This window comes from Brevibacillus sp. NRRL NRS-603, from assembly GCF_003013445.1.
Classification (GTDB): Bacteria; Bacillota; Bacilli; order Brevibacillales; family Brevibacillaceae; genus Brevibacillus; species Brevibacillus formosus.
The window spans coordinates 115343-346028 of the sequence record NZ_PXZN01000013.1 but is presented as its reverse complement, the minus strand read 5'-3'; the positions used below and the strand labels follow the sequence as shown (position 1 = coordinate 346028).

Below are 230686 nucleotides of genomic sequence, written 5' to 3'. Positions count from 1 at the left end.
GAATGTAAACATAATCTCGATTCTCGCCAGTGACAATTGATTTTGCGACGCCATAAAATGCCTGCTTGTGTAGGTGGAACACCATGATCGATGACACCGGCTGGTCGACGGTTTAGTATACTGGCTAACCGTATTCACGTATACGTTTCATTGTATTTATTATCGAGACCTAAGCATTTTTGTCATTTCTGTGTATTTTCTATCAAACCCTTTCCTATAAATTGTTATAAAATGAATTTATTATCACTCCCAATAATCCGTGGCATTTATGTTCTGATGGAAGCCTGTTATCCGTGCAGATCGCTTCCTTTAGCCCTTCATCGTAATCACACCATAGAAAAGGCCGTCCTGAATTTAGGACGGCTCAAGTCAATATTCTGGCCTTTAACACGGACACTACCCTTACAAATTAATACATCTGGAAATATGTGGAATTTAATCAATTTTATGCTATGATATCGGTGATTCCCAAATATTAGGAGGTATCTATTTATGAGGAAGCTTCTTTCTATTGCTACTGCTCTTAGCATTATGGGTTCGATGTCTGTCGCAAATGCTTTGGATTATCACCATGTTTCAGTGGTAAAAAATAACAGGGATACTACTACTGTAGTTCCTGGTAAGGATGCATATGGACGATATGGGGTAAAAGTAGATAAAGGGAGAGCGAAAGCAACACTTATAGAAAGATGTTCTGGCGGTAGCGAATGGGAAAAGCATGATATTGAAATTTACTCCACAACTACGAATAGTAGCAAGCAAGACTACTGGATGAAAAAAGGTTGCCAATATCGCGTTGAATTAAAGGGAGAGGATGTTGAACTAGCGGAAGCATACGTACAGAACTACACCAATTAGAATGTTCTAGCGAATTTTGTGTGGGAGAAATTTCCTAACATAGTAGAACGCCACTTAAAACAAACATCTCCCCATTAAATTGTCTTATCACAAAGTAATAGCCACCCGGATTGCCCGAGTGGCTCTTTTGTATTTGCATGCTTACCCCTAAAATTGCTTATTCAATGTACCCATTCCCGTATATAGGATCCATAGTTTGATTAATTACTTTAATGTAGTATGTACCCGGAGGAACATCCGAAAATGTTACAGTGTGGTTTTTATCAGTATATCTACCCAAAACAACCTCGCTTTTAACTTCTCCACCACTATTGGTAACGATAGCATACTTAACTTTTGGTGCAAACCAACCACCACTCCATTGTACGACGGTGAGATAAACCTTTTCACCTTCAGATACGGAAAAAGACTTCTCGGAAGTAATCTCTGTAGTAACTTTTTCATACTTAAAAGACATTTTGGCACCTTGGTTTATAACACCGCTCTGGATGTTGATATCACTAGATGTATTGACTCGATTTTCGCTTGCTAAAGCCCCCATAGAAACAGATGTCATAGCTGTGAATAATGCCAGCACAGTCAGTACAGATTTAATCTTACTCATCTAACCCACCTCCCAAAGTATTCAAAAGATAACTCTACATTAAACTTAATTCCAAATTTTTACAATAATAAACTACTTGCTTAATGCTCAAATGTGGTGATTTACAAATTTTCATGTTCTCATCATAGCAGGGTGGACGCCCAATTTTAGTACAAGAAAAGCCCAAGTTTAGTACGAATTTTGCCCAAAAATTGCCCAATGAAAAAGACGGCTCAGATAACAGCTGCCGCCTTTAAAATGAATGTCACCGTGTCTATGGCTCGGTTTTTATGAAAGTCGTAGGTACTCTTTGGAATTCGCAAATCTAATTCATTGATTCGCTTGTCCCTTTTCTGTTCAAAGAAGCACTTTTCTATAATCTCTCTACCCTCAATCTGCAGGGCACCGATTGCCCTTTCAATAGCTTTGCACTTCTGCTCGTAATTGCGGATCATCAACGGGCGTTCCTCTCGCAGAATGATCGTGTTACCTACCAAATCCCACGACGAGTACCGCGCCCATCAATATCCCCCCGTGTTCCGTTCCCCTCGATGTTTGCCATATCTATTCCGTATAGTCATACTGCTCTGGAAAGTATTTTTCCACTGTGAAGATTTCCACGGCAGCTTTCATCGACGGGTAGGCTTTTAGCAACTCTCTCGCTCTCTCTTTGTCTTCAGCATTAACGAACAAATCCAATTGTGCGCTCATCTTTCCAATTCCCCCTCGCGGCAGCCCATGCTATAATGTTTTTGCCGAACATAATATACGGGCTCCCAGCTGGGGGCTATTTTTTTATAGAAAGTAGTTGATACGATGACTTATGACATCTGCGAATGGGCGTTCTCAAATGATTCAGAATTACCACATCAAGATTGGGACCTTTTTATCACTACTATAGATACTGCTCCTTTGCTATTATCACTATCTGTTAACCCTAAAGTGGCAAAGAATAAGCGAAAAGTCTTTCTAGCTTGTCTATATCTATTAGTAGGGGATGCTGTCAAAATTAAAAATAATAAAAACCATCTTGAAGAAGTTCGTTCTTTTGTAGAACAGGCTTCTTCCAATCGAAATACGTTCATCCAACAATGGGTAGTCCGTTCATTTCAACTCATCCAAAATCCTGAACTTTTTGATTACGAGAAGTGGTGTGCTGGCGATTCGATTTTCGAAAACTGGGATGACTAAAATCTCCAGTTTACTCCCGAAATAGGATGTTAAGTCGCTAATGCCGTTGCAACTCGCATGACCATTTCATAGTTCTGAATCTTGATCCAACCAGTTCCCGGATAAAACTTCTCAACCTCAGCCACATAGCCTCCGCTCGCTGACTTCACAAATTTATGTGCTCTAAATAGATGTCCGTCCATCTCGATCTCTTTGTAACTTGAGGAAGTATCTAGGTCAAAAATGGTTAGCTGCTTGTCCATTGCTTCTTCAGACTCTCTTTCTTTTTCATTCTCTAGGGGGCATTGCTAAAATTAAAATTTTTTATTTTTTTTGTAACCTTCTCCTATTTTCTACGACTAATCTATTGGATATAAAATCCAAAAATACTAATTCGAGGTGATTCCAATGAAAAAGTTTCTTGCTGTCGCTTTAGCAACCGTTATGGTTCTATCAGTATCTAGTGCTGCTCTAGCATATGGTGAAGGTAGGGATGGTAGGGGGAATGGTAGAGACATTCCTGGTGGTACTCCCGGTTATCCGCCTGGCTATTGCCCTAAAGGACATAATTCAGGGGCATGTAGCGTGCCCTGGTAGTTTTAGTTCTAGGTAAGCCTCCGAACCTTGGGGGCTTTCTTTACTTAATTTCTCTTTTGTTAAATGAACTTTGTTGATATTTTCCCTTGCCGCTGGAAAAGTTACTGATGAAGGAGTGACTTTTCGATGTGGAAATTAATTATCTTATTGGGCTTCTTTTTGTTTTCGTTCATTACCCCAAACACTTATGCAGCAGATTTACATCTAAAGCGACCGGTCAGGGATATCATCAATTCGGTCGATCACTGGATCCGAAAAGGTTGGATACTTGAGAAACATATCAGGAATGAATGTGAAGATCATGAGGCATCAAAGGCCCCCGTTGGTGATAAATGGCTAAGAAATTTTAAAATTGTTTCTGTAACTCCATTTGGATCCGGCTATCAAGTCTATGCTACTTACGAAGTAACAGGTATAAAATGCCAAGTCCATGCAAAAGTGATTAGGCGTGATGGAATTTGGGAGAATCAAGGTTTTACATTTGATTACCATAAGTAATGTTTTCTAAGCTAATGATTTTTGACTGACGTTGTTGTAAGATAATCCCAACACCATCGCGAAGAGGAATGATTAAGTGATTACATCCGCCGAAGAATTTGTAAGACTTAGAACATGTGAGAATCCTGATGAATATCTTCGTGCAGCTTGGGATGAAGCCCCATTGGATGTTTGGCATGAGGTAATTCAACATTATCCAGACATGTCTTTTTGGGTTGCTCAAAATAAAACAGTTCCTATTGAGATCCTCAAGCTCCTTGCAAAACATCCAGAGTGGAGAGTTCGAAGCATGGTCGCTTCAAAAAATAAGCTCCCTGAAGAATTGCAAGTAAAACTTGCTCATGATCCTGACTTTTCCGTTAGAAAGAGCATTGCCGCTAATAAAAAGGCAACTCTCAAGGCCCTTCAAATTCTTGTTGATGAACAATATGATGACCTTAGAAAACTTGTTCTTGCAAGAATTGCTGAAGGTCGACACAAATAACTTAATTTGAAATGTAGCTACCTAAATCCGTAACGACACTTAAATAGCCAAAATACCATTGTCGGTTTATTCCCATCCGCAGAAACATTATCTTATATACTACTTGTATCCCATTCCCCTCCCCAATTCCAGAGTCCTTGCTGCCTTTTTCCTGGCACCGGATCAATTTGCTTTACGTCCGTCATTTCCCATGCATACCGCTCTACTTCGTGCCATCCAAACACCAATTCGTTTCCTTCCACGTAATCCGCTCCAGCTAATGCAGCCCTATATGGTTTGATTGCTGTAACTTGATGGCATTGTGCAAGTGTGGATATAGCAACAACCGATCCAATTGGCAGGTTGTCCGCCGTATACCCGTGACTAGCCAGCATGCTGCGGAAAGGCTCTTGTAGGCAAATCTCCTTGTCCACTTTCTTAGCGGCATGAATCGCAATGGGTCCGCGATACCTAGTTGGCTAGCCTCTAGTTTCGAATCGTTTCCCCCCTAGGGCGATCAGCGTCGCCCAGGGTTAGTGGATCGTGATTGCCTTCATGCAGGCTCCTCCTGCATCTCTACGATAGATTGCTCATCGTATTCAAAAATGATGTTGCATTCGCTTGGCTCCAAAAATTCGTGTTTATCCTTACCGTAAGGCAATATTTCAGCAAAAGCGGCTTCAACGCTTTCATATCAATTAGTATGGTAGATGGTGCAACTGTGTCGTCATCAATCCAGTCGCCTTCCTCCACTGTCGTTGACCTGCTGATATATTGCACAATAGCATTTAATACAACTTCATTACTTTCCAACTTCTTTAGCGTATTGTATTCAAGCGTAACTGTTGCCCCACTCAAGTCTGTCATTGTCTTCATCCCCTTTTCACAAGTAATGAAATGTTAAGGCGATCAATCTTGCGTGCATATATAATTCCCGTCTTCATCCACTTCGATTGAATAGTCCTTACGCAAATCGATTCCAGCCCTTTCAAGAGCATCATCTAAAAGCATCACACTAGCAGTTAAACTCCAGTGAACTTTCACTCGTTTCATTGTGCATCCTCCTCATTTATCAAATCGTGTGTTTTGTAACCAATAATCACTATATTTCGTAATTCCTATCGAAAGGAGCACTCTCATATGACAATCACATTGATCCTTCTTTTTGGATGGATTCTAATCCTGAATACAAAGCCTTTCCAAGCTAGATGGATATACGTATTGTTATTTGCCCTTACTGTTATTTTTTTGTTTTTACTAACCCTTCCGTATATGAACGAAGATTGGACTGGGTATTAGGTCAGCGTTTCAAACAATTACCGATTTGTTAAGATTGCATTGCTTATAGCTTTTGCGATAGTTTCGCCTTCAAACCATTGATCATCGCTGTCCACCATTACAAAATAGACTTCATCGTTAACTGATATTTCAACAAACCTGTCTTGCTCTTTGAATTTCTCCACCAACATCCACGCATCGGCTATGTTTTGGAGTGGGTTTCATTCTTCAGTTCCCCAGTTCCGCAGGATAAATCCAAGTCGAAGCTCAAAATCTATTCCCGGCTGCCATCCCATTACCTTCATTGCCAGCGTTTCAATGATCTGCTTCTCGGTAATTATCTTCCTCGTATTCCTCCTCAAACGCTTTTTTGAACATGCTTTCTAAGGCTTTTACATAAGTCTCCAATTTCTCATCAGACATATTGTTTACATCCGCTCCATGTCCTGGTACCGTTCGAAAGTTCGCCAATCGTTTGAGTAGAACTTGTCTAGTTGGTGTCAACGCAGCTATCTCTCCTTTCCAAAACTTGAAATTTGTGGTAAATTCCGCTATCATTAGCCAAAATCAGTTCAAGACTTAAGGGTGGTGAAGCTCCGTGTCTAGCGTTGGTTATCCTGGTTTAATACTGATAGCGGCTGTCGCTTTTATCGTTGTTGTCGCTGCCTACTTCGTAATTAGAATTTCATCACACAAACGCTAATTAAGTTTGTTGATCAATCGAGACCAGTCTTAATTACACATTTTGTTAAATAGCCTGAACTTTCATGGTATTCTTTGAAAAAATATAGAAAGTGAGTATTGTAGATGGCCAAGTTCGATTGCGTATGTGGTAAATTACTTTCTAACTCTTTATGTCCAAACGACGTAGAATACCATGTTTACAGCGATAAGGAATGGGACCAAATACTTTCTGTAGATAAACTTGATTCTTCAAACTTCCTGTTTCCTAAATATGATGTTTGGCGCTGCCCAGACTGTGAACGAATATTTGTTTTTGACGACAACAAACTTATTATGACTTATATCATTGAATCGGATTATCGTGCCTGATTCACATTTTGAGCAATTTGTTGTGAAGATGCATTGGAACCAATTTCTGTAACATTCGTATTTAAATACAAGATGAGTAATTGGAGTGTGAAGCCAGTGGAACTAATAATCTTTGTGTTCGAATTTATCGGTTACCTCGTAGGATTGATTCTTGGCAAAGAAGATCCGCATTAAATGACGTTTTTAACTGAATTGAGCTTTTGATACTATCTTTTTTGTTCCAGTCTCCTCGTGGCATAATGATGACGAAGGAGTTGGTCTCATGAAAAAGTCATTTTATTACTCAGTCGAATGGTCTGAGGTCAGTTAACTCAAGGACGCCTAGACGCAATGGAGATACCTTATGTCATTGAACAAGATTCCGACCGTCTACATCTCGATGCTGGCCATGTTGCCCTTGTGTTCCCAGACCTTCCTGTTCGGGTCTACTATGGGGACGTCCACGAACTTTTTGGTTGTCATGGACGCCGATATCCTGAGTAACCCTATTTCCTTCCGTTCCAAGGCAGCAATGCTCCGCCTGCTATCCAGTTATTGACGAAAGAGTTAACGATAGACTGCTTGATATGGTCGTTTACCTTTTTGGTGAGAAAACCGCGTCTCCACGGGTGATCTGGCGCTGGTTTAACGGCTGTCATATGATCCCGCCTTTCTGTGGGAGAGGAGCAGCTTTACACTGCCCCCGGTTCTTCTCCGGTTTGCTTGGCCATATGTTCAGCAACACGCTTTTTATATTCACGTAATTCAGCTGCTACTTTGGTGGAGCTTACACCAAGACTCTTAGCAATTATGATCCATGTTTCCCCATTCTTTTTGCGTTGTAGTAATTCCGGGAAATCAAACGTAAATTCATCGAATACTGGAGCTTGTCCGCTCAAATGAAGGCTTCCAACGCTTCTTTGTCGATTGCAGCAGCATCTTGTTTTTTTCTTCCTGATCGCTATCAGTTGTGTTATCATTGGGATCTTCCTGACCTTGTGATTCTGGATCAGGTTTGTTGTCATTTTCTGTACCCATAGCTTGGATTTCTGGATTGCATTCAGACCCTTCCCCCTCTGAACCTTCGTTTTGCTGGTCATCGGTATCTTCGTGGTAATCGTCATGTTCATCCTCAGTGTCTCCGCTAACTTGTGTTACCACGCAAGATTGATCGGTTGTGACAGATAAACCACGACGTTCTTCTCTTCCATCCTCGTCAAAATTCATTGCCATTTGTGGATTTCCAAGACGTACAACTACTTTGTCCCCAACCATGTCCACAATGTCCGCCAAATCGTATGGGTCAGGCTTCCCTACCATTTCCAAGTTCACAACAATCTTCTTATCATCCGTTGCCATTTTCTTTACTACTACCGTAAATTGTGCGTGTTTGCTCATTTTCCACACTCTCTATCCGCCCTTTTGACATTAATATCTCATTCTCAATACAACGCGCAGCATACGTAGCCAGCTTGGTGCCCTTATCCACCTGATAACTCTCGATTGCTTTGATCAGGCCGATGGTACCGATGGAAATCAGATCTTCACTGTCCTCACCCGTGTTCTCGAATTTCTTCACAATATGCGCCACCAAACGCAAATTGTGCTCAATCAGCTTGTTGCGGGCGTAAGGGTCGCCTTTGGCCATGAGTCGGAGATACTTTTCTTCTTCGGTGTCCTGAAGCGGTTGCGGGAAGGCATTGTTCTTGACATAAGCCACAAAAACGAGAAGTTCTTTAAAAACAAGGGAAAGCGCCGCGATAATGCTGGACATGGCTGCCACCTCCACGTCTGGAATAGCTTACTTCTATCCTTATGTGGGCGGTCGCCCATGCGTGCCTGTACGCAGGGAGTTGTTGTCGATTAATTCACTGTTGCTTGTATGGTAAAGGATTGCTTAGAAAAAACGGGATATTTTGGTAAAATAGAACGAAACGAATGGTTGGAGTGATTACCCATGTTAGAATTTGGCGCCGTATCGCTCGAATGGGGTACTTTACTCTTTCAGCTTTTTGTCTTCTTCATGCCTTTAGCCCTTATCATTGCTTGCTGCCTCTTCATCGTAAAACGCACCGCAACCAAGCAAAAAGCCTTCGACGAGCTGGAAAAACGCGTCGCGGCACTCGAACAAGAAAGAAAGCGTCCGAAATCATAACGGACGCTTTCCTTTTTCCTCTATTCAAATAAAGCCATCATCTCTTCGTCTTCTCTCTCGCGTGCTATATCGTATGGTGTTTGCCCTTCCCTATCCTTTTTGTTAGGATTCGCACCTTTAGCCAGCAGTAACTCTACCACATCCAAACGCTCCTCCCCATCCGCTACCTGCGTGTGCAGCGGAGTACTTCCATCATGAGCGCTGGCATGTATGTCTGCACCGTGCTCGATGAGCGCCTCTGCAACCTCTGGATAGAGCGTGATATGCAGCGGGGTAATACCCTCATCGTTTTTCGCATTTACATCTGCACCCTGTGCGACCAAATACGCAATGAGGTCAACATCGTCTGTCATCACAGCGCCATGCAGTACGGAAAACTCATACTCATCCTTTTCATGCAGCAATTCTGGCTGTTTCGTAACGATCTTTTTTACGAGCTCAATTTCTCCCAGTTCAGCTGCATCGTATAAATCTGCGAAACGGTAAGCCATGTCTGTCTCCCCTATCGTATGTATTCCTCCCTGCTCCTTACCGCTCCTCTGTCTCAAACACAAGTTTGGCGAGCAGGACCAGCGGTGAATCTTTTTCTTGCCCGCCCTCAGTAAGATCGAACAATTTTTCGTTAATCGGACCGTACCGCGATTCATTGCCGTACAGCAAAATCACATGTGGGTATTTGCCAATCTCCTCTGTTAGCTTTTTCGGCCATTCTTTTCTATCAAGTGTTGCATTCATCGCATATTCGTTTTCCAAATACGTCAAAAAGTCCGCTCTGGCCTCTGCATCCTGTACCTCATGCACTTCAAAAAAGTCCTCGTCTACCCATTCAAGGCCCGACGCTGTTAAAAAGCCTGACGGCATCACTTCCCCGTTCTCATCGTAAACCGGAGTCAGAAAATCTGCTAGCTCATCAGAAGACTGCAAGGTTGTTCCCCATACCGTTACCACATTTCTCACGGTCTTTCCCCCCTCGTCTAATGCTTTACTGTTTCCAAGGAAGAGCGAATGCGATCTACCCGCTCCTTTTCCTTGCGCAGAATGGCTTTCTCGTACGCTACATCCAACAACCGATTGATTTCTTCCCAATTCGCCTCACCGGAAGGCGATTCACCGCTTGTCAGCATTTTGCCCCAAGCACTTAATGCAATCTGCCGCTGTGCATCATTTCCGTCCAGCCAACGAATCAGATCATTCCATTGTGGACGGGACACCGCGAAAAGCTCATCCCAGCCTTCAATCGGGTACGCTACATGCGGTTCCATCCACAAAATGACTTCTGGGGAGCGAAAGTGATGCAAATGACTGTTGGCAGCATATCCTACCAGACTATCTTTTCTGGCAACGATATCGTCCATTTCAGCCAAAACTCGCTGTAAGCCCTCTTCTTCCGGCAAACAAGCTGCCGTAACATATGCACGCAGGCTTGAGCCTATCCGTTGAAAATGTGGACCGGACTCCCATAGGGAGCGCACCCAGCTCTCTGCCTTCTTGCCAACTGTCTCGACAATGAGCTGGCACCAAAGTAGCAGATTGCTTGATGAGGTTTCCTGCTCGATTTGCTCTACCCATTTATGCAAAACCTGCTCCCAATCGTACTGAGTAAATGCCTCTTGGATACGTGAATCTCCAGCACCATGCATTTTTGCAAACATGACTAGCTTCTCGAAATCTTGTGCTGCCTCTTCAAAGGTTAGCGTTCGATAGGATTGCAGCCATTCTTTCCACTCTTGTGCGACTTGCCCCTCGACGTCGAGCCCATCTGCACCAGCGAGTGCTTCATAATTCCAGCACTCTGCCCCAATACAGCCCAGCTCCGTGACTCGCTCTACGAACTCTGTGAAGCTTTTGCCGAGCAATAGGAATTCGTCTGTCTCATGCCCCCAGGAATAGACGGGCGGGTCATCCACGCCTGTCGACAAATCGATGAGAAGCATGTCGCCATTCCCGCCGACGTGAAAACAGAGATACCTTTTCTCGTCCTCACTCTCTTCGTCCCCACCAAAGTACGGCCACTCAAACGCATCCAATGACCATCCCAAATCCCCACTGAGCGAAAAAGGGTCTAACGCTCGAGATGGCAACGACCAATTTATTTGAACCTGACTGCTGCCCGCAAGCAAAATAGTCCGGATCGTCGCGGGAAATCTGATCCCGAGACTTTCCTCTCTTCTCTCGATTTCTTCCAGCCTTGCTGGTGGTTCTATAATGAGCGGCCAAACCTGAGCACCTTGTCGCTCCATATCATGCATAAGTAACTTCCACGTTTCAAACCACTTTTCCATTCGCTGCTGCATTGGCATAACGACCTCTCTCGTCTGTCGTTTTCTATCATAGGAATTCTATATCTATTTTCGTTATCTAAAATTCGATTTCATATCCTACTAAAGCACCAATTATATCCATTTTTTTCATGGTAAAATGATCTACAAAGTCTCTATTTTTACCGATATTAGTAGAAAAAACACGGAAAAGAGGACCTAGCTAATGACCACCATTGGAATTGATTTGGGCACGACGAACAGTCTGGTTGCCTACTGGACTGAGAATGGACCCGTGCTCATTCCAAACGCGCTCGGAGAAACACTGACTCCTTCTGTGGTCAGCGTCGATGAGAATGGCGAAATCTTGGTTGGCAAGATCGCCAGAGAGCGCCTCTTGACTCACCCAGATCGGACAGCTTCTACCTTCAAACGGTTTATGGGGACAGAAAAAAGGTACCAACTAGGAAGATATTCCTTTTCTGCTGAAGACCTTTCCTCCTTTGTGATTAAATCTTTGAAGGCGGATGCAGAGGCTCATTTAGGGCAGCCCGTTCACGAAGCGGTTATTAGTGTGCCTGCCTATTTCAACGACACACAACGCAAAGCGACCAAGCGAGCAGCAGAGCTTGCTGGACTGAAAGTGGAGCGTTTAATCAGCGAACCGACAGCCGCCGCGATCTCCTATGGGCTCCATCAGGAGGAATCCGAGACACAGTTCCTCGTATTCGACTTAGGAGGCGGTACGTTTGACGTTTCTATTTTGGAAATGTTCGAAGGTGTGATGGAAGTAAAATCAATCGCCGGCGACAACTTTTTGGGCGGCGAAGACTTTACCGATCTGATTGCTTCTTATTTTATAGAAGCCCATCGACTCGACATCAACAGTCTGGACAGCAAAACGCGTTCGTCCATCCACAAACAAGCTGAGTTGTGCAAGCGCGCCTTGTTTTCCGACCAAGAAGGGAAAATGAGTGTCAATATCCAGGGAGAGCTCGTTGTAACAACCCTCAGCCGGAATCAGCTGGAAGATCTCGCGTTTCCTCTGCTGCAACGACTGCGTCAGCCGATCGAGCGTGCTTTGCGAGACGCATCCATCTCCCCTCAGGAACTGGACGCGATCGTGCTTATTGGCGGGGCAACTCGGATGCCGCTTATTAAATCCATCGTAAGCAAAATATTTGGTCGACTGCCCTATTCCCATATTAATCCCGATGAGGCTGTTGCATTGGGAACAGCGATTCAAGCAGCGCTCAAGGAACGCAACGAAGCGTTAAACGAGCTTGTATTAACAGATGTTTGCCCATACACACTTGGTACGGGAATTGTACAAACCATGGCAAACGGCAAACACGAGGATGGCTACTTCTTTCCGATCATCGAACGCAATACGCCAATCCCGGTCAGCCGGGTAGAACGGCTGTACACCGTTCTCGATTATCAACGCGCTATTCTCGTTGACGTGTATCAAGGCGAAAGCCGACGCGTCGAACATAACCTCAAGCTTGGCGAACTGAATATAAAAGTTCCCCCTGCCAAAAAGGGCGAGGAGTCTATCGATGTTCGTTATACATATGACATCAACGGGATTCTTGAAGTCGAAGTGACTGTCGTATCTACAGGAGTCAAAACCAAGGCCGTCATCGAAAAAAATCCGGGTAGCCTTTCAAAAAAAGAAATTGAGGAGCGTTTTCAAGCTCTTCAAAACATTAAGATCCACCCCAGAGAACGAACCGAAAATCGATTGCTTCTGGCAAAAGGCGAGCGTATGTATGAGGAAGCGTTGGGCGAAAACCGTATGATCATTGCGAATTACTTACGCCGCTTTGAAAGTGTGCTGTCCACCCAAAATGAAAGAGACATCGCCAAAGCAGCAGAAGAATTGAAGCAGCAGCTGGACATGTTTGAAGGGTGGAATGAGTATTAATGGGGATTTGGGAGATTCTCGGGATTGAACCTACGGACAATCCTGCCCAGATAAAGAAGGCTTATGCCAAAAAGTTGAAGGTGCACAATCCGGAAGTTGATCCTGAAGGCTTTCAGCGATTGCGAGAGGCGTATGACCTCGCCCTGAAGTCCACGCACAATATCACGCGGAATCATACGCTCGAAGAAACGCCCCTGTCGGAAAGAAGAGAGCCGAGTCAGCTGGATGAAGGGGAGGATCATGATCCGCCGCAGCAGCTCACACAGGAAATCTCCATTCCCCAGCGGTACGATTTCACGGAGAGCTACGATCATTTTGAACGCTCCATGAACCCCGATGATATGGTGGAGCGTTTTTTTCGCCGTACGCAAATGCTGTACGATAACTATCACGAACGAATCCAGCTTGAAAACTGGCGTACGTTGCTGAATGACGAGGCCATGTGGAGTGTCGGCTGCCATCAACTCATCGATTCGCGATTTCTCCACTTTTTAGAAGAGCACTATCACTTGCCTCACGAGGTGTGGAAGCTGCTCGATTCCCATTTTCAGTGGCAGGAGAAATTAGAAAAGCTCGCAGGCCAGCTCTCTGGACGTTTTGTCGCTTACCTGAACGGTCAGCTCAATCAGACCATCACGCTACGTTACCACTCTTTTGGGAACCGCGAGGACGGGGATATTGAAGCGTTTCTAGAATGGCGCAGCGATGCGTTATTTGCCCTCATGGAAAATGATTGGGAAACGGCTCAGAACTCTCTGGCAAAAGCCCATGCACTGTACGCTCTTGACCCCGATTTGATCCGTTTACAGGGCGAATATTTTTTGCGAACCGGAAATAAGGTTCGGGCCTTCCATACCTTTGATCAATTGATACGTCTTGATCCAGATAACATCGATGCGTATTTGTATCGTGCCCGACTTTTCCTCGAAAAGGGAGCTGCCGCCGAAGCGATCAAAGATTGCCAAGAAATCCTCACTCGCATGCCAGAGCTGTGGGACGCTCGCAGCTTGCTAGGGAAAGGCTATCTTCAGCTGGGCGAATGGGAGAAGGCTCAAGAGATTTTTCAGGAGATGCTTTCGCATAATCCCTCCGATATCGAGGCGAAGATATGCCTGACGCAAATACAGTCTCCGTTTGACAGGATGACTGAACCAGCTGCGAACAAGCAAGCCAAGGCAGCTAGGAGAAAAACCTTGCAAGCCCTCGGACTCCCTGGCAGGCTAGCAAGGTTCCGGCAATTTTTTGCTCTCTACACGAGACGTAACCTTTGGACGATTATTTTTCTCCTTTTGCTCCATTACGCTATGTTTGCTGTCGTATCCATGAAGCTGGAGATGACTTCGGAGCAGATGTATGACTCCTTGGTTAATAAATTCTGGCCTGTCCAAATAAAGACGATGGACGAGTTGAAACAAACTCCACTTGGCTACCAGGTGGAATTTACATTGACCAAAGCTTCTTATACCAATATTCTCCGCGTCTATGACACAGAGAAGCATCCCGAGCCAAAAGCTGAGTTCATTCCTGCCGCCAAAGCCGAAGAACGTGATCTGTTAAACTCTGACACCGGCTATGTAAATGTGGGTTATCTGGATCAACAAGCGATCATTGTTATTACAGACTACGACCATGCTAAAGAAATTCATGACAAGCAATCCATTACGATGCGAGGAACATTCAAGGCAATACCGGATGGCGAGATGTTGCCTGTCATTGTGAAAGCTTTGGAAAAGCGCAAGCATCCCTATCAGTCGCTTCTCATGACCGATACGTATATCAATGCCAAGCCTGACCTGGAAGAAAAGGGATGGACGGGATCATGGCTTTTGGGCATTCTCGCGATACTTTCCATGTTGTATTACATCCGCATCATTCGTGAGATTCCCAAAACTCGCAAAGCATTGACATTCCACTAAAGGAGGCAGAGAGAACTACCATGACAAAAGAAGCAGAAAACGAAATAGAGATCGACCCAAAATTAAGCCGCTACTTGCATGCTCTCTCCTCTGTTTGTCTAAATCAGAAGCGGCTCGCGTATTATTTGGCCATCCACGAATACAACCGCCTGCGCGATACGTTTTTGCGGCTTCGTATTGATGACAGATGGGATACGGGAGATGCCACTAAAACGCAAGAGCGCTTGGCTTGGTTTCTGGAGCATGGGCGGAGAGTTGAATTTGATCAGCATCGCCACGTATTATCTGCACTTGGCGCTGCCAATCGTTCCAACTACATCGCATCCTTAAAAAAAGGCGATATGGAGTCAGCCCGGCAGTTGATCGTGTACTCGTACATGAACAGACTCCCACAAGCCGGCATTGCCGCCTTTGATTACGCCTGGTATCTCATTATTTGCAAAGCAGGCGCCCAGCAGTCCTATCTTCCCAAGGCAGAGGCCATAGAAAGCATGTTGGACGTAGCCAAGCGGATCCAACTCGCCTACTCGAGCTGGGAAGAGTATTTATTTGCCTATGCGTGTGGCAATCTTTACGACGAAGCAGGTGCGTCCAAAAATACGAGTAAAGCAACCGAAGCTCACATTTTGAAGCTCCTGACGGGTAGGTACAGTCCGATCCGTGAATTTGATTGGAAGTTTGATCTCACTCCTTACGTGCCCTCATGCCAAGTAGAAAGCGTGCCTTCATTTAACAGCTAAGCTTACGAAAAAACGTTTCCCTCGGACTTTTCGCTTTGTCCAACGGGAAACGTTTTTTATTCTAGCAGCAAGTCTCGATAGAGAGCTTCTTACGCCTTTTCCGATAGGTCCTTCACCATGTGACTCAATTTATGCCCGCTTACGATCACTGTCCCATCCTCACGATAGCCGAGCGATTCATACAGCTTACGCGCACGCGGTTTTTCCTCGTCAACGAGCAAAGCGATTCGGTCATGCCCGCGCTGAATCGCTTCTTTTTCAAAAGCATCCAGCAGAAGTGATCCGATCCCCTTCCCTCTGCATGAGGAATCAACCGCGACAGAATCCAAATAAAATTCGTCATCCTTTGCTTCTTTTACAAGCGTAATCTTCTCACCAGTCAAACGTTGGACATGCTCAACGAAGGGGCGATCAAGCACCTCTGTTTGGCTCCCATGATAAAAGAGTGCCAATCCTACCGGTACATCTCCATCCATGGCAATCACCGCGTTTTCGTAGCTGAGTCGGTTGTTTTCCTTCGTAAAAAACTCCTCCATCATACGAATCGCATCTGCTGCCTCCGTTGCACCTGTCAACGTATGTGCGATATCTCCAATGGCATCATAAATTAATGGGGCAGCAAAAGCTGCGTCTGTGGGTTCCGCTTTGCGTATCATGTGTTTCCTCCTTGCGTTTCGAGCATTCGCACGACACGTTTCGTTTCTTTTTCTACCATACACACTTTCATTGTGTCACAATCTGGCAAGCTGATCGAGCTTTCCCAACAATCGTTCACAGATCAGCAACAATGGAACCGCTCTCATTTTCTAAGAGCGGTTCCATCTTTTTCGCATCGACTTTCTTTAGCCTATCATTTTTTCAATCGTCAGCTTGCGATCATGCCGCAAATCGAGAAATTCACCCATTCTTCTTACCAACGGACGCATCGGTTCATCTTGATGAATAAGAATTACTTCTACTTCTTCCCCGCTACTCAATTTCGCCTTCGCGCCTACGTACAGCAAGGCAATGTAGCGGACAAACTGCGCAACGATCTCCACGTTCAACGTGCCGCTACATGCTTCCTTCCAGAGGAGCTGTGCCGCCTCAAATGGGGACGACCTCCCTTTGTACACACGATCAGAACAGATCGCATCAAACATGTCGGCAACGGCGAGCACCTGACATTCGATTGGAATGCTATCGCCTTTTCTTTGCTCCGGATAGCCAGACCCGTCGAGTCGCTCGTGATGCAGCAAGGCACACAATGCTAAAAGCTCAGACCCACCCTTCATCTCACGGATTATCTCATAGCCGAAGACGGTATGCTTCTTCATGATCGCAAATTCCTCTTCAGTTAGCTTGCCTGGCTTGAGCAATATTTCCTTCGGTACCCTCATTTTTCCAATGTCATGCAAAAATCCGGCTGTCCCCATGAATGCTACTCGCTCTTCATCCCATTTCATCAATCGAGCAATGAGCGAACAGAGAATGCCTACATTTAATGAATGGCGGTATGTATAGCTGTCTGCGCCTTCCAGTACGTACAAGTTCCGGAACAGCCCCAAATGCTTCCTCGATTTTTCTGCTACATCAAAAAAGATGTTGGAAAAATGATCAAGACTTGGTGCCCCGCCAACTGTCAGTTCATCAAAGAGTAGTCTCGTTTTGTCGAGGGCTTGTACATAAGCTGCAACGGTCTCAGAATCTGCCTCTAATTGGAATAGTTGAGAAGTCACTTCCTCACCGGTTCCCTCTGTAAGACTCTGTATGATATCAACCTCACGGACTCGTTGCTTTTGCAATAGGATCACATGGGCAGGCGTGATCGTCGTGTTTTGTCCCAGCAGCAATATTCCTTGTTCTGTGTACACATCTGCCGCTAATACTTGCCCAATCAGTGAGAGATCAACAGTTGCTAAAGGCATACAATCAACCTTTCCAGTCTCCGTCTTTTTACTCAAATTATAGAAAGGAAGCGGTTGAGTTACAATCCCTTTTTCGACAATTCATAACTTTGCTGGAGCACGGGACGTTTCATTATTCGCATACATATGATATCAAGCAAATGTCAGTGGTTTGATCAAGGAGGGACGAACGTCTCATGACGACGCTGTACATCACACCAAAAGCGTGGAAACAGATTGAGCAGGCCGTACGAAAAAAACCCTCGCTGGAAACAGGAGGGATCATGATGGGATACCCACTTGGTGAGGATAGATGGGTCGTAACGTATGCAAGTGAACCAGGCCCAAATGCAATTCACCAGCCACATTCTATATTTTTCGATGACATGCATCTCAAAAAGCTCGTCCGCAAATTAAGCAGGCATCGACAATGGAAATATATTGGTGATTGGCATAGCCATACGGTAAAACGCCTATCTCCCAGCAAAGGTGATAAGAGAACCATTTGGGCAAAAGCGTCGCAGTCCATGTACATGTCCTCTTCTCCCCTCATGCTGATCGTCGGACTAGGTAAAAACAATCAAATTAACGCAAGAGGCTTCATCCTCGGAAATACTCTTCGCGAGGTTGGGAAGATTGAGCTGTATGATCGGCAAGCTCAGCAACAGCTCGGTGAAAAAGCTCCATAGCCTGGTTTTTTCCCCAGCTCGGCTGATTTTCTGCCACGACACAAATGGCGTATCGCGGCTCTTCTAACGGAGCGTACCCGAGAAACCACAGATGGTTGTTTCCATTCACATCCCCGATTTGTGCAGTCCCGCTTTTGCCTGCCACCTGCCAAGCGGAATTCATGAGCATCTGTCCTGTTCCCACTGTGACGACTTTGCGCATCATTTTTCGCAATTTGTTGGCTGTGACGTAGTCAATTCCGTCCAAAGAGAGCTCCTGCTCAGGGAATGTATGGAACGATTGACCATTTCGGTATGCGATCTCTTTTACCAGCCGTACTTGAGAGCTTTGACCGCCACGCAAAATCGTTACCATCATATTGGCTGCTTGCAAGGGGGTAATGCGTACATCCCGCTGACCGATGGCGCTTTGAATCAGGACGCCTTCATCGTCGCGGGATATACCCTCTGCAAAGACTCTACCCGGCTCTTCGCCATCCAGCTGCTTGAAATTTTTGAGTTTATACAAATGAGGGGTGACATGCCCCACTTGAGTGGTCAAGCCCAGCTTTTTTGCATATTCCTCCAACTTGGCTCCGCCCACCATCTTGGCGATATGGGCAATAGCAATGTTGCAGGATTGGGCATATGCTTCTTCCAGTGTCACACTGCCGTGACCTTCTTTTTTCCAACAGGAGAATTGGTACTTCCCGTACTCCCCTGTACATGTGAAACGGTCAATGGGAGAAACGATTCCTTCCGCCAAGGCGGCTGCTGCCACGACTGTTTTATAGACAGAACCAGGCGGGAGTTGTTTGAATGCGCGATTCTTCCAGTCGCTCGTGTTTCCTATAACATTGGTTTGATCATAGGTAGGGCGGCTAACAGCTGCAAGAACATCGGCTGTTTGTGCGTCCAAAACGACGATACTGCCCTCTTTTAACCCTACTTGATCGGCTGCTGCCTCCATGCTTCTCTGGATTGCTGCATCCAAGGTAGTCGTTAATGAAAGCGGATAGTATTGATTCGACTGCTTCGTGTAGCGAATATCCAGCCCTCGGAGCGGCTGTCCGTGCCCATCTACATAATAGGACAAGACTGAAGGCTCTACTCCCTGTAAAAACCGGTCAAAGCTTCGCTCCAGACCTGATGCCCCCAGTGTGCTCTCGGCATTCATTTTGCCGCTTGTCCATTCATCTGGATACAGCTTCTGCACCATGTCGGGATTCTTATGGATAAAGCCAATCAAATGCTTGGCTACTTCATCAGCGCGGTATCGCTCTGTCACCGCCAATGCCACAACTCCTGGGATGGCAAGGGCATTGATTTCCTCAGCCTGCCGCTCAGTGAGCATCACCAGCTTTCCGGACTCCTCTCGCATGAGCAGTGGTACTTTTGCCTTCTCCATGGTCTCCGACAACCGATCCTTGGATTCTCCAGTTATTTGAGCCAACCGCTGCAAGCCATCTGTTCCTTGCAGGCTCCCACGCGCCAACGGGAACAAGATCAAGGCGAGATGCTCTTCTCCAGTAAAGGCGTACCCATTCCGATCCACGATATCGCCACGTCCGCTATGCAGGACGATGCTTTGCTGTCTTTGCTTTACTGCTGCCTTTACCAAGTCAACGCCATGCCGAGAAAACCGATGGGGCGATCCGAGCTGAATCCACCACAAGCGCACGACCAAACCGAGCCATAACAACGACATGGACAGCAATACAAGAAAATGACGTCTTTTAATTCGTCGATCCAGCTGCATCGAATTCCCTCCCTGGCTTTTTTCACCAGTATTGCCGGAATGCACGCGCCAGAAACAACGAACAAAGAAAAAAGCACACCGTACGTCACGGGTGCGCTTTCAAGTGTTTATGATTGATTGGTGAATTGTTGCTTCTCCAACAAAATATTGCTGATCTTCGTGGACAACAGATCCAACGCTACTCGGTTGTAGCCGCCCTCTGGAATGATGACGTCTGCGTATCGCTTGGTCGGCTCAATAAACTGCAAGTGCATTGGTCGAACGACGTTTAGGTACTGTGTTACGACAGAATCGAGAGAACGACCGCGCTCTTCGATGTCACGTACGATTCGGCGTGCAATTCGTACATCCGCATCGGTATCGACGAATACCTTGATATCCATCAAATCACGAATCCGCTCATCCTCCAGAATCAGCATTCCTTCCAAAATGATGACATCCTTCGGGTCGACTTGGATTTGCTCCGGCTTGCGATTATGCACCTTGAAGTCGTAGATCGGTTTTTGGATCGCTTTTCCTTGCATTAGCTCCTGCAAATGCGCAAGCAACAAATCGTTGTCAAAAGCGAAGGGATGGTCGTAGTTAGTCAACGCCCGCTCTTCTGGGCTTAAATGGCTTTGATCCTTGTAGTAGGAATCCTGCTCAATCATCGTTACACTATCATTTTGGAACTGGCGGTACAGCTCCTTTGCTACAGTCGTTTTTCCAGAACCACTGCCTCCCGCTACCCCAATCAATACGGGGTTACCCATGCTTCATGTCCCCTTCCTCATGATGCTTTACACATATACGACCCTATGTTTTTACTTCTTTTTCATACTGATGGCCAACCCGTCTCCGACTGGAATAAATGTCGTTTCTAAATCAGGACGCTCCATCAGATGCGAATTATAAGAAAGCAGCTTGTCCACCATCGGACGCTGGCGCTTGCCCGCTTCTTCAGGGGTCGCCACCAGTCCTCGGAACAGGACATTGTCGCTGATTACCAAACCGCCTTCACGAAGAAGCGGTAGATATAAATCGAGGAATACTCGATACTGCCCTTTGGCCGCATCGATAAACAAGCAGTCAAATTGATACGACTCCGGCAGCCCTAAAGTGGCGTCACGTGAGAGTATTTCCACACGATCTGCACAGCCTGCTTCTTTTATATTTTCCCGTGCTCTCACCAATCGATCTTCATCTATGTCCATCGTGACAATTCGCGCTTCCGGTGCAGCTTCTGCAAGCCAAATGGTAGAATAGCCAATTGCCGTACCCACTTCAAGAATCGCTTTGGGACGATGCAGCAATAATAACATCCGCATGACTTGAGCGGAAGGGAGCTGCACAATCGGAATGTTTTCCTCTGCCGCCTCCTGCTCCAGTCGCTTGAGCAGCGGGGAACGCTCGGGAACCAGGCTTGACACGTAGTCGTCAATTGCCGGATTGGTAATCATGATTTCACTCCTCTTTCGTTACAACCGAATTATTATAGCACACCTTAGGAAAACTTGGCTACGTCAAGCACTGTTGCCTGCATGCAAAAAAAGAGGAAACCTGGTTAGTTTCCCCTGCTTTTCTTATCATTTGCTTCATGCTCTTGCAGTGTTTTGGAAAAGTAATGCTCGGACGTTCCGTCTTTTTTCGTCACGTAGAAAAAGTAATCGTGTTTGGTCGGATTGACGACTGCTTCAAGCGAAGCTCTGCCAGGGTTGGCAATCGGCCCAGGTGGCAATCCAGGATTTGTGTACGTGTTGTACGGGCTTTTTACTTTTAAGTCCTCAAAGGTCAGACGATCCCGTTGTTTGCCGAGAATAAACTGGACGGTAGCATCAGCCTGCAACGGCCACTTGTCGCGAATCCGATTGTAGTACACGCCTGCAACAAGCGGACGCTCCTTGTCTACTGTTACTTCACGCTCCACAATTGATGCAAGATTAACTGCTTCATCCATTGTTAAATCGCGCTGCTTCAACTGCTCTGTCCACTCTGGCTTCCATTCCTTTTGGAATTGAGCCAGCATACGCGAGACGACATCATGTGCCTTAGCGTCTTTGTCCACCTCATACGTTTCGGGGAACAGATACCCTTCCAGACGGTGTTTTCGGTCTGCTTGCTTCGGTATGGCTGCGACAAAAGGATAGTCGGGGAATGCACCTTCATTTACTTCTTTTAAGAATGCTACCTTCTCTACAATGCCTTCTTTATCGAGATGATCGGCAATTTGTTCGACATTCCAGCCTTCTGGGATCGTAAATCGGTTCGCATTGATCACCGTATTACCTTCCACCATGGCGGTTAGTATCTCGTCGATGGCTTGGCCAGTCGTAAATTGGTATTCTCCCGCCTTAAGTTCAGGCGCCATCCCTTTATACTTCACGTAGTAATTAAATACATCGGCATTTCGGATCAGACCTTGTTCTTCTAGTAGTCTACCGATCTTTTGTACGGATGAACCGGACGGAATCGCCACGTTCTTCACCGTCTGTTCACCAGCAACGGGCTGTAATTGCTGGTACACGTACCACGCTGCTCCTCCCGCCGCTAAAATGATCAACAACAAAAAGGCAACCAGCCACATTACAATTCGTCCGCCGCGTCTGCGTCGATGCTTCACTGGGCGTCCGGGGTTAAAATCAGGCTTCGCTGACATTGGTTTCAAGCTAGAAATCCTCCCTTTAGGGTCTCTTTATCTCCATCCCATCCATTATACAAGAGGCTTATCCAACTGTCACTTCATGGGTGATTTTGGCGAAAAAGGACATAAAAAAAGAGCCCGCCAATTGCGGACTCTCTTTCCACGGGTCTATTAAATGCCGTCTTTCTCCAAATCAGCGATCAATGTTTCGAAGGTAGCTTCTACTTGCTCCCACTCTTCATCATCCTCGATTGGCTGGAGCATGTCTGTACCGTCATAACGCAGGAAGTGAACCTCGTACTCTTCTTCCTCTTCCTGATCTACTGGTACGAGCACCAAATAGCTGCGGTCTTCAATGTCAAAAATGTACATGATACGAAAATCTCGCGGTTCCTCGGTACCTTCTTCCGTCAGCGCGATCACATCGCCCACTTCGAACTCTTCCATCATCTCTTCACTCATTGTGGTCACCTCGATTTCGCGTCCAGATATCCTTGGAGGATTAAAGTGGCCGCCATTTTATCTATCACTGTCTTTCGCTTTTGACGGCTGACATCAGCAGAGATCAGCATACGCTCTGCCGCCATCGTCGTCAAGCGTTCGTCCCACATGTGGACAGGAAGAGACATGCGTTCCTCCAAAAGCTTGCCAAATGCTTGACACATTTCAGCACGCGGGCCTATGGTTCCGTTCATGTTTTTGGGCAAACCAACGACGAAAGCCCCAATTTGATACTGCGAAACTAATTCGCTCAGGCGGGCAAGATCCTTTTCCTTGGATTGTCGCTTGATGGTCTCTACACCTTGCGCAGTCCATCCCAACTCATCGCTGACAGCCACTCCAATCGTCTTGTCGCCTACATCCAACCCCATCAATCGTGTCATCGTAAAGGTCTACTTGCGCTCTGACAAGTAAACGGTCACCAACTCTTCTATGATTTTATCCCGTTCCAATTTGCCAATCAGGCTCCGCGCGTTGTTGTGGCGTGGGATAAACGCCGGGTCGCCAGAAAGCAAGTAACCGACGATCTGGGTGATCGGGTTGTATCCTTTTTCCTGCAGGGCTTTGTACACCTCTGTCAATGTTTCTTGGACATCCGCCGCATTCGCTTCCTTGGGCACCGTGAATTTCATGGTATTATCCAACGAACTCACAATCAACACCTCGATTTCCTTTGAGACTCTTTTGGGTACATACTCTTCTTTGTATTCGACTCAGATTTAGTTTACTCCTGTCGATTATACAAATTTCTCTTGCAATCGCACTATTTCGCTACTGCTTGACTCTTCACGAAGTCAACCACCGCATCCAGTGCTTCTTGCAGCTTGGATGGGTCCTTACCACCGGCTTGTGCCATATCAGGACGTCCACCGCCGCCGCCACCGCAACGAGTTGCGACTTCCTTAATGATCTTGCCAGCGTGAATGCCTTGATCCATGAGATCTTTGGTTACACCTGCAACGAGGTTCACCTTGTCGCCATCGACCGCACCCAAGACAATTACAGCGGAGCCGAGCTTGTTTTTCAGCTCATCCACCATGCCGCGCAGGTTGTCCATATCGACAGCGGAAACACGTGCAGCGAGTACATTCATACCGTCTACTTGTTGGAGTTTATCCGTCAAAGACGCTGCCTCGATGTTCCCCAGCTTTGCACGCAAGGACTCGTTTTCGCGCTGTACTTCTTTTAATTGTTGTTGCAGACCTTCTACACGTGCAGGTGCTTCTGCCAGCACCGGTGCTTTGAGTGCTTGCCCCACTTCTTTGAGCGTAGTGAACTGCTGGTTCAAGAACTGATATGCGCCGCGTCCTGTTACTGCTTCGATCCTGCGCGTACCTGCACCGATACCGCTCTCGCTAACCAGCTTGAACAGACCGATTTCCGCGGTATTGTTCACATGGCATCCACCGCACAGCTCCAGGCTGTATTCGCCCACTTTTACAACGCGTACAACGTCGCCGTATTTTTCACCGAACAACGCCATCGCACCCATCGCTTTTGCCTCGGCCAATGGTTTGTTGGAGATCTCGACACTCAGGTTTGCCCACACTTTTTCATTCACGATCGCTTCGATACGCTCCAGCTCTTCTGGAGTAATGGAGCTAATGTGAGTGAAGTCAAAACGGAGACGCTCTGGTGCTACCAAGGAACCTGCCTGATTGACATGCGTTCCAAGGACATCCTTGAGTGCTTGATGCAGCAAGTGAGTCGCTGTATGGTTTTGTGTGATAGCCAGACGTGCTTCACGGTTCACTTCCGCGCGAATCTCATCGCCTTTGCGCAGGGTACCTGCTTCGACGATGACGGAATGTACATTTTGACCCATTGGTCCTTTTTGTACATCTGTCACTCGTGCTTTCACGATATCAGAAATCAGGAAGCCTTCATCATTGATCTGACCGCCGCTTTCTGCATAGAAAGGCGTTTGGCTCAGAACGACTTGTACAGTTTGACCTTCTTCTGCTTCTTCTACCAGCTGGTTGTCCAAAATAATCGCTTCAACTTTACCTGTTGCTACCAATTCAGTATAACCAACAAATTGGCTCGTAACCGTCAAATCAGACAATGGACCACCTTGGATTTGCATGCTGTCAACATCTTGACGTGCTGCACGTGCACGCTCGCGCTGTTCTTCCATCGCTTGATCAAAGCCATCGCGATCGACAGTCAGCCCTTGCTCGTCTGCGAAGTCTTCTGTCAAGTCAACAGGGAATCCATACGTATCGTACATTTTGAACACGTCTTGACCAGACAGTTGTGTCTTTCCGTTTTCTTTTGCTGCTTTTACCATGTCAGACAGGATCGCCAGACCATCATTCAGTGTCTCGTGGAAACGCTCTTCCTCGGCACGAATGACTTTTTCGATAAACGCACGCTTTTGGACAACCTCTGGGTAGAATTCGCCCATCATCGTGCCGACTGTCTCAGTCAAGCTGTACAGGAATGGCTTCTCTACGCCCAGCTTTTTCCCCATGCGTACGGCACGGCGAAGCAGACGGCGAATGACATAGCCACGTCCTTCATTGGATGGAAGCGCACCGTCACCGATCGCAAACACAACCGTACGTGCATGGTCAGCGATAACCTTCAGAGCTACATCCATCTCAGGGCTTGTTTTATACTTCACACCGGAGATTTCCGTGGTCTTTTCGATCAGCGGGAACAGCAGGTCTGTCTCAAAGTTGTTGTCTACGCCTTGGATGACAGACGCCATGCGCTCAAGACCCATTCCCGTATCAATGTTCTTCTTAGGCAGCGGAGTGTAGGTACCGTCTGGATTGTGGTTGAACTGAGAGAATACCAGGTTCCATACTTCCAGGTAACGCTCGTTCTCCCCACCTGGGTATAGTTCAGGGTCGTTCGGGTCGTTTCCGAATGCTTCTCCACGGTCATAGAAAATCTCCGTATTTGGTCCACTCGGGCCTTCTCCGATATCCCAGAAGTTGCCCTCCAGTCGGATGATTCGCTCTTCTGGAACACCGATTTTCTTGCTCCACAGCTCAAATGCTTCTTCGTCCTCTGGGTGAATGGTAACGGAGAGCAACTCTGGATCAAAGCCGATCCATTTGGGGCTCGTCAAAAACTCCCATGCCCATTCAATCGCTTCTTCCTTGAAGTACTCACCAATAGAGAAGTTACCCAGCATTTCAAAAAAAGTATGGTGGCGAGCAGTACGTCCCACATTTTCAATGTCGTTTGTACGAATAGACTTTTGCGAGTTCGTAATACGCGGGTTATCCGGGATAATGCGGCCGTCAAAGTATTTCTTGAGAGTTGCCACACCGCTGTTGATCCACAGAAGGGAAGGATCGTCGATCGGAACCAATGGAGCGCTAGGCTCAATGCGATGTCCTTTTTCTACAAAAAAGTCGAGGAACATCTGGCGGATTTGATTGCCTGTCAGCTTCTTCATCTACATTCTCCTCATCTAAAAATAAAAAAAGCCCCCATCCCCTCAGGGACGAGAACTGATTTCTCGCGGTACCACCCTGCTTACAGGCTCGCTACACGTTTCTGAGTCAAGGCCTGTCGCTTAAGTGGCGTCTAACGGTGCCAAGCCGCCGGGTTTTGCCCGGTCTTAGGAGTAGCCTTCTGCTGCTCTTCTTTTGGTCGCCCTCTCAACCATGGAGCGCCCTCTCTGTAAAAGGTCTGCAACATACTCGTTCCCTCATTGATTTCACATAAATCACTTTGTCCATATTATAAATATTTTACCTGATCACTGTCAACTTTCATGCATCATGACAGCAATTCGGCTGATGACCACTTTGCAAACGACAAGAATTGGGACCGCAACGATAAGCCCGACGATCCCTCCTACAGTCTCCCCCACCAGCAGTGCCAATATAATGAGAAGCGGGTGCAAATGCAAAGAACGTCCAACGATGTTGGGAGACAAAATGTTCCCTTCTACAATTTGAATGATGAGATTGACAACGACAACCAGTAACAGTGTCTTGGTGGAGATCGTAATCGCGATCACAACTGCCGGTGCCGCCCCAATCAATGGTCCGATGTACGGAATGATATTCGTGAGACATACGAATGCTGCCAGCACAAAAGGATACGGCATGCCGATCCACCAGTAGCCTAAGTATGCGAAAACGCCTACGATCAGGGCGACCATCATTTGTCCATGTATGTATTTGCCTAAGGATTCATTAATATCCCGCAGGACAATCAGCACTTGCTTCCGATAAGCCTTTGGAACAATCGACATCCCGGTCTCATGCAATTGCTTCATATCCTTCAAAAAGTAAAAAGCGATAAACGGCACGATAGCAAAAGCGAACAGCTTTCCCATCGAATGCCTGGCGTTGTCTACTATTTTCGCTACCGAATGAGACATCCCCTCATTTGACTGGATGATCACCCGGTCCACACCCTTCGAGATACTATCCGGCAAGAAATATTTTCGTGCCTCCCATTCACTCATCCATGTATAGTACCAATCCATCAGGCGGGGAATATCGTCTGACAGCTCCACCAATTGTTTCGTAAAAATAGGGATAGCGTTAATGATCGCAATCGTAATCACCAATACAAATGATCCATATATGAGCAGGACTGCCATCAAGCGTGGAACCCTTCTTTTTTCCAACAATTGCACGACCGGATGGAGCAGGTAAGCAATGACGAGTCCCAATATAATGGGAACGAGCACTTCCTTTATGAGCGAAAACAACTGTGACAGGACTGGTCGGAGCAGCCAAAGCAGATTGCCGATGACCAAAAGTGTGATGACCCAAACAGCAGCTGCAAATAGACGACTTCGCCGAAGTTCATCCACTTTCCCCCAACTCCTCTCTATTTGCCTACATCTTTTTTAGCTTGTCTCATTCTCATAAATTTCATGTAACCTATTGACACACAATTTCGTGTTCAGTAGTATGTAATTACAAGAGGATATCTCCAAAGGGGAGTAGCTTTTTCGCAACATAGTCGTCATTACGGGATTTTTCCCCGGCTATGTTGGCAACATTTTCGTAAATGTTGTAAGCAAGACCTTTGCCGACCAGGTAAAAGGTTTATTTTTGTTTTTCAAACGACCTTTTCCTGTATCGGGAAAGGTCGTTTTCTTTTTCACCCCTTTACACACACTATAGGAGGTATCAAGAAAACGGCCAGCGGATTATTCGCTTCCAAAATGGATTAGGAGGAGGAAGAGAAATGGATTTATTGTTAACACCTGAGTTCTGGACTGCATTACTCTCTATCGTTATCATCGACCTAGTGCTGGCCGGGGACAATGCCCTCGTCATCGGGATGGCGGCTCGTAACCTGCCTGCTCATCAGCAAAAGCAAGCTATCATCTGGGGGACGGTTGGCGCAATTATCATTCGTGCATTGGCGACACTTGCTGTCGTTTGGTTGCTGAAAATTCCTGGTCTGCTGCTTGTAGGTGGTTTGATTCTCATTTGGATCGCCCTCAAGTTGCTGATTCAAGATAATGGTCATGAGAATATGAAGGCAAGCGGAACACTTGGAGCAGCGATTTGGACGATTATCGTAGCCGACACAGTAATGGGCTTGGATAACGTTATCGCGGTTGCTGGTGCAGCACATGGTGATTTCCTTCTGGTAGTTATCGGTTTGATCATCAGTGTTCCGATCATGGTATGGGGTAGCACATTGATCTTGAAGCTGATCGAGAAATATCCGATCGTTATTTATATCGGTTCGGCAGTATTGGCGTATACCGCTGCGGGCATGGTAACGAACGAGAAATTCCTCGCACCGTTCTTCACTGCTTACCCTTGGGTGAAATGGGTATTCATCGTAGCTGTTGTGGTTGGTGTCCTGTTGATCGGACGCATGAAAAGCCAACAGCAAAAACGCTTGGCAGAACAATCTTAATGTAAAGCAAGGCTCCGTCGTTTCCGCGACGGAGCTTTTTCATGCAGGTCAAAAAAAGCACCCGAACACAGTGTATGTTCGGGTGTTTATTTACGTTCCAATTCATATGTTGTGTTAACGAGTAACGGCACGCATCAGCTTGCGTCCTGATTTCCACATACGCGTTACATCACGCATAGAGAAGGGCAACTGATTCCAATTCAGTGAAAACCGACTGCGACGTCGCGGAGCCAACCAATAGCCAATGATCGCCACAATTCCGCTTGTGGCAAGAACCCCCAACAGGCTTCGAGTGAACAAGCGTGCCACCTCCATTGGTTTTGCCGCTCAAATCCACTACATATTCAAGTGAGCGGTTACTGTCTGATCCTCAATAAACAGATCGTTGAGCGAATGCAAGGATCCATCTTCCTCAACTTGGTAGACAGAAGCGATCTGCTCATTGGAAACGCTCATTTCTATAAAGCAGTTCCAGCAATAGTATTGATTGGTTCCAATCTTTCCTACGTCTTTGGAACTGCAATTCGGGCATATGACACGCATCACGCTTTTCCTCCCTTTCACGCCTGGCCACGAACTAGTCCGGCACGATCAGGTTTTCTTCCCCGATGATAACGGATGCTGGTGCAGGGAGGCGTTTTCGACCTTCCGTAATATCTGCAAACCAGCCATTCGATAGTTCGTACCCTACAAGTTTCTCCCAGTTGGCTGAAAAGTAAACGTCTTCCAGCCTCCCCAAACACTCTCCGGAAGCGGTAATCACAGCTTTTCCTCTTAACTTCGTCTTTCCCGTCACAATGCCGACAGGCTCTAGTCCGGCGAGATGAGGTAAGGGCGTGATCGCGTCTTTTCCCGATACGGTAAGGCAGGACTCCCCGACCGCATGAATATGTTCGGTAGGAATATAGGTACCTGATTGGAACCAGCCCTGTTCGCTCAGCAAGACTCCTCGTACATGCCAAGTGGAGTCGCAAAGAATGTCACGCACGGTTCCAATCGTCTCCCCTGTTTGGAGGCAAACAACTGGCAAGCCGACTGCATCCATTGCCTTGCGCATGTGGGACATCCCCCTTCCGCCTTGTTAGTATCAGGCGAAATGGACACGTCCATTCGGCGCAAATGGTTCCAACTTCACTCTTGCTTTAGCCGTTCCTCCAGGTAGCTGTACCTTACGCCCTCCTCATCAGACTCTACAGCAGCACGGAACGCATCCGGCTCTCCACACATGATGAGGAATGATTTGCTCCGGGTAATCCCGGTATAGACCAACTTGCGTCTGAGCATGCGGTAGTAGCTTTTGACAAACGGCATAATCACAATCGGAAATTCGCTGCCTTGAGACTTATGAACCGAGCAGCAGTAGGCAAGCGTCAGCTGATGGTAATCTGAACGCTTGTACACCACTTCCCTGTTATCAAAGGCAGCGACCAGCATCTCCTGGTTCTCCGCATTTTCATTCGGGAAAAAGATGGCGACGATCTCACCCATGTCACCGTTAAACACCTGTTCTTCAGCATTGTTCACCAATTGCAGAACCTTGTCTCCGGTACGGAAGGTCGTCTCTCCGAAAGTTACTTCACGCTTTTGAGGCGTTTTCGGATTAAACAGCTCCTGCAATTCTTCATTCAACCGGTTCACACCGGCATTACCTTTATAGATAGGGGCTAATACCTGAACATCTTTTGCCGTATATCCTTTTTTTACGGCTCCGAAGCAAATTTGTTTCACTGCTTCCGGAACTTCTTGTGGCAAACTTGTGAAGAATCGCCGATCCGGGGTAGTGTGAAGCAAATCTGCCGGTACATTCCCCTTGCGCACATCATGGGCCAACCGAATAATGGTAGACTCTTCTGCTTGCCGATAAATTTCTGTCAGCTGCACCAAAGGCAGCAATCCAGATCGGATCATATCCAACAGGACGTTGCCCGGTCCTACTGAAGGCAACTGGTCAGGGTCACCTACCATGATGATCTGCATGTCGTCTGGGACCGCACGAAACAATTGATTTGCGAGCCAGATATCGACCATGGACATTTCATCCACAATTAAAAGTCGGCCACGGATTGGGTGCTCTGCGTCATGCTCGAAGCTCTCCCCTTTGTAACCGAGCAAGCGATGGATGGTCATTGCCGGTAAGCCCGTAGTTTCTGTCATACGTTTTGCTGCACGTCCAGTAGGAGCCACAAGGAGGATCGGGAACGGATTTTCTTCGTTGTATTTTTTCAAGTCCAAAGACAATCCATGGAGCTGAGAAAAGACGCGACATATCCCGCGAATCACTGTCGTTTTCCCCGTACCAGGTCCCCCTGTCAACAGCATCAGACCCGCTTTGATCGCCTGTTCAATGGCATCACGCTGCGTCTGGGCATACGTAATCCCCAGCTCATCCTCGACCGTCCCTATTGCACGGTAAAATTCCGAAGTCGGGAACGTACCGAATTCATCCCGTGCAGCGAAGTGACGCAGTCTTTTGGCTAAACCGAGCTCGGCAAAAAACAGGGAGGGCAAATACACCCGCTCATCTTCCCAGGCAATTTTGCTCGACACAAACAGGGCTTCTACTGCCAGCTGAATATCTTCTCCAGAAAAGACGTGCCCCCCGCACTCTTCAAGAAGGCGCAGCGTTTTTTCACAAAGCTCCTCTACAGGCAGATAAACATGTCCCTCTGAATACGATGCCTCCTGCAACACAAAGAGAGCCGCCGCCTTCACACGTTCTTCTGAGGAAGCAGCGATTCCAGTTGCTCGTGCAATGTCATCTGCCCGCTTAAAGCCGATTCCTACGACATCCTCAATCAACCGGTAAGGCTCTTCCTTCAGCACTGTCATCGTTTCCAGCTTGTAGGTCTGATAAATACGCAGCGCCATGTTCACACCAATGCCGAAGTCGTACAAGAAAACCATGGCACTTTCCAAGGAACGATGCTCAACTACTGAATCATAGATCGTTTTGGCACGTTGTTCTGATATGCCTGGTACCTCAGCCAATCGCTCCGGGAAGTCCGCGATAATCGACAGCGCATCTACCCCGAGCTGCTCGACAATTCGTTTGGCCATCTTCTTTCCGATCCCTTGAAACAAGCCACTGGCTAAGTAGCGCTCAACCCCAGCCAATGTTTTCGGCGTTTCACGTTCATAGCGCTTAGCTACGTACTGCTGTCCAAAACGAGCATGTGTTTTCCATTCACCGTAAAAGGTGTACAGCTCATCTGGATGCGGGCGAGGAAAATTACCGACAATAATGACTTCCGATTCTTTAATCGATTCGGTAGTCTCTTCTATCTTAAGACGGATAACTCCGTACCAGGTTTCTTCATTGTAAAAAATTTCTTGAGAAACAAATCCTCGAATAAAGTTTTCCGCAAACAGCGAGATTGACTGCTGCTCGTCCATCTAAACGCCTCCTTACATAAAAACCGTTCCAGAAAGGAAAAATCCACTTCTCTTGAAAGTGGATTTCTCATATGCTCGTCTTAAATTGTAAATCGTTTTACTTGTTCTGACAACTGCTCGGCCATTTTCGCAAGCATTTCGGATGCTGCCGTCATTTCCTCGGACGTTGCTGACTGTTCTTCAGACGCTGCTGCCACTTCCTGTGTATCTCTTGCCGCTGTTTCTGCAAGTCCAGCTATTTTTTCGGAGTGACTCACCAATTGGACTGTATCGCGATGAATCGCTTGTGCTGCTTCGTTCATACGATGCACTTGCTGGCTGACGTCTTGAACGGCCACTAATATTTGCTGGAAGCTGTCTCCTGCCTGGGCCACTCCTTCCCGTCCATCCTGTATAGCGACTGCAGTCGTTCCCATTTCCGATACAGCGGCGAGAATATCTGTATGGATCGAATGAATCAAGCCTGCGATCTCTTCTGCAGCCCCGCCCGATTGCTCAGCCAGCTTACGTACCTCCTGGGCAACAACCGCAAAGCCTCGTCCCTGTTCCCCCGCCCGTGCAGCCTCGATAGCGGCATTCAGAGCCAATAGATTTGTCTGGTTGGATATTTGACGAATGGTCGTGATGATTCCGATGATTTGCTCGGATTGAGAACCAAGCTCCCGGATAACCTGCTCCGTGCGGCGGGCATGATCGGTGATTTGATCCATTTCTTGTACGAGCTCTTGCAGCTTTCCTTCCCCAACCTGTGCCAAACGATTCGCATCTGTCGCATCAGCATTGACTTGAGAGGTTGAGGCTGCAATGAGTTGGATATCTCCACCGATGCGAGACAAAAAGCGAACTGTATCCGTCACCGTTTGTTTTTGTTGTTCGGAGCCTGTAGCGATTTCCGAAGAAGCCATGGAAATCTGTTCGGAAGCACGCGCACTTTCTGTCGCACTCGCTGTTAATTCCTCCGAGGCTGCCGCGACCTGTTGGGCTACTCGCTGCACCTCGTTGACCATACTGCGAAATACTCCCATCATCTCATTGTACATCGATGATAATTCCCCAAGCTCATCCCGGGAACGGACAGTAACTTGCGTGGTCAAATCTCCAGTCTCTGCACGTTTCATTGCCAAAACCAGCTCTTTTAGCGGTCGTACCAGCTTGTTGACAATAAAAATGCCTGTGATTAACGCCAAGCTAGCACTGATCAAGTTGAGGAGAAACATCATCGGACGACTGCTCTCAATCGTCGTCAGCAAATCATTCTCGTAGCTGCCAATGACAAGAATCCACCCGTTCGGCAGCTGCTTATACGCCGCCACTTTGGTAGAGCCTCCGAATTCATATTCGATCCAGCCGTTTTTTTGAGCAAGCATGACTTGCGTGAATTGTTCATTCGCCAAAGAGGTATTCTCGACTTTCGGATCTGGATGAAAGATGGCGATTCCACTTGCATCCAGGATATAGGCATAGCCAACCATGCCATTTGGCTTGTAATATTTTTCGGCCACCTCGCGTGTTATTTCGTTAATTTTCTGTCTGTTTCCCTCACTATTCGTTGTATCTTGAGCGTAAACAGCCAGCTCACGTGCCTTTATTTCCGTTATGTATTGCAAGTCAGATACAGCCAGCTTGTACAGCGCGCTGCGCGCATTTTCAAATTGGATATAGCCGACGACCATTAATGGGAGCATGGTTAGGATGAGTATCGTAAACACCAGTTTGTAGCGAATAGAGTAGCGTCTGGCCAACATGAAAGTCCTCTCCTTATCGGATGATCCGAATTGTATAGTAGTTCTTCAGGATTAGTACTACAGCATCATTTTACCATCCTCTTCCACAATTCACCACAAACGCCAATACGAAAACCGCTTTTGCTCAAATGAAAAAACCGCTTGGCTTCATCCAAACGGCTTTCATCCTTCGTTATTCGCGCACCAAGCGCTTCACAATCGCAGCAACCGCTGTAGCAGCCTGATCCGCCTCTTCCACCGTATTCGTAATCCCAAAGCTGAAACGAATGGCTGAGTGAGCAATCTTCTCATCCAAGTGCATTGCTTTTAGAACGTGTGACAGCTCTAATGATCCAGATGTACAAGCGGAGCCGCTCGCTGCTGCAATCTTGGCGATATCCAGATTCATCAGCATGGTTTCGGTATGGGCACCAGGGAAGGACACATTTAAAATATGTGGCAATGCCTGCTCGCGATGTCCATTCAGGCAGAACGAAATTCCTGCTTCTTGCCAGACTGCGATCATCGTTGCTTTCATCTGTTCATACTTTTCAACCCGTTTCGCCATTTCCTCGCGAGCGACCCTTGTTGCTTCGGCAAACCCAACAATCCCGGCCAGGTTTTCCGTACCCGCTCTGCGTTTGCGCTCTTGTGAACCGCCGTGCAAAATCGGGGAAAACGGAACCTTACGCGCTAAATACAAAGCGCCGACTCCTTTTGGACCATTAATTTTATGGGCGGATACCGAGAGCATATCAACCGGCAGCTTCCGTGCATGGACTGGCAGTACACCAAAAGCCTGTACGGCATCCGTATGAAAAACAATCCCTTTTTCACGTAGGAAGGTACCGATTTCCTCGATCGGCTGGATCGTTCCAACTTCGTTGTTCCCGTACATGATGGACACGAGTACCGTATCCGGGCGAACCGCTTGTTTCAGGTCCTCCAAGCGGACCATGCCTGTCTGGTCAACAGGCAAGTACGTCACTTCAAAACCTGCCTGCTCTAAAAATTCACAAGCATGCAAGACTGCATGGTGTTCGATTTGCGAAGTAATGACGTGACGACCACGCTCGCGTTGTGCCATTGCTGCGCCGATGATTGCCATATTGTCTGCTTCAGTCCCGCCACTCGTAAAGATGAGCGATTGCGGATCAGCATCCATAAAGTCGGCTATCGTGTCTCTCGCATGCTCCAACGCTTTTCGCGCTTCGCGACCTGCACCATGGACACTCGATGGATTCCCGAATACTTGCGTCAAATAGGGAGTCATAGCAGCAACTACCCGCGGATGTACCGGCGTAGTAGCTGCATGGTCAAAATACATTAGATCTGACACTGCTGTCACCTTCTACCAACTTATAGTACGTGTTCAAAAAGTCGGCTTTTTAGCACCGAGAAGATGGCGAGAACCGAACGAAGGAGGAGCAGAGTGTAGGTAATCTACATGAGCACCGGACTTCGGAGGTGAACGCCATATTCGATGTCGAATTAGCTTTCTGAGCTACTTCGTGATCGAAAGACGACTTTTTGAACAACCTCTTATATTCTAGATGTAAAACATATAATTATCGGCAGGACCATCGTCTTCAAAACTGATCAAGTCGTGAAGGGAAGTCGAATCCAGAACAGCAGAAATACTATCCCGAATACGCAGCCATAAAAAGCGCTTAGCCGGATCTTCTTCCTCTGCAAATTCCACAGGGCTGATCGGTCCTTCCAGCACACGAATCACATCGCCAGCAGAAATCTCATCCGGCTGCTTTGCCAGAACGTAACCTCCATATGCGCCACGAATGCTTTTTACCAAACCCGCATTACGCAGAGGTGCGATCAATTGCTCCAAATAATGCTCGGACAAATCGTGTTTTTGGGCGATGCTCCGCAGGGAAGTCGGCCCTTCTCCGCAACGGTTGGCCAATTCCATCATGATCGTCAGCCCGTAACGTCCTTTCGTTGAAATCTTCACGTTAACAACTCTCCTCTTTGTATCGGTAATACGTGCCCGCCCCCTACATGTCTTCAGTATCGCGGGACACACTAACATCTTAGGGGGTGATATGCAGATGACAACGAACAAACGCTCGGAACGAGGTCGCAACCACCCGTCCGACACCTTGTACGACCAACCCGCAGGCACGATTGCTCACAAAGCCCGTTACGGTGCCAGTGAGCAGAGCAAACAGCCGAATGAAAACGGTGATTTGCCCAATAAACCAGGCGGAAATGTCCGCACTTAACATGTTAGCTCCCCCATTATTCGGGGGAGTTTTTCCTTGGCAATCCACGTTCATCCATCTTCTGTCTTTCTTCCTGGAAGCGGCGAATGTGACGCTCATAGCCATGGTCCCTTGGCTGGTAGAACGAGTAGTTTACACCGTCAGGCAGATACTGTTGAGGTACGTACCCATATGGATAGTTATGCGGATACAGATATCCCTGACCGTGTCCCAGCTTCGCAGCTCCCTTGTAAGCAGAATCTCGCAGATGAATCGGTACTTGCTTGTGGCCATCCGTTCGGATACGATCCAACGCAGAATTAATTCCGTTGTAAGCGGCATTACTTTTGGGTGCGGTTGCCAGGTACGTCGTTGCTTGAGCTAAAGGGATACGCCCTTCAGGCATCCCCACCAATTCTACCGCCTGAAAGCAGGAAATCGCAACTGTGATCGCTTGCGGGTCAGCATTTCCGATGTCCTCTGAAGCCGAAATGACCAAACGGCGAGAAATGAACCGCGGATCTTCTCCGGCATCAATCATTCTCGCCAACCAGTAAAGAGCTGCGTCCGGATCAGAACCACGAATGGATTTAATAAAAGCGGAAATCGTGTCGTAATGGTTGTCCCCACTCTTATCGTAGCGTACAGCCCTGCGCTGAATGGATTCTACGGCGACGTCCAATGTCACCGTAATTCGTCCATCGGCTCCTGGTTGCGTTGTTGTCACCGCCAGTTCCAATGCATTCAGCAAACGTCTGGCATCCCCTTCTGCGTATTGAATCAAATGCTCTGCCGCTTCCGGTTCTACGGTAACAAATAGCTCTGCCAAGCCATTTTCTTCATCAGTCAGTGCCCGATCCATGACCTGCTTCAATTCCTCATGAGAAAGCGATTGAAGAGAAAATACTTGTGAACGCGACAAAAGCGCCGGATTCACCTCGAAAAAAGGATTCTCCGTCGTAGCACCGATCAAAATAATCGTGCCTTCCTCCACATAAGGAAGAAGGGCGTCCTGTTGCGACTTATTGAAGCGGTGAATCTCGTCTACGAACAAGGTTGTCCGCTGACTGTCCATGACGAGCCGTTCCTTTGCCGCGTCTACCACTTTGCGGATGTCAGCGACACCCGCGGTAACAGCATTTAACTCGGAGAAATGTGTACGTGTAGTTCGGGCAATGACTTTTGCCAGTGTTGTTTTCCCTGTTCCTGGAGGTCCGTAAAAAATGACAGAGGACACTTGATCTGCTTCAATCGCGCGTCGAAGCAGCTTTCCAGGAGCCAAAATATGCGATTGCCCGATTACATCCTGAATCGTTTGCGGCCGCATCCGCGCAGCCAATGGCTTCTGTTTGCCGCCACCCTGCTGGTCATAGGCAAACGTAAATAAATCATCCATGCTCCACTATCCTTTTACAGGCTGCCACTCCAAAATATCTCTTGCCACTACACTGGCCAAAATTAAACCAGCTACAGAAGGCACGAAAGCATTGCTCGCTGGAGGCATCCTCACTTTGCTAATCGGTGAATTCGGGTTGGAAACTATCTGTTCGCGTACATCGACACGTACGGTTACGGGAATCTCACGGGAATAAACAACTTTAACCCCTTTGTAGATACCGCTTTTCCGCAGCTCACGACGAATGACCTTTGCAATCGGATCATAACTCGTTTGGGAAATATCGGCAACCTCAAAACGGGTCGGGTCCATTTTGTTCGCCGCACCCATGCTAGAAATAATAGGGATATTGCGACGCTTCGCTTCCTTAATCACATGGAGCTTCGCGGACATGGTATCCATCGCATCCACGATGTAATCCAGTTCATGCTCGAATAGCGCATCCGCTGTTTCTTCATTGTAGAACATATTGAGAGTTACGACCTCGCACTCTGGATTGATCGTCGCAATACGCTCCTTCATGAGCTCAGCCTTTTTTTGGCCGACTGTGTTCAGCGTCGCATGAATTTGGCGGTTGATGTTCGTGATGTCTACTACATCCTTATCTACCAAAACGAGCTTGCCTACACCTGTACGCGCGAGCGCTTCTACTGTAAAGGAGCCGACTCCGCCAATTCCTAATACAGCAACGCGGCTATTTTTCATTTTTTCCAAACCTTCGGGACCGAAGGCCAATTCACAACGAGAAAATTGATGAAGCATATTTCGTGTCACCTTTCACAAGCGAGTTTATAGTCAATCGGAAAAGTAGGATTGAAGGAGAAAAAAGGAGCCCCATTATGCCGTGTTGCTCCTTAGTTTTGAACCTGCTTCATCGCAGGTGGGTGTCTTGCCGAACTGTTACAGACGTCCACTCTAAGGAGGCATGCCTTTACAATCACGGACGAAAAACTCCCTAAACAAACTTTGTGGCTCAAAACTATCGGATGTCACGGGCATCGCAGGGCTTTCATCATAAGTATTACCAATGTATCAAAGAGCAATGCAGTTGCGCAAGTCGATTACGCTTCCACCTTTTCTTCTTCTGTGACAATTGTTGCAATGGACAGCTCTTTCAATTGTTTTCCGTCTACTACATCTGGTGCGTTTACCATCAGGTCACTCGCACTTGCTGTTTTCGGGAATGCGATGACTTCTCGCAGGTTGGTGCGGCCAGCCAAGAGCATGATCAGACGGTCCAAGCCAAGAGCGATTCCACCGTGTGGAGGTGTACCGTACTCGAATGCATCCATGAGGAAGCCGAATTGTTTCCGTGCCTCTTCTGGTGTAAAACCAAGTGCGGTAAACATTTTTTCTTGGACTTCGCGCTTGAAGATCCGCATGGAACCTCCGCCGAGCTCGTATCCGTTGAGAACCATATCGTACGCTTGAGCGCGCATTTGACCTGGATCAGTGTCGAACAGGTGCAGGTCTTCGTCTTTTGGACGTGTGAACGGATGGTGCAGGGCGACGTAACGTTTTGCATCCTCATCCCACTCAACCAGTGGGAAGTCTACTACCCAGAGGAATGCGAACTGGCTTTGGTCAATCAGACCAAGTTCAGCACCCAGCTTGGAGCGAAGAGCACCCAGTGCATCTGCCACTACTTTTGGTTTGTCAGCAACGAACAGGAGCAAGTCGCCTTCTTCTACCGCCAAGCGTGCTTTCATTTCGTTAAGCTCTTCTTCTTTAAAGAATTTCGCAATTGGCCCTTTAACCTCGCCGTCTTTGAAGCCAATCCAAGCCAAGCCTTTCGCGCCATAACGGGAAGCGAATTTGCCCAAGTCGTCTGCTTCTTTGCGGGAGTAGTGTCCGCAACCTTTTGCATTGATCGCTTTTACTTGTCCGCCGCCAGCTACTGCTGCTGCAAACACCTTGAAGTCGCTTGTCGCAACCAGATCAGATACGTCTGTCAGCTCCATGCCGAAACGTACGTCTGGTTTGTCAGAACCGTAACGTGCCATTGCATCCGCATATGTGAGACGAGGGAATGGAGTCGGTACGTCTACGCCAATCGTTTGCTTGAATACGTGAGCGACCATCTTTTCCATCATTGGCAGAATTTCTTCCATAGACAGGAAAGAGGTTTCAATGTCCACTTGGGTAAATTCAGGCTGACGGTCAGCACGCAGGTCTTCGTCACGGAAGCAGCGAGCGATTTGGTAATAGCGCTCCAAACCGGATACCATCAAAAGCTGTTTGAACAGCTGTGGCGATTGCGGCAGTGCGTAGAACTCGCCTGGATGTACACGGGAAGGCACGAGGTAGTCGCGTGCGCCCTCAGGAGTGCTCTTCTGGAGAATCGGTGTTTCTATTTCCACGAAGTTGTTCTCATCCAGGTAGTCACGGAATGCTTTCGCTGCTTTGCTGCGCAAAATCAGGGAGCGCTGCATTTCAGGACGGCGCAAGTCCAAGTAGCGGTATTTCAAACGAACTTGTTCATCTACATCGATCTCGTCTTCAATCAGGAATGGAGGCGTTTTTGCATCGTTCAAGATTTCGATTTCAGAGATGTGCACTTCTACTTCGCCGGTTTTCAGCTTCGGATTGACTGCTTCTGGTGCACGGTTTACCACTTTCCCTTTTACAACCAGTACGTATTCGCTACGAACCTTGTCGGCTGCTTCCCAAGCCTCTTTGTTGTACTCTGGGTTGAATACGATTTGGACGATGCCAGTGCGGTCACGGAAGTCAATGAAGATGACGCCTCCGAGGTCGCGACGCTTTTGTACCCATCCGTTCAGTACGACTTCCTGACCAACGTGTGCTGTTGTTACTTCTCCACCATGTACGGTGCGATATTGCCAAGACATGATCATTTCCCCCAACGATTTGTTTTATTGATTTGCTTTTTCAGCGAGTACCGAAACGAGTTCCTCGCGTTTCACTTCTTGTTGCTCGCCTGTTGCCATTTCCTTCAGAACAACTGTGCCATTCGCCAATTCAGACTCGCCGATGATCGCGGTAAAGCGAGCCTGTAGACGATCTGCTTGCTTCAGCTGTGCCTTCATTTTCCGATCCAGATAATCCAGCTCAGCCGCAATCCCTGCTTGGCGCAATTGGTCGACGAGTACGAAGGCTGTTGTTTTCGCTTCTGGTGTCTGCACCACTACGAAGCAGTCGATGCCACCCGAGATCGGCAGTTGAACACCTTGCTTTTCCAGAGCCAACAGCAGACGCTCGATACTGAGTGCGAAGCCGATGCCTGGCATATCGTCGCCGCCCAGCTCTGCAACAAGTCCATTGTAGCGCCCACCGCCACAAAGCGTTTCTACTGCACCGATCTCCGCCATTTTGATTTCAAATGCGGTCAGTGTGTAATAGTCCAAGCCGCGAACCAGACGCGGATTTACATGAAACGGAATATCCAGCGCGGTCAAGTAGTCTTGCACGGCTTTAAAGTGTGCCGCGGATTCTTCGCTCAAGTAGTCCAAAATGGACGGAGCATCCATCGTCAGTGTTTTGCACTTTTCATTTTTGCAATCGAGCACGCGCAGCGGGTTGCGATCGATACGAGACTGGCAATCCTCGCACAGCTCGGAGCGAACGCCATTCAAATGTGCGAGCAAATGCTCACGGTGACGCGCCCGGTCTTCTACCGTACCTACGCTGTTCAATTCCACCGAAAGTCCTGTCAATCCGAGCTCCTGATACAGACGAATCGCAAGGCCAATGACTTCTGCATCGATTGCTGGATCGCTCGAACCGATCGCTTCTGCACCGAATTGGACGAATTGGCGATAGCGGCCTGCTTGCGGACGCTCGTGACGGAACATCGGTCCTAGGTAGTACAGCTTGGTAGGCTGATTAGGCACACCGTACAGCTTGTTTTCCACGTAGGAGCGGACAACACCCGCTGTCCCTTCCGGACGCAGCGTGAGAGCATCCGTACTGCGCGGATTGGCTACACTGTACATTTCTTTTTCCACGATATCCGTGGTCTCGCCTACACCCCGTTGGAACAACTCCGTGCTCTCAAACAGCGGCGTGCGAATTTCCGCATAATTGGAGCGGCGACACAGATCGCGGGCCTTGGCCTCCACGTAGTGCCACAGCTCTACAGTACCAGGCATGATATCCTGCGTACCGCGTGGGATCTGGATTCTTGTCATTCCTCTCGAACCTCCATGTCTTTTCAAAAACTCGGGCTAAAGCCAAACCTTCAGGATCAAGGAACCTTTCTTTATGAACAAATAAAAAAGCCCCTCGTCTCCTGACATTTAGCAAATCGCCGCATGTCAGGGACGAGAGACTGGTTATACTCCCGTGGTGCCACCCTGTTTGAATAGCCCTATAAACACAAAAGGCTATCCCACTTATTAGCCGTTAACGCCGGCACACGCCTGCCAGTTACTGGGGAAAGAGAATTCTTTCAGCCGTTCACTGCGGTCTTCAGGGATGTCATTCACCAAGCCGTTATACGAAAGCACTCTCAGCCACGGCGCTTTCTCTCTGGGCATCCGGTTCCTGGATACTTGTTCCCGTCATCAGATCATTTCGTATTCAATAAAAAAGCTTAATGTGAATCATAGCAAACCCGCCAACAGCCGTCAACAGGCGCTCGAATAAAACTTTTTTTAACGTGTAAGAATTGATTAGCGGCATGCTAATAAATTCTGGAGCGCATAAAAACTTTCCGCAAAAACGCGGTCGCTCTCCTTGAAAAAGCCTCGCTAGAGGTTTTTTTATTAAGAACAAGTATATCCATCACTTACTTGCCAGATACCTGTCCAGTCGTTCTCGCACCCGAATAGATTTCATCCAAATCACGGAGCTTGTTTTCGACCAGAACCTTGTACGTGTCATTGTACGTTTTCGGGTCCTTCGGATTCGGAAAGCGCGTCAGCTTGCCACTTCCTGGAGCCATCAGCTTGGATACTGCACCACAGCCGAGACCAAGAATAGTTTGTACCTCTTCCATGATCATGATGTTGTAGATGCTCTCCTGCCCTGGCTTGGCATACCCGACATTCTCCAGATTTCCCAAAATGTTTTTCTGACGATACAAATAGTACGGGTCATAACCGTTCGCCGCTGTCCACTCGGAGGCCATCTCCATCATCTTGCTAATTTCATCGCGACTGGCGACCTTGTAGCGGTCCTTGTTCTGCGTCATCTCAGATGCTCGCTTGAAAGACAGCGTATGCACCGTCAGTGAGGAAGGCATCAGCTTTTCTACCTCTTGGAGGCTGTGCGCCAGCTCGGCTACACCTTCGTTTGGCAGCCCAATAATCAGGTCCATATTAATATTAGTCAAGCCCATCTCCATAGCCAGATGGTATTTCTCAATCGTCTCTTCGACGGTGTGATGGCGTCCGATTGCCTGGAGGGTCTCCTGTGTAAACGATTGAGGATTAATGCTGATCCGATCCACTTCCCACCGCTTCATCACATCGAGCTTTTCGCGTGTGATCGTGTCGGGTCTTCCCGCCTCAACCGTCAACTCACGCACATCCCCCATGTGTGGAAACGAACGATGCATCGTCTCAAACAGCTGATTCATGTCATCTGCGGTAATACTCGTAGGGGTGCCGCCGCCGAAATAAATAGACGTGATCCGTTGGTCATTCGCCCGAAGCCACTCTCCCATCCGCTCCATCTCGTAATGGAGACCTTCGAGAAACGGATTAACCGAAGCCGTATGACTGCGAATCGCGTAAGCAGGAAACGTACAATATGCACATTTCGTCGGACAAAATGGGATCCCAATATATACCGATAGCTCACGGTCAATCTGATACAAATCAAGCACGACGTAAAGTTGCTTGTCTACGATTTCTTGCAAAAGCTTTAGCTTGTATGGACGCAAAATCACATCCTGCTGCAATCTCTTATGTGCTTCCTGTCTGTCTACACCAGCGGCGTTCAACTGATGGAGCAGCTTCGTAGGGCGTATCCCGGTCAAAATTCCCCAGCCTTGCTCCATGCCCGTGTATTCTTCCAGCATCAATAACAGCGCATAGCAAAGAGCTTGCTTGGCCGTCTTTTTCATCGCTTTTTCCTCACGTGCTACGTAGTCTCGCTCCACCTGATGGGAAATGCTTCGTTTGCCATCATATAACTCTCCCGAAGCTACGACTCCATTTTCATGTACGGTCAAAGCCAGCTTGATTTTCAAGTCAGCCTCATCTGTCCACTCGGGCACAAAAGTGAGTGCTGGATCTTCATAAAATAACGCGAGAATTAAGGAGAGTTCCCGCTCGAATGCGTGTCCCTCACATATGATCTGTATCATGGAGTTCACCTGCTTTTTCAAAAATGCCACTCCTCATCTTAGCCGACGAGAATTACTCGGGTCAACTAGACAAGTTGTGGCATCGTGTGCAAGATCATTTCCGTTTTTGTCGTGGATGTTGGATATCCCGCAAGCCCGGATGAAAATCTTGGGCCATTTCCGCATTTTGTAGTGACGTTTCTTTCTCTAAATCGTCTTGAAAATCAACAGACAAAAACTGCCGATTCAATCCTTGCGCGAATGTTTCCTTCTTTGACTGTCTCACGATGAATTCCTCCTGAAAAGCTGCGTGCGCTAGCGTCTAGTAAAATCTAGTATTGCCTTGGCTACTGAAAAGCAATCAGGGAAGTCATGCTGTACTTTGTCGTTTTTTGCAGGAAAAAGCAGGAGAAATAGCGAAGTGATTATTTTGGTAAAAACATGCAAGATCGCGATGAATTCAAAAAGCTACGTATTTCGGAAAGGATGTCTATCGTGTTTGTTCGTCAAAAGATCCTGAGGAGTATCCTGACTGTCGTCTGTGCCATTTCCCTCCCCGTTTCTGCAGCCTGGGCCGCCGGCTCTGTTCAGGTCACCGTGGACAAGCTCAATGTCCGTTCAGGTCCCAGCCTCCAAGACGCAATCGTCACTACACTGCCGAACAAAACTGTGCTGCCCGTCATCTCTACTAAAAATGACTGGATTCAAGTAAAGCTTCCGAACGGTCAAAGCGGTTGGGTAGCGAACTGGCTCGTCAGCTCACAGCAACAACAACAACAGAAACCAGCAACTGTATCTGCCAAGCAAGTAGAGAGCACCACAACGAATCTCAATGTTCGTTCTGGACCCGGTCAGACATATGCAGTCGTACAAACAATCAATCCAGGTACGCGTTACCCCATCGTGCAAACGAATGGCGAATGGCTCCAAATTCAACTCAACGCAGGAACAAAAGGCTGGGTCGCAAACTGGCTTGTAAAAGAAGTAGGTGCGGGACAAGCAGTTTCTCCTCCCGCTACCGTTAGTACACCCCCAACGACCAATCCAGCGGGCACAGGCTCACAACCGAAGCCTCCTGCCGTACAAGGAGCCAGCCTAATCTTGGATTTCGCTCCGTACGTATACGCCACGCCAGATGCCAGTACACCTGCTATCGGCCAACTACATGCGGGCGAGAAAATCACGGTCTTGAACAGACAAAATGGTTGGATTCAATTCCCTTACGATGGAGTCAACGCTTGGCTCTCCACTGATCAAACCAACCCGAACACAAGTCAACCGACTCTGCCCGAAAATGGAAATGGAAACACGCAACCTCAAACTGGACAACCATCTTCTTCAAGTCAATCCGCCACAGTAAAAACGGACGGATTGAATCTGCGCAGTGAACCGAACACAACCAGTGCCATTCAAGCTACACTTCCAGCCGGAAGCAAGCTGACTGTTTTGGAAAAACAAGAAGACTGGTACCGCATTAACACGGCGGACGGAAAAACTGGCTGGGTGGCAGGCTGGCACATTACGGTGAATCAACCAAGCATGCCTACTCCGAGTGGCCCATATGTGACAATCATGAATCCAGATACCAATGTTCGTTCTGGCCCGAGTACTGATCACGCTGTTATCAAACAGGTACAGCCTGGCGAAAAATACGGGATCGCCAATAAATCAGGCGAGTGGTTCCAAGTAAACTTCCCTGATGGCTCCACGGGCTACATTGCAGGCTGGCTCGTTTCTGCTAACGGTGCACCAGCAGTGGTACGCAGTAATGACCTCGCCGGCAAAGTCATCGTCGTCGATGCTGGACATGGTGGCACAGATGGTGGTTCGACTGGCTCCAGCTTCTCTACATTAGAGAAAACGGTCAATCTGCAAGTATCTCTGCTCCTGCGAAACAAGCTGGAAGCGGCAGGTGCCAAAGTCGTCATGACACGGGCTGATGATCGCAAGCTGACCCTGCAACAGCGTGTCGATATTGCGATTCAAAATCAGGCTGATATTTTTGTCAGCGTCCATCATAATACGCATCCAAACTCTGCAACGAATGGCTCGATTATTTTCTACTACAGCCAAGGTAACTCTAGCAAGCTCGCCTCCCTGGTTCAAACGGAGCTGGTGAAAGCGACGAACTACAAGGACATGAATTATCGATACGGAAACTACTTCGTTCTACGTGAAAACCCGGTGCCATCCATTTTGGCCGAGATCTCCTTCTTATCCAACTACAACGATGAGATTCGCGCACGTTCCGAGAAACAGCAGGATCTTGCCGCAGAAGGTCTGTTCAAAGGCATTGTCCAGTACTTTAATACACAAAGCAATCAGGGAGGCTGATCCCTCTCTTACAAAAACCCCCAGACGAAGGAAGCAGGCTCAAGCTCTCTCGTATGGGGGTTTCTTTTATGACGCATCTGATCGCGTCAAGGCAAGACAGGCAGGAATTCCCAGAAGATTTGCGAATATCATAAGTCATCGAAAGGAGTGATGACGGATGAAAAACAATCACAATATCAGTAATCGGATGGTATGGACGCAGGTGATCACAAGTTAACCTTTGAAAATGGAGTGATTTCTATTAAAACTATGTTTGAGTACAATTGGATGGTTCGTGAAGAATGGCTGAGATGGTGTGAGGATGTCCCGATAGAAGAATTGCTTCGTCCGCGCATCGGGGGTGTCGGGGGTATTTTGCATACGCTGTTCCATGTCATCGATGTAGAGTGGAGCTGGATTCAAGTCATGTTGGGAAGGCCTGATTTTCAAGATAGCTTCAGCCTTTACAACCGGTTGGAAAAGGTTCGTGAGCTAGAGGCGACTTTTCGCCCGGATGTGCTTCAATTTTTGCGCAATTGGGATGAAAGTATGGAAACAAGAGCCTTTCAGGATACGAAGCCAGACGGTAGCATCGCTACGTACACATGGGGTGAGATTATGCGGCACATGATCGCTCATGAAATCCACCATGTCGGACAGCTATCGATATGGACACGAGAAATCGGGAAAAAGCCAATTTCTGCGAACCTGATCGGCAAAAATCTGATCCTCCCTTCAGCGAATTACATACACTGACCCGATTTAGTACTGAAACGACAAAAACGATTGCCGAATGCAATCGTTTTTTGTTTTTCGCTTCACGAAAGGATTAATTCGCCGGGCGTTTTTCCCACGGCTCGACCTGACCGACGATTATTTGCCGTTCCGTTGTTTGCAGAGCGTCAATCACCCCTGCCGCAATTTCATCATTCGTCAGCCAGCGTGAATGCTCACCTACACATGTAAACCCAAGGATGACCCGTCGATAATTACAAACTTTTGAAGTAGGTTCTGAGGGGGGATTTTTCCAAGCACCGCTCCCACAGACATGCAGCAATTGCCACCGTTTCTCGGGACGCGACAGTTCTTCTACGATCACAGGCAATGCACGCGGTGCAGTCGAATGAATCCACGCCACAACCACATCCATCGGCCCTCTCTTCTCTACGAGCTCGTCCATAGCCTGACGCAAACCGTCTGTCTGATGGTAGTCTTGAGGCAGCATATGAATCGACTCTGGATGAATTGAACCATCTCTGATACGACTTAATTTGACTGGATCACGACCAAGCACGGTTACTTGATAACCTTGGCGGGCCAGCCATCGGGAGACCTCTGTAAGCATGCCACTCGCACCAATCACCAATGCTTCTTGCGCCATGTTTTCATCCCCTTGGTTGTGTTTATGATTCCACAATCAATGTGACAGGGCCATCATTTAACAGACGTACGTCCATCATTGCGCCAAAGCGTCCTGTTTCCACCTGGAGCCCTTTTTGCCGCAGCTTGGCGTTAAATAGCTCGTACAGCGGTTCAGCCTGCTCTGGTCGTGCGGCAGCCATGAAGTTGGGTCTTCTGCCCTTTCTGCAATCGCCATACAGCGTAAATTGTGATACGGACAAAATTTGACCACCCTTGTCTAAAACAGAGAAGTTCATTTTGCCTTCCTCGTCTTCAAAAATACGTAAGTTCGCAATTTTGTCTGCGACAAATTCAACTTCTTTTTCTGTGTCTTCATGCGTAATTCCTACCAGCAGCATTAAGCCGTGATCTATTTGTCCGACGATCTCTCCTGCTACGGTAACGCTCGCTTCTCTCGTTCTTTGTACGACAACCCTCACACTGACTCATCCTTCCTGTTAGCTAAACAAGAACACCCAATCCACGAGGGATCAGGTGCTCAGTATCCGGCGAACCGAATAAATATCTTTGATGCGCTTAATGCGCTCTACTACCTTCAACAGATGATCCACATTGCTAATCGAGATCGTCATATGAATCGTTGCTACTCGATTTTTATCGGACTTGCCACTGACAGCCGCAATGTTCGTCTTTGTCTCAGCCACAACCTGCAGTACATCGTTTAACAGTCCGCTCCGATCATTTCCTGTGATCTCGATCTCTACATGGAAATTATGTTTGAAATCGGTATCCCATTCGACATCGATCAGGCGCTCTGTACATTCGTCTGTCAGTACGTTCGGACAGTCCAGTCGATGCACCGATACTCCACGACCTCTCGTAATGAAACCGATAATCTGGTCGCCTGGAACAGGTGTACAACAACGAGAAATACGGACGAGTAAATTATCCAAACCACGGACTTTGACGCCAGACTCACTCTTGGCAGAACGATTTACTGGATTCGGTTTGACCTCAGGAATGGTCGGGTTTTGTTCTTCGCGCTCCCTACGGAGTTTGTCTAGAAGACGAGTCGCAATTTGCGAAGCCGTAATGCCGCCATAGCCGACTGCGGCAAACATGTCTTCTGCCCCTTGGAAATTAAAACGGGCTGCCGCTTCCTTCAGGTTCGTTTCCGTCATCGCTTCTTTTACATCAAAGCTACGCGACTTGATCTCCGCTTCCACCATCTGCTGACCTTTGGCGACGTTCTCTTCCCGCTTCTCTTTTTTAAACCACTGCTTAATTTTATTGCGAGCATGCGCAGATTTGGCCATCTTTAGCCAGTCCTGACTAGGGCCGTACGAATGCTTGGAGGTCAGGATTTCGACGATATCGCCTGTTTTCATCGCATAGTCGAGCGGTACAATCTTGCCGTTCACCTTGGCGCCGATCGTTCTGTTTCCTACCGCAGAGTGAATCCGATAGGAGAAGTCCAGCGGTACAGAACCTTTTGGCAGCTCGACTACATCGCCTTTTGGCGTGAAGACGAAAACCGTATCAGAGAAAAGATCCTGTTTGAGACTCTCCATGAACTCTTGCGCGTTCGGAGCTTCTTCCGATCCACCTTCGATAATCTCCCGCAGACTGCCCAGCTTCTCTGCAAACGAGCCTTGCACAATGCTTTTGCCTTCCTTGTACGCCCAGTGAGCCGCGATCCCGATCTCTGCTGTCTGGTGCATATCCCACGTGCGGATTTGCACTTCCAATGGCTCACCTTTTGGCCCAATCACTGTGGTATGAAGAGATTGGTACATGTTCGTCTTTGGCATGGCAATGTAATCTTTGAACCTGCCTGGCATCGGCTTCCACAGGGTATGCACAATACCGAGAACGGCGTAACAATCGCGGATGTCATTCACAATAATCCGCAACGCAAGCAGATCATAAATCTCGTTGAACTGCTTGTTTTGTCTCGTCATCTTTTTAAAGATGCTGTAGATATGCTTCGGACGACCCGAAATTTCCGCCTCGATGTTTAACTCGCCCAGCTTTTCTTTGATCGTATCCGATGCTTCATTCAGGTAGGCTTCGCGCTCCACCCGTTTCTTTTGCATCAAATTCACAATCCGATAGTACTGTTGCGGATTCAAATAACGAAGCGCCGTATCTTCCAGTTCCCATTTGACGGAAGCAATCCCCAAGCGATGAGCGAGTGGCGCAAAGATTTCCAGCGTTTCATCGGAAATCTCGCGTTGCTTCTCCTCGGACATGTGCCGAAGTGTCCTCATGTTGTGCAGACGGTCTGCCAGCTTGATCATGATGACGCGGATGTCCTGTGCCATGGCAACCAGCATCTTGCGGTGGTTTTCGGCGAGCTGTTCTTCTTTGGACTTGTATTTAATTTTTTCCAGCTTGGTCACTCCATCTACCAGGAGAGCTACATCCGGTCCGAACTGCTCACGGAGATGATCAAGCGTAATGTCGGTATCTTCCACGACATCATGCAAAAATCCAGCCGCAATCGTAACAGCATCCATGTGCAGGTTTGCGAGAATACCCGCCACGGCGATTGGGTGCATAATGTAAGGAACGCCTGATTTGCGTATTTGCCCTTCATGCGCTTTTTCGGCAAGCTGATAGGCACGTGTAATCAGGTCCAAATCCGATTGTGATAAATAGGTGCTTGCTTTTTTTACTACCTCATCAATGCCGGTAATCATAGTTCCCTTCCCTTATCCTCTCAGTAAAATAACCTCGTTCGAGGCCTTCTCACGGAGGAGCGACCGCATTATAGCGGAAAGTTTCACCGAAGTATTGCCGGAAGCAGACGCTGAGGCACTTCGTGATGCGCTCCGGAAAGTTTAAGCCTGGACGCATTTCGCACTGTGAAGCACTTGAACTTTCCTATACGTCTAGAAAACTTGGGCGTTGCCAAGTCTTTTGGCGCAGGCGAAGGCTTACTTGCACGTATCATGTCTGTCTATTTCATACTATTATCTTGTATGTCGTTCGTCTTGTAAAGCTGAATTCCCCTGTAAAGTATGTACAGCCGCAGAAAAAAGAAAAAAACGGGCAATTTACCCGTTTTCCTTGTTGCATCAATTAATATTGAACGAGCGATTTGACAGGAATATCCCCTATTTTGCTACGTCCATCCAAGTAGGACAGTTCGATAAAGAAGGCAGCTCCTACTACTTTGCCTCCGAGTTGCTCAATCAAATTGATTGTTGTCTCAATGGTTCCACCTGTCGCCAGCAAATCGTCTGCAATCAGAACGCGCTGCCCTGGTTGGATTGCATCTACGTGTACTGCCAGTGCATCTTTTCCATACTCCAGGTTGTAATCCGCCTTGATAGATTCATATGGCAGCTTGCCAGACTTGCGGATCGGTACAAAGCCAATGCCCATTTCGTACGACAAAGGAGCACCTACTACGAATCCACGAGCTTCTGGACCCGCAATCACGTCTGCTTCTACTTCACGCGCGAAGACAGCCAAGTCTTGAATCGCAGCCTTGTAAGCAGGGCCATCCTTCAACAGCGTAGTGATGTCTTTGAAACGAATGCCTGGCTGTGGAAAATCTGGGATAACACGAATGTATTGTTTAAAATCCATGAAAAATTCCTCCTAAACGGTGGTTGGTTCCACCAATTGATGAAGCGCTTGAATCATTGCATCAGAAGAAGAAAGCAATAAATCCGTAGCAAGCTGTGCCTCTTCCTTCCAATTCGCATAGAGCACAGAGCTCTCGAGCGGCCTTTTCGCAGTGCTGGCCTGCAGCGTATACTGCTCGGCCTCCTCTACCAAAAACTCCAGCTCCATAAAGATGGCAATCATGCCGTCCAATAGATTTCTTTTCCATTGTAGCTTTCTGGCCAATGCTTCCATATGGATTTTTTTAACAGTTGGCACCTGGACGAAAAACTGGTACAACTGTTTAAAATGATCCCGGCCCGGACAGGAAAGCCGCTCCATTCCTAAATCCGGATCGCCAAACAAACAGTATATGCGCTCCGCTTGTTTGAGCAAGACACGAACCACTTCCAATTCGGAACGGCGCGTCGGCAAATCATACAAAATCACGTTGGAAGAGGCTGTGATATTCGTCTCTTCTCGACCAACCACGAACAAAGAATTCAGCTGATCGCTTGTCGCTTTCGCTGCCAAAGGTGCATAGCTTTCCTCGCGAAACAGAATGGTCACCGAATTTGATTCTGCCATCACTTGCTGCCACTTCTCTATCTTGTCACGGCTGCCTCGCCAGTCAAATACTTGCTGGTGTCCAACAGACAAATCACGGATCGTCAGCTGAGGCTTTCGATTTCCGTTCCATTCGTTTACAGACAATTCCCCTAATACGTGAAAACGAGCTTTGGGGGTTACTCTCTTTGTTACATGTGCCCAGTTGAAGCCAATTGCATCCAATGAGGTACCCGCTTTGCTCAATGTACACTTCAAATGATTGTCATCTCGCCCAATGGTGCGCATCCCTTGTGTTTCTACTTCTTCTAATAAAACGAGCGGTGTTGGATTCCCCATTCCATATGGGGCGAGCTGTTCGAGTTGCTCCGCTGCAGTCAAGCTGATCTCTTCCATGCTCATAGCAACGTCCACTTTGGTCATCGGCGTGAAGTCTTCAGCGGACAACCACTCCCCAGCGAGCTCGTTTAATTTTTGGCGTAATAAGTCGAGATTTTCTACAGGCAAGGTCATCCCCGCTGCCATCGTATGACCGCCATAGTGGGGTAGCCATTCCTTGCAAGCAGTCAGACCCTCATACATATCAAAACCTGCGATGCTCCTCGCAGAGCCTTTTGCCGTTCCTTTTTCCGGATCGATGCCAAGCACAATCGTTGGACGGTAAAAAAGCTCAACCAATCGGGAAGCTACAATCCCTACCACGCCCACGTTCCAGCCCTCTTTAGCCAGAACGAGAACATTGTTCTGGTCAGGCGGATACAGCTCATTCACCATCTGTACAGCTTCCTCAGTCATCGCTGCCACGATTTCCTGACGTTCGCGGTTTAAGTCGTCCAGGGCCTGCGCACATTTCTCTGCCTCGTCCATATCCGAAGTCGTCAGCAGTTTCACAGCGGATTCAGCCGTCTCCAGCCTTCCACTCGCATTCAGACGCGGTCCAAGCGCAAAGCCTACATGTCCCGCGGACAGCTCGGTATCGGCCAACCCACAAACTCGGATTAAGGCTTGCAGACCAAGGTTCCTTGTATGATTTAAGCGCTTTAATCCTGCTCGAGCAAGAATGCGATTTTCATCTACCAACGGCACCAGATCCGCTATCGTCCCCAATGCAGCCAAATCAGCCAAATGCAGTGGCGGCTCCTTCAGCAAGGCATGCCCCACTTTAAAGGCGACCCCCACTCCCGCCAACATATCAAACGGGTACGAACAGCCGGGCTTCTTGGGGTTAATCACAGCAAATGCCTCCGGGATGATTGCCGGAGGTTCGTGATGGTCGGTTACAATGACGTCAAGACCCAACTGGTTCGCATACGCTACCTGTTCGACTGCACTGATCCCTGTATCGACAGTGATGATCAGCTTATAGCCGCTTTGATGCAGATGCGCCAATGCGTCTTTATGTAACCCATACCCTTCTGTAAAACGGTTGGGAATGTAGTAGTCAAAAACAGCGCCGAGCTGGCGCAGTAGATGTACCATTAGCGATGTGGAGCTAACCCCATCGGCGTCGTAATCGCCGTATATGCAAATCGGTTCTTGCCTTTGAATGGCTTGTTGAATGCGATGCACGCTTTGTTCCATTCCATCCAGCAAGAAAGGGTCATGAAACAATTCTGGACCGGCTTGCAAAAAATCACGAGCCTTTTGTGATGTATCAATGCCACGTATCACCAGTAGCTTGGATACGAGCGGAGTAAGCTGACAATCTGCGGCAATACTAGCAGCAAGCTGCTCATCATAGGTGGCCAGTTTCCAGCGTGTTTTCGCTTTCAGCATGGGCTTTCCTCCAATCCTCATTCATTATAGAGGATGGAGCAGGAAGCTGACAACTGCATAAAACATACCGTTTTATGCAAAACTCTCATACGGCTTCAATCTGAGGCAAATACAGAATCAGAGAATAGAAAAACCGCAGGGTTCACCTGCGGTTTCGTCCATCTTTACACTACTTCTTTTTTCTTTTTCATATTCCGTTCTTTCAAGTTCACCCATACTTGGGCAGCAATAAAGATAGAGGAATACGTACCACTCACCAGACCGAACAGCAGGGCCAAGGAGAAGTTTTGAATGCTCTCGCTTCCCAAAACAGCAAGTGCAAGAGCTGTGAAGAATACAGTCGCTACCGTGTATACAGAACGGCGCATGGTTTGCCACAGTGACACGTTCACCAAATGTTCCAGTTCAGGAATTGTCTTGGATTTCATCGTTCTCAAGTTCTCCCGAATCCGGTCAAAAATAACGATTTTATCGTTAATTGAGTAACCCAAGATCGTCAGAAGCGCTGCAATAAAGGTAATGTCTACCTCCAACCCAAGGATGGAGAACAACGCAATCGGAATAAACACGTCATGCGCAAGCCCCACGACACACGCAATACCGAACAGCCATTGGAAGCGGATCGCGATGTAGATGGCAATTCCCACAGCAGCAATCGCAACCGCAATCCCTGCTTTTTTCACCATCTCTTGCGCAATACTTGGATCAACCGACGAAACCTGCTTCGAGACCTGCTCACCATATTTTGCTTTGAGAGCCATTTCCACTTTCATCAGTGTATCGGATGAGATGGTTTGGTCAAAACGTGTATAGGCCTGACCTTGATTTTCACCATACGGAGTGACCTTGCTGAAATTAACATTAGGAACCTCTTTCTTGATCACTTCTTCTATATCTGTCGGATTGAATTGTTTTCCAATGAATAGATCCAAGCGAGTTCCTGCCTTAAAGTCAACGCCAAGGTGAAGCCCTTGAAATAGCGTAAACAGAAGGCCGATGATAATAATCGCAGAAGAAGCGATGAAAAACTTCCTGCGATTTTTTACGATGTCAAATCTGATTACAGTATGGTCTTTATCATAGCTCACGGATCTCACTCTCCTTTACCCCGAACCAGAACGGCTTTTTAAACATGTTGGAACGGACAACCAGCCAGAGGAGGAAGCGAGACCCAAACACGTTGGTAATGATACTTACGATAATCGTCATCGCCAATACAACAGCGAAGCCTTGTACGGAGCTCGTCCCGAAAAAGAACAGTACGCCCGTTGCAATCAGCGTCGTCACGTGAGCATCGATAATCGTAATCAAGGAACGGCGTTCACCCGCACGGAAGGCAGAGAGGACTGTCTTGCCAGAACGAATTTCTTCCTGGATGCGCTCATAGGTAATGATGTTAGCATCCACGGCAATTCCCACGGCCAAAATAAATCCAGCAATACCTGGCAGCGTCAGGGTTGCATGCATCCAGTCGAGTACGAGCATACAAAAATAGGTAAATCCAGCCAAAGTAATGTTCGCAATCATACCTGGCATACGGTAAACAACTACCATGAAAATAAAGATCAGCGCAGCTCCGATATACCCTGCATATAAGGTTTTCTCTAGAGCTAGGGTTCCCAAGGAAGCACCCACGGAGGTTACTTGCTTCTCAATCAGTTTGGCTGGCATCGCACCGGAATTCAGCAGATCAGCCAATTCCTGTGCCGATTCCTGTGTGTAATTTCCAGTAATCTGCGCGCTACCACCAGTAATGACTGATTGAATGGTCGGATTAGTTTGCATCGTCTCATCCAAAAAGATCGCCATTGGCTTGTGCAGGTTTGCACGTGTAACGTCTTCTAGCTTCTTCGGCTCAGAGAATTTCAGGGTAACGAGCGGGCGTTTCAGCTCGTCATAACCAACTGCTGCCCCGTTTGGAGCCAAGTCACTTCCTTGCAGCATAATCTTGCCATTTTCATCACGGAATGTCAGATGAGCTGGCTTCCCGATCAACTCGCGAAGCTTATCCTGATCCGCTGTTTGTGATGCGATTTGAACACGAATCCGGTTTGGCAATTCGGTTGTAGTGACTGGCTCAGCCACGCCACCGATGTTAATCCGTCTTTCGATCATGTGAGCTGTTGATTTCAAAAGCTCGATATCAACTTTGTGTCCAGCCTCGAGAGGCTCTACCTCATACAGAATCTCAAACCCGCCCTGCAGGTCCAGACCGAGTGTGATGTTTCCTGCCACCTGCTTGGTCGTAGTTGCTACAAGCGTAGCCAAAAGCCCTACAACGACCAGAAACAGGAGGAATCTTCCCCATTTAATCATAGTAGTAATACCCCTCTTTCCTAACAGGGTCCCGTCCTAGACGAGAAACCAATATGCCCATTATAACGAAGTACAAAAAAACGTGTCAATTATTGCTGGAAAGGTGAACCATGGAAACCAACCCCTTGCGTTTTTCGCGATAAGTACGTATACGAAGAGGGCGGCCGGAAGTTTCTATAAAATCACTAAGAATTTTTGTACATTTGAATCATGAGGTAATTCATATACTTGTTAGGCTTCAAGGACAAAATGTCGTTGACAAGCTGGTGGATCGGCGGCATTTCTTTATAGCCGTTCGTGACGCATTCCCAAACGTCTTCAGGTGCCACATTGTCGTACCCCAAAAGAGCAAATTCTTCGGCCTTGCTTACACAAAGACTTACGACTTGCCCATACCATTCCTGTTTTTCCGCTTGGTCCATCCCAATTTCCCCCTCAAAGTAGTCATGCCGACAGCGGCACGTCCATATTCTTTACTGAGTGAATTTATCCTTGCAAAGGAGCCTTCCATGAAACAATCCTTCTTTTACGGAACGGTCATCCTCATTATTGCTGGTGGCATCACCAAAGTGTTTGGCTTTGCTCACAGGATCGTGTTGTCGCGCATTATCGGAGCGGAAGGAATGGGGCTTTATCAAATGGTTGTGCCCCTTTTATACTTTCTGATTACTGTGACGACATTCGGACTTCCGGTCGCCATTGCAAAACAAGTGGCAGAGACGGAAGCAGCTAATAATCCGCGGCTGACTCGCCGATTTTTGTTACTAGCCTTGTCGGTCGCCGGTGGGATTAGCCTCTTCATTTGCGTCCTGCTCCTCTTGTTCTCTCAATGGATTTCCGGAATGCTATTCGCAGACCCTCGTGCACACATTGTTCTGCTTGCAGCCATTCCGGTCATCCCGATTTCCGGCATTTCTCTTGTCCTGCGAGGATACTTCCAAGGCAAGCAAAACATGATCCCTACTGCCGTCTCTCAACTTGTGGAGCAAATCGTCCGAATGGCACTGGTCGTTGTCATGACGATGTCGTTTCTTTCGGCAGGCATTGAGTACGCCACAGCAGGGGCTGTCGCCAGCATTATTTTTGGAGAAGCCGCCGGACTCTTGTACATTCTCTGGCAGTATCGCAAAGGCAGCAAAAAAGCAGCAGCTCAGCTTATGGATAAGCCTCTCCTCATGACGGTTTCAGCAAGCAAAAAGAGCTTGTCACAGCTCATTCATGTCGCACTCCCCGTCACGCTTAGCCGCGTTATTGGCTCCATCGCTTACGTGCTAGAGCCGATGCTCGTTCCATACGCACTCGTCATTGCAGGATTTACCACCTCGACTGCTACTGGTTTGTACGGACAGTTTGCCGGGATGGCCGTTCCTTTGTTGCTTTTTCCCACTTTTTTAACGTATTCCTTGTCCGTTTCCCTCGTTCCTGCCGTGGCGGAAGCGGCCTATCAAAAAAATGCTCCACTCGTGCATCGCCGCATTTATCAAGCCATGCGGATTACACTCGTCATCGGAGCACCTTGTACCGTCTTGCTCACCATTTTTGCAGAACCTTTATGTGTCCTGCTCTACGGCAATGAGTATCGAGAGGTTGGCCTGCTGCTAAAAGAGCTCGCACCGTTCTCCGTCTTCCTGTTTTTCCAAGCACCGCTTGCAGCTGCCTTGCAAGGTCTCGATTACGCTCAGGTCGTCTTTCGAAATACGCTGATCAGTGCCATCGTCAAAACTGTCGCCATGTTTTTTTTCACGGCACATCCAGCATTCGGCATTCACGGTGCTGTCATTGCTCTTAATATCGGCATTACGCTTGGGACATTATTGCATTTTGCCAGCCTGATTAAAAAAATTGGTTTTACGATCGACTTTCGGGAATTCGGCAAAATCGCAGTCGCCATGCTTCTCATGGGTTATTCCGGTTCCTACATTGCCAGGTATTGGTTTATGGACGTATCGATTGGACAGCTATTGACTGCAAGCACCTTCATTAGCACCTTGCTGTACATTGTCCTGCTTGTCGCTATGCGCGTCTTGGGCAAGCAAGATGTGCGACGCATTCCGTGGATCGGCGAACAACTCGCCGTGTTCTTCCCTCGCCGCTAGCGCTTATTGCAGCGGCTTGTCTTTTTTGTCCAAATACATGATGCCACGCTCGTCAACGCTGCAAAAAGAAACCTCTCGAATGTCTTTGATTCCGTATTTCCTGATTTCTCGTTTCAGCCAAAGCTCGTTTTGTCCGATCTTGTTCAATGCTTCCGTTCTCACCTTGCCATCGAGAATCAATGGGATAGGAAGACCTCTGTACGAGACAGGACCAACCTGTTGCTTCTTCATCAACGAGAGATCTTCCCTCGTAACCTTGTCTTTTTGTTCCTTTAAAAACACACTCATCTGTCCAGTTGGCTCCAATAACGCAAATTCAACATCGGCAATGTTTTTTACGTCTTTTTGCCGCAGATGTACCATCAAGTCATCCATATTCAATCGATTGCGACGCATCGCATGCTCCCTGATTTGCCCATTTTCTATAATCAAATCGGCAGAGCCGTCCACTGTATCGCGGAATTTCTTGCTCTTTAATGACACATAAGCGAAGACGACTTCCAATAAGGCAATCAACAGCATCGGCAAATAAAACCGAAGAGCAGGCTTATCCACATCCTCAATTGCCAGTGCAGCCATTTCTGCTAGCATAATTGAGATGACCACATCAAAAACGGACAGCTTTCCCAATTCCCGCTTTCCCATCAACCGCACTAAAATCAGGAGAAAAAAATACGAGAAAAGGGTGCGAAGTAACACCATTGTAAGATTATCCACTTGCGCTGCCCCCCAAAGAACATTTGATACTAGTGTTCAACAGGGGGCAGGGAAAGTATTAGCACCAATTACAGCCACTTTCGCTTGCGGAAAATGTGAAGCATGGCAAACGTCATAGCTAGCATAATCACGAGTGCCACGATCAGCATATACGGTTCTGCTTCTTCACCCAGCCATGCGAAAGTATTCATCCCGAATAGTCCGGTGATAAATGTCAACGGAAGGATGATCGTGGAAATGATGGTAAGAACCCGCATCGTCTCCGTTGTTTTGGCACTGATGATGGTGTAGTACGTATCCAACGCACCGTTAACCAGATCACGGAAGGTTTCCGTTGAATCCGAAATCCGCTCCAAGTGGTCTGTTAGGTCGGTGTAGAACGGAACGTTTTCCTCGGAAATATCAAAGGAGTAACGGCCGTTGACGTTCGCGAAAATTCTCTTTTGCGGCATGATCACACGCCTGATTAAAATAATCGTTCGCTTCAACGCCAGGAACTCTTCGGTAATTTCCTCCATCTGATGTTCATAAATCTCGTCCTCCAGCTCGTCAATCCGCACACTAATCCGATCAATAATAGGAAAATATTCATCGGTAATCCCGTCTACAATAGCATACAGCAAATAGTCAGGACCTCTGTTCAAGTAAGAAATGTTGCGGTGACACATGGCAGCGATCCGACCGATGGTATTCATCGGGGACTTGTGGATCGTCACGATGTAGTTAGGGCCGAGAAAAACGTTCAGTTCTACCGTTGTGATCTCGTCATCGCTTTCTTCATTGTAACGCAGGGCGTGAAAAACGAAGAAATAGTAGTCATCGTACTTGTCTACCTTGGCACGTGGACTGACGTGCAGGCAGTCCTCAATTGCCAGCGGGTGAAAGTCAAAAATCTTGGCAATATAGGGCAATTCATTGTTTCCCACATCGTACAGATCGATCCAGAGCAAATCCTCTGGTGATTTCAGCCATTGATCCTTCGTTGCCAGATCAACGTCGTGAAACATCTTCTGTTCAGAGTGGTTATAAAAGTACGTTTTGATCAATCTTCCTCACCCCCGTCTTGTTCCCCATCCATCATACGAAAATTCCTATCAATGTTCAACGCGAAGATGAATACGTGAGCCAAGCCTTTCATATAGATGTACAAACACTTCCAATAAGGGGGTACATACCGTGCGAAGTGCATCCACCTCTGTACTGACCGGTCTATTGTATACGACATGTCTTGTTTTAATTGGAGCGTTGCTTGCGACCCTGCTCCTAAGCTTCACCTCGATACGGGAAGGCACGCTGCCCTATTTTACGTATGTGATCAATGCTATCGCGCTTTTGATCGGGGGATTCGTCACTGGACGTCGTTGTGGTGGCAAGGGCTGGTACTACGGCGGACTTACCGGACTCACTTACTTCCTCTTCATCCTCTTGATCGGCTTCCTAGGCTTTGACGCCCCGATGCAATGGGGGACCTTCCTGTTCTTGTTCGGTGCTTTTGGAGTGGCCGCGTTAGGTGGGATTCTCGGCGTGAATTCGGCTAATGCCAACAACAAGCATAAAGGCGGTAAACCTAAAGTTATCAAGCCTCGCCGCTAAAACAAGACAGAAAAAAGCAGGTGGATCACCCACCTGCTTTTCACATGTATTATTTGGATTCTTCTTTTGTTTCTTCGCTCTTCGCTGGTTCACTCTTAGCAGGTTCGTTGCTGGAAGAAACTACGTTGTTGATCGCGCCACGATCGAAAGTAACGTTTACGTTGTGAGCAATACGCAACGTGATAGTATCATCAGACAGGTCTTGGATTGTTCCATGCACTCCACCGATTGTTACGATCTTGTCGCCTTTTTTCAGAGCAGCAAGCATAGCGTTGCGTTGTTTTGCCTTCTTTTGTTGCGGACGAATCAGCAAGAAGTAAAAAATCGCAAACATGATGATAATCGGTAAAAACTGAGTCAAGCCATCCATGAAAAAAATCCCCCTCGATTAAAAAGATCTATCTTCACCCAATCCATATTGAGCGAAAAACTGGTCGCGGAAATCTTGCAAGCGGTCTTCGGCAATCGCCTGACGGACCTGTTCCATTAACTTCACCAAGAAGTGCAGGTTGTGGTAGGTAGTTAACCGGATGCCAAAGGTTTCCTCCGACTTGACCAGGTGTCGGATGTAAGCACGTGTGTAATTTTTGCAGGTGTAGCAATCGCAATTTGGATCAAGCGGGGTAAAGTCGCGCGCATATTTTGCATTGCGGATGACCAGTCTTCCCTGGCTTGTCATGCATGTCCCATTGCGGGCAATTCTTGTCGGCAGCACACAATCAAACATGTCAATGCCGCGGATCGCTCCTTCGATAAGAGCATCTGGTGAGCCAACTCCCATCAAATAGCGGGCTTTGCTTGACGGAAGCAGTGGAACGGTATGCTCCAGCACTTCGTACATCAAAGGAAACGGTTCTCCCACGCTCAAACCGCCGATCGCGTATCCTGGGAAATCCATGGAAACGAGATCTCTTGCACTTTGTGCACGCAAATCGTTGAACATTCCACCCTGAACGATTCCAAACAACGCTTGTTCGTTTGGACGAGTATGCGCCTTCAGGCAACGCTCTGCCCAACGGGTTGTTCGCTCCATTGATTTTTTTACGTAATCGTACTCCGCAGGATAAGGAGCACACTCATCGAATGCCATGAAAATATCAGCACCCAACGCGTTTTGAATCTGTGTCGCCTCTTCAGGACCAATAAACAGCTTCTCTCCGTTTAGGTGGGAACGGAAGGATACTCCTTCCTCCGTGATCTTGCGGAGGTTACTAAGGCTAAATACTTGAAAACCGCCGGAATCAGTCAGAATAGCACGGTCCCAATTCATAAAGCCGTGCAGTCCGCCTGCCTCTCGAACAATTTCATGCCCTGGACGAAGAAACAAATGGTACGTATTACTAAGGATGATGCCCGCACCAATCGCTTTTAACTCCTCGGGGCTCATCGTCTTCACTGTCGCTTGTGTACCGACAGGCATAAAGACAGGGGTGTCAATCGTCCCATGAGGTGTATGTAGCTTACCGAGACGTGCACCAGTTTGCTTGCATGTTTTGATTAACTCGTAGCGTACAGCCAAATCTTTGCACTCCTCAAGCTATGTATGTAAGTCTTACCTATTATAGAAAAACTTCTGGATGAAGTAAACCCACCTGACTAATAAGTATACACTTATACAGGTGGGTTGTTCACATTTTTATAAAATGAGCATCGCATCGCCAAAACTGAAGAAGCGATACTCCTCTTCCACAGCCGTTTTGTAGGCACGCATCACATTCTCTTTTCCAGCCAAAGCACTCACTAGCATGACGAGCGTAGACTTCGGCAAGTGGAAGTTTGTCAGTAGTCCGTCCAGGATGGAAAACGTGTAACCCGGATAAATGAAAATATCCGTCCAACCAGAAGTTTCCACCAGCTTTCCTCCATTCGCGCGCCCTACTGTCTCCAATGTGCGACAGGATGTCGTCCCGACAGCGATTACTCTTCTACCCTCTGCTTTTGCCCGATTCACCAGCTCTACTGTTTCCTCGGGAATCTCGTAGTACTCTGCATGCATAACATGCTCTTCCACGGAATCCGCTGATACAGGGCGAAAAGTCCCAAGTCCAACATGCAGGGTCACGTAAGCCAGCTGTACGCCTTTGGCAGCGATTTGCTCCAAGTACGGCTTTGTGAAATGGAGACCGGCTGTCGGAGCTGCTGCTGAACCGCGCTCCTTCGCATAGACTGTCTGGTAACGCTCACTGTCCTCCAGTTGCGCGTGAATATACGGAGGCAAAGGCATCGAGCCTAATTGGTCGAGAATCTCATAAAAAATCCCCTCGTACAAAAAGCGCACGATTCGTCCACCTGTCTCTGTCACATCCTCACAAACACAACGCAAAAGACCGTTACCAAAAACCACTTCTGTACCCTGCTTCATCCGCTTTCCGGGCTTTACCAGCGTTTCCCAGCGATCGTCACCAAGTGATTTCAACAAAAGGATTTCTATTTTCGCACCAGTCTCCGCCTTTTCTCCAATCAATCTGGCAGGCAAAACGCGGCTGTCATTCATGACGAGTACGTCCCCTGCTTGGAGGTGATCGATTAAATTGGTAAATTGCTGATGAGCGATATTGCCTGTTTGTTTCTCTAACACGAGCAATCTCGATGAAGTTCGGTCTTCTAGCGGGTGCTGGGCAATCAAATGCTCCGGCAAATCAAAATCAAATTGTTGCACGTCCACGAAATCGTTACTCCTTTTTGCGGTAGATCTTGTGGCAAACGACTTACTTTTCGATTGTCACATCCTGGTAGTAGTGTTGCAAGATATCTTTGTAGTCATACCCTTCCTCTGCCATCGCACGTGCTCCGTATTGCGAGACACCAAGTCCGTGCCCAAAGCCAGTACCACGGAAGATGAATTGCGAACCATTGATCTTTTCCACTTCAAACTTCGTGCTACGCAGAGGGGAGCCACCTTGTTGAAAAACAGAACGGAAAGCATCTGGTGAAGAAACAACGATTGGCGTCCCGTTTGCTTCCATCGCAATCACACGCCCAGATGGACCGCGTCCTGTCACTTTCAGGCTCGTTACGTTTCCTGAAATGCGTGGAGCCTTGTTCTTGTCATGTGCGGCATTGATCATGGCTGCGATCTCTGTAGCGGTAAACGGACCGCGCGTCCACGAATACGCATTTTCTTCTTTTACTTCAGAGAGAATCGTTACCTCTGCGCCAGAAGGCAGAACGGATAACACACGATTCGTCGTTGTACCTGGACCTGAACGCAAATTCGTATTCTCAGTCGAAATGACCGCTATTCTTTGTCCCGCTGAATTGCTCTGGCCTGTTTCGGTTACCAGATCACTTCTTACATAGCCGAGCGTACCGTCTGCTAAAGCCACGCGATACCATACGCTCGCATTGTCCATCGGATAGGTGTCTTTACTCTCGACAGATCGCAAATAAGGAACAGGATTGCCCCATACTTCTGTACCGTCCGCCGTCATACCGCCTGCATTGGAATAGAAGAGCGACTCGGCTGGTTTGCCTTGATAGTAAATGATTTCGCCTTCTGTCTTGTCGACAGCCTCACGTACATCATCAGACTCTTTTGTATAACCGTAATACGCCTGTTCAAAAACCGTATCGGACACATTGGCAACGCCATACTTATTGCCTTGCCACACAGCACGAGTTCGCGACAGGACCGCCTGTGTCTTCAATGCTTCTATCGGCCAGCCTGGAGCCATTTCAGAGCCAACCACTCCATACAGATACTCTTCCAGCGAAAGCTCATTTACTAGTGTCAAGTGACCATTGTATTCTGACAGCTCCATCTCACCGCGATATGTACGCTGCTCTCGTTCTACAACGCCAATCACCGATTCATCGCCTGCTTTATTCGCTTCAACTGTCAGCTTAACTTGCGGGGAGAATACATACTTCCAAATCACTTCATCCGGTGATCCGTATACATCCTGCTTCAATATAACATAAGATTGGCTGTCTGGCTCCTGATAGGAGAACGAAGGAAATGCGGCGTTTGCTCTTCGTTTCAATTCTTTCACGGCATCAGGACTAACCTCGTCTCCGATCCAAACCGCAAATTTGACTTTGTCCCCATCTGATACCATTACAGGATAAGCAGGAATACCTGCTGCTTCAAATGACGCTTGCCATTCTTGTGCTTCCGTTAAGCTTTTGAATTTACCCGCTTCGAGTCGATGCGGACCTTTTACCTGCGGATTCTGCCCCATTGCTTGGGCAACCGTTTTTGCCTGATTGGCAGCAGCCTGATACGTGTCATACGTTCCGCTTACAACCTGATAGACGGTCTGCCCGTTACGCTTTGCCACCTGGATTGAGCCCTCGTATTTTCGTTGGCTCATTTGCTGTGCGATCTGCTGTGCGCGATTCCAGTCACCTGTTTCAGCAACGGTCAGATAATATTCATCAACCCGGTAACGAGCTGCATCTCCCTTTAATTCGGGTAAATCTGTCTTGCCTTCGGGTCCATTGAGCACGACTTCCATTCCATTTTCAGCAGTCAGCGTAATAGAAGGAACTACTCCCCGATAGCCTTGTCCTGTATCCACAAATAGCGCAACTCTAATATTGTCGCCGGCTGCCTGCGCTGGTACTTGTCCTCCTACGAGAACTACTGATAGCAGGCCCACCGAAAGGACTTTCCCCATCCATTTCTTTCTCATGTCGTCCATTGTCCTTTCTCCACCTGATTTTCAACAAAAATTGGCATGTCTTCCCATGTTTTTCGACAATCACAGGCTAATCTCCTGCCTTTTTCGTAAAATGGGACCAAACGCCCGCACGCAAAAAAACCACCGGAACGATGAGCTCCGATGGCCTCCACACTTGCCTATTTAAACAGCCGGAATAAATACATGCCAAGAGACAGGACGATGCTAATCACAATACAAGTCACAATCGGAAAGTAGAACTTGACGTTTTCCTTTTCTACTACGATATCTCCCGGCAAGCGCCCCAGCGGCAAAAATCTGCCTCCTACCTGCCACAAAAGACCGATTACGATTAAAGCAGCACCACCAATAATGAGTAGCTTGGCTACAGGATTCACGATTTCATCTCCCGACCAAAGTGTTGGTACGCACTCGGGGTGAGAACCCGCCCCCGCGGCGTCCGCTGCATAAAGCCAATCTGCATGAGGTATGGCTCGCAAACATCTTCCACCGTTTGTGACTCTTCTCCGATTGTTGCTGCGATTGTATCCAGTCCGACCGGTCCACCGTCAAAGCGATCAATAATCGCTAGCAACAATTTGTGGTCGATATGATCGAGACCGCAGGCATCCACTTGCAATCTTTCCAGCGCTTCTTTGGCAATCTCTGTCGTAATGACACCTTCGCCTTTTACTTGGGCAAAATCGCGGACCCGCTTCAGCAAACGGTTTGCCACCCGGGGTGTTCCACGTGAACGTCTGGCAATCTCCTCTGCTCCACCTTCTCGAATGACGACCTGCAGGATGTCGGCTGCCCGCGAAACGATAAAGGTCAGTTCCGGGACTGTATAAAACTCCAGGCGATTAACAACCCCAAAGCGATCTCGAAGCGGCGCGGACAGCATTCCAGCCCGCGTCGTAGCCCCAACCAGTGTAAATGGTGGCAAATCTAAACGGACACTGCGAGCACTTGGCCCTTTACCAATAATGATGTCCAGCGCAAAATCCTCCATAGCCGGATACAAAACTTCCTCGACGCTTCGGTTGAGCCTGTGAATCTCGTCAATAAACAGGACATCACCCTCTTGCAAATTCGTCAAAATCGCTGCCAAATCACCGGGACGCTCAATTGCCGGACCGGACGTTGTGCGGATATTCACACCCAGCTCATTTGCAATAATTTGCGACAGGGTCGTCTTCCCCAGACCAGGCGGACCATACAGCAGTACGTGGTCCAAAGACTCTTTCCGCATTTTGGCAGCTTCAATAAAGATTTTCAAGTTTTCCTTCACATGCTGCTGACCGATGTATTCATTTAAATAGCGAGGACGGAGGCTCAGCTCCGCCGCATCTTCTTCCCAATTCATATGCGTCGTGATGATCCGAGAATCCAAAATCCTACCCCCTCATGAGCAACGCAAGCCCTTGTTTGATGAGCTTTTCTACACCATCGCCCTCTTTTGATTTCTCAGACAGCGTGTTTCTGATTTTTTGCAGTTCACCATCAGAGTAACCTAGTGCAGTCAATGCATCGAGTGCTTCGTTCAGTGCGGACACAGCTTGCTCCCCTGCTGTCAAATCACCCGCTGCAACAGTCAAAATCGCAGATGGTGTGTACCCTACCAATTTATCCTTCAAATCGAGGATAATGCGCTGGGCCGTCTTTTTCCCAATCCCCGGAAATTTCGTCAGATAGGTAACATTCTCCTGTTGAACCGCCATCACCAGCTGCTCAGGCGTCGCCGCTGCCAGGATAGCTAATCCGCCCTTGGGACCGATTCCGCTGACATCAAGCAGCTTGCGGAACAAATCGCGTTCGTCACGGGTAGCGAAGCCATACAGCAGAATGGCATCTTCCCGCACATGGTGGTGGGTAAACAATTTGGTTTTGCTGCCTTCATACCGAACGAATTGGTACGGGTTTGGGCAAAACAGTCGATAACCAATACCGCCAGTTTCGAGGACTATGTATTCCGAATCGAGATAACTCAGTGTACCTTCTACAAAATCAATCATTTCTGAACCCCTTCCGAAATGGAAATGAACGCGCGAAACTGTGCGTGCGTAATGGCAATGCCCAATGCGTCCGCCACATCGTCAGGCTTTGGTACTTCTTTTAACCGCAATAGGAGCTTCGTCATTTCCTGTATTTGCTTCTTTTCTGCTCCCCCGTATCCAGTCACGGCTTGCTTGACCTGCATCGGGGTATATTCATAGACCGGCACACCAGCCAGCTCTGCCGCAAGCAAAATAACCCCTCGCGCTTGGCCAACGGTAAAGGCCGTCGTCACGTTTTTATTAAAGAAAAGCTTTTCGACGGACATTTCATCGGGACGATATGTTTCCAGAAGGCTTTGCATTGCCTCAAAAATCTGTTTCAATCTAAGCGGTACTGGCAATCCTGCTTCTGTCTGAATGCTTCCGTATTGGACGGGACGCAATTGGCTGCCCTCTTTATCCACAACCCCGAAGCCAACAATCGCAATGCCAGGGTCAATTCCTAAAATGCGCATAGTCCACTCTCCGTGAGCAAAGATTCTACTCTCTACTGTAACACAAAGCACTGAAAAAGCGAACGTGTATTTCCATATAAAAACCCGCTCCTTAGAAAGGAACGGGTTATACGGCGTCTGTTAGTGTTTGTTCATTCCGAGTGAATCCGACACATCATGCTGCATGTGGGCATAGTCGTCTACGCCACTCTGCATGTGCTCTTTGATCTTGTTGATCTGTTGGTAATTGAGCTTGTTGTGCCCTTGGTTCAACTGAACGTACAAACGCTGATGGAACTGGTCTTTGTAGCTACCTCTAGGCATGGTAGACATGGTCTAAAGACTCCTCCTTCGATCACCGTATGAAATCAGTATGGCGTAAGCGCATTGGCGTTATGATACCAAGATTTACGCCACATGAGCCAGACAGCTTATAGAAACGATAAGATGTGGAGGTGTTGGTTGTTGCGAAGCAAAATCCTTATTTTTTGTATATATTTTTTCGCAATTGCACTGTTCATGCCTTACCCTGCGCTTGCCAAAGTCAAGAATGACATCATGGTCACTGTTTCGGTGTCACCCGAGTCTCCCTTCAAAACAACCATATCCTTCCGTGATCAAAAGCAGCTTACGAAGCGGTTATTGGGCTCTACCACAGAAATCGCCTCCTACAACCCACACTGGGTACGTGCTACATTGACCGTAAAAAAACGAATATATGTATATGATCACGATGGCCAGCTATATGAAAAAGAAATGCCTCGTCGCTATGTATTGGCAAACGATGTTCGCCAGAGGATCGAAGAAATGGTCAAGTCCGTAGAAGCAGTCCATTTTGCACAAGCCATTCCCTGGGAGCAGGTGAAAAAAACGTTGAAACGGATGGAGTTCGGTACCGTGATTGATTTAGAGACAGGACAACGTTTTGATGTCCAGCGCAGAGCAGGCAGTCGCCATGCCGATGTTCAACCGTTGACCCGCAAGGATACAGAGATCATGAAGAACATTTATCAGGGAAAATGGTCATGGAAGCGCAGAGCCATTCTGGTGGAGGTAGACGGTACTTATTTTGCAGCATCCATGCACGGAATGCCTCATGGCGCTGGTGCCATTAAAGGAAATGAATTCCCTGGGCATTTTTGCATCCACTTTTTCGGCAGCTCCACCCATCGAAGCACTGAACCCGATCCTAGTCACAGCATGATGATTCTCAAGGCTTCCGGAGCACTTGCGGCTACAATAAAAGGGGCGTCTCCTGAAGAGCTGGTCGGCTATTTCCTCACCGCTCTGCATGAGCACGACATCCACGCGATGCGGATGACAACAGACGGTTTCACGCTTCCAGAAGGGCTGTCTTCGATCGAGTCTGTGCGATCGTCAGAAATCATCATTCCATCAGACGAGCGCGGTCCCCTCTTGATAGAGGTTCCTGTTCGACTCTCATACATTGCCCGGGAAGGTGGTAATTTTCGAGAGACATGGGAGTTTCTTCTGCGCCGCGATGTACCGGGAGAACGCTGGCGAATTATTGCGATTGAACTGAATCCATAGCAACGGAAACAAAATCCCTTTCCAGTCCAATACGTGCTTGTTACACGAAAGGCTCGAAAGGGATTTCTTTTGGTCCACCCATTTTCATTGGCCACTCCATTGGTATTCGCCATAGGTGGACAATACACTGTTATACTCTGCCAAATTCCGAATGCGAATCCCCCGTTTCAGATTCTCCCATTCCTCTTTTGGCAGACTCGCTTCCATTCTCGCAGTATCGATTCGATAAAAGGTTTGCACGACATCTTGCTCAGCAGGCAGACCATGAAATAGGGCAAGCATGCCGTCCGGAGCTATTCCGATATGTCCATTCTCCTTGCAAGCTGGAGCTATATCCTGCTCGCGTTTCATTAAGATCATCTTGACAGGCTCTGCTTGTACAATTTCCCATCCATTATAGTTGCCCATGACGTCTGCCAATTGATTGGTACGAACTGATACATGTTCTTCGTCTCGCACCCCACACAAATAATGGCGAGCTAAGACCAACTCATACGACGGACCCGCAACTACATCTGCTTTGCCTGCAAGGTTTACTAAGCGTGCAAGACCTGAATCGTTTCCTTCTTTACCGGCTAACACGATACCGACTAGGACGCCTGTGGCTAATGCTACACCCCACGTCGCGTAAACCATCCACCTTTTCTTCTCAGTCACATAGAACCCCTTCTTTTATAGGCTTTTCTTCCTATCATTGCCACAAAGAAACAGGGGCATACGCGACTTAAGGTGGATTGACCTTCTATTTTTTTATTTTTGTCAATACAAAAAATTAATATACTATTTGATCTAGCTATCTATCCAGCCTTCGAATCTAATGATAAACTATTTTTGCTTGGCATTATTGTAAACTTATGGAGGTCATTTCAAACATGAAAAAAACGAACAAAAAAATGCTGACTGCTTTCCTCCTCAGCACTTCTTTGGTTGTTGGCGCACTCTCTTTTCCTCTTACTCCAGCAAGCGCGCAAACAGGTTCTGTCCTCAAGCTCCGCCTGTTGGAAACGACAGATATCCACACCAACATCGTGAACTATGACTACTATCAAGACAAAAGCACAGACGAGTTTGGCTTCGCAAAAACAGCCACATTGGTCAAAAAAGCACGAGAAGAAGTGAAAAACAGCATCCTGATCGATAACGGTGACTTATTGCAAGGAAACCCATTGGGCGACTACGTGGCAAAAATCGACCCGTTGAAAGCTGGAGATACTCACCCTGCTTACAAAGCAATGAACCTGATGGACTATGATGTTGCCAATATCGGTAACCACGAGTTCAACTTTGGTTTGGAGTTCTTGGACACCAGCTTGAAAGGTGCGAAATTTCCTTACATAAACTCCAACGTCTATGTTGACGACAAGGACAAAAACCCTAACAATGACAAAAACATGTTCACTCCTTACGAAATCCTGGAGCGTACTTTTAAAGATGAGAACGGCAAAGATGTAAAACTCAAAGTAGGCGTTATCGGTTTTGTTCCTCCTCAAATTATGCAGTGGGACAAGGCAAACCTGGAAGGAAAAGTAATCGCGAAGGACATCGTGGAAACCGCCAACAAATTCGTACCTGAAATGAAGAAAAAAGGTGCGGACATCATCATCGCAGTTCCTCACTCTGGAATTGGCCCTATCGAGGGTGGTCCTCAGTTGGAGAACGCTAGCTATCAGCTAAGCAAAGTAGATGGTATCGACGCGATCTTGTTCGGACACTCCCACTCTGTATTCCCTGGCCCTGGATTCGATAAAATTCCAGGCATTGATGCAGAAAAAGGAACGCTCAACGGTAAACCAGCCGTTATGCCTGGCTTCTGGGGTAACCACCTCGGCGTAATCGACCTGACGCTGAAACAAGAAAACGGAAAATGGAAAGTGGCTGAGTCCGCTACAAAAGTGGTTCCGATCTATGACAAAGCTAACAAAGCATCCTTGGCTGATGCAGACAAAGCTATCGTAGATGCAGTAAAAGAAGATCACGACAAAACAGTTGAATGGGTTCGTTCCGCTGTAGGGAAAACATCTTCCCCGATCTTCAGCTATTTTGCACTTGTGCAAGATGACCCATCTATCCAAATCGTAACCAATGCACAAAAATGGTTCGTTGAGAAAAACGTGAAGGGTACAGAATACGAAGGCATTCCAGTTCTGTCTGCTGGTGCACCATTTAAAGCAGGTGGCCGCAACGGAGTAAGCTACTACTCCAATATCCCGGCTGGTACAATCGCCATCAAAAACGTATCTGACCTGTACATTTACCCGAACACATTGAAAGCGGTTCTGGTCGATGGAGCTACAGTGAAAGAATGGTTGGAGCGCTCCGCTGGACAGTTCAACCAAATCGATGTGAAGAAAGCAGATGAGCAACCACTCATCAACGAGTCTTTCCCAACGTACAACTATGATGTAATCGACGGTGTTACTTATCAAATCGATGTTACACAGCCATCCAAATACGCTGTAGATGGAAAAGTAGCAAATAAAGATGCAAACCGCATCAAAAACCTGTCTTATAACGGCAAACCAGTAAAACCTGAAGACAAATTCCTCGTTGTTACCAACAACTACCGTGCAAGCGGCGGCGGTGCGTTCCCAGGTCTGGATGGCAAAAACATTGTAATCGATTCTCCAGATGAAAACCGTCAAATCGTAATTGACTACATCCTGAACCAAAAAAATATCGACCCAGCAGCAGACAACAACTGGTCTTTTGCTCCAGTAGATGCGAAGCTGAACGTTACATTCACTTCTTCTCCTGACGCGAAACCATTCGCTGAAAAAATGTCCAATATCAAGTTCATCAACGTATTGGAATCTGGGTTCGCGAAATTCTCTATTGATCTGTCCAAGCCTGCTTCCAAGTAAGCTTGTCAACAACACAAACATCCCTCTTTCGAGAGGGATGTTTTGTTTTATCCGACTATCCAACAAAATGGTAATGACCCCATGGAGAGCGTTGGAAAATTCGTTCTCCATCGTTTAAAAAGCGTTGGCGATTCGCCATCATTTTGCCTTCCATTTGGATCAGCTGCATAACGCCCTTCATGTGGTAGCCTGGGCGCTGACTATACAAGCCGGTTACCTCCCGCAAGAAATTATCCGGATAGCGAAGCAATTGATGAACAGCCCAAATCTGGGTATCAGATAAATAGTTGACGTTACTATAGGCTTCCATCGCTTCCACAAAGGAATCCATGCGGTACTCTTGCATCAATAGCATACGCGACATCAATTGTACAAGGTCAACAAGCTGAAGATCATGACCTACTGTATCAAGGTCAATCAAATAGCAATTGCCTCGCTCCGTAAGCAAAAAATTATGACTCGCCACGTCTCTGTGTGCGAGTGTCCCCCTCTCCATGGCTAAAAACATTTCTGGCGTCAAAGGCAGCTTGTAGGCAGATTGAAGCAGCTCGTTGCCATCCCGAAGGACGTGATCTGCCTGTTGGGAAATGAGTTGCTCCAGTTTGTTCTGGGGTCCCTTCTGTTCAATCGACCACATCAATCGCTCGAAGTATTCCAAGCGGCTCTCCCATTTATCTAAAAGAGCCGGTTTTCCTTCATACGCATAGGAATGAGCAATAGGAAACCCCTGAGCTGCGACATGAAAACGGGCCAATGTTTCTGCTGTTTTTTTAACATCGAAAAGAGAAACGTTATCTGCTTCATGCCCATCAATCATTTTCATGATGGTGTAATGACGGTCTTCATAGGCAAAAATTTTGGACCCTTCCTGACTCGCCACATACTGCACCGTATGATGAAAGCCCTTTTGATGTAGTGCATCTGCTAACTCTGTCACCCACACAGCTTTTTCGACCTGCTTATATCCTTTGAGTATCCAATGGCCCCGGTCTGTTTTTAACAGGTTGACGTTTCGCTTCGGTTTCACCCCGTAGATTTGACAGCGAAAAGCCTTTTCAATGGTGGATAAGATTTCTTTGTTCATCCCATACCCTCTCAGTAAGAAGAGGATTCTTCATGCCCATCTCCCCAGTTCGGCCAAACCCCTTGTTCAGGCATGGAAGCCATACACGGGGAAGGTGGGAACATCATGTTATTGTGAATCCCCTGTGGAGAACGATTGTACTTGCCCTTTCGGCCTCTGTACTCCGGGACTTCAGAAGAACACTCACATGATGATGACTCCACTGGTTCCGGGCACACAGGCTTCTTCGCTCGTGGCCGCTTTAATGGCATGGGTGGAAATGGTGGCGGGCATGGATAAGGAAACGGCATCGGTCTGATTGCTGGTGGGACAATCGGTCGTCTATTTGGATAAAACGGGCCAATCCACGGGTTTCCGTACGGTGGGCAAGGCGGGAATGGTGGCATAAACGGAGGTGGGAATGGCTGGAATGGACGCACCTGTGGCGATGGCCTGCGGTCTTGCTCTGGACTTACCCTCGTCGATGGCTTTAGCTTCTGTTGAGGACTCACTTTTGAAGGTGACTTGAGCTGCTGTTGTGGACTCACTTTTGAAGGTGGCTTGAGCTGTTGTTGTGGGCTCACCTTCGAAGGCGGCTGCATCGGCCGCAACGGACTCACCCGTGGTGGTGGATAGTTTGGCTGCATCGGCTGCAACGGACTCACTCGTGGTGGTGGATAGTTTGGCTGCATCGGGTGCAACGGACTTACCTGTGGTGGGAAGTTGGGCTGCATCGGTTGCAACGGACTCACCCGTGGTGGCGGGTAGTTTGGCTGCATCGGTTGCAACGGACTCACCCGTGGTGGTGGATAATTTGGCTGCATCGGTTGCAATGGACTTACCCGTGGTGGTGGATAGTTTGGCTGCATCGGCTGCAATGGACTTACCTGTGGCGGTGGATAGTTTGGCTGCATCGGCTGCAATGGACTTACCTGTGGCGGTGGATAATTCGGCTGTGGGCAAGGTGGGCAAGCATATACTGGCGGTCGTGTAGGCTGTAGTGGCAAGACCTGAGTCGGTGGTCTATATGGAATGTTGGGCACATTTTGATTCGGTGGAATCGCTGGTCGATAAATATACGGACTCACTCTAGTCGGAGGCGGAGTCGGTATGAGTGGACGTATAGGTACAGGCGGAACAGGAGGCAGCACATTTGGCTTGCCTGAAATGTTCGGTGGTTTATACGGTGTTGGCTTTTCAATCGGTTCTGTAGGTTTTTCGATTGGTTTTTCGATTGGTTTTTCGATTGATTCTTCCATTGGTTTTTCAATTGGCTGTGTTGGTGGTGGAGGTGGTAATGTTGGTGGTGCCGTTGGCCTGACTACCTCTGGTGAAACAGAAGGGACTGGTGGTCTTGGCGTTTCTTTGGGAGGTCTAGGCATTTCCTTGGGTGGTTTCGTAGGAATGGGAGCTGGCGGTAGAGTAGGTCTGATCTCCTCCCTAGATTCGATTTCCACCTCTCCTGATTCTTCCGGCTCAATTGGCCGCCTTTCAATTTGTTGCGGCACCTCCATCTCTTCCTCTTCCATAATCGGTCTTTCTTTCACATAAGGGGCCGCCTCACTCATTGGATGCGGGGGCGTCGTTCTTTGCGGTGGTCGTGGTCGGACAGGAACTTGTTTCGCCGGAATCTTGATTCTCGCTCCTGGATAAATTGTATCGGGAGTTTTTAATTGACTATTAAGGCGTAACAGTTCTTTGTAATCGACGCCATATCTTTTGGCGATCTTCCACATCGTATCGCCTTTTTGGACGATGTGTATTCTCAATGTTTTTCTCCTCCCTTGCACCAAACTCCCTAACATCGTATGCAGTCATGGGCGTTTTGCTCCTTGGCGCCATTCCTTTGTTGGGAGAGAGTAGAAAAAGAAAAAACCAATCCCTCTAGGAATTGGTCTGATGCATATAAAATGGATACGTCCCGAGCTGACGAACTTGACAACCAATGGCTTCAATCTCCGCAAACGCTCCTGGCAACAAGACATCGTCCATCTTCTGCTCAATGTCGATGACAAAATAATAGCTTCCGAGTGCTTTCTTCGTCGGACGTGATTCAATGCGAGACAAGTTGACCTTTCTCCAAGCAAAAGCAGCCAGCACTTGATACAATGCTCCCGGGAAATCCTCCGGCAGTGTGACCAATATCGTCGTCTTTTCCTTACGGGAAACCGGCAGATCAAGACTTTCCAGGCCGACGAGAACAAAGCGCGTGTAGTTATTCGAATAATCTTGAATTTGTTCACGCGCAAACTCCAATGGATAGATCTCTACATTTAATCGAGTACCTACAGCAGCCCATGGCTCTTCTGGGTGCTCACTCACTATTTTTGCAGCCAATGCCGTACTGTTTACCGTTTCGATCGCTGCTTCCGGCAAATTCTCACGCAAAAAGTTGTGGCTTTGTGCAATCGCTTGAGGATGTGACAGCACTCTCGTAATCGCGGACAAAGGCAATGGGTGCTCTCTTTTTGCCACCAGCAGGTTTTGCGTAATCGGCAGTGCGAGCTCCGCCAAAATGGGCAGATCTACTTCGTGAATGAGCCAATCCAGTGTAGAATTGACCGTTCCTTCAATGGAGTTTTCCATTGGTACGACACCGTATGCCACTTCCTTTTTGGAAACAGCGTCTAGTACTTCAATAATACTTGGGTACGGAACGAATGATAGCTTTTGTCCGAGCGACAATATCCTCGCTGCTTCTTCGGTAAACGTTCCACGCGGTCCTAGAAAAGCAAGTTTCTTCTCCATGGCTACTCCTATCCACTATGGTCTATCTCTGATGGATTTCTACCTGTACGCCATTTTCGTCCGGTTGCAAGATCATCACGCGGTACGAGATGTCGTGCCCTTTCATCACTCTGTCCACAAATGCACGTAGCTTCTCTAATTCTTCATCCGAAGAAAAGAAACAGAGAATCGTCGGTCCAGCGCCGCTTAAAGCTGCCCCCAGTGCCCCGTGTTCAGTCGCTTTGTCCAGGATTTCGTCCAAGCCAGGTACAAGCTTTGCTCGATACGGCTGATGCAGCCGATCCGACATTGCCCTTCCCATCAGGTCGAGTCTGCCCTGTGCTAGTGCAGCAACTAGCAAACTACTATGACCCACATTATATACAACATCCTCTCTGCTGTACACCTGTGGCAAGACGTTCCGCGCTTTTTCTGTCGACAACATGAATTCTGGGATCACGACGAGAGATTGCAACCCCGCCGGAGCAGAAAACCGCACATAAGGGATAGGTGCCCCTGGTTTCTCAGGCATCGTCGCAACAATGATGCCGCCAAACATCGAAGCTCCTGCGTTATCCGGATGCCCTTCCAGGCGTGTTGCCTTTTCAAACAATTGCTCACGTGTAAATGGTTCGCCAGCGAGATGGTTGGCCGCTACGAGTGCACCGACAATCGCTGCGGCACTGCTCCCCAATCCTCTCGTCAAGGGGGCCTCACTGGAAGCACGGATCGAGAGCTCAGGAATAGCGAGACCAGCTTCTTGAAACAATCCCGCCGCAACCTTGTATAGAAGATTGTTTTTGTCCGTCGGTGTTCCTTGTAGCTCCTTGCCCATCATCTCTACTGTCGTTTGATCACTAATTTCCATTTCTACGACAGAATACAACTGGAAAGCCATGCCCAGCGCATCGAATCCCGGTCCCAGATTCGCTGTCGTTGCCGGTATGGTTACTTTTACACGCCGTCCATTCATGATACAAATTCTCTCCCACTTTGACGAACCAGCTCCATCACAGCTTCATGTGTCGCCGGAACAGAACGCGGCTCTTCACCTACCAGCTTCAAAGCGATATTAGGATCTTTTAGTCCGTTTCCAGTCAATACGCACACGATCTGGCTGCCAGATTGGAGCCTTCCAGCCTCATGCAGCTTGATAATACCAGCCAGCGATGCTGCCGAGGCAGGCTCACAAAACACACCTTCACTCTTTGCCAGCAAATGATAAGCACGCAAAATTTCTTCGTCCGTTACACTATCGACGAGACCGCTTGATTTCGAAATGGCATTCAAAGCGCCATCCTTGCTCGCCGGGTTGCCAATGCGAATAGCTGTCGCAATCGTTTCAGGGTTGGCTACCGGTTCGCCATGAACCAACGGCGCTGCTCCCGCTGCCTGGAATCCGTACATCTTAGGCAAGCGGCTCGATTTTTTGGCTGCAAAATATTCTTCGAAGCCCTTCCAGTATGCTGTAATGTTACCTGCGTTGCCAACTGGAATGGCCAATATGTCAGGTGCGTCCGTCAACGCATCGCACACTTCAAATGCCGCAGTCTTTTGTCCTTCAATCCGATAAGGGTTTACGGAATTCACCAGTGTAATCGGCTCTTTCGCTGTGATTTCGCGAACGATATCCAGTGCTTCATCAAAATTACCGTCAATCGCGATGACTTCTGCGCCATAGGCGATAGCCTGTGCCAGCTTGCCCAGTGCGATATTACCGTTCGGGATCAGGACGATGCAACGCAATCCTGAACGTGCCGCATACGCCGCAGCTGCTGCTGATGTATTCCCCGTCGAAGCGCACATGATTGTGTTGCTTCCCTCTTCTACCGCTTTCGCTACAGCCATGACCATGCCTCTATCTTTGAAAGAGCCGGTCGGATTAAGCCCCTCATATTTGACGTACAGCTCCACCCCCAATTGTTTGGATAGGTTCGGGGCATGGATCAGCGGGGTGTTTCCTTCATGCAAGCTGACCAGCGGAGTTTTTTCCGTTATCGGGAGAAATTCCCGGTAACGTGCCAAGATGCCAGACTGTCTATTAAAAGCCATTATTTGTCTCCCCCTTCTACACGGTAGCAGCTCTGCACAGTTGATACGATATCCATCTGTTCCATGTAAGCCAGGACCGCATCCATGTCACTTTTTGAGGACATGTGTGTAATCATGATAATCTCTGCTTCCCGTCCGTTGTTGAACGGTTGCTGGATGACCTGCTCAAGAGAAATATTTTTGTCAGCCAACAGCTGTGTAATTTGAGCAAGAACACCGCGTTTATCTGCAACTACGATACGCAGGAAGTATTTTGAGAATTTTTCGCTGTCTTCTTTCAGTACTTTTTCTTTGTATGGAGCAACCATTCCACGTCCATTCACTCCTAGCTTTCTGTTTTTGACGACAGTGACTAGGTCAGACACAACAGCGGTAGCAGTCGGCAATTCACCTGCGCCCGGCCCGTAAAACATGGTTTCTCCTACCGCTTCCCCATGTACGTACACTGCATTAAAGACGCCATTTACGGAAGCGAGTGGATGAGATTTCGGAACCAGAGTCGGCTGCACACTTACCTCAATCGCCTCTTCGTCACGACGAGCTAGTCCGAGCAGCTTGATTTCATAGCCCAGTTGTTTGCCATAGGCGATATCTTCCTTGCTCACGGAACTGATCCCTTTTACATCCACATCTTCGAGCTTCATCGGTACACGGAAGCCCAAAGTTGCCAAAATTGCCATTTTGCGGGCGGCATCAAAGCCCTCCACATCAGAGGTTGGGTCCTGCTCCGCATAGCCCAGTGCTTTCGCTTCTTTCAATACCTCGCTATATTCTGCGCCCTCTTGACTCATTTTGGTCATGATGTAATTGGTCGTCCCGTTGACGATCCCCATCATTTTCGCAATACGGTCTGAGGAGAACCCTTCTACTAATGCGCGCAGGATCGGTATTCCACCTGCTACACTTGCCTCGTAGAAAACGTCACAGCCCTTTTCTTGTGCCTTCTCTAAAATTTCTGCACCGTGCAACGCCATCAGATCTTTGTTGGCTGTTACTACGTGCTTGCCTCGTTCGAGTGCTCCCAAAATGTATTCTTTTGCAGGGTGAATGCCGCCAATCACTTCTACGATGACTTCAATTTCTGGATCATCCAAAAGACTAGCAGGGTCAGTGGTCAGCACACCCTCCATGGATGAAATATTGCGAGATTTTTCCGCGTCCTGAACAAGAATACGGGACACCTCAATACTGAGTCCGGTTTGCTTTTGCAAATCCTCCTGATGCGCTTGAATAATGCGTACGACACCAGTCCCGACTGTTCCAAATCCCATTAATCCCAATTTAATGCTCTGCTTCTCCATGTCTCTCTCCCCTGCCTTTTTTTGATTTTTTTGCTTAGCCTCTACCGACGATCATCGCTTTGCGAACGCCTGGGATTAGCTGCAAGTTATCCAAAAACTCCGTGCTAGATACGCGAAGATTAGCCATATCGACTGACATGGATATTGTAGCAATCCCTTGAAGTGGAATCGTCTGATTGATGGTCAATACGTTTCCACCTTGATCTGCTACATAGGTGAGCACTTTGGACAAGTAACCTGACATGTGATCCAAAGAGAAAGTAAACGTCATAATTTTTTCACTCATCATCGCATTGAACGGAAAAATGCCATCTTTGTACTTATAAAAAGCACTACGGCTCAATCCCACCCGTTCAACCGCTTCATTCACGGTATCCACTTCGCCAGATTCCAGCATCTTCTTGGCTTCAATCGTTTTGGCAATCGATTCTGGCAGGATGTCAGATCGAATCAAGTAGAATTTTTCTTCCTTTTTCACGCGCTGTGTCCTCCTGAGAAAAACAGTTGTTTCTTCATAGAGGACATTATAACGGAAAGCATGGAATGTGACAATCCTTATCCGTCACTTTTTTTCATCGGATCATATTTGGTTTACTTTGATTACATGAGGGGAAGCTTCTTCGCGCACAATAATGCGTATCGTATGGAGGAGGTGAAAGGCAAATGGCCGGACGTGGAAAGTCAGATAAATCGGAGCGCCGTAACAATCACCCAGCGGGTAAGCCAAGCAGTCTCGAACAGTTTGGCAATGACATGCGTGGCAAAAAGATGGCTCAATCTCCAAACGTGATTGAAGATCCGAGCGGAAACGGATAAACAAGCACAAAAAACCCGGGCATCATGATCCCGGGTTTTCCTGATTCGATTAGATTCGATTAGTATGCCAAAGAGGATAGACCGTTGATATGAGTCAAGTAGCGAACGTTACTTGCTTCTTTCATCAAGGTTGCTGGCAAGCCTTTCAACTTCAGTTGGCTTGCACCAATTGTTCCAATCGCGTCTTTACGGCCTAGGCTACCCAATGTACCGGAGAATACTGGTTTGAAAGTATCCATTTTGGTGCCGTTGAAGTGTGCAAAGAGATTGTATCCAACAACTTCACCCATTTGCCATGCCAATTGCGCAGTTGGAGGGAATGGACGACCTTCTGGCCCCATTACGACCGCACTGTCACCTGCAAGGAATACATCAGGGTGAGAAGTGGATTGCAGGAATTCTGTAACAGTTGCACGTCCGCGGTTTACTTCCACGCCACACTCAGCTACTACACGATTTCCTTGTACGCCACCTGTCCATACCATTGTTTTGGTTTCAATGGTTCCGCCATCTTTCAGGCAAACCGTGGTTTCTTTCATTTCCGTTACAGGTACGCCTGTCAGGAATTGAACACCGCGTTTTTCCAAGCTCGTTTTCGCACGCTCAACCAGGTCAGGAGCAAAGCCAGCCAAAATGGAAGGGCCTGCTTCTACGCAGTAGATGGATACGTCTGCAAAGTCTACGCCGTGCTTGTGGCACAGATTTGGCAACATATCGGCGAATTCCCCAACCAGCTCGATACCTGTCAGACCGCCACCACCTACAACGAAGGTAACATCTGCTTTATTTTTGCTCGTCTTGTACTCAATCACGCGCTCTTCGAGATGTGCACGCAGACGATTTGCTTCTTCTACAGACTTCAGTGTAAAGCTATACTCTTGCAGACCCGGGATTCCAAAGAATGCGGTTTCACTTCCCAGCGCAATTACCAAAGCATCGTATTTGATGGACTCGCCGCTCGCCAGTGTTACGCGTTGGGAATCGAGACCAATATTTTTTACCGTGTCTACCACGAGGTTAATCTCTTTGCCACGCAGCAATCTTTCCAGAGGGAGCGCCACGTTTTGTTCAGACAGGTTTCCTACTGCCAAGCGGTGCAGTTCCGTAATGATTTGGTGAGTAGGAAAACGGTTTACCACCGTGATCGACGCTTCTTCAGCCGTCATGTATTTACGTGCAGTCAATGCGCTGAGCAAACCGCCATAACCGCCGCCTAGAATCAGAATATGCTTCGCCATGCCCAATCCTCCGTCCTTGTCTTACATCCAATAATAAAAATACTAGCGTTTTTGTTGTTGACGTTCTGCTGTTACTTCCAAGAATGCTTGTGCGAAACGCAATGTTTTTTGTACTTGCGGATCTTTGAGCATTTTGAGAATACCGAACAAACCGATCGTAGACTCTTCTACATGAACACGGTCATTGGCTTCAATGGCTGCTTGCGCAATACCTTTCGCTTTGTCAGAGATCGGTTTTACGAACTCTTCCATTCCGCCTTTAATGTCGTCGATCAATACATGATCATTTGCTACCGTTTGTACCAAATCATAGGTTTTGGTCAAAAGAGTTGTCAGTTCCGCCAATTTAGGCAGGTTTGCCACCAATACGTTGAGTGACTCTTGGATTTCTGGTTTCATCAACTGATCGAGTACATCTTGTTGCTGCGCTGGCGCCAGAGTAGCAGTGCTTGCTACTTCAGCAGCAGCTTGAGCTTGTTGCGTAGTTGTTTGAGACATAAAAAAAACGTCCTCCTTTGCTTTGGAATAGAGGCCTTTCATTCTCGATGCCTGTTCATACGAGTAACGGCCGCTATTCTCCCTGAAAATCCGGTAAAAAATTGTTTGTAACATTTTTCACAAAGTAAAGCAGACAACGAATTCGAATAATAAAAAGTGAATGATTTCACAAGTATTTATTCAGGAAAGCGTACACAACAAATCATAAAGTGAACAGGCTCGATTTAGAACTCTATGTACTCTACTATATACCTTCTTCACAGGAACATCAAAGGAAAAAAACCGCTTCCTTAGGAAGAAGCGGTAGTTGAGAGCTTTTTATAGTAATCTTTGATGATTTCATGATGCTTTTCATTGATATCCGTAAAGATCAATTCAATGATTGTTTGCTTGTCTTGGAACGTTTTTTCCACGATTTTCGCCATCATGACGATCTCCTGCGCTTGCTTCGGTATCTTGAAAGACAAATGGAGAAAATCGCCCTTTGACACATATCCGTCCGTTCCCAAAACAAGACGGGTAGGAGAGAATTTCAGCAACACTGCCTCGCCTTTTTCTTCGATCGGTCTAGCTCCCATCACCTTGTAAGGGACAGAAATACCGAGATCTGGGGAGATGGGATCCTGCTTGCGCTGTGTAATTTCTACCCCTACACTAATCGGAATCATCCCTAAAAGCTTGATCGGCCAAATTGTTTGCTCCGAAACTACTTCCAAATCAATGGTGTTCACTGCCGCATCTGTTTCCCAACGAATGCGTACAGTTGATCCGAGAAGCTCTGCTTTCGTTTCAGGCTTCATCTCATAGGAAACTACGAGATAATTGGTCTTTGCATGTTCAACCAAAACTTGGACAGGTGTCTTCACCTGCTTGGAGATGATTAGCGGTAGCGCCGCACCGCGTTGCAGTCGTTTATCCCCCAAAAATGGGTTCAGTGATGGGATATCAATCATGTTTTTTGTCACTCCACAAAGTCAAACTCTAATTTGCCGATCCGAACGGTATCCCCGTCTTTTGCTCCCAACTTTCGCAGAGCATCATCTACACCCATGCTGCGCATTTGTCTTGCAAAACGCTGGGCTGCATCATAGCTGTTCAGATTCGTCATGCGTACGAGCTTCTCGATCTTCTCACCGCTGACGACAAACACTTCGTTGTCACGCGTAATTTCGAATGCCTCTGGTTCTTTTTCTGCTCGGAACACTACGCGCTCTTCCACTTCCGCAACCTCCTCGACAGCAGGCTTGTCCGGAATCGTCGCCAAGGTATCCCCGATTGCATACATCAGCTCTTGTACGCCTTGACGAGTTGCAGCAGAGATCTCGTACACCTTCACATCTGGAGCCTTTTCCTTGAAAATACGCAGGTTTTCCTCTGCTCCTGGCAATTCCATTTTGTTCGCTACTACAATTTGCGGACGATCTTCGAGCTTCAGGTTATACATAGTCAGCTCTCTGTTGATCTGCAAATAATCCTCGTACGGATCGCGCCCATCTACTGCCGCCATGTCAATCACATGGACGATCAAGCGTGTACGCTCTACGTGGCGCAGGAATTGGTGACCAAGACCAACACCTTCATGCGCGCCTTCAATCAATCCTGGCAAATCAGCCATTACGAAGCTCTGCTCGCCCAAGTCCACAACACCCAGATTTGGTGTCAGCGTCGTAAAGTGGTACGCCGCAATTTTTGGCTTCGCCGCTGTTACACTGGACAGCAACGTTGATTTTCCTACACTCGGATAACCAACCAAGCCTACATCTGCTATCAGCTTGAGCTCCATGACAATGTAACGCTCTTGACCTGGCTCACCGTTCTCCGAGATGTGTGGGGCTGGATTCGAAGAGTTGGCAAAACGAATATTGCCTCGTCCACCACGTCCGCCTTTTGCGATCACTGCACGTTGGCCCTGCTCCACGAGATCGGCAATCACTTCTTTGGTATCATCATCAATGACAGTTGTTCCCGGTGGCACGCGCACGACCATATCTTCCGCACCTGCTCCGTGCTGAGATTTGTTGCGGCCATGCTCTCCGCGAGGTGCTTTGAAATGTCGTTGATAACGGAAATCTACCAGTGTACGCAGACCTTCATCCACGACAAACACGACATCTCCGCCTTGACCACCATCTCCACCCGCTGGACCACCTAGCGGTACGTACTTCTCCCGGCGAAAGGAGACGGCTCCGTTACCACCGTCCCCGCCTTTTACATATACTTTTACCTGATCGACAAACATGGTGTCACCTCTTTCATTCCGCGAATGGGACCACTAATTTCAGGACCCATTCTTCTTCCGTATGTATCCACTCAGTGACCTCCACCGCACTCTGTTCGCTTTTACGTATCAGCTTTTCCAATTCTTCCATTCCGGATGCACGAAGTACACCGGCAAGGTCAAAACGAAAATGAACGCCACGGTCATCCATCTGCAAGCTTACTTGCATGCTGGCTGCTTCGTACCCGCTCTGGTCTACATGATCGTTCACTGTGCATAATATCTCTGACACCAACTGAAACAAGTCTTGCTCGTTCAAAACTACTCGCGTGAGATCCACATGATTGCACACGTCTACTTCTAAAAGCAATTCATTGTTCAGTGCGTTAAATGTCAAGAAGAAGACGGACAACAAGGAGCTATTCAATCGGGCAACCATCGATTCCTGCATCGCCATCTGTGCGATGCGCTTCAAATGGGCCTCTCCTTGTTCAGTACGGTTCAAATGCAAATAGCCGAGCAGAACCTGAACATGGTTCAACCAGTCATGCCGCTGCCTGTTCAGAACGGTCAGCAGTTGGTCTGTCTGATGCGTAAACAGCCTCCGCTCGTCCCCCATCACATTCACCCAAGTCGATAAGAATATCTTTCCCATCTATTGTACCATAAAAAAACCTCTTTCGAGGCAAAATCATAGAAGAGCGACCGCGTTTTACTGGAAGTTTTTATGCGCTCCGGAATTTTTAAATTCCTGCTCGTTAAAAAAGAGCCGGACAAAAAGAAAACCCAGCTATATCGCTGGGTTTTTCTTAACAAATATTTACGCTTCGGAAGCAACTGGCTCGATCACAACTTGTTTGCGATCACGGCCCAGACGCTTGAAACGAACAACACCATCTGCAGTTGCAAACAGAGTGTCGTCTCCGCCTTTCATTACGTTCGCACCTGGGTAAATCTTTGTTCCGCGTTGACGAACGAGAATGTTACCAGCAGTAACGAATTGCCCGTCGCCACGTTTCACGCCCAGACGTTTGGAAATGGAATCGCGACCGTTCTTTGTGGAACCTACCCCTTTTTTCGATGCGAAAAACTGAAGGTCCAAGTTAAACAGCATGTTCATATCAGACACCTCCCTGCCATTTACGATCATTTACTTTTACGTATTTACCGTAATTCGCCTCAACCGACAAAAGAGCAATAACCATGCTCTCTGCCAAAAGCTGTTGTTTCTCGCGTGCAGTCTCATCATCCGAAGAAGAAAGACTCCACTTCAAGAACCCACCGCCTTCTTGTGCGACAGTGACATCAGGAGTGATGCCCGTCAAAGGTTGGATGGCGTTTAATATACCAAAGCTGATGCCTGATACAGCAGAACAAACGATGTCTGCCCCATAGGCACCCGCATTGGCATGTCCGGAAATACTAATTTCATGGATACCGTGCTGCGCACGGCTCACGATCACTTCAATCATAACAAGTCACCAATTAAGCGTTGATCTTCTCGATCACAACTTTGGTGAATGGTTGACGGTGACCTTGCTTGCGACGGTAGTTTTTCTTGGCTTTGTATTTGTACACGATAATTTTTGCAGCTTTACCGTGTTTTTCTACTTTACCAGTTACCGTTGCACCAGCTACTGTAGGAGCTCCTGCAGTAACTTTGCCGTCTTTGCTTACGAAGAGAACTTTGTCAAAAGTAACAACGTCTCCTTCGTTGCCAGCCAATTTCTCGATGAAGAGAACTGCTCCCTCTTCAACTTTGTATTGCTTTCCACCGGTTTCGATAATTGCGTACACTGTGTGCACCTCCTATACTCAGACTCGCCTTTACAGGTGCGTCGACGAGCGACGGCTTATGTACCTGATTCGTGCGGTTACAGTATGCACGAGGCATATCTGCATGACAACCATTAGGTTATCATAGATATAATAGCCCAGTCAAGTTATTTCGATTGTAAACGCTGTGCCTCTGCCCGATTTCCGACGTATCCAATTCGATACTCGTCTGGGCTCATAGAAGGGACAAGCTGCTTATAGACATGGACAGGCCATGTAATTGCTTCTGCCCTCTCCCACTCTTCGATCGTGTCCAGCAATCTTGGCGGCATGTCCACGAGAACAGCCTCCGCCTCTTGGCTCTTTGCCAATGCGAGGACTTCGGCGTACAAACGCCGGAACAGCTCGTCTACTCGCCAAACTCTCCCTCGACCCTTGCATGCCTCACATGGCTCCGTCAACCGCTCCATCAGGCTCGCTCGAACTCTTTTTCGCGTCATTTCGACTAATCCGAGCGAAGTCATTCCGAGAACAGTCGAAGGCACAGAGTCCTTCGCCAGCTCTTGTTTCAATCGCGTGATCACTCGCTCCTTATTGCTCTCTTCTTTCATGTCGATGAAATCAATGATCATGATGCCACCGATGTCTCGCAACCGCAGCTGCCGGGCAATTTCAGCTACCGCCTCCAGATTGGTTGCCGTCACTGCCTGCTCCCGCTGTTGCCCTCCCCCACCAGTGAAGGAACCAGTGTTTACATCGATGACCGTCATCGCTTCCGTCCTGTCGATGACCAAGGACCCTCCACTCTTAAGCGGCACTTGTCGATCACGAGCACGAATCAACTCCGCCTCGACACCCAAGAAGTCAAAGAGCGGTTGTTTCCCCTGATACCAGCGAAGCTTCTCTTGTACTTCCGGAGCAAAAGCTGCCAACGCCGCTTTTACCTGCTGATGAGTCGCCGCACCTTCTACCAACAATTCATCCATTCCGTTGGCCAAGCCATCTCGGAGCGCTACCTCGATCAATTCTGCATCCTGAAAAATCCGCCCGGTCGAGCGCAGTCCCTCCGCTGTTCGCAGCATGTCCTGCCAACGATTGCGCAAATAGGTCAGTTCACTAATGAGTGTCTGCTCCTCCGCTTCCGCTGCTTCCGTGCGCAGAATACAGCCTTCCCCTTGCTCTACTGTCGAAGAGATCACCTGTTGCAGTCGTTTCCGTTTTGTATCGTCGGATATTTTCCGCGAAAGCGATATGCTTGCTTCAGTCGGAAGGTACACCAGGTAACGCCCCTGCAAGCTGATCCGCATCGTGATTTTTGGCGCCTTCATTTCCATCGCCTCTTTACTCACTTGAACCAATACCTTTTGCCCTACGTGAACGCGTTCCGCAATACTTGGTTTCGCTGCTCCACCCGAGTCCACACCAATAGTGTCATCTACGTACAAATAAGCATTTTGACCTGTACCAATATCAACAAAGGCGGATTGGATGCCAGGCTTCACATCTGCGATCCGTCCTTGATAAATGTCACCAACGCTCGCTTGTGCCCCCACATCCTGTGTACGCCATTCCTGCAATTTCCCGTTTTCCAAAAATGCGATGCGGATGCTGCCACCTTGTGCACTGATCGCTACTTGCTTCACTGCCTTCACTCCTTATTTCCCGTGCAAGCATTGCCCAAAAGAAGGATAACCGGGCTCATAGGAAGTAATCTAACATAGCTACCAAGTCAAGGTAAAGGAGAGAAACCATGATTCATGCTGGTGATCTTAAAATAAGAGCATTATCCCCCAACGATACCGCTCACTTAGTCAAATGGCTTTCTGACGAGCGCGTTTTGGCCTATTATGAAGGTCGCGATCGGCCACATGACGAGTCTCTCGTGCAGCAAAGCTTTTTTCCGGAAGATGACGGTGAAACCCGCTGCCTGATTTTGCACACGGACAAACCAATTGGCTATGCGCAATTTTATCCGCTCGATGCCCCGGAAAAACAATTGTATGGGTATGCAAGAGACGACGTTGTCTACGGCATGGACCAGTTCATCGGAGAGCCTGCTTACTGGAATCGTGGAATCGGCACTCAGCTCGTTAAAGCCATCCTCCACTATCTCCAAACGGAAAAGCGTGTACAAAAAGTAGCGATTGACCCGCAAGCCTGGAATGAACGAGCCCTCCGTTGCTACGAAAAATGTGGCTTTCGAAAAGTAAAAGAGCTTCCTCTGCACGAATGGCACGAAGGAAGCATGCGTGATTGCTGGCTGATGGAATGGATCGCTCCTGCTGATTAAGGACCAAAGACTATAGGAGCTTGCCCACTGCGGCATCGTGCTTTTGCTCAAACAAAAGGGCATGCAAAAGCTGTTCCTCTGCCAAGAGACCCGCTCCTTGCACGTAGAAGAGATGGGAGCATCCCCTCCGCAGCTTGTGCGAGACAGCTAATACCGTTTCCTCGGGATGTACGCGTATCGCTTGAACAGCAGCTTCTTCTCGCTGCCGATCGTACTTTTCCACCAGGAAGCGAAAAAATTGATAAGGAAACCGTAAAAATGCCTGAATGTTCAACACCAATAAATAAATCCCGATAACTGCTATGTTGTACTTCAACTCCAAGCTGGACATCCCCACCATGATCCCTGCAAACAGCGTACTCCCTGTCATCGATATCATCGTTGCCTGCCTATACGACATAAACCAGCATAGAACAGCCAGCAAGATTCTCCCGCCATCCAACGGCCAGATTGGCAACAGGTTAAACAGCGCAATCGTCAAATTGCTTACCAAGAAAAAGCGGGCCCACTCTTCTGTCCATATCCCCATAAACCAAAACAAGTACGAGGCAGCCATCATCACCATATTCAAGAAGGGCCCTGCGAGTGCCACGACAATCTCATCCATTGGATCTGTTGCGTACGAGTCTTCCATTGTTGCTACTCCACCAAAGGGCAGAAGCTGCACTTCTTTTACGGTCCATCCGAGCTCTCGCGCCATCGCTACATGCCCCAATTCATGGATCAGCACGATGACAAACAACGTAATGACCTCCAAAAAATGGCCTGTCACCACGGACAAGCCAATCACCGCCCAAAATAGCAGATGAATGCGAAACCGAATGTCGAGCCAGCCTCCCCTACTCAAACGGAATCACTTCCAGAGGATTGACAAATTGCTCATTCACTTTCGCCCCTACATACAGATGACGTGATGTCTGATCCATTACCCGAGCGGTTCCTATGACTTTACCAGGTGTAAGAACCTCGTCCTTCGTCACCCCTATACTATCGAGATTGCCCAGCCATATTTCCCGCCCTTTGGTTAGACGAACAATCACTGTCGTCCCATAATCAGGCTTTTCTCCGACAAAAGCAACCCAGCCCGCTTCTCCGATCGTGATTTGATCGTTCATTCCCGTATTCAGGATCACATTTGCGCTCTCTGGATCATAGGATCTTACGATTTTCCAGCTACTAGGGAGCTTCCACACAGCACCTGCGTCCTTCGTTGTGCTCGTTGCTGGCACGGCAGGTGGATTGGTAGGTATCGAAGGAAGCATCGTCGGAATCGGACCAAATCTCGCTTCATACCAGTCCGCTACTCCTGAAAAATTAAAATCCCGTGTCATGACTTCCCTCGCGGAGCTTTTCCAAGAGGCAGGGATCAGCGTTGTTTGAAACAATACATAAGCAGCACCAATCAACAAGACAGATGCTAAAATTTGCACGCCCCACTTTTCATGGGACGGTGGCTGGTCCATCAGATCGTTTTCGCGCGGCGAGTAACTGAATGGGTTTGGCGTTTCTTCGATCGGATCTTTCCAATCATCGACGTACGGAGTATAGCTGTCTCGTGACTGTGTTCGGATTCGTTCCAAACGCTCCCGACGTCTTTCTTTTACACGATCTACTCTTTCAAACATGTCCATCCCTCCGCAGGCCAAGCCTTTAGTATCATCCTATGACTTGTCTACCTGCTTTATGACGACCGTCCCCGCTCTCCCATGCCCAGCGTATCAGGTGGAAACACGCAAAAAAGACAGTCTCCCTATTGAGAGACTGCCTTTGAATCGTTAATTTTACAGTTTAGTTACGCTAGCAGCTTGTGGTCCACGGCTACCTTGAACGATTTCGAACTCAACCTTTTGGCCTTCGTCAAGAGATTTGAAACCTTCTGACTGGATTGCGCTGTAGTGTACGAATACGTCGTCGCCACCCTCAACTTGGATGAAGCCGTATCCTTTTTCTGCGTTAAACCATTTTACGATACCTTGTTGCATGAAACAAAACCTCCCTGAACATTACGCCCCACGAGGCGAAAGAGTGTAGCGTTAACCTCTTTTTTACAGATAAGCCTTTTGCGTCAAGGAAAAAAAGTCATACGAATTGCGATTGACAATTGGTGACGTCACTCACAATACGTACGACTCCATACCAATCAATCAAACACTATAACTTGTAAAAATGGTTAACTTAGGATGATTTTAGCATAAGTATTTGCATTTGTCACGCATTTCGTGAGTATTCAAAAAGTCTTCTATTCAGCACCGAGAAAGTGGCGAGAACCTGAAGACTTTTTAAACAAACTCTTTAATCAAAACGCAACTTGTCCTTGCGCATCCCAATGTTGAGTACCACACCAATGATCAGGAAGTTGGTTACAAGCGAGCTCCCTCCGTAGCTAATGAACGGAAGCGGAATACCCGTAATCGGCATCAACTGAATCGTCATCCCGATGTTCTCAAAGATCTGGAAGGTGAGCATCCCTACAACACCCGCGACAACGTAGGCGCCGAACGGATCTTTTGCCTCCATGGCAATGCGGATCATTCTGTAAATCAAGACGAAAAACAAAATCATCAGCAAACCTGCTCCGACAAAGCCCAGCTTTTCTGCAATGACCGTAAAGATAAAATCGCTTTCTCCTACCGGCACCCATCCAAAGCTCGCTTGTGTCGGCGTATCAAGCCCTTTCCCGAACAGTTGCCCTGAGCCAATAGCAATCAATGCTTGTTTGAGCTGGAACCCTCGTCCCATCGGTTCAAGATCGGGGTTCATCCAAAAGACGATCCGATCCCATTGATATGGCTTGATAATCTTGAAAAAGATATCCTGCTTGTATTGATACAACAGTGTCATAGCGGCAAAAAAGCTGCCGACCAGTCCACCCATATACAATACATGCTTCATCCGTATACCACCAACGATTAGCATAGTGGCAAGCATACCCGTATAGACCATTGCGGTACCCAAATCGGGCTGAACCAAAATCAAAAGCAATGGTACGCCAACCAAGGCCATTACCGGAATCAGTTTGTAAAAGTAGTAAAAGCGGTCCGGATCGTTTGCCCTCTTGGACAAGAAGCGGGCCACCGTTATGATCGTGAACAGCTTCATCGGTTCAGAAGGCTGAAACAAGATAATACCAAGGTTATACCAGCTCGTCGTATTGTTAATAGGCTTCGTTTGAAATACCCCGATCAAAAGAATCAGACCGAGTGCATATAAGACATAAGCCATGTTGTGGAATAGGCGATAGTCAAATAGTAATGTCACACCCAGCACAATAAAGCCGATGACATACCAAAGGACCTGCTGATGTGCCTTATCTACACCTGCCGCAGAACCGGAAATCCCCAGATAGCTGAAGATACCTAGCCCTGCCAAAATCAAAATGATGGTCCAGTCAATTGTTTTTAAATGACGTTTTTCCAGGTCCATCCGTTTCCTCCTAGAAAACGTGACTCCCCTCTATAGGAAAGAAGGGAGCCAAGTATTACCTATTTTAATCCAAAGAATTTACGCATTTTGTGGAACACGCCCGCTTTTTCTTCCAATGGTTGCAATGGAACAGCTTCCCCCAAAAGGCGTCGGGCAACGTTCCGATAGGCGATGGAACCACGCGATTCATGGTTCATCACTGCCGGCTCACCTTGGTTCGCGGATTTAATGATATGATCATCATCCGGCACTACGCCAATTAAGTCAATGGCTAACAAATCCAAAATGTCTTCTACATCCAGCATGTCGCCATTTTTCACCATATGGGAGCGAACGCGGTTGATCACCAGCTTAGGCATTCCGATTTTTTCTCGCTCTAATAGGCCAATAATCCTATCAGCATCGCGCACGGCAGCTTTTTCAGGTGTAGTCACGACGATTGCTTGATCTGCTCCTGCCACCGCATTGCGGAAGCCTTGCTCAATACCCGCAGGGCAATCGATGATGACATAATCATATTCCCGCTTCAGCTGCGTAATGATTTCCTCCATTTGCTCAGGAGTTACCGCGGATTTGTCCTTGGTCTGAGCAGCCGGGAGCAATGCCAGATTTTCAAACCGCTTGTCTTTGATCAGAGCTTGTGGCAGTCGGCATGCGCCTTCGGCAACGTCTACCAGATCATAAATAATTCGGTTCTCAAGTCCCATGACTACATCCAGATTGCGCAAGCCAATATCGGTATCTACCATGCACACTTTTTGTCCCAACAATGCGAGCGCCGTTCCCAAATTGGCGGAAGTGGTCGTCTTACCCACGCCGCCTTTACCGGAAGTTATGACAATTCCTATCCCCACGTCCGTTCCTCCTCTTTCCCTCAACCCTCACGCTTTTTCTCACCCATTTCAGGGCGGATTCGCGACAAGTAGTTCATTTTCGCTACCAGCATGATCTCATTTTCCAGATAGGCAAATTCTGTGCCTCCAGAATTATTCGTCCATTCCTCACCCGGCTTGCTAATCACATCTGCAATCCGCAACTGTGTAGGACTCATGACTGCAGCCGCAATAATTACCTGTGAGTCACCGGAAATACCTGCGTGCGCGTACCCTCTGAGATGCCCCAGCACGTAAATGCTTCCTGTGCTGCGAACCGTCCCCCCGGGATTGACATCTCCCAATAAGAGCAAATCACCGTCAAACTCCAGAACTTGCCCAGAGCGTACCGTATTTACCTGTATGGAAAAATGGGTTTTCAGGCGTTCAGCCATAGCTTCTTCCCGCGTGATCAAATCAGATTCGATTGTATGGATCACCAGGTTGCCCTTTGTTCGAATAATTTGAGTCAACTGCTCTTGTTGCTCGGGTGAGCAGTATCGTTTTCCCAATTTTATAGATACCCGAATGAGTGGCCCCGACAAAATCTGTTGGTGGCTATGCTCTATTTTTTCACGCATATCGGCCAGCAGTTCGTCGAAGGAACAGGTATCATCCATAAAGAAGACGAGCCCCTCTTTAGTCCCTTTGATCGTGACCTTGCTTTTCACAGTCGTCACCGGTTTCACCTCGACCGATACCATTCGCCATGTAGAAAGATTTTTCCTGCTCTGCGTGAAAAAATTGCCGAATCGGGTCAGATGGTGGCGTTTTACAAGAGCTTGACTCGATTATTCGCTTGGGTTTAATTGCCCTGGACAACCATTGCGGTTACCTAGAGGAAGGTGGATTCGGTTTCGGAACCCCACCAGTAAGGACACCTGGATTCAGTTCATTGTAAGCTTCGAGCAATCGACGCGAGATCGGACCAGTAGCATCAGAACTGGATGTACCATCTCTCAAACTGTTCGGCGCAACGACGACGAAAACCAGTTGAGGATTTTCATAAGGTGCAAAGCCGACAACCAGTGCGTTTTCCGCTGGCTGCGACGTTTGTGCCGTACCAGACTTGGCTGCAACCGTGAAAGGCAACCCATTGAATCGTTGAACGGTACCACCTGGCTGAGTTACCAACCGCATCCCTTCTTTTACCACCTGAATATACTTCGGATCGATATCAACCCGGTTGAGCACTTCTGGTTCAATAACCGAGAGTGTTTGACCTGGTTTCTTCGGATCGGTAGTTCCTTTGCGAATTTCTTTTACAAGATGGGGGCGTACCCGATATCCTCCATTGGCAATGGTCGATACGTATTGCCCCAGCTGCATCGGCGTGAACAGATCATATTGACCGATCATCACGTCGGCCAAGTTCCCGAAGTACAAGTTCTGGTTTTCCCAACCGGTATGTTCATTCGGCAGATCCACACCCGTTTTCACACCAAGACCAAACTGGGCATTGTAGTAATCATAGACAGAGAACTGCTTCTCCCAGCCATCTTTCCCTTTTCTTGATAAACGAATCGCCATTTCGTACATATACGTATTGTTTGACACCTGCAAAGCACGACGAGCGTTAACAGGTCCATGACCACTTGCTTTCCAGTTGCGTTTATACGTGTTACCGACTTTCAAGCCGCCTCGGTCATAGATGACTTCGTTCGGTGTAGTCAGCCCCTCCTGAAGCGCAATCATGACAGACAGTGGCTTGTAGGTAGAAGCAGGTGGATACGGTGTATAAATGAAACGGTTTGATTCGTTCGGCAAAATAAGCGAGGCGTAATTCTCGTTGAATTTCTTGCGATCGTAATACAGATTCAAATTGTAGTCTGGATAACTCGCCATCGCCAATATTTCGCCCGTATTTGGATTCATTACCAATACGTGTGCGTCTTTAAATTCTTTTGGCGTAGAAGGACGCTTCTTGAATGCTTCAACCTCTTCTTTCAAGATGGCCTCTACCTTGCTTTGATAACGCCAGTCCATAGCCAAAACAAGATCGTTTCCAGGTTCAGGGTCTTGGCGCATCTGCTTCTCTACCGTCTCCGAATTTTTGTTCACGTGCACTTCCATAATCCCGTTTTTGCCGCGCAAATAACGTTCGTAGGAGCTCTCCAACCCGGTTACACCGACACGATCGATAGCGTTGTAGCCTTGTGCCTGATATTCTTTCAAGCTCTCAGGACGAATCGCGTTGATGTACCCGAGAAAGTGAGTACCAAATGCCGAACCATCAGGATCTTCGAAAATTTGGCGAACAGGCTCGAGCTCCACACTAATTCCCGGCAGCTCGGTTCGTCGTTCTTCAATTTGGAACATTTCCTGCTCTGTGATGTTGACCTTGACACGTCTCGGAATGTAGCTGGCCATCTGCGGTGAACGCATCTCCTGCAGCAAAGAGAGCTTGTGCCACTGAAATTGGCGTTGCTGCTCTGTCAACGGCAGTTTGATATCCATGTCGAATAACGAGGCATAGCGCAACAAATCCATGTCAGACTTATCTGCTAAGCCTTCGGGTGTTGGCAAAGCTCCGATCTGCTCCTTCACTTTTTTGGCGAGGTCATTGCGATCTTCCTTGTCCAATTTCAGAGCGAGGGTCATATTGGCGTTTATCGCCATTTTTAGCAGCTCGAAGTCCGAAGTGTTCGCTTCCGTAATAGCGGGTGTACCCGGCTTGGCAGCATTCAGTTTCTTAAAAAGGTCTGCTCTCTCCTTGTCATCAAAAGGAGAACGAACGCGCATCCCCAGATATACGGCCGTTTTTACCAGATCAAAATCAGACATCTGATCAACAGTCTCTACTTTGGGAACGGCTTTTAACTTCCCCGCAACCTTTGTCTTGAGATCGTTTGTTTCTTGCGCATTGAAAGCAACTGGCAAAGTTGATCTCAGTTCAATCGTCTTTTTTAACAGTTCCTTGTCCGTGCCAATTTTGCCGCCATCGGGGATAAGGATTTTTGCCAGGCGATCCGCGACTTTTTCTTCATCAATGTCCTGCCCTTGTTCTTCAACGTATTGAACGGTGTACACAGGCTTATTCGAAACGAGTACCTCGCCATTTTTATCCAAGATACGGCCGCGAGGAGCGGAAATCGGCAGTTCACGAATACTGAACTTTTCCAATTCATGCTTGTACTGCTCGCCTTCCACCAGCTGCACGAAGGCTAGCCGCAAAATAACGGCGGCGAAGAACAAAAATACAATCACAAACAATATATTGAGCCGAATAGGTATGTCTGATTTCGGTTCTTTGACTTCTTCCACGAACTCTCCTCTCCTTTGTCCTTACTGCATGTGCATTTCCTTCTTCGCCAGAATCTTGTTGCATACATTCTTGATCGGAAAGTATACCAGTAAGCCAAAAGCGAGATTAAACAGCACACTAGGCAAAATTTGATGCGTCAAAATCCATCGAACATCGAAGGGGGCAGCGGAAAACAAGCGGAATAACGAATACAATAGCCACTCATGTCCGAACAAAATCAGGAAGCTAGTAATGAAAACCATCCCGAATCCTCTCTGGAACAAAAGAACGATCATCCCTGCAAAGTAGCTGGCCACCATCATGGACATGGTATAGATTCCAATTAATTGCCCAAATAGGACATCTTGTAAAAATCCGAAGGCGATCCCGTAATACAAACCTTCGCGCCTGCCGAGATACATCGAAATAAAAATGCAGCAGACAAGCGCAAACCGGGGTACCGTCATCCAAGACAGACCCCATGTATCAGGTGAAAATACTTGCATCACAGTTCCTTCCAAAACAAACATAATCACGACGCCCAACGTCAATAAAAACCGAGCCATTACTGACCACCCCCGCTTGCAGGTGGAGCCGGAGGCACAGTTGTCTGTGTTTGTTTCTGGCCGGCTGGCTGTTGCGGGATCAATTCACCATTGGGAGCGATTGTGAAGTCTCGTTCCACAACCATGACTTCATTCAATTGTGAAAAATCAGCGCTTGGCTGGATGTAGGCGGTTTGAGTCAATCCGTAATCATCCGGTTGGACGCGAACAATATAGCCAATCGGCAAATTCCGAGGGACAACTCCTCCCAAACCTGATGAAATAACTTGCTGATCTTTTTTAATTGCCTGTCCCCAAGGGATTTTGCGCATGACGAGCAATCTTTCTTGCGGATCGTATTCTTCGATGACACCACTGACTTGACGGTACACAGGCTTGCCGTCGACTATCTGCTCCGTCAAAATATCCGCTGAGATATGGTCACGTCGCTCGTAGCTCGTCAACAATTCAACCGTGGCTGAAAAATTGGCAACACTCTGTACGCGCCCAATCATTCCTTTGGCTGTAATGACAGCCATATCCTTTTTGATGCCACTTTTTAATCCTTGATCGATGGTAACGACGTTGTTCCATGTATCAGGGTTTCTCGCCACAACTTCCGCAAAGTGAAGGTTGTAAGATCTAAGTGAATCTTTTGCCCCCACCATTTCTCGAAGGCGATCATTATCTGCCTTGAGTGTGTGCAATTCGGCACTTAAACGGGCGTATTGATCCAAGCTTGCCTTAAGCGCCTTATTTTCTTCATATACGCCGTACGCTTCTTCTATTTCCTGAAAAAAGCCAGAAACAGCCTGGGCAGGGCGATAGAAAAAGCCCTGCACCACGCTGAAGGTATCTTTAAAGAACATTTCTGGCCAGGTCAGGCTAACCCGTTCACGAGAAGTGAAGCCCACGACGGAGATAAGCAGGACCAAGCCTACAAGTACAATGATAAGCCGCTTATTCCCGAAAAACGACATGCCCTACCCTCCGTTTATTTACCCCGTTTTAGTCGGGAAGAGGTGATGCCTTGCTTGGATTTGAACAGGTGAATGTTCTCCAATGCACGACCTGTTCCAATCGCTACGCAATCCAGTGCGTTTTCCGCGACATGCACGGGCATACCCGTTTCCTTACTTAACAGGCGATCCATGTTACGCAAGAGCGCACCGCCGCCTGTGAGTACAATTCCACGATCCATGATGTCCGCCGCGAGCTCAGGCGGGCTTTTTTCGAGTGTTACCTTCACTGATTCCACGATAGCAGAAATGGTTTCCGCCAATGCTTCCGCAATCTCTGTGCTGCTTACCGAGAGCGTTTTTGGCAATCCGGTTACAAGGTCACGACCGCGAATGTCAACGTTTTCGACCTCATCAGGAGCAATCGCAGAGCCGATCTCCAACTTAAGGGTTTCTGCTGTCCGTTCCCCGATCATCAAGTTGTAACGGCGCTTGATGTACTGAATGATCGCCTCGTCCATCTCATCCCCGGCCACACGAATGGAGCGGGATGTAACAATCCCCCCGAGAGAAATGATTGCAACTTCTGTCGTACCGCCGCCAATGTCAACGACCATACTACCAGTCGGTTCCCACACTGGCAGGTCTGCACCGATCGCTGCTGCAAACGGCTCTTCAATCGTATATGCTTCCTTCGCTCCAGCCTGCTTCGTAGCATCTTCGACCGCGCGTTTTTCCACCGCAGTAATTCCCGAAGGTACACAGACCATTACGTTTGGACGACGTGTAAACAGCCCTTGATTTTTTTGTGCTTGATTGATGAAATAGCGCATCATTGTCGCAGTTGTATCAAAGTCAGCGATAACCCCGTCTTTCATTGGGCGAACCGCTACGATATTGCCTGGCGTACGACCGATCATACTTTTCGCTGCATTCCCTACTGCTTCAATGGAATTGTTATTAGTACGAATCGCTACAACAGAAGGCTCACGCACCACAATTCCTTTCCCTTTCACAAAAACAAGTGTATTGGCAGTGCCGAGGTCAATCCCCAAGTCACGTGTAAATCCACCAAACATAAAAAAACTCCTTCCAAATATTAATCCAAATGACAAGCATAAGAGAACCTCTTTCGAGGCCTCTCCAAGGTAGAGCGACCGCGTTTTTGTGGAAGGTTTTCACGCGCACAAGAATTCATAGACGTATCAATGATATGTCTTGTACGTAAAAACATGCTACAAGTACCCTTGCTCTTTGAGACTAACGTACTTGCCTTCCCCGATAATAACATGATCCAACAATGAAATCCCCACCAGTTCACCGGCGTCACGCAATGTATGCGTAATCGCGATGTCTTCCCTGCTAGGTGTCGGATCACCGCTCGGATGGTTATGTAGGCATATCACCGATGCGCTGCTACGACGGATCGCTTCTTTAAAGACTTCTCTCGGGTGTACGATGGAAGCGTCCAGGCTGCCTACAAAAATCGTCTGCTTGCCAATCACGTGGTTCTTGGTATTCAGAAAGAGACAGACAAAATGTTCCTGTGTCAAATGAGCAAGCTCTGGCGACATCAAATCAGCTACGTCCCGTGGTAAACGGATAGAAGCCCTATACTCTCGAGGCACTCCCATCAATCTACGCCCAAGCTCAAACGCAGCATGCAATTCAATCGCTTTGACTGGACCAATTCCTTTTAGCTCTGTTAACTCAGCATGAGAGGCTTGGGCTAAACCACGCAGGTCTCCAAACCTGGCTAACAAGCGCTGAGCCAGCTGATGAGCCGTCTCTTGTTCCCTGCCTGTCCGCAGTAAAATGGCAAGAAGTTCAGTATCAGACAGATGGACCGCTCCTTCGCGAAGCAGTCGTTCACGTGGACGGTCATAGTAAGGGACGTTTTTCAACAGCGTTTTGTTACAGGTATTTGTTGCCATTTTAATTCCGCCTCCAGCCTTATTCACATTATCGAAAACGGCTGACATGGAGATGTTCATGAGGCGTATGGCCGTCGCCGCTTGCTTCAAGCATGACAACTTTACAATATAGGCATCCCAAAACGTGTCAAAAGAGCAGACGTTAGGCCTAACGGAAGACCGACAACAGTGAAGTAGTCTCCGTTTATTCCTTCCACGATCGTGGCTCCAATACCCTGAATGGCGTATGAGCCCGCTTTATCCATCGGCTCACCTGTCGCAATGTACGACTTGATTTCTTGCTCGGTTAAAGCTCGAATTCTTACGTGTGTAAGACTATGTGAGACTTCCGCACGGCCTGTCTCCACATCTATCAAGGCGACTCCACTATAAACGGTGTGCTCTTGCCCCTGGAGCATGGACAGCATGCGATATGCATCCATTTCATCAACAGGCTTGCCCAGTATTTGGCCATCAAGAACGACTACCGTATCAGATCCTAAAACGACGCCTTCCGTCAAGCGAGAAGCCACTTCCTTGGCCTTGCGCAAAGACAATTCTTCTACTACTTCGCTCGCAGATAAATGCTCTGCTGTCGTCTCATCTACATCACTGGTGATGACGGTAAATGATAAGCCTAAAGTTTGCAGAAGCTCCCTTCGACGCGGCGAAGATGAAGCCAGAATGAGAGGAACATTTTTTTTCGTCATTTTTCAACCTACTTTATTCGTCGATGTATCCAAAATGCGAGGGCTAAGCCTCCGATACTGGCTAGATTTAGTTTTACCTGAAAGTTCAGTTCGTACTTCAAAATTTCTAAATCTGCCGCAGGCGACCAAGTAATCTCTTTGCTCTTGGTCAAAAAAGGTAGCCAGGGACTTAAAATCTCCCCGATAATGCTGCCAAACAAAAGTCCACTCACCAACAGAAACACGAGAGTAAGCGTTTCTTTCCCCATTTTCCCAACTCCCTTTTTATAAGGGATTCTCTTTTTGCCAAACATAAGTTTAGCAAATGGGGAGAAGCGAAACAATCCCTGATTGCTCTTGGTAGTTACTGTATAGAAAGAAAAGGCCTCCTGCAAGAAAACCTTGCGGAAGACCATATAAACATGCATTTATGTGGATGAACGAGCATTTTGAATCCAGCTGGCATAGCTCTCGAAAAAGGCAAGGACACCCGCCTGCACTTGCCACGCATAGGATTCAGCGCTTTCCACCTTTTTACCCGCGCTCGCTTCTGCCATTTTGTCCCTGGCTGCAAGCGCTTGATTCACCCCATTCACCATCCCATCTAGCAATGGCTTCCAGGCTTCTTTTGCTTCCAGTTTACGGCTTTCCTCCAGAAATTGGCGGTGAATTTCTTTTAATTCTGCTGTTTCTTTTGCCGTTGGCGATAGTTGACCCGTCGTAATGATCAGCCCTGATTGCGCTGAAAGTGTTTGGACGAGCTTGACTCCGTGGGTGAAAAATGCATTCACGTTAGGATCACCAGATGCGTTGGCAGCTTTTCCGACAGGGACAGACCCTTCAAAAGCGGGAAAGGAAAATTCTTTGACGTATATATCCATGCCTTTGTTTTTCAAGCTGGCAGCAAAGCCTAGCACAGCATCTCTTGTGGGAGCAGCAGCGGCAAACATGTACTGCTTGCTTGCGTCCTTATAAAGCAGATGAGGAATGCCGGCCTTCTCCAGTGGTTCTACAGCAGTTTTCGGCGATGCATCCGGCTGAAATACTCCTGCCTGTGCAACATACATGTTTACCGCTGGCAGTTGTAGCGCTACCGCAGTTTGACCCACTGCGTTACCATTCGTCGACGCACCTTGCGTTTGGTGACTTTCATTAGACAAAGCTGGACCTGTTACGCCATTTTTCCCAGCCGTTTGTTCAGGGCTTGCTCCTGGCGCGGTCAGTGTCTGAACCGTTTCACTCAGAACATTTCCGTACGACTCGGAAAACTCCTTTTGGGAAAAGACCGTTAAAACAAGAAATCCGAACAACAGGCCAATTGCTACAGCCCCACCTGTTGTTAAAGTCGTGCGCCAAAAGGGCCCCTTTGGCCATAACGCTGCGATTCGACTCATCGGACTATTCCTGTATGCCTTCTCTTCGGTATCCTCGAAGGAATAATCGGATTCATAGGAGGCGTTTGACGCCTGATCGAATTCAATATTCGGCTTTGTTTCTTCCGCCACGACTCCACGTAGCTGCATCATGCGTTCCCATGCTTCGTTGCCCTTCTCTTTAAACGGGTCAGTAAACGGTAAGGGAGGAGCTTGAAAACGAACGCGTGGGGTATCATCCTTTGGGGTGCGCTTTCTACCCGCTTCCTTTGGGATGTCGTCACGCTTTTCATCCCAGAACCTTCCATTCATTTTAACCGTCACACGACTTTTATTTTGTCCGCTCATACGCTTGCCCTCCTAGTCACAGGCTCTTTGTACTAGCATACGTTTGGCTCGGACGGGTTATGACTTCTATCTAGTGATTCTATCGAATTATTTCTACTACTATTCTCCATGCCAGTTCAAGAGGTTTCGCTCATAAACAAAAGGACAGCTAACCCAATTGTCACAAAAGGCGCAAACGGCACTTCGGATTTTATACTTCCTTTTCGTATCAGCAGCCAAACGAGAGACACGAGCAAGGCGACCAAGCTCGCAACCGTAAGAACAACTACAAAATCGCGAACCCCAAGTCCATAGCAAACGAGAGCGAACAGCTTCACATCCCCCATCCCAAGTGCGAGCGGCCTGTACCAGCTGATCCATCCAAACACCAGTAAACAGAGAATCGCATAGAATCCAGCCATCAGCCATTCCATCGGGGAAGAAAGAACATACTCCATAATCGAAATCAATACTAACCCTGCACCTAATGCACGATTAGGTATTCGTTTTTGACGCAAGTCTACCCATGATAGGTAAAGGCAGAGCCCGAATAATATCGCAGCGTTAGGCATTTTTTCTTCCCCCAGTCGAAAAAAGTCCTTAAAGGATATCTACCATTCTTGGGACAAAAAAACTGCCCAGAACGATTCTGGACAGCTTTCTCTATTTGCGATTTACGATCTCTTTTACGGATTCCAAGTGAACAAAAGACCTCCGTGGACGAGACCACCGCCAAACCCATACATCAGGATCGTATCCCCTGCTTTTACTTTGCCTTCCTTGATCCCCAAGGCGAGCGACAATGGGATGGTAGCCGCTGATGTGTTCCCGTAATGCGTCAGGCTGTACAATGTCTTATCGAGAGGGAACTGACTCTTCTCACAAATGGATTCAATCATGCGCAAATTGGCACTGTGCGGGATGAACCAGTCGACATCTTCGAGCGTCTTGCCCGCCCGGTTCACTACCTCCTGCATTCCCTTTGGAACAGTTGTTACTGCCCACTTGTACACTTCTCTCCCGTTTTGGACCATGCATCCATTCCCGCTCAATTCTCGTCCGTCCATATGCGTTGACAAGCCCGATCGATATACATGAATCCCACCATCCCCCTTTGAGCCTAAATAGGCGGACAAAAATCCAGGAGCTGTAGGGTCCTGCTCAACTAGCACCGCACCTGCTCCATCCCCGAACAGGATGCACGTAGTACGATCCGTGTAATCAGTTACTTTTGTTAGCGTTTCTGCACCTACCACCAACACTTTGCGATGCAAACCAGAGCTGATGAGCGCATTTGCCGTATGAAGGGCGTACGTAAATCCTGCACAGGTAGCGGAGAGGTCCATGGCTCCCGCCTGTTCGACTTGAAAATGCGCCTGGATTTTACTTGCGACACTTGGGAATGGATAGTCTGGCGTACTGGTCGCCACCAAAATCATATCGACATCACGGACATCCTTCCCGTAATTCGCGATCATATCGTGGATAGCAGCGATAGCCAGATCACTCGTAAATTCATCTTCCCTTGCCATCCGGCGCTCATGAATACCCGTCCGTTGCAAAATCCACTCATTCGATGTATCCACTAGCTTTTCCATATCTGTATTGGTAAGAACGCGACTCGGCACATACGTACCGATGGCGGTAATTCGCGACTTGAAGGGGCTTGCATTTGTCATCATCGGTTCATCACCTTCCGTATTTCATGATCTGATTATAACACCAGATATTAGTATCTGGTACTAATTTTTTTTAGAATAATGGCATTTTGGTTTGAGTCAACATAGGGGAGGAGAAGAAAAAGCACAGTTCTCTTCGACTCTGACACGCCAGCAGGGGGGATTCACCGGGCGTCTCCACTGCAAAAAGGGGACCGTCGAGCCAAAGCCACCCTACGGGCGGAAGTCTCTCAAGGGAGAAGTGTTCGACAAGCGTGGTCCCCTTTTTGCAGTTCCGACTGGGTAGGCGTTGTCAAGGTCTGCGAGCCCTGTGCTTTTTCTTCTCACCAGCTTGGTTGGTTGGTTTATCGATGCCTTTTAAAATATAGGTAGATCATTCTTAGCAGTATTACACCAAAACTTTCCCATAAAAAATAAAAAGACTTGAAACCCGTAGGTTCCAAGTCTTCATACGTCTTTATCCGTTATTTTTCTAGCTTTTCAGCCAGCCAGTAAGCGGATTTCCAAATATCTCCCGCACCCATTGTCAACACGAGATCGCCCTCTTGCAATCCTTTGAAGACATGCTCTTGCATTTGTTCCTTCGTCGGAATGTACTGCGCACGCGGGTGGCTGTTGGTGCGGATTTTTTGCACCAATACCTCGGAGGTTACTCCTTCAATTTTTTCTTCTCCCGCTGGGGAGTAGATATCCGTGATGATCACTTCGTCTGCTTCTGTAAAGGCACGGCTGAATTCATCCATGAGGAAATACGTGCGTGTGTAGCGTTGTGGTTGAAACACTGCAATCACACGTCTGCCGGATGCCCTTGCCCCGCTTAGTGTGGCGATAATTTCCGTCGGATGATGCGCGTAGTCGTCTACGACCAGGACTCCTCGTGCATCCCCGATAATTTGAAATCTGCGCTTGGCACCGCTAAAAGTAGACAGTGCCTGTGCAATTTTATCAAAGGAAAGGCCAATATCCAGACAAACAATGATCGCAGCCAGTGCATTTGCAATATTATGCTTGCCTGGGACTACGAGACACAATTCACCCAATCGCTCATCCTTGTGATAAATCTGACACGTGCTGCAACGATCTCCACATTCAATCGAAGTGGCAGAAAACTGTGCTTGTGCCACAAAGTTCGGATCGACTGCATACGTCACGACCGTTTTTTCGACGGACGGCATGACTTCACGCACATGTGGATCATCGATGCACAGGATCGCCTTTCCATCCGGTTTGAGATGGCTCAAAAACTGGACGTACGCCTGTTTCAAGTTGTTGAAGTCGCCATCGAAATGCTCCAGATGATCTGGTTCGATGCTCGTCACAATTTCATACATCGGTCTGTATTCCAAGAAAGAACCGTCGCTCTCGTCTGCCTCGGCAATGACATAGTCACTGGCACCCGCCTTTGCGTTAGTACCAGCACTCATCAATTCACCACCAATGATGAAAGTCGGGTCTACACCACACTCTTCCAGCACGTGAGAGATCATCGATGTCGTGGTTGTCTTGCCGTGTGCTCCGGCTACTGCTACTCCTGTGCGTTCATTCAATATGCGAGCAAGCATTTGGGAACGGTGCATGACCGGAATTCCTAGTGCTTGGCCTGCGATCACCTCAGGATTGTCTTTGGAAATACTGGTGGAGTATACGATGCTGTCTGCTCCCTCCACGTGGGCAGCATTATGGCCAATATGAATGACCGCCCCTCTTGCTTCCAGCTTTTTCGCCAAATCATTCATGGCGACATCGGAGCCGGTTACCTTGTATCCAAGGTCGATCAAGACGCGGGCAATGGCACTCATGCCATAACCGCCGATGCCCACAAAGTGGACGTGTTGGGCCTGATCCACCCTATTCACCTGCCTCTTCTACTATAGTGGGAAAGAATGCGCGTACTTGGGCGATGAAGTAGAGCGAACCGCAGACGACCAACCAGTCATCCGCCTTCGCTGATTGCTTCTCCCGCATCCAAGAAAGGAGAAACGCCCGCCAGTCTGGGACAGCATCGAGAAACTCTCGCTCCCAGCCACCGGCTAAAAACGACTCTTGTAAGCTATTGGCTTCGGCTGCACGCGGGAAGTCAAAGGTTGTCACATGCAGCTTTTTGATTTTTGACTTTACTGGAACAAGCGACTCTGCCATTTTGGCTAGCGGCTTATCTGCCAATCCAGAAAAGAGCAAATGCAACTGTACTCCATCCGGTAACAACCGATCCAGACTGCTTACAAGTGCCTCCATTCCTTCCTGATTGTGTGCCCCATCCAAGATAACCATTGGTCTTGGAGAGATGACTTCTAGACGACCAGGCCAACGCGTTTGTTGCAAACCGCGAGATATTTCTTCTTCCTCCAGCAAGAAAGAGAAGTAATTTCGCAGGACATCGATGGTCATTAAAGCAACGGCTGCATTGGTTGTTTGGTGAATGCCATTCATGGTAAGACGGTAGGATGCTTCTTCACGACGGTGAATGCTTCTGTAACGAAACTGTTGGTCACCCAGCTGCTCCTGTACCTGTTCTGCCTGAAAATGCTCACCTATATGGTATAGCGTACTCTTCGTTTGTCTCGCGCGCTCCTCAAAAATCGCGAGAAGTTCCGGCCTACCCTCACCCGTGACGACGGGAACACCCGGCTTGATAATCCCCGCTTTTTCCCGGGCAATTTCTTCCAGGCTTTCTCCCAACACTTGTGTATGGTCCATGCCGATATTCGTGATGACTGAAACAAGCGGAAGGACGACGTTCGTCGAATCCAATCGCCCGCCTAGTCCTGTTTCCCATACGACTACCGCTGGTCTCGCCACTCTTGAAAAATAAAGAATGGCGATCAGCGTAATCACTTCAAATTCGGTAGGAGAACCGAACTCTGTTTCTTGTTCGCATCGTTGCACCCATACCTTGACTTCATTCACCAGCTGCAATAGGTCTTCTTCCGCGATCATGCTGCCGTTGTAACGGATACGTTCACGGAAATCAACCAAATAGGGAGAGGTAAATGTACCTACACTATATCCGGCTTCCATCAGCATTTGCGTCAGGAATGCGCAGGTTGATCCTTTTCCATTGGTGCCAGCCACATGAATAAATGGGATTCTCCGCTCAGGATGTCCTAGTTGCTCTAATACCCACTGCATTCTCTCAAGCCCCGGCCGCTGACCGAACCTGAGCAGTCCATGCAGCCAATCGAGCGCTTGCGTGTATTCTACAAACCCTTCTTCTGCATGCATACCACAATGCTCCATTCTCAAAAATATGCGATGGTATGGCGGATCATTCGCCCTTCAATTCAGCAAGTCGTGCAATCACCTTATCCCGCTTATCCATGTAGTCTGCCATCTTCGCTTTTTCCTCTTCGACTACTTTTTCAGGTGCCTTGGCCATAAATCCGGCATTGTTGAGCTTTTTCTCAATGCGCTCCACTTCGCCGTTGAGTGTCGCTACTTCTTTTTCCAGACGCTTTAGCTCTTGCTCGATATCGATTAAGCCTGCCAATGGAAGGAACAATTCTGCTCCCGTGATCACAGCAGACATCGCTTTATCAGGCGTAGCCAGATCCAAGCTGATTTCCAGACGCTCAGGGTTGCAGAAGCGAGTGAGGTAGTGCTCACCGCGTGTCAGTCGCTCAGCGGACAATGCATCGCTTGGCTTGATCAAGAGCTCAATTTTCTTGGACATCGGTACGTTTACTTCTGCTCGGATATTACGTACGCTGCGGATGATATCCATCAACTGGTTCATTTCGCTTTCTGCTTCCGCAAAAATCCATTGCTCGTTAACGGTTGGCCAAGGTGCTACTGTGATGCTCTCGCCTTGGTGCGGCAATGCCTGCCAAATTTCCTCCGTGATGAACGGCATGAACGGATGCAACAGCTTGAGCGTTTGATCCAGAACCGTTACCAGAACGGATTGCGTGGTTTTCTTCGCTGCTTCATCTGTACCGTACAGCGGCAGCTTCGCCATCTCGATATACCAATCACACAGGTCATCCCAAATAAAGTTGTAAAGCACACGGCCTGCTTCACCGAATTCAAATGCATCAGACAGACGGGTTACATCTGCGATTGTCGCTTGCAGGCGGGAGAGAATCCATTTGTCTGGTGTAGACAGCTCACCGCTCAAATCGATTTCCTCGTATTTGAAGTCAGTCAGGTTCATCAAGGCAAAACGGGACGCGTTCCAAATCTTGTTCGCGAAGTTGCGGTTTGCCTCGACCTTTTCCCAATAGAAGCGTTGGTCATTCCCTGGGGAGTTCCCGGTCGCCAGTGTGTATCGCAGCGCATCCGCTCCGTACTTCTCAATCACTTCCATCGGATCGACACCGTTGCCGAGTGATTTGGACATTTTGCGGCCCTCGGAGTCGCGAATAATGCCGTGGATCAAAACGGATTCAAACGGACTTTTCCCGGTAAATTCAAGACCAGAGAACATCATGCGAGCTACCCAGAAGAAGATAATATCGTAGCCTGTTACCAGGACATTCGTTGGATAGAAGTATTTCATGTCCTCGGATTCTTCCGGCCAGCCCAGTGTCGAGAACGGCCATAGACCAGAGGAGAACCATGTATCGAGAACGTCGTTATCCTGCTCCAGCTTGTGGCTGTGGCAGCTTGGGCACTCAGTCACATCTGTGCGAGATACAATCGTTTCGTTACAATCTCCGCAATACCATGCAGGAATTCGGTGCCCCCACCAAAGCTGACGGGAGATGCACCAGTCGCGGATGTTTTCAATCCAACGCAGGTAGTTCGTCTTGAAGCGCTCTGGGACAAATTTCACGCTCTCAGGGCTGTTTGCATTAGCCAGTGCTTCATCAGCCAAAGGCTGCATTTTTACGAACCATTGGGTAGAAAGATATGGTTCTACGACTGCATCGCTGCGCTCACTATGTCCAACCTGATGAATATGCTCCTCAACCTTGAACATAACACCTTGCTCAGTCAAGTCTTTGATGATTTGCTTGCGGCATGCAAAGCGATCCAAGCCCTTGTAGATACCTGCCAGCTCATTCATCGTACCCGTCTCATCCATGACAACGATTTGTGGCAACTGATGGCGAAGACCCAATTCAAAGTCATTCGGATCGTGAGCTGGCGTAATTTTTACAGCGCCAGAACCAAACTCAGGATCAACGTAGTCATCAGCTACGATTGGAATTTCGCGTCCTACGATTGGCAAAATCACGGTTTTGCCGATCATGTCCTTGTAACGCTCATCTTCCGGATGTACCGCTACAGCCGTATCACCGAGCATCGTTTCAGGACGGGTTGTAGCTACTTCGATATAACCGGTGCCATCTGCCAATGGATAACGCATGTGATGCAGCGCACCTTTTACTTCCTTGTAGATTACTTCGATATCGGAAAGAGCCGTGCGAGCAGCAGGGTCCCAGTTAATGATGCGGTTGCCGCGATAGATCAAGCCTTTTTCGTACAGGCGAACAAATACTTCGCGTACAGCTTGGGACAAGCCCTCATCCATGGTAAAACGCTCGCGGGAGTAATCCAGGGCAAGACCGAGCTTTTCCCACTGTTCACGAATATGCGAAGCGTAAATGTGCTTCCACTCCCATACCTTTTCCACGAATTTTTCGCGGCCCAGATCATGACGAGAGATGCCTTCTTCACGCAAGGTAGCTTCTACACGCGCTTGGGTTGCAATACCAGCGTGGTCCATTCCTGGCAAGAACAAGGCGCTGTAGCCTTGCATACGCTTGGTACGCGTAATGATATCTTGCAATGTCGTATCCAGTGCGTGGCCCAAGTGCAATTTACCAGTTACGTTCGGTGGTGGGATAACAATCGTAAACGGACGTTTATTCGGGTCACGTTCTGCCTTGAAAAATTGTTTTTCGATCCAATACGGATACCATTTGTTTTCTGCTGCTTTTGGATCATAGTTTTTCGGCAGCAATTGGTCGATGTCGGTTGTTGGCTGTGTAGACATGTACGACTCCTCCTATTCGCATAACTTGCTTTGCAAAAAATAAAAAAACCCTTCATCGCAAAGGACGAAAGGATTATTTTCGCGGTACCACCTTTGTTAACACACAATAAACGTCATGCTTATGGTGTGTTCACTCTGACAAGATAACGGTTGCGAACCGGTCTCGGCTAGGCACATGCTTTCACCGAAAAAACTCCTGGGCGACCTTCAGCCATTCATGACCTTAGAGAATCTCGCAGCTACTGATTCTCCTCTCTGCCAAGGTGTCCTGACTTACTCTTCCCACTCATCGTTCATATCGTATGTAGTTGTCTTATTGTTAGCTTTCACTATTATATACAATCACGCTGTTTGGCGTCAAACCCGGGTTTCGCCCACTTTTCCAACTGCAATGCCCAGCGCTTCGGTAAAACCGAGAACGCCCAAAATATCGAGAATTTCTTCTCGGACATTGACGATTTCTACCTGTTTACCCATGGCCAACAGTTCTTTCGTGGTAAAAAACAGGCTTCCAATACCGGAAGAATCTACAAAGGAGACACCTTGAAAATCGACGGTAACGGATTGATTTCGCCCTCCATACTGCTGGAGCAATTCACCTACTCGATCTCCTACAGCCATGTCCAACTCTCCGACGAAAAACAATGTAGCCTGTCCGTTCGCCTCTGTTGCGCGGTAGTCCATGCTCAAACTCCTCTCAATAGGTATCGGTACACCCAATCTGCTCGTCCTTTTACTATATTACCCATTTTCATTCACTTGCAAACATTTGGCTTTTTGGAAATCGTTGCTTTAACGAGAAAGGATACATTCAAGAATAAGCTTTGTCCCTGCGAGCGAGCTACTCAAATAAACACGATCACAGTATTGCAGGATCACGTGAAAACCGGCCCCCAGCGAGTGGCGTGTAGAAAATCCTTGCTGTAGGGTAGCTCGCGGAATGTCCTCGAGCAAAATTCCTTGCCCTTCATCATGGATCACAGCCCGGCACATCTGCCTGTCATTCGATAAGTATAACGTGACCACACCGCCATTTCCGTGCTTCAACGTATTGGAAGCAGCTTCGTTGACGGCAACGAGAAACTGCAGCAATCGTTTATCCGAAATGCCAAGTGGCTCCAAGGCTTGCTTGAACAATTTACGCAGTTCTGCAAGCTGCTCCGGTAAACGGATATCGATCGCCAAGAGCTTATTCCCTTCCCGAAGCAAGAAAAATAATTCTTCATCACTAAGCAGCAACAGCTTACCTTCTGTGACCACACCGAGAATATCTCTGTATATCTCCCATTCCCGTCTTTTGCGTTTTCGTTCTTCTGCAATGACAGCGGTGACATCAATCAAAGCGATTCCACAGGTCCGATCCGGCAATACAGATGTGTATAAATCGAACACCTTTGTACCATCCGTTGTGACAATCTGCTCCCTCACAGGTCCACCCGTTCCAGCCGCCTCTTCAACCAGCCGTTGCATTTCTTGCTCTACTTCCACATTCGCACGAGCGTCACCCAGCGGACGCACTTGCCCTTCATCGTAAAGATAGAGGAAAATAGTCTCGATCTGACGCAGTATAGATAACTTCTGAATCTCTTGTTTTATTAATCGCCCCCGCTCATCGTCTCGATCCTTCCAATGTAACAAGACGTCTGTAGGGTCCAATTCGCCACTCATGTGCCACGTGTGAAATTCTTCCAGGAGCAATCGCTCCAGGACATCTTCCCGTCGCAAAACTTTTTCGATATCGATAATGTGGTACGGATCCCCTGCTATACCACGCAATCCGCTACCGATAATTCGGAAATCGTAGGCGAGCTCTATTTCTATGCGTCCGTGCAAAACATGATCAGAACTGCTTAACCCAATGGTCGTCCGACTCACTGCTACCAGCTTCGCCTGGAACGATTCCATCGTTGCTAGGTCCGTCACCTTTACAGTGCGGGGCGGAACTACTTTATTCGCTGCACCGCCAGAACGTAGCGCGACAAGGCAATTATCACAAGTGGGATTGTCCGGACAACGCTCACACAAAATCACAGTTCATCCTCCTATTCACTGACGCAACTACACGAGGGCTATACTCTCTTCAGGCTCAAACTGAAGAATCAACACAGAAATATCATCTGTTTGTTGTCGCTGCTGTGTTATCTCCATTAAGTAGGACTCAACTCGATTCATCGACTCCTGCTTACTGTCACCAGGCGCATGTAATAAGGAGGTTAGTTCTTCTAGCCAATGCCTGCTGCCTCGAAACATATCTTTTCTCCCTATATCCATTAAACCATCTGTGTAGAGTAATAGCATGCCCTCTTCTTCTAAGGGTACCTCCTCCATTTGGTACGTGCTATCGGGCGAAAGCCCTAGGCCTACCCCACCCTTGCAGGCTAAAACGGTTTGATTCGATTTGGACAAATAAAAAGGCTGTGGATGTCCTGCCCTGCTAAATCGAATTTTGTGTTCCACTTCATCATAGACAGCAACCAGCATCGTAATGTAAGAACGGGTTTTCACCAAATCTGCATAAAGCAACTGGTTTAGTCTTTCCAAAATCTCATCCGGCAAATAACTGGACTGCAAAACCTGCCGTACGGCAATCCTAATCCCCGTTGCCCAAATACTGGCCAAAAAACCGTGCCCAGACACATCGGCAATGATAAAACAGGTGTAGCGATCATTGATTTGTCTATAATCGATGTAATCGCCGCCTACATAATCGACTGGTACGTAAACCGTTCTTGTCCGCAAACTGGTCAACTGCAATTCTTCTGTGGGAATGAGCATCGACTGCATGCGTCTAGCCAGCTTCATCTCCATCTCGATTTCTCGCTGTCCTGATGACTGGTCCTGTTGGCATCTGAGGATCAACGCCCGAATGTTCACGAGGAGCAGCCCATAAAAAGATTTCTCCAGTTCCTTTAGATCACGGTCATTGACGTTACTCTGGGCGAACAAGCGTACATAACGCGGTGCTTGAGCGGTATCACAATGCTCCGAGACAACAATGCGCTCCTCTACTTCGCGCTGCACTTTTACGCTTTCTTTGTTGCCACGCTCGATTCGAAAATAGACAACACCTAGAGCCGATTCAAACGAGATCGACAGAAAGCACGGCTTGTCCATTTTCACAAACCACGTATCGACCAATTCTTCTATAAATGGCATGAGACTCTCGTAATTGACTTGGCGCTTGCTTTGCTCGTTGCTGGTCATCACGAGATACTCGTAATTCTGTTTCAATTCCATTAGTTTGACCAATTGATGATTCATCCCCGGGCCACTCCCATACACACTTTAGCATAATTCTTTCTTTCGGGAATTGCGAAAAGGGTTTTGGCAATTTTCAAAAACATTGTGATCACCTTTATTCATTTCGTCCTAGCCTTCCTGCCCTACACCTTCCCTTTTCGGGCACCATTCAAACCACTATCTACTTTCCATGAAAATGTTTTAGGCGTTTTCTCAAGGTTGTAGACACTGTCCAAAGTTGCCGCGCATATGCTGGAATGAGGTGATTGTGATGAATTTTCGTTGGAAGTATAACCCTACGTATTTACGGATTAAATACGGTTGCAAACAGGTGCTTTTTCCGCTGTTGGTTTTTCAGTTTGTCCGAACGGTTGTGTTTCCTACCTCTTTTGATGTCATCCTTCTCGGTTTGCTAGCCATGCTCTACGTTGCCATCTCTCTTGAATGGTTATAAAAAAGAAAAACAACGCCCCACGCGGTGAGACGTTGCTCGTTAAAAGGCTTGCTGGACCCAACGATGCAGGCGCATCAGGCGGTCCATATCTTTTTCAAAACGTTGGACAGCATAAAACTCGCTCCACTCGCGGGGATGATGATAATAAATATCCAAGTCCCGCATGATCCTCTCCGGGTAGGACAGAAACGAAGCCATCAGTTCAATTTCTTCCGGTTGCAGCGGAAATATCTCGGCGTAGCGATGAAATAGTTGCGAAGCCCCAGCCTCATCCCCCGCCATTTGAAAATAAGTACGATAAAATAGTGTTAAATCACGCACTGGTGTATCAAAGCTGGCACGATCAAAATTAAGCAGCCGTCCTTTTCCCGATCGATCTGGCACAACATGCTCTGGATTCGGGTTACCATGGATCAACGATAAGCGAAAATGAGCATGTGTCTCATGGCGTTCTCGCCAATCGGTCAACAAGTCTGTCGCTGTTTGGGCCATTTCTTCAATAAACTCCTTGTTTGCCAAAAACACCAGATCAAAAGGGGAAGGATATTTGCGTTCCTGGGCAATGGTTGCCGCCTTATTCATTTGGTCTTGCCAATATTGCCAACGGTTAAGCAAGGAGTCGACAAGTGGCTCTACCTGTCTCGGATCATCGTAGCGATAGTTTTGTGTCAGTTGATGAAGCTCCGCCAAACGCTCCAAGGTAGGGGGCGCCCAAGACAAGGGCTGTTCGGCCCACTCCTCGCTTCCTGGCTGCCAGGGGGTTACGTAAAAGGCAGTGCTACCCTGTTGAACAAACGGATCATCGTATTTCGTGTACGTAAAGGGAACAGCCCCATCCCATCCGCGGTGCTGCAATTGACGCAGCATATCGCTGATAAAAACAAGACGTTGAGCAGGTATTTGCGCTCGTTTGCATACGAAGGAGCCGTAGGGAGTCGTCGCCTTAAATACATTTGGTTCCTTTAAAACGTCAATGCTCTGGGCATACATGTCATACTCTTTGAACAAAGGAGCAATGTCATCATACCGACTCATAGACTCCCTCCCTCCTCGAACGCTCGGCCCGCTCTGCAATATGCCGGAGAAGCAAGTCAACAGATTGTTGGCTCTTCAAGGCGTGCTCAATACCAGTGATCGACGCTTCTTGATCCAGCGATACGCGTTTCACGTACGATTCGATACTCCTGTACACTTCACGAGGACGAGCCATAAAGGCGAGTATCAACGAATAGTCTCCATAGGTGAGTGGCTTGATCTCTTCATAGCCGTCAAAAAAAGCGTCAATCTGCTTCAGATCCTTATGGGTTAAAAAGTGATCGCGTAAAAAGGTGGCAACGTCGCGTTGCTGGACAGAAATCACCGGCCTGAAAAAGCCTCTCAAGTACAATTTCCCGTTTATCATTCCCCAGTTGTCACGCAAAAGGTCCCGATGGGATACAGCGACAGCCTCCGGAGTAATTCGCTCATGGGCAAGCATCGCAGCGGAACGGTCCATTCTTTGCAGCATAGGGGTCATGAGTTCCGATACCCAACGATTTTCCTTAGAACCCCGCCCAGATTTGGCTCGAAATGATTCGACCAGCTCTTTGGCGCGTCTTCCTTTTTCCTCCACTTGCTGCATTTCCTGCTTGAGCAAATCACGTCCAGACAGTAAAGGACTTTCCTGCTGAGACTGGTGCATCATCGCGATCACGCGTCCACATTGCCTCGCAATTTCTTGGCCGGGCTGATAGTCTTCGAATTGTCGGTGATGGTCGGTCATGGTAACGCCACGTTTACCCAAGATCAAAAATGGCTTGGTGTCTCTCGTCCGAATAAACCGCTCCACTTCTCGAAACCCCTGACGAGCCAGTCGTTCGCGCCAGGCAAACGACCAGCGCATCACATCTACACGCGGCCAAACGTGGAGTTCTTTGGGGCCCCGGTTTGTCTCCAGTAAATAGCAATCATCAAGGGGCGTAATTCGGATTACGCGCGCCCGATATTGCTGGCAAACCTCGGAGAGATCAATTTTATCCACGGTCCCCCACTCCTCTATTGTGGGATGTACAAAATCTGCCCTGCTACAAGCTGCTCGGAAGCTAATCGGTTTACTTCCACAATTTTGGAAACAGGCAAGGAGTATCGTTGTGAAATTTGCTCTAACGTCTCATCTCTTTGAATAATGCACATTTTCAGCTGACTGGAACGCTCTTCTTTTCTCCGAACAAACGACGTGAGGTTTTGCATGGCCTCCATCGTAGAAGGACTGGCATTCGCCGCAGACCCATGTCGCGAAGAGCTAGATGAAGATTCCGCCTCCAGCGCCATCGCTTCCTGTTTGGCACGACTCGCTTGTGAGAAGATGGAAGTAATGTTCACGCTGCTTCTTTCTTCCTGAGAGGGTTTCCCTGAAATCGCCACTCGCACTTCTACATCTTCCGCGGCAGCCTCTGGTTGTGCAACGACTGGTTCTGCTTCTTGCTCAGGCTCTGACTCGGATACAACACTGGCTTCCACCGCTTCTTGCACTGCTTCCTGCAGCTCTGCTTCCTGCAGCTCTGCTTCCTGCAGCTCTGCTTCGACTGACGAGCCAGTGGATTCATTGGAAACTTTCTGGTATGCGATTGCCTGTTGATCGTGTATAGCCAGTATAGGCTCCTCAAGTCCTTGTTCTTTTTCGGCAATTTCCCTCATCTGCTCTTGCTCATCTGCCAATACTGTCTTCTCGGAATAGGAGTCAGAAGAATCGTACGACGCAGATTGTTGGGAATCGAAGTCATACGAAATAGGAGCAGTCTCCCAGGACTCCGGAGGATGGGACTGTGTCACTTCCAGCACATCACCGTATTGCTCGTAGTATTCACCCTCATTGGATTGAGCAATAGCCGGAGTGTCGAACATGGAGGGAGATTCGGTTGATTCATAGGATGCCGGCAATGCCTGCCGCTCTAATTCCTCCTCCAGTGCACTCAGCTTTTGATCAATGTCATCGAGGGACGTCTGTTCTGTAAATTCTTGCCTATCATCCCCAGCAGCGAAGGTGTATTCCCATGCGCCTTCGTCTGGACTGGCAGCCTGTGTTTCGATCTGCTCCGCTTTTTCAGCTCTATCCCCAAGGACGATTCCCAAAATCTTCAGATCCGCATCGATTAGCATTTGATGTGGTGATTCCAGTTTGTAGTCAAAGCTGTCCACAATTGCGTAGATGTCTCCGATCTCAGTAATCCGATCCAATGGAATGGTAATGTTTAACGGAATGCGATGACCGATCTGTTCCTCCCAGCCATAAAAGGCTTGATCCGATGCTTCCTGGCGAAAGGGGGTAAAAGTCATGGCCTCAACCAGAGATTCTCCTTCGCCGCCTGTCGCTTCTGCGGCTTCCCTGATTGGCTCGTACTTCCCTACTAATTGCAAGCAACCCGTGATCGAGATGTAGGAATCGTTTTCCAACACCTCCACATCTGGAACCAATTCCAGCTCTTGCAATTCACCTATTCCAGCTCTATCGGATGAGAGGAAAATGGTCTCCTTGATGGCAAAAGAGAGTTGCCCATCCTGTAATGCCATTCGTGCTCCTCCTTTCAAGTGCAGGACATTTCCCTATACTATATGGACAGGACGAGCCGTTTAGCACCGAAAAAAAAGGAAAAACCGGGGTTATCTATCTCCCCGGTTTTACAGACGCAATCCATTCTGCTATTGCTTTTTTCCCCTGATCAATACAATCTGGTACACCTACGCCACTGTACGACGCACCTGCCACGATTACACCAGGGAGTTTTTCTCTTAATTGATTGTTCACATCCTGAACCCAAGCCTGATGTCCGACAACATATGGTATGGCATTTTGCAAGCGTGATACGTTATAAAAATCCGGCTCTGCTCGAATCGTCATAATCTTGCGCAGATCGCGGAGGACAACCTCCAAAATTTCCTCGTCTGTCTGCTCCATGAAGGATTGCTCTCCTGCTCTCCCTACAAAGCTGCGCAGCAAGGCTTTGTTTTTCGGCGTCGTATGCGGCCATTTTCGATGCGCCCACGTACATGCGGTAATTTTTGCGCCAGAATTGCGAGGTACAATAAATCCTGTCCCTTCCATCCCTAAATCAATGGCTGACTCTGGAAAAGCCATCGCAATGGTTGCAACCATATGCGGCTTCGCTTGTGGCAGGGTAGGAACTTGTACATAAGGACGGAACAACGGCTCTGCGACAGCATGTGGTACGGTAAACAGCACCGTATCCGTTTCCATCGTTTCTCCATTTTTCAATACCAAGGTGTACTTCCCGTCTGGCCGTTTCACCAGTTCTTTGACACCGGTATTCTTCGAGATGACTTCTTCAGGCAAGCTCTTCTCGATTGCCTCAACAAAAGACTGCAAGCCGTTCTTCAACGTCAGGAAGATACCTTTCGGCTTTCCTTGCGTTTTGGCTTGCGGGCGAGAATGCTTCATCGCTAAAATCAGGCTGCGATGTTGCCTCTCCATTTGGGCGAATTGAGGAAAACTCGCAAGCAAGCTGAGATTATCGAGATCCCCGGAGTAGACACCGGACAATAAGGGCGCTATAAGATTATCAATAACTTCATTACCTAGCCTACGCCGGAAAAAGTCACCCACAGAGATATCGCCGCCTCCTTTTGAGGCAGGAAGAACGAGATCCAGAGCGGCCCGAAGCTTGCCCGGCCAAGAAATGAGATCAGTCGTCACAAAAGGCATGACCTTTGTCGGCACACCCATGACCGCTCCTTCTGGTATAGCCTTCAGGCGATCCTGATGCCAAATATAAGCTTGGCCTGTACTGTTGCGAACGAGATCATCCGCAAGCCCCAAGTCCACTGCCAGCTCAGCTGCACTTGTTTTCCGTTCGAGAAATGAATCGGGACCTTGTTCTATTACAAATCCTTCGTGACGCCATGTCTTGATTTTCCCACCAAGTCGTCCCTGCTCTTCAAGCAGTTGAAAACGGATGGGCAGGCCTTTTGCTTCGATTTCCTTTTGTAAGTAAAAAGCAGCGGCCAATCCTGTGATGCCGCCGCCTATAATCGTAATATGATAGGTATTATCGCTCATATGATCGATCCCCTAATTCGCCAGCTTCTTTCCGACTGCATCAGCCAGACAGGAAATGAACGCAGGTCTGGCGTTAGGCATCGGTGGACGATAGTAATGTACCCCTAGCTCATCTGTAACCGCTTTGCATTCCACATCATTATCAAACAGAACTTCCAAATGCTCCGCAATAAATCCGACAGGACAGTAAACAAATGCTTGGTAGCCTTTTTCTTCGTACAGCTCTCTGGTCAAATCCTGTACATCTGGTCCCAACCACGGATCAGGTGTATTTCCGGCGCTTTGCCATCCGATTGCATAGGAAGCGATCCCTGCTTGCTCGGCAATGAGCTTTGCGGTCTCTTCCAGTTGCATCGGGTACGGATCACCAGACTTCAAGATTTTTTCCGGCAGGCTGTGAGCGGAGAAGATCACGACTGCTTGTCCACGCTCTTCATCCGTCATCGTAGCAAATGTCGCTTGAATAGCATCTGCCCAATATCCGATGAAGCCTGGTTCCAAATACCAGCTCTCAATGCTGTGGATGACAGGTCCGCCGATTGCCGCGGAATGCTCCTGTGCTCGTCCATTGTATTCTTTAACACTGTAGCTGGAATAATGAGGCGCCAGAACAAGACTGATCGCTTCCGTAATTCCATCGCGTTTCATTTGCTCTACTGCGTCTTCGACAAACGGAGCGATATGCTTCAAGCCAAGGTACCCTACAAATTCACGGTCTGGGTAGCGTTTGTTCATTTCCTGCTCGAGAGCGCCCACCTGCTCATCCGTAATGTCTGCAAATCGATTCAATCCATCTACAGCCTCGTAACGCGCCATCAAATCATCGAGCAGTTCTTGCGGTGGCTTACGACCACGGCGAATGTGCGTATAATATGGTTCAATCTGTTCAGGACTGCGTGGCGTTCCATACGCCATTAACAAGAGTCCGATCTTCTGCTTTGACATGTAAGCGCCCCTCCTGATTAGACGTCCCTTTTGTAACTATGGATGAACTTCGTCAGTTGTTGCAGTGTTTCTACTTTCGCGTCAGGGAATACGCCGTGTCCCAGATTGAAAATGAAGCCTGGCTGTTTTGTGCCTTCATCCAAAATTTCCTTCGCCTTCGCTTCGAGCTTCTCCCAAGGAGCCAGTAGCAGCGTTGGGTCCAAATTGCCTTGCAGCGTCTTCGTCACACCCATTTCACGAGCTGTTGTAATCGAAGTACGCCAGTCCAGACCAACCACATCAACAGGCAAGCGGTTCCAATCCATCAAAAGATGACCAGCGCCGATACCAAAATAGATCGTTGGCACGCCAGTATCTTTTAGCGCGTTGAAGATACGCGTCATGACTGGTGTAATGTACTCGCGGTAATCTTCGTCATTCAATGCACCAACCCACGAATCAAATACTTGCACAGCTTGTGCGCCTGCTTTGATTTGCGCTTTGAGGTAGGTGATCGTCATATCGCCCAGTTTTTCCATCAGCGCCTGCCAAGCAGCTGGCTCGGTATACATGAAAGCTTTTGTCTTATGATAGTGCTTGGAAGGGCCGCCTTCGATCAAATAGCTAGCCAGTGTAAATGGTGCACCTGAAAAGCCGATCAATGGAACAGATAATTGCTGACGCAAAATTTTAATGGACTCAAGAATGTATGGCACATGTGTTTCCGGATCGAGCTCAAGCAGACGCTCAACATCCTTCAAGGATTCGATTGGGTTTGCGATTACAGGACCGATCCCCGATTCGATATTCACATCCACGCCAATCGGTTTTAGTGGCGTCATGATGTCTGCAAACAAGATTGCAGCGTCAACACCCAATTGCTCAACGGGCAGACGTGTCACTTCCGCGCAAACTTCCGGTATGTAGTTCATTTCAAAAAAGCTATGCTTCGCGCGGATGGCGCGGTATTCTGGCTGATAACGCCCTGCCTGACGCATGTACCAGACCGGAACATGCTCTGTCGCTTCACCGCGACATGCTTTCAAAAACGTATCGTTAAAAGTTTTTGCGGTCATGAATAAACCTCGCTTTGCACAATTATGTCTCCTTCAATATGATACCATTCGTCATTCGACAAGTAATGTCTCTTTTGTGTCAAAATCTTTTCGTTTCTCTCATTTCCAATCCTATCCATCAGTGTTTCCAAAATTCTCCTATTGAATGCGAACGTCTCCACTAGAACTTCGCACAGTCATTTTGGGTCCACCTGATCCAATCGATGCCTTCACATTGTATTCCTCGTCCTTTTCATAGGTAAGGTTAGACCAGCTGGTTTCGATGGAACCTGTATCTGTCGTAACTTCCAGCTGTGCCGCAGCAGGCTCCTTGGCTACTGTCACTCGAATATCCCCCGTATCCGTTCGAATGGAAACGTCATGGGTCAGCTCAGGCATTGTCAGTTTATCAATCTCGCCTGTGGAGCTTTCGATTACAACGGCCGAGCGAACATTCGCCAGATTGATATCACCTGTAGCTGTCTGGACGTCAAGCGCTTCTCCTTCATAGCCCGACACGTTCACATCTCCATTGCCGGTGAAGATTTTCGTGTTCTTTGCACGCAGCATTCCACTCTTGATATCCCCTGTCATCGTTTCAAGCTGGACGCTCTCATACACTTTTTCTGGCAGGAAGAGCTCCAGCTTTACCTTCCCGTTTCGAGGATAAAACATATTAACATGAGGGCGTTCACGAAGTTCTACGAGCAGCGTACCATCTGGTGAGACTAAACTACGAAAGTCCAGTCGCTCCTGCTGTTGTTCGGATACTTCCCCGACCATCCGTACGCTCGCTTTTGGTTGCTTGCTTGCCATGATTTCCACATCAGCCGCTTCCGTCAGCAACTCAATCGCTTTTACCTCTTGTTCGATCACCCGCTCTTCATTGACTTGTTTTAACGAAAAGGAGAAATTTTCTTGCTTCGTAAAGAGCCAGATGATTCCACATATACCGATGATGAATAAAAGAAGACTTATGCCAAAGAGTCTTTTTCCCAAATTTCGCATCTCATTTCCCCCTGATCATCTTCACGTTGAACTGGAGATAACGCAAGAACTGGCGATACAGCCATTTCGTCAATCGCAGCAAGCCGATGGCAAACATTCCGCCCAATCCTACGGAAACCATACTGGAGAACAACAAGAAAAGTCGCTCTTGAGAGGGGGCAGGAATCCCGTAATCCAAAAATATTCCTACTGGCGCGACCAATAGCGCAGCAGTCATCGCATACAACCCCATCAATATGCCGATCAGGCCTAAAAATGGCCCCAAAACGAAGATGAGATTGAAAAATCCCAAGCTGATCGTCGCGACAATCGCTCTCGTCATATTCCCTACCGATGCGTTGGACTGTGCCTGATCAATTCGGTAGCCAGCCAAAAGCTCGCGTGCCACTAGCTTCGGACTTCCCAATCCTTCCGCAATTTCGTGCTCCGTCTTTCCTTGTTTCATTCCCAAGAGAAAATGCTCTGTATAATCGGCAAGGATGTCTAAGCGTTCTTTATCGGGCAAAGCGCTAAGCAAAGCATTTAACTCATCCATAAACTCACGCCTTGTCATATCCGAGTCCCTCCTCTATGATCTCATTTACCCCGCGGTTAAATATTCGCCACTCCAAAACGAGGTCATTCATGTATTGACGGCCGCGATTTGTCAGCTGGTAATATTTCCGTGGGGGTCCCTCTTGTGATTCCGCCAAATAGGTCGTAAAAAATCCTTCCTGAGTCAAACGGCGAAGCAAGGGGTAAACCGTTCCTTCAGAGATATGGAATTTTTCTGAGATGCTTGCAACCAGTTCGTAGCCGTATCTGTCCTGCTTAGCTGTCAAGACGAGAACACACAGCTCCAGAACCCCTTTTTTAAACTGTACGTTCATCAACATCACCCATGTCAAAGCTTACCAAAGGGCTACTATATATTGCAAGGTACTTCATAATAAAAGATGGACAGGGAGGTTTTTCTCCACCCCTGTCCGGTCAAACCTTATTTTTTTACTTCAACAATGCGGTTTTCTACTTTTGGATTGACCGTTTTACGCTTGATCAGGCCTTCCTCCACAATGCTGTACATGGACAAGCCTGTGTTGAAGAATGGCTTTTTCAACGATTCGTAACCATCTCCACCTGCTGCCAGGAAGTCGATCGTTGCCAATTTATACGTTTTGGTCAGGTCAAGCGGCTTGTCGCCAACTTTTACTTCTACTACGCGCTCGCCGGCTGGCTTGGATGGGTTGTACGTGAAGCTCATGCCGCTTACTTGCGGGAAGCGTCCTGCTCCCTCTTCTACCTTGCTCACGCCGTTTTCGAGGGCTTTCTTCAACTCTTCGCCTGTTACTTCTACGACCGCCAGTGTATTGTTCTCGAATGGCAGGAGCGTGTACAGACCTTTTTTCGTGATATCGCCTGCTGGCAGCTGTGTACGGATTCCACCGCCGTTCGCCAGTGCTACATCTGCCTCATAGCCTTTGATGGACTGCGTGCGCTCCAGCATGATATCTGTGATCAGGTTACCTACGTTTGTTTCCTTCGTACGGACCAGTGCACGGTCGCCATCGAGTGGCACTTCGGATTTCGCAATGACAACATTCATTACCGTATCGATCTTGCTCACGATTTCTTTTACCATCTTGTCTACTTCTGGATCAGCCACAACCGCTTCATCGTACTCTTTCAAACCGCCGCTGAATGCTACCAGTTCTTTGCCGAGGTAGTAGAGGTCAGCGCGTCCGAGAGATTTGCCGTACTCCCAGTCTTGTACGATGTACGTGCCGTTTACGAGTTCAGGTGCTTTCAGAGGAGTATGGGAGTGACCGCCAACAATCAGGTCAATGCCAGGAACGTTTTTCGCGATTTCACGGTCTACGTTCACTCCGATATGGGAAACGACAATCACGTGATCTACTTCTTTTTTCAGCTCAGGTACAAGTACTTTTGCCACTTCTACCGGGTTTTTGAATGTCAGTCCTTTTACGTTGTCAGGGTGAGTCAATACAGGTGTGTCTTCCGCTACAAAACCAACAAAGGCGAATTTCTTCCCACCAATCTCTGCTTTGAAAACAGGTGGCAGCAATTCTTTTCCATCTGCCTTGAACACGTTAGCAGAGATGACTGGATGCTCGAGCATGTCACGCAGCTTGAGCAATTGCTCATAACCGAAGTCAAACTCATGGTTACCTGCAGCCATTACGTTGTAGTCGAGGCTGTTGAGGATCGGAACAACAGATTCGCCTTTGAATTGGTTCACGAAAACGGTACCTTGGAAGGTATCACCAGCGTCCAAGAGCAAGAAGTTTTCGTTCTCTGCACGCCATTCCTTGAGCAAGGTTGCGATTTTGGCAAAACCGAATTCTTTCTGGTTCTTGTCTTCTTGAATATGACCGTGTGTATCGTTGGTATGGGCAATCGTTACATGTGTGGTAGCCGCATCACCCAATGCTTGGAAAAATTCACCGCGCGTTACAGTCGCCTTGTTGTCGAGCTTCACTTTGTAGCCAAGTTTGTCAGCCATTTGTGTAAGCTTGGCAGATGTTACCGCTTGCGCAGGGTTTTTATAGTCGTCTTGTGTGAGAGCACCTTGGCTCTTTGCCCAGTCGAAGTAAGGAGTAGACCAATGAGCACCTTTAGCGGCAGCTCCCACTTTTGCCTCTTTCAATTTGGAGAAAACAACAGTAGCTTCTGCGAGAGTCACAGCTCGATCCAAAGCAAGATCGCCATTTTGACCCGCTGATACAATTGCCTTTTTCACCATCCAGTCAACGTGCTGTACGGGATGCAAGGGTGCTGCAAAAGCTGAGGAAGACATCAGCGATGCAAAAACGATGGATGCAAATGCTGTCATCGTAATTCGACGTGCCTTTTTCATGTGTATTTCCCCTCTCGTCTATGTATAAATAAATAGGATAACGTTTTCATTATAGCAAAATTTGCTAGGACTATGGTGTGATTATTGTTTACTTTCTGTTTAGAAAGCTCTTGAAGGCTTCTGCCATTTTCTCTGGTGCCTCTACCATGCCCATATGCCCAACATCAGGCAACAGCACTTGCTCGACGTTATTTTTATCTACTGTAAAAGTTTTTTCAGAAGGAATGATCTGGTCCTCTGATCCTGCGACTAATAGCACAGGCAAGGTCGTTTCTTGCAGCACATGATTGCGATCCGCTCGATCACGCATGGCGATTAATGTTTGGATGGCTCCAATCGGGCTCGTCGCAAAACCGATCTCTTTTGCTAGCTGGACTTCTCCTCTCATCGTGTCGATATGGGAAGGTGCGAACAGCTTCGGTACGAGGGCTTTGATAAACGGCTCCATTCCATTTTGGCGGATGTTGTCTGCACCTTTATCGCGATTCGCTTTGGCAGCGTCGTCATCCGGATATGGCGTCGAATGGATCAACCCAAAGCTCGCCAGCTTGTCCGCGTATTGATTTGCAAATGCCAGGGTCACATACCCACCGAGCGAATGTCCAAACAGATGAATATTCGCTAAACCCAGCTCATCTACAAACAAAGCCAGATCGTCTGCAAAGCGCTCGATCGAATACGGTTCATCAGGCGCCGAGCTGTTGCCATGACCACGCAAATCGATTGCAATGACACGATGCGTTTTAGACAGGAGCGGCACTAGCTTATGCCAGTAAGCTGAACTCCCGCAAAAACCGTGGATCAAAACAAGCGATTCCCCCGCTCCTTCTTCTACATAGGCTATTTTGATGCCGTTACTTAGTTGGACTTCCTTTTTCATCGAATCATACTCCTTTATTGTTTTGTTTTTTTCTTGTCAAGATGTGCTACCGACCCTTAGGATTGGAAAATAACCCTTGTTCCGAAAAACATGAAAGAGGTGCAGCTAGTAGATGGTATACCCAAAAACAGGTTCCGTGATCGTCAGGGACGGCAGAGAAATGACGTACACACACATTCAGGCAAATCAGACGCCATCTCGCTCCGTCTGTTTTTTCTTTCCCGGAGCCAGCTATTCGTTCGACAGGCCTTATCTGTATTATTCTACCATGCTTTTTTTGAGCAAACAGATCGATCTCGTCCATGTGCACGCTGCGTATGGAAAAGAAATCCCCGATTTCGAAACCAGCTCATTCGCAAAACGCAGCGCTTGGATCAGCGAGGATATGCAAACGGCTGTCTCCCAAGTACTAGATCAGCAGGAGTATGAACGTGTTTTCTTTCTCGGGAAATCACTCGGAACGATTCCCATTGTATGCTCTTTGCTCAAGGAACCTCATTTTTCCCGTTCGCCTGCGATCCTGTTGACTCCGTTGCTGAGGGAGGATTTGGTCGTGGCAGACTTGCTTGCGCTGGAGCAAAATGTCTTTCTCGTTTCAGGAACTGCTGATCCCCACTACCATCAGCCTACTCTCGAAAGAATCATTACTTCCAAACCAAATATTCATCAGTATCTGCCACAAAACGCAAAGCACTCCCTAGACATCGGTCTGCAGGTTGACCTTTCCTTACAAGTCTTACAGTCTATCATGGATGAACTGGGTTGTTTTTTGGACAAGTCGCTGGACATTTAAGCAAAACGCTTCGATACCCGCTTTAACGCTTTTTTCATTTGCTTGCGTCTGCATTGCAACACTTTTTGGATGAATTTTTTTTCGGACTTTTTCAAACACCCTTTTGGTACCCGTTTGATCGCTTTTTTGATTTCTGAAGTAGGCAGAGATTGGATTTTTTTCACCATCTTGTCAAGCTGCTTTCGATTTTCCCGCGTGAACCGCTTCAATCCGTAGGGAATTCGTTGCTTCTTTTTGTCTCCGGTATGCAAGCAAAATTTGTATGCTTTTTTACAGGAGAACTTTTTCTTTGCTCTGCGAAGATTCCATTTATCAGGATTGCCAAACAATGATATGCCGTGATCGATGCCATACCATTTGTATTTCTTCCATGATTTTCTTCGGTAGAGAATCAAGTTGCGATTCGAACGGTCCGGGTTAAGAATCCATGCATCGAAAGCCACCAAACGTGCTAATTTTTTGGCATTCTTGATATACTTTTGCGGTTTTTTCTTTACGTAAGACTTCGCCTTTTTCCAAGGAATAACCTTCCTGGCATTGGCTTTGACAGAGACAAGGCCGCGTTTAATGTGCCCTCGTGGCCCTCTAACATGAGCCTGTAATACTTTTGCAACGGGTAACCCAAGTTTTTTGGCCAAGTATGCAGCGATGTATTCGTTCGCGACAAGAATGCGATAACTCTTGCGATGATGCGCCCGGACATTCGATTTAAAGTATCCCTTCCGATTTTTCCGTTTGCGAACTCTCCAAATCAACCGACCGTAACGCTTGCGCAAGTGCTTTCGATAACGCCATTTCAATTTCACCACACTTGTCACCCCTGTCCTGTTTTTTACAGTATACGAGTCTGGATTTGAATTGGTGAAACCAAACAGCCAACACCTCCCGCATTTGGGTTTAAAAGGTGTTGGCCGTTTAGAGGTGCTGCTTCGCTGTTCCTTTACCGAAGCGGGATTAAAATTTCGTACGTGTTCTCTACCCGAGCAGACTCATGCACAGAAGGAACGTACCGTTGATCGTATCGCTCCATTCGAAGAGCATACTCATCTACCTGATGGTCGCTTGCGTTGAGCCAACCAAACAAACTGTGATACGTATTTTGGACCTGTTCCATTGGACCTGTGTGGGTAAAGCGGGCGTATGTCTTCGCTGGAATGGTGAAACCCACCATGCCCTCAGGGATATGCTCAAAACGCTCTACTTCCACCACAATGTATTCGGTATACATTTGATACGTCCGATTCTCGGCGCTGATGTCGTAACGAATATCTGGTGAAATCACGAGAGGAATCTCATCCTGACGCTTCAAAAAAGTCTCCCAAAGTTTGGGCATGTATTCGACAAGCATCGGAAAAGAACCGGAGAAGCTAAGCCCAACCAGATGTTTTTGCGGTACGTGAACAATCGTCCCTTCCATCTCTCCACCTCATTCATCTGCATTTTCCCTCGTATTTTGACAGGAGGTGGAAAAATCCTGCAAAAATGCAAAAAAAAACACCTCCCGCCAATAAGACAGGAAGTGCTTTCTCCTTTTCATTGCTTTTATTCAAACGCTTTTTTCATCGCTTTGTAGCTTGCTTCAATCGTCCGTTCGATATCTTCATCAGTATGAGCCAGGGAAACGAACATACCCTCAAACTGGGAAGGCGGGATCATGATGCCTTCCTCCAGCAGATAGCTAAAGTACGCCGAGAAACGCTTCAGGTCAGATGTTTTCGCTGTTTCGTAGTTGATAACTGGCGTCTCTGTGAAAAACAGACAAACCATGGAGCCTACGCGATTGAGCGTGTGCGGAATGCCCAGCTTCTTGGCATTGTCAGCCAAGCCTTCAGCCAAACGAGCAGACATCTTCTCCAAGCGCTCGTAAGCGCCTGGTTTGCTGAGCTCTTGCAAGGTAGTCAAGCCAGCAGCCATCGCCAAAGGATTTCCTGACAGCGTACCTGCCTGATAGATTGGTCCTGCTGGAGCCACTTGCTGCATGATCTCCCGTTTGCCGCCGTATGCACCTACTGGCAAGCCACCGCCGATGACTTTCCCCATCGTTGTCAAATCCGGAGTAATGCCGTACAGCTCTTGTGCGCCGCCCAAAGCTACACGGAAGCCAGTCATGACTTCATCGAAAATCAGCAGTGTCCCATGCTTCTCCGTAATTTCACGCAGTCCTTCGAGGAAGCCTGGCTGTGGAGGAACGACTCCCATGTTGCCACCGATTGGCTCCACAATAACTGCTGCCAGATCATCGCCAAACGCTTCAAATGCCAGCTTGACGCTTTCCAGATCATTGTAAGGAACAGTAATCGTGTTGTGTGCTGTTCCTTCAGGTACGCCTGGGCTGTCTGGGAGTCCTAGTGTAGCCACACCGGAACCTGCTTTGATCAACAGGCTGTCAGCATGTCCATGGTAGCAGCCTTCGAACTTCATGATTTTGTTGCGTCTGGTATAGCCACGCGCGAGGCGCAGAGCGCTCATCGTCGCCTCTGTACCGGAGTTCACCATGCGCACGACCTCTACAGATGGCACGATCTCACAAACGAGCTTTGCCATTTCTGTTTCCCGCTCAGTCGGTGCGCCGAAGCTCGTTCCAAGCGCAGCCACTTCCGTAATCGCTGCAAGGACACGCGGATGCGCATGACCCAAGATCAATGGACCCCACGAGCCGATGTAGTCAATATAGCTGTTTCCATCCACATCAAAAATGCGGGAGCCTTCTCCTTTTGCAATATAAACAGGATTGCCGCCAACGCTCTTAAAGGCACGTACCGGACTGTTTACTCCGCCTGGTATGTAATGCTGTGCTTCTGCAAATAACTGAGTAGATTTTTCTCTATTCATCTCGTGCTCACCTCGCCAGCCATTTTGCAACATCTTTTGCATGGTACGTAATGATCATATCTGCACCTGCGCGCTTGAAGCCAACCAGTGTTTCCATGACGATACGCTCTTCATCAATCCAGCCATTCAGCGCTGCCGCTTTTACCATGGAATACTCGGCACTCACATTGTAAGCCACGATCGGCAGGTTGAAGTTCTCACGCAGACGAAGAACCATGTCCATGAAGGCAAGGCCTGGCTTCACGATCAAGAAGTCCGCGCCTTCTTTTACATCAGAAGCTGCCTCGCGCAGACCTTCACGTGCATTGGCCGCGTCCATTTGGTAGCTTTTGCGATCGCCAAATTGTGGAGTCGAGCCTGCCGCATCGCGGAACGGCCCGTAGAAAGCAGAAGCGTATTTCACCGCATAGGACATGATCGGAATGTGCTCAAAGCCAGCCTCGTCCAAAGCTTCACGGATGGCCATCACGAAACCGTCCATCATGTTGGAAGGTGCAATAATATCTGCTCCAGCTTTTGCTTGGGAAACGGCGGTCTGACCCAAAAGCTTCAATGTTTCATCATTCACGACTTCCCCATCGTGAATGACACCACAGTGGCCATGATCGGTGTATTCACACAGGCATGTATCCGCAATCACGATCATTTCCGGATGGGCTTCCTTGATCAGACGCATCGCCTGCTGGGTAATCGCATCATCATTGTACGCCTCTGTTCCGCATGCGTCTTTATGCGTGGGCACCCCAAACATCAAAACAGCTTGAATTCCCAGCGCTACGATTTCCTTCATCTCTTCGGCCAGTGTGTCCAAGGAGAGCTGATACACGCCTGGCATGGACGGAATCTCATTCTTAATTCCGGTTCCTTCCACTACGAACAACGGATAAATCAAGTCTTCCACCCGTACGTGGTTCTCCCGCACCAGATTGCGCATAGCCGCGCTTTTGCGAAGACGGCGATGACGGTCAAATGTTTGTGCCATGTCGATTCCCTCCCAGATTCTCTATAATAGCTGCTAGTAATCCTTCCACGGTGTACTCACTCGCTACCGCATGAACAGAAAGACCGTTTTGCTTTGCTGTGTCTGCCGTTATTGGTCCGATACAGGCTATCTGAACGTGCTTAAGCCAGTCTAACGATGCATAGGGCTCCATCGCTGCCATGAAATGCGTCACCGTTGAAGAGCTGGTAAACAAGATAATATCGATGAGACCTTGCTGTAGCTTTTCCGCTGCGTCTGGAGCGTGCTCTGCATCAATTACAGTGTGATACACATCTACCTCTGTCACAGCTAGCCCCAAGCGAGCCAACTCCTTTGGAAGTGCCTTGCGGGCGATATCTGCACGAGGCAGCAGAACGCGCTGACCAGGGAGCAGCTGATCATACAAGCTCGACAGCAAGCCCTCCGCCACGTAATCAGACGGGATGACAGCTACTTCGAGCCCGTGATGCTCCAGCTCCTTGGCCGTCTTCGGACCGACCGCAGCAATTTTGCCAGTGAACGCTTCAAGTCCTACCCTGACCTCGCGCATGCGCTCCAAGAAGAAGCGCACGCCATTCACACTCGTGAACACCACCCAGTCGTATGTTGGCAACTGGGTGATGGCTTCGTCGAGTTTGTCAGTGTCTGTCGGCGGCATCATTTTTAACAGGGGAAATGCGTACGCTTCTCCACCTAACCGCTCGATATGTTCAACGAGCTCGCGAACCTGATTTCTTGCCCGCGTGACCATGATGCACTTGCCAGTCAGCGGCTTGTGCGATCCGTGGACAATCATTGCTCATTCTCCCGCAATACTTGCGCAAGTACGTCTCCCGCTCCTTGCGCCAGAAGAGCTTCCGCCACTTGAATGCCCAGCGCTAGCGGATCTTGGCCAGTCGCCGTGTTTTTGAACATTTGCTTCCCATCTGGAGAGCCAACCATTCCGGTCAACGTAATTTCATTGTTCTCTCCAACTGTCGCGTATGCGCCAATCGGCACCTGACAGCCGCCTTGGAGCTTATGCAGGAAGCTGCGCTCTGCAGTTACCGCCAAGCGAGTCGGTGCGTCATCAAACTGCTTCAAGAGAGCGAGTGTCTCCTCATCGTCTGCACGGCATTCGATGGCAAGCGCACCCTGACCGACTGCTGGCAAGCTGATTTCAACAGGCAGGAACTGCGAGATTTCCCCTTCAAAATTCACGCGCTCAAGTCCAGCCGCAGCGAGGATGATCGCATCAAAATTACCTTCCGCAAGCTTACGCATGCGCGTATCAATATTTCCACGAAGAGATTCGATCTGAATGTCAGGGCGATGTGCGAGAATTTGTGCTGAACGGCGCAAGCTACTGGTCCCTACCAAAGCTCCTTGTGGCAATTCATCCAATGTCTTGCCGTCCTTGGAAAGCAGGACATCCCGGGGATCAACACGCTTCGGAATCGCGCCGATTACCAAGCCCTCTGGCAATTCAGCCGGCATATCCTTCAAGCTGTGTACGGCAAAATCGGTTTCCTTATCGAACAAGGATTGCTCGATTTCTTTGACAAACAATCCTTTTCCGCCTACTTTGGACAAAGTCACGTCGAGGATTCGATCGCCTTTTGTCACGATTTCATGCAATTCAAAATCAGCTTCAGGTGCGAACCCCTTTAGTTTATCAACGACCCAATTCGTTTGGGTGAGCGCCAATTTGCTGCGACGCGTTCCCACTTTCCATTTTCCCATGACAGCCTCCTTGATGAACAGCCCCTACCACCAGTCGTGAAATGTAGAAGTAGTGAAGCCTAAAAAATTGATAAGCAGTAACAAAAACGCCAGGACGTTCCACTGCGCGAGTCTGCGCATCTGCATCGTATCCCGATAGCGTTGGTACAGCCACAGCGAATAAATCGCAACGACCAGCACGGAGAGCACTACTTTTGAATCTAGCAAAAATTTCTCCGGCAAAACCATTTTACCCCAAATGATCCCTAATACAATCGAAAGCAAGAGCATAGGTACACCCAGCATGTTCATTCGGTACGCGTAGCCTTCCAATTGATCGAGGCTAGGCAAACGCCTGAGCAACGGCGACCAGCGTCTTCCCTTGAGCATTTTGTGCTGGAGCAGGTACATGGCTGAGAAGATCATGGAGAGCGAGAACGCCCCGTAGCTGAACATGGCCAGTGTCACATGCGTCAGCAATAGCTCAGAGGTCAAGATGCTCGATACAGCTTCAATTGGCGTTTCCGGCAAAAACATCGACATGACGAGCACAACGAACCCGATAATATTAGTAAAAAAAACCAGCAAATCAATCCGAAAAAAATAGTGAATGGCAAGCGACAAGCCTACCAGCACCCATGAATAAAAAAAGAGCGTCTCAAACAGCGTAATGACTGGAAAATACCCCTTCATGACAGCTTGCGAGACAAAAAATGCGGTTTGCAAGGCCCAAACGACAACAAGCAACCCGAAAGCCAGACGATTGACTTTCCGGTTGCTTTGCAAGAAGTCGTTAAAATAGAAGAGAACACTTGCAGCGTAGAGAAAGATCGTCAAGTCGTAGATCCATCTCACCTCGGCCATGCACTCTCTCCCCCACTTTCCCAATCGGTTTCTAACAGTGCGGTTCAAGAAGTCGGCTTTTTAGCACCGAGAAGATGGCGAGAACTGAACGAAGGAGGAGCGCAGTGTAGGTAATCTACATGAGCACCGGACTTCGGAGATGAACGCCATATTCGATGTCGAATTAGCTTTCTGAGCTACTTCGTGATCAAAAGACGACTTTTTGAACAACCTCTAGTAGCAGATAGATTGTCAGGTCAGCTTAGTCAGGGAACCGGGAAGCCAATACTTGCTCCCGAGAAGAAGATGTCTGTTTATTTTTATCGTTAGCCCAGATTGCTTCCTGTTCTTTTCGCTCCAGGATCTCCTCCAACGCAAACATTTTCTCGAAAATATCCAGTACTTCTTCCCCATCTTTGGTAGCTGCCATTTCTTTTAAACGCACGACCGGATCGTGCAACAGTTGATTGACAATGCCCTTGGTTGTCTTGCGGATGATGTGCATCTCCCGCTCAGACAGGTTCGGCAGCTTGTTTTCGATTTTTCGCATCGCTTCGCTTTGGATCGTGTTTGCCTTGTCGCGCAATGCAGCGATCAGTGGCGCCACGCCAAGCGTCTGATACCAAGTCGTAAATGCCACGATCTCTTCTTGAATCATGACATCCAGACGTTCCGCTTCACGAGAACGTTCTGCAACATTACTCGCAACGATGCCTTCCAGATCGTCAATATCATATAAAAATACGTTATCAAGATCATGCAAGTCAGGATTCAGGTCGCGAGGAACTGCGATATCCACCATGAACAACGGACGATGCTTCCTTTGTTTCATGATCGGAGCCAATTCTTTTTTGCCAAGGACATAACCTGTCGCTCCGGTCGAGCTGATGACGATGTCTGCTGTGAGCAGTGCCTCTGGCAACTGCTCCATCGTACAGGAGTCACCCTTAAACTTTTCTGCCAAAAGCTGCGCTCGCTCCAATGTGCGATTCGCTACCATAACGCGTTCCGATCCATTTGCGTGGAGGTGCTTGGCAGTCAGTTCGCTCATCTTGCCCGCTCCGACGATCAGGACAGACTTCCCTGCGAAGGAACCGAAGATCTTTTTTCCCAGTTCGACAGCAGCGTAGCTGACAGAAACCGCATTTTGTCCTATCGCTGTCTCTGTATGGGCACGCTTTGCGAACGTAATCGCTTGCTTGAATAAGGTGTTGAAGACAGTCCCTGTCGTTTGACGCTCCTGTGCCAACAGGAACGCATCCCGGACTTGTCCGAGGATTTGTGTTTCTCCCATTACCATCGAATCAAGACCGGAAGAGACGCGGAACAAGTGCTCGATTGCCTGTTCGTTCTCTTTTATATAGAGATGATCCTTAAATTGTTCTTTCTCCACGCCGAACCATTCAGCCAAAAAACGGCGGGTATAGTCTCGGCCAATATTCGCCTGGTCACAAACGACGTAAATTTCTGTCCGGTTACATGTCCCCAGGATGATACATTCTGCGATACTCTTCGTCTGGGAGAGAAGATGAAGAGCGCGTGCTGTCCCATCGTCGCTGAATGTAAACTTTTCGCGAATTTCGACAGGAGCTGTTTTATAGTTTAGACCCAGCAAAAGAATATCCATAATGTCCTCCCAGAATACCAAACCAGTTAGCGGCATATGTAAAATGCACTATTATTATATCATTATGTCCCGAATGGGATAAGAGTAATTGTGAAAAGTTTATTAACGGAGTGCACTTTGCGTATATCCTGTATAATCCGCTTGCGTTCCTTCCGGGAATACCTTATGATGTCGCCTATACATGAAAGCAGAAGAAAAATTGTGAAAATACCAGAAAGGAGAGGAAAAAAGCTTTGAGAAAACCTTGGATGGCAGACATAACGCTGCTCCTCGTCGCTTTTATCTGGGGAACCACGTTTTTGATCGTACAGCAGGCAATTGCTTCGCTGCCTCCCAATACGTTTAACGCTGTTCGTTTTACCATTGCTGCGCTATTTTTATTGATCATCTATTTCATCCGCAATCGTCATCGTAGGCAGACCTCTGAATGGAGAGTGCCACTGCTTCGTGCAGGCGTCATCCTCGGTTTTTGGCTCTGTCTGGGGTACGCCTTGCAGACTGTAGGACTGCTGTATACAACGCCGTCCAAAGCTGGCTTTATCACTGGTTTATCTGTCGTTTTGGTGCCGCTCTTCTCGTTTTTGCTCTTGCGTGAGCGTGTCAAGCCTTTCGCTATCGTCGGTGTGATTCTAGCAGCATTCGGCTTGTATTTGCTGACGCAGAACCAGTCATTCTCCTTTAATCTCGGTGATGCCTTGGTCTTCGTAGGTGCAATCTGCTTCGCCATGCAAATCGTCTCTACCGGTAAATACGCCCCTCGTTTTGCAGCCTTGCCCCTTGCCATTACGCAATTAGGCACGGTAGGTGTGATGAGCTGGCTGTACGCCTTTTTCTTTGAAGATTGGAGCCGTGCCTTTGATCCGGCGATCTTGTTCATACCCGAGGTGGCGTTTGGTTTGATCGTCACTTCTATTTTCGCCACGGCACTGGCCTTTCTCGCGCAGACGGCCTTGCAAAAGCAAACCAGCTCGACGCGGGTTGCTCTCATTTTCGCTTTGGAGCCTGTATTTGCTGCACTCACCTCGTACGTCTTTATTCATGAAGTATTGAGTGGAAGACAGTTAACTGGATGTCTCCTGATTTTCACCGGCATGATTCTCGCTGAGCTGCCGATTCAGGAATGGGTGCGGCACTTCCGTCAGAGAAAGCCAAATGACAATCGCGAATCCACCTGATGCGAAAAACAAAAAAGTTCCTTCTCCCCTGCGGGAAAGGAACTTTTTTTATGAGCTCTTCTTAACCTCTAGCATTACGGCATCCACAAAAAGCTGCATGACCGGTCCGCACACTTCCTGCGGGTAACGCTCCGTTCGTTTGAGCCACTGTTTGAGCCGGAGCAAATGATACGCTGCTTGCGGAAGTCGCCCTCTTGTCCCATGATCAATCAGAGCGACTGCCGACAGACCGACCTTGGTCCACAAATGGAGCTTCTCCACCCACGGCCTCGTTTCTTCTGCAAGCTTCTGATTCGTCATCCCTGCCAACAGCTTGTCAGCCGCCGCTTCCATCTTTTGAAAAAGAGCTCTCAAGTCAGCAATGGCTTTTTGTCGATCTCCCTGCAAAAAGTGAAAGCGAAAGGTCAGGATCGCTTCTAACAATCGCGGCGATTCCACCTCGCATAAAAACGAGCTTTGCACGTTATCCGCAAAGGTGAAGAAAGCATCCGCATCCTTTTGTCCCGCTACTTCCTCTACCGCGTGTCTCCATACCGTATCAGGATCGTAGCCGATCGGATCTCGCAAATAGGCTGCCGTCGTAATCAAAGGAATCTTCGAGCATTCTGGTCTAGACATCGCATTCGCCACATAGCCCGCTGCGTATTGCCACAGGTCAGGGTCACGGTGACGCAATGGACCGATATGTAGTTCGTTCGCCATGGCCAAATCATTCACCGGGTAGTTGTCCCAATAAAATGGCTGATGACCCGTGTACTCTTGAAAGCGAATCGCATCGCCGTCCGTCAGGTAGGGCGAGCAGACGAATCGTCCCGTCCAGAACAAATCGATTTCTGGCGGCAGATGCTGGCCGAGGTACATGATGTACGCTTCTTTTCCAATCCCGTTGTACTGTGTAGGACAGACAACCAGCTTGACTGGATCGCCCCAGCTGCGTATCAAATCCCACACGTAAAGCGTCGTATGGGCATGTGCCTCCGCCAAATGGGCAAACTCAGCTACATCCCTGTCATGCAACAGATGCAAGGGGATATCATCGAACAATAGCGCAAAGTAACGCACACCGCGATCATACAAATCCCGGTATTTCCTGCCCAACAGCTCCAAGTGCTGACGATTCGTATATTCCATGCTGAGTCCAGGACCCAGACAATAAATAAACTGCATGTTGCGAGTCTTTGCCCGCTGGATCAGCTCATCTAGCTGTTGACTGGCTTTTGCAGGAAGCGGCTCCATCCAGCGTTCCCGCAAATACTCGTCATCTTTTGGGGCATAGAAATACGCGTTGTAATCATATCGGTGCAAAAAGTCGATCATATCCAGCCGCTCTTCATGTGTCCAAGGTGTTCCATAGAAACCTTCAATCACACCACGTACAGCAAAGCAAGCACTCCCGCTCACTCAGATGCTCCCTTCCCCACGACGAATTGGGTCTAAGAATTACTCATTGGCTGGAGCAGTCTCTTCAGCCTTAGCAGCTGACTCCCTGGCGATTTCCTCCCCAGCACGGATACGACGCATGATTTCTGCCCACAGTTCATCCTTGCCCTGGCCTGTCTCCGAGGAAAATACAATGATCGTATCATCCCCGCGCAAATTCAGGCTTTGACGGATGACCTTCGTATGCTGTAGCCAACGCCCGCGAGCGATTTTATCACCTTTCGTCGCCACGACTACGGTAGGAATTCCGATTTGCTTGCACCAATCGTACATCGCAATATCGTCTTTACTCGGAGCATGGCGAATATCGACCAATTGAATAATGAAACGAAGCTCTTTCCGGTTTTTCAAGTAGCCCTCGATCATTTTTCCCCATTGTTCCTTGATCGTCTTCGCTACCTTTGCATACCCATAACCCGGGAAGTCAACGAAGTAGAGCATTTGATTGACACGGAAATAGTTCAATGTTTGGGTTTTACCCGGACGAGAACTGATCCGGGCAAGCCCTTTGCGGTTCATCATTTTATTGAGCAATGATGATTTTCCTACGTTCGAGCGTCCTACCAGCGCGATCTCGTGGAGACCATCCGTCGGATACTGCTTCGGTCCAACCGCGCTGATAATAAACTCTGCTGATGTTACTTTCATGCTTTGTCACCTACTGGCTGTTTAGTTAGCGCGTGACGCAGCACTTCATCTAAATGATCAACTGGATAGAATGTTAGTTCACCGCGTACGCTCTCCGGAATATCCTCGATATCCTTCTCGTTGTCTTTTGGCAAAATAATCGTGGTTAATCCTGCACGGTGAGCAGACATGCATTTTTCTTTCAGCCCGCCAATTGGCAGAACCTTGCCTCGTAACGTAATCTCTCCGGTCATCCCCACTTCTTTTTTCACAGGGATTTGCGTGAGGGCGGATACGAGTGCGGTTGCCATCGTAATCCCAGCAGACGGACCGTCTTTTGGAATTGCTCCTTCTGGAACGTGGATGTGGATGTCGTTCTTCTCGTGGAAGGACGGATCAATTCCCCACTGATCTGCACGGGAGCGAATATAGCTGAATGCAGCCTGCGCAGATTCCTTCATGACGTCACCCAGTTTTCCTGTCAGGGTGAGCTTTCCTTTTCCAGGCAAAATGCTGACTTCTACATTCAACGTATCTCCGCCTGCTTGTGTCCAAGCCAGTCCTGTAACGGAGCCGACTTGATCTTTCTTCTCCGCCAGTCCATAGCGGTAGCGCGGTTTGCCGAGCAGTGTCTCCAATGTCTTGGCCGTAACCACGACACGCTTTTTCTCACCGCTCACGATGAGCTTGGCAGCTTTGCGGCATACGTTGGCTGCTTCGCGATTGAGGTTGCGAACACCCGCTTCCCGCGTGTACAGACGAACGAGCTTCAGCATCGCGTCGTCGTTCATTTTCAGCTTATCTTTGCCCAGACCGTGATCCTGCATTTGCTTTGGCAGGAGGTAATCACGCAAAATGTTCAGCTTTTCCAGTTCGGTATAGCTGGAAATCGAGATGACCTCCATCCTGTCCAACAGCGGGCGAGGAATCGTATCGAGACTGTTTGCGGTCGTAATAAACATGACGTTCGTTAAATCATAGGTCTCTTCGATATAGTGGTCACTGAATTTATCATTTTGGTTTGGATCTAGCACCTCGAGCAAGGCAGACGCAGGGTCTCCACGGAAATCGGATGCGAGCTTGTCGATCTCATCCAGCAAAAAGACAGGATTAATCGTACCGGCTTGCTTCATTCCTTGTATGATTCGTCCGGGGAGAGCACCTACATACGTGCGGCGATGCCCGCGAATCTCTGCTTCGTCACGTACTCCACCCAAGGAGATGCGAACGAATTCACGCCCGATTGCACGCGCTACGGAACGGGCCAGAGACGTTTTCCCGACACCCGGAGGACCTACCAGACAAAGGATCGGGCCACGCATGGAGTTTACCAGCTTTTGTACTGCCAAATACTCCAAGACGCGCTCCTTTGGTTTATCCAGGCCGTAATGATCTTCATCGAGAACTCGCTGTGCATGGTGAATATCCAGATTGTCTTCTGTCGTCTTCGTCCACGGCAGTGCAAACAAGGTATCGATATACGTGCGGATGACCGAGCCTTCGGCAGAAGTCGCCGGCATCTTTTCCAGACGCTCGAGCTCCTTCTCAATCTTTACTTTGATTCGCTCAGGAGCGTCCGATTTTTCGAGCTGAGCACGCAGCTCATCTACTTCGCCTTGACGACCGTCCTTGTCGCCCAGCTCTTTTTGGATAGCCTTCATTTGCTCACGCAGGTAGTATTCCTTTTGCGTGCGCTCCATCTGTTTCTTCACGCGGTTGCCGATCTTGCGCTCCAGCTCAAGAACCTCGCGCTCGTTGTTCAAAATGGTCAAAAGAATTTCGAGACGTTCCTTGATGTTGGTCGTCTCCAAAATTTCTTGTTTGTCCTTCATCTTGAGCGGCAAATGCGATGCAATCACATCCGCCAAACGTCCCGGTTCCTCAATGTCCTGCACAGAGGTTAGCGTCTCTGGAGAAACCTTTTTGGACAGCTTGATGAATTGCTCAAAGTGGCTCAGCAAGGAACGCATTAACGCTTCCACTTCGTTTTGCTCTGTTTTTTCATCTTGCAAATATGTAATCGACACGACGAAATAATCTTCCTGTTGAAGATACTCCTCGATCTTCGCGCGTTGCAAGCCTTCTACCAATACACGGATTGTCCCATTCGGCAGCTTCAGCATTTGTTTCACACGCGCAACAGTACCAATACTGTAAATTTGCTCAGCATCTGGCTCTTCTATATGGACCTCTTCCTGTGTCGCAAGCAAAATCTTGTTATCGTCTACCATGGCTTGCTCCAATGCGCGGATGGACTTTTCCCGTCCAACGTCCAAATGGAGTACCATTGTCGGATAAACAAGCAATCCTCGCAACGGGAGAAGCGGTAATTCTCGTTTACCGGAACGTTCGCCCAAGCGGATGCACCTCTCCTTGTTGATCTACCCTCTTACAAAGAGCCTTATAACAGACAAAAACGGCCCTCAAAGCCGTTTTTTTAATGCCCACCCGACCTTCAAAAACGAGACACAAAAGATCATACTCAATCATTTTTTGTGAAGCTCGTTTCAGGCCAGGCAAGGCCTCTGGCTCTTTGCAAGCAGAAGCTTTTTTCCATTGTAGCGCAAACACAATCCGATGTCTAATCCGCGAGCATACCCGACTGTTACAGGGATAGCGGAGAGGAAGCGAGATCCTCTGCTGGGATTTGCAAAGTAAATCCCGTCGCCTCTTCTTCTTGCATGGCAGCTTGCGGTACAGCTAGCTCGATTACTTCAGAGACTGTAGACACTGGAATGACTTCGATCCCTTTCATGTCAGCAAAAATGCTTTGCCAGTTTTCCTCTGGTATGAGTACTCTGGTCGCTCCCGCTTGTTTGGCAGCCTCCACCTTCGCGACTACACCCCCAACTGGCTTTACCTTCCCATGGATACTCACTTCGCCTGTCATAGCCAGTAAATTATCGACAGGCCGATTCAAAATCGCCGAGTAGATCGCAGTAGCAATGGTAATTCCCGCAGAAGGCCCATCCACAGGGATGCCTCCCGGAAAATTGATATGCAGATCATAATCATACGGACGGACGCCCATTCTGTTCAATACAGTCAAAACGTTTTCGATTGAGCCTTTTGCCATCGACTTCCGGCGAATCGTCCGGTTGCGGCTGCCCATTTCCTCTTCCTCTGCCATTCCTGTCATCGCCATTCGACCTTGACCTGGAACAGCTGTAGGTGAAGCAGTCACTTCTAGTTCCATCACACTGCCCATGTTCGGACCGTACACGGCAAGACCGTTGACCAATCCGACCTGCGGTGTATCATGCACCTGCTTTTCGGGGCGAGGCGATTTTTGACTGCTGTGCATCACCCATTCCACATCGGCAGCCTGGATGTCTTGGCGTTCTTCCGTCAAGGCAATTCCCGCAGCGATTTGCAGTGTATTGATCGCTTCACGTCCATTAGTCGCGTAGCGCTCTATCACGGAAACAGCCCCATCTTCTATATTCATATTCATTTTAGGCACAGCCGTACGCACGATACTCCCTATTTCACCCGCCTTCAACGGACGGAAAAAGATTTCCAGGCAACGGGAACGAAGCGCAGCAGGTAGTTCCTCTGGCAATCTCGTCGTCGCTCCAACCAGACGGAAGTCGGCGGGTAAACCGTATTTGAATACGTCATGAATATGCGAAGGAATTTGGTTATTTTCCTCACTGTAGTACGCACTCTCCAACATGACTTTGCGGTCTTCGAGAACCTTTAGTAACTTATTCATCTGAATAGGATGAAGTTCACCTATTTCATCAAGAAAAAGCATACCACCGTGCGCTTTCGTCACAGCTCCCGGCTTTGGCTGCGGAATCCCCGCCTGCCCAAGCGAGCCTGCCCCTTGATAAATTGGATCATGTACAGAGCCGATTAACGGGTCAGCAATCCCGCGTTCATCAAAACGGGCAATCGTCGCATCGATTTCAATAAATTTGGCATCCGAAGAAAACGGCGATAGCTGATTTTTCTTCGCTTCTTCCAGCACGACCCTAGCCGCTGCGGTCTTGCCTACACCGGGGGGTCCATAAATAATGACATGCTGCGGATTGGGACCACACAAAGCGGCACGCAATGCCCGAAGCCCATCTTCTTGTCCTACAATTTCTTCCAAAGTCGCTGGTCTTGTTCTCTCTGACAGAGGTTCTGTCAACGCAACCATTCTCATTTTACGGATGGAATCAAGATCCTTGCGCGATTCCTTTTCGGTTGAGGTTTTCGTGTTTCTCTGCGCTCGCAGCAAGTTCCAAAAGTAGGTGCCGATCACGATACCAACAACCACTTCAATGACAGCAATGACCAATGTCGTATAGTCCATATGCAGTCCCTCCCATGCGTCTTCGCTTGCGGTCAACTTTTGTCCCCCGAAGAGAGAGGAACACGTGCATGACCGTTTTTTGCATATGTAAAGCTTCTCTTAAACGATATCAAGTAGTATTGCCCCGCAAGCGTAGACGTAAACCAACAACAAAAAAACCACCTCGCTTATCACGAGATGGTTTGTGTAGACAATACTTAGGCTGTTTCTTCGTGCAATTCCTGGCCTTCTTTGGTCAACAGCTGCGGCTTCACTTTGTCGCGTACCGTTTCTTCGGTAATCACGCACTTGTTGACGTCTTCTCTGGAAGGAAGCTCATACATCATATCGAGCATGATTTGTTCGATAATCGCACGCAGTCCGCGAGCACCAGTGTTGCGCTTAATCGCTTCTTTGGCGATTTGCATGAGCGCACCGTTATCGAACTCCAGCTCAACACCATCAAGACTCAGCAGTTTTTGGTACTGTTTCACCAAAGAGTTTTTCGGCTCTGTCAGGATACGAACGAGCGTCTCCTCATCCAGCGGCTCCAAGGTAGCCAGCACTGGCAAACGACCGACGAACTCCGGAATCAGACCAAATTTCAGCAGGTCTTCCGGCAAAATGTATTTCAGGTATTCTCCGGCTTTCAGATCGCCTTTTACGCCATCGCCGAAGTCTGCACCGAAACCGATGACTTTTTTACCCAAACGACGCTTGATAATCTGCTCGACGCCATCAAATGCACCGCCGCAGATGAACAAAATGTTCGAAGTGTCGATCTGGATGAACTCTTGGTGAGGATGCTTGCGTCCGCCTTGTGGTGGAACACTCGCAACGGTACCCTCCAAAATTTTCAAAAGCGCTTGCTGAACGCCTTCACCAGATACATCACGTGTGATGGATGGGTTTTCCGATTTACGGGCTACCTTATCAATCTCGTCGATGTAAATGATTCCCTTTTCAGCCTTCTCCACATCATAGTCAGCAGCCTGAATGAGCTTGAGCAAGATGTTTTCAACGTCTTCGCCCACATAGCCTGCTTCTGTCAGAGAAGTTGCGTCCGCAATCGCGAAAGGTACATTCAAAATGCGCGCCAATGTTTGCGCGAGCAACGTTTTCCCGCTACCAGTCGGACCGATCAGCATGATGTTGGATTTTTGCAGCTCCACATCCTCGATCTTCGCCCCGGAATTAATCCGTTTGTAGTGGTTGTATACCGCTACAGACAAGGATTTCTTCGCCATATCTTGACCAATGACATAGTCGTCCAAGATTTTGCGAATTTCCACTGGCTTTGGAATTTCTTTCATATCGATTTCTTCTTCAGTGCCCAGTTCTTCCTGTACAATTTCATTGCACAGTTCGATACATTCGTCACAAATGTAAACACCAGGACCAGCTACCAGCTTGCGCACCTGTTCCTGGGACTTGCCGCAGAAGGAACACTTCAGTTGGCCTTTGTCGTCGTTAAACTTAAACATGCGCTTCACCTCACAACGGGTCAGTTTTTGCGTTCGATAATAGAGTCAATCAATCCGTAGGCCTTAGCTTCTTCTGCGCTCATGAAATTATCGCGGTCTGTATCTTGCTCTACGCGTTCATAAGGCTGACCTGTCCGCTCAGACAAAATCTCATTCAGCTGGCGCTTCGTCTTCATAATCCATTCCGCATGAATGCGGATGTCTTCTGCTTGCCCACGCACACCACCCAGCGGTTGGTGAATCATCACTTCGGCATTTGGCAGAGCGAAGCGCTTGCCTTTTGCACCAGCAGCCAACAGGAAAGCTCCCATGCTGGCAGCCATGCCCACACAAATTGTGGACACATCCGGTTTGATGTACTGCATGGTGTCATAGATGGCCATTCCTGCTGTAACAGAACCACCTGGAGAGTTTATGTATAGCGAAATGTCTTTGTCCGGATCTTCTGCCTGCAAGAAAAGCAGCTGAGCGACAACCAGATTGGCGATTTCATCATCAATCTCGGTGCCCAAGAGAATAATCCGGTCTTTCAGGAGGCGCGAGTAAATATCGTAGGAGCGCTCTCCCCTGCTTGTTTGCTCAATGACCATAGGGATTAGCATTATGTATTTTCCTCCTTTGCCGAAAAAAGTCAATGGTGGAAAAACAAGGCACGATACACTCGTGCCTTGTGGTCTTGACAGCCAGCGTCAGGGTTAGCCTGCCCACTGACCAATCATGCGTTCTTCTAAGCTTATGCTGTTACTTTGCTTTCTGCAACCAGCAAATCTACTGTTTTGCGAGTTTGCACATCGCGGTACAGAGCAGCCATGCCATCTTGTGCAGAGAAGATTTTGCGCAGCTCATCAGCTGGGCGGCCGTATACGCCAGCCAGTTTATCCAGTTCTGCGTTTACGTCTTCTTCTGTTGCTTCGATGTTTTCTGCTTTGCCGATTGCTTCCAAAGTCAAGGAAGTGCGAACACGGGATGTTGCGTCTGCACGCAATTGATCGCGCAGTTGGCTCTCATCCATGCCGGAGAACTGGTAGTACAGTTCCAGCGTCATGCCTTGGTATTGCAGACGTTGACCAAATTCATTTACCATTTGATCCAATTCATGCTCAACCATTACTGCTGGCAGATCGATCTCAGCGTTTTCAGCTGCTTTCAGAACGAGCTGTTCACGAACATATTGATCTTTTTCTTGCGCAGTTTTTTCTTCGAGCTTTTTCTTGGTGTCTGCTTTCAGCTCTTCCAGCGTGTCGAACTCGCTCACATCTTTGGCAAACTCATCATCCAAAGCAGGCAGGTTTTTGCGCTTCAGGCTGTTCAGCTTCACTTTGAATACCGCTTCTTTACCAGCGAGGTTAGGAGAGTGGTACTCTTCAGGGAAAGTTACGGTAATTTCTTTTTCTTCACCGATGTTCAAGCCAACCAGTTGCTCCTCGAACCCTGCGATGAAAGTACCGGAACCCAGTTCCAGAGAATAATCTTCCGCTTTACCGCCTTCAAAAGCTACTCCGTCTTGGAAGCCTTCGAAATCGATTACAGCGATATCGCCTGTTTGTGCGGCACCCTCTTCTACTGCTACGAGCTCAGCATGACGCTCTTGCATGCGCTTCAGTTCAGCGTCAACGCTCTCTTCTGTTACAGAGAAGTCTTTTTCTTCGATGGACAGACCTTTATAGTCGCCCAGCTTCACTTCAGGCTTCACAGTTACAGTCGCTTTGAAGATCAGGTTTTTCCCTTGTTCCATTTGCGTTACGTCTACTTCTGGACGATCTACTGGCTCGATACCAGCTTCACGAACAGCTTGTCCGTATGCAGTTGGAAGCAGAATGTCAAGAGCGTCTTGGTACAAAGATTCTACACCAAAACGGGATTCGAACATTTTGCGTGGTACTTTTCCTTTACGGAATCCTGGAACTTGAACTTTTTGAACCACTTTTTTAAACGCTTGATCCAATGCTGCGTCTACTTGCGTAGCATCTACTTCAACCGTCAGGACTCCCTGGTTATTCTCTACCTTTTCCCAATTTGCTGCCACGTAAACTTCCCCTCCTAAATCGAATCAACAGAACATCGCCAGCCGCGCCATGGTATCTTCGCAGGCTCGGATGATAATATTCTAGCCATTATAACCATTCTAGTATAGCACAAATCTTTTAGTTTTCAAGAAGACCTCATTGGTCGACGAACAGAATAGTTCCCTCCCAATTGTGGAACCGGGTTGCCTAGATGATCATAAAACACCACGGATATGTAAACTTCTGTCGGACTCGTTCCCGTCTCTTCTAAATGGGCATATGTCGGTACGTGAAAACCGCGCGGCATTTGCAGGCTGCCGGGATTCAGAAACAGGATGTCTCTCTCTACGCCACATACAGGTACATGGGAGTGACCGAATACGACTACATTTGCTCCGACCTCTTCTGCACGGTAATGAAGGCGCAGAAGAGAGCCTTTCACTCCGAAGAGATGCCCGTGCGTTTGCAGGATGTGAAGGTCGCGCCATTTGGTCTCTTGCTCAGTCGGCACCTCTTGTGTCGAATCGCAATTGCCTCGGACAAGCGTCATGTTGGAAAACGGCTCGCGTTTATGGTCGACACAAAAATCGCCACAATGCAAAATTTTTTCGACATGATGTCGGTTGACGACCTGGCTTACTTCCCGAACCAAGCCGTGGCTATCGCTCATGATGAGAATTCCCATCACGCCTCACTCTCCTGTTTCTCTCTTGTCTACTTGATGATTTCAAGAAGTTGCTGCATGGCACGAGCACGGTGGCTGATCTGGTTCTTTTCTTCTGGCATGAGTTCGGCCATCATTTTGTCCATCGATGGGATGTAGAATACCGGATCGTACCCGAAGCCGTTTGTCCCTTTTGGCTCACGAGCGATCACTCCCTCACAAGCGCCAGTGGCAATGATTGGCTCTTCGCCTGGAATCACCAACGCCAACGTGCAACGGAAACGCGCTGTGCGTTCCTGTGTCGACACCTCTTCCAGCTCTTTCAACAATTTACGCCAATTCTGCTCGTCTGTTGCATCTTCTCCAGCGAAGCGTGCGGAGTAAACACCAGGGCGCCCTTCCAGCGCATCTACTTCCAAACCGGAATCGTCACCCAGGGCTGGCATGTTCAAGTATGTAGAGATTTCGATTGCTTTTTTCAGCGCGTTTCCTTCGAAGGTGTCCTTGTCTTCTACTACCTCTGGCACACCGTCAAATTCAGCGAGGCTAATGCCTTCCCAGCCTGCATCTGCGAACAGCCTGTTGAATTCTTTCACTTTTCCTTGGTTACGAGTTGCGAGAACGACTTTTTTTCGATTAGGCATGACTTTCCTCCGCGACTGATTGCGCAAAAGAGAGCGTAACATCTGAGAGCGCCTCTTTTTGACTGGTAATCAAGTTGTCAATGCCGACTTTTGCAAGGGCAATCATTTCTTGTAGCTGTTCAGGAGAAAACGGAGCATCCTCCCCTGTTCCTTGCAGCTCGACAAATTTTCCATTTCCCGTCATGACGACATTCATGTCGACAATCGCTGTAGAATCCTCTTTGTAGTTGAGATCGAGCACGGCTTCCTCGCCGACTACCCCTACTGAGGTTGCTGCCAGGAAGTCGTTGAGCGGCAGTTGTTTCCAGGTGCCACTATCCACCAGCTTTTGCATCGCGTCTACCATTGCCACGTAGGCTCCGGTAATCGAAGCTGTACGTGTACCTCCGTCAGCCTGGATGACATCGCAATCCAGCCAAATGGTGCGTTCACCCATTGCTTCAAGGTTCACAACGGAGCGCAGAGCACGTCCGATCAGACGCTGAATCTCCATTGTTCGTCCACCGACTTTTCCTTTGGACGACTCACGCGCGTTGCGGGTCGCTGTTGCTCGGGGAAGCATGGAATACTCGGCTGTGATCCAGCCCTTCCCGCCACCACGCATAAAAGGCGGTACCCGGTCCTCCAAAGTCGCCGTACAAATCACCTTTGTGTCCCCGACTTCAATCAGGCACGATCCTTCTGCGTGTTTAATGTAATTGCGCGTAATCGTTACAGGGCGCAATTGATCATGGGCACGGCCATCCACTCTCATTCCAAGTTCCTCCTAAATCGCTTTGTTACACTCCGCTCATTATACCAGAGGCAGGAAACGATCTGCCACTGCACAAACGCCTCTTCCCTATTTACGTTAATTGCAAATATTCTTGTCACTTCCTCCCTCACAAAAAATTTCCTTGCCTCTACCTAACGATTAAAATATTATCTAATTAGATATTTAATTAATTTGATGGTAGGTGAATTTACTTATGAGCTTCCTTGTTCTTTTGAAAAAGCCAAATTTGCGGCGTCTTTTAACTGCCAATTTCTTAAGCGGAATTGGTGATTGGTTTAACAGCGTTGCTGTGCTCGCACTGCTGCTCGAAATAACAGGAACAGCTATCGCTGTAGGCATTACCCTCGCACTACGTACACTGCCTCACTTGATTTTCGGCCCGCTGGGTGGTCTGATGGCAGACCGATTTAATCGAAAAAAAGTGATGGTTGCCTGTGATCTCGTTCGCGGCTTCGTTGCTCTTTCGTTTTTGCTTGTATCTGAAAAATCAGATTTATGGATCATCTATGCAGGCACTTTCTTATTGGTTGCCTTTTCTTCCCTTTACAATCCTTCACGAATGTCCCTGCTCCCTAAAATCGTTGACCCTGAGGAATTGGCCACTGCGAACGCACTTGACCAAAGTATCTTTGGAATCGTCATGGCCATTGGTTCATTGATCGGCGGTATTTTTATTGCACTATGGGGAAGTGATCTCGCTTTTCTTTTCAATGCCCTCTCCTTTTTCGCCTCGGCTCTGTTTTTAGCTAGACTGACTGTACCCGCCTCCCCAGACAACTCCGTTCATAACGTGCAGTTGCAGCAGGCTGCTAAAGTCTCTTCCTACGGAGAGGTGATTCGCACCATCACGTCCACACCGATTGTGTACGCCGTCCTTTTGCTAAAAGCTGTGTGGCCAATCGGCGGCGGGATTATCAATGTCCTGATCAGTGTCTATGCCTATCAAGTGTTTACTGCTGGTGAATGGGGAATTGGTTTGTTGTACGGTGCGATCGGAATTGGCTTCATCATCGGGGGAATACTTGCTCAGCGCTTTCAACGTTACTTTTACGAAGTGGCTGCCAGCAGCTTCGCTTTGGAAGGCTTTGGGCTGCTTTTGACCAGCTTCTCACCCACGATTTATGTAACGGCACTGTTCTTTGCGCTCTCCACCGTGGCAGGAGGTATGGGAAACGCCAGCCTGAATACGTTGATCATGCGGCATGTTGCCCCCAGCTACCATGGCAGAGTATTTGCCTTGGATGCGACAATCTCCAACATCCTGATCGGTTTGTCCATGCTCCTTGGCGGTTGGATTTTGACGATGGCAGACCCGCGCATTGTCGGCTTTGTGGCTGGTTTTTTGGTCACAGTCCCATCGCTTTTGCTTGGGCTAATGATTTGGAGAACGGTACGCGGTAGTGGCAACGAACCATTGGCGAACAAAAACCACGCTCGTTAATACGGGCGTGGCTCGTTCCTTACATCTGTATGGGATTGAGTTTGACCGGACGGCTCACTGGCTTGGTGAACTCGCCACTAGCTAGCGGTTTTCCTTCCACCAGCAGCTGCACTTGCTTCGCCCCTGTCGTCTCTGTCAATGACAAGACGAGCGATTGCAGAGCTTCTGGGCTCGCTTCCTTGCCGTCATCATACTTGAGGATGTCACTGCTCAAATTGACCGTGACCAAATCTTTTTCCTGCTTCACATTCAGAACACGAGTCGTGCGCAGCAAGGAACTAAAGAGCTGGGATCCTTGTTTCGGTCCTTTGATCAACTCTTCGACGGTTGCCTTGGCGATATCAGCCGTTTCAGGAACCAGTCGAGTCACTGGGACATAATACGTACGTGTATCATCCAGCTGTCCCTGGAAATAAACAGTTACACTGGAGGTATCTCCCGGCACCGCCCCATCGCCCAGTTCGAGATTGACTCCTTGATTCCGGTCTAATAGCGTTATGGGTGTTTTGGCTGCTGGCATTTCCGTCAACGGCGTTCCGTTCACCCAAATTTGCACAGTCTTGACCGTGCTAAATTCCGTCAACGCGCGGGTGACGGCATCGACAATTTTCTTCTCGTCCTTCTCCTCGTACGTTTTGAAGTCTTTGGAAAAATCGACAGTGGCTACGCCGTTTTTGATAACCAGTCCTTTTACTTCTGTCCCTTTCGGCAAGACAGCGGTAAAGCCCCCCTGAAGCATGCTCTCTACCGGACCACCTTTTACCATGTAGCTCAATACTTGTTTGGCAGGACCATCTGATTTCGGAAGAGTCATCGAGACAGGAACGATATATCCGTTAGCATCCTGCAAGTACACCATTCTCTCTCCAGTCTCCTGAACGACCGGTTGTGCGCCTTCTTTTGCACCATCCAGGGACGGCGTGCCGTTTGGCAAATCCACAGATACCTCTGACTGTGGCGGTGCATCAATACTAATCGTTTCCTTTTCCGGGCCAAAGAGACCGCAGCCCGACAAAAGCACTGCGCTAACCCCCAGCACGGCCGTCATTTTCCCGATGTGCCTTATCTTCATTTCCCCAGCCTCCTCCACACACTTTGTACTACCATGTATACGAGCTAGGCTTGGGTTTATGCGTTGAAAGTTTGTCTCGCCAGACAAGGTCTTCCATCAGGGCTGGACGGTTTTTTCCAATGAGTTGTGCTGGACGTTTACTTGGCAATCCAGCCATTCCTCTGCAATGGTCTGGAATTTGAGGGCGTCCCCACTCGTCACAAACAGATGCTCTGGGCGCTCTATTTTCTTGCTTTCGGCGTCCGCCGCAATTTGCAGGGACAATTCTCGCGCTGTTTCTTCTGCGGAGTTGATCAAGCGCACTCGATCTCCCATCACTTCCGAAATGACCGGTGCTAGCAACGGATAGTGTGTACAACCCAAAATTAACGTGTCCAAATCTTCGTGCAAGAACGGGGCAAGCGTTTCTTTTACAATTCTTCTTGCTTCCTCCGAGTTCGCCATGTGGCTCTCTACCAGCGGCACAAATGCGGGACAAGCCATGCCTGCGACGTACAAATCCGGTTGCATCCGTAAAAGCGCACGTTCATACGCCTTAGTACGAATGGTCGTTTCTGTCCCGATGACACCGACTCTTCCGTTTTTTGTCACTTGAACAGCCGCACGCGCCCCTGGTTCAATCACCCCGATGACGGGCAACGGCAAATCCTCCATCGCTTCCTCCAGCACGACGGCAGTCGCAGTATTACAGGCGATTACCAATGCTTTTAACGGTGTACGCATCACATAGTCGATCATTTGAAAGCTGTAGGCACGAATGTCTTCCGGCGATTTGGAGCCATACGGACAACGGGCATTATCGCCTACATAAACAATCCGTTCTTCGGGTAGCTGACGCATGACTTCCTTCGCAACAGTTAATCCTCCCACTCCTGAATCAATAACGGCAATCGCTCGTTCTCTACTCATGCTAATGTGTCTCCCCTGTTGAAATGAATATAGTACAGCATACCACTCAAACATTTGTGCTACTACCATATGCGGAGATGAAATTTCTTGTACTCCGCAAATGTCGCACCTTCTCTAGGCGCCTTTCATAATGTGGGGAGAGATGATGTGCCTACGAGGAGGAGAATCTTTTGGTAGAAGAAGCCAAGAATTTGCTGGACTGGAGCCAATGGGGCCGACAATGGATCGAGCATTTGCGAAGACATAAGACCCTCAACCGAGAACTCGAACGGCATCTGCACAAATTCGAAGAAACATTTACACGGATCGGAAGGCAAGCATCCAAGCTCGATTCGGCAAAAGACAGCGACGAACTCCCTGCTCTCATCACTCGCGCCGAACAAGTGCAGCAGCAATTCCATCACTTTTTACGACTGGCTCAATTGAGTGAAGATGAGCATCTGGAAGAAGAAGTAAAGGAACCTGTTCAGGAATTGATAAATGCAGAGCCCGCCATGGCGGAAGAAGAACCAGTACCTGTAGTGCCAGCACCCGTTTCCTATCCCGGTGCGCGCGAGCCAGTCCGTGCGGCTCGCCCCGTGGCTATCGGCCGACATACCCTCCCTCCGCTCCCTTATGCTTACAACGCATTGGAGCCGTATATCGATGAAGCTACCATGCAAATCCATCACATTAAGCTGCACCAAAAGTATGTAGATGATCTCAATACAGCAGAACGGAAGCTAGCGGAGGCTCGAGAAAGTGGCAACTTCGATCTCATACGCCATTGGGAACGCGAGCTAGCCTTTAATGGAGCTGGTCATTATTTGCATACGATCTTTTGGCCAGCCATGAGTCCAAATGGGGGTGGTATTCCCTCTGGTGATCTTGCAGCAGCAATCAATCGGTATTTCGGTTCGTATGACTCCTTTAAGAGACAATTCAGTCAGGCGGCAGAAAAGGTAGAAGGTCCTGGGTGGGCGATCCTCGTTTGGTCCCCGCGAGCACAACATCTGGAGATTCTTACAGCCGAAAAGCACCAGAACCTGTCACAATGGGATGTGATTCCGTTACTGGCTCTGGATGTATGGGAGCACGCCTATTTCCTGGCATATCAAAACCAGCGAGATAAATATGTAGAGAACTGGTGGAATATCGTCAATTGGCCCTATGTGGAAGAGCGATTCGAAAAAGCACGAAAACTTCGCTGGGAGCCATATTGACTTGTATCTCCTTCATTGACAAACCCCCTCGTCATCCCAAATGTCAGGAATGAGAGGGGGTTTTTGCTGGCAAAGCTTATTCGTTATACGGGACAAATTCAATCTTTTGTACCTTGATCGGTTTTTGGATGGGCTTGGCATTCTCATCTGTTTTCTGGGCAGCGATCTTGTCTACGACCTCCATCCCGGCAAATACATGACCAAAAACAGTGTGCCGGTTGTCGAGGTAAGCTCGTCCGCCAATTTCTTTATACTTCGCTTCTGCGTTCAACGGCAGCGCCGACAAATCGAGGTACTCCTGATCTACCTTGGGGCTTTGTACAATGTAGAAATGAGTGCTATTGGTATTAGGTCCAGCGTTCCCCATACTGAGTGCCCCTCTGAAGTTGAACAGATCCCGGCTAAACTCGTCCTCAAACGACCCACCGTAAATACTCGGAAGCTCCTTGCCATCCGGCCCTTTCAAATCTCCTGCCTGAATCATGAAATCGTTGATTACCCGGTGAAATATCATATTGTTGTATTGCCCTTTTTTTGCGAGTGTTTTAAAGTTTTCCACCGCTTTTGGAGCTTTGTTCGGGAACAGTCTGAGCTTGATCACACCGGCATCAGTCGTGATCACGCATATTTCTTCGCCTTTGTGTGGCTTCTCCAACTGAATCAGCTTCACATCTGACACATCAATGCCAGAGTCCTGCCAAATGACTCCCCACGCCTTCCAGTTCACCGGATCTGTCCCAAGTCTTGCCAAGCCAAGATAATCCGTTTTTTCAATAGCCTTGTTATCTGCGGTATACCCGACGTATTTGAATTTCACAATCGCGCGGTAGTTATTGTAGGCGTCCTCCTTCGTGACGGTGTACAGCTTGTCTATCTTTGCTTCGATCACCTGAATGTTTTTGTATTGCGCCAATCCTTCCACGTAGGTTTTCATCGCAAAATTCGTAAAGGAGTCATTTGCTACCAGCTTTGCTACCTCAGCAGGATTGGATCGTTGCTTCACCAAGGACGCGATGAAATCATTCACTTCCTGCTTATCTCCCCCATGTGGGCGAAACTGATTGACCTGTACTTCGTTACGATAATCATGAATAGCATTTGCAGCAGCATGTTGGACAAAAGTAGGACTTAGTAACGGGATTGCAATACTTGCAGCGACTGCCAGAGAAACGAGTTTTTTCATTTTTTCTGCCCCCACTAATTAGAAGATTGTTCCATAAAGACAGTATATCTTAATCTGCTAATCGACGGCTGAAATATTTTAAAAATTCTGCTAAATGGAGGGTATTTTGAGGTGCATTGGGGAATTGTGGCAAGGCAGGGTTTCCTCCCCACTTCTCTCTTGTCAATCGTCAGATTATTCTGGGAGAATAGAAAAGCTGTGAACCTGATAGGAAAGTTCCTAGCTACTCTATATAATAAGCTCTCAAGAGCGCTCTTTTTTGTTAGTTTGAATCGGGAGGTTTCATGGTGAATACCAAAACTGTTGTATATGAAGCCAGCTATCATGATCAATTGGTAGATATTTGGTATCGTGCTGTTTGCCGTACGCACCATTTTTTGACGAGAGAAGATATTGCGTTTTATAAAAACATGGTAAAAAATGAAGCACTATCTGCTGTTGAGGTATGGATAGAAATAAACGAAAAGAGAGAGCCTGTAGGCTTCATTGGCCTTGATGGAACGAAAATCGAAATGCTGTTCGTTGATCCAGAATACCACGGGAAAGGGATTGGGAGCAGATTACTCGGACATGCGGAACGCAAATATGGCCCTCAGTTGAAAGTAGATGTCAACGAGCAAAACGAAGGGGCTTATGCTTTTTACAGAAGGTATGGGTTTGTGCAAACAGGACGGTCTGAGCTGGATGGTTCGGGGAGGCAGTTTCCTTTGCTTCATTTAGAGTTGCAACGTTAATTTTCGGTTTAGAAAAAAACAAGACTGTCTTACATAGTAGAATTTTCTACTTGCGAGACAGTCTTGCTCTATTTATGCGTCTGAAAAACTACCAAGGACATTCACACAATGAGCCATTTCTTATGCATCCTTTTTGGCATCCCGCGAACGCACTTGCTCCTAGTTTTTGGAGTAATTTTTTGAACATGCCTATCACCTCACCCTTTCCATAAAATGTATTTACAGCAATATAATACAATCTTTATACGAAAAATGAAAGTGTTTTCTGAAATTTCAATAAGTAATATTATTGTCGCTTCTCCTACTATTCTCCTCTGCTGCTTCCATTTTGTTAATGAACGTCCCAACCACCTTTAATACTTGAAACAAGACGACTAAAATCGCGATGACCGTCACCCATAATACCCCGAACCCAATCATCCAGCCTGTAGACATGTTCATCCCTGCCTTTTTCGCAAAATATGTTTGAACGTACTGATTTCTCCACTAATAGCCATGAGCAGTGAGAGGCATACACTCGAAAAGAAGATAGCCATAACTCCGTTGGTGATTTCGAAACTGCCGGACATTAAATAATGGTCAACACTTGCCCAGCCCCCGCTCCATTGCTCCACACAGACTGCCAGACTGATGAAAACGAGATTACGCAAAACAAGCTTCCACGATAAAAAATGATTTCCAGCCATTCCGCCGCATCCGCATGAAATCTTCTTTCTGCCTCTTGCTAGATTGATACTGATCGCAAGTGTGTACACCCCTAGCAATAAAATCGCCAAGGACAGTCCCAGCGTTGTAAAAAAACCGATTAGCAAGGAAACCGCTACGATGGCCTGCAGCCCCAGATCCAGATACGTAAAGCTTTTTGACCACGAGTAGGGTATGATCTGATAGGCTCGCACAATAGACAAATGCGTACCCATATCGCTTATTTTTGAAACAAACGTGCTGAGAAATAAAAACGCGAGAATCAGCCGAAATAGCAGCCCAAGCTCCTCCATAACACCCCTCCTTTGTTACGCAAACCATTTCGCCTGCATGCGGTACATGCGCGAGTATTCTCCGTTTGCATCCATGAGCTCATCATGATGACCGACTTCGATCAGCTGACCTTGCTTCATGACAAAAATCCGATCCGCCATTCGTGCTGCAGCCATCCGATGGGAAATAAAAATCGCCGTCTTATTCTGTGTGAGGGCATCAAACTGCTGAAATACTTCCAGCTCTGCCTGCGGATCAAGTGCCGCTGTAGGCTCGTCTAGAATAAAAATCTCGCCTCTTCTGTACAAAGCCCGCGCCAATGCGATCTTCTGCCACTGTCCACCTGACAGGTCTTCGCCATCCTGTAGCGTCCGACCCAAAATCGTATCATATCCACTGGGCAGCCTACGAATAAAGGTATCTGCACCGGTTTCAACCGCTACTTGTCTCATCTGGGCGGGATTGACTTCCTGCGTTACTCTCCCAATGGTGATGTTCTCTCCAGCAGTGAAATTGTACCGAATGAAGTCTTGGAAGATGACCGTGATATTTCGTTGCAGGTCGGAAATATCGAGCTCACGAATCGACTTATTGTCGAACAGAATATTTCCAGAATGGATCGGATAAAGCCCCATCAGGCATTTGACGAGCGTCGTTTTTCCAGAGCCATTATCGCCGACAATCGCAATACGCTCCCCCGGCTTGATACTAAAGGAAACTTCATGGATCACATTGCGCTCCATTTTGGGATAGCAAAACGAAACCCGATCAAACGTAATACCAGATTGCAGCTTGGTGGGAAACTCCGCTTTGCCAGTGAGCTGCGGAATCGTTTTATCCTCATATTCCAGAAAGTCAAACAGATCAGCGATGTACAAGCATCTGTTGACGATATGTGCGAGGTTAAAGGTCATTAAAGAAAGCAGCTGCTGCGTATTCTGTACCGCTTGTGCAATCGCTACAAAATCCCCTACCTTCAGGGCGCTCGCACGAAGCAGCGATACGACCAATCCCAAGCAGCCAATATACATCGAGGAGGTAAAGATCCCTGAGAGAATCAGTGCTTTTTCCCTGCGGTGGAGCAGACGAAGTACCTCTTTCATATTTTTCAAATACAAGCGAGACCATCTGCCTAGCAAAAAGTCCTTTAGCTGAAACAGTCGGACCTCTTTGGAGCTGTCACGCTCATTCAGGATCGAGCTAATGTAGGAGGCTTCGCGAATCTCTGGCGTCTGTAGCCTTGCGAGAAAGTATTCCGACATACCAAATTTAATTTGGACGATTAACAGCGGGATCACGGCCAGCAAGCTCATCACAGCTAATCCCCAGTGAATGCTAAGCAAAAACACCGCATATGAAATCAGAGTAATCAGATTTTTTCCTAGATCCAATACCCTTTCCACAGGGTCCAGAAAGCGTTCCCCCATTGCCTCTGCCCGGATACGGTGGTGATGATTGTAAAATTCCGGATCATCGAAATAGGAGAGCGGAACAGATGCTGCTTTCTTAGCTACCATATGCTCCAAATGATATTCCAGTCGTTGCTCCGTATGGGCATCGAGAATACGCAAGACCGTCTCCAATGCATTCGTCACCAGCGTCACGAAAAATAGTCCAGCAAGCAGCCAAAGCAATGGCTGGTAATCATCCGTGTGGTCCAGCGCAATGGCTGTAACCTCATTTACCATTTCTTTCATGATCCAGATCGTAGCCAACGGGGAAAATGCCAGGATGATTCTGAGGGCAATAGAGCAAATGAGCCATAGCTTGCCATGTGCCCAAATCAATCGAACGGTTTTTGCAAAATAGGAGCGAGTCATGCTGGTTCACCTGCTAGCGCCAGGAGCTTCTTTTTGGTTTCCACGGCGGTTATCGGCTTGGCACGAATGACGTCCTGCTCATCGATTACAAAAACGCTGGGGAAATGGTTGATTTTGTATGCCTCCAGCATGGGTTCGTTGCCGATCAAGACAGGGATGCCGGATATGTTGTTTTCTTTCAGCCATTGGGAAGTGGATATGTGCTCGGATTCTGTTGAGATGATAACGGATGCATCTGTGAGTACCCTACCCTCGGATAATAGTTCGTGCACATGATTGGCACAGTGCCCGCAGCCCGTATGGGTGAAGTTTATGATCAGTGGACGGGGCAAGTGGTTTAGTTGTTGTTCTTGACCGTTTAGCGTGAGGAAAGGCAGCGATTGTAGTTTGGTGCCGATTGCTGGTCCGGTTTCTGGGATGAATGGGTGGAAGTGATGGACCTGTTTCTGGGTTTGTTTTAGTAGGGTGAGGAGTTTTGCCAATAGGTACGCAAAGATAAGTAGAAAGATCATGTTTATGGCTATGAGCAAATCTATCGATCTCCTTTCGTGCGACTCGAGATTATGCGAGAGGCGTGACGTGTTTTTACAGAGAAAATACCATAATATTCAAGTTTTGTCATTGTTTTATGGTTCAAATGGGTTTGGTGGTAGAAAAAAATTGGTGGTTGCAACTGACTTTTGACGAAGAAGGACTTGGGGTTAATTCCTCGGGTTAATCGGCAAAGAGTGAGGTACAAATATAAAAACCACATGGAGTCATAAACTCACATGTGGTTAAAAAATTGGATATTTTTAATCTCAGCCCTAAAAGAGCGATAAGTGATCATCCCCTACGTCACCGGATAAGTTAAAGATCATCTCATACATTCCAGCATATTGATCTTTGTAATGCATTCTAACGACAATGATTACATGATTATAACCATCATCAGGCCAATTGGTGATTCGAAGGGAGACAGTATCAATGAATACCTCTACATGGTTAGCATCATAATCTGGAAATTCTTTTTGAAATTCCTCACTACATTCTTTTTGGTAGTTATTAAAATAGTTCCAAAATCCAGTAATACTTCGCTCCTCCAAATTATGTGTCAGTACGAAATCTTTTATCGCCTGGATATCCATGCACTCACCACCATAGATTCATCGTTAGCCTGAAAAACAGTGTAGACTCTGTTGATAATTTTGTGTACCCTTTATGAATCGATGTGCCTAGACAGTCTCGTACTTTATATTGTCATATTCCCAACATAGATATCGATTGATTGCTTGTGCAACCTCTTCCCAAGTAGATCTAATGCAGTCCTCTAATATCTTATTAATCTCCCTCTCAATTAACTCAATATTAAACTCATTAACTATAAATGTCGCTCTGCAATCTATAATACTGTCCTCTTTAAGCATTGAAAGTAATCTTTTAGATGAGATAATTCTAAAATAAAAGTACTCGACACCTTCCTCGTCTTTTGCTCCTATATCTGCATTTGCTGAAAGAATAAAATTATCAACACTTTCTGGTTCGCCTCGTACGACAATATCCTTTAAAACTGGTATTATCATTTAATCACTTCCTCCAGTATTATTCTATTACCACATGATAATTGGAAATCAGCTTACCATTCTTATCAACTTGCTCAAAGTTAGCTTCACGAACAATTGTACCTTGTTGCTTACTTTTTCCATATTTTTGTCCAATCCTCACAGATCTCAATCCGTCCTTACTAGTATAAAGCGCTCCACCACTAAGTATCTTCATTTTCCCACCAGTTCCCACAAAATCATAAGCGGCTTGTTCCACTACGCTACCTTCGGCTTTCATTCCTTGTAATCCACTATTTCCTATTGCCGCTCTTGCTTTATTAGCAAGCTCAGTCCCTGTAATATTGCACCTATTATGCGTCCAAATTCCGAGGTTAGAAACAAAGTACGTATGGAAGTCCTTTACCTTAAAGTTGTAGACAGTTCTATGTTCCTCCTTAACCTCAATCTTCTCAATGGCCAATTCCTTGCCATCGGAGGTTGTGAGAACATCGCCCACCGCAATATTTTTAGATTCCACCCAACCTTTGCCAACAATCCAAAACGGATGTTCGTCAGTGGTCGTTATGACTTCACCGCTAACAGTAATATTATACGTTGCCTCAACATCACGTTGGAAAAGCCATTCGACTTCTTTATAGGCCATCTCACCTGTCTCATCGTCTTTGGCTAGGACTTTATCACCTACCTCGATTTCCTCGATAGGTTTCTCACCTTCGTCTGTTAGCACCTTTGTTCCTGCCGTAAAGCAGTTGCAATCAACTAACGCCTTGATATTGGTTGATTTAACCGCTTTGTTTAATCCATTTGCAGTTAACTGACTAACTTCACCTTCAATTTTTACTGCTGGAATTATTGAAATAAATAATTCTGCATTTGCTGCTAAGTTTTCTAAGGTGAAAGGCTCCGTATCCATTACCTTTTGAACTTGTTCAGGATACCCAAGCAATAACCCGTTCACCAACGGATCAATTTTTTTCTTCCCTGGCGCCCAATCTGCATGAATTTCCTGGACATTACCAGTAGGATCAACATATTTTAGCGGATTATTACTTACATACGTATACCGATTCAACGTCAACGGATTATCCACTTGCCCCTTATACGTATCCTCCGATATAAACCGCCCGATCTTCGGATCATAATACCGGGCTCGCAAATAATAGAATCCGCTCTCTTTGTCATACATCTCCCCCGCATACATAAACGGGTTAGAAAGCGTCTCCTTAACCTTATCCGTGATCAAGTTTCCCCAAATATCATAGTCATACGTATTCAAGACATTGCCGTTCGAATCCTTAATCTTAACAACATCTCCGTGGCTGTTGTAGTAGTAACTGCCTTCAAGATTCGATGAATAGTCTTTTCGCCAAATCAACTGATTGCCAAACACATTCCGCGCTTTGACCCTGCCATCCTGCGTGAGCTCTTCAATGACTTGCCCATTCAGGTAAACGTAGTGAGTCGTATCCGTCACGCTGCCAGTCTGTTGCTTCGTCGCACGCAGTCCACCTGGGTAATATGTGTACGTCGTTGTCCCCTTATCGTCCTTATACTCCTGCAAACGATTAAACAAATCGTGCTTCATTTCATAGGAGCGCAAGATATTTGCCGGAGCATTGGCGTATACTTGACGGTTGCCTCGATTATCATAGGCATACTGTCTGATGTTTCCTTCGACCGATTCTTCCTTGATCCGGGAAAGCTTGTCGTACACAAACAATCCATAATTCGTGCCGGAGCGCTTTTGACTGGTGATATTCCCAAAAATATCGTAGCCATTTGTCTCATTCCAGCCGTCTGCGTGATTCAAGGCTGTTTTTTCACCAAATGAGCTGATCGATTGCTGCATGGCTGTTGGTTGCCCCGGATACGATATAGCATTGGTTTCACCTGAGTTACTAATATCGTATGTATACGTGGTCGTTCCAACTCCAGGGATCGCCACCGAGTTCAATCTATTCGCGTTGTCATAGGTGTATTCAACTCTCATCGATGGGGCAGAACCAGATACCGCACTTCTTGCTGGGTATACAAGTGTATCTACCGAATCGTCGCTGTCTGAATAGAGAAGCTGGTAGTCTTTGCCCATCATCGTCTGGCGATTCTTCCGATGGAATCCATCGTAGCCATAGCTGATCGCGTTTCCTGTGTGATTATTTTCGCTCAAAAGCAGACCAGACTGTGGATCATACACGCGCTCTTCATAGAAGGCAGTACCAGAAGAAACTTTCGTCAGTTCATGGAAAGGCGAATAATCGTAGTTGAACGTGACGCCGTTTTTGTCCTTGTAACTCTTCACAAGGCCGCTTTTATCGTAGGTGTACGTCTCCGCTTTTGTCTCTGGATTCTTCTCCGAGAGCTTCCATGCCAAACTATTGTAGATATACTCTGCCGTAGTCGTCCCATTTTCCAGAACACTGGTGAGATTGCCTAGCGTATCGTAGCCATATACGTTTACGTTGTTTTCCGGATCCTGCAAATATACTAGATTGTCGTTATGATCGAAGCGCATACTCCACGCTTGGGAAGTTTTGCCGTCAGTGATTTCCTTATAGGTTACTTTCCCGAATCGATCCGTCTGATAGTTTGTCACGCGATGGTGACTGCCACTTTGGGTCGTCTCCTCTGTGCTCTCTACTCTTCCATACAAGTCGCGGTAGGTGGTTACGATGAACCCATTTGGAGAGAGCGTTTGTTCCGTCAATCGTGGCAAATATTTCGATCCATCCGAGTAGGCATTGTTTCGATGGTGTTTGGTAGTTCCGAGTGCATTCGTCGTTTGATACAAAAAGCCATCCCAGTCATACAGATACGAGGTGCTTTCCCCCTGCTTCCCAAAAGGAACCGTCCGGCTAACCTCTAACCCATCTGGTGTGAACTCGTTTTCTACCAAAGGACGTTTCGCACCTGTTGTGCCTACCTGTTCTTGATAGGCGGTATCTCCATATGGCGTGTAGTAGGTAATGAGCTTCGATGAATCCGGGGCAATTTTCTCCACGATGCCCGGTCCATCTGTACTCGATCCAGAAGCTTCGCCGTCCCGATACACATACGTAATGGTTCGTTTTGCCCCTTGATTTTGAAAAGTCTCTGATAGAGGTCTTCCTAGCTCATCGTATTCGTAAGTAGCCTTGCTTCCGTTCGGATAGGTCTGGCTTTTGATTTGGCCTTTGTCGTCGATTTCGTAGGAAAAATTCAGCACATCCGATTTTCCACTCTCCAGCTCGACACCAGCGAGTGCGATCTGTGTAGGCTGAATTCCGTATTGATCATAAGCGGTGAAGGTCTGCGTCCGTGTTTTTCCTGCGCCAAAGTTCTCCGTAATCGAATAAAGCTGTTTGTTTGTGTACTCGTAGGTTCGTTCAACCGATTGACTTTTGGGCGTATTGATTAAATTGGAAGGGAACGAGTTGATCTCCGTTTCCTTCCGGAGCATATATTGATCGTTGTACTCATAGGTGGTATTCGAATAATACGGATCACCGGATGCTGTCGTTGATTGTGTTCGGGCTGCCTTCAACACAGAGAAGGTACGGAATCCCCACGGATTTAGCGCCACCTCATCGTATGTCCATGTACTCATAATCCCGTCTGGCGCAATCTGCTTGATCAGTTGTCCATAATGGTTGTATTCCAGGTACGTCTCTTGTGCGTAGTTGTTGATCTTAGCAGCATACTGTGCACGATTGGAAACATTCGGGTCTTTCAAGTAGTGATTGAATACGTCCAGATCACTAACGGCCGATGTCGGTTCCAAGAAAACGTATTGATACGTCGGCTTTGTATTCCGACCGGAATAGGCATAGGTTGTGTACGTAGTTGGATTGTACTCGACCCGATACTTGGCACCAGATACATTCGTACCGCCTTTACTCACGCCTGTTGTCTTCTCGCTTCTCAGCAACGGATTTCCGTCTTGATTGACCTTGTAAATGGAATTCTTCGTGTAACGGGAAGCCTCAGATTCCGTGACTTGGATGGTATCCCCATGGCGTTCTGCAAAATTCTTCAATCTGGGCAGTTGTTCCTTTGGTACCTTCCATATCTCGCGGAAATTGCCGTTATCTGCATAGGTCTTTTCCAGCTTATACGTATTCGAACCGCTCGGCGTTTTCTGCGTATAGCTGTACGATACTTTATTAACAGGATGATAGGCTACATAGCTTAGTGCATACTTGTCTTGAAAAATCCTTACGAGACCGTCATTAAACGTAGTCTGACCTAGTTGATAGGGACGATAGTCGTAGTTGATTTTTAATCCTTGCAACGGATAGGAAACCTCTTGCATAAGCAAGTAATCGATTTCCTTACGCTTCTTTGTATCCGATTCCCAGTACTTTGCTGAATCTTGGAGGGTTTGATCAGTTGGGAGCTTATCCAGGGTGTATTCTTTGTTCAAATTGAAATAAGCAATGCCCTTCGTTTTCGGATCATGATAGGCATACCGCGCCACTGTATATGGGCTGCTTCCGCTCCCTGCTGTCGGCAGGACTTCTACTCGAACAAGCTGATGATAACCGCTTAATGCGAATTTTCGTTCAAAATGGTAGCGAATGTGCTTGAGCACCGTGGTCTCGGTCTTGTCTTTATAGACGATCAAGTCCTGCGTGGTGTTGTTTTGCTTTCGTTTCAGCACCACATAACGGCCGACACTATCTTCAATGCTCACTGGCTCCCCATCACTACTCACGTTGTACTTGATCTTGTCCCCATAAATATTAGATTTGACGACCGTTCCCAAGGTGACATCAAACTCGTACTTCAAATTTCGGTAATGCAGCGTGTACTTCCGATTCACTTCGTCAATCGTGAAGAAGATGTCTTGATACGGATAATTCACAAACTTGTTGAACCGATATTCTAAAGATGTACCGTCTTCCAAGGTGATGTAATACCGATTACTCGATGGATCCTTATCTACCTTGGTAGAGTAAATTTGTTGACTTGAATCATAGGGGTCGTCCCTTACCGTTACGGCCTGCTCTCGACTGACGATATCCAATCTTGGCATATTAAAATCCCAGCCGGTTGCAAATTTATCATTGTCATGTAGGGCTTCATTCTTGTCTAGATCATCATCCCAGCTTGGCACACTGATTTTACTGCTCAGGGAGTGGTATCTGCGTTTTATGTCCAGATCCAGTCCATGCTTGCCCGGCAAAAAGAGATCTTGCTCGACCAGGTTCGCAGCTCGATATACATCATCGACGGATTGCTCTGTTTTTGAACGAGCAAATCGAAACTCCTGATCCTTTTCGGTGTATTTTACCGGAGGAGGCGTAGTGGATTGGACCTCCATCTGTTCTTCCAGTTGCTTGATTTCATTGATTTTAGATAAAACAAGAGGAGTTAACCGTTGTAAGAGATCTTTGCTTTCCTGACTCAGATTCTCAAATTGGGAGATGATCTGCTCAGAGGAAAGGCGTTTGATTTCCTCTTGTTCTTCTGCTGTTAGTAATTGCAGCAGCTCGGAATAGAAATAAGCTGCGAATTTTAACAAGGCTCTGTCAAAACTGCGATGAATCTCAATAACAGTGCCAGTCTCTAGCTGCGTCCATGTAAGAGAAGAAATATCCGCTTCCGTGTACTCGGTCGGATTTTTTGCTTTTCCATTGTCATTGGTGATTGACTCGCCCATGGATTGTTGAATCTCTTCGATTGCCGTGTCAGATGTTGCTGCTTCCGTACCTGCCAATACAAGAGAGATGGACACGGGGGAGGATTCATTTGCGAACGTCGTTCCAAGCGGCAGCATCGTCGTGAATAATGCAAGGCATAGCACATAAATCATGAGTGATTTTATGGAAAAATGTTTCATAATGCCTCCGTTAGAGATATTCATCCCCCCATGATGCGAAGGGGGACTGCATGAACATGGATTAGGGTACAACCGTAATCGTTATCGTTTTAAACTGTCCGCCGTAAGACACCCTGGCCTCTGTTGTTCCAGGATTCATCCCATGCACAACGCCTTTCACGATAAATCCAACCCTAGAATCTACCACCGAGTAAAGGCCTTGTGTTGTTACATCCAGCGTACTGCCGTCCTCCAGTGTTGCTGTGACCTTAATCGGTCGCGTGCTTCCAGCTCGTACCTCCACCTTTTCCGGATCCACATGTAATACGGTTCCTTTTGGTGGAAGCGTCACTTCATGCTTGACACTTTTTAAAATATTTCCGTTCTCATCATGAATGAACGTTACGGATTCTACTCCATTTTCTTTAATCGCCTTAATCCGATTGTTTTGATCGTAAACGTACTCATAAAGAGTCCCACCAGGGAGGGGAGCAAAAACGGTAAAGGAAACACTCACCGGATAACTCTCGGTATTGGTCAATTTGATCGTGTAGCTGCCCATCCCCAGCTCATAATTGATTTCTGAAGGGGTTGGCGTCTCTTTAGGGGTAACGGCATTTCCATTGGACAGTACCGTGACAACCGGATATTTATTTGTTTGGTTTTTCAATTGTGTAACCATGCGATACTTGCCAGGAATGGTCGTATTCATGATCATCTCTACCGTTTGACCGGGCTGAAGCGTAATTTCCTTTGGTTGGTTGAAGGTAAAGGCCTCTCCCCCTGGCTTTGCCAGAAGCGTAGCGTAAATGGAATCCTTTGCGACAATCTTTACATAATAGGTTTTTCCTGCAACAAATACGGGGTTGACCCTTCCGTTCGCTCCCGCCGCAATCTCCTCATGTGCCTGCAAGCTTGCCGCTTTATAGATGGAGAGAGTTGCATTTGCTGGTGAACCCGAATCGTTGTTTAACGTGAATGAATACGTTCCATTTCTTCCAGCAACGATTTTCATGTATTTCGCCTCATTTGCAGGGAAATACATCCGCACTGGGCTATTCTCAACCATTCCATTAAAATTGCCTTCTGCTGGTTTCGTTTCAACCGTAATCGAGCTGCTGTAGCTGCTAATCCCGGCTGAAGTATACGCCCAAAGTCTAATGGTATAAACACGCGCAGGCTGAAGACCCGTGATTGTATAGTTGGTGACGTCGCCCACCTTTTTGATACCGCCGCCGTCGACTTGGATTCCGTAGTCAATGGCACCTACAGACGGACTCCAATAGATTTTGAGTGAATTGGTTTCGGCCTCTGCATTAACGATACTTGGAGCATCTGGCTTGTCTTCTACTGTTAAGCTTCCGTAGTAATAGACTACGGTCGGCTCTGTCACTTTGATATTTTCGTACGTACCTGATCCGATTTCCCGCCCCGTCCAATTGAGCTCCCACTGACCGGAGGTTCCTGTTGTTGTGAATTTTTTTGCAGAATGAGAGGAGGACACTTGGGCTTCAATCATTTCTCCGGAGGTAAGCTTCGTGTATGTTCCATCCAATGTAAAGGTGTCATCAAGGTCCATGACTCTTTTGGCAACTGGCGTGTAGATCACGATTTTCGGAAGTGCCTCTTCCAATCGAACAGAATTGTTAACAGCTGGCGTCCAAGCTCCCCGGTTATCCTGCGCCTGCACTGTCCAGTAAATGGTCTGGTGCACCATCTCTTTTGTAAGCGGGAAGGAATACCTGCTAACAACTTGTCTGTTTTGAGAAGCCTCCGGGATCAGCTCCTCTTTTTCAACAAGCTCATTTCCACCTGGCGTGAAGCCCACTCGTAATTTTGTCGCAACGATTTTGTCCGTGACATCATTTTCATTGAGCGTATATTTGATGATTCCTGTAAGCCCTCTGTCCAAGGTGACAAACTCCGTACTGGATACGACAGGAGCTTGATTGGCAGCCAGAACACTGAAATTCAACTTCGCAGTGCCGCCATAAACATAAGCAGGCGTCTTCGGCATAATCGAGCGAATTCGTGCTTCCACTCGGGCATTCTTCTCGATCACACTTGTATCAAACACGTAGGAACGTGCGGTGCCTGTCAATTTTTCGCGGATTGTTGAGGTGACATGCCCACCTTCGCTTATATAAATGAGTAATTCTTGCGATTCGATTTTACTGGAGTGCCCACCGTAGCCTACATATTCCCAAGTCAGTGAAACCTTTTCTCCTTTTAAAATTTCGGTTCCATCTTTCGGAGATTTCCAATCTGCGACAACCACAATGTCTTCCTTTTCAGCTTGTGCTCTCATGTCCAAGGTGAAGTCTACTTTTTCACTGAGTGATCTTCCGGACTTTTGATCAACAGCCCAGACACGAAGAGAGTACAGAACATCCGGTTTCAGATGATTCGTGGGCAGGTTGTACAAAAATGGCTGGTGCTTTTCTGAAGCTGTGAATCTCGTTAATTCTTGTGGATCTTCATCATCCAGCTGATACCAAATGTTTACCTGATCTCCCATATTCGGGTCCATGGCAAAACCTGAGATCGCGACAACATCTTTGCCGTCAACGGTGGAGACTGCTGCTCCCACAGCGGGAGAGGTCAAATAGATTTGGGGAGACGCATTATCGTTAACAGCGTTACTCATGTAAGTAATTTCAGGTGTCCATTTTAGCAAGTCGCCAATGCTGCTTTCTTTTTGATCCACTTGAAACAAGAGCGCATCTCCTTGCTCTACCTCAAGCTCTTCTTGTATTTCCACACCAATTTCATCGTTGAATTCAATGGCTTGCCAGCCAGTGGAAGGCCAAATTTGTTCATCGTTTTTCAGTAATCGGACGTTTACCCCATCGCCCTCATCAACTTGAATTTTGGAAATCCAACCGCTGACCTGGATTTTCCCTGATCGTGGTGCTTCCCATTTGATAACAGGGTTTGAGCTGCCAACTCTTATCCACGTATTCCCGATGGCCGTATCGTGATTACCCTTCCATTCTTCTGTTTGCTTGTTCCATGTCAAATCAGCATGGCGATCCCCTGACACCTCTTGATAGGACCAATTGTCCTTGCCCTGCTGATCTGAAAATTGCAGCCAATAGGTGTACTTGTCATGAATCGGCTTCACAATCGTAATCGCCTTTTCCATGCTGGTCTGTTTCCCGTCTTTTTCCGTTACCAGCACAGTCAGCTGATGTTGCCCCAAGTCCAGATCATTCACTTCTAACAGATACGAAAAACCTGGTTTTACAGGGGGTGCCTCTGGGTACATTCGCAAAATATCCGGTCGCTCCAGTCCATATTTCGCCTCACCCAATGCAACGCCATCCATCAGCACTTCGATTTTCTCCACTTCACCGGAGGTTATGAACCAGCCTGTTACAATATAGCTTCCGCTAATCTGTTCATTCTCTCCTGGGGCATCAATCGCACCTGTCGTCGTCAAAGCGCCGCCCTTTACATGAACAGGCATTTGCTGGACAATGCCAGCAAAAGTGACAGACAAAATGGTATTCCCTGGCGCTAGGCCCGTTATCACACCAGCTGTGTCTATTTTTGCAATGGCTGGGTCTTGAATCGCGTAGGTGACTGCGCCCGTTACGTCCTTCGTGCTCTTGTCCCGATAAGATGCAACAACCGTCAGAGAAGCGGTCTTTTCTTTCTCAAGTTCAATTGTGGAGAGATTAGTTGTAATCCCTGTTACAGGGCCAACTGTTACTTCTTTATCGAAGACGAGACTTTCTACTCCCTTTTTGTTGGTTACTCGTACGGTTATTTTGTGCTCGCCTTCATTAAAGCGCATGGTATCGAGCTGATATTGAAATCCTGCATTTGCATTTTCATAACGCGGATACAGCGCAAAAATGTCTGGGCGTGGCCCGCCATATACTGCCGTTCCTTGTAGCTGCCCATCCATCCAAACTTCAATCTTGGCTACACCGTCCGGATCAAGGAGCCATCCCTGAATCGTTGTGGTGCCTCCAATTTCTGCTTTGTCTATCGGAATGTCGATCTGCCCTTTTGCAACCAGTGGGCCGGATTCTGCTTCCGTCACAACAACTGGAATGGTTAGGGTCTGACCTCCATAGCTGACGACAATCTTGGTCATTCCTACTTCGAGTCCTGTGACAATCCCCAGTGGACTCACGTGGATCACATTGGCATTTTCGTACGTATATACAGCTTGGGCAGTCACATCTTTTGGACTTTGATCAGCTGTAGTTGCGGTAATCTGCAGCTTCTGCATCGATGATTTTGCTAAGCTGATCCCCGATTCCGTATGCTTCAAGCTATTTGCCGGAGCTACTTCACCAGTCACGAAGCTTTTCTCTGGCAATGGGTACTGGTTTCCTTCGCTATCCGTCACCACGACAGAAACCCTATGATGGCCTCCGGATTGCAGCTCGGACAAGTCCACCGTATAGCTGAATCCGGCATGCGTATTCTTATAGTCTGGATGCAGCAGGGCAATGTCAGGTCGTGCTATGCCCGAATTGGCTTGTCCGACTTCTTTTCCATCAAGGAAGACCTGATAACGAGAGGGCGTAGAGGAATGCAAAAACCAGCCGGCTATCGTATAGGTTCCATTGATAATCGCGTCATTTGCTGGCGTTTCTATTTCGCCGATTGCCTTTAATACTTCTGCTGCTGTAATGACGACTGGTATCTTGATACTCTGATTTCCGTATTTGATCGTAAGGCTCGTATTGCCCTGCGCCAGAGCCGTAACCACACCGTCTGGACTCACTTTTGCAACAGATGGATCTTCTACGGTATAAAGGGCTAGCTTGGTCACATCCTGCTTGCTCTGATCCTCCAGCTCTGCTTTGACAGAGAGCGGATGTGTCTTTCCTTGAGAAAGCTGCAGCTCGGCGATATCTGTGTGCAATCCAATTGCCGGGAGCAATTCGACCACCTGAACGGTTCTTGACCCCAGTATCGTTTGATTGCCATCTTTGGCTGTTCCGCGAACGGAAATGGTATGCTTCCCTTTTTGAAAAAGGCCTGTGTCGAGGCCGTAATGAAATCCAACGTTGCTACCTGGTAAAGAACTATCCGTAATCTCGATTTCGGGACGCGGAACTCCATACGTGGCTTCACCGATTACAACGCCATCCACCAACACCTCAATGCTCGAGACGCCGCTTGAAGCGATAAACCAGCCTGTTACAGGGTAGACTCCGCTAATCGTCGCATTGTCGAGAGGACTGTCCAATCCCCCTTGGGACACTCCAGCTGCTGCTTTAACCGAGATCGGTATCGTTAGCACTTGCCCCTGGTAGTCGACAATAACCGTGGTTTGCCCGATCCGAAGACCAGTGATAATTCCGTGATCGGAAATGCTGGCAATTGTAGAATCCTCAAGGTTGTACTTCACTTCTCTTGTTACATCTCTGATTTGGTCATTTTGCAAAACAGCCGAAATGATAAGTTGCTGTGTATTCCCTTGAGATAGCTCGACCTTGCTTACATTTGCAGCTATACTCTTGGCTGGTTGTGCACGCTCGATGGACACGGAGCGCTCCGCCAAGACTTGCTCTTTCCCTTCCTGATTCACTGCCATCACAGTAACGGTGTGCTGCCCTTCCGTTATTTGGGCCGTATCCAAAAAGAACTGAAAACCGGAAGTAGCATTTTGATAAGCCGGGTACGCTTGCGCGATATCAGGTCGTGGTTGCCCGTAAAGAGCTTCCCCGACTAATTTCCCATCTACATGGACCTCGATCTTTGAAACACCTGCCGGATCTAAATACCAGCCTTTAATAAGAGAGGCTCCCGTCATTGTGGAATGATCGGCTGGACTCTCTACTTCCCAACGCGGTATGAGCGCGATTTTTTCCTGGATCATGACAGGAATCGTGATGGTTTGTCCTTCATAGCGAATCGTCACAATCGCTGTTCCCATTCCTGTTGCTTTTACGAAGCCAGCTGGAGATACCGTTACGATTTTTTCATCCGAAGAAGTGTATTCAGCCAGCATCGTTACATCTTTTAGCGTTTTATCTTCGAGAATCGTAGAGACAACGAGCTGATGCGTATTCTCGGCCGTTAGTTCCAGCTTGGAAACATCAGCATGAAGGCCCTCTACTGGCTGCTTGGAGCCAATATAGAACGTATTTCCTTCGATAACCGTCTGCTCTCCATTCTTGTTTTGAATAGCAAGCGAGATCGTATGCAATCCTACGCTCATTTCTCTTGTATCGAGGTTAAAATGAAAACCTGCGTTTCCATTTTGATACGCTGGATACTTGGCCTCAATATCGGGTCTGGGGTCACCATCGGTTGCCTCTCCAACCTTTATGCCATCAATCATGATACTGATTTGGGACACTCCTGCTGGATCTAGGTACCATCCCTTCAGCTCATAGGTACCGACAATTAATTCACTATTTCCTGGATTATCAAGACCGCCACGTGGGGTCAAAGGTACCTTTTCACTAACCACTACTGGGATTTCGATCGTCTTGTCTTCGAATTTTACGACCAATCGCGTCTCACCAATGCCAGTCGCAGTCACCAGTCCTGTTGGCTTTACTGTTGCAATTTTTTCATCGTTACTGGCATAACTCGCTTCCTCGGTAATGTCCTTGGTCGTGTCATCTGTCAGCTTCGCCTTGATCTTCAATGGATAGCTTTGCCCTACGGAAAGAGCCAGCTCGCCAGGAGAAGATTCAATCGACTGAATCCCGGGAGACTCTGTGCTTCCTATCTCCAAGGCTTTTCCCAGGTTCACCAGCCCTTTGCCATAAAAACGTGGCTCCCCTAGAGGTGTTGCACTCTCGACCAAAATATCCCGGACTTCACCGTTGGTTGCCTTTCCCTTCTTCGACCAAATGACTGCTGCGGCACCTGCCACGTGAGGAGCAGCTAAAGAAGTACCCGAGCGCACTTCGTATCCTTTGTGAAGGGAAGTGCTTAAAATGTCCACGCCCGGAGCCATCAGGTCCAACCCCGTCCCTACACTGGAGGTATCAGCACGCTGGTTATCCCGATCAACGGAACCTACCGACAACGTTTCCGGATATTGTGCCGGGAATAATTGGGTATCCTCACCGAGGCCTCGATTTCCCGCTGCTGCAATGACCAGAATCCCATGCTCATTTGCCCTTTTTATCTGGTCGTGCAACGCTTGACTGTCCACGGACCCGCCTGCACTGATCGAGATAATATCCATGTCATTCTGAATAGCCCATTCTATTCCCTGAATCATACTCGAATACTTTCCATGACCTTTTTCATCGAGAACTTTAATTGAATAGATTTCCGCTTCGGGTGCGACCCCTACAATTCCAAGCTGATTGTCTTTGCCTGCGATCACCCCAGCCACAGCGGTACCATGACCATGGGCATCATCATAATCCGCTTCACCTTCTACATAGGAAATGCCGCCACTTACGTTCAAATCCTCATGACGAGAAATTCCGGTATCTAAAATTCCTATCTTCACATTTTTACCTAAGTAATTTTTACTGTGCGCTTGAAGTGCACCTATATGCTCGACTCCCCATGGCATTTCCTGTTTTTCTGTCAGGTCGATCTCCGCTAACTCGGTGTCGCTATCTTCCTCAATGTACGCTACATTTCGATCTTGGGATAATTCCTCCCTTTCACTTTCGGTTAAAGTAGCCACCATAATTTTGGAATTGAGTTGTTGTACAGATGTCCCCTGGATGGCGCTCCTTTTTGTTCGTTTACTGTCCTTGAAACCAATCAAGTATGTTTTGGTTTTTTCAGTTGCGCGTGCCTGCTCAGGAATCGTTTGCAAAAACAGTAAAGAGAGCAAGATAAAAACGTTACAAATACTAATGGAACGGATGAATTTACTGTTCATCAGGCAACTCCTTTTCTAAATGTAAATGGAATGAAGCTTTCACTAGCGGATCATTCTCTAGGACTCCCTCCCCAATGCCGGTTCAAAACCGAAAATAAGTACAAGTGAAATAATTGAAATATTCCTTAAACACACAATTCGAATTATAATGAATTCCTTATATTGGATCAATAGGAAATAACGACAAAAAAAGACGTTCTTAGACAAGAACGCCTTTCACCTTTCCTTATTTAAACCCTCATCTGCCCCGCGATCGTCAAATGCGCCTCACCTGCTACGCGAATAACAGGCTCTTCACCAGAGCGATCGACCGTTACATACAGCTTTCCTGGCCGATCAATCGCATGCCCTTGCCCTATGACGAGTTGAGTCACTTTTCCAGCAGGCAGCAACTCTTCCAACGCCAGATAGCCAGCCAGTGCCCCGTTTGCAGCACCTGTTACGGGATCTTCCGCAATCCCGATCGCAGGCGCAAAATCCCTCGTATATAAGTCATAGCCTTCAGGGGCATCCCACGTAAACAAATGGGTTGTGGTGATGCCGTGTTCCCTGTTCATTTCTGCGAGTGTTGAGAGCAATGGCTGTGCTGCATCGATTGCCTGACGAGTGCGGACTGGAACGAGTAGATGCATATTGCCAGTGGAAGCGAGCTTCATCGGATAGCGATCATCCAGATCGGCCAATGTTATGCCAACCAACCTCGCTACCTCTTCACTGTCTAAATCAATCTCCTTCACAGAAGGCTTAATTTGGGTCATTTCCACTCGCTGTAACTGGCCATCCTCCATCACCAATTGAACAGGAATCAAACCGACGTTTGTCTCAAACACGATACGACTACTCTTTTCCAACCATCCGCGCTCTGTCGCCAATAGCCAAGCAGAACCCACTGTCGCATGGCCGCAGAAATCGATCTCAACCGAAGGAGAAAAGTAGCGAATACGAAAATCTGCTTCTGGATGGTCGGATGGCATCAAAAAGGCAGACTCAGGAAGATTCAACTCATTGGCAATTTTCTGCATTTGTTGTAAAGTCAAAGTACCTGCTTCCGGGATGACTCCTGCGGGATTGCCTGCAAATGGCTCTCTCGTAAAGGCGTCCACATGGTATACGCTCACATGATTCATGGTTATTTCTCTCCTTTTCTTAAACGAATGCTTCTCTTGCTTTTCATCTTAAAGTGATGCAACCTCGCTGTAAAATGAAGCTTTCGCATGCCAACCATGATAAAAACTTCATGAAAGGAGCAGCGCCATGACTTTGTTTCAAATGGAAGTCCTTGTGGCTGTCACCAACACTGGCAACTTCACGCGAGCAGGAGAACAAATCGGTTTGAGCCAGTCCGGTGTCAGTCATACCATCGGCGCACTGGAGAAAGAGCTCGGCATTTCCTTGTTCACCCGCAATCGCAGCGGTGTTAAGCTGACCGCAGCTGGCGAAAAAATCGTCGCCTCTGCCCGGACCATATTGGAAAACGTCTCACTGATTAAACAGGTGGCTGCCGAATCAGGCGGGCTATTGGAGGCAACGCTCCGGATTGCTTCTTTTCCCAGCGTAACCGCTCAGCTCCTGCCAAAATTGCTAAAGACGATAGAAAGTCACTACCCGCATATGCAAACAAAGCTATATGAAGGAAGCTATCAAGAAATAAAAGAATGGATTCGCTCGGGGGTTGTCGATGTCGGTTTTCATGTGTGGCCCGATGACGAGCTGGAAGGAATCCTGCTGACGACAGACGCCCTGCTTGCTGTCGTGCCAGCCAATCATCCTCTGGCAAAGGAGCGCTCTCTCACTCTGGAGCAATTAGCCCGCGAATCGTTTCTCATGCCCATGGCGGGATGTCACTTGTTGATTGGCGCGGAATTTGCCAAGGCTGGGCTTACGCCGAATGTTTCCTATGAAATCGCCGACAATACAACGATACTAGCCATGGTAGAAAGCGGTGTTGGGGTGACAGTCGTTCCGTCACTGACTCTACCAGCACAACTGCCCGATGTCGCTGTCATCGAAATCACGCCGCCTCTCTCTCGGCAAATCGGCTTGGCTGTACGCTCGATTCGTGAAGCCCCACCTGCCGTTCAAGCTTTTTTGCGGGAAGCGGAGCGAATTGCACCCACACTATAAAAAGGACGTGCTTCTTCGTTGAAAAAATGGCTCATTCTCCTACTTGCTCTCTCCGTAATCAGCAGTGTGATTTTAGGAATTACCATTCAAGCTGGTACGTTGTTGCCATTGATTAATCAGAGCTTCTTAATCGGTCTTTTCCTGTTGATCGCAGGGAGTATTGCCGTCGTGACACGCTCTGGATTCTTCACTATTTTTCTGCGTGGATTCAAGCAGCTGAAAGGGATGTTTTTCCGCAAACCACGCATGATGGACAGTGATATCGTTCAAGCTAACGACCCTGCTTTCGAGGAAAAAAAGGAGTCGTTCGTACGAATCGGAACCTCGCTTTTTCTCACGTCGGGCACTGGGCTGATTGTCTTCTCGATCGTTCTTACCTGTTTCTACTATCTGTAACCTCACAAAGAAGGGCTGTCCCACCGATCGGGAGCAGCCCTTCTTTCTCTCTTACGACTCTATCAAATGACAAGCCACCCAATGCCCAGGTTGCGCCTCCTGCCACCTCGGCACTTCTTCCGCACAACGAGGCTGTGCGAGTGGGCAGCGTGTGCGAAAACCGCAGCCACTCGGCTTGTTGGCTGGACTCGGCAAATCTCCCTGCAAAACGATACGCTCTCGCTTTACCGTCGGGTCCGGCACCGGCACAGAAGAGAGCAAAGCCTGCGTATAGGGGTGCAACGGACGCGCGTACAGCTCATAGCTCGATGCCAGCTCGACCATTTTTCCCAAATACATGACGCCAATCCGGTTGGAAATATGCTTGACCATGGACAGATCATGCGCGATGAACAAATAGGTCAATCCGCGATCATGCTGCAAATCCTCCAATAAATTGACGACTTGCGCTTGAATCGAGACGTCGAGTGCAGAGATCGGCTCGTCGGCAATGATAAATTCCGGCTCTACTGCCAACGCCCGTGCGATTCCGATCCGTTGGCGCTGTCCCCCACTGAATTCATGCGGAAAACGCTGCGCATGATCCTTATGCAAGCCAACTAAATGAAGCAATTCCGCTACTCGCTCTCGTCTCATCCCGCGATTCAAATGATGGATGTCCAAGCCCTCTGCAATGATATCCTCCACGGTCATACGCGGGTTCAGACTTGCTTGCGGGTCCTGGAAAATCATCTGGGCATCCCGATTGAACTGCCCCGCGTCTTTTCCTCGAAGCTGATGAACATTCTTCCCTTTGAACAGCACTTCACCATCTGTATGGTCATACAGGCGAATAATGGTCCGGCCAAGCGTAGACTTCCCGCAGCCACTTTCGCCGACCAGACCGAACGTCTCCCCTTTGTTTATCGTAAACGAAACACCATCGACTGCTTTTAAATCAAACCCGGTTCCAAGCGAAAAATACTTCTTTAAATCACGAACATCAAGCAACGCTTCTGTCATACTCCCTGCCTCCCTGCTGCCACCAGCTCCTCTATTCGCGGTGCCCGTGGATCGTGGAGCCAGCAAGCAGCCTGATGTCCACGACCGAATTCGCTCGTCACAGGCATCTGCTGTTCGCATATCTCCATCGCAAAATCACAGCGGGCAGCAAACGGACAGCCGACTGGAGGATTGAACAAATCTGGAGGGCTGCCTTCGATGGGAATCAGCCGTTGCTTTTCGCCTTCATCCAGACGAGGGAGGGAGCGCATCAGTCCCCATGTATACGGGTGACGAGGATTTGCAAAAACGTCCTCAACCGTCCCAGTCTCTACCACCATCCCCGCATACATGACAACCATGCGATGAGCGATCTCAGCCACTACACCCAAATCATGCGTGATAATCACGACCGACAACTCCTGTTCCTCTTGCAGTCGCTTGAGCAAATCCAAAATTTGCGCCTGAATCGTCACATCCAGTGCTGTCGTCGGCTCATCAGCAATCACCAGCTTAGGTTGGCAAGCAAGCGCAATCGCAATGACCACACGCTGACGCATCCCCCCGCTGAATTGGTGCGGGTACTGATCGATTCGCTTTTCCGGATCGGGAATTCCCACGAGTGAAAGCATCTCGATCGCTCGCTTTCGCGCTTCCTCTCTCGATACTTGGTGACTGCGAACGAACCCCTCTACGATTTGTGTCCCTACCTTCATCGTCGGATTGAGCGCTGTCATCGGGTCTTGAAACACCATGCCGATCTGCGTTCCGCGAATACCCAGCAGCTCTTTTTTGGGCAGGTGACTGATTTCGGCTCCTTCAAAAACAACCTTTCCCCCGACGATTTTTCCGGGTGGATTAGGGATTAATCCCATAATCGCTTGAGCCGTAACGCTTTTGCCACATCCACTCTCCCCTACGATGGCAACCGTCTCCCCCTTGTCCACGTAAAAGGACACTCCCCGCACAGCTTGAACCTCGCCACCATACGTCTTGAAATTCACCCGCAAGTTATCGATTGTCAGCAAATGCTGATTCATCCTCATTCCTCCTGTCGTCTCTAATCGCGTAGACGCGGATCAAGTGCATCCTGCAAACCGTCGCCAAATACGTTGAAGGCAAACATCGTCAGCGAGATCATCAATGCTGGGAAAAACAGTCGCCACCAATCGCCCGTCAAAATAACGCCCAAGCCATCGTTTGTCATCGTCCCCCAACTGGCAACGGGAGCTTGTACACCGAGACCAAGAAAGCTGAGAAAGGATTCCGCAAAAATAGCCGATGGAATCGTAAAGGTCAAATTGACGATAATGACGCCAAATGTGTTGGGAATCAGATGCTTGAGCAAAATTCGTGAAAACTTCGCTCCCAGTACTTGTGCGGCCAGAATGAACTCTTGATTTTTCAATTGCAGGATTTGTCCGCGCACCAACCGCGCCATGCCGACCCAACCCGTAGCAGACAGAGCAATAATAATCGTCAGCATTCCCGGCTCCATCACGACCATTAGCAAAATGACGACCAGCAAATACGGCAGCCCATACAAAATCTCGATAATGCGCATGATGATCGTATCGATGCGATCCCCTCGTTTGCCTCGTCCTGCCATATAGCCTGCAATTCCCCCGACTGTCACTCCGATGACCAGGTCGATGAGTGCCGCGACAATGCCAATCGTCAAAGAAATCCTCGCCCCATACCACGTACGGGCAAACATGTCACGTCCCAGCTCATCCGTACCGAACCAATGCTCTGAGGAGATTTCCTGATTTTTGGTCAGCAAGCTCTGGTCGGAATAACTATACGGCACGAGATTCGGTCCAATGATCGCCATGCCAACTAAAGCGAGAATAATGAAAAGACCAAGCATAGCCAGCTTGTTTTTCAGCAGCTTCCGAACGACCTGCTGCCCATTGCTGAGACTGGGTCTTGCAATGACATTCACCTGTATATTTTTCGCCAACGGGCGAAACAACGGGTCCACTTTGTGCTCCATCGCCACAGTTTATCTCTCCTTGTTGGTCAGCTTGATCCGCGGGTCAATCAGGGTGTATGCGATATCAATCAGGAAAATGGTAAAAATCAGAATCGCACTGTAAAAAATCGTCGTACCCAAAATGACCGGATAGTCACGGTTGAAAATGCCGTCTACGAAGTACTTGCCAATGCCCGGGATTGCAAAGATTTTCTCCACGACAAAGGTCCCCGTTATCAAACTGGCAATCAAAGGTCCGAGAAAGGTGACAACAGGCAGAATCGCATTGCGAATACCGTGCCTGACGACGATGATAAACATGGGAATCCCTTTCGCTTCCGCAGTACGAATGTAGTTCTGGTTCATGACTTCAATCATGCTGGCGCGCATGTAGCGGGTAATAATCGCAACCGGTCCAAAGGCCAGCGCCAGTGACGGAAGAATCGTATGCATCCAGGTTCCCCACGTCGCTACCGGAAAGATCGTCAGCTTGATCGCAAAGAAATTGATGAGAAGCGGTGCCATAATAAAGCTCGGGATTGCGATCCCCAATACCGCGAGTGCCATGGCCACATAATCCAGCCATTTGTTGCGATTGAGCGCTGCGATGATGCCCAATGTTATTCCGAAGAGGAGTGCAATCCCGATTGCTTGTGCACCCAACCACGCGGATGCACCAAAGCCATCGGAAATCATGTCGTTGACTCCACGAGAGTCTGATTTGATCGATGGGCCCAAATCGAGCATTAACAGATTTTTCAGATATAAAATATATTGAACAGGCAACGGCTCGTCCAGGTTGTATTTGGCACGTAAATTATTGAGGATTTGCTCTGGCAGCTGATCCGACTCGGAGGCAAACGGATTCCCCGGAATGGCATGCATCAAGGCAAACGTCAGCGTCACGATAATCCATAGGGTGACGAACATCATCAAAATACGTTTTACCAGATAGTTTGACATGGAAGTCCTCCTCGTTTACTTAGCCAGCTCGTAAATGGCATGCGCGTAAATCGCCATGGCACGCAGCAGGTCGTCGATCTCGGCATATTCATCAGTCAGATGGGCCATGGATTCCTTGTCTGGAAAGAGCGGGCCGAAAGCAACACCATACGGCATGATTTTGGCATAGGTAGCTCCTCCTGAGGAAAGAAGGGTCGCTGGCTCTCCCGTGTGCTCCTCATACACCCGCGACAAGGTTTGGATCACAGGGTGATCTTTGGGTACAAAATGCGACTTGGATGTCCGCAAAGCGGAAATCGTCCAGCCCAACTCTGCAATCCTTTTCTTCAATTTCTCAACGTATTCCTCACAGGAAACTGTTGCCGGATAGCGTATATTGAGCCGAACTGTTCCCCCTTCACTGGAATCGTAATGCAAAATCCCTGCGTTGACCGTCAGCTTGCCTGACACTTCATCCTCACAAGCCATATGTAGATGGTGAGCAAAATAATCTTCATGCAGGACATCAGCCAACATCGAAAGGAAGGACAAGCAGGAGCCACCAAACGGGTACGAGCGTAAAAAAGTAGCCAACAAGGTTCCCGCATTCACGCCTTGGAATGGTGCCATCCCATGAGCCGGCTTTCCTGCGAGCGCGAATTGCAATTGTCCCAGCCCTACCAGTTCCATACGACCAGTTGTGTGGTTTTCATTCAGAAACATTTCCCACTCTTCCGCCAATCGAGAAAGGACGACCTCCTGCCGTGCCTGAGAGTCCAGCCGCACAAGAGCGACCGCTTTTTCAGGAACACTGTTGCCCTGGTCACCGGAGACAAATGACGCTAGTTGCCACACACCATTTCGTTCGACTGCTTCCATCGCTGGAATCGTCAATGTCGGGTTGATCTGTCCCTTCTCGGCATGTGTCATCGGAAAGGAGGAATCAGGTGAAAAGCCAATCGGCGGGATGCGGTCATGCTCGGCAAAATGCTTCATGCACAGCCATCCACTCTCTTCATCCGTTCCGATGATCATTCGCACGCGTTTTGTCAGTGGCAAGCCGGAATCCTTGACCAGCTTCAGTGCATAGTACGCAGCCATCGCTGGGCCTTTGTCGTCAATCGCTCCACGTGCATAAATGCGTCCGTCGCGAATGCTTGGTTCAAAAGGCGGGGTCGTCCACCCGTCTCCTACAGTGACGACGTCGATATGAACGAGCACGCCGACCTCCTCTTCCCCGTCTCCGAACTCGATTGTCCCTGCGTAACCATCCAGGTTTTTGGTCTGGAAGCCATCCTGCTCACCGTGTGCGAGCATGGCTTCAAGCGCCTCGGCAACACCTTCACCAAATGGCTTTCCTTCTTTTGCCGTCGTCATATCTTCGATGCTGTTAATGGAAAGAAAGGTTTTCAAATCATCCAGGTACTGCTCTCTTTGCAAAAGCGCTTGCTGCCTCCAGTAATCGTTCATATGCGTTCCCCTGCTTTCATCCGATGTAGATAGGCAAGAAACGACTCACCTTTCGAGGAAATCTGACTTCCTTGTCTTCCTTTTCCCACTTGAATCAGCTCATCCTGCTGCAAAAGCTTCAGGCGATAGCGCAGCTGCTGCAAAGTAACCGAGTGGCCTCTTTCTTGCAACTGCCCAAGTAGCGTATAGCGTCCACCGCTTCCTTGCCCCAGCTCCTGCAAAATAGCCGTGATTTCATCCAAAAATCCTCGTTTTATATATGCAGTGACGATACTTTCACATTCGTTGTGTAGACCGTCTACAGGCAACGGCGCTGCCGGTATTTCCCGCAGAAACGGCAAATGATACGGATACGCTTCATCTTCTACGACGTGTGCTAAATACTCGATCACATTTTCGAGCTCGCGAATATTTCCAGGCCAGTCGTACTCATGCAGTGCCCGCATGGCTTCATTGGTCAACATAAATGGCGGGCGGCGCAAATCATAGGAATATTTTTTAATAAATTGATGAGTCAACCACGGGATGTCCTCCCGTCTGTTCCGCAGCGGCGGCAGATGAATCGGCAGGATATTCAGGCGATAATACAAATCAGCACGGAAGGCTCCTTCCCCAATCATCCGCTGCAAGTCTTGATTCGTTGCTGCGATGACGCGAATATCTGTCGGGATGATCTTGCTGCCGCCTACGCGCATAATCTGACGTTCTTGCAATACACGCAGCAGTCGGTTTTGAATAGCGGTGCTGGCATCTCCGATCTCATCGAGAAAAATGGTCCCTTTGTGGGCCAATTCAAACCAGCCGATATGTCCGCCTTTACGCGCTCCGGTAAAAGCCCCTTCTTCATAACCGAACAGCTCGCTTTCCAAAAGAGATTCCGATATGGCAGCGAAGTTGACCCCAACAAATGGCTCTCTTCGGCGTGGCGAAGCGTTGTGAATAGCCTGGGCGAGCAATTCCTTCCCTGTCCCTGTCTCTCCCAACAACAGCACGGTGGAGTTGCTTCTGGCGATTTTGCGGGCAATCTGAATGACTTTTTGTACAGGGGCACTCTCCCCATAAAAATCATCAAATTGGTATTTGGCGACTAATCCTTTGCTGTAAAGGCGCATGCGGTAATCATGCTCCAGCTTTTCAATTTCTGCCGCCTGACGAAACAAGAGCAGACTCCCGAGAAAGCTTCCTTCCATGACGATGTGCATTTTGCGGAAAAAGTAGGTTTTGTTCGCCCAATCTACCAAAACATCCTTGTTCTCTTCACACTGCCGGATCAACTGATAAAAATTCGCAGGCAAGCAATTGGACGCCCGCTCTCCGACGACTTCATTCCCTTCCATCTGCAACGTATCGATTGCTTTCTGATTGACAAAACGGATGTTTTCTTTTTCATCCATGGCAATCACCGCATCCTCGATCCGATTGACGATGGCCTCCAAATATTTGCTCAACAGATGCGCATGCTGAATCTCGTTGTTCAGTTCTTTGGTGATATCAACCAACGATTGCATGGCGCGTGCAGTCACCTTTTGAAAATTGCCGTTTTTAAAATGGGCGTAGATGGCAAGCCACGTAGATAAATCAATGATCCGATACCCAATATCGACAACCTTGCGAATATGAAAGGGGACATGCTCTGCCTCTCCTGGCGTTACCGCAATCTCGATGTCAGGTGGATAGTCAGCCCCTGGATAATAGGGATACAGTTCAAAATCCATCCCAGAGGCACGCAGCAATTCCACATTTTCTTCAGCAGTCTCCTTGGTGTCACTGACGAGGAGCACTTTCACGCCTTTCGGGATTTCCAGCATGCCGCGCAAATTATGATACGGCAGCATTCGCTTGGCAATGATGATGCTGGATTCTTTCGGCACATACGGTTGTACAAGGGGGACGATGCTTTTCGTGGATACAATGACGAGAGCACCAGGTGTGATAGGGCGTAACGGTAGCTGGTCGACTCGCATCGCCTCGACATGGATGTCATCGCCGATTCCCAATTCATGATATTGACTAACGACAGACTGTAGAAACTCATCCATTCTCGCAATAAATATGATCGATTTTTTGTCCATATCAGCCGCTCCAAGATGTAAAGTGAAGACAAGAACGTTTAAGAATATTCGCTCTTATCTTCACTTTATTGTACTATTTATTGCCGACTTCTACCCATTTGTAGTCAATCGTGCCGACTGGATGGCGAACGATGCCTTTAATGTTTGGCTGTTCCATAAATACTTTTGTCCCGAAATAAATAGGTACGAGTGGCATATCATCCATGAAAATTTTCTCCGCATCATGCATGAGCTTGAAGCGCTCGGGTTCGTCGGCTGTGTTGCGAATCTTCTCGACCAGTGCGTCATACTCTTTGTTGCTGTAATTGATACGGTTTCCAGGATGGTCAGTCACGAACAGCTCAAGGTAATTGACCGGGTCTCCATAGTCGGCAGGGATTGTTGAGCGGGAGAATTGAAGAGTGCGGGCACGTTGTTCTGCAAGGAATACTTTCCACTCTTTATTTTCCAGCTTCACATCTACCCCGAGATTTTTCTTGTACATTTCCTGCAAAACTTGTGCGATGGCCTTGTGCGCATCACTAGTGTTGTACGTCATGGTAACAGGTGGGAGAGTTGTCCAGCCTTCTTCTTCCATCCCTTTTTGCAGCAGTGCTTTTGCTTGCTCTACATCGTTATCCTTGAAGAAATCCCCGCCCTTTGTCCGGAAGTCCGCTCCGTCTGGCTCCGGGAAGCCCAATGGCACGTGAGCCATGGCAGGTATCTGTTTCCCTTGAACGACATTATCGATTAAGGTTTTGCGATCGATGGCCAGCGCAAATGCTTTCCGAATGTTGGCGTTCGTGAATGGAGGCATTGTGGTGTTCATCCGGTAGTAGTAGATGGACGCCTCCGTCTCTACCTTCGCTTCTCCAGAATCAATCAACTGTTTCTTCATATCATTGGGAACGGTTTGGATCATGTCGAGCTGACCTGTTTTGTACATTTGGAATTGCGTATTTTCATCGTTGACCATGACAAATTCGATTCCCGCATATTTGATCGAATCACGGTCCCAGTAGCCGTCGTTTTTCACCAGCTTCACGGATTGGTCATGAACCCAATCTTCCATTTTGAACGGCCCATTGGTTACGATGCTTGCAGCGCCTTCCGCCCATTTCGGATTGCTCTCCACGACTTTTTTATTCACCGGGAAGAAGGTCGGCTGTGTCAGGATGTGGAGGAAATAACCTGTTGGCGCCTTCAGCTTAACCTCAAACGTCTTCTCGTCTACGGCTTTTACCTTCACGCCGTCTGCATTTCCTGTTCCTTTGTTGAACGCTTCTGCTCCATCGATGTAATAAGCGAGGAAAGCAGACGGGAATGCATTGTTCGGATCGACAATGCGCTTAAACGCAAACTCGAAGTCCTGGGCTGTCACTGGTTCGCCATTCGACCATTTGCTATCGCGCAGGGTAAAGGTATACGTTTTCCCATCCTCACTCACTGCCCATTTCTCGGCCATGGCTGCTTGCGGCTTGTGATCCTTGTCCAGGCGGACCAAGCCTTCCATTGTGGCATTCAACACTTCGTTGGAAGTACTGTCAAAGCCCTTTGGCGGATCGAGCGAAGGTGGTTCTGTCTTCAGGTTGAGCTTGAGTTTTGCAGCGACATTTGCTTGTCCACCTGTATCTGTGGACGCTTGACCTGCTGTACCTCCCCCTGCTGGCTGTGTCGGCGCTGCCGACTGACTACAACCTGTAATGGCTAGGACAGTGACAAGTGCAGCGGTGCTAAGCAGCTTCCATCCTTTTCGCATGTTCATTGCATGTGACCCCCTTTTTCTTTTTACACAACATGTAGCCTTTGTTGCTTTATGAATAAACGGCACTGCTGGGAATGCCATTTATACACGTAAAGAAAAATCTGTCTTGGCGAGACGAAAGGAAGTCTCGATCCGTCCAACAACGTTGCCACTCATGTTTGTAATCGGCGGGTCGGTATATTCGGAGAGCTCTTCCAATGGACCGTCCATACCGATTCCCAGTTGACGAAGCACTTCATTGACGACCGGATTGATCGCCCGTGGTCCTCCATCCTCGATTTTGATGGCAATGCCCAATCCTGTTTCTCTATCGCCCAGGCAATACACCGACTCGGCGCCTGCCTTCCCTACGATACGCCCGCTAAAGACTGACATGAGGTCTGTGCAATATCGATTTTCGCCTCCGACCATTTCGGGATGAGCGGTCATGGCATCCGTAATACGCTGAACGGCTTTTCGTCGCTCTGGATTCTCAATCACCTCAGGTCTCGCCAGCTTGGCAAATGCCCATGCGTAATGGGCGAGCGGCAATTGATGGACAGGAACACCACATCCATCTGTCCCGAGCTTGATTTTGTCTTTGGGGTAGCCTGTTATGTCCTCGACTACTTCGAGAATTCGCTGTTGAACCGGATGCTCTGGCAAATGATAGGTAGTTACGTCCTCCCCCATATGTGTCGCCGTGGCGATCATGCCGGAGTGCTTTCCGGAGCAATTCGAGAATACGGGTGTAAGCGGCTTGCCCTCTCGAATCAGCTGTTTGTAGCTTTCCTCATGACGTGGCACATGCGTCCCGCATTGCAATGCCGCTTCTGGCTGACCTGCTCGAGCAAGCATTGAGAGCGCCCGCGTGCGATGGCGTGGCTCTCCACTGTGAGAAGCACAACAGAGCGAGAGATCAGCCGGCTCAAAACCAAACCGATCTGCCGTCCCCGTCTCGATTACCGGAATCGTTTGCAACGGCTTCATGCTGGAGCGTGCATAGGTAAGGCGATGGGGGTCACCGTACGAATAGAGCAATGTCCCCTGCGAATCAACGACAGCGATATGTCCAAGATGTGAGCTCTCTACCTGTTCTCCCCGGTATACGTTGGCAACGACGTTCATAGCAAGTCTCCTTTGAGTGCGAATAGTAGAATGATTGTACTTTTCTCCAGTAAGCAATTAGTGTGCCAACGAAAGGATGTGACAGTCAATATTGAATTTTCTGCTATTTTATAAATAAGTAGCGGGACAATAATAACAATCCACGCGATAAATAAGTTACCCCATAAACATTAACAGGTTGTCCTTTTAAGAAATTAGGCTACCTTCATGGTCAAATAAAAGAAAAACACCCCTTTTGATCCCGCAATCGGAAATAGGGTGTCCTGAATAGCCTTCCTCTTATTGTTTGGCAACTCGCTGCATATCCGCGTCGACCATCATGTGAATGAGCTCTTCCAGCTTCGTTCTTGGTGTCCATCCAAGCTCTCTTCTCGCTTTTTCCGGATTCCCCAACAAAATGTCCACTTCTGCTGGCCGATACAATTCCGGATCGATCACGACGTAATCTTGGTAGTTCAACCCAACATAATCGAATGCGATTTTGCACATCTCTTCTACTGTCGACGTTTTTCCTGTCGCAATGACATAGTCATCCGGCTTATCCTGCTGGAGCATCAGCCACATCGCTTCTACGAAATCGCCTGCAAAGCCCCAATCCCGCTTCGCCTGAATATTCCCCAGCCGCAGTTCCTTTTGCTTGTTCGCAGCAATTCTTGCGACAGCATGTGTCACTTTCCTCGTAACGAATTCGAGCCCACGCAAAGGTGATTCATGATTGAATAAAATGCCGTTGGTGCTAAACATTTGAAAGCTTTCCCGATAGTTTTTGGTCATCCAGTAGCCGAACAGCTTGGAGACTGCATATGGGCTTCTTGGGTAAAAAGGCGTTTGCTCCGATTGCTGTGGCTCCTGAATTAATCCGTACAGCTCGCTTGATGAAGCCTGATACATTTTGATGGCGGGGTCCGTTTCCCGAATCGCCTCCAGAACATGCAGGACACCCATTCCTGTTACTTGCGCGGTCAAAATAGGCTGTTCCCACGACGAACCGACAAAGCTCTGCGCACCTAAATGATACACTTCCTCTGGTTTACACGTCTTCAGCGCACGCGTCAATGACGACACATCCAATAGGTCACCTTCCTTGTACTCTACGTGATCTGCGATGTTCAAATACTCCAGCCGCCACCTGTCCACTGTGCTCCGGCGTGGAACCAGTCCCACCACATGGTACCCCTTCTCCAGCAGAAATTTTGCCAGGTAGGCTCCGTCCTGACCTGTAATTCCTGTAAGGAAAGCTGTTTTCATTCTCTTCTACTCCCCTTCTTCAGGCTGTGCCGTAATCTTCATTCCGGTAAGTTCCATGAGCATCTCTTAAGCTTATGCCGGACCGTGTTCATACGTTCAGTTGTCAGGATAGGGGCAAGAATAGAAGTTCGAAATAAACTAATGAAGGCAAACCATTGTCATTGATCAAGGAGGAGATACGCAGGTGACACCCGCCATGCCTCTCATTACTGTCGTAATCCCAACCTATAATCGGGAAAAGTATCTTCCCACAGCCATCGAAAGTGTGTTGAACCAAACGCACAAGGAATGGAAGCTCCTCATTGTAGATGACGCCTCTACTGATCACACACAAGCTATTGTAAAAAAGTATCTCGAAGATCCCCGCATTCACTACATGCTACTCCCTGAGAATTCAGGGATCGGCAAAACTATGGCTGCTGCTCTGGAACGAATTGACACGCCCTACTTTGTCTCCCTTGATTCGGATGACTGGTTCGACGAAAGGACCTTAGAAATTTTGTTGCATGAAATGGAACGCCAGCCCGAAACCACGAATGTCGTGTTCTCCAACACCGTTTTTTGGAAGGAAGTGGATGGAACGCGAGAACTGTCCGAAATCATGCGGCCTCCGATCTATGAAGATAAGTATTACTACTTGGAAGCTCCGATGGTTTGGCCTCGTTTTTATCGGACACAGGCGGTTCGTGATGTCGGTGGATTTGAATGTGACGATCCGATGCAGGGAAGGTATTCTCATGACAAGTACATGTTATTAAAATTGATCGGAACAGGTGATATTCACTGGGTCGATGCGAACCTCTATCATTATTTGATTCACGAGAGCAACAATTCCCACACAAAAAACTGGCCGCAATGGACAAAAGCAAGAAAGTACATCCTTACGAAAATCTTGAAACTGTGGGGCGACGAGTACGAGCCTGTTTTTGTGTACACACCCGAGGGATGGATCTATGTGAACGAGCTCATTCCGAAAGAAAAGCCTTCCTGACTACTCAGCGACAATCTGCTTAAACAAGGTCAATGCCCGCGCCACTGCTTGATCCATGTTGTAGTATTGATAATCCGCGAGTCTGCCCGCAAAAAGCACCCGATCACGCATTTGCTCCGCTTCTTGTTTATAGAGGCTGTACCGTTGGCTGTTTTCCTTGCGAGGAATTGGATAATACGGCTCGTTTTCGCCAGGTGAATACGGCTGTGGATATACGTAGGAAATCGTTGTGTGAGGAGCGACTTGACCCGTTAGATGCTTTTGTTCGAGGATTCTGGTGAAATCATACTCATTGGGATAATTGACCGTCCCCACTTCTTGGTACCATGCCTTTTGATGCGTTTCAAAATGAAAGCGCAGGCTTCGATAAGGCAACTGTCCATGCTTATAGCCAAAAAAAGAATCGATCGGGCCTGTGTAAATCATTCGTTTATACCTGATTTCATCCGCGATTTCTTGATAGTCCGTATTGAGTAGCACCTTTATATTCGGATGGTCGAGCATACGATGAAACATTGCCGTAAAGCCATGCAACGGAATTCCTTGATACGTGTCCTGAAAATACCGATTGTCCCTGCTGACATACACAGGAACCCTTGCCGAAACAGATTGATCGAGTTCCTCCGGCTTCAAATCCCATTGCTTGATCGTATACCGGTAAAATACTTTTTGATAAATGAATTCAGCCAAAAAAACAAGCTCTTCATGAGCACTCTCCCGAAGCTTCAGAATGGGAATCTTCGCCCCGAATCCATATTGACGGATCAGTAAGCTCTCCAGTTTCTGCGCATATTGCGGGGAAAACAAAGCGGACAGTGCATTAAGATTGAAAGGCAACGGTATTTTTATGCCATCGACATAGGCACGCACCTCATGGAAGTACGGCCGCCACTGGGTAAAACGCGACAAATAGTCCCAGACCAGCTTGGAATTCGTATGAAAGGTGTGCGAACCGTATTTGTGAATCAGTACACCCTGCTCGTCATAGCAATCATAGGCATTTCCTCCGATATGATTGCGCCCCTCTACCACCAACACTTTCTGATCTAGCTCATTGGCAATCCGCTCTGCGAGTGTAGCACCCGTAAATCCAGCTCCGACAATCAGCCAATCCACCTTCATGGTACTATTCACACCCTCCCGTCTTAATCACATCCACTCACTCACTTACCATTCCGTTAATACTCTAGTAAATGATGTCGTACTCTACACGCGGGAGTGAATTGTACATGAATGCAAACTGGCACGCTCACTACACACGCTGGAACGAGTGTGAATCCCTCGATCCAGAGCTTCGTCAGCAGTTAACCGCCATGCACGCTGATGAAAAGCAGCTTGCGGATTGTTTTTCTGCCCCGATCGCCTTTGGAACCGGAGGTATGCGAGGGGTCATGGAGCCGGGAATAAACCGCATCAACTTATACACGATTCGCAAAGCAACCGCAGGGCTAGCTCTTTATTTGCTCGAAACATACCCGGATCAGGCGGTCAAAAAAGTCGTCATTGCCTATGATTCACGGAAACATTCACAGTTGTTCGCCAAGGAAGCCGCCAAAGTTCTCGGTCAGTACGGGATTACTACATGTATATTCAATCAGCTGACTCCTACCCCTCTGCTTTCCTTTGCTGTACGCCACTTTTGTGCGTGTGCTGGCATTGTCATTACAGCAAGCCATAACCCGCCCGAATATAACGGCTACAAAATTTATGGCGCGGATGGAGGGCAAATTACACTCGCGACAGCCGAACGATTGATGGACCATATCGTTGCCGCCGGAAATGAACTCGAAATAACCCCAGCCGATGAGCAAGAGCTGAACAAAAATGGACTTCTCCACTACATTGACGATTCTCTCTTGCAGGCGTATTTGGAAAAAGTACAGCACTTGCGCGTCCATCCGGACTTATCTCCAGCCATTCGTCAGCAAGTGAAGATCGTCTTTACTCCCCTGCACGGCACAACGCATGACTCCATCACACGTGGACTGAATTTGTTCGGGTATACACAAGTGAGTGTCGTTGAAGAGCAAGCTGTCCCCGATCCTAACTTTTCGACTGTAGCCTCGCCTAATCCCGAAGAGCCTGAAGCCTTTCGATTACCGATTTCATACGCCAAACAGGTGGATGCTGACATGATCATGGGGACGGACCCTGATGGAGATCGCCTCGGCGTACTCGTCAAAAATCAGGCAGGGGACTACATCGTCCTGACGGGGAATCAGTTGGGAGCCTTGCTTCTTCATTACCTGCTGGATGCCAAACAAAAAAAGGGGGAGCTCCCCACAAACGGCATTGTATTGAAAACAATCGTCACGTCCGAAATGGGCAGAGCGATCGCGGCAGACTTCGGTGTATCGACAGAAGACACTTTGACAGGCTTCAAATATATTGGCGAAAAAATCGAAGCCTATAAAAAAAGTGGAGCATACATCTTCCAATTTGGTTACGAAGAAAGCTACGGATACTTAATCGGCGATTTTGTCCGGGATAAGGATGCCGTACAAACTGCTTTGCTGCTTGCTGACATGTGCGCATATTACAAATCACTTGACAAAACCCTGCATGACGCCATGAATAACTTGTTTAGCCGATACGGTCATTATGCAGAAGAGTTGGTTTCCTTTACGTGCAAAGGAGGGGATGGTATGCAAAAAATATCCTCTACGATGTCTTTCCTTCGCAAAAATCCTCTCACACAGATCGCCTCTCTAACCACTACGGCTATCGAAGATTATTTGAGCGGAATACGGACTGATTGCCAGACCAGCACACACACCCCTCTTTCCTTGCCTGCTTCTGATACAATCAAATACTTATTTCACGACCACTCGTGGTTTTGTGTCAGACCATCGGGTACTGAGCCCAAAATCAAAATCTATTTCGGAGTGATCGGAACGAGTGAGCAGGATAGCAAGGAAAGGATTTTTACCTTGAAACAAGCTGTCTTACAGGTGCTCGGATTGTAGCATAGACTAGATTTCCAAGTACGGACCGTATTGAAGTGGATGCCCCCCATCGACTGCTCCATAACGAGGAGGATGATAAGCTTGTTCTGGTGTTCGTTCGGGAAAACCTGATTGGAGAAGCAAGTCGCGTCTTACAAAAAAAGCGTTGACGCCCTTTGAATCTGTCCCCACCAAGGCATACCCCAAGCGGGTCCCCAAAATGGCCAAGGAACTCAAGCTGGCACCAAAGTAGGTCGTGCCACCCCATTTAAAATCAGGCTGATACACGATCACCATTTTTTGTGGAGGGGGAAAAGACGCATTGTACTCAATGACGACGAGTCGCGGGGTGTAAGCAGAAAGAGCTTGCCATACCCAGTAATCATTGCCGTCAATATCGATGGAGAGCAGATCAAATTCCTTTGGGACACCATTTTCTTCGAGTAACCGAGCAATATTTTCTTTCGTGGTCAACTCATTCTTGATTTTTACCTGGGGATAGGCAGCATAATCGGCAGCCATTTTATGGCAACAGTTCAGATCGCCTTCCATAGCCAATCCGCTCCATCCATGTTGCGTGACGAGATTTTTTATCATGCATTCCGAGCCATCCCCGACACCGAATTCTACACAATAGCGATTACTCGTGGTTCCGATTCTCGAAAATATTTCTTCAATGATACCGTCTTCCCCATTTTGGGAATACACTCGCCTTTCATATCGGTTTAACGCATCCATTCTTTCCATGCCTCCATTCACAATGACCGTTTTTATGTATCTTATTTTTCATTTTGTGGATATGATTGGTCATTCAATGAACAGGCAGCAAAAAACAGGCTATTCGCATGCCTCTTATATAAAATGTTCCACGTAAGAGGCGCCTGCCGTTTCAAGGCCCTCCTCGGGACATATATTAGGATAAAGTTTACCAATAGGAGCCTATCAGGCATTTTGAAAGACAGAGGAGATGTGTACCGTGAGTTTGCCCATCGTGTTTATTCACAGAGATGATGAGGAGCATGTCGGGATTTGCATGCAACAAGCCAAAACCAGCAACCCTTCTTCTCGTGTTATTTTGATTGGAAATCCTGAAAACAAACATCTTTGTAGCAATAACATAGAGCATTACCTATTGAGTAAATACAATCAAAGTGCCCAAATCTTCTCCACTCATTACAAGCACGCCTCCCCCCTGAACGACTACACTTACAATTTGTTCTGCTTTTTGCGCTGGTTCGTCTTGCGTGATTTTATGAAGAGCCAAGGTATTGATCGCTGTTGGTATTTCGACTCTGACGTGATGCTCTACACTGATATTAGCCAACTGGACGTCGCAAGCCTCTCTAATTTTGAGATTGAGTACACGTGGTCAACGACCTGCGATTTGCGTATGCTCGATCAATTATGCGACTACATGACTAAATTTTTCCGCGAGCATCTTCACTACCAGACCCTGCTTGACTATGCGAAAGAAAACGGAGATTTGCCCGTGTCAGATATGATACTGTTTGTTCTTTTTCACAATTACGCCCTTCGTCGCAGTGCTACGTATGGAATGATCGCAGCTGGTTTTTTTGACCATAATCTGAACTGTCCATTTCCTCCCTTCACTCCACAAATCCACAGCCTGGATAATAAAAAGAAAATTTACCAAAAGGCTGGTGTTCTTTATTGTAAATTCACTGAGAAGGAGGATTACATCAAGGTTCATACCCTACATTTTCAAGGACATGCAAAAGCATATATCCCCTCCTTTCGCTCACAGGACATCCCAAACACAGACGATTTCATGTATTTCGACTATCCAACATGCAAATGGGTGTGCGCCGAGCCCTGATCTCATTAAAATTCCCTTTGGAAACGAGCTGTGCGCCGTGCCATTTTTTCACGTTTTTCCATATTCATAATATGTTAAGCTGTTCATCCTTCGCTACGAGCATCATGGACAGGGGGGATTCGACTCATGAAGGCATTGATTACCGGAGTAACGGGATTTGCCGGCGGTCACTTGGCTGAATATCTACTGTCGCGGGGAGATGTGGATGTTTACGGCACATTCCGCTCCCTTGCCAAAAAGGAGCAGCTGGGGCACCTGATGGACCGCGTGCATATGGAAAACTGTGAATTAAAAGACCCCCAATCTGTAAGTGAACTCATCCAGAAGATAAAGCCTGATCTCATTTTTCACCTGGCTGCACAAAGCTTCGTCCCCACCTCGGTGCTCTCGCCTGCAGATACGATGGTGAACAATATAGTGCCACAGTTAAATTTGTTCGAGGCGGTACGCAGCCATGCTGTTCCGTGCAAGATTCAAATCGCTTGCTCCAGTGAGGAATACGGTTTGGTTTATCCGGAGGAAATCCCCATTAAGGAGACCAATCCCCTCCGTCCTCTCAATCCATACGCGGTAAGTAAAATTGCTCAGGATTATCTCGGGTATCAATATCATCACAGTTACGGTTTGGCGATCATCCGTACCCGTACATTTCACCATACGGGTCCGAGAAGAGGCGAAAGCTATGTGACCTCTAATTTTGCCAAACAAATTGCCCAAATTGAGCTGGGTCTGCAAGAGCCAAAAGTACACGTTGGGAATCTCGGAGCGATTCGAGACTTCACGGATGTTCGGGATATTGTAAAAGCGTACTGGTTGGCCATTACGCGAGGCGAACCAGGTGATGTATACAATATATCCGCAGGTACCCGCTATACCATCGAGGACATGTTAAAGACGCTGCTGGCCTTGACTGATGTGCAGGTAGAAATACACGTAGACACCAATCGGTTGCGCCCCTCTGATGTAGACATCGTATTGGGTGACTCTTCGCTGTTTCGAGAAAAGACGGGATGGGAGCCCGAGATTTCTTTCCAGCAAACGATGGAAGATTTATTGAATTACTGGCGCTCTGTGCTGCGTCGAGCGAATGATTAGAAAAAATCAGGAGGGAACTTTTTATGTCCATGCAATCCCTTCCTCTCGTAAGTGTCATCACCCCTTCGTACAATCAGGCAAAATTTATCAAACGAACGATCGATAGTGTACTGACACAAGACTATCCCCATATTGAGCATATTGTAGTCGATGGTGCTTCAACTGACGGTACACAGAGTATTTTGCAGCAATACAGCCATCTGGGGGACCGCTTCCGCTTCGTTTCCGAGCCTGATCGCGGCCAATCCCATGCCATCAATAAAGGATTGCAAATGGCACGTGGCGAGATTATCGGTTGGCTCAATTCAGATGATACGTATTTTCCCGGTGCCATTCGCAAGGCCGTGGCAGCCTTGCAGCAGCATCCGGATTGGGGCGTGGTTTACGGAAAAGGGCTCCACATTGATGAGAATGACAAAGTAAAGTATCCGTACATTTGGATGGAGTTTGACAGAAAAAAATTGTTTCATCTCAACCTCATTTGCCAACCTGCTGCTTTCCTGCGCAAGCATGCCTTTGAAGCAGTGGGCGGTGTAAATGAGGAGCACGATTGGTGCATGGATTACGATCTCTGGAACCGGATTTCTCTGCATTATCCGATTGGAACGATACCAGAATTCTTGGCCAATTCCCGCTTGTACGATGCATGCAAAACGTTTGTCTATGAATTGGAGCCAGGCTTTTCCGAAATTCTGAAGACAAGCGTGAAGCATCACGGCACCATCTCGAATGAATGGCTCCATCACTATACGCAGAAGCATTACAATCAAGGAGCATTTTGGTTTCTCCACAAGCTGAAAGCTTATCATGCATTCGGACCTTCTCCCCAAATCATTAGATCCAACCGCTACTCGGACGCATGGGCTCCCCAAAACCTGCGAATGACCATCGAAGCCAGACATGGACCGATGCACGCTCTGCTTCTCAAGGGAAGCAACCATAATACTGCCCCTTTGCTGCACTTCCATGTCATGAGGAATGGGAGACTCGTATACAAGTTCCAAGTTACCCAAACTCGTTTTCAAGTCGTGATTCCCATTACTTCAGAGGGCCAGCAATGTGAAATAAGTATTTTTTGCAGCCAGCAAGTTCTTCAAGACCATCCTGGTAGTCCGGGAGTCAAGAGATCTGTCAGTTACCATCTGGAGGATATCCTTCCTCTTTCGTATGAAGAATACCAATTTTATCAGGAATTTTCCAAAGGCAAGGCCCATATCGAAAAATGGGTAAATCGCAGAGTCCCATCCCCTCGAATTTGAATGCGGACGAGAAAGGCAGGTTGACACAATTTGAATCTGGCGAAAAAACGGATAGTGGTGACTGGTGGAGCAGGATTTCTAGGAAGCCACGTCGTTCATCAATTGCGCAAGCTGGACTGTACGGACATCTTCATCCCCAGAAGCCATGAATACGATCTTCGCAAAGAACATGATGTGAACAAGATGTTGCAAGATTTCCGGCCTGATATCCTTCTTCACTTGGCTGCCGTCGTCGGCGGGATTGGTGCGAATCAAAAAAATCCTGGAAAATACTTTTACGATAATTTAATGATGGGCACTCAGCTCATGGAGCAATCCCGCTTGTTTGGCGTCGAAAAATTTGTCGCCATCGGAACTATTTGCTCCTATCCCAAGCATGCACCCGTCCCATTTCGTGAAGAAGATATATGGAATGGCTACCCTGAAGAAACGAATGCTCCGTATGGCTTAGCTAAAAAAATGATGTTAGTCCAGTCGCAAGCTTACCGTGAGCAATACGGGTTCAATTCCATTTATTTGCTTCCAGTCAATTTGTACGGTCCCGGTGACAACTTCGATTTGGAAACCTCTCACGTCATCCCTGCTATCATTCGAAAATGTGTGGACGCTATTCGCAATAACAAGAAGAAGATCGTGCTCTGGGGAACAGGCAGCGTCACGCGCGAGTTCATTTATGTCGAGGATGCCGCACAGGCAATTATTGCTGCGACCATGAACTATGATCAATCTGAACCGGTCAATATCGGTTCTGGTCACGAAATTTCCATAAAAAATTTAGCCGAACTTATCAGGCAGCTAAGCGGCTTTCATGGTGAAATTGAATGGGACGAAACGAAGCCTGACGGGCAACCGCGCCGCCTATTGGATGTGACCAGGGCAAAAGAGCTGTTTGGCTTCGAGGCACAAACATCCTTGCTGGCTGGCTTGGAGAGAACGATCGCTTGGTATATGGCACATCCTCACGTGCAAGGGAGGATCCCTACATGAGAGTCGGAATAAACCTGATGTCAGTGATTCCTGGCAAAATCGGCGGGATGGAACAGTACGTCAGGAACTTGCTGGCCTACTCGATGAATGCAGGAGACGGCCATCAGTGGTTTCTTTTTTTATCGTCACACAATTTCCATACCTTTGCCGCGCAAAAAAATGTTCGCAAATTCATGGTGCCCGACCGCGGCAATGCACACGCAATGCTTCATTACTGGATCAGCTCCCTGCAGTTGAATCTGTGGTTTTGTCCGCTGCTTGTATTGAATCCAGCCGATGTCACAATTCCATCTGTCATCAACATTCCTGATATCCAGCACGAGTATTATCCGGAGTTTTTCGATGCTCACTCCTTGCGCTGGCGGCTGGACAACTACAAATCGTCTGCACAGCGTTGCAGTGCCGTACTGACTCTCTCGGAGTTTTCCAAACAAACGATCCTCCAAAAATTCGGGCTTCCTCCGCATAAAGTACATGCGATCCACCTGGATGCATCGCGGGAATTTTCCTTGCCGCATAACGAGGCACTCAACCAACAGGTCCTGCAAAAGTATAACCTGCCCAGTGGATACGGCTTTTTCCCCGCGAATACATGGCATCATAAAAATCACCTGAATGTATTCAAAGCACTCGTCACTTTGCGGGATAAACACAATATACGAATTCCCATGGTTTTCACAGGTTTTGCTCAAGAGGCACATCAAAACGTTATGAATTACATCACGAATAACCAGCTGTGGAACCAAATCAAGTGGCTCCATTATGTACCACAGGAAGAAATGCCTTACTTGTATCGGAATGCCCTGTTCCTTTGCTTTCCTTCCCTTTTCGAGGGCTTTGGCATTCCGCTGGTAGAGGCTATGAAGTCCAACATTCCCATTGTTTGCTCCAATGCAGGGAGCATTCCTGAGGTGGTAGGTGACGCCGCTCTCACCTTCGACCCGAATATTTCCGATGATATCGCGGTGAAGCTCGCCCATCTCTATTTGACACCTGAGGCAAGAGCAGACCTGGTTGCCAAAGGCATCCAACAAGCAAAGCACTTTTCGTGGGAGAAATGCGCACGCGAAACATTGGCTGTCTTTTCTTCCGTCGCACGCTAATGTCTTCTGAAAGGAGGTCATCTTTGTATGTCACGCATGCAGCAAATTCGGGAGACGTGGAGGAAGGAGCGCCGAATCCCGTTTCCGTTAACCGAACAAGAGACTTGGGATTTTTGGCTGTTGGAAGCCCCGACAAACGATTTGAAAAAGTCAAAGATCAAGCATATAGCAAAAACGATGGGCATACGCACCTTGATCGAGACAGGTACGTTTAAAGGCGAAATGCTGGAGGCAATGAAAAACCATTTCGACTTGCTCGTTTCCATCGAGCTGGATGAAGCTTTGTTTATAGCGGCAAAACAGAAGTTTTCACGTGACAGCCATATCCATATCCTCCACGGCGACAGTGGAACAATACTGGCCAATCTGATGCACTCTGTCACAACACCTTGCCTGTTTTGGCTGGACGGTCATTACATCCCCCGCTCAACTGAGGCAGCCAAAGGAAGCCTGGACACCCCAATCCTGCAGGAGCTGACTGCTATCCTGCAGCATTCTGTGCAAAATCACGTCATTTTGATTGATGATGCTCGTTGCTTTATTGGCCCCAACCCATTGTTGAAGGATTATCCTACCATCCAGGAACTACAAGAATTCGTTCATTCTCTTCGTCCTGACCTCTTATTCGTCATAGGGAATGACATCATCATGATCTACAATCCACTTGAAGGAGCAACGAATTTCATGAAGAAAGTTGACTTTCACCTCCCGTTTGACGATCAAACCTTTACCGTCTATGGGGACGACTCCGATCAAAGCGTCCTGTACTATATTGACTACTTCAAAGGACATTACGAAGACTATGTTATTCTTCCGCTGAAAAAAATCGTACAACCTGACTATGTTTGCCTAGATATCGGTGCGAACATCGGTGCGATCTCACTCGCCCTGAGCTATCTCGTGCCACAAGGCAAGGTTTACGCTTTCGAGCCGTCGGATGCCAATTATCCTTATCTCCTGCGAAACCTGTCCGAGAATCGCATCACCAATGTCGAGCCACTTCAGCTCGGGATAGCGGACCGGAACGGGAACATCCATTTTAATGACGACCCGCGTGGAGGCGGCTGGTCTTACATCCCGCACGAGCCAGAAGCCGTAGAGAAATCCACTCAATTTATCTCATGTGTCAGGCTGGATGACTGGGTAGAACAGAATATGATCTCGCGCATCGACCTCATTAAAATCGACGTAGAAGGTTCGGAAGTCGTGGTCCTGGAAAGCGCCCTGCGAACGCTGAGGCAATGGGACCCGGATGTGATCATTGAATTCAACCCAGAAAGCATTAAGGAAAATTTCGGCAGGCATCCACTCGTGCTCTATACACTGCTGGAGAAATTGTTTACCCATATTTATATTTTCAAGCGGGACAATACAGTGGTAAAAGTGAAGAACTACAATCATTTACTAGACGAAATGAAACCTTACCACGCTGATCTGTTCTGCACGAACAAGACTTTCCTCGATTAAGCGAACACGAAAAAACATGGCTGCAGGCTCGCCATGTTTTTTGTTGCGCTGCTATTTAAAAACGCTCATGACCTTTCTCAACCCATCCTCCAGCTCCACCTGAGGATTCCACCCGAGTGCTTGCAGCGGCCGAATATCTGCTTGTGAATGCATGATTTCCAGGTCATGATAAGCAATCGATCCGAACTTCAGGACCGTACTTGATTGGGTCATTTGACGAACCAGTTCTACAAACTCTCGAATCGAGGTAGCTTTGCTTGTCCCTACCTGGTATTCCGCATATCCTGCAGGTAGACAGGGAGCATTCTCCAACAGTACACGGAAGGCAGAAACAACATCATCCACATAAATAAAATCCCTTGCTTGCTTTCCTTCAGTAAGCCTTAGTTCAGGCTGATTTTCGAGACAGCTTTTGATGACAGAAGAGACAAATTTATTCGGATTGTCATAGGGACCATACATATGCTCAAGCCTGACGTTGATGAATTGCAGAGAAGACGTATCTGCCATGCTTTTTCCCCATTCTCTAAACTGACGCTTCGACAGATTGTATGGCTGTAGATGTCTGGATAATCGGACGGGTGCACTGGAAAACGTATCCGTATTCAGAAAAACAGGGGTGCCAAAGCGTATGGCCACATCCAGCAGTTTCAACGGAAAGGTTACATTGGCATCTACCAGCATGGCATTGCTCTCGTTGTTGCGTCCATAGCAGGTAGCCGTATGGATGATCACATCCATTCTCCCCTGCTCGAAAAAAGGAGCTTCCCATTCCCCGCGATCCGTATCATACGAAATCAATTCAGGTAAAACGTCTTGGATACGCGAGCAATCAGAGGTGCTCCTTTTCAAAATGATGACGATATGTCCGTCCAGTCGCAGCGCTTTTACGAGCTGGCTTCCGAGAAAACCTGTCGCGCCGGTCACAAGTATCTTCATTTGGGATCGCTCCCCTTCACCTGCTTGGCTCTCTTCTTATATCCAGTTCAAGTCGATGTTGTGAATTTGTTTTTCTTGCATGACCCCCCGAAAGTGATCAGCCTTCGCTTTCAAGCCTTCGATGAGCCATTCATGATTTTCTACGACGATTTTTTCTATTTGCAGGTGTAAATTTTGTTCTACAATCTTTTCTAGCAGTTCAAATTCTGCCCCCTCAATATCGATTTTGATTAATTTGATGGGGCGATTGAGCATTTGGATGAACTGTGTCAAATCAATGACCTCTACCTCTACATACTTATTGGGATTCGTAACAGGATGATTATTCAAAAGGGAAGAGGCATAAGCAGACCCTGCCGGATCCGTATGGTAAAGATCATGCAAATGCAAGCGCAGCTTGTCGTTTTTATGCCAAACCGCTTTGTTTATACATACGACATTGGGATAAGATCCTACCCTTTTTTTCAATTCCTCAAATACAAATGGATTCGGTTCAAACGCAAAGACGAGGGCACCTTTATCCGCCATTTTTTGAGAAATGACCCCGTAATTTGCCCCACAATCGATCGTGATGTCACCGTAGCCAATCGGAGAAAAAACTTCTTCACTGTTTTCGTTTAATCCGCCCACTCCTGCTTCCTCCTTATGTTCGGCTGGTTGCCCATGCTGCTTTTCCGGATTTCCACAGTTCTTCCAAGTAGTTTTTATCTCTGAGCGTATCCATTGGATGCCAAAAACCGGTATGCTTGAAGGCCATCAGTTGATTCGCTTTGGCCAAGCTCTCCAGCGGCTCTTTTTCCAATACCGTCTCATCACCCGCAATATAGTCAAATACGCCTGGCTCCATGACAAAAAAACCAGCATTGATCCACCCGCCGTCCCCCTTTGGCTTTTCTTGGAATCCTGTTACGGTGTTCCCATTGGCAAGATCCAATGCTCCGAATCGGCCTGGAGGTTGGGTAGTAGTGATCGTTGCGAGTTTTTTATGCGCGCGATGAAATTTTACCAGCTGTTCAATATCAATGTCGGATAAGCCATCTCCATACGTCAGCATGAAGGTTTCTTCTCCCACATATTTCTGTATCCGTCTCACCCTCCCACCTGTCCCTGTGTCTTTCCCCGTGTCAATCAATGTGACTCGCCATGGAGCAGCATTGTGGTTGTGAAAAGTGACCTGATTGTCATTGCGAAAATCAAACGTCACATCAGAATGGTGAAGGAAGTAGTGCGCGAAGTACTCCTTGATCATATAGCCTTTGTACCCGAGACAAATGATGAAATCGTGGAAGCCGTACTTTGAATAAACGGACATGATATGACAAATGATGGGCCAATCACCGATCTCAATGAGCGGCTTCGGACGAAGATGCGTCTCTTCTCCAATGCGTGTGCCATACCCTCCTGCTAGGATGACGACTTTCATTAGCTGCCCTCCTTCCTCTGTTGTTCATCGGGGCCCATCTGTATATGCTCTGATTTGGGCCAAACAGATTTTTCTCACGTCTTGCTTCTGCTGATAGGCCTTATGCCAAGAAATGATACTGTCCAAGGTCTGTTCGATTGACCAGTTAGGCTTCCAGTCTATTTCGCTTCTGGCTTTGGTACAGTCCAGCTTTAAATATTGGGCTTCGTGCCATTGTGAATCTGTTCGCTCTGCTTCAAAACTGGCCCCGGCTCCCCATCTCTCACACAATTGCTGGACGATCCACTCTACCGATTTTGCGTCTTCATCATTCGGGCCAAAATTCCAGCTCTGCGCGTAATCCTTGCCATTTCTCCACATTTTTTCAGCGAGCATCAAATAACCCTTCAATGGCTCAAGGACGTGCTGCCAAGGTCGAATTGCTTTTGGATTTCGGATGATGATCTTCTCTCCCTTAATCAAAGCACTCAGGCAATCTGGTATTAAACGATCAAGAGCCCAATCACCTCCGCCGATCACATTGCCTGCTCGGGCTGAAGCAATCGATACGCCATGCTGGTGATACTGGTCGGGGTGAAAAAAAGCATTGCGATAGGAGGAAGTCACTTGCTCCGAACATGCTTTGCTGTTGGAATACGGGTCATAGCCGCCCAACACATCCTGCTCACGGTATCCCCACACCCACTCCCGATTTTCGTAGACCTTATCTGTCGTAACATTAATAATCGCTCTGATTTTCATACCGTTTTGCACGGCCACTCTCGCCGCTTCGAGTACATTCACCGTACCCATGACATTGATTTCGTAAGTTTCCGCCGGATATTGATACGATAAACGCACCAGCGGCTGAGCAGCCATGTGAATGATGATATCCGGGTTTGCTTGGTTGATCGCTTTTTGAACACTTTCCTTCGATCTGACATCATCGATAATCGAATCAACCAATGAGCTGATTTGGGCACACTCAAAAATACTCGGATTCGTCGGCGGCGACAGCGCATACCCTGTTACCTTCGCCCCTAAGTGATGCAGCCATAAGCATAGCCATGCCCCTTTGAAGCCCGTATGGCCGGTGATCAACACTTTTTTGTCTCGCCAGAACACTGGATCAACCATCGTGATCACCGTGCTTCCTAATCTGCTCGAGAATTGCTGACCATGTCATTCCGAGTCTAACGATATCTTCTTCCACCAGCTGACTTCCCATCTGTACCTCGATGAATTCCAGCTCATTCGTTGCTTTGATTGCATGTTTGGCCCCTATCGGAATTTGCAAGACGTCCCCTGGTCCAACCTGACTCAGCTGATCGTCCAAGATGAACTCGCCGCAGCCCTCCACGATGATCCATACTTCGCTACGATGGTGATGGTACTGATAGCTCAAATTTTTCCCGGCGTATACATGGATTCTTTTCGTTAATACTTCCACGTTGTCTTCGTTCTTCTGAAAATGCATAACCTGATACCATCCCCAGCGCCGCTCTTCATACATTGGGCGCTTTGTCCAATCCAAAGCCAAATTTTTGACCATATGACTTTGTTCCTTGGAAGAAACGAGGATGCCATCCGGACTAGCCGCCACGATCATATCCGATAGACCAATGGACACGATAGGTATGTCCAATTCGTTGATAACGTGGGTATTGGTGCAACTCTCATCTAGAAAAACCTTACCGATTGCATTTCCGCTCATTTCTTCCGTGAGCGTATTCCACGTACCTAAGTCCTTCCAGTCTCCGTCATACGGTAGAACGACTACCTTCTCTGCCTTTTCTACAATCTCGTAGTCAAAGCTGATGGCAGGCATTTGGCTGTATTGCTCAAGCATGCGGTTGTATTCAATAGGCAATCCTTTTTGCTCCAATTCACGAATCAGATAACCCAATCGAAAAGCAAAAATTCCACAATTCCACAATGCCTTCTTTTCTACTAAATCCTGCGCTTGCTCAAGTGACGGCTTTTCTTTGAAGCTTTTTACTTTTTGGTAGGCTTGAGACCTTTTCCCCTGATCCAATTCTGATTCTAGCTGTGGAACAATGTAACCGTATTTCGTAGATGGATACGTAGGTTTCACTCCGATTAATGCGAGATTCGCGCCTGAGCTGAGAATGACGTTCTCCAGCTCCTTGATCCTGTCCATGAAGCGATCCTCAACGAATGGATCAACGGGCATGATGGCTATGACCTCATCCGGGTCCATTGTCAAAGCAGAATACAGATAGGTAACCGCTAAAGCAATGGCAGGGAAGGTATCCCTTTTTTCCGGCTCCACGATCAAGGGAACGCCCTCACCGAGCTGGCTTTGAAGCAAATCAACATGCGAGCGGCCTGTTGAAATATAAACAGGCTCCGACCAATTGCTCGAGGTCAGCTGCCTCCACACTCGTTGAACCATTGCTTCTGGTTGGGCATGTTCATTGCCTATCAACTTCAAGAACTGTTTGGATCTGACATCATTGGAGAGCGGCCACAGCCTTTTCCCTGAACCACCCGATAGCAATATCAGTTTCACCCAGGCCACCTCTATCCGTTTATAGTGTTGTATGCACCATCTTATGCGTTTGTCGAAGTGGATGCTCTATGATCCAATGAAAATGGTCAAATAACACGAGGAATGATAGAAGCCTATGAAAACTGAACCCACCGATTGGAAATATAATCGAAAACGTATGAACCTGCTTGTGGGAGATAAGGAGCCGTGAAAAATCTCATAAAGTGCTTCATGTATCCTTGAAAATGCAGAGAAAACATCGGCATATATCGGCCCGTTGCATTATCCTTGCAGCACAAGATACCGTTTATCGAGTAAATTTTCTTATAGCCGTACAAATTCTCCACCGATGTAGCCTGCTGAATATTCCCATCCATTATGCCATCATGAAACAAGCCATTCGTGAATCGGTAATCCTTGAATTGCTCAAGAAATAGCAAAGCCAGCACCATATCTGTAATTAAAGGCTGATTGAATCTTACATGTTCCTTTTTCTGCATCGTGTATTGGACGACTTTCGCGAATGCAATAGGAGTGGCAAAGTGAGACCTCATAAACTCGCAATAATGTTCGAGCTTCTGCCTGTCTACGAAATTGGTCCATACGAATTCCATCGTAAAGTTGTTAAAGCGCGGATGGTTCACGTCGGTATACAGCATGACATCCGTATCGATATAGCAGCATTTCGGAATTTGATGCTTTGTCATAAACGCCAGCAAAATAAACCATCTTTGAAAACAAAACAGATTGTACTCAAAGGGCATGAAATGAATATGTTTGTAGACTCTCGTCATTTCGATAGCGGCATGCATGTAATCATCTATCATCTCGTAAATGATGCCGTTCGTAGCGTACCTCCTGTTTCCTCCATTCCCTATCAGATAGACGGGCGTATTTGGGTTGCTTATTTTCGCTTGCTGCAAGCTGTATGAGAGATAATCATCGTCCCCGCGATGGATGATCACAATAGGCAAGGGCATACTCTTTCCGCCTCCTTTTTCTCCCCATACTTTATGTAAGTGAAAGACAACGAGAAACGGGCATATGCCTTTTTTCCGAAAACCTGCTTGTTGCCAAGCAACTCTACATCTGGTTGGGACAAAATTAATGCATTTATATCATTCCCCCCAGCTCGATCCGAACATATCGTATAGGGCAAGCACTCTGAAATGAAGGGGGACATGTCGATGGGAAGATTTTGGACAGATCAGGAAATCCTCGATGAGATCAACAAACGGCGATGGTACCATAAAATCGCACTGCGACCCGGTATCGTCACTCCTGGGATTTCGCTTCTGGAAAATGTATGGAATATGACCCGACAATCCAGAGAATATATCCAATATTCGGGGAAACGCGTCCTTGATCTCGCTAGCTTTGACGGTATGTGGGCGTTTGAAGCGGAGCAACGAGGGGCAAGTCTTGTCGTGGCTACGGACTGTATGCAGCCGCTCTATTTGAATTTTGAGTTTTGCAAGAACATCCTGCAAAGCAAAGTTTTGCCGCTGTACAATACCAGCCCTTATAAACTATGGGAAGGGCTGCAAGTGTTGTTGATGGACGATTTTACAGAACCACTGCCTTTCCCTCATCAAATTCGGCACAATCAATTTGATGTCGTCCAGCATCTTGGTCTGCTCTATCATTTGCGCGATCCGATGTGGACATTGTCGCAATGCCGGAGTGTGATTAAACCAGGTGGGCACCTCTTGTTGGAAACTGCCTGTATTTTGGATACGAACCAGTCAATCATGGTCTACAACGGGGCTCCTGGACAAATGAACCGGATTTATAAGGACGATACCACTTGGTGGCTGCCGTCCGTCCTTTGCATTCAGGAAATGCTGAAGAGCACGTTGTTCGAAGTCATACCTGAATCGATTCGGACCATCCCCTCCGGCAGAATAAACAATTACAATGCAGGTCGTATCAGCCTCGTGGCAAGAGCCATTTCCGGCAGTGAGATCGACAATAACTGTCACGCGGAATTGCTGCGTATATTCCGCAATCCAGGGATCGTTCCGGACTACCTGTAATATTTGGGAAAATGAAATCGGGTGCACAAGATCAACGATGCTTGTGTACCCGATTTTCCATTCGTTCATAGTCTGATGGTAGTGCATGCATTTTATATGATGGAAAGATGGGAGTGAATCTCGTGTCCCACTCACAGCAACCTTTCGTGAGTATCATTACCCCCTCTTACAACCAAGGCCGGTTTATTCGTGACACCATAAATAGTATATTGACTCAGGACTATACAAACCTTGAGCATATCGTGGTAGATGGAGGCTCGACTGACGATACGCTCTCCATCTTGCAAGAATATGCACAAAAAGATCCGCGCTTCCGTTATATTTCCGAACCGGATCGCGGACAGTCTCATGCGATTAACAAGGGCCTTGCAATGGCAAGAGGGGAAATCATTGGCTGGCTGAATTCAGACGACATGTATGTACCTGGCGCCATCCAAGCAACTGTTCAAGCTTTTGCGTCCAACCCGAGTTGGGGAATGCTGCATGGCAATTGCCATGTCACGAATGAGTATGGGCAAGTATCCTCCAGCTACCCATCAGAACCAGCTGACGCCAAGAAATTGTATCAAAGCTGCTGTATATGCCAGCCCTCTGCTTTCATCAGAGCCAACGTCTTCAGGCATATGGGGGGCGTCGATGAAACGCTGCAGTTTTGCATGGACTACGACCTCTGGATGCGAATCGCCAAATTTTATCCGATTGGCTACATTGCCCAGTATTTGGGAAGCGCACGAATCCACGGTGCCTGCAAATCAGCTACACAATGGCATTCTATCGGTGTACCTGAAGTATTAAGATCGCTGGCGAAAAATTATGCTTCCATACCAAGCCACTGGATTTCGTACGTTCCACAATACAAAGGCATGGGTGTACTAAACCTTTTAAAACTGTATAAAACATTCCCCGCCAATACGTCCCGCATCTCAAGCATGAATCGCAGTATTGACTTATGGGCGCCTCCCATCTTGCGCGTTATCGTTGAATCAGCGCCTTCCGCACCTGCCCAAATGCTTTTGGTAAAAGGAAGAGTCCCCGGCTCTACTGCCAGGTTGGCGAAGCCGATTGTGCTCACTGCCCTCGTAAATGGGGCAGGCGTAAAAAGCTATACTATCGAGAAACCCACCTTCGCCCTTGAAATCCCGCTCGACCCCAGAGCAACGATGCATCGAGTGGACATATCTTCGTCCAGTGTCACCGCTCCGACCACACCTCAAGTCCAGCACAGAATGGTGGGAGGTTACATGGCAGAAGAGATCATTCCGCTTTCCCATGATGAAGTACTCGTGTACAAAGCATTTGCAAGGAGCTAATTAGTCAACTCGAGTATAACTTCGTCTCAATGACAGCCGCCGCTCCGGCTATGGCAAGCAGGAGCAACAAAGGATAGGCGGCTGGCACATACATATACAAGGCAACGATCAAAGCGCCTACCCAAATTCCCACGCACCAATGGCAGCTCAACAACCTGCCTATCCATTGGCGCACCCTCCCGCCTTTAAATTGAAAGTCCCGAACCATTTGCCCCGATTCATCAGGCACATATAATACCTGATAAAATGGGTTTCGCAGAAAAGACGTGATCTCATCAAAAACAATCAAATGCGTCAGACGAAAGCTTGCCAGCACAAGAATGATTAAGTCGATCCAAGAGAGGTCAAACATTCCACCTCCACCTCTTTCCAATATTTTGTGCTTTTCTCATTTGTTCCACTTTTAGTACCATTGTGGTGCGACAAACCAGAGAAAGGCGTGATGAGATGAATCGCAACATGAAGAAAATGGCAACCATCCTTTCCCTGTCCGTCCTCGTTACCATGATCGGACAACCTGCATTTGCGAAAACAACCTTTACCCCTTTGAAAAAAGGGATGAAAAGCTCGCGCGTGCTTGAAGTGGAAAAGATGCTCGATGCACTCCATTACGACTACAAGCTGGTAGTGGACAAGGTCTACAACAGCAACACAGTTTATAACGTCAAAGCGTTCCAGAAAAAATACAAGCTCAAGCAAACCGGAATTGTGAACAAAGCAACTTACGATAAACTGAAGAGCGTGTACAAAGCACGCAAGCAAGAGCAGCCGACGCAGCCGAGCACACCGTCCAAGCCTAGCAAGCCTGCTGAATCCAATGATTACGCTACCCTGAAATTAGGTGCTAGCGGTGAGAACGTGAAGGAATTGCAAAAGATGCTCGCTGGCCTCGGATACAAAGTAACTGCCTCGGGTTATTACGATGAATCTACGCGCTTTGCCGTCATGCTATTCCAGTCGCGTAACAAACAGCCGTTGACTGGTGAAGCTGATGCCAAAACTTATACAGCCATTCAAACGCAATACAAGAACAATCCAGTACAGCCTAAACCAGACACGAAGCCAACTGTCCCAACAAATCCAACAACTCCCGCAACCCCGAGCAAGCCTGAGCAACCGCAAAACCCTGGTGCTGACACGCAAGTTCCTCTTCCCGCTGGTTTGACGGCTGAGGAAAAAGAAATGGTTCAACTCGTGAACCAAGAGCGCACCAGCCGTGGCCTCTCACCCTATCAAGTGGACATGCAGTTGGTGAACGTTGCGCGTGTAAAAGCTCAAGAGATGGTAAACAAAGGCTACTTTAGCCACACCTCTCCTACTTACGGTTCACCGTTTCAAATGATGGACACTTTTGGTATTCGCTATATTGCTGCTGCTGAAAATATTGCCCAAAACTACTCTGTAAGCAGCGCTCATCAAATGTTCATGAATTCCTCTGGGCACAAAGCCAATATTATGAGCCCGACATACGACTACGTAGCCATTGCTGTCGTAAATGGCGGTCCGCACGGGAAAACATTCGTACAAATGTTCTTGAAAAAATAGAGGCGCGGAACGGAAAAGCCATCATTTCTACTGAAATGGTGGCTTTTCTTCCAAATTAGAAAGACACGGCGATCCGATTATTGGCGGAAAAGTGTACCGTCTGATCGTTGCACAGCACGACACCCTCGACGACGATTCCCTTCCCCGCTTCTTGTTTCATAAAAGAAATCTGAAAGTTTTGGAACGATTCCGTCGATTCCGGCGCAATGGTTACAGGCTGGATCGGAGCTATCCAGTATTCCCCTCTCTCCATCGCTTGGGCAAACCAATCGTCTTCCAAGTATCTCCATCCTTTTAAGCCAGATGTACCTTGTACGGCCATCGTCTCCACGAGCTTCGGCGGCAATACCTGCCCCCCCATTTTGATCGAATCGACAGGCGAGACCCGCAGGCAAACAATTGGATTTTTCAATTCAACGTTCCCCGTATTTTTCACCTGAAGTGTCCCAATCAACAGGTACGGCTTCTCAACGGATTCAGAGTGGATCAACGTGTAATCAAAATACACTTCTGCCGCTGTGCGCAACTCAACGTGTTCAGGCACTTCTTCGACCGGATGAATGGACACTACCTGTTCCAGCAGTTCTTCTTCTGCCAAGATCAGCAGCTCTTCCCGTTCCCTGTCCGATTCAGTGTTTCCTTCACTGTTTACTTCTCTGTTTGAGTCACTGGCCTCAGCACTCGGATGATCACTTTCCTGAATCGTGTTTTGTCCCTCTTCCAATGGCTTTTCGTCTGCTTCCTGCTGACTTTCCTTGTCAGAGGTAAAAAGCATCGTGGAATAAAACAGCTTTAAAATATTGGGTGGCAAAAACGCCATTGGCTGAATGTGCAATCCATTTTGGAAATACTCCAAAATCCCTGATGCTAAGTGTAGCGCAATTTTTTCCGCATAGATTTTACGCTTGGTCACTTCCGTATAAAGCGGCAACTGCAACTGGATGTGAACGATTGATGGTTGCTTTTGGTTTTTGGTTATTTTATAGTGACACGGGATTCCTGACTGCTGCATTTCTGTACGCAAACACTTGATCAGATCTTGCCGCTTTTCATCCTCTGACTGAAAGAAAATCAGTCTCGGCTTTTCCAGAGCTCTCATTTCCTTCAAGCTGAAACGTATAGCGACATCCGTATTTTTCGCCAGAGACGGATTGTTTTGGCTTAAGACAACTTCCATCCCGCTATCAGAAAGAAATTTTTGAACGTTCCCCAATACCTCCCACTCATAGGCAGTCCCTCCTGAAGATAGGCCCGTAAAAAGAACGCAAACTTTTCCTTTCAAACCCGAATCCAGGTCAACTCTTTTATTCGTCGAGTCCCACTTCAATTGAAAGCCATTTTGTTTGCAAAATAAACGGAACGCTGGCAGAGCCGCATACGGCATGGTCCCGCCACGTTGACCACTGTAATATACCTCAACATCCATTCCCATCTCTCCTTACGACACTTTCCTTCAGTCCGCGATATTGTATGAATGCCCAGTGTCCAAAGTGAACATTTTTGGCGATGACTGTTCCGAAGCAGCGCTCTGCGCATACGATGGCTACAGAAAGGAGTGGTCATATGCCCACCTCACAAATGCCCCTAATCTCCATTATCATTCCTGTAAAAAATGAGGGGGACAATGTGCGTTCTACCATCACTTCCCTTTTGAATACAAGAACCACGTATCCGTATGAAGTGATCGTAGTCGATGATGCCTCAACTGATAATGGTTGTCACTTTTTACAAGGCCAAGGGCAGAATGAAAAAATAAAATTAATCACGACAGAAGGCATCGGTGCTGCTGCAGCACGAAACTTGGGTGTGAATCATGCCCGCGGCAACTACTTCATTTTTTGCGATGCCCATCTGTCTTTTGAAAACTTCTGGATCGATCGCATGATGGAGCTCATTCTGACAAAAAAAGCAGATGGCGTTGCTCCCGGAATTGCTTCCATGACGGAGCCACATAAAATTGGTTATGGGCAAAATCTGAATCAAAAGCTCGAGATCACCTGGTATCCAAAGCCAACAGGCCCGGCGCCGGTTGCGATATTGCCAGGGGGATGCTTCCTGGTCACCAAAGAAGCTTTTATGAAAGTTGGGGGTTTTGATCGGGGTTTTCGCATTTGGGGATTTGAAGATATTGAGTTTTCCATTAAGATGTGGCTGTTTGGATATACGTGTATGGTCCAGCCATCCGTAAAAATCTTGCATTTGTTTAGGCAGGTTCACCCTTACACAGTTGCACATGAGCACATTTATTACAATATGCTTCGAATGGCGTACAGCCATTTTAACGAGCATCGGATTGAGGCAGCGAAAAAACTTGTACTCTACGCAAATGCGAGTGAAATTGAGGATGATGTACTAACTTGCGGGGCCGCCGCTCAGCGTGTTCGATACGCTGCCCAAAGAAAATTCGACGACAATTGGTTCTTTCAAAAATTCCAAATTCCATTCTGACAAGATAGCGACCTAAAAAATAGGCGCATGCTCAACATGCCAAACTCCCGTTGCCCACATAGTATGTAACTGCAAAGCAAACTCCCTAGGAAAGGAAGGATTCTTACGGTGAAACATCACGTGAAGCCCATTATGGGTCGCCAGCTCCCTACACCGACGCCTACAGCAACTCCTCCTATATCGAACAACCTGCAGGAAGAGTGCATTCGCGTCAACAAGGTGTATGACTGGGTAGTATTAGCGAACAGCTACCGAAACAAGATTGCCCTTCCCGACGATTGTCAAGCTCTGGTAGACGCTGCCATTCGTGCAGGGCAAGATATCACGCTCTCCTGCGTTGAGCCAGTTTCTCCTGGTCCTACTTGCAGAGTCGTCAGTATCCGCCGCGAGAACATTACAGTCGGTGGGACCACCGTTCGGGTCGGGGTCGTACGCTTCGTGTTCGGAGCCACTGTACTCGTTCGTGTCTTCGCAGATGGAACACCTCTCTGCGAATTTACAACAACAGTGCAATTCGATCAGGAAGTCGTTCTCTGCCTGCCTGAACCGCTTGATGAGGACAATATTTTGTGCCGAATCAGTGCTTTTGAGTGCTCACCGACCGGTACCGTTCTCCTTGGCGGCATGGTTCAACTCGACGTCATTGTCTGCGTAGAAATCCAGGTAGAAGCAGAAGTCAAGCTGGAAGTATTGGCGAAATTCTGCGCACCTCGTCCAAACAACATTCCAATTCCATCGCCAACGCCATCTTTCCGTTGCCCACCGATCACATTCCCGCCACAATGCCCACCAATCTTCCCAGTACGCAACTGCGATTGCCAGGCGTCCGTCAACGCATTGGTTGCAAACATCTCCGTTTCGATTGGAATCCCACTCGTACTCGCCGCCGGTACGATTCAGCTCATCGCAGATATCTGCCCAAGCTGCGATCCGTCTAGCAGCTCGTTTACCTTTAACTTCTTTGATAATATTTTGCCAGATGTTATCCCTGGCGATCAAAGCTTCAGCTTCTCGCCTACGACTATCAGCTCTCCGACCTGCATTACCGTCTTGCCGATCCTTCCTATCGTGACAGGTCTCGTCGTAACAGGTACCGGCGTTCAGACATTTACCGCGACAGGGGCACAGGAGACCGTAACCTACTCCCTCACCTTGGCGGAAACAGGTCTCGGCCTGCCTGATGTCATCATCCTGACACTCACGAACTCTGCCGGTGTCCTCATTTTCTCCGCAACCGTCACCGTTGTGCCAGACGAACAATTGCTGGTTGCCGATTGCATCACTTTCGGAGATATCGTCATCACTTCTCCGTAAGCAAAACAAAAAAGATGATTACCAATCAGGCGGGAGAAGACCAACACTTCTCCCGTTTTTTCTATGGATAAACAGTCACTACAATACAGGCACCAATTCCCAACCCGTACATATGTCTATATGGGAACGCCAGACGGAAAAAGGAGGACAACACTGTGTACAAAAGGAAAATCTCCAATGCGAATAAGCCGAAAGAAAATGAGAAGCTCCTCCTGCTAAAAAAACAAGCACACTACTACGAAGATAAAGCCAACCAGCTCATGAAAGAAGTGTGGCATCTACAGAAGCAGATCGAGGAAACGTCTGAAAAAAACGAAGCATACAGAGAGCAGCTTGAGCAATTGAACCAGACCCTCCACGATTTGGACAGCAAAGGGGCCCATTGGAAGCAGCGCTTGAACGATTCACAAGACATGCTTCAAGAAATGAAGAGCAAGCTAGACTACTACGAACGTCTCCTGAAACAACGCGAAAATGTCATAGCCGAACACCAGGAAACCGAGGTAAAGCTAAAGCATTCCATAGAAAGCTTGCAGACCCAAATCAGGGAGCAACGAAAAGGTCCACAGCTTGAAGAAATCATATCCAAGCATCAAGCACAGGAAGCACACTTGCGTGAGCACATTGAATTGCTCCAAAGGAGAATACAGAGCTACGAACAAAAAGAGGCGCAATGGCAGGCAACGTTACACGAGCAAGAACAGCAATTGAGTCAAATCGAGGAGATTCTGCATGAACGCCAGCAGCATTTAGACATGATCGCACATCTGGAGCAGCAACAGATTACGTGGAAACAAGCTTTGGATAAAGCTAATGAAGAATTTGATAGTGCACAGATGAGTCAGCAGGAGCAACTATCCAAAATTGAATCATTGAATCAGCAGTTGAATGAAGCACGGAAACGGGAAGAGCAGACACTCTCTGCCCTTCAGCAGCTTACAGAAGCAAGCGCAAATGGAGAGCAGCGGGAGCAGGAACTACAGGTGCGAGAGCAAAACCTCCACGCATTTGAAGATAGTCTCCAGGCCCAGGAGCAGGACCTTCACAATCTTGAGCAAGAGCTGCATTCTCAGACGCAACACCTACAAAAACGGGAGCAGAAAGTTCTCGGTCTGGAACAAGAGCTTCAGACGCAATGGTTAGAATTGCATTCTCAAGCGGATCACCTGCAGGCGAAAGAACAAGAGCTGCTTTCCACAGATCAGAAGCTTCAGGCTAAGGCGTTGGAGCTGCATTCTCAGACACAAGATCTGCAAGCACGGCAGCAGGAGCTTCTCGGTTTTGAGCAAGAGCTGCAGGGGCAAAGCCAAGAACTCCATTCCTTAAAACATAACCTGCAGACCAAAGAACAAGCGCTGCTTGTTACTGAGCAAAAGCTCGAGGCTAAGGAGCTGGAGCTGCATTCTCAGACACAAGAGCTTCAAGCACGGGAACAGGAGCTTCTCGGTTTTGAGCAAGAGCTGCAGGGGCAAAGCCAAGAACTCCATTCCTTAAAACATAACCTGCAGACCAGAGAGCAAGCGCTGCTTGTTACTGAGCAAAAGCTCGAGGCTAAGGAGCTGGAGCTGCATTCTCAGACACAAGAGCTTCAGGCACGGGAGCAGGAGCTTCTCGGTTTTGAGCAAGAGCTGCAGGGGCAAAGCCAAGAACTCCATTCCTTAAAACATAACCTGCAGACCAAAGAACAAGCGCTGCTTGTTACTGAGCAAAAGCTCGAGGCTAAGGAGCTGGAGCTGCATTCTCAGACACAAGAACTTCAAAGACAGGAGCAGGAACTTCTTGGTCTTGAACAAGCGTTACAAGCGCAAGGACTAGAAATGCACGCTCAGGCTCAAGACCTCCATGCACGGGAGCAGGAACTTCTCGGTCTCGAACAAGAGCTTCAGACAAAAGACCAAGAACTTCAATCCCTTGCGCATAGCCTTGAGACCAAAGCACAACAGCTCTCCTCCAAAGAGCTTGAGCTGCATTCCCTGACGCAAGGTCTCAATTCTCGGGAACAAGAGCTTCAGACGCAAAATCGAGAACTTCAATCCCTTGCGCATAGCCTCGAGATCAAAGAACAACAACTCTCCTCCAAAGAGCTTGATCTGCATTCTCAAACGCAAGACCTCAGTGCACGGGAACATGAACTTCTCGGTCTCGAACAAGAGCTTCAGACGCAAAGCCAAGAACTTCAATCCCTTGCGCATAATCTCGAGACCAAAGAACAACAGCTCTCCTCCAAAGAGCTGGAGCTGCATTCTCAAACGCAAGACCTCAGTGCACGGGAACAAGAACTTCTCGGTCTCGAACAAGAGCTTCAGACGCAAAATCGAGAACTTCAATCCCTTGCGCATAGCCTCGAGACCAAAGAACAACAGCTCACCTCCAAAGAGCTTGAGCTGCATTCTCAAACACAAGACCTCAACTCACGGGAACAAGCGCTTCTCGGTCTCGAACAAGAGCTTCAGACGCAAAGCCAAGAACTTCAATCCCTAAAGCATTATATCGAAACCAAAGAACAACAGCTCCAGTCCAGAGAGTTAGAACTGCATTCCCTGACGCAAGACCTCAATTCGCGGGAACAGGAACTTTTCGGTCTCGAACAGGAGATTCAGACGCAAAGCCAAGAACTTCAATCCCTTGCGCATAGCCTCGAGACGAAAGAACAACAGCTCACCTCCAAAGAGCTTGAGCTGGACTCCCTGACGCAAAGCCTCAATTCACGGGAACAAGCGCTTCTCGGTCTCGAACAAGAGCTTCAGACGCAAAGCCAAGAACTTCAATCCCTGAAACATAACCTCGAGACGCAAGAACAACAACTCCAGTCCAAACAGCTAGAGCTGCATTCTCAAACGCAAGACCTCAACTCACGGGAACAAGCGCTTCTCGGTCTCGAACAAGAGCTTCAAACGCAAACTCAAGAACTTCAATCCCTAAAGCATAACCTCGAGACCAAAGATCAACAGCTCCAGTCCAAAGAGTTAGAACTGCATTCTCTAACACAAGACCTCAATTCACGGGAACAGGACCTTCGCGTTCTCGAACAAGAAATTCAGACACAAGGCCAAGAACTTCACACTCTAGCGCATAACCTTGAGACCAAAGAACAACAGCTCACCTCCAAAGAGTTAGAGCTGCATTCCCTGACGCAAGACTTCAACTCACGGGAACAAAAACTTCTCGGTCTCGAACAAGAGCTTCAGACGCAAAGCCAAGACCTACAATCTCTAACTCATAACCTGCAGACGAAAGAGCAAGACCTTCTCACCCAGGCGCAATACCTTCAAGCTCGAGAGCAAGACCTTTACATTCTCGAGCAAGAGCTCCAAACGCGAGAGCAAGAAATTCTCGAGCAGACGCGAGACCTTCAAGCACGGGGAGAAGGACTAAACAGTTTTAAACAAGAACTGCAGGTTCAAGAACAAGAGCTCAAGACCCATGAACAGGGGCTTCGGGATTGGGAACAAGCCAACCTCTCCCGGGAGCAAGCGCTTTTGACTCAGAGCCAAGAGCTACAGGCTCAAGAACAAGGACTTCAGTCCCGAGAGCAAGCGTTGCAGCTTCGCGGGCAGGAGCTTCTCTCTCAAGAGCAGGAAATCCATTCCCACGAGCAAGAGTTACTCACGATGAAACAAGAGCTGAACGCCCGAGATCAAGAGCTACACAACCAAGAGCAGGAGCTGCACGCTCAAGCGCATACCCTACACACTCGTGAACAGGAGTTGCTTACTCGGGAGCAAGAACTAAACACACTGGAGCAGGCACTACTCTCTCAGGAGAAAGAACTTGAAGCCCAAAGACAAGATTTACACATGAAAGAGCAGGAGCTAGAAGCCACCCGCCATGAGATGTTGCAAAAAGCAATAGATCTCGAACAAAGTTGGACAGCAAAGCACGAAGAGACTTCTCAACAATTAACGGAAGCTCTGCTTGAGATGGAAGCAGCACGGTTAACGAAAAATCAGCTCGTCGCTGACTATAAAAAGCTGGCCGAATCACATTCCCTGCATGAGCAAGAATTACAGCAAAGCATCCAAAAACGCGACGAAGAAATACAACAAACACAAAACACCGTTAAGAATCTCCAGTCCGAATTAAAAGAAACACAACAACAATTAACGGAGGCACAGGAACTGATCAAAGCTTTTCAACAACAAGCCAAGGAAGCCGACGAAAAGCTAGCGAACGCCTCTCTTCAAAAAAATAAATGGAACGAAGTGCTAGAGAAAACAACTCAAAAATATGACACTCTGTTAACGGAAAAAGAAAAAGTTATTGAAGAGTTTACATCCCAAGAGCAATTGATGAAGAAGACGATAGCCGGACTCAAAAACATGGTGAAAGAGTTCCAGAACAACGAAGAAAAATACAAGCAAATCATCAAAGAATTCACGCAAAAAGAAACTCGTTCCAATAAAGCCTTCAGCCATTTCCAGCAAAGCACTTCATTCCAACAAAACACTCCATTCCAAGCAAGCACCCAATTCCAGCAAAACACCCAATTTATGCCAAGCTCCGATTCCACCACACAACAAGTAACTCCCACACCAGTAAAAATGCCAATGTATCCCCCAAATGCCAACGCCTTCAACCCGTTTCGCTGAAAAAGTAAAATGTGCGAGAGCCGTTACCATGTGCAGCCATACTGAATACAACATAGTACAGTCCAGAAAGGGAGGAAAAAAACATGACACCTGAACAAATGCGTGCACTGTACCAACAGCGTCAACAACGCCCCGTCCAACCTGCCCAGCGTCGAATGCCGCCATCACCTTTGCCAAAATCCGGTCCGGTTCACAGAGTTCAACCGTCCGTCCAGACTAAAACGAGTGGAGGATGCTGCGGCAGGCGTTGGCAGGGCTAATCTTTTAGAGACCCCCTTTTCCATGACCCGTGCAGTCTGGGATGAGATCATCCGAGATTCCCTAGAGAAGAAGCCAAATGAAACGTGTGGATTGCTTTCCGGTAGAAATGGGAGTGCACAAACAGTTTGGCGAATGGAAAATACATTGAAAAGCCCGGTGGCTTTCGCTATGGACCCCAAGCAAATTCAACACGTTTTCCACAAAATGGCGTTGCGCGGGGAGCATTTGGTCGGGATCTATCACTCCCACCCTACAGCCCCCCCCATTCCGTCACCTGAAGATATTGCTTTCTGTCATTACCCTGAGGCCGCGTATCTCATCGTTTCACTCGCTTCTCCCCAACCAGTCCTCGGCTGTTTTCGAATCGAGGGGTCTTTTGCTCGAGTCTATCCTTATACAGTCCGTAACTAATTGTCAAATTCACTCAAAACAAAAGAACAGTGGGAATTTACTCCCGCTGTTCTTTCTGTTTTGAAAGATCCCCATGCTCCAATTGACTGGTTAGTAGCCATTCCCTTTTCTCCCAGCTGACAAAATCATCTTCCCACTTTATCTGGAAACGGTCCTCCTCAATATGAATGACCACTCCCTTTGCGCCATCCTTTACGTATACGACCAGATCGCCTACTTGTATCACCGCTCATCGCCGCCCATTACCCGAGTCTGAAGATGATTCCGTGTCCACCCTTCGGATACACCCATTTGATATTTTCATACGGGCAACCAATGCGGCAGCTCCCACACTCGTGACACCCTTCGTAACCGACGTGCATCCGCACTTCTTCCCATTTGTATACTTCCGCAGGACAAAAGATTGTACAGAGCTTATCAGGACATTGCGTCGCACAAACATCTGCGGAGAGCACATGCAGATGTGACTCCGTATCCGCTTTGAAACGCACGAGATACTGTTTCTCCTCGATTGACTGGCCCTTCGGTAGATCCTGCATCACTTCATCACCCTCCACGCATTCATCAAATCACGCGCCATTTTCCATTTGTCCTTCGCAGAGCCGAGGTCGCTCCATATTTTCTTTTGCTTGCTCCATTTCGAGCTTCCATCAACCGTGAACATCTGACTCGCCGCTTTGTTCATCATCGGAATATACTTTTCGAAATACTGCGGGAATTTTTCAAAGTGATGCGTGGCGTCCTTGTACTTTTTCAGATCTTGACCGACAAAGCTGTTCAACAGATTGATTCGGTATCCGTCGAGCATTTTTTCGGAATAGTCCCCTGCTTCTTTTGCTTCCAGGATCGTTTCCGCCGCCATGACACCAGATGCCATTGCCATATTCGATCCCTCTCGATGAATCGCATTGACGAGCTGAGCAGCATCTCCTACGACAAGTACACCATTGCCGACAATTTTGGGAATGGAACGATATCCCCCCTCGGGAATCAGATGCGCCAAATATTCCTGCTGCTCACAGCCTTGGATATACGGCCGAATCATCGGGTGATTCTTGACATAGTCCAACAACTCATACGGCTTGATCTTATTTTTGATCAGACCCGAGAGCATCGTCCCTACCCCAATGTTCAAGCTGTCCTTATTCGTATACAACCACGCCGTCCCTAAAATCCCTTTGGTCGAATCCCCGAAAATTTCAATCGTACAACCGTGATCGCCCTCTAGATTAAAGCGATCCTCGATTATTTTGCGATCCAGCTTCAGTACTTCCATGACAGCGAGCGCTACTTCATCTGGGCGAAACTCTTTGTGGAAACCTAGCGATTTGGCCAGCAAGGAGTTGACGCCGTCTGCCAGAACGACAACATCGGCATATAGATCTCCATCCGGTCGATCTGTTTTCACACCGACTACTTTGCCATTTTCAACAATGCACTCCAAAGCGACGGTCTCATTGAGTAAAAGTGCTCCCTGCTGCACGGCTTTATCTGCAAACCATTGGTCAAATTTCGCCCGGAGCACCGTGAAATTGTTATAGGGTTCCTGGGCCCACTCCATGCCTTTATAGCTGAAATTGATGGCTGATTCCTGATCAAGCATCATGAACCTCTGCTCGACGATCGGCCGTTCAACAGGCGCCTCCTTGTAAAATTCAGGAATGATGTCTTCCATCGTTTTGCGATACAAAACACCTCCCATAACGTTTTTGGAACCCGGATATTCCCCGCGTTCCATCAACAGAACATTTACACCCGCTTTGGCAAGCGTATAAGCACAAGCTGTTCCAGCCGGACCTGCTCCGACAATGATTACATCAAATTTCTCAGCCATACGTTACCTCCTTGTCCGGCTCCTTTTGGAATGCTTCAATGAGCAATGGCACAATTTCAAAGGCATCACCGACAATACCGTAGTGACAAGACTGGAAGATGAGTGCATTCGGATCTTTATTAATGGCAATGATCAATCCTGAGTTGCGCATGCCGACCAAATGCTGGATAGCTCCCGATATGCCGATGGCAAAATAGATTTTGGGCGTGACCGTCACTCCCGTCTGTCCGACCTGATGTTCATGACCGATCCAGCCTGCTTCCACCGCATCTCTGCTGGCCCCGACGGTTGCCCCGATCCGTTCTGCGAAGCGATGAATAAGCGCAAAGCCTTCCTTGCTTCCGAGTCCCTTGCCGCCAGCGACGATCACATCCGCCTCATCCAGCCGCACCTTTTCCTTCGTCTCTCGGACGATTTTCAGCACTTTTGTGCGAATGTCTTCTTCACGCAGCTCCATGCTTTCTTCTATGATCTCTCCTGTTCGGGACTCGTCTGGCTCAAGTGCTTTCATGACTTTTGGCCGAACGGTCGCCATTTGCGGTCGATGTTTTTTGCACAAAATGGTCGCCATGATGTTACCACCAAACGCTGGACGGCTCGCCTCCAACAACCCTGTCTCCGCGTTCACATCGAGCATGGTCGTATCGGCGGTCAGCCCTGTCTCCAAGTCCGTTGCAACAGCGCTAGCCAAATCTTTTCCCGTTGAAGTCGCCCCGTACAAGATAATTTCCGGCTTGTGCTTTTGGACACATTCGATGACAGCTCGCATGTAGGACTCGGTTCGGTAATCATGAAAAATCTTGTGATCGTATACATACACTTGGTCCGCACCATATGGAAACGCCGTACGGGCCAAGTCCTTGACTCCATCTCCGATTAACAAGCCAGCAAGCGGCACGTCTCGCTTGTCAGCCATTTGTCTCCCCGCCCCCAGCAGCTCGAGTGATACAGGGGCGATACGACCTTCACTCACCTCTAAAAACACCCAGATGCCACGAAAATCATCCAGACTCATATCTGCTCCTCCTTCACCCGAAACAGTCGCTGTTTATCGTGCAATATTTCCATCAAGCGTGCGATTTGCTCGCTGGCGCTTCCTTCGAGCATTTCGCCACCCTTTGGTTTCTCTGGGGGCCAAACTTTTGCAACGATGGTAGGAGAGCCCTTCAGACCTAACTGTGTCCGATCGATATCCCCCAAGTCATCGACGGACCAGACAACAGGATTATATCTAGCAGCTCGAAGCATGTTGGGCAACGGAGAATAAGGGACCTCGTTAATCTCCTTCTCCACAGAAAACAAACAAGGCAAGGTCGACTGAATGACTTCATAACCATCCTCCAGCTTTCGATGCACGATGGCGTAACCTTGTTCTTTGTTTATCTCCACTACTTTTTTCACACATGTAAGCGGCGGAATATCCAACCGTCTGGCCACTCCCGGTCCGACTTGTCCCGTATCACCGTCGATGGTCATCTTCCCGCAAATGACGAGGTCGACTGGCTGGCTTTCTGCAATCTTCTCAATGGCTTTGGTAATTGCATAGCTGGTCGCCAATGTGTCTGCTCCGGCAAATGCACGATCCGTTACCAGATAGCCTGCGTCGGCTCCGATCTCGATGCACTTCCGAATGGCCTTCACCGCTGGCGGCGGTCCCATTGTGACGACGGAGACCACACCCCCATATCGATTTTTCAAACGAACGGCTTCCTCCACCGCATGTGCATCATACGGGTTGAGAATGGCTGGCGCACTGGCGCGATCCATCGTATTCGTCTTCGGATTCATCTTGATGATTTTGGTGTCCGGCACCTGCTTAATGCAAGCGACAATATGCAGCATGATTGATCCCCCCTTGCTGCCGGGCGCGATTCCTATGCCTGTACAAAAGGTTGCCTTTCTTACGCGCAATCAGATCAGGCAGCTTGTCGTTCATTGTTATAGCCTATTTCGATGCAGTCGAGCTTAGACCAGTAATCATAGAAACGCAAAAGACGCCAAACATCAGCTTGGCGCTGTGTGGCGTCTTTTGGCTTATTCATTAATGTTTGTCAATGGAGAACTCAACCGAGGCATCCGTGAACTTTTTGTCTACCTTTTTCAGCTTGATTTGCAAACCGATTTGCGGCAGAATTTTTCCGACTTCCGGTACTTCCGGCATCGAGTAATCATCACTGTCGTCAAACTCCTTAACGCCTTTCAACGGATCGTATTGCATCGTTCCATAGATGTAATCCAGATCCATACCGGATGTTTGGTTCGGGCTAAACGCAGCATCGTTCACCTGATAGCGAGAGTCTGCGATTGCGCTTTTGTTACCCTCATCATTGTTCCAGTAACGTACCTCTTGATGGGCATCTACTACACCTAGCAAGCCGTAGCCTGGGTGCTGGCTCGTATTGTTGTCACGTGTTCTTTCGTAGCGACCATCGAAGTACCAGATCACCATACCTGGATCATACGTGAAGAAGGAGTCATTGCGGCGGAAGTACTTCAGTCCAGCGTCAATTCCTTCGTGAGAGCGCAGCTCAACCAAGTAGTACGCATCGTACAATTTGCCTTTTCCATCGAAGTGGATGAAGCCATCCAATTTGAACTTCTTCTCACCCTCTGCATCATCCGCGAAGATGACTTGTCCATCTGCCTCTACTTCAAAGTTATCAAGATAGAAGCCGTCCAATACGTAAGCGACGTCCGTCACATAGTTAAACTCGACTTGAACTTTTTTGCCGACAAACTCATTCAGGCTGATTTCTTCTTTGTCCCAGCCATTTGTTACATCATCGAATGTTTGTACTTCTTTTTTCTCACCTGTATCTGCATCGATCACATTAACGTACAGGTAGTCATAGCCTTCCTCAATGCTTCTCCACGAATCGAATCTCATCGTTGCGGAGCTGACCCCTGTCAAATCGATCACATCGGAAGTCATTTTGGTGTTAAGTTTGTTGCCTTCATCCGAGAAGTATGCGTAACCACCATCTTTTGGCTCAACCGGCGGTTTCTTTTCAACTTTCGGCATATTCAGCTTGATGACTTTTCCGTTTTTCTCGGTGCTGCTCGCATCAATGAGCGGAACCGTTTTCTTTCGTTTTTCTACATCTTTGTAGTCCAGAACAGTCGGAGAAATCCAGTTGCCGCCAAACATTTGTTGCAGAACCATTTTGGACCAAGGATCAAGGCCTGTAGGTTCGGTTTGGAATACTTTACCTGTATGACTGCCGGACGACATGAGGGACCAAGCGCCTACTGGCGAATCTTTTCCGGCTCTTGTCGTGTCATACAAGTCTGGCAAACCGAGATTGTGTCCGTATTCGTGAGTGAATACGCCTGGTGCGCCATCTTCAGGCTGGATCATGTAATCAAACGCTTTGAGGCTTGTGCCTGGAATATCCACTGGTTTTTTTAAGGTCCAACGGTGAGACCAGATCGCATCTGGATCTTCCCCTGTCTCTTCTCCGATCCCTGCATGAACGAGCATGAGGTTGTCCAGATTGCCATCCGGCTCCATCAGGTCTCCATCACCATCGATATCATACGGATCGCGCTGATCGTACAATTCCTCTTTCCCAGCAATAGATTCCCCAACCGCCGCCAAGGTCTCGATTACCAGATCGCGCGGATTGGAATCATCACCAGTTTTAGAGTTTTCTCCATAATACTTGTAGCCATTCTCTGCCATTTGCCATGGTGTTACCACACCATCAACGGTCCACGTTCTTCCCGATTGCAGATAGAAGTATTTCGCCATCGTTGTCATGCCGATTCCTTCAGGAGTTTCGTACCCCTTCTGATCAAACAGCATTTCTTTGTAATGCTTCTCGTTGAAGTCTTCCGTCCAAAGCGAGTCACTCACTTTTGGTAGCTGGTTATGCTCCCTGTCGGGGAACTCGACAAGAGCAACAACGATGTTATCCGTATGTAGTCGTTTGGAAGCGCGCAATTCATCGCCGTCCTCCATCTCAGCTACTTTCTGCACAGCCTCAGCCAATACTGCCTGCTGTCCTCTGCTCGCTTCCTTACCGTAAGAAGAAGATTCATCAATGCCGTGCGGGACTTTTTTGTCTTCCAAATACTCGAGCAACGCCTCGTCAATCTCTTCCTGATCGGCGTCTTCATCAATGATTCCTTGCTCCATTAACCCTTTAATCAGTCTCTCCAGGTTAACAGTGGACAAATCTACATGCAGATCATGCTTGTCCTCTTTTGGTTTGGCCAAACCCGTTGCAGGTGCAGCCACGAAAGTACTGAGCACGAGTGAGGAGGAAAATAAAACGGATAAGAGCTTTTTGCTTTTCTTCACTGCGGTTCACCCTCTTTTTCTATCTATTTGTGATGCATCGGAAAAATTAAACCCCCAATTCCGACTATTCTTAATTATTACGTGATACGTAATCTTTGCCAAATTTTTTCCTTCGACAAAAAAACCTTCACGTTCAAAAGAAATTGCTCAATAAGGCTATCGACCTACTTGGAACAAGTGCCGAATTTTCGGCTAATCATTTATACAATGGGTCTCGATTGGATATATGCTTGGTGTGTCTACTGCCTAAAGACCTACAGAAAGTTTGGTGAATTTTGTCGAAAAAACTCGATACATTTCGATAAAATATTCCTTTCTCCCTTCCTCTTTCTTGCAAACCAACTCGATTATCGGTACGATCGAATAAAAATGCTCGTGTTTTCCATGGAGGATTTTGATGCTGCAAACATTTGGTTTTTCTCTGTATGAGAGTAAAGTTTATGAAGCGTTGGCGTCTAGCGGCGAGCCTCTCGATGCGGCAATGGTCGTGAAGCAATCGGGAGTGCCAAAAGCCAAAATTTATGAGGTGTTGAATCGTCTCGTAGAAAAGGGGATGGTCCTTGACACCATATCGGAAAAGAAAAAGCGGTATACAGCCCTTCCCCTGGACAGCCTGGTAGAAAAGCTGACCCGCCAATTTCAAACGGACGTCAAAAAATTGACCAGCTCCCTTTCTCATAAAACCGTACGCGATGACCGAGTCTGGAGCCTGAAGGTTGACGAATCGATCCGCGCGGAATGCAAACAATTGATCCAACGAGCGACTCGGTCTATTCGTATCTCCGCCTGGTCCGATGATTTTTTAGAATATGTACCCCTATTGGAGACGAAAGAAAAGGAAGGCGTAGAGATCGAAGCATTGGTGATCGGGCAGATTAACACCAAGCTTTCCTGTGTTCATTCCTTTATCCCTGTGCAAGAGCACCAAGGCTTGGAGCGCTATCAGTTAATCGTAGTGGACCAAGATGAAATGATTTTTGCTGGCGAGGAGGACACAGGCTGGCATGCGATCAAGACACGCGGTCAACCGTTCGTCAAATTTTTTGCCGATTCTTTTTACCATGATGTCGCACTGACAAAAATCACCCAAAAATATGTAGATCAACTGTTTGACGATGAAGAAATCCGCAAGATGATCATCCGCCTCCGATACTGAGAATCCCTGAGACTTTGGCTTTTGGCCAGAGTCTTTTCTATTTGTTTGGAGAAATTTCTAGTTGCACAAGACCAAAAAGGTTACTATTATGGTAGTAACCTTTTTACTTGAGAGGAGTTATTGTTTTGAATCCACGTGTCTTCATCTTAGCGATTGCTACCTTTGTTGTAGGTACGGTGGAATTGATTATCGGTGGTACGCTCGATCTGATTGCTCGTGATCTTCAGGTATCGATTAGCGCCGCCGGACAATTAATCACCATTTTCTCGCTTGCCTTTGCTGTTGCCGCTCCTCTGCTCCTGCATGTTACGAGGCGTGTCGAGCGCAAAAAGCTATACTTGTATGCATTAGCAGCCTTTTTCCTGAGTAATGTGCTCGCGGCACTTAGTCCGAGTTACGCTGTATTAATGACAGCGCGCATCTTGAGCGCAGCAAGCAGTTCCGTCCTAATTGTGCTGTCCATTACCATTGCAACGAGTCTTGTGGAACCTGCTTACCGTGGACGCGCCATTGGCGTTATTTTCATGGGGATTAGCGGTTCGCTCGTACTCGGCGTCCCTGTTGGACTGGCTCTGGGGAATTCCTTCGGATGGCGTGCCCCGTTTTGGCTGATTGCGGCTCTGAGTATCGTTGCGATGATTTTTATCCTCATGTTTTTGCCAAAAGTTCAAACTGCACCGCCGATTCCGCTGCGTGATCAAATAGCTACCCTCCGCAGCGGCAAGCTATTCAGCGCCTTGTTTATCGTTTTGTTAATGCTGACAGGTCATTTGACGCTGTATGCATACTTTACCCCTTATTTGCAAACGACGATGAATGTAGACGGAACGGCACTGAGCTGGATTTATCTCTTGTTCGGAATTGCCGCCGTTGCAGGCGGAGGTATTGGCGGTTGGATTTCTGACAAGTGGGGAGCAACCAAGAGCATTCTGTTCATCATTCCAGTGTTCGGCTTGATCATGTGTGTCTTGCCGTTTTTTACAGGCTCGCTTTATTTGTTCTTGCCGATCATGGTCATCTGGAGTGCGCTTAGCTGGGCTATCTCGCCAGCACAACAAAACTATTTGATCTCCTGCTCACCTGCTACCGCCGACATTCAGTTAAGCTTGAATACTTCTGCCCAGCATTTAGGCATCGCCCTTGGCTCTCTGGCTGGCGGTCTCGTAGTCGAGCGATCATCGGTCATCTATACGCCATGGATTGGAGCCGTGTTCGTCCTGATTTCATTCGGATTTGCCTTTTACTCGATCTCACGTCCGTTTCAAGCACAGGAAAGCCAAGCAGCGCAGCCTGCGCCAGGATACCATGCATAGCGACTCGCAAAAGCAAAAAGCCGTCAACTATTTGACGGCTTTTTCTTATCATCCTAGAATCGTTTTCGTTACGAGCCTACTTCACTGGCAACCGGACGGTAAACCTCGTGATTCCCCGCTCGGACCAAACCTCAATTTTCCCCTTGTACTTGTGAACAACTGAATCTACGATCGTCAGACCCGTTCCGCGCCCACCACATTTTCTCTCTGTTTTCGTTGTATAGCCATTCTCGAAAATACGTGCACGTTGTTCTGGCGTTATTTCCGGCCCTGTATTTTCAACTCGGAAAATAACGTGCTCTTCATCACAGCAAAAATAAATGCTGACTCGTTTTTCCCCATCCGCTAACTCAGCCGCTTCAATCGCATTATCAATAAGATTCGATAAAATTTTGATCAGATCAATGGAAGGAATGCTATCGATTGGATCAGAGCATTCTTCAAATTGCATCACGATTTGTTTGGATTTAGCCTGCTCCCATTTGGTGTGAAGCAATACCATTAAGGCAGGATTCGCAAACCTCACGGTGAGGTCCAACAGCTTGGTTTCTTTCAGCAACGACTGCACATAATCTCGTGCTTTTGGATAATATCCGCATTCGATCAAACCGTAGAGCACTTGCATGTGATTGACGAAATCATGGCGAATGGAGCGCATCGAGCAAATGACTGAGCGCAATTCATCCTGATAGGTTTCTTCCGTCTCGCCAACGGCTGCCTTGATGGCGCGTTGATACCAGCGTTCCATGCAAAGAACCAGAAAGATCAGCACAACGACAAACAAACCTTGAATCGCAAAAACAGGAATGCTGCTACGAACGACATCATTTCCAATGTCCTCGATAATGGCTACGTCCGTATCTACTCCGATGACTCCGATGATTTTTCCTTCTCTATCTCTAAGCGGCGCGCCCGCAGACATGTAGACCCCGTAATCTGGATCTCTGATAATCTCTGAGTAGTACGCTGATGATCCTTTGTAAATCATTTCAATGTGCTCAGGAGATAGAACAATAGGAATACCGATATCAAAATTTTGCTGCGCATTGGGAGGCCTTGCGACGATCATCGCGCGACCACTTTGCCTGTCTTCATTGATTTGAATCGTGTATAAATACAGCAGACCGAACTGCTCACGCGCTTGATTCAATTGCTGTTCGATTCGTTTATAGGCGGCGGTCTCTTTTACCGGATTTCGTAAAAACTCCTGATACGCGTCAACATCCAGACTGTCTGCTACTACAGAAGCAGCTTTCATGCTTTGATTCGCAATGGAGAGTCGGACGGATTGAATCGTATTGAAATAGGAAATCGCGATGCTTACACAAGTCAAGATCAAAACAAGGATGCTAGAAACGAGCATAATGATTAGAACTCTAAGATTTTTTGGGTGTGGACTCGTCATAATCTCCTCAATCCATCTGTTCAAAAAGTCGTCTTTTGATTACGCAGTTGTACTAAAAACACGACTTTTTGAACATGTCTCTCTAATATTCTAGAGATTTCTACTGGAAATGTCTACATAATATGAATTCAGCTTCATTATACTTCTCGAAATCATACATTGAATTATGATTCCGAATATTTTTATAATAAAGCGAATACGAAATACCAATCTCTTTCCCTAGGAAAAAGGAGTGGGTTCGATGGAAGAAAAACTGTTTGCCCGGCTACAGGAGATTTATCCAGAGCTTGTTACATTCAGACGTGATTTGCATATGTATCCCGAGCTTTCCTTTCAGGAGGAAAACACAGCGAAGAAAGTAGCAGACAAGCTGGCTTCTTTTGGCATAGAAGTACAAACCGGTGTCGGCGGCATGGGTGTTGTCGGTCTCTTGAGGGGTGGAAAGCCAGGAAAAACAGTTGCGTTGCGCGCTGACTTCGATGCCTTGCCCATTCAAGATGAAAAAGAAGTACCGTATAAGTCTCGCATTCCAGGCGTCATGCACGCGTGCGGTCACGATATACATACCTCTGGGCTTTTGGGAGTCGCACAAGTGTTGAGCGAATTCCGCGATGAGCTCCCAGGAAATGTGGTATTCCTGCATCAGTTCGCAGAAGAACTGCCACCTGGTGGCGCCAAAGCCATGGTGGAGGCGGGGTGCCTCGAAGGGGTCGATGTCGTATATGGCGCGCATGTTGCCTCCGAGCTTCCCGTAGGCACTGTCGGGATTGGTCATGGCTACGTTACGGCAGCAGCAGACAGCTTTGAAATCGTCTTGTACGGAAAAGGCGGACACGGTGCTTATCCTCATACCTCCGTTGATCCAATCGTATTGGGCAGTCAGGTTGTCATGAATTTGCAGCAGATTGCCAGCCGTCAGGTAGATCCGCTGAAACAAGTCGTTCTGTCTGTTTGCTCCTTCGTTGGCGGGGGAGAAGCGTTCAACGTCATTCCTGATCAAGTAAGGCTCAAGGGGACGGTCCGCACGTATGACGAGGACGTGAGGGTGGCGGTCGAGCAATCTCTGAAGCGTATCGTGGAAGCCAGCTGCCAGGCAGTCGGCGCTACTTGCGAAATCATGTACCAACGCGGCTACCCAGCTACTTGGAACGATGAGACAGAGACTCCGCTATTTGTAGCGGAAGCCCAACGTATTTTTGGTGAGGAACGCGTATTGAACATCCCACCTGGCATGGGCGGAGAGGATTTTGCTTACTTTGCCCAAGAGCGCCCCGCTACCTTCTTCATGGTCGGTGGACGAAACCCGGAGATTCAGGCGACGTATCCGCATCATCATCCCAAATTCGATGTCGATGAGCGCTCGATGATTCAAACCGGTCAGTTATTCATTGCAGCGTTGCTTGCCTATCAGGCACGTCATCAATAAGCAGGAAAAGTTGAAAGGCAAGGGCCCCATGCTCCTTGCCTTTTTTCTGCCGCCGTATTCACACCTCATGCCCGACAATCCAGTCCAGTCTTCTGCTCTGAATACGGGCAGGGATCGTTTTGAGCAGGAAATGACGAGCCGCGATGGCGAGCGGATTTTCCCATTGGGTGACTGCCCCCATCAAGCGGGAGCCTTGCACAATCGCATTCGCCCGCTTTTTCCGTTTCTCTTCATATATGCGCAAAGCGTGAGCGGAGTCCGTGTCATTATCTGCCAAGCATCTGGCCAGCACGAGTGCGTCTTCCATTCCCTGACCCGCCCCTTGCCCCAGATTCGGCAGCATCGGATGCGCCGCATCGCCTACTAATGTAACCCGGCCCTCACTCCATTTCCTGAGTGGTGCACGGTCGTAAATATCATGCCGCAAGATGGCTGCATCCTCTGTCGCCTCAATCACTGCACGTACTGGTTCATACCAGCCGTCCAGTCGACACAACGTCTCTCGCTTCCGCCCCATCGGTCCGTCGTTTTCTCCCTCAGGTGCATTGATGGCGGCAAACCAATGTATTCGATTGTTGCCGATATGAGAAAACCCGAAACGAATTCCCTTACCCCATGCTTCAAAGCCTCCCCCTGATTCCAGTGGATAACGAGGGTCTTGGTAAGTAGCAATTCCGCGAATCGCCGTATACCCGGAGTATCTCATCGACTCTTCTCCGAACAAGCTCTTTCGTACACGGGAGTGAATCCCGTCCGCTCCGATCAGAATCGTCCCATGTGCACTTGACCCATCTGCAAAAGCGGCATAAACCCTTTCCTTTTCTTGAGAAAAAGAAATGAACTGCTTGCCTAAAACCAATTCATGCGTCGAGATTTTTGCCAAAAGTGCCTGCTGTAGATCAGCCCGATGAATCAAGTAGCTGTCAGCCCCGTACCGTTCTGCTTGTTCCGCGACAGGCAGCTCAACCAACAAATTTCCCTTCCAGTCGCGAATCCGTGCTGAACGGACAGCTGCCCCAAGCTCGCGTACTTCCTGTCCAACTCCCAGCTTATCCAATGCCTTCATGGCATTGGCAGCCAACACGATTCCAGCGCCGATGCCTTTATGCTCCTGTGCCTGCTCATAAAGCGTCACTTGCCAGCCCTTTTGCTTCAAGGCAAGCGCTGATGCAAGCCCGCTCAAGCCTGCGCCAATGATCAGCGCGTGTTTTTCGTTGCTCATCGCCTTTTCTCCTAATTAGAAAAGATTCATACTCAAATACCGCTCCCCGGTGTCAGGCGCAATGCAAACGACCCGCTTCCCCACTCCCAGCCTTTTGGCAATCGTGATGGCAGCAAAGACCGAAGCACCCGATGAAGGTCCGACGAGAATCCCTTCCAACGCCGCAAGCTGCCGCATGCTTTCCAGGGCGTCTTCGTCTGCGATTTGTATGATTTCATTATAAATGCTTGTGTTGAGGATTTGTGGAACAAAACCAGGGCTCGTGCCGACCAGTTTATGTGGACCAGGCTTTCCGCCAGACAGAACCGGGGAGCCTTTTGGTTCGACGACAGCGATATACAGCTCCGGGAGCTTTTCCCGCAAGGCTTCACCTGTACCGGTAATCGTTCCGCCCGTCCCAGCTGTGGCAACAAATGCATCCAGTCGACCATTCGTTTGCGCAAAAATTTCCTCAGCTGTCGTCGTTCGATGGATGTCCGGGTTCGCCTGATTCTCGAATTGCTGAGGAATAAAGCTGCGCGGAATCTCTTTTTGCAGTTCCTGCGCTTTGGCAATCGCCCCAGGCATCCTCAGCTCGCTCGGTGTCAAGACAACCTCTGCCCCATATGCTTTCAATATATTGATTCGTTCCTTCGACATATTGTCAGGCATAACCAAAATCGCGCGGTAGCCTTTTGCAGCGGCATTCATCGCCAAGCCGATTCCGGTATTGCCGCTCGTCGGCTCTATGATCGTATCCCCCGGTTGAATCAGTCCCGCTTGCTCCGCCGTCAAAATCAGATTGTAGGCAGCGCGGTCCTTCACACTCCCGGACGGATTGAATTTCTCCAGCTTCACAAAAACTTCTGCTGCTCCTTCAGGAACCATGCGCCTCAGTCGAACAATCGGCGTATTTCCAATCAATTCGGTAATGTTCTGGTAGACGCTCATCGTACTCCTCCTGGAAAATATGCCTTAATAAAGTTATCCCTCAGTAATACTATAAGAATAATACAATTTTTCCGACCTGAAAACGATAAGGGTGCTCCAATGGAAAAAAGCTCTCGAATGAGAGCCCTGTTCCTGTCTAAAAACCATACTTTGCTTTTGTCTGATTCAGTACATTTACCGCTTGTTGATACAGGCCGTTCGCGGTTTCTTTCACTTTTGCTTGTCCGCTTTTGTCTACCGAGCCTTGGCGCTGCTTCGCCTGCGCGATGGAATCAGTCGCCGTCTTAATGGCCGCATTGATTGCTTTTTCCCGTTTCTCGGCATCCGGTACGCTCGCTTTGATTTCCGCCCAAATCGTTTGGATATCCTTCATGTCGGTCTCCATGATGGCGATCATTTCCTGCATGTTTTTGTTTTTATCCTGGATCGAGCCATCCATGGTGTTCATCCCATCGACCAACACCTTCATACTGCCCAGCGTTCCTTGCATAACCTCGAATTCCATCTTGCTCAAGCCTGGCTGCGTCGAATAGGTACGAATCTCTTCCAACAGTCTTTGCAGCTCCGCTATTTGATCGTTTGAAAACTGCGCTTCATCCGTAAATTGCAGCTCGTCCAAATACTTTGCCGTTTCAATCAAATCAGCCTCCAGCTTACCTGTCTGTTTTACTTTATTCGCGAAATCGACACGTGCTTTTTCTTTGGCTTGTTGTTCTGCTGCTGCTTTCTTTTTTACTTCCGCTTCCTCGTTGATGCGCTTGGTTAGAATGGCCAATTTGCTTTCGTACGCGCTTTTATTTGTGGCAACAAGACTCGTCTGTCCTTTACTTTCCTCCATAAGCAGCCCGTCAAATTGGAGCTCGTCACCCTTTATTGTACCGATGATATCCTGGCCAGTTGCCGGATTTTTGAGGGTCAGCTGCCCCCCATCCAGCGTTCCCTCTAGCAAGATCGACTCGGTTTTTAGAAAAGGGATACTGTCTTCCGTTTCAACAATGGAATCTGTTATTTTTACGTTTACTTTCTCGTTATTTACTGTGACACTCGTGTATAGCATGCGTGTATCGTCTTCGTACAAATACCCTTCCGCCAGTGTCACAGGACCAAAGAAACGATAGCCTGCGTAACCCAACAATGCGACGATGACCAGAGCCATGACGATCATGATGCTTTTGTTTTTTCCTTTCATGCTGCGACCCCTTTACCCACAAATTCTATTACGTTTGAACTGTTTTCCCTGCCAAAACGTGCCATAGTTTTATGATACATGAATCGCGGTGGAAAACCCTATGAGTCTAAAGGCCAAAAGAAGTCTAAATATACGTATTACCAAAATCGTGGCTAAAATCAAGTGTTTGGTTTTCTTCGATTGTGATCGTAGCGACCTCATATTTGTTAGTCATTAAACTCATCAATATAAATTCATCCCACATTCTTATGTACGGTTTCAATTTAGTTATTGGATATCCATCCACAGGAAGGTCAGTGTTACGATTGGTTTTTGCTGATGCGACTAAGATGTGATATTCTCCGACCGGCAAGTTACCAATCTCATAATTTCCATATCCATTCGCTTTTACAACATATAATCCAGAGTTTTTTGGAGCTAAACCCGCTGCAAATACAACCTCCTCTTCATCGGTAATCGTATTTTTATCAAAATCTGTGCGTATAAGGTAAATCCTTGCATTCACATCCGGCTTCGTCCCAACAAAATCATTATACTGCCACGTAATCGTCCCCTTGAGTGCTCCCTTTTGAGTAGGAAGTGCTGCTCCTGCATTACTATGTTGGCCTGGCGTATCGACAGGATAAGCCGCTGGCATCGCCACATCCGCTGCACCATTTCCCTCAGAGGAAACAGGTACAGCATTTAACTGCTGATTTGCGCCCGCTTCCTGACCTGTAGACACCGGATTTACGAGTGCAGGCTGATTCGTTTCCTTTTTCGCTACGGGTCTCGAACCTAGCAGATCATCAAGGTTTTTCCCAGATAAATAGAAAATAGCACCGCTAGCAATTCCAAGGATGATGGCAATTACCAATAAAAAAGTAAGGAGTTCTTTGAAAAATCCGGGCTTCTTCGCTGCTTTTGCTGTTTTGGCCTCTGCCATGGTACCCCTCCGTCTGTCTCTCTATGTGAAAATTTTTCCATCAATATTTTA

At 47.9% G+C, this 230686-nt stretch carries 213 protein-coding genes, 1 other RNA gene, 2 pseudogenes and 3 other annotated features; of the genes and pseudogenes, 47 read left to right on the top strand and 169 right to left on the bottom strand.

What is annotated here, in order from left to right; genetic code table 11:
* Nucleotides 1–492 precede the first annotated feature (492 nt).
* Complete coding sequence (locus C7R94_RS13490; protein ID WP_106781889.1) at nt 493–858, top strand: hypothetical protein; 366 nt, start codon at nt 493–495, stop codon at nt 856–858.
* A 157-nt stretch (nt 859–1015) separates the two neighbouring features.
* On the opposite strand, the gene C7R94_RS13485 is transcribed toward C7R94_RS13490, so the two are convergent.
* The 3 genes from C7R94_RS13485 to C7R94_RS30635 all read right to left on the bottom strand — a co-directional run bounded on the left by C7R94_RS13485 (nt 1016) and on the right by C7R94_RS30635 (nt 2152).
* A complete protein-coding gene (locus tag C7R94_RS13485; RefSeq protein ID WP_106781886.1) occupies nt 1016–1462 on the bottom strand; it encodes a prealbumin-like fold domain-containing protein in 447 nt (148 codons plus the stop codon).
* 212 nt (nt 1463–1674) lie between these two features.
* The gene (locus C7R94_RS30640) at nt 1675–1899 is read right to left on the bottom strand and encodes a hypothetical protein (RefSeq protein ID WP_233220548.1); all 225 of its coding nucleotides are present in this window, start codon (nt 1897–1899) and stop codon (nt 1675–1677) included.
* A gap of 106 nt (nt 1900–2005) precedes the next feature.
* Complete coding sequence (locus tag C7R94_RS30635; RefSeq protein WP_233220547.1) at nt 2006–2152, bottom strand: hypothetical protein; 147 nt, start codon at nt 2150–2152, stop codon at nt 2006–2008.
* A 105-nt stretch (nt 2153–2257) separates the two neighbouring features.
* On the opposite strand from C7R94_RS30635, the gene C7R94_RS13475 reads away from it, so the two are divergent.
* Nucleotides 2258–2632, top strand: coding sequence for a hypothetical protein (locus C7R94_RS13475; protein ID WP_106781883.1), 375 nt, complete (start codon nt 2258–2260; stop codon nt 2630–2632).
* A 29-nt stretch (nt 2633–2661) separates the two neighbouring features.
* Here C7R94_RS13475 and C7R94_RS13470 read toward each other — a convergent pair whose 3' ends face one another.
* Complete coding sequence (locus tag C7R94_RS13470; protein ID WP_106781881.1) at nt 2662–2874, bottom strand: hypothetical protein; 213 nt, start codon at nt 2872–2874, stop codon at nt 2662–2664.
* Between the two features lie 460 nt (nt 2875–3334).
* On the opposite strand from C7R94_RS13470, the gene C7R94_RS13465 reads away from it, so the two are divergent.
* Both C7R94_RS13465 and C7R94_RS13460 read left to right on the top strand, forming a co-directional pair.
* Nucleotides 3335–3706 (top strand): hypothetical protein, encoded by a 372-nt coding sequence (locus C7R94_RS13465; RefSeq protein ID WP_106781878.1) that lies wholly within the window; start codon nt 3335–3337, stop codon nt 3704–3706.
* A gap of 76 nt (nt 3707–3782) precedes the next feature.
* Complete coding sequence (locus C7R94_RS13460; RefSeq protein ID WP_106781876.1) at nt 3783–4190, top strand: hypothetical protein; 408 nt, start codon at nt 3783–3785, stop codon at nt 4188–4190.
* Between the two features lie 92 nt (nt 4191–4282).
* On the opposite strand, the pseudogene C7R94_RS13455 reads toward C7R94_RS13460, so the two are convergent.
* The 5 genes and pseudogenes from C7R94_RS13455 to C7R94_RS13445 all read right to left on the bottom strand — a co-directional run bounded on the left by C7R94_RS13455 (nt 4283) and on the right by C7R94_RS13445 (nt 5951).
* A pseudogene (locus tag C7R94_RS13455) lies at nt 4283–4690 on the bottom strand (ASCH domain-containing protein).
* Between the two features lie 55 nt (nt 4691–4745).
* Nucleotides 4746–5036: a hypothetical protein gene (locus C7R94_RS13450; protein ID WP_106781873.1), complete on the bottom strand. Its 291-nt coding sequence runs from the start codon at nt 5034–5036 to the stop codon at nt 4746–4748.
* A gap of 42 nt (nt 5037–5078) precedes the next feature.
* Nucleotides 5079–5222, bottom strand: a complete 144-nt coding sequence (locus C7R94_RS30030) for a hypothetical protein (protein ID WP_158264677.1) — start codon at nt 5220–5222, stop codon at nt 5079–5081.
* A 263-nt stretch (nt 5223–5485) separates the two neighbouring features.
* A pseudogene (locus C7R94_RS30985) lies at nt 5486–5656 on the bottom strand (BC1872 family protein); the annotation flags it as partial.
* A 106-nt stretch (nt 5657–5762) separates the two neighbouring features.
* Nucleotides 5763–5951, bottom strand: coding sequence for a hypothetical protein (locus C7R94_RS13445; RefSeq protein WP_106781870.1), 189 nt, complete (start codon nt 5949–5951; stop codon nt 5763–5765).
* 892 nt (nt 5952–6843) lie between these two features.
* Between C7R94_RS13445 and C7R94_RS30280 the strand changes: the two genes are divergently transcribed.
* A complete protein-coding gene (locus C7R94_RS30280; RefSeq protein WP_199197933.1) occupies nt 6844–7038 on the top strand; it encodes a hypothetical protein in 195 nt (64 codons plus the stop codon).
* A 133-nt stretch (nt 7039–7171) separates the two neighbouring features.
* Here C7R94_RS30280 and C7R94_RS30630 read toward each other — a convergent pair whose 3' ends face one another.
* From C7R94_RS30630 to C7R94_RS13425, 3 genes are read right to left on the bottom strand one after another with little or no spacing between them, the layout of a single operon-like run.
* Nucleotides 7172–7378, bottom strand: a complete 207-nt coding sequence (locus C7R94_RS30630; RefSeq protein ID WP_233220546.1) for a hypothetical protein — start codon at nt 7376–7378, stop codon at nt 7172–7174.
* On the bottom strand, nt 7350–7877 hold the full coding sequence (locus C7R94_RS13430) for a hypothetical protein (RefSeq protein ID WP_233220545.1): 528 nt from the start codon (nt 7875–7877) through the stop codon (nt 7350–7352). The genes C7R94_RS30630 and C7R94_RS13430 overlap by 29 nt, the downstream gene beginning before the upstream one ends.
* Nucleotides 7825–8253 (bottom strand): sigma-70 family RNA polymerase sigma factor, encoded by a 429-nt coding sequence (locus tag C7R94_RS13425; protein ID WP_233220544.1) that lies wholly within the window; start codon nt 8251–8253, stop codon nt 7825–7827. The genes C7R94_RS13430 and C7R94_RS13425 overlap by 53 nt, the downstream gene beginning before the upstream one ends.
* A 183-nt stretch (nt 8254–8436) precedes the next feature.
* On the opposite strand from C7R94_RS13425, the gene C7R94_RS13420 reads away from it, so the two are divergent.
* Nucleotides 8437–8634: a hypothetical protein gene (locus tag C7R94_RS13420; RefSeq protein ID WP_047072705.1), complete on the top strand. Its 198-nt coding sequence runs from the start codon at nt 8437–8439 to the stop codon at nt 8632–8634.
* 20 nt (nt 8635–8654) lie between these two features.
* On the opposite strand, the gene C7R94_RS13415 is transcribed toward C7R94_RS13420, so the two are convergent.
* The 3 genes from C7R94_RS13415 to C7R94_RS13405 are packed head-to-tail and all read right to left on the bottom strand — an operon-like array spanning nt 8655 to nt 10934.
* Nucleotides 8655–9125, bottom strand: coding sequence for an ankyrin repeat domain-containing protein (locus C7R94_RS13415; protein ID WP_106781865.1), 471 nt, complete (start codon nt 9123–9125; stop codon nt 8655–8657).
* A 37-nt stretch (nt 9126–9162) separates the two neighbouring features.
* Complete coding sequence (locus C7R94_RS13410) at nt 9163–9591, bottom strand: immunity 22 family protein (RefSeq protein ID WP_106781863.1); 429 nt, start codon at nt 9589–9591, stop codon at nt 9163–9165.
* A 17-nt stretch (nt 9592–9608) separates the two neighbouring features.
* Nucleotides 9609–10934, bottom strand: a complete 1326-nt coding sequence (locus C7R94_RS13405; protein ID WP_106781861.1) for an SMI1/KNR4 family protein — start codon at nt 10932–10934, stop codon at nt 9609–9611.
* 184 nt (nt 10935–11118) lie between these two features.
* Between C7R94_RS13405 and C7R94_RS13400 the strand changes: the two genes are divergently transcribed.
* Genes C7R94_RS13400 through C7R94_RS13390 form a run of 3 tightly spaced genes read left to right on the top strand, consistent with a single transcriptional unit; the run spans nt 11119 to nt 15475 of the window.
* Nucleotides 11119–12819: a molecular chaperone HscC gene (locus C7R94_RS13400; RefSeq protein ID WP_106781858.1), complete on the top strand. Its 1701-nt coding sequence runs from the start codon at nt 11119–11121 to the stop codon at nt 12817–12819.
* Nucleotides 12819–14735, top strand: coding sequence for a J domain-containing protein (locus tag C7R94_RS13395; protein ID WP_106781855.1), 1917 nt, complete (start codon nt 12819–12821; stop codon nt 14733–14735). Before C7R94_RS13400 ends, C7R94_RS13395 begins: the two co-directional genes overlap by 1 nt.
* Before the next feature lie 20 nt (nt 14736–14755).
* The gene (locus tag C7R94_RS13390) at nt 14756–15475 is read left to right on the top strand and encodes a DUF1266 domain-containing protein (RefSeq protein ID WP_106781853.1); all 720 of its coding nucleotides are present in this window, start codon (nt 14756–14758) and stop codon (nt 15473–15475) included.
* Between the two features lie 89 nt (nt 15476–15564).
* Here the strand turns inward: C7R94_RS13390 and C7R94_RS13385 are convergent, their stop codons facing one another.
* Both C7R94_RS13385 and C7R94_RS13380 read right to left on the bottom strand, forming a co-directional pair.
* Nucleotides 15565–16131, bottom strand: coding sequence for a GNAT family N-acetyltransferase (locus tag C7R94_RS13385; protein ID WP_106781850.1), 567 nt, complete (start codon nt 16129–16131; stop codon nt 15565–15567).
* A gap of 186 nt (nt 16132–16317) precedes the next feature.
* Nucleotides 16318–17382 carry an HD-GYP domain-containing protein gene (locus C7R94_RS13380; protein WP_106781847.1) on the bottom strand — a complete coding sequence of 355 codons (1065 nt, stop codon included), beginning with the start codon at nt 17380–17382 and terminating at the stop codon, nt 16318–16320.
* A gap of 176 nt (nt 17383–17558) precedes the next feature.
* On the opposite strand from C7R94_RS13380, the gene C7R94_RS13375 reads away from it, so the two are divergent.
* The gene (locus C7R94_RS13375) at nt 17559–18050 is read left to right on the top strand and encodes a Mov34/MPN/PAD-1 family protein (protein ID WP_047072716.1); all 492 of its coding nucleotides are present in this window, start codon (nt 17559–17561) and stop codon (nt 18048–18050) included.
* Here C7R94_RS13375 and C7R94_RS13370 read toward each other — a convergent pair.
* From C7R94_RS13370 to C7R94_RS13330, 9 genes are all read right to left on the bottom strand, one after another.
* Nucleotides 17962–19788, bottom strand: a complete 1827-nt coding sequence (locus tag C7R94_RS13370) for a peptidoglycan D,D-transpeptidase FtsI family protein (RefSeq protein WP_106781845.1) — start codon at nt 19786–19788, stop codon at nt 17962–17964. The two genes, C7R94_RS13375 and C7R94_RS13370, sit on opposite strands and share 89 nt — an antisense overlap.
* Nucleotides 19789–19895: 107 nt before the next feature.
* A complete protein-coding gene (gene udk, locus C7R94_RS13365) occupies nt 19896–20540 on the bottom strand; it encodes a uridine kinase (RefSeq protein WP_047072721.1) in 645 nt (214 codons plus the stop codon).
* Between the two features lie 51 nt (nt 20541–20591).
* Entirely contained in the window at nt 20592–21227 is a 636-nt protein-coding gene (locus C7R94_RS13360; protein ID WP_007727930.1) for an O-methyltransferase, read from the bottom strand.
* Between the two features lie 104 nt (nt 21228–21331).
* Entirely contained in the window at nt 21332–22432 is a 1101-nt protein-coding gene (mltG, locus tag C7R94_RS13355; RefSeq protein ID WP_106781842.1) for an endolytic transglycosylase MltG, read from the bottom strand.
* 147 nt (nt 22433–22579) lie between these two features.
* Entirely contained in the window at nt 22580–22870 is a 291-nt protein-coding gene (locus tag C7R94_RS13350; RefSeq protein ID WP_005832492.1) for a DUF1292 domain-containing protein, read from the bottom strand.
* Nucleotides 22871–22875: 5 nt separating this feature from the next.
* Complete coding sequence (ruvX, locus tag C7R94_RS13345; RefSeq protein ID WP_047072727.1) at nt 22876–23292, bottom strand: Holliday junction resolvase RuvX; 417 nt, start codon at nt 23290–23292, stop codon at nt 22876–22878.
* Nucleotides 23293–23301: 9 nt separating this feature from the next.
* Nucleotides 23302–23562 carry an IreB family regulatory phosphoprotein gene (locus C7R94_RS13340; protein WP_007727936.1) on the bottom strand — a complete coding sequence of 87 codons (261 nt, stop codon included), beginning with the start codon at nt 23560–23562 and terminating at the stop codon, nt 23302–23304.
* A gap of 110 nt (nt 23563–23672) precedes the next feature.
* Nucleotides 23673–26321: an alanine--tRNA ligase gene (gene alaS, locus C7R94_RS13335; RefSeq protein WP_106781839.1), complete on the bottom strand. Its 2649-nt coding sequence runs from the start codon at nt 26319–26321 to the stop codon at nt 23673–23675.
* Between the two features lie 312 nt (nt 26322–26633).
* The gene (locus C7R94_RS13330; protein WP_106781836.1) at nt 26634–27698 is read right to left on the bottom strand and encodes an AI-2E family transporter; all 1065 of its coding nucleotides are present in this window, start codon (nt 27696–27698) and stop codon (nt 26634–26636) included.
* Between the two features lie 380 nt (nt 27699–28078).
* Here C7R94_RS13330 and C7R94_RS13325 point away from each other — a divergent pair, with 380 nt between their 5' ends.
* Nucleotides 28079–28765 (top strand): TerC family protein, encoded by a 687-nt coding sequence (locus C7R94_RS13325; protein ID WP_047072733.1) that lies wholly within the window; start codon nt 28079–28081, stop codon nt 28763–28765.
* A gap of 114 nt (nt 28766–28879) precedes the next feature.
* Here C7R94_RS13325 and C7R94_RS13320 read toward each other — a convergent pair whose 3' ends face one another.
* From C7R94_RS13320 to cymR, 7 genes are all read right to left on the bottom strand, one after another.
* Entirely contained in the window at nt 28880–29074 is a 195-nt protein-coding gene (locus C7R94_RS13320) for a hypothetical protein (protein ID WP_233220555.1), read from the bottom strand.
* A 27-nt stretch (nt 29075–29101) separates the two neighbouring features.
* Nucleotides 29102–29308 carry a hypothetical protein gene (locus tag C7R94_RS13315; RefSeq protein ID WP_007717618.1) on the bottom strand — a complete coding sequence of 69 codons (207 nt, stop codon included), beginning with the start codon at nt 29306–29308 and terminating at the stop codon, nt 29102–29104.
* A gap of 34 nt (nt 29309–29342) precedes the next feature.
* On the bottom strand, nt 29343–29822 hold the full coding sequence (locus tag C7R94_RS13310) for a PRC-barrel domain-containing protein (protein WP_047072735.1): 480 nt from the start codon (nt 29820–29822) through the stop codon (nt 29343–29345).
* A 74-nt stretch (nt 29823–29896) separates the two neighbouring features.
* A complete protein-coding gene (recD2, locus tag C7R94_RS13305; RefSeq protein ID WP_106781831.1) occupies nt 29897–32158 on the bottom strand; it encodes an SF1B family DNA helicase RecD2 in 2262 nt (753 codons plus the stop codon).
* Between the two features lie 80 nt (nt 32159–32238).
* Nucleotides 32239–33903: a methyl-accepting chemotaxis protein gene (locus C7R94_RS13300; protein WP_106781829.1), complete on the bottom strand. Its 1665-nt coding sequence runs from the start codon at nt 33901–33903 to the stop codon at nt 32239–32241.
* A 172-nt stretch (nt 33904–34075) separates the two neighbouring features.
* On the bottom strand, nt 34076–35221 hold the full coding sequence (locus C7R94_RS13295) for a cysteine desulfurase family protein (protein ID WP_106781827.1): 1146 nt from the start codon (nt 35219–35221) through the stop codon (nt 34076–34078).
* A 210-nt stretch (nt 35222–35431) separates the two neighbouring features.
* A complete protein-coding gene (cymR, locus tag C7R94_RS13290; RefSeq protein ID WP_106781825.1) occupies nt 35432–35851 on the bottom strand; it encodes a cysteine metabolism transcriptional regulator CymR in 420 nt (139 codons plus the stop codon).
* A 97-nt stretch (nt 35852–35948) separates the two neighbouring features.
* On the opposite strand from cymR, the gene C7R94_RS30275 reads away from it, so the two are divergent.
* Nucleotides 35949–36122 (top strand): hypothetical protein, encoded by a 174-nt coding sequence (locus C7R94_RS30275; protein ID WP_162837766.1) that lies wholly within the window; start codon nt 35949–35951, stop codon nt 36120–36122.
* Nucleotides 36123–36138: 16 nt separating this feature from the next.
* Here the strand turns inward: C7R94_RS30275 and C7R94_RS13285 are convergent, their stop codons facing one another.
* The 7 genes from C7R94_RS13285 to C7R94_RS30270 all read right to left on the bottom strand — a co-directional run bounded on the left by C7R94_RS13285 (nt 36139) and on the right by C7R94_RS30270 (nt 44036).
* On the bottom strand, nt 36139–37497 hold the full coding sequence (locus tag C7R94_RS13285) for a replication-associated recombination protein A (RefSeq protein ID WP_106781809.1): 1359 nt from the start codon (nt 37495–37497) through the stop codon (nt 36139–36141).
* Nucleotides 37498–37503: 6 nt separating this feature from the next.
* Entirely contained in the window at nt 37504–38259 is a 756-nt protein-coding gene (locus C7R94_RS13280; protein ID WP_017247587.1) for a tRNA threonylcarbamoyladenosine dehydratase, read from the bottom strand.
* Nucleotides 38260–38324: 65 nt separating this feature from the next.
* A non-coding RNA gene (gene ssrS / locus C7R94_RS13275) (6S RNA) lies at nt 38325–38507 on the bottom strand.
* Nucleotides 38508–38558: 51 nt separating this feature from the next.
* Nucleotides 38559–40349, bottom strand: coding sequence for an aspartate--tRNA ligase (aspS, locus tag C7R94_RS13270; RefSeq protein WP_106781806.1), 1791 nt, complete (start codon nt 40347–40349; stop codon nt 38559–38561).
* Between the two features lie 24 nt (nt 40350–40373).
* Entirely contained in the window at nt 40374–41648 is a 1275-nt protein-coding gene (gene hisS / locus C7R94_RS13265) for a histidine--tRNA ligase (protein ID WP_106781804.1), read from the bottom strand.
* Nucleotides 41649–41773: 125 nt separating this feature from the next.
* Nucleotides 41774–42033, bottom strand: a binding site (T-box leader).
* A gap of 214 nt (nt 42034–42247) precedes the next feature.
* On the bottom strand, nt 42248–43771 hold the full coding sequence (locus tag C7R94_RS13260) for a coproporphyrinogen III oxidase (RefSeq protein ID WP_106782097.1): 1524 nt from the start codon (nt 43769–43771) through the stop codon (nt 42248–42250).
* 94 nt (nt 43772–43865) lie between these two features.
* On the bottom strand, nt 43866–44036 hold the full coding sequence (locus tag C7R94_RS30270; RefSeq protein ID WP_012685602.1) for a hypothetical protein: 171 nt from the start codon (nt 44034–44036) through the stop codon (nt 43866–43868).
* A 155-nt stretch (nt 44037–44191) separates the two neighbouring features.
* Between C7R94_RS30270 and C7R94_RS13255 the strand changes: the two genes are divergently transcribed.
* Entirely contained in the window at nt 44192–46084 is a 1893-nt protein-coding gene (locus tag C7R94_RS13255) for an N-acetylmuramoyl-L-alanine amidase family protein (protein ID WP_106781801.1), read from the top strand.
* Between the two features lie 240 nt (nt 46085–46324).
* Complete coding sequence (locus C7R94_RS13250) at nt 46325–46819, top strand: DinB family protein (RefSeq protein ID WP_106782095.1); 495 nt, start codon at nt 46325–46327, stop codon at nt 46817–46819.
* Between the two features lie 73 nt (nt 46820–46892).
* Here C7R94_RS13250 and C7R94_RS13245 read toward each other — a convergent pair whose 3' ends face one another.
* The 8 genes from C7R94_RS13245 to C7R94_RS13210 form a co-directional block, all read right to left on the bottom strand.
* Complete coding sequence (locus C7R94_RS13245) at nt 46893–47444, bottom strand: short-chain dehydrogenase (RefSeq protein WP_106781798.1); 552 nt, start codon at nt 47442–47444, stop codon at nt 46893–46895.
* Nucleotides 47445–47466: 22 nt separating this feature from the next.
* On the bottom strand, nt 47467–47904 hold the full coding sequence (gene dtd / locus C7R94_RS13240) for a D-aminoacyl-tRNA deacylase (RefSeq protein WP_106781795.1): 438 nt from the start codon (nt 47902–47904) through the stop codon (nt 47467–47469).
* Nucleotides 47905–47955: 51 nt separating this feature from the next.
* Nucleotides 47956–50127, bottom strand: a complete 2172-nt coding sequence (locus C7R94_RS13235) for a RelA/SpoT family protein (RefSeq protein ID WP_106781793.1) — start codon at nt 50125–50127, stop codon at nt 47956–47958.
* Nucleotides 50128–50509: 382 nt separating this feature from the next.
* The gene (locus C7R94_RS13230; RefSeq protein WP_106781790.1) at nt 50510–51022 is read right to left on the bottom strand and encodes an adenine phosphoribosyltransferase; all 513 of its coding nucleotides are present in this window, start codon (nt 51020–51022) and stop codon (nt 50510–50512) included.
* Between the two features lie 12 nt (nt 51023–51034).
* Nucleotides 51035–53383: a single-stranded-DNA-specific exonuclease RecJ gene (gene recJ, locus C7R94_RS13225; protein ID WP_106781788.1), complete on the bottom strand. Its 2349-nt coding sequence runs from the start codon at nt 53381–53383 to the stop codon at nt 51035–51037.
* A gap of 164 nt (nt 53384–53547) precedes the next feature.
* On the bottom strand, nt 53548–54471 hold the full coding sequence (gene secF, locus C7R94_RS13220; RefSeq protein WP_106781786.1) for a protein translocase subunit SecF: 924 nt from the start codon (nt 54469–54471) through the stop codon (nt 53548–53550).
* Complete coding sequence (secD, locus tag C7R94_RS13215; RefSeq protein WP_083995162.1) at nt 54461–55699, bottom strand: protein translocase subunit SecD; 1239 nt, start codon at nt 55697–55699, stop codon at nt 54461–54463. Before secD ends, secF begins: the two co-directional genes overlap by 11 nt.
* 185 nt (nt 55700–55884) lie before the next feature.
* Nucleotides 55885–56121, bottom strand: a complete 237-nt coding sequence (locus C7R94_RS13210; protein WP_047072757.1) for a post-transcriptional regulator — start codon at nt 56119–56121, stop codon at nt 55885–55887.
* 87 nt (nt 56122–56208) lie between these two features.
* On the opposite strand from C7R94_RS13210, the gene spoVB reads away from it, so the two are divergent.
* A complete protein-coding gene (gene spoVB, locus C7R94_RS13205; protein WP_106781783.1) occupies nt 56209–57795 on the top strand; it encodes a stage V sporulation protein B in 1587 nt (528 codons plus the stop codon).
* A gap of 3 nt (nt 57796–57798) precedes the next feature.
* On the opposite strand, the gene C7R94_RS13200 is transcribed toward spoVB, so the two are convergent.
* Both C7R94_RS13200 and corA read right to left on the bottom strand, forming a co-directional pair.
* Nucleotides 57799–58512 (bottom strand): DUF421 domain-containing protein, encoded by a 714-nt coding sequence (locus C7R94_RS13200; protein WP_047072760.1) that lies wholly within the window; start codon nt 58510–58512, stop codon nt 57799–57801.
* A 68-nt stretch (nt 58513–58580) separates the two neighbouring features.
* Nucleotides 58581–59558: a magnesium/cobalt transporter CorA gene (gene corA, locus C7R94_RS13195; RefSeq protein ID WP_007717563.1), complete on the bottom strand. Its 978-nt coding sequence runs from the start codon at nt 59556–59558 to the stop codon at nt 58581–58583.
* Between the two features lie 130 nt (nt 59559–59688).
* Here corA and C7R94_RS13190 point away from each other — a divergent pair, with 130 nt between their 5' ends.
* On the top strand, nt 59689–60105 hold the full coding sequence (locus tag C7R94_RS13190; protein ID WP_106781781.1) for a TIGR04086 family membrane protein: 417 nt from the start codon (nt 59689–59691) through the stop codon (nt 60103–60105).
* Between the two features lie 49 nt (nt 60106–60154).
* Here C7R94_RS13190 and yajC read toward each other — a convergent pair whose 3' ends face one another.
* The 9 genes from yajC to C7R94_RS13145 form a co-directional block, all read right to left on the bottom strand.
* Nucleotides 60155–60475, bottom strand: coding sequence for a preprotein translocase subunit YajC (gene yajC / locus C7R94_RS13185; RefSeq protein WP_106781778.1), 321 nt, complete (start codon nt 60473–60475; stop codon nt 60155–60157).
* Nucleotides 60476–60493: 18 nt separating this feature from the next.
* Nucleotides 60494–61624, bottom strand: coding sequence for a tRNA guanosine(34) transglycosylase Tgt (gene tgt / locus C7R94_RS13180; RefSeq protein ID WP_106781775.1), 1131 nt, complete (start codon nt 61622–61624; stop codon nt 60494–60496).
* 117 nt (nt 61625–61741) lie between these two features.
* On the bottom strand, nt 61742–62770 hold the full coding sequence (gene queA / locus C7R94_RS13175; RefSeq protein WP_106781773.1) for a tRNA preQ1(34) S-adenosylmethionine ribosyltransferase-isomerase QueA: 1029 nt from the start codon (nt 62768–62770) through the stop codon (nt 61742–61744).
* Nucleotides 62771–62813: 43 nt separating this feature from the next.
* On the bottom strand, nt 62814–64748 hold the full coding sequence (locus C7R94_RS13170; RefSeq protein WP_106781771.1) for a SpoIID/LytB domain-containing protein: 1935 nt from the start codon (nt 64746–64748) through the stop codon (nt 62814–62816).
* Nucleotides 64749–64906: 158 nt separating this feature from the next.
* Nucleotides 64907–65125, bottom strand: coding sequence for a DUF2905 domain-containing protein (locus C7R94_RS13165; protein ID WP_012685583.1), 219 nt, complete (start codon nt 65123–65125; stop codon nt 64907–64909).
* A complete protein-coding gene (ruvB, locus tag C7R94_RS13160; protein ID WP_012685582.1) occupies nt 65122–66120 on the bottom strand; it encodes a Holliday junction branch migration DNA helicase RuvB in 999 nt (332 codons plus the stop codon). The genes C7R94_RS13165 and ruvB overlap by 4 nt, the downstream gene beginning before the upstream one ends.
* A 4-nt stretch (nt 66121–66124) precedes the next feature.
* Nucleotides 66125–66742: a Holliday junction branch migration protein RuvA gene (ruvA, locus tag C7R94_RS13155; protein WP_047072771.1), complete on the bottom strand. Its 618-nt coding sequence runs from the start codon at nt 66740–66742 to the stop codon at nt 66125–66127.
* Nucleotides 66739–67239: a crossover junction endodeoxyribonuclease RuvC gene (gene ruvC / locus C7R94_RS13150; protein WP_047072773.1), complete on the bottom strand. Its 501-nt coding sequence runs from the start codon at nt 67237–67239 to the stop codon at nt 66739–66741. Before ruvC ends, ruvA begins: the two co-directional genes overlap by 4 nt.
* Before the next feature lie 120 nt (nt 67240–67359).
* Nucleotides 67360–67551: a hypothetical protein gene (locus C7R94_RS13145; protein ID WP_047072775.1), complete on the bottom strand. Its 192-nt coding sequence runs from the start codon at nt 67549–67551 to the stop codon at nt 67360–67362.
* Between the two features lie 132 nt (nt 67552–67683).
* Between C7R94_RS13145 and C7R94_RS13140 the strand changes: the two genes are divergently transcribed.
* Entirely contained in the window at nt 67684–68769 is a 1086-nt protein-coding gene (locus C7R94_RS13140) for a hypothetical protein (protein ID WP_233220543.1), read from the top strand.
* Between the two features lie 84 nt (nt 68770–68853).
* On the opposite strand, the gene C7R94_RS13135 is transcribed toward C7R94_RS13140, so the two are convergent.
* Complete coding sequence (locus C7R94_RS13135; protein ID WP_106781766.1) at nt 68854–69426, bottom strand: BofC C-terminal domain-containing protein; 573 nt, start codon at nt 69424–69426, stop codon at nt 68854–68856.
* Nucleotides 69427–69641: 215 nt separating this feature from the next.
* Between C7R94_RS13135 and C7R94_RS13130 the strand changes: the two genes are divergently transcribed.
* Nucleotides 69642–71630: a bifunctional 2',3'-cyclic-nucleotide 2'-phosphodiesterase/3'-nucleotidase gene (locus C7R94_RS13130; RefSeq protein WP_106781764.1), complete on the top strand. Its 1989-nt coding sequence runs from the start codon at nt 69642–69644 to the stop codon at nt 71628–71630.
* Between the two features lie 55 nt (nt 71631–71685).
* Here the strand turns inward: C7R94_RS13130 and C7R94_RS13125 are convergent, their stop codons facing one another.
* The 7 genes from C7R94_RS13125 to C7R94_RS13095 form a co-directional block, all read right to left on the bottom strand.
* A complete protein-coding gene (locus C7R94_RS13125) occupies nt 71686–72714 on the bottom strand; it encodes a phosphotransferase (RefSeq protein WP_106781761.1) in 1029 nt (342 codons plus the stop codon).
* 11 nt (nt 72715–72725) lie between these two features.
* Complete coding sequence (locus C7R94_RS30920) at nt 72726–74462, bottom strand: SafA/ExsA family spore coat assembly protein (protein ID WP_106781759.1); 1737 nt, start codon at nt 74460–74462, stop codon at nt 72726–72728.
* Between the two features lie 115 nt (nt 74463–74577).
* Entirely contained in the window at nt 74578–75441 is an 864-nt protein-coding gene (gene pheA, locus C7R94_RS13115) for a prephenate dehydratase (protein WP_106781756.1), read from the bottom strand.
* A 22-nt stretch (nt 75442–75463) separates the two neighbouring features.
* Entirely contained in the window at nt 75464–76393 is a 930-nt protein-coding gene (thrB, locus tag C7R94_RS13110; protein WP_106781754.1) for a homoserine kinase, read from the bottom strand.
* Nucleotides 76390–77472 (bottom strand): threonine synthase, encoded by a 1083-nt coding sequence (gene thrC, locus C7R94_RS13105; protein ID WP_106781752.1) that lies wholly within the window; start codon nt 77470–77472, stop codon nt 76390–76392. Before thrC ends, thrB begins: the two co-directional genes overlap by 4 nt.
* Nucleotides 77472–78773: a homoserine dehydrogenase gene (locus C7R94_RS13100; protein WP_106781750.1), complete on the bottom strand. Its 1302-nt coding sequence runs from the start codon at nt 78771–78773 to the stop codon at nt 77472–77474. The genes thrC and C7R94_RS13100 overlap by 1 nt, the downstream gene beginning before the upstream one ends.
* A gap of 34 nt (nt 78774–78807) precedes the next feature.
* Nucleotides 78808–79251, bottom strand: coding sequence for an ACT domain-containing protein (locus C7R94_RS13095; protein WP_047072794.1), 444 nt, complete (start codon nt 79249–79251; stop codon nt 78808–78810).
* A gap of 185 nt (nt 79252–79436) precedes the next feature.
* Here C7R94_RS13095 and C7R94_RS30265 point away from each other — a divergent pair, with 185 nt between their 5' ends.
* A complete protein-coding gene (locus C7R94_RS30265) occupies nt 79437–79589 on the top strand; it encodes a hypothetical protein (RefSeq protein WP_007728640.1) in 153 nt (50 codons plus the stop codon).
* 59 nt (nt 79590–79648) lie between these two features.
* Here the strand turns inward: C7R94_RS30265 and C7R94_RS13090 are convergent, their stop codons facing one another.
* The 9 genes from C7R94_RS13090 to C7R94_RS13050 form a co-directional block, all read right to left on the bottom strand.
* Nucleotides 79649–80827 carry an NAD(P)/FAD-dependent oxidoreductase gene (locus tag C7R94_RS13090; protein ID WP_106781747.1) on the bottom strand — a complete coding sequence of 393 codons (1179 nt, stop codon included), beginning with the start codon at nt 80825–80827 and terminating at the stop codon, nt 79649–79651.
* Between the two features lie 42 nt (nt 80828–80869).
* On the bottom strand, nt 80870–81325 hold the full coding sequence (locus tag C7R94_RS13085; RefSeq protein WP_047072800.1) for a helical membrane plugin domain-containing protein: 456 nt from the start codon (nt 81323–81325) through the stop codon (nt 80870–80872).
* Nucleotides 81326–81615: 290 nt separating this feature from the next.
* Complete coding sequence (locus C7R94_RS13080) at nt 81616–82278, bottom strand: PilZ domain-containing protein (RefSeq protein WP_047072802.1); 663 nt, start codon at nt 82276–82278, stop codon at nt 81616–81618.
* 8 nt (nt 82279–82286) lie between these two features.
* Nucleotides 82287–83564, bottom strand: a complete 1278-nt coding sequence (gene obgE, locus C7R94_RS13075) for a GTPase ObgE (protein ID WP_106781745.1) — start codon at nt 83562–83564, stop codon at nt 82287–82289.
* A gap of 13 nt (nt 83565–83577) precedes the next feature.
* Nucleotides 83578–84162, bottom strand: coding sequence for a sporulation initiation phosphotransferase B (locus tag C7R94_RS13070; protein ID WP_106781743.1), 585 nt, complete (start codon nt 84160–84162; stop codon nt 83578–83580).
* A 201-nt stretch (nt 84163–84363) separates the two neighbouring features.
* Entirely contained in the window at nt 84364–84657 is a 294-nt protein-coding gene (rpmA, locus tag C7R94_RS13065; RefSeq protein WP_005832382.1) for a 50S ribosomal protein L27, read from the bottom strand.
* Between the two features lie 7 nt (nt 84658–84664).
* Nucleotides 84665–85015: a ribosomal-processing cysteine protease Prp gene (locus C7R94_RS13060; RefSeq protein ID WP_106781741.1), complete on the bottom strand. Its 351-nt coding sequence runs from the start codon at nt 85013–85015 to the stop codon at nt 84665–84667.
* A gap of 13 nt (nt 85016–85028) precedes the next feature.
* Nucleotides 85029–85340: a 50S ribosomal protein L21 gene (rplU, locus tag C7R94_RS13055; RefSeq protein ID WP_047072807.1), complete on the bottom strand. Its 312-nt coding sequence runs from the start codon at nt 85338–85340 to the stop codon at nt 85029–85031.
* Nucleotides 85341–85350: 10 nt separating this feature from the next.
* Nucleotides 85351–85429 (bottom strand) — a sequence feature (ribosomal protein L21 leader region).
* A gap of 57 nt (nt 85430–85486) precedes the next feature.
* Nucleotides 85487–86962 (bottom strand): Rne/Rng family ribonuclease, encoded by a 1476-nt coding sequence (locus tag C7R94_RS13050; protein WP_106781738.1) that lies wholly within the window; start codon nt 86960–86962, stop codon nt 85487–85489.
* 107 nt (nt 86963–87069) lie between these two features.
* Between C7R94_RS13050 and aac(6')-35 the strand changes: the two genes are divergently transcribed.
* A complete protein-coding gene (gene aac(6')-35, locus C7R94_RS13045) occupies nt 87070–87609 on the top strand; it encodes an aminoglycoside 6'-N-acetyltransferase AAC(6')-35 (RefSeq protein ID WP_106781736.1) in 540 nt (179 codons plus the stop codon).
* 10 nt (nt 87610–87619) lie between these two features.
* On the opposite strand, the gene C7R94_RS13040 is transcribed toward aac(6')-35, so the two are convergent.
* The 22 genes from C7R94_RS13040 to C7R94_RS12930 form a co-directional block, all read right to left on the bottom strand.
* Nucleotides 87620–88456: a M50 family metallopeptidase gene (locus C7R94_RS13040; RefSeq protein ID WP_106781734.1), complete on the bottom strand. Its 837-nt coding sequence runs from the start codon at nt 88454–88456 to the stop codon at nt 87620–87622.
* Complete coding sequence (locus C7R94_RS13035) at nt 88449–89234, bottom strand: M23 family metallopeptidase (RefSeq protein WP_106781732.1); 786 nt, start codon at nt 89232–89234, stop codon at nt 88449–88451. Before C7R94_RS13035 ends, C7R94_RS13040 begins: the two co-directional genes overlap by 8 nt.
* A 156-nt stretch (nt 89235–89390) precedes the next feature.
* On the bottom strand, nt 89391–89591 hold the full coding sequence (locus C7R94_RS13030; protein WP_005832370.1) for a cold-shock protein: 201 nt from the start codon (nt 89589–89591) through the stop codon (nt 89391–89393).
* Between the two features lie 310 nt (nt 89592–89901).
* Nucleotides 89902–91032 (bottom strand): FtsW/RodA/SpoVE family cell cycle protein, encoded by a 1131-nt coding sequence (locus tag C7R94_RS13025; RefSeq protein WP_106781730.1) that lies wholly within the window; start codon nt 91030–91032, stop codon nt 89902–89904.
* Between the two features lie 59 nt (nt 91033–91091).
* Nucleotides 91092–91886 (bottom strand): septum site-determining protein MinD, encoded by a 795-nt coding sequence (gene minD / locus C7R94_RS13020; RefSeq protein ID WP_012685557.1) that lies wholly within the window; start codon nt 91884–91886, stop codon nt 91092–91094.
* Nucleotides 91887–91906: 20 nt separating this feature from the next.
* Complete coding sequence (gene minC, locus C7R94_RS13015; protein ID WP_106781727.1) at nt 91907–92584, bottom strand: septum site-determining protein MinC; 678 nt, start codon at nt 92582–92584, stop codon at nt 91907–91909.
* A gap of 151 nt (nt 92585–92735) precedes the next feature.
* Nucleotides 92736–95168, bottom strand: coding sequence for a peptidoglycan D,D-transpeptidase FtsI family protein (locus tag C7R94_RS13010; RefSeq protein WP_106781725.1), 2433 nt, complete (start codon nt 95166–95168; stop codon nt 92736–92738).
* A 21-nt stretch (nt 95169–95189) separates the two neighbouring features.
* Nucleotides 95190–95714, bottom strand: coding sequence for a rod shape-determining protein MreD (mreD, locus tag C7R94_RS13005; protein ID WP_047072820.1), 525 nt, complete (start codon nt 95712–95714; stop codon nt 95190–95192).
* On the bottom strand, nt 95714–96673 hold the full coding sequence (gene mreC / locus C7R94_RS13000; RefSeq protein WP_047072822.1) for a rod shape-determining protein MreC: 960 nt from the start codon (nt 96671–96673) through the stop codon (nt 95714–95716). The genes mreD and mreC overlap by 1 nt, the downstream gene beginning before the upstream one ends.
* Before the next feature lie 14 nt (nt 96674–96687).
* Entirely contained in the window at nt 96688–97731 is a 1044-nt protein-coding gene (locus tag C7R94_RS12995; RefSeq protein ID WP_016739188.1) for a rod shape-determining protein, read from the bottom strand.
* A 156-nt stretch (nt 97732–97887) separates the two neighbouring features.
* Nucleotides 97888–98586 (bottom strand): RadC family protein, encoded by a 699-nt coding sequence (gene radC, locus C7R94_RS12990; RefSeq protein WP_047072826.1) that lies wholly within the window; start codon nt 98584–98586, stop codon nt 97888–97890.
* Between the two features lie 101 nt (nt 98587–98687).
* Nucleotides 98688–99275, bottom strand: coding sequence for a Maf family protein (locus C7R94_RS12985; protein WP_047072828.1), 588 nt, complete (start codon nt 99273–99275; stop codon nt 98688–98690).
* A gap of 8 nt (nt 99276–99283) precedes the next feature.
* Nucleotides 99284–99523, bottom strand: a complete 240-nt coding sequence (locus tag C7R94_RS12980) for a DUF4321 domain-containing protein (RefSeq protein ID WP_007726664.1) — start codon at nt 99521–99523, stop codon at nt 99284–99286.
* Nucleotides 99524–99682: 159 nt separating this feature from the next.
* The gene (locus C7R94_RS12975) at nt 99683–100975 is read right to left on the bottom strand and encodes a hypothetical protein (protein ID WP_106781722.1); all 1293 of its coding nucleotides are present in this window, start codon (nt 100973–100975) and stop codon (nt 99683–99685) included.
* A 116-nt stretch (nt 100976–101091) separates the two neighbouring features.
* Complete coding sequence (locus tag C7R94_RS12970; RefSeq protein WP_106781720.1) at nt 101092–101526, bottom strand: prepilin peptidase; 435 nt, start codon at nt 101524–101526, stop codon at nt 101092–101094.
* A gap of 114 nt (nt 101527–101640) precedes the next feature.
* The gene (locus C7R94_RS12965) at nt 101641–102636 is read right to left on the bottom strand and encodes a ketoacyl-ACP synthase III (RefSeq protein WP_106781718.1); all 996 of its coding nucleotides are present in this window, start codon (nt 102634–102636) and stop codon (nt 101641–101643) included.
* Nucleotides 102637–103097: 461 nt separating this feature from the next.
* Complete coding sequence (gene murC, locus C7R94_RS12955; RefSeq protein WP_106781714.1) at nt 103098–104480, bottom strand: UDP-N-acetylmuramate--L-alanine ligase; 1383 nt, start codon at nt 104478–104480, stop codon at nt 103098–103100.
* 1 nt (nt 104481) lies between these two features.
* A complete protein-coding gene (locus C7R94_RS12950; protein ID WP_106781712.1) occupies nt 104482–105855 on the bottom strand; it encodes a bifunctional folylpolyglutamate synthase/dihydrofolate synthase in 1374 nt (457 codons plus the stop codon).
* Between the two features lie 43 nt (nt 105856–105898).
* Nucleotides 105899–108571 carry a valine--tRNA ligase gene (locus C7R94_RS12945; RefSeq protein WP_106781710.1) on the bottom strand — a complete coding sequence of 891 codons (2673 nt, stop codon included), beginning with the start codon at nt 108569–108571 and terminating at the stop codon, nt 105899–105901.
* Nucleotides 108572–108628: 57 nt separating this feature from the next.
* Nucleotides 108629–108870 (bottom strand) — a binding site (T-box leader).
* A gap of 58 nt (nt 108871–108928) precedes the next feature.
* Complete coding sequence (locus C7R94_RS12940) at nt 108929–109255, bottom strand: STAS domain-containing protein (protein WP_007726674.1); 327 nt, start codon at nt 109253–109255, stop codon at nt 108929–108931.
* A gap of 108 nt (nt 109256–109363) precedes the next feature.
* Entirely contained in the window at nt 109364–110602 is a 1239-nt protein-coding gene (locus C7R94_RS12935; RefSeq protein ID WP_106781707.1) for an ATP-binding protein, read from the bottom strand.
* Between the two features lie 27 nt (nt 110603–110629).
* A complete protein-coding gene (locus tag C7R94_RS12930; RefSeq protein ID WP_106781705.1) occupies nt 110630–111832 on the bottom strand; it encodes a PP2C family protein-serine/threonine phosphatase in 1203 nt (400 codons plus the stop codon).
* A gap of 250 nt (nt 111833–112082) precedes the next feature.
* On the opposite strand from C7R94_RS12930, the gene C7R94_RS12925 reads away from it, so the two are divergent.
* Nucleotides 112083–112265 carry a hypothetical protein gene (locus C7R94_RS12925; RefSeq protein WP_026133903.1) on the top strand — a complete coding sequence of 61 codons (183 nt, stop codon included), beginning with the start codon at nt 112083–112085 and terminating at the stop codon, nt 112263–112265.
* A 39-nt stretch (nt 112266–112304) separates the two neighbouring features.
* Here the strand turns inward: C7R94_RS12925 and C7R94_RS12920 are convergent, their stop codons facing one another.
* From C7R94_RS12920 to C7R94_RS12870, 11 genes are all read right to left on the bottom strand, one after another.
* Nucleotides 112305–113300 (bottom strand): protein kinase family protein, encoded by a 996-nt coding sequence (locus tag C7R94_RS12920; protein ID WP_106781703.1) that lies wholly within the window; start codon nt 113298–113300, stop codon nt 112305–112307.
* Nucleotides 113287–114285 carry a phosphotransferase gene (locus C7R94_RS12915; RefSeq protein WP_106781702.1) on the bottom strand — a complete coding sequence of 333 codons (999 nt, stop codon included), beginning with the start codon at nt 114283–114285 and terminating at the stop codon, nt 113287–113289. The genes C7R94_RS12920 and C7R94_RS12915 overlap by 14 nt, the downstream gene beginning before the upstream one ends.
* Nucleotides 114286–114299: 14 nt before the next feature.
* Nucleotides 114300–115814 (bottom strand): LysM peptidoglycan-binding domain-containing protein, encoded by a 1515-nt coding sequence (locus tag C7R94_RS12910; RefSeq protein ID WP_106781700.1) that lies wholly within the window; start codon nt 115812–115814, stop codon nt 114300–114302.
* Nucleotides 115815–115908: 94 nt separating this feature from the next.
* Nucleotides 115909–117318 carry a protoporphyrinogen oxidase gene (gene hemY / locus C7R94_RS12905; RefSeq protein ID WP_106781697.1) on the bottom strand — a complete coding sequence of 470 codons (1410 nt, stop codon included), beginning with the start codon at nt 117316–117318 and terminating at the stop codon, nt 115909–115911.
* Nucleotides 117319–117330: 12 nt separating this feature from the next.
* Nucleotides 117331–118263 (bottom strand): ferrochelatase, encoded by a 933-nt coding sequence (gene hemH, locus C7R94_RS12900; protein ID WP_047072855.1) that lies wholly within the window; start codon nt 118261–118263, stop codon nt 117331–117333.
* A gap of 17 nt (nt 118264–118280) precedes the next feature.
* Nucleotides 118281–119318 carry a uroporphyrinogen decarboxylase gene (hemE, locus tag C7R94_RS12895; RefSeq protein ID WP_047072857.1) on the bottom strand — a complete coding sequence of 346 codons (1038 nt, stop codon included), beginning with the start codon at nt 119316–119318 and terminating at the stop codon, nt 118281–118283.
* Between the two features lie 138 nt (nt 119319–119456).
* Nucleotides 119457–120305: a DUF4097 family beta strand repeat-containing protein gene (locus C7R94_RS12890; RefSeq protein WP_106781695.1), complete on the bottom strand. Its 849-nt coding sequence runs from the start codon at nt 120303–120305 to the stop codon at nt 119457–119459.
* A 1-nt stretch (nt 120306) separates the two neighbouring features.
* Nucleotides 120307–120858, bottom strand: coding sequence for an HAAS signaling domain-containing protein (locus C7R94_RS12885; protein WP_106781692.1), 552 nt, complete (start codon nt 120856–120858; stop codon nt 120307–120309).
* Nucleotides 120845–121174, bottom strand: coding sequence for a PadR family transcriptional regulator (locus C7R94_RS12880; RefSeq protein ID WP_017247513.1), 330 nt, complete (start codon nt 121172–121174; stop codon nt 120845–120847). Before C7R94_RS12880 ends, C7R94_RS12885 begins: the two co-directional genes overlap by 14 nt.
* 107 nt (nt 121175–121281) lie before the next feature.
* Nucleotides 121282–123159, bottom strand: a complete 1878-nt coding sequence (locus C7R94_RS12875) for a bifunctional metallophosphatase/5'-nucleotidase (RefSeq protein WP_106781690.1) — start codon at nt 123157–123159, stop codon at nt 121282–121284.
* 88 nt (nt 123160–123247) lie between these two features.
* On the bottom strand, nt 123248–124039 hold the full coding sequence (locus C7R94_RS12870; protein ID WP_106781688.1) for an alpha/beta fold hydrolase: 792 nt from the start codon (nt 124037–124039) through the stop codon (nt 123248–123250).
* Between the two features lie 112 nt (nt 124040–124151).
* On the opposite strand from C7R94_RS12870, the gene C7R94_RS12865 reads away from it, so the two are divergent.
* Nucleotides 124152–124832, top strand: coding sequence for an alpha/beta hydrolase (locus tag C7R94_RS12865; RefSeq protein ID WP_106781685.1), 681 nt, complete (start codon nt 124152–124154; stop codon nt 124830–124832).
* On the opposite strand, the gene C7R94_RS12860 is transcribed toward C7R94_RS12865, so the two are convergent.
* The 8 genes from C7R94_RS12860 to hemA form a co-directional block, all read right to left on the bottom strand.
* Complete coding sequence (locus C7R94_RS12860) at nt 124829–125638, bottom strand: HipA family kinase (protein WP_233220542.1); 810 nt, start codon at nt 125636–125638, stop codon at nt 124829–124831. The two genes, C7R94_RS12865 and C7R94_RS12860, sit on opposite strands and share 4 nt — an antisense overlap.
* Before the next feature lie 134 nt (nt 125639–125772).
* Nucleotides 125773–126249 (bottom strand): GyrI-like domain-containing protein, encoded by a 477-nt coding sequence (locus tag C7R94_RS12855; RefSeq protein ID WP_106781681.1) that lies wholly within the window; start codon nt 126247–126249, stop codon nt 125773–125775.
* A gap of 125 nt (nt 126250–126374) precedes the next feature.
* On the bottom strand, nt 126375–127664 hold the full coding sequence (gene hemL / locus C7R94_RS12850) for a glutamate-1-semialdehyde 2,1-aminomutase (RefSeq protein ID WP_106781678.1): 1290 nt from the start codon (nt 127662–127664) through the stop codon (nt 126375–126377).
* 7 nt (nt 127665–127671) lie between these two features.
* Entirely contained in the window at nt 127672–128646 is a 975-nt protein-coding gene (gene hemB / locus C7R94_RS12845; RefSeq protein WP_106781676.1) for a porphobilinogen synthase, read from the bottom strand.
* On the bottom strand, nt 128630–129442 hold the full coding sequence (locus C7R94_RS12840; RefSeq protein WP_106781674.1) for a uroporphyrinogen-III synthase: 813 nt from the start codon (nt 129440–129442) through the stop codon (nt 128630–128632). Before C7R94_RS12840 ends, hemB begins: the two co-directional genes overlap by 17 nt.
* On the bottom strand, nt 129439–130368 hold the full coding sequence (gene hemC, locus C7R94_RS12835; RefSeq protein WP_106781672.1) for a hydroxymethylbilane synthase: 930 nt from the start codon (nt 130366–130368) through the stop codon (nt 129439–129441). The genes C7R94_RS12840 and hemC overlap by 4 nt, the downstream gene beginning before the upstream one ends.
* A 24-nt stretch (nt 130369–130392) precedes the next feature.
* Nucleotides 130393–131211 carry a cytochrome C assembly family protein gene (locus C7R94_RS12830; protein WP_047072880.1) on the bottom strand — a complete coding sequence of 273 codons (819 nt, stop codon included), beginning with the start codon at nt 131209–131211 and terminating at the stop codon, nt 130393–130395.
* Between the two features lie 241 nt (nt 131212–131452).
* Nucleotides 131453–132817: a glutamyl-tRNA reductase gene (gene hemA / locus C7R94_RS12825; protein ID WP_047072881.1), complete on the bottom strand. Its 1365-nt coding sequence runs from the start codon at nt 132815–132817 to the stop codon at nt 131453–131455.
* 233 nt (nt 132818–133050) lie between these two features.
* On the opposite strand from hemA, the gene C7R94_RS12820 reads away from it, so the two are divergent.
* Complete coding sequence (locus tag C7R94_RS12820; protein WP_327935180.1) at nt 133051–133992, top strand: DMT family transporter; 942 nt, start codon at nt 133051–133053, stop codon at nt 133990–133992.
* Between the two features lie 48 nt (nt 133993–134040).
* Here the strand turns inward: C7R94_RS12820 and C7R94_RS12815 are convergent, their stop codons facing one another.
* The 10 genes from C7R94_RS12815 to rph form a co-directional block, all read right to left on the bottom strand.
* Nucleotides 134041–135393 (bottom strand): protein O-GlcNAcase, encoded by a 1353-nt coding sequence (locus C7R94_RS12815; protein ID WP_106781668.1) that lies wholly within the window; start codon nt 135391–135393, stop codon nt 134041–134043.
* Between the two features lie 39 nt (nt 135394–135432).
* A complete protein-coding gene (gene yihA / locus C7R94_RS12810) occupies nt 135433–136080 on the bottom strand; it encodes a ribosome biogenesis GTP-binding protein YihA/YsxC (protein WP_047072886.1) in 648 nt (215 codons plus the stop codon).
* The gene (gene lon / locus C7R94_RS12805; RefSeq protein ID WP_106781666.1) at nt 136077–138416 is read right to left on the bottom strand and encodes an endopeptidase La; all 2340 of its coding nucleotides are present in this window, start codon (nt 138414–138416) and stop codon (nt 136077–136079) included. Before lon ends, yihA begins: the two co-directional genes overlap by 4 nt.
* Before the next feature lie 248 nt (nt 138417–138664).
* Complete coding sequence (gene lonB / locus C7R94_RS12800) at nt 138665–140362, bottom strand: ATP-dependent protease LonB (RefSeq protein ID WP_106781664.1); 1698 nt, start codon at nt 140360–140362, stop codon at nt 138665–138667.
* A 197-nt stretch (nt 140363–140559) separates the two neighbouring features.
* Complete coding sequence (gene clpX / locus C7R94_RS12795; RefSeq protein ID WP_007722243.1) at nt 140560–141825, bottom strand: ATP-dependent protease ATP-binding subunit ClpX; 1266 nt, start codon at nt 141823–141825, stop codon at nt 140560–140562.
* Nucleotides 141826–141845: 20 nt separating this feature from the next.
* The gene (clpP, locus tag C7R94_RS12790) at nt 141846–142427 is read right to left on the bottom strand and encodes an ATP-dependent Clp endopeptidase proteolytic subunit ClpP (RefSeq protein ID WP_007722241.1); all 582 of its coding nucleotides are present in this window, start codon (nt 142425–142427) and stop codon (nt 141846–141848) included.
* 131 nt (nt 142428–142558) lie between these two features.
* Complete coding sequence (tig, locus tag C7R94_RS12785) at nt 142559–143851, bottom strand: trigger factor (RefSeq protein ID WP_047072890.1); 1293 nt, start codon at nt 143849–143851, stop codon at nt 142559–142561.
* Between the two features lie 125 nt (nt 143852–143976).
* Nucleotides 143977–144516, bottom strand: coding sequence for a metallophosphoesterase family protein (locus tag C7R94_RS12780; RefSeq protein ID WP_047072891.1), 540 nt, complete (start codon nt 144514–144516; stop codon nt 143977–143979).
* A 29-nt stretch (nt 144517–144545) separates the two neighbouring features.
* Nucleotides 144546–145139, bottom strand: coding sequence for an XTP/dITP diphosphatase (locus tag C7R94_RS12775; RefSeq protein ID WP_048032069.1), 594 nt, complete (start codon nt 145137–145139; stop codon nt 144546–144548).
* Nucleotides 145132–145893, bottom strand: a complete 762-nt coding sequence (gene rph, locus C7R94_RS12770) for a ribonuclease PH (protein WP_106781662.1) — start codon at nt 145891–145893, stop codon at nt 145132–145134. Before rph ends, C7R94_RS12775 begins: the two co-directional genes overlap by 8 nt.
* Before the next feature lie 214 nt (nt 145894–146107).
* Between rph and C7R94_RS12765 the strand changes: the two genes are divergently transcribed.
* Nucleotides 146108–147355 (top strand): MFS transporter, encoded by a 1248-nt coding sequence (locus C7R94_RS12765; RefSeq protein WP_106781660.1) that lies wholly within the window; start codon nt 146108–146110, stop codon nt 147353–147355.
* 19 nt (nt 147356–147374) lie between these two features.
* Here the strand turns inward: C7R94_RS12765 and C7R94_RS12760 are convergent, their stop codons facing one another.
* Together C7R94_RS12760 and racE are read right to left on the bottom strand one after the other, a co-directional pair.
* A complete protein-coding gene (locus C7R94_RS12760) occupies nt 147375–148427 on the bottom strand; it encodes a GerMN domain-containing protein (protein ID WP_106781658.1) in 1053 nt (350 codons plus the stop codon).
* A 96-nt stretch (nt 148428–148523) separates the two neighbouring features.
* Complete coding sequence (racE, locus tag C7R94_RS12755) at nt 148524–149336, bottom strand: glutamate racemase (RefSeq protein ID WP_106781656.1); 813 nt, start codon at nt 149334–149336, stop codon at nt 148524–148526.
* 170 nt (nt 149337–149506) lie between these two features.
* Between racE and C7R94_RS12750 the strand changes: the two genes are divergently transcribed.
* Nucleotides 149507–150538, top strand: coding sequence for a superoxide dismutase (locus C7R94_RS12750; RefSeq protein ID WP_106781653.1), 1032 nt, complete (start codon nt 149507–149509; stop codon nt 150536–150538).
* A gap of 76 nt (nt 150539–150614) precedes the next feature.
* Here the strand turns inward: C7R94_RS12750 and C7R94_RS12745 are convergent, their stop codons facing one another.
* Nucleotides 150615–151721, bottom strand: a complete 1107-nt coding sequence (locus C7R94_RS12745) for a peptidylprolyl isomerase (RefSeq protein ID WP_106781651.1) — start codon at nt 151719–151721, stop codon at nt 150615–150617.
* A 287-nt stretch (nt 151722–152008) separates the two neighbouring features.
* Between C7R94_RS12745 and C7R94_RS12735 the strand changes: the two genes are divergently transcribed.
* Nucleotides 152009–152455 (top strand): acetyltransferase, encoded by a 447-nt coding sequence (locus C7R94_RS12735; protein WP_106782093.1) that lies wholly within the window; start codon nt 152009–152011, stop codon nt 152453–152455.
* A gap of 273 nt (nt 152456–152728) precedes the next feature.
* Here C7R94_RS12735 and C7R94_RS30260 read toward each other — a convergent pair whose 3' ends face one another.
* The 9 genes from C7R94_RS30260 to C7R94_RS12695 form a co-directional block, all read right to left on the bottom strand.
* Nucleotides 152729–152890, bottom strand: a complete 162-nt coding sequence (locus C7R94_RS30260) for a hypothetical protein (protein ID WP_197243526.1) — start codon at nt 152888–152890, stop codon at nt 152729–152731.
* Nucleotides 152891–152892: 2 nt separating this feature from the next.
* Nucleotides 152893–153453, bottom strand: a complete 561-nt coding sequence (locus tag C7R94_RS12730) for a MauE/DoxX family redox-associated membrane protein (protein WP_106781647.1) — start codon at nt 153451–153453, stop codon at nt 152893–152895.
* A 15-nt stretch (nt 153454–153468) separates the two neighbouring features.
* The gene (locus C7R94_RS31105) at nt 153469–154176 is read right to left on the bottom strand and encodes an ABC transporter ATP-binding protein (RefSeq protein ID WP_412679231.1); all 708 of its coding nucleotides are present in this window, start codon (nt 154174–154176) and stop codon (nt 153469–153471) included.
* Between the two features lie 1073 nt (nt 154177–155249).
* Entirely contained in the window at nt 155250–155783 is a 534-nt protein-coding gene (locus C7R94_RS12720; RefSeq protein ID WP_106781643.1) for a TlpA family protein disulfide reductase, read from the bottom strand.
* A 276-nt stretch (nt 155784–156059) separates the two neighbouring features.
* Nucleotides 156060–156380: a hypothetical protein gene (locus C7R94_RS12715; protein WP_106781641.1), complete on the bottom strand. Its 321-nt coding sequence runs from the start codon at nt 156378–156380 to the stop codon at nt 156060–156062.
* An 87-nt stretch (nt 156381–156467) separates the two neighbouring features.
* Nucleotides 156468–156815, bottom strand: coding sequence for an Imm8 family immunity protein (locus C7R94_RS12710; RefSeq protein WP_106781638.1), 348 nt, complete (start codon nt 156813–156815; stop codon nt 156468–156470).
* A 19-nt stretch (nt 156816–156834) separates the two neighbouring features.
* On the bottom strand, nt 156835–162615 hold the full coding sequence (locus tag C7R94_RS12705; RefSeq protein ID WP_233220541.1) for a polymorphic toxin-type HINT domain-containing protein: 5781 nt from the start codon (nt 162613–162615) through the stop codon (nt 156835–156837).
* A gap of 61 nt (nt 162616–162676) precedes the next feature.
* Nucleotides 162677–170422, bottom strand: a complete 7746-nt coding sequence (locus tag C7R94_RS12700) for a S8 family serine peptidase (RefSeq protein WP_106781636.1) — start codon at nt 170420–170422, stop codon at nt 162677–162679.
* Between the two features lie 230 nt (nt 170423–170652).
* Nucleotides 170653–171549: a PhzF family phenazine biosynthesis protein gene (locus C7R94_RS12695; protein WP_106781633.1), complete on the bottom strand. Its 897-nt coding sequence runs from the start codon at nt 171547–171549 to the stop codon at nt 170653–170655.
* A gap of 127 nt (nt 171550–171676) precedes the next feature.
* Between C7R94_RS12695 and C7R94_RS12690 the strand changes: the two genes are divergently transcribed.
* Complete coding sequence (locus C7R94_RS12690) at nt 171677–172546, top strand: LysR family transcriptional regulator (RefSeq protein ID WP_106781631.1); 870 nt, start codon at nt 171677–171679, stop codon at nt 172544–172546.
* Nucleotides 172547–172564: 18 nt separating this feature from the next.
* On the top strand, nt 172565–172942 hold the full coding sequence (locus C7R94_RS12685) for a DUF3899 domain-containing protein (protein ID WP_106781628.1): 378 nt from the start codon (nt 172565–172567) through the stop codon (nt 172940–172942).
* A 51-nt stretch (nt 172943–172993) separates the two neighbouring features.
* On the opposite strand, the gene C7R94_RS12680 is transcribed toward C7R94_RS12685, so the two are convergent.
* From C7R94_RS12680 to gmd, 9 genes are all read right to left on the bottom strand, one after another.
* Nucleotides 172994–173944 (bottom strand): ABC transporter ATP-binding protein, encoded by a 951-nt coding sequence (locus C7R94_RS12680; RefSeq protein WP_106781626.1) that lies wholly within the window; start codon nt 173942–173944, stop codon nt 172994–172996.
* Nucleotides 173941–174963: an ABC transporter ATP-binding protein gene (locus C7R94_RS12675; RefSeq protein ID WP_146142799.1), complete on the bottom strand. Its 1023-nt coding sequence runs from the start codon at nt 174961–174963 to the stop codon at nt 173941–173943. The genes C7R94_RS12680 and C7R94_RS12675 overlap by 4 nt, the downstream gene beginning before the upstream one ends.
* A 20-nt stretch (nt 174964–174983) precedes the next feature.
* On the bottom strand, nt 174984–175919 hold the full coding sequence (locus C7R94_RS12670) for an ABC transporter permease (protein ID WP_206767995.1): 936 nt from the start codon (nt 175917–175919) through the stop codon (nt 174984–174986).
* A gap of 9 nt (nt 175920–175928) precedes the next feature.
* Nucleotides 175929–176861 (bottom strand): ABC transporter permease, encoded by a 933-nt coding sequence (locus tag C7R94_RS12665; RefSeq protein ID WP_106781618.1) that lies wholly within the window; start codon nt 176859–176861, stop codon nt 175929–175931.
* Between the two features lie 15 nt (nt 176862–176876).
* Nucleotides 176877–178310, bottom strand: a complete 1434-nt coding sequence (gene pepV, locus C7R94_RS12660) for a dipeptidase PepV (RefSeq protein ID WP_106781616.1) — start codon at nt 178308–178310, stop codon at nt 176877–176879.
* Nucleotides 178307–180382, bottom strand: a complete 2076-nt coding sequence (locus C7R94_RS12655; protein ID WP_106781613.1) for a sigma-54 interaction domain-containing protein — start codon at nt 180380–180382, stop codon at nt 178307–178309. The genes pepV and C7R94_RS12655 overlap by 4 nt, the downstream gene beginning before the upstream one ends.
* A 73-nt stretch (nt 180383–180455) precedes the next feature.
* On the bottom strand, nt 180456–182126 hold the full coding sequence (locus C7R94_RS12650) for a peptide ABC transporter substrate-binding protein (protein WP_106781611.1): 1671 nt from the start codon (nt 182124–182126) through the stop codon (nt 180456–180458).
* 81 nt (nt 182127–182207) lie between these two features.
* Nucleotides 182208–183233, bottom strand: a complete 1026-nt coding sequence (locus C7R94_RS12645; RefSeq protein ID WP_106781609.1) for an asparaginase — start codon at nt 183231–183233, stop codon at nt 182208–182210.
* A 279-nt stretch (nt 183234–183512) separates the two neighbouring features.
* Nucleotides 183513–184481 (bottom strand): GDP-mannose 4,6-dehydratase, encoded by a 969-nt coding sequence (gene gmd / locus C7R94_RS12640; protein WP_106781606.1) that lies wholly within the window; start codon nt 184479–184481, stop codon nt 183513–183515.
* A 184-nt stretch (nt 184482–184665) separates the two neighbouring features.
* On the opposite strand from gmd, the gene C7R94_RS12635 reads away from it, so the two are divergent.
* Nucleotides 184666–185472 carry a glycosyltransferase family 2 protein gene (locus C7R94_RS12635; protein ID WP_233220540.1) on the top strand — a complete coding sequence of 269 codons (807 nt, stop codon included), beginning with the start codon at nt 184666–184668 and terminating at the stop codon, nt 185470–185472.
* Here the strand turns inward: C7R94_RS12635 and glf are convergent, their stop codons facing one another.
* Nucleotides 185473–186594, bottom strand: coding sequence for a UDP-galactopyranose mutase (gene glf, locus C7R94_RS12630; RefSeq protein WP_106781603.1), 1122 nt, complete (start codon nt 186592–186594; stop codon nt 185473–185475).
* A gap of 107 nt (nt 186595–186701) precedes the next feature.
* Between glf and C7R94_RS12625 the strand changes: the two genes are divergently transcribed.
* Nucleotides 186702–188438 (top strand): phospho-sugar mutase, encoded by a 1737-nt coding sequence (locus C7R94_RS12625; RefSeq protein ID WP_106781601.1) that lies wholly within the window; start codon nt 186702–186704, stop codon nt 188436–188438.
* Between the two features lie 6 nt (nt 188439–188444).
* Here C7R94_RS12625 and C7R94_RS12620 read toward each other — a convergent pair whose 3' ends face one another.
* Nucleotides 188445–189155, bottom strand: coding sequence for a hypothetical protein (locus C7R94_RS12620; RefSeq protein WP_106781599.1), 711 nt, complete (start codon nt 189153–189155; stop codon nt 188445–188447).
* Between the two features lie 295 nt (nt 189156–189450).
* On the opposite strand from C7R94_RS12620, the gene C7R94_RS12615 reads away from it, so the two are divergent.
* From C7R94_RS12615 to C7R94_RS12590, 6 genes are all read left to right on the top strand, one after another.
* Nucleotides 189451–190254, top strand: a complete 804-nt coding sequence (locus tag C7R94_RS12615) for a hypothetical protein (RefSeq protein ID WP_233220539.1) — start codon at nt 189451–189453, stop codon at nt 190252–190254.
* 126 nt (nt 190255–190380) lie between these two features.
* Complete coding sequence (locus tag C7R94_RS12610) at nt 190381–191349, top strand: GDP-mannose 4,6-dehydratase (RefSeq protein ID WP_106781594.1); 969 nt, start codon at nt 190381–190383, stop codon at nt 191347–191349.
* Between the two features lie 23 nt (nt 191350–191372).
* Nucleotides 191373–192608 (top strand): glycosyltransferase family 2 protein, encoded by a 1236-nt coding sequence (locus C7R94_RS12605; RefSeq protein ID WP_106781592.1) that lies wholly within the window; start codon nt 191373–191375, stop codon nt 192606–192608.
* A gap of 30 nt (nt 192609–192638) precedes the next feature.
* Complete coding sequence (locus C7R94_RS12600) at nt 192639–193595, top strand: GDP-L-fucose synthase family protein (RefSeq protein ID WP_106781591.1); 957 nt, start codon at nt 192639–192641, stop codon at nt 193593–193595.
* Complete coding sequence (locus tag C7R94_RS12595) at nt 193592–194698, top strand: glycosyltransferase family 4 protein (protein WP_106781588.1); 1107 nt, start codon at nt 193592–193594, stop codon at nt 194696–194698. Before C7R94_RS12600 ends, C7R94_RS12595 begins: the two co-directional genes overlap by 4 nt.
* 27 nt (nt 194699–194725) lie before the next feature.
* Nucleotides 194726–196165, top strand: a complete 1440-nt coding sequence (locus C7R94_RS12590; RefSeq protein WP_106781586.1) for an FkbM family methyltransferase — start codon at nt 194726–194728, stop codon at nt 196163–196165.
* Between the two features lie 51 nt (nt 196166–196216).
* Here C7R94_RS12590 and C7R94_RS12585 read toward each other — a convergent pair whose 3' ends face one another.
* The 6 genes from C7R94_RS12585 to C7R94_RS12560 all read right to left on the bottom strand — a co-directional run bounded on the left by C7R94_RS12585 (nt 196217) and on the right by C7R94_RS12560 (nt 201998).
* Nucleotides 196217–197104, bottom strand: a complete 888-nt coding sequence (locus C7R94_RS12585) for an NAD-dependent epimerase/dehydratase family protein (RefSeq protein ID WP_106781584.1) — start codon at nt 197102–197104, stop codon at nt 196217–196219.
* 36 nt (nt 197105–197140) lie between these two features.
* Nucleotides 197141–197734 carry an FkbM family methyltransferase gene (locus tag C7R94_RS12580; RefSeq protein ID WP_047071158.1) on the bottom strand — a complete coding sequence of 198 codons (594 nt, stop codon included), beginning with the start codon at nt 197732–197734 and terminating at the stop codon, nt 197141–197143.
* 13 nt (nt 197735–197747) lie between these two features.
* Nucleotides 197748–198527 carry a glucose-1-phosphate cytidylyltransferase gene (rfbF, locus tag C7R94_RS12575; RefSeq protein WP_047071157.1) on the bottom strand — a complete coding sequence of 260 codons (780 nt, stop codon included), beginning with the start codon at nt 198525–198527 and terminating at the stop codon, nt 197748–197750.
* A gap of 24 nt (nt 198528–198551) precedes the next feature.
* Nucleotides 198552–199643 carry a CDP-glucose 4,6-dehydratase gene (gene rfbG, locus C7R94_RS12570; protein WP_106781582.1) on the bottom strand — a complete coding sequence of 364 codons (1092 nt, stop codon included), beginning with the start codon at nt 199641–199643 and terminating at the stop codon, nt 198552–198554.
* A complete protein-coding gene (locus C7R94_RS12565; RefSeq protein ID WP_106781579.1) occupies nt 199636–201039 on the bottom strand; it encodes a sugar phosphate nucleotidyltransferase in 1404 nt (467 codons plus the stop codon). The genes rfbG and C7R94_RS12565 overlap by 8 nt, the downstream gene beginning before the upstream one ends.
* Before the next feature lie 113 nt (nt 201040–201152).
* Complete coding sequence (locus C7R94_RS12560) at nt 201153–201998, bottom strand: hypothetical protein (RefSeq protein ID WP_106781577.1); 846 nt, start codon at nt 201996–201998, stop codon at nt 201153–201155.
* A 207-nt stretch (nt 201999–202205) separates the two neighbouring features.
* Here C7R94_RS12560 and C7R94_RS12555 point away from each other — a divergent pair, with 207 nt between their 5' ends.
* Complete coding sequence (locus tag C7R94_RS12555) at nt 202206–203054, top strand: DUF1698 domain-containing protein (protein ID WP_106781575.1); 849 nt, start codon at nt 202206–202208, stop codon at nt 203052–203054.
* Between the two features lie 122 nt (nt 203055–203176).
* Nucleotides 203177–204364, top strand: a complete 1188-nt coding sequence (locus C7R94_RS12550) for a glycosyltransferase family 2 protein (protein WP_106781573.1) — start codon at nt 203177–203179, stop codon at nt 204362–204364.
* 4 nt (nt 204365–204368) lie between these two features.
* Here the strand turns inward: C7R94_RS12550 and C7R94_RS12545 are convergent, their stop codons facing one another.
* A complete protein-coding gene (locus C7R94_RS12545) occupies nt 204369–204716 on the bottom strand; it encodes a DUF1360 domain-containing protein (protein ID WP_047071147.1) in 348 nt (115 codons plus the stop codon).
* 95 nt (nt 204717–204811) lie between these two features.
* On the opposite strand from C7R94_RS12545, the gene C7R94_RS12540 reads away from it, so the two are divergent.
* On the top strand, nt 204812–205909 hold the full coding sequence (locus C7R94_RS12540) for a peptidoglycan-binding protein (protein WP_106781571.1): 1098 nt from the start codon (nt 204812–204814) through the stop codon (nt 205907–205909).
* 55 nt (nt 205910–205964) lie between these two features.
* Here the strand turns inward: C7R94_RS12540 and C7R94_RS12535 are convergent, their stop codons facing one another.
* Nucleotides 205965–207335: a hypothetical protein gene (locus C7R94_RS12535; RefSeq protein WP_106781568.1), complete on the bottom strand. Its 1371-nt coding sequence runs from the start codon at nt 207333–207335 to the stop codon at nt 205965–205967.
* A 137-nt stretch (nt 207336–207472) separates the two neighbouring features.
* Here C7R94_RS12535 and C7R94_RS12530 point away from each other — a divergent pair, with 137 nt between their 5' ends.
* The 5 genes from C7R94_RS12530 (at nt 207473) to C7R94_RS12515 (ending at nt 214932) form a co-directional block, all read left to right on the top strand.
* The gene (locus C7R94_RS12530; RefSeq protein WP_047071142.1) at nt 207473–208357 is read left to right on the top strand and encodes a glycosyltransferase family 2 protein; all 885 of its coding nucleotides are present in this window, start codon (nt 207473–207475) and stop codon (nt 208355–208357) included.
* Between the two features lie 108 nt (nt 208358–208465).
* Entirely contained in the window at nt 208466–209671 is a 1206-nt protein-coding gene (locus C7R94_RS12525) for a BMQ_0737 family morphogenetic spore coat protein (protein WP_047071141.1), read from the top strand.
* A 155-nt stretch (nt 209672–209826) separates the two neighbouring features.
* Nucleotides 209827–214260 carry a coiled-coil domain-containing protein gene (locus C7R94_RS12520; RefSeq protein WP_106781566.1) on the top strand — a complete coding sequence of 1478 codons (4434 nt, stop codon included), beginning with the start codon at nt 209827–209829 and terminating at the stop codon, nt 214258–214260.
* 83 nt (nt 214261–214343) lie between these two features.
* On the top strand, nt 214344–214520 hold the full coding sequence (locus C7R94_RS30620; RefSeq protein ID WP_206767967.1) for a hypothetical protein: 177 nt from the start codon (nt 214344–214346) through the stop codon (nt 214518–214520).
* A 22-nt stretch (nt 214521–214542) separates the two neighbouring features.
* Complete coding sequence (locus C7R94_RS12515; RefSeq protein WP_206767966.1) at nt 214543–214932, top strand: M67 family metallopeptidase; 390 nt, start codon at nt 214543–214545, stop codon at nt 214930–214932.
* A 37-nt stretch (nt 214933–214969) separates the two neighbouring features.
* Here the strand turns inward: C7R94_RS12515 and C7R94_RS12510 are convergent, their stop codons facing one another.
* From C7R94_RS12510 to C7R94_RS12485, 6 genes are all read right to left on the bottom strand, one after another.
* On the bottom strand, nt 214970–215158 hold the full coding sequence (locus C7R94_RS12510) for a hypothetical protein (protein WP_106781560.1): 189 nt from the start codon (nt 215156–215158) through the stop codon (nt 214970–214972).
* A gap of 16 nt (nt 215159–215174) precedes the next feature.
* Nucleotides 215175–215471, bottom strand: a complete 297-nt coding sequence (locus C7R94_RS12505) for a ferredoxin family protein (protein WP_007726971.1) — start codon at nt 215469–215471, stop codon at nt 215175–215177.
* Nucleotides 215471–216766, bottom strand: a complete 1296-nt coding sequence (locus tag C7R94_RS12500; protein ID WP_106781558.1) for an FAD-dependent oxidoreductase — start codon at nt 216764–216766, stop codon at nt 215471–215473. Before C7R94_RS12500 ends, C7R94_RS12505 begins: the two co-directional genes overlap by 1 nt.
* A complete protein-coding gene (locus tag C7R94_RS12495) occupies nt 216759–217781 on the bottom strand; it encodes an electron transfer flavoprotein subunit alpha/FixB family protein (RefSeq protein WP_047071130.1) in 1023 nt (340 codons plus the stop codon). Before C7R94_RS12495 ends, C7R94_RS12500 begins: the two co-directional genes overlap by 8 nt.
* Nucleotides 217778–218608: an electron transfer flavoprotein subunit beta/FixA family protein gene (locus C7R94_RS12490; protein ID WP_047071129.1), complete on the bottom strand. Its 831-nt coding sequence runs from the start codon at nt 218606–218608 to the stop codon at nt 217778–217780. Before C7R94_RS12490 ends, C7R94_RS12495 begins: the two co-directional genes overlap by 4 nt.
* A 199-nt stretch (nt 218609–218807) precedes the next feature.
* On the bottom strand, nt 218808–221069 hold the full coding sequence (locus tag C7R94_RS12485) for an immune inhibitor A domain-containing protein (protein ID WP_106781556.1): 2262 nt from the start codon (nt 221067–221069) through the stop codon (nt 218808–218810).
* Between the two features lie 397 nt (nt 221070–221466).
* On the opposite strand from C7R94_RS12485, the gene C7R94_RS12480 reads away from it, so the two are divergent.
* Together C7R94_RS12480 and C7R94_RS12475 are read left to right on the top strand one after the other, a co-directional pair.
* The gene (locus C7R94_RS12480) at nt 221467–222225 is read left to right on the top strand and encodes a TrmB family transcriptional regulator (protein WP_106781554.1); all 759 of its coding nucleotides are present in this window, start codon (nt 221467–221469) and stop codon (nt 222223–222225) included.
* 125 nt (nt 222226–222350) lie between these two features.
* Nucleotides 222351–223538 carry an MFS transporter gene (locus tag C7R94_RS12475; RefSeq protein ID WP_106781552.1) on the top strand — a complete coding sequence of 396 codons (1188 nt, stop codon included), beginning with the start codon at nt 222351–222353 and terminating at the stop codon, nt 223536–223538.
* Between the two features lie 76 nt (nt 223539–223614).
* Here the strand turns inward: C7R94_RS12475 and C7R94_RS12470 are convergent, their stop codons facing one another.
* On the bottom strand, nt 223615–224901 hold the full coding sequence (locus C7R94_RS12470; protein ID WP_233220538.1) for an ATP-binding protein: 1287 nt from the start codon (nt 224899–224901) through the stop codon (nt 223615–223617).
* Nucleotides 224902–225184: 283 nt separating this feature from the next.
* Here C7R94_RS12470 and C7R94_RS12465 point away from each other — a divergent pair, with 283 nt between their 5' ends.
* Entirely contained in the window at nt 225185–226369 is a 1185-nt protein-coding gene (locus C7R94_RS12465) for an amidohydrolase (protein WP_106781547.1), read from the top strand.
* Between the two features lie 58 nt (nt 226370–226427).
* Here C7R94_RS12465 and C7R94_RS12460 read toward each other — a convergent pair whose 3' ends face one another.
* The 4 genes from C7R94_RS12460 to C7R94_RS12445 all read right to left on the bottom strand — a co-directional run bounded on the left by C7R94_RS12460 (nt 226428) and on the right by C7R94_RS12445 (nt 230635).
* Nucleotides 226428–227591: an FAD-dependent monooxygenase gene (locus tag C7R94_RS12460; protein ID WP_106781545.1), complete on the bottom strand. Its 1164-nt coding sequence runs from the start codon at nt 227589–227591 to the stop codon at nt 226428–226430.
* Nucleotides 227592–227606: 15 nt separating this feature from the next.
* On the bottom strand, nt 227607–228521 hold the full coding sequence (gene cysK, locus C7R94_RS12455) for a cysteine synthase A (protein WP_106781543.1): 915 nt from the start codon (nt 228519–228521) through the stop codon (nt 227607–227609).
* Nucleotides 228522–228657: 136 nt separating this feature from the next.
* Nucleotides 228658–229710: a hypothetical protein gene (locus tag C7R94_RS12450; protein ID WP_106781540.1), complete on the bottom strand. Its 1053-nt coding sequence runs from the start codon at nt 229708–229710 to the stop codon at nt 228658–228660.
* 124 nt (nt 229711–229834) lie between these two features.
* The gene (locus tag C7R94_RS12445) at nt 229835–230635 is read right to left on the bottom strand and encodes a hypothetical protein (protein WP_106781538.1); all 801 of its coding nucleotides are present in this window, start codon (nt 230633–230635) and stop codon (nt 229835–229837) included.
* Nucleotides 230636–230686: the final 51 nt, after the last annotated feature.

What these genes read in the sequence shown, in the direction of transcription:
- C7R94_RS13325 (WP_047072733.1), top strand. Translation starts at nt 28,079, where the DNA reads ATGGATTTATTGTTAACACCTGAGTTCTGGACTGCATTACTCTCTATC.
- C7R94_RS13230 (WP_106781790.1), bottom strand. Translation starts at nt 51,022, where the DNA reads ATGGATTTTAAACAATACATTCGTGTTATCCCAGATTTTCCACAGCCA.
- alaS (WP_106781839.1), bottom strand. Translation starts at nt 26,321, where the DNA reads ATGAAGAAGCTGACAGGCAATCAAATCCGCCAGATGTTCCTCGACTTT.
- C7R94_RS12450 (WP_106781540.1), bottom strand. Translation starts at nt 229,710, where the DNA reads ATGAAAGGAAAAAACAAAAGCATCATGATCGTCATGGCTCTGGTCATC.
- C7R94_RS13070 (WP_106781743.1), bottom strand. Translation starts at nt 84,162, where the DNA reads ATGGGGGACGAGCGGAGGCTGTTTACGCATCAGACAGACCAACTGCTG.
- hemE (WP_047072857.1), bottom strand. Translation starts at nt 119,318, where the DNA reads ATGACCGCAAAAACTTTTAACGATACGTTTTTGAAAGCATGTCGCGGT.
- C7R94_RS13080 (WP_047072802.1), bottom strand. Translation starts at nt 82,278, where the DNA reads ATGATTGATATCCCATCACTGAACCCATTTTTGGGGGATAAACGACTG.
- C7R94_RS12690 (WP_106781631.1), top strand. Translation starts at nt 171,677, where the DNA reads ATGACTTTGTTTCAAATGGAAGTCCTTGTGGCTGTCACCAACACTGGC.
- C7R94_RS12855 (WP_106781681.1), bottom strand. Translation starts at nt 126,249, where the DNA reads ATGGAAGGGACGATTGTTCACGTACCGCAAAAACATCTGGTTGGGCTT.
- C7R94_RS12715 (WP_106781641.1), bottom strand. Translation starts at nt 156,380, where the DNA reads ATGGATATCCAGGCGATAAAAGATTTCGTACTGACACATAATTTGGAG.
- glf (WP_106781603.1), bottom strand. Translation starts at nt 186,594, where the DNA reads ATGAAGGTGGATTGGCTGATTGTCGGAGCTGGATTTACGGGTGCTACA.
- C7R94_RS12545 (WP_047071147.1), bottom strand. Translation starts at nt 204,716, where the DNA reads ATGTTTGACCTCTCTTGGATCGACTTAATCATTCTTGTGCTGGCAAGC.
- C7R94_RS12460 (WP_106781545.1), bottom strand. Translation starts at nt 227,591, where the DNA reads ATGAGCAACGAAAAACACGCGCTGATCATTGGCGCAGGCTTGAGCGGG.
- thrC (WP_106781752.1), bottom strand. Translation starts at nt 77,472, where the DNA reads ATGGCTTTTAATAGACAGTCTGGCATCTTGGCACGTTACCGGGAATTT.
- C7R94_RS13090 (WP_106781747.1), bottom strand. Translation starts at nt 80,827, where the DNA reads ATGGCGAAGCATATTCTGATTCTAGGCGGCGGTTATGGCGGTTTGCTC.
- lonB (WP_106781664.1), bottom strand. Translation starts at nt 140,362, where the DNA reads ATGGACTATACGACATTGGTCATTGCTGTCATTGAAGTGGTTGTTGGT.
- C7R94_RS12830 (WP_047072880.1), bottom strand. Translation starts at nt 131,211, where the DNA reads ATGGCCGAGGTGAGATGGATCTACGACTTGACGATCTTTCTCTACGCT.
- cysK (WP_106781543.1), bottom strand. Translation starts at nt 228,521, where the DNA reads ATGAGCGTCTACCAGAACATTACCGAATTGATTGGAAATACGCCGATT.
- C7R94_RS13035 (WP_106781732.1), bottom strand. Translation starts at nt 89,234, where the DNA reads ATGTTTGAAAGAGTAGATCGTGTAAAAGAAAGACGTCGGGAGCGTTTG.
- C7R94_RS13255 (WP_106781801.1), top strand. Translation starts at nt 44,192, where the DNA reads ATGCAAGATCGCGATGAATTCAAAAAGCTACGTATTTCGGAAAGGATG.
- C7R94_RS12530 (WP_047071142.1), top strand. Translation starts at nt 207,473, where the DNA reads ATGCCCACCTCACAAATGCCCCTAATCTCCATTATCATTCCTGTAAAA.
- C7R94_RS12840 (WP_106781674.1), bottom strand. Translation starts at nt 129,442, where the DNA reads ATGATTGTCCACGGATCGCACAAGCCGCTGACTGGCAAGTGCATCATG.
- mreC (WP_047072822.1), bottom strand. Translation starts at nt 96,673, where the DNA reads ATGTCGTTTTTCGGGAATAAGCGGCTTATCATTGTACTTGTAGGCTTG.
- C7R94_RS13350 (WP_005832492.1), bottom strand. Translation starts at nt 22,870, where the DNA reads ATGAGTGAAGAGATGATGGAAGAGTTCGAAGTGGGCGATGTGATCGCG.
- C7R94_RS13170 (WP_106781771.1), bottom strand. Translation starts at nt 64,748, where the DNA reads ATGGACGACATGAGAAAGAAATGGATGGGGAAAGTCCTTTCGGTGGGC.
- pheA (WP_106781756.1), bottom strand. Translation starts at nt 75,441, where the DNA reads ATGGAGAAGAAACTTGCTTTTCTAGGACCGCGTGGAACGTTTACCGAA.
- C7R94_RS12760 (WP_106781658.1), bottom strand. Translation starts at nt 148,427, where the DNA reads ATGAAGATAAGGCACATCGGGAAAATGACGGCCGTGCTGGGGGTTAGC.
- C7R94_RS13060 (WP_106781741.1), bottom strand. Translation starts at nt 85,015, where the DNA reads ATGATTGAAGTGATCGTGAGCCGTGCGCAGCACGGTATCCATGAAATT.
- C7R94_RS30620 (WP_206767967.1), top strand. Translation starts at nt 214,344, where the DNA reads ATGACACCTGAACAAATGCGTGCACTGTACCAACAGCGTCAACAACGC.
- C7R94_RS13285 (WP_106781809.1), bottom strand. Translation starts at nt 37,497, where the DNA reads ATGGATGATTTATTTACGTTTGCCTATGACCAGCAGGGTGGCGGCAAA.
- C7R94_RS12595 (WP_106781588.1), top strand. Translation starts at nt 193,592, where the DNA reads ATGAGAGTCGGAATAAACCTGATGTCAGTGATTCCTGGCAAAATCGGC.
- radC (WP_047072826.1), bottom strand. Translation starts at nt 98,586, where the DNA reads ATGGCAACAAATACCTGTAACAAAACGCTGTTGAAAAACGTCCCTTAC.
- hemA (WP_047072881.1), bottom strand. Translation starts at nt 132,817, where the DNA reads ATGGATATTCTTTTGCTGGGTCTAAACTATAAAACAGCTCCTGTCGAA.
- C7R94_RS12480 (WP_106781554.1), top strand. Translation starts at nt 221,467, where the DNA reads ATGCTGCAAACATTTGGTTTTTCTCTGTATGAGAGTAAAGTTTATGAA.
- C7R94_RS12995 (WP_016739188.1), bottom strand. Translation starts at nt 97,731, where the DNA reads ATGTTTGGTGGATTTACACGTGACTTGGGGATTGACCTCGGCACTGCC.
- C7R94_RS12745 (WP_106781651.1), bottom strand. Translation starts at nt 151,721, where the DNA reads ATGAAAAAACTCGTTTCTCTGGCAGTCGCTGCAAGTATTGCAATCCCG.
- C7R94_RS12515 (WP_206767966.1), top strand. Translation starts at nt 214,543, where the DNA reads ATGACCCGTGCAGTCTGGGATGAGATCATCCGAGATTCCCTAGAGAAG.
- C7R94_RS12650 (WP_106781611.1), bottom strand. Translation starts at nt 182,126, where the DNA reads ATGAACATGCGAAAAGGATGGAAGCTGCTTAGCACCGCTGCACTTGTC.
- ruvA (WP_047072771.1), bottom strand. Translation starts at nt 66,742, where the DNA reads ATGATTGATTTTGTAGAAGGTACACTGAGTTATCTCGATTCGGAATAC.
- C7R94_RS12655 (WP_106781613.1), bottom strand. Translation starts at nt 180,382, where the DNA reads ATGGACAAAAAATCGATCATATTTATTGCGAGAATGGATGAGTTTCTA.
- C7R94_RS13490 (WP_106781889.1), top strand. Translation starts at nt 493, where the DNA reads ATGAGGAAGCTTCTTTCTATTGCTACTGCTCTTAGCATTATGGGTTCG.
- C7R94_RS12605 (WP_106781592.1), top strand. Translation starts at nt 191,373, where the DNA reads ATGTCCATGCAATCCCTTCCTCTCGTAAGTGTCATCACCCCTTCGTAC.
- mreD (WP_047072820.1), bottom strand. Translation starts at nt 95,714, where the DNA reads ATGGCTCGGTTTTTATTGACGTTGGGCGTCGTGATTATGTTTGTTTTG.
- C7R94_RS12940 (WP_007726674.1), bottom strand. Translation starts at nt 109,255, where the DNA reads ATGGACTACCGCGCAACAGAGGCGAACGGACAGGCTACATTGTTTTTC.
- C7R94_RS13025 (WP_106781730.1), bottom strand. Translation starts at nt 91,032, where the DNA reads ATGGACCTGGAAAAACGTCATTTAAAAACAATTGACTGGACCATCATT.
- C7R94_RS12920 (WP_106781703.1), bottom strand. Translation starts at nt 113,300, where the DNA reads ATGAGTCGGTATGATGACATTGCTCCTTTGTTCAAAGAGTATGACATG.
- C7R94_RS12535 (WP_106781568.1), bottom strand. Translation starts at nt 207,335, where the DNA reads ATGGATGTTGAGGTATATTACAGTGGTCAACGTGGCGGGACCATGCCG.
- C7R94_RS13100 (WP_106781750.1), bottom strand. Translation starts at nt 78,773, where the DNA reads ATGGAGAAGCAGAGCATTAAATTGGGATTAATGGGATTTGGAACAGTC.
- hemY (WP_106781697.1), bottom strand. Translation starts at nt 117,318, where the DNA reads ATGAGCGATAATACCTATCATATTACGATTATAGGCGGCGGCATCACA.
- C7R94_RS12490 (WP_047071129.1), bottom strand. Translation starts at nt 218,608, where the DNA reads ATGCTGCATATTGTCGCTTGCATTAAGCAGGTGCCGGACACCAAAATC.
- C7R94_RS12880 (WP_017247513.1), bottom strand. Translation starts at nt 121,174, where the DNA reads ATGAACGTACAGTTTAAAAAAGGGGTTCTGGAGCTGTGTGTTCTCGTC.
- C7R94_RS13395 (WP_106781855.1), top strand. Translation starts at nt 12,819, where the DNA reads ATGGGGATTTGGGAGATTCTCGGGATTGAACCTACGGACAATCCTGCC.
- ruvC (WP_047072773.1), bottom strand. Translation starts at nt 67,239, where the DNA reads ATGCGCATTTTAGGAATTGACCCTGGCATTGCGATTGTTGGCTTCGGG.
- C7R94_RS12560 (WP_106781577.1), bottom strand. Translation starts at nt 201,998, where the DNA reads ATGCCCTTGCCTATTGTGATCATCCATCGCGGGGACGATGATTATCTC.
- C7R94_RS12950 (WP_106781712.1), bottom strand. Translation starts at nt 105,855, where the DNA reads ATGCATGCAGAAGAAGGGTTTGTAGAATACACGCAAGCGCTCGATTGG.
- C7R94_RS12500 (WP_106781558.1), bottom strand. Translation starts at nt 216,766, where the DNA reads ATGGCTGAGAAATTTGATGTAATCATTGTCGGAGCAGGTCCGGCTGGA.
- C7R94_RS13145 (WP_047072775.1), bottom strand. Translation starts at nt 67,551, where the DNA reads ATGTCTACCATGCCTAGAGGTAGCTACAAAGACCAGTTCCATCAGCGT.
- C7R94_RS13260 (WP_106782097.1), bottom strand. Translation starts at nt 43,771, where the DNA reads ATGATACAGATCATATGTGAGGGACACGCATTCGAGCGGGAACTCTCC.
- recJ (WP_106781788.1), bottom strand. Translation starts at nt 53,383, where the DNA reads ATGCTGAAAGCGAAAACACGCTGGAAACTGGCCACCTATGATGAGCAG.
- C7R94_RS12555 (WP_106781575.1), top strand. Translation starts at nt 202,206, where the DNA reads ATGGGAAGATTTTGGACAGATCAGGAAATCCTCGATGAGATCAACAAA.
- C7R94_RS12680 (WP_106781626.1), bottom strand. Translation starts at nt 173,944, where the DNA reads ATGACAGAAGCGTTGCTTGATGTTCGTGATTTAAAGAAGTATTTTTCG.
- C7R94_RS12970 (WP_106781720.1), bottom strand. Translation starts at nt 101,526, where the DNA reads ATGCCTAACGCTGCGATATTATTCGGGCTCTGCCTTTACCTATCATGG.
- C7R94_RS13405 (WP_106781861.1), bottom strand. Translation starts at nt 10,934, where the DNA reads ATGCCAATGCAGCAGCGAATGGAAAAGTGGTTTGAAACGTGGAAGTTA.
- C7R94_RS13420 (WP_047072705.1), top strand. Translation starts at nt 8,437, where the DNA reads ATGTTAGAATTTGGCGCCGTATCGCTCGAATGGGGTACTTTACTCTTT.
- C7R94_RS13370 (WP_106781845.1), bottom strand. Translation starts at nt 19,788, where the DNA reads ATGCAGCTGGATCGACGAATTAAAAGACGTCATTTTCTTGTATTGCTG.
- clpP (WP_007722241.1), bottom strand. Translation starts at nt 142,427, where the DNA reads ATGCTAATCCCTATGGTCATTGAGCAAACAAGCAGGGGAGAGCGCTCC.
- C7R94_RS13430 (WP_233220545.1), bottom strand. Translation starts at nt 7,877, where the DNA reads ATGAGCAAACACGCACAATTTACGGTAGTAGTAAAGAAAATGGCAACG.
- C7R94_RS12775 (WP_048032069.1), bottom strand. Translation starts at nt 145,139, where the DNA reads ATGCCTAATCGAAAAAAAGTCGTTCTCGCAACTCGTAACCAAGGAAAA.
- C7R94_RS12540 (WP_106781571.1), top strand. Translation starts at nt 204,812, where the DNA reads ATGAATCGCAACATGAAGAAAATGGCAACCATCCTTTCCCTGTCCGTC.
- C7R94_RS12590 (WP_106781586.1), top strand. Translation starts at nt 194,726, where the DNA reads ATGTCACGCATGCAGCAAATTCGGGAGACGTGGAGGAAGGAGCGCCGA.
- C7R94_RS12780 (WP_047072891.1), bottom strand. Translation starts at nt 144,516, where the DNA reads ATGGGAATTCTCATCATGAGCGATAGCCACGGCTTGGTTCGGGAAGTA.
- hisS (WP_106781804.1), bottom strand. Translation starts at nt 41,648, where the DNA reads ATGACAAGAATCCAGATCCCACGCGGTACGCAGGATATCATGCCTGGT.
- C7R94_RS12965 (WP_106781718.1), bottom strand. Translation starts at nt 102,636, where the DNA reads ATGATGACAAATGCAAGCCCCTTCAAGTCGCGAATTACCGCCATCGGT.
- C7R94_RS12765 (WP_106781660.1), top strand. Translation starts at nt 146,108, where the DNA reads ATGAGCTTCCTTGTTCTTTTGAAAAAGCCAAATTTGCGGCGTCTTTTA.
- ruvX (WP_047072727.1), bottom strand. Translation starts at nt 23,292, where the DNA reads ATGACACGATTGATGGGGTTGGATGTAGGCGACAAGACGATTGGAGTG.
- C7R94_RS30635 (WP_233220547.1), bottom strand. Translation starts at nt 2,152, where the DNA reads ATGAGCGCACAATTGGATTTGTTCGTTAATGCTGAAGACAAAGAGAGA.
- C7R94_RS12470 (WP_233220538.1), bottom strand. Translation starts at nt 224,901, where the DNA reads ATGCTCGTTTCTAGCATCCTTGTTTTGATCTTGACTTGTGTAAGCATC.
- spoVB (WP_106781783.1), top strand. Translation starts at nt 56,209, where the DNA reads ATGAAACAATCCTTCTTTTACGGAACGGTCATCCTCATTATTGCTGGT.
- C7R94_RS12710 (WP_106781638.1), bottom strand. Translation starts at nt 156,815, where the DNA reads ATGATAATACCAGTTTTAAAGGATATTGTCGTACGAGGCGAACCAGAA.
- C7R94_RS31105 (WP_412679231.1), bottom strand. Translation starts at nt 154,176, where the DNA reads ATGGAGCGCAATGTGATCCATGAAGTTTCCTTTAGTATCAAGCCGGGG.
- C7R94_RS12890 (WP_106781695.1), bottom strand. Translation starts at nt 120,305, where the DNA reads ATGCGAAATTTGGGAAAAAGACTCTTTGGCATAAGTCTTCTTTTATTC.
- C7R94_RS13380 (WP_106781847.1), bottom strand. Translation starts at nt 17,382, where the DNA reads ATGCCTTTAGCAACTGTTGATCTCTCACTGATTGGGCAAGTATTAGCG.
- C7R94_RS12985 (WP_047072828.1), bottom strand. Translation starts at nt 99,275, where the DNA reads ATGACGAAAAAAAATGTTCCTCTCATTCTGGCTTCATCTTCGCCGCGT.
- rfbF (WP_047071157.1), bottom strand. Translation starts at nt 198,527, where the DNA reads ATGAAAGTCGTCATCCTAGCAGGAGGGTATGGCACACGCATTGGAGAA.
- C7R94_RS30280 (WP_199197933.1), top strand. Translation starts at nt 6,844, where the DNA reads ATGTCATTGAACAAGATTCCGACCGTCTACATCTCGATGCTGGCCATG.
- C7R94_RS12705 (WP_233220541.1), bottom strand. Translation starts at nt 162,615, where the DNA reads ATGAAACATTTTTCCATAAAATCACTCATGATTTATGTGCTATGCCTT.
- C7R94_RS13470 (WP_106781881.1), bottom strand. Translation starts at nt 2,874, where the DNA reads ATGGACAAGCAGCTAACCATTTTTGACCTAGATACTTCCTCAAGTTAC.
- C7R94_RS13375 (WP_047072716.1), top strand. Translation starts at nt 17,559, where the DNA reads ATGACGACGCTGTACATCACACCAAAAGCGTGGAAACAGATTGAGCAG.
- C7R94_RS13125 (WP_106781761.1), bottom strand. Translation starts at nt 72,714, where the DNA reads ATGAACAAAGAAATCTTATCCACCATTGAAAAGGCTTTTCGCTGTCAA.
- secD (WP_083995162.1), bottom strand. Translation starts at nt 55,699, where the DNA reads ATGATTAAATGGGGAAGATTCCTCCTGTTTCTGGTCGTTGTAGGGCTT.
- C7R94_RS13210 (WP_047072757.1), bottom strand. Translation starts at nt 56,121, where the DNA reads ATGGACCAAGCGGAAAAACAGGAATGGTATGGGCAAGTCGTAAGTCTT.
- hemL (WP_106781678.1), bottom strand. Translation starts at nt 127,664, where the DNA reads ATGAATAGAGAAAAATCTACTCAGTTATTTGCAGAAGCACAGCATTAC.
- C7R94_RS12505 (WP_007726971.1), bottom strand. Translation starts at nt 215,471, where the DNA reads ATGCAGGATCTACCGAAGGGCCAGTCAATCGAGGAGAAACAGTATCTC.
- thrB (WP_106781754.1), bottom strand. Translation starts at nt 76,393, where the DNA reads ATGAATGGACGGCGTGTAAAAGTAACCATACCGGCAACGACAGCGAAT.
- C7R94_RS12665 (WP_106781618.1), bottom strand. Translation starts at nt 176,861, where the DNA reads ATGTCAAACTATCTGGTAAAACGTATTTTGATGATGTTCGTCACCCTA.
- udk (WP_047072721.1), bottom strand. Translation starts at nt 20,540, where the DNA reads ATGGGTAACCCCGTATTGATTGGGGTAGCGGGAGGCAGTGGTTCTGGA.
- C7R94_RS30030 (WP_158264677.1), bottom strand. Translation starts at nt 5,222, where the DNA reads ATGAAACGAGTGAAAGTTCACTGGAGTTTAACTGCTAGTGTGATGCTT.
- C7R94_RS12930 (WP_106781705.1), bottom strand. Translation starts at nt 111,832, where the DNA reads ATGAATCATCAATTGGTCAAACTAATGGAATTGAAACAGAATTACGAG.
- C7R94_RS13130 (WP_106781764.1), top strand. Translation starts at nt 69,642, where the DNA reads ATGAAAAAAACGAACAAAAAAATGCTGACTGCTTTCCTCCTCAGCACT.
- obgE (WP_106781745.1), bottom strand. Translation starts at nt 83,564, where the DNA reads ATGTTTGTCGATCAGGTAAAAGTATATGTAAAAGGCGGGGACGGTGGT.
- hemC (WP_106781672.1), bottom strand. Translation starts at nt 130,368, where the DNA reads ATGGGAAAATGGAAAGTGGGAACGCGTCGCAGCAAATTGGCGCTCACC.
- aspS (WP_106781806.1), bottom strand. Translation starts at nt 40,349, where the DNA reads ATGTCTTGGCAATATCGCACCGTACATGGTGGAGAAGTAACAACAGCA.
- C7R94_RS12465 (WP_106781547.1), top strand. Translation starts at nt 225,185, where the DNA reads ATGGAAGAAAAACTGTTTGCCCGGCTACAGGAGATTTATCCAGAGCTT.
- racE (WP_106781656.1), bottom strand. Translation starts at nt 149,336, where the DNA reads ATGAGTAGAGAACGAGCGATTGCCGTTATTGATTCAGGAGTGGGAGGA.
- C7R94_RS13300 (WP_106781829.1), bottom strand. Translation starts at nt 33,903, where the DNA reads ATGTTGGCCAGACGCTACTCTATTCGCTACAAACTGGTGTTTACGATA.
- C7R94_RS12620 (WP_106781599.1), bottom strand. Translation starts at nt 189,155, where the DNA reads ATGGATGCGTTAAACCGATATGAAAGGCGAGTGTATTCCCAAAATGGG.
- C7R94_RS12675 (WP_146142799.1), bottom strand. Translation starts at nt 174,963, where the DNA reads ATGAATCAGCATTTGCTGACAATCGATAACTTGCGGGTGAATTTCAAG.
- C7R94_RS13390 (WP_106781853.1), top strand. Translation starts at nt 14,756, where the DNA reads ATGACAAAAGAAGCAGAAAACGAAATAGAGATCGACCCAAAATTAAGC.
- recD2 (WP_106781831.1), bottom strand. Translation starts at nt 32,158, where the DNA reads ATGGACGAGCAGCAGTCAATCTCGCTGTTTGCGGAAAACTTTATTCGA.
- pepV (WP_106781616.1), bottom strand. Translation starts at nt 178,310, where the DNA reads ATGAACGATTACTGGAGGCAGCAAGCGCTTTTGCAAAGAGAGCAGTAC.
- C7R94_RS12875 (WP_106781690.1), bottom strand. Translation starts at nt 123,159, where the DNA reads ATGAAAAAGGCACGTCGAATTACGATGACAGCATTTGCATCCATCGTT.
- C7R94_RS13400 (WP_106781858.1), top strand. Translation starts at nt 11,119, where the DNA reads ATGACCACCATTGGAATTGATTTGGGCACGACGAACAGTCTGGTTGCC.
- yihA (WP_047072886.1), bottom strand. Translation starts at nt 136,080, where the DNA reads ATGAAAGTAACATCAGCAGAGTTTATTATCAGCGCGGTTGGACCGAAG.
- C7R94_RS12975 (WP_106781722.1), bottom strand. Translation starts at nt 100,975, where the DNA reads ATGAGCGGACAAAATAAAAGTCGTGTGACGGTTAAAATGAATGGAAGG.
- C7R94_RS12980 (WP_007726664.1), bottom strand. Translation starts at nt 99,523, where the DNA reads ATGGGGAAAGAAACGCTTACTCTCGTGTTTCTGTTGGTGAGTGGACTT.
- C7R94_RS12925 (WP_026133903.1), top strand. Translation starts at nt 112,083, where the DNA reads ATGAATTTTCGTTGGAAGTATAACCCTACGTATTTACGGATTAAATAC.
- hemB (WP_106781676.1), bottom strand. Translation starts at nt 128,646, where the DNA reads ATGGCACAAACATTTGACCGTCATCGCCGTCTTCGCAAAAGCGCGGCT.
- C7R94_RS12885 (WP_106781692.1), bottom strand. Translation starts at nt 120,858, where the DNA reads ATGACAAGGCGTGAGTTTATGGATGAGTTAAATGCTTTGCTTAGCGCT.
- C7R94_RS12870 (WP_106781688.1), bottom strand. Translation starts at nt 124,039, where the DNA reads ATGAAAAAGGAAGTCCAACTAAGTAACGGCATCAAAATAGCCTATGTA.
- C7R94_RS12695 (WP_106781633.1), bottom strand. Translation starts at nt 171,549, where the DNA reads ATGAATCATGTGAGCGTATACCATGTGGACGCCTTTACGAGAGAGCCA.
- C7R94_RS12615 (WP_233220539.1), top strand. Translation starts at nt 189,451, where the DNA reads ATGCAACAAGCCAAAACCAGCAACCCTTCTTCTCGTGTTATTTTGATT.
- C7R94_RS12645 (WP_106781609.1), bottom strand. Translation starts at nt 183,233, where the DNA reads ATGAACGTCGTTGCCAACGTATACCGGGGAGAACAGGTAGAGAGCTCA.
- C7R94_RS30265 (WP_007728640.1), top strand. Translation starts at nt 79,437, where the DNA reads ATGGCCGGACGTGGAAAGTCAGATAAATCGGAGCGCCGTAACAATCAC.
- C7R94_RS13310 (WP_047072735.1), bottom strand. Translation starts at nt 29,822, where the DNA reads ATGCGCAAGGCAATGGATGCAGTCGGCTTGCCAGTTGTTTGCCTCCAA.
- C7R94_RS13415 (WP_106781865.1), bottom strand. Translation starts at nt 9,125, where the DNA reads ATGGCTTACCGTTTCGCAGATTTATACGATGCAGCTGAACTGGGAGAA.
- C7R94_RS13425 (WP_233220544.1), bottom strand. Translation starts at nt 8,253, where the DNA reads ATGTCCAGCATTATCGCGGCGCTTTCCCTTGTTTTTAAAGAACTTCTC.
- C7R94_RS12910 (WP_106781700.1), bottom strand. Translation starts at nt 115,814, where the DNA reads ATGGCATTACAGGATGGGCAACTCTCTTTTGCCATCAAGGAGACCATT.
- yajC (WP_106781778.1), bottom strand. Translation starts at nt 60,475, where the DNA reads ATGGATGGCTTGACTCAGTTTTTACCGATTATCATCATGTTTGCGATT.
- C7R94_RS13315 (WP_007717618.1), bottom strand. Translation starts at nt 29,308, where the DNA reads ATGCGTGTCATATGCCCGAATTGCAGTTCCAAAGACGTAGGAAAGATT.
- rpmA (WP_005832382.1), bottom strand. Translation starts at nt 84,657, where the DNA reads ATGCTGTTTAACTTGGACCTTCAGTTTTTCGCATCGAAAAAAGGGGTA.
- C7R94_RS30260 (WP_197243526.1), bottom strand. Translation starts at nt 152,890, where the DNA reads ATGTCTACAGGCTGGATGATTGGGTTCGGGGTATTATGGGTGACGGTC.
- C7R94_RS13485 (WP_106781886.1), bottom strand. Translation starts at nt 1,462, where the DNA reads ATGAGTAAGATTAAATCTGTACTGACTGTGCTGGCATTATTCACAGCT.
- hemH (WP_047072855.1), bottom strand. Translation starts at nt 118,263, where the DNA reads ATGTCAAAGCAGAAGATCGGACTCTTGTTAATGGCGTATGGAACGCCA.
- clpX (WP_007722243.1), bottom strand. Translation starts at nt 141,825, where the DNA reads ATGTTTAAGTTTAACGACGACAAAGGCCAACTGAAGTGTTCCTTCTGC.
- C7R94_RS13280 (WP_017247587.1), bottom strand. Translation starts at nt 38,259, where the DNA reads ATGCTTCATCAATTTTCTCGTTGTGAATTGGCCTTCGGTCCCGAAGGT.
- C7R94_RS13030 (WP_005832370.1), bottom strand. Translation starts at nt 89,591, where the DNA reads ATGCAACAAGGTATCGTAAAATGGTTTAACGCAGAAAAAGGATACGGC.
- C7R94_RS12625 (WP_106781601.1), top strand. Translation starts at nt 186,702, where the DNA reads ATGAATGCAAACTGGCACGCTCACTACACACGCTGGAACGAGTGTGAA.
- C7R94_RS13235 (WP_106781793.1), bottom strand. Translation starts at nt 50,127, where the DNA reads ATGATTACCGGCATTGATGAGGTAGTAAAAAAAGCAAGCACCTATTTA.
- C7R94_RS30275 (WP_162837766.1), top strand. Translation starts at nt 35,949, where the DNA reads ATGACAACGAACAAACGCTCGGAACGAGGTCGCAACCACCCGTCCGAC.
- C7R94_RS13245 (WP_106781798.1), bottom strand. Translation starts at nt 47,444, where the DNA reads ATGGCGCAAGAAGCATTGGTGATTGGTGCGAGTGGCATGCTTACAGAG.
- C7R94_RS13475 (WP_106781883.1), top strand. Translation starts at nt 2,258, where the DNA reads ATGACTTATGACATCTGCGAATGGGCGTTCTCAAATGATTCAGAATTA.
- C7R94_RS13450 (WP_106781873.1), bottom strand. Translation starts at nt 5,036, where the DNA reads ATGACAGACTTGAGTGGGGCAACAGTTACGCTTGAATACAATACGCTA.
- C7R94_RS12445 (WP_106781538.1), bottom strand. Translation starts at nt 230,635, where the DNA reads ATGGCAGAGGCCAAAACAGCAAAAGCAGCGAAGAAGCCCGGATTTTTC.
- C7R94_RS12610 (WP_106781594.1), top strand. Translation starts at nt 190,381, where the DNA reads ATGAAGGCATTGATTACCGGAGTAACGGGATTTGCCGGCGGTCACTTG.
- C7R94_RS12865 (WP_106781685.1), top strand. Translation starts at nt 124,152, where the DNA reads ATGGTATACCCAAAAACAGGTTCCGTGATCGTCAGGGACGGCAGAGAA.
- gmd (WP_106781606.1), bottom strand. Translation starts at nt 184,481, where the DNA reads ATGAAAACAGCTTTCCTTACAGGAATTACAGGTCAGGACGGAGCCTAC.
- C7R94_RS12670 (WP_206767995.1), bottom strand. Translation starts at nt 175,919, where the DNA reads ATGGAGCACAAAGTGGACCCGTTGTTTCGCCCGTTGGCGAAAAATATA.
- rph (WP_106781662.1), bottom strand. Translation starts at nt 145,893, where the DNA reads ATGAGAGTGGATGGCCGTGCCCATGATCAATTGCGCCCTGTAACGATT.
- C7R94_RS13360 (WP_007727930.1), bottom strand. Translation starts at nt 21,227, where the DNA reads ATGATTACCAATCCGGCAATTGACGACTACGTGTCAAGCCTGGTTCCC.
- C7R94_RS12495 (WP_047071130.1), bottom strand. Translation starts at nt 217,781, where the DNA reads ATGAGTCTGGATGATTTTCGTGGCATCTGGGTGTTTTTAGAGGTGAGT.
- C7R94_RS12585 (WP_106781584.1), bottom strand. Translation starts at nt 197,104, where the DNA reads ATGAAGATACTTGTGACCGGCGCGACAGGTTTTCTCGGAAGCCAGCTC.
- rfbG (WP_106781582.1), bottom strand. Translation starts at nt 199,643, where the DNA reads ATGGTTGATCCAGTGTTCTGGCGAGACAAAAAAGTGTTGATCACCGGC.
- C7R94_RS13385 (WP_106781850.1), bottom strand. Translation starts at nt 16,131, where the DNA reads ATGATACGCAAAGCGGAACCCACAGACGCAGCTTTTGCTGCCCCATTA.
- C7R94_RS12700 (WP_106781636.1), bottom strand. Translation starts at nt 170,422, where the DNA reads ATGAACAGTAAATTCATCCGTTCCATTAGTATTTGTAACGTTTTTATC.
- C7R94_RS12945 (WP_106781710.1), bottom strand. Translation starts at nt 108,571, where the DNA reads ATGTCTACACAGCCAACAACCGACATCGACCAATTGCTGCCGAAAAAC.
- C7R94_RS12730 (WP_106781647.1), bottom strand. Translation starts at nt 153,453, where the DNA reads ATGGAGGAGCTTGGGCTGCTATTTCGGCTGATTCTCGCGTTTTTATTT.
- C7R94_RS13465 (WP_106781878.1), top strand. Translation starts at nt 3,335, where the DNA reads ATGTGGAAATTAATTATCTTATTGGGCTTCTTTTTGTTTTCGTTCATT.
- C7R94_RS13085 (WP_047072800.1), bottom strand. Translation starts at nt 81,325, where the DNA reads ATGTCTCAAACAACTACGCAACAAGCTCAAGCTGCTGCTGAAGTAGCA.